Source organism: Hymenobacter sp. M1-2, assembly GCF_057808495.1.
The window spans coordinates 1-227,541 of record NZ_JBTYZO010000001.1; the positions used below are offsets into that span (position 1 = coordinate 1).

The window sequence follows — 227,541 nt, forward strand, 5'->3', positions numbered from 1 at the left end:
TCTTCGTCTTCGTTCACGCTATCGACCGATTCGGGCTATAGCCTGCAACTTGGGTGAGCTATTGATTTCCGTGAACAGGATGTTCTCCTTAAAGAAGGTCATAATGAATTCCTTATCTTCCTTATAGAAGGACGACTTCACCAGGCCGTGCTCAATAAAGTGGTAGTGCTGGCTCGTTTGCCCGGCCCGCAGTAGGCAGGAGCCCTTCGGGAATTCATGCTGCACGAATGCGCACAACAACTCCTCGCGGACCGACGGTTCGAGCCGGACGATTCGGTCGGTATAAGCCAATACAGGATGCATGGAGCAAATGTGGCAGAATAGTCGATACGTTGCGCGCGGGCAGGGCAGGGTTATAGGCCAAGCCGGCGGTAACGGGCAGCCACCGCTATTGTATTGGTAACGACACCGCCTAAACAAACGCCCTAGCTCACACAATCGTGGCTAGGGCGTTTGCGGGCCGACTGTTGAAGTCGCCGGGGTTGTGTCTTGTCTTGCAACAAGAACCATCCAAAAGGGTGAAAGGCGCCGTTTAGCGGGGCAGAAGTTGCGGAACTTCCGTCAGTTCCGCGTCCACGGTGGGCGGCTGTGGCGCTACGGGGGCGTCTGCTTGGTAGGTGGGGGCCCAGGTGGGCAAATCGGAGAAGTCCGGGGTAGCAGGTAGAAACTGATGTGGTGGGGAGATAGGCTGGGCACAGGGCTGAATGCCGTCCGGAGCCGGTTGTTCAGAATAAGACATGCAACTAGGTGATGAGGTAGAGCGGTTTCAGTACCCCCAATATCCAGCTTATTCTCCTGGCTAACAATATCAGAATATTGGTATTTTCTTCGTAAAGAAGTAGCGCCTCTTCCGTCGGCTTATAATAGGTTTTAGCAGGAGCTTCCACTTACGGCAACATGAGCAGTAATGAATCTAGCTTTCAGAGAACGATGAGGACAACGTTTCCTGAAAGCTAGGCCCTAATCATTGCGTACAGAATGATGCGTCCGGGAGCTAACCCGGCCGGTAAGTAGAGCACGGAATCGTCTTACTCAATTAGCAGCCGGCCTTTTTCTGCGCCACAACGCACTATATACAAACCAGGCGCTAGCCCCTGCACATCTATCGTGGCGGAAGTAACGCGAGCTGGAAGAGTATGGTGGCGCACTTCCCGGCCCACTGCATCAAGCAGCTGCACTGAGCGAGCTGCTGCGGCAGCTGACAGCGTGAAGGTAGCGGTGGTGTGCGTGGGGTTAGGCGCCAGGCGAATAGTTTCGGTCTTGAAAGGCTGTTGGGTAGCTAGGGTAAGATCAGTGAGGCGAGCAACAAAGGCGGACCCATCGGCAGCGCTTGCCGGGAGGATAGTTGTGCCAAATGTGGCCGAAGCGCCTATGAAGTTGCCTGCCACCGTAACATCTCCGTTGCTAGCTAATGCCGAAGCAATAGCCAATTCAGCACCAGGGCCACCCGCTCGCACGGCCTGAATCCAGGAAGTGGTACTTCTTAAACGTGCTACTATCACATCAGGGGAAGCACCGGTAGGATCGGCGTTGGTAAGCGTGTACGAACCGAAGCTAGCGGAGACACCGGAAAACAAGCCAGCAATAGTCGCCGCGCCATTGCTGCTCAAGGCCAGGGCGAGGGCTCGGTCTATACCTGTACCGCCAGCCCGCACGGCCTGGGCCCAAACACCCACAGCATTTAGTTGGGCCACGAATATATCCGAGGTGTTGCTTGTAGGAGCAGCGTTAGCGAGCGTGGTAGCACCTAGTTCAATAGCCGGACTTCTGAAGTATCCTACTACCACCGTATTGCCATTACGGTCCACTGCCAAATCATCAATTTGATCTTCTGCAACTCCGCCGGCCCGCACAGCTTGGCTCCAGGTACCATTGGCGTTCAGACGTGCCACAAACGCATCAGCAGAAGAACCACTGGTGTTGGCGTTAGTCAGAAGGGTAGTGCCGAAGCTAATGGTTGGGCTGGTGAATGAGCCTCCTATCACGGCTACGCCGGTGGCATCTATAGCCAGGGCTTCAGCCCGGTCGTCGCCAGCACCGCCAGCGCGTACGGCCTGATTCCAAGTGCCAGAGTTGTCGAGCCGGGCAAGGAATATATCCGCTTCGTCGCCGGTAGGATCGGCATTGAGGAGCGTAGTAGGACCAAAGCTGGAATTGGGACCGAAGAAAAAGCCCGCTACCCAAACGTTGCCCGCAGCATCCAGGGCTAAAGCGGCTGGAAACTCGCTCTCATCGCCTCCGCCCCGTACAACGCGGGACCACGTACCAGTGCTGGAGAGTTGGGCTACAAAAACATCCGCTTCGCCAGTACTGCTGGCATTAGTGAGAGTAGTAGTGCCAAATTGGGCGGTAGGGCTATAAAAGCCACCGAGCACCGTCGCGACGCCAGCCGCGTCGAGAACCAGCGCAATAGGGTAGTCCTCGCCTACGCCACCAGCCTGCACCGCCTGAGTCCACAGGCCCGTGCTATTCAACCGGCCCACGAATATGTCCGTGTTGCCGACGCTGGTCAGCGTAGTAGTTCCAAACGTGACAGTTCCTGAGAAAGGAGCCCGTTACAACCGTATTACCACTGCCATCGACGGCCGTTGCATAAACAACAGAGCTGCCCATATTGCTGCCAGTCGGAGTCGTGGCCCATTGCCAATTCTGCGCCTGAAGCACCGTGGGCATAGCCAAGAGCAAGAACAATAAGATTGTGCGTAAAGAAGAAGTACAGGTGGGCATAGGTCGAAGATGATTAGGTGAAAAAGAGTTAGGGTGATGCTTACACGCCCACGTAATTCTGGGGCGAAATCCCGCGCAGCTCCGCCTTTATCTCTTCGCTCACGTCCAGCGTGTCAATAAACTCGCGGATGGTGTGCTCCGTGATGGGGCCGTAGGTGCGGGTAAGAGCCTTGAGGGCGTTGTAGGGGTCGGGGTAGTTTTCGCGCCGCAGGATGGTTTGGATGGCCTCGGCCACCACGGGCCAGTTGGCGTCCAGGTCGCGGCGCAGGGCTTCTTCGTCGAGGGCCAGCTTGTCGAGGCCGCGTTGCAGGGCCGTAAGGGCGATGAGCGTGTGGCCGAGCGGCACGCCTAGGTTGCGGAGCACCGTGGAGTCGGTGAGGTCGCGCTGGAGGCGGCTGATGGGCAGCTTGGCGGCCAGGTGTTCGAGCACGGCGTTGGCCAGACCCAGGTTGCCCTCGGCGTTTTCGAAGTCGATGGGGTTCACCTTGTGCGGCATGGCCGAGGAGCCTACTTCCCCCGCCTTGATGGTCTGGCGGAAGTAGCCCAGCGAAATGTACTGCCACACGTCGCGCGCCAGGTCGATAAGGATGGTGTTGAGGCGCTTGAGGCCGTCGCAGAGGGCGGCCAGGTGGTCGTAGTGCTCGATTTGGGTGGTGGGGTAGGAGCGGCTCAGGCCCAGGCGGCCCTCCACGAACTGCTGCCCGAACTGGTGCCAGTCGGTGCCGGGGTAGGCCACGTGGTGGGCGTTGAAGTTGCCGGTGGCGCCCCCGAATTTCGCTCCGAACGGTACCTGCCCCAGCAAAGCCACTTGCGCGTCGAGCCGGGCCACGAACACCTGCACTTCCTTGCCGAGCCGCGTGGGCGAGGCCGGCTGGCCGTGCGTGCGGGCCAGCATGGGCACAGCGGCCCACTGGCCAGCGCGCTCCGCCAGCTGGTTGCGCACCTGGGCGTAAGCGGGCAGCAGCGTATGGATAAGCGCGTGCTGGAGGCTCAGCGGAATAGCGGTGTTGTTGATGTCCTGCGACGTGAGGCCGAAGTGGATGAACTCCAGGTACTCACCCAGGCCCAGTGCCGTGAATTGGTCGCGGAGGAAATATTCCACCGCTTTCACGTCGTGGTTGGTCACCCGCTCGTGGGTTTTTACGGCCTCGGCGTCGGCAGTAGAGAAGTTGGTATAGATAGCGCGGAGCTGCCCGAATATGCCAGCATCAACGCCCTGGAGTTGCGGTAGCGGCAGCTCGCAGAGCGCAATAAAATACTCCACTTCCACCAGCACGCGGTAGCGAATCAGAGCCAGCTCAGAAAAGTAGGGCGCGAGCGGGGCGGTGGCGCGGCGGTAGCGGCCATCGAGGGGCGAAACGGCGGTGAGAGGGGTGAGAGCGGCGTAATCGGCGGCAGCAGTCATGCAAAGAAGAGTTGGCTGGAATAAATCAAAGGTAGGAAGCCCAACACGGACGGAAACGGACGAGGCCTTTTTCGCTACCTTTGTGTTCCGAGCGGCGGCGGGTTCGGCACGAATCTAGCACGGCCCAGCCGCGACTTCCTTTCCTCTCGACCTGTTCGCGTGACTCCAGCAACAAAGAAAAAAATAGGTATCGGCCTGGGTATATTCGTGGCTCTGCTGGCCGTGGGCCTGGTAGTATTCTTAGTTAAGCGCCAGGCATTACTCGATTATGCGCTGCAGGAGGTGAAAGCCAAAGTGGAGCGCAAGTACCCCGTAACGCTCACCCTGGGCAAGGCCCGCTTCACGGCCCTGAACACCGTGCAGATTGAAGGCATGAGCATGGTGCCAGCCGCCACGCCCACCGATACGTTGCTGCGCGCCCGCCTCATGACGGTGTCGTTGAGCGTGCGGTCCTTGTTTGCGGGCCGGCCAGTATTCAGCAACCTCGAAATCAGCGACGCGCAGTTTACGGCCCGTAAAACGGCCGCCGGCGCCGACAACTATTCCTTCCTTTACAAGAAGAAAACCCCCAAAGCCGCCGTGGCCCGCGACACCACGCAGGGCACCAACTATGCCCTGCTGGCCAACCAGCTGCTCGAAGCCAGCTTCGACAACGTGCCCGGTGAGGCTGATTTTCAGAATTTCCTGGTCACCTACGACAGCCCGCGCCACCAGGCCCGCATCGTGATGCCGCGACTGTCCATCGAGGATGGCGACATTCAGGGCCAGCTCACGGCCGTTATCGATTCGGTGGAAAACCGCGTGGGCGTGCAGGGCCACATCGAGCCCGGCGACTACGCACTGCAAGCCGAGGTATTCGGCCTGAACCGTCGGCCCGTGACGCTGCCCTACGTGCAAAGCCGCTACGGGGCCCGCGTGCAGTTCGACACCCTGCGCTTCAGCGTGACCGAGAAGGAACTAGACGACGATAATGAGCTGACGGTGCGTGGCACGGCTTCGGCCGCCAACTTCATTGTCAACCATCCTAAGCTGTCGGACCGGGATGTGCGTTTCCCGCGCGGCGGCATCGATTTCGCGGCCCGGTTGGGGCAGGCTTTCGCGGCGCTGGAAAAAGGCTCGAAGGTGACGCTCAACCGGATGGAGTTCTACCCGGTGGTGAGCGTGCGCAAGCTACCGCTCAACCAGCGCGTAGTGGGCCGGGAAATCAACGGCGTGCGCAACCGCCAGGAACTGCTGGCCGGCTTGCAGGTGAAGGTGGATGTGGAGTCGGGTGAGACGCCGGCTAATACCTTCTTCGCGGCGCTGCCGCAGGGCATGTTCAACACGCTGGAAGGCATGCAGGGCGAGGGTACGCTCAAGTACCGCATGCACCTCGATCTGGACATGAACCGCGTCGACAGCCTGGAATTCAATTCCAGCCTCACGCCCAAGAACTTCCGCATCACCCGCATGGGGCGCGAAGACCTCAACCAACTCAACCAGGACTTCCGCTACACCGCCTACAACGACAAAGGCGACTCCGTTAAAACTTTCATCGTGGGTCCCTCGAACCCCAAGTTCGTGCCCTACGATGAGGTGTCGAGCTATCTGAAGGCAGCCATCATGACGGCCGAAGACCCGCGCTTCCTCTCGCACAAGGGTTTTATGGAAAAGGCCTTTGTGAAGTCGGCCATTCAGAATATCAAGGAAAAACGCTTTGCCCGCGGCGGCAGCACTATTTCCATGCAGCTGGTGAAGAACGTGTTCCTAACCCGGCAGAAAACCGTGACCCGCAAGATTGAGGAGGCACTTATCGTGTGGCTCATTGAAAACACCGGTATGGTGTCGAAGCCGCGCATGTTCGAGGTGTACTTGAACATCATCGAATGGGGCCCGAGAATTTACGGGGTTCGGGAGGCGTCAAGTTTCTATTTCGACAAGCAGCCCATCGACCTCAATCTGTCGGAGAGCCTTTACCTGGCCAGCATTATTCCGCGCCCCAAGTACTACCAGAATTCGTTCAACCAGTACGGGGAGATGCGCAATTCGGCGCGTTATTTCCACCGCCTTATCGCCGACCTGATGGTGCAGAAAGGCCTGATTTCGGAGGATGCCCGCAACACGCTCGATTATAGCCTGAACTTCCCCGGTCGTGCCCACGGCTCTATTTTCCGCGCTGTCCGCGACACCGTGCGCGCCACCCAACCCGCCGACTCCACCGAGTTTGAACCGCTCAACCTGATTGACCTGCTCGGTGGCGCCAAAGCTCCCGACGAAGGCGTAAACACCAACGCCCCCACACTGCCCGGCGGCGTGCCAAACCCGACTCCCAAGCCATAAAGCCGCTCTGGCGCCGTTCTGGCGGCAGTCTTGAGCTGACAAAGTCAGCGAAGACTGCCAGCCACGCAGCCAAGTCAGTCTTCAGACTGACCAAACGCACAAGCCCGCGCCGGGACAACAGCGCGGGCTTGTGCGTTTAGCGAGGCTTTGTAGTTCCACCCTTTTTGTGGTATAGTCTAGCCAGTCTGAAGACTGGACCGGCTACGTGGCTGGCAGTCTCGCCGACTTTGTCGGCTTAAGACTGCCGCCAGGGCGGCGCCAGGGCGGGCTATACGGGCTTGTCTTCTACTTTAGGCCAAAGCAGCGAGGCCGCCACCGAGAGCAATAGCAAGCCGCCGACAATGCCCAAGGAGAGGCCCATGGGGACGTGGTAGATTTCGGAGAACAGCAATTTGGCGCCAATGAAAATGAGGATGAGCGAGAGGCCGTAGTGCAGGTAGTGAAACAGGCGCATGAGGCCTTCGAGGGCGAAATACAAGGCTCGCAGCCCCAGCAGCGCGAATACGTTGCTGGTGTAGACGATGAAAGTGTCGCGGGAAACGGCCAGGATGGCGGGGATGGAATCGGCGGCAAAAACGACGTCGGTGGTTTCCACCATAATCAGCACGATCAAGAGGGGCGTGGCGAAGAGGGTGCCGTTTTCGCGTACGAAGAAGCGGCTCCCGTGCAGGCGGCTGGTGATGGGCAAATGGCGGCTTAAAAACTTGACAACCGGATTGTTGTCCGGGTTGATGTCGGGCTCGCCGGCGCTGGTAGCCATTTTTACGCCCGTATACACCAGGAAGGCCCCCAGCAAGTAGAGTAGGAAATCGAACTTGGCCAAGATGGCCGCGCCCACCAGAATGAAGACGGCCCGCAGTACTAAAGCCCCAAGAATGCCCCAGAACAGAATCTTGTGTTGGTACTGCGGCGGGACTTTGAAGTAGGAGAAAATGAGCAGAAACACGAACAGGTTGTCCACGCTCAACGACTTCTCGATCAGGTAGCCCGTCAGGAATTCCAGCCCCGCCTGCCGGCCCATCCAGTGGTACACCAGGTAGTTGAACGACAACGAGAGGACTATCCAAAAGGCGCTCCACCCTAGGGCTTCCCGCATCTTTACCACGTGCGCCTTACGGTTGAGCACGAGCAGATCGAGCAGGAGCATCGCCAGCACGAAGGCGTTGAAACCAACCCAGAAGAGGGGAGTAATTTCCATGCGGTAGCGGCAAAATGGTCCTAGTAACCCGGCAGCAACCGAAACGGCTGACGCTGAAGTTACCGCGTTTCCGGGGCCGGGGTTGCGGCGCCCGTTGAAATAGAAGCCGCGGGCATCACGGGCCCAAAGCGGCGAAACCAGCTATCCACTTTCATCTTGATGACGCCCAGAAATGCTTCCTTCACGATGCCCTTGCTCATTTTAGAAGCTCCCCGCGTGCGGTCGGTGAAAATGATAGGCACTTCTTTGATGCGGAAGCCATACTTGTAAGCCAGCCACTTCATCTCGATCTGGAAGGCGTAGCCCACGAACCGAATCCGCTCAAGCGGAATGGTGCGCAGCACGCGGGCCGTATAGCACTTAAAGCCCGCCGTGGAATCCATGATGGGCATGCCCGTGATGAAGCGCACGTACGCCGAGGCGAAATACGACATCAGCACCCGGTCCATGGGCCAGTTCACCACGTTTACGCCCTGAATGTAGCGCGAGCCAATGGCCATATCGTAGCCTTGGTGGGCGCAGGCATCGTAGAGGCGGAGCAGGTCGTCGGGGTTGTGCGAGAAGTCGGCATCCATCTCAAACACATACTGGTAGCCGCGCTCTAGGGCCCACCGGAAGCCGTGGATGTAGGCCGTACCCAAGCCCAGCTTACCATTGCGCTCCTCCAAAAAAAGCCGATCTGGAAATTCGTCAATCAACCCCCGCACAATAGCCGCCGTGCCATCCGGCGAGCCGTCATCAATGACCAGCACGTCGAATGCCTTGGGCAATGAGAAAACCTTACGGATAATCAGCTCCGCATTTTCACGCTCATTGTAGGTTGGTATCAGGACGAGCCCATCATTCATTGGTCAAAGATAGAGGGGTTTTTGATGCGCTGTCTAGGCAATATGCAGAATATGCCGGATATGAAATGGAGCGTTGATGGCCTCGTAGCGCTACTACGAGCGGTTTGTGGATCTCCTTTCTTGCTGACGCAGTAAAGGCGGGCTGTGTTGCCGATGGACGAATATTTAGTGGCGGCTTGAGGATATTTTGCTTTGCTGGTGGCACTTAGCCAAGGTGATTTATTGGCTTAGCTGCGCGGCAACTTGGCGCGCATGGCGGATGCAGTCGGGCACGCCCACGCCACTACGCCAGTTGGCCACGCTCCAAATTCCCTGGCCTTGCAGCTCATTGGCGGCGGTGTGGGCCGCTTCAATGCGGTGGTCGAACTGTGGAATGGCCCGCTCCCAATAGTACCGGTATTGGAACACAGGTTGCACCCCGTCCCGGATGTCGTAGAGGCGCCGCAGCTCCTCGTGTACGGCAGCTTGCTGCGCCTCGGCGGGCTGCCGGGCGTGGTCTTCGTACTGGGTGCCGCCCACGAACGTCGTGAACAGTACTTGCTCCTTGGGGGCGCGCTCCGGGAAAATGGAGCTGGTCCAGATGTTGCCGGCGGCGTAGGGCTGCTCTACTTTAGGATGTAAGGCCCCGAAGCCGTTGAGCGGATGCCCCACATCGGCACGGGCGTAGGCGGTGTAGATGGCGGCCATGGGCGGATAATAGACGGCCGCCAGCGCGGCGGCTGCTTCTGGGAACAACGGCTGCAACAGCGGCGCGGCGGCGTAGGTGGGCAGCGCCAAGGCTACGGCATCGTAGGCAAAACCACCGTTGAGGCCCGCCGTGGTTTGCACTTGGTAGCGGCCATTGGAAGTCCGAAACAGCGCCTTGACGCGCTGTCCCACGTGGCGGTGCTTGAGGCGCGCAGCCAGCGTATCAACCAGTTGCTGCGTGCCGCCGCGCAACGAGATAATGCGCCGCCGCCCGGCCGTACTGCCCGCCTTGGCTAGCCCGCGCAGCACCGAGCCGTGCTCCTGCTCCAGCACCGCCACCTTGGCAAAGGTCTTGTGAATGAGCAACTGCTCCGGGTCGCCGGCATAAATACCCGACATAAACGGATTCACCGCGTAATCCACGATTTCGGGCCCGAAGCGCCGCCGGAAAAAGGCCGCTACGGTTTCCTCGGGATTGAGCGTCGCGGCGGGCCGCAGCAGCTCGCGCAGGATGCTGAACTTGCCTTTCAGACTGAAAAAGCCCGAGGTAAGCAAGGCCGGCGGCGAGCCGGGCAGCTCCCGGATGCGGCCGTTGCGCAGCACGTAGCGGTGCTTGCTCACCGGGGCCGCATCCTGGATTTCGCTCACTAGATCTAGCTCCGTTAGCAGCTCCAGCAGTTCGTCGCTTAGCTGCAAGGAGTTGGGGCCGGTTTCGAGCAGGTAGCCCGCCGGGTGATGCACCGAGCGCAGATTACCGCCAGGGCCGGCTTCGGCTTCAAACAAGTCGTAGGAAATACCTGCTTTTTGCAGCTGCCAGGCCAGTGTAAGGCCCGAGATACCGCCACCGAGAATAGCTACCGACATAATGAGTGAATGAGTAAAGGGATGAATAAGTGATGTGTCCGGCGGTATTGGACCAACCAATTCACGGCGTAAAGTTCGGCTGGAATACGGAGTTCATAGAGGCGTGGTCCCAACCTAGCCAAAACGCGCAACTTTGCAGCCTCGAAAGTTTCGGAATCATTCACTCATTCACTCATTCAGCCATTCAGCCATTCACCAATTCACTCATTGAAACTTATGCCCGCAACCAATAAAGCCGTATTTCTAGACCGTGACGGGGTATTGAACAACGAAATCGGCGACTATGTGTGGGAGCTGGACAAGTTTGTGGTTTCGCCGGGCGTGCCGGAAAGCCTGGCCCGCCTTAAAGCCGCCGGCTACTACCTAGTTGTTGTCACGAACCAGGCGGGCATTGCCAAAGGGCTCTATACGGCCGCACAAGTATACGCCTGCCACGACAAGCTGCAACAAGCCTGCAACCATAGCATCGATGCTTTCTACTTCGCGCCTTCGCACCCGAGCGTGTCGGAGTCGCTGCTGCGCAAGCCTGACTCGCTGATGCTGGAAAAAGCCATAGCCCGCTTTCACCTCGACCCAGCGCAGTGCTGGATGATAGGCGACCGGCAGCGCGACATGGAAGCCGGTGCCAAAGTCGGCGTGCGCGGCATCCTGGTCGGCGATACTGAAACGGCCGCTTACCAGCCTCGCGCCGCCGACTTACCAGCCGCCGTGGAGTTGCTTTTATGCGGCTAGTGCTACTCTAATAATGAGTAATGGGATGTCGGATAAATCGTCTTCGCCGGCAAGGCAAAATTTTGCTATCTACAATATGTACTGACACTGAAACGAGTACACCGCTAAAACAAATCCGGATTTGTTTTAGCGGTGTACTCGTTTACAAACAGCGAGAAACAAAGGCAGTCCGAAATTAACAGCGGTACTAAAAAATAAATACTGCTAATTAAAGAAGATTGAGAATAGTTTATTTTTTCAAATAAGACTCGATAGATTTCATTGAAGTCAGTACGGTAAAAGTCGTGTTATCATCTAATTGAACGCTGCCTGACAATAAACCAATAACCAAGCCGTCCTTATCCACTACGGGGCAGCCGCTGAACCCTCTCAAATCGGGTTCTTTCTTTTCTTCCAGATAATATTTCCCCTCACGTGCCCCGGCCACTATAACCGGATACCTCTTCTGAGCGCAGTCTGGCTCGTTGTAAGGGCAGCCGATGATATATACTTCTTCGCCGGCTTCTGGCTCCTCAAAACGTGGCGTCAAGGCTTGATACGCTGTTTTATCGTCTTTAATAGAAAACAGCAGCGCATCACTGGAATCAGTATCGGCTACATTGAGCAGCTGGCCGATTGTGATAGTGTCCGTCGCCTTTGTCCGCGCGAATAATTGCCACTGGCTTATTTCCTCATTCAGGGCAGAAGGCTTTTTGCTGGGCTCGATTCCACCATCCGCACCAAGAAGATGCTTGGCCGTCAAGGCGTATCGTTTCCCCTTCGCCTCTATTAAAAAGGCACTGGCGCCTTCCACTCGTTGTCCGTCTTTAAATAAGGCGTCGTTTGTCAGGAGCACTTGGCCTAATGTTGCCGATGAATTTTGTTTGCTGCCAGGCTTTTTGTCTTCCTGACAGGACATCAGACACATAGTAAAGCAGATGATCGTAAATAAATTTGTTTTGTTGCGAAAAGTGTGAAGAACGGACAAGAGGAGAAAAATAAAAAGTTGGCTGAGAAAATACTCGTTCGTAAATATAGGGGCAAAATGCCAATAGCTCAAAAACAACGAAGCCGGTTCCCACACGGGAGCCGGCTTCGCTAGGCTAAAGTGACTCAGAGGGTTTACTGGCGGGGCGCAGCTTCTGAAGGCGTGCTGGCCATGGCCGTAGCGGCTACCTGCGTGGCCGGCTTGGTGCTGGAGTAAGCGGGGCATTTGGTGCGGCACGAGCTTAGACCAGCGACAGCCAAGAACGCGCAAAGCAATACTTTCTTCATGCTTAAATACAACGGGGTGGAGGTGGTGTACGGTTGTAACAACCTAAAGTTTAAACCTTTCCGCCTCATAACGAAACAATCTCCTTTAAATTATGCAGATTGTAAATTAAGTTAATACAGTCATTTTACTATAAAAAAAGCCAGCCCCCGCGTAAGGCAAGGGCTGGCTCTCAAAAGATTACGCGGCCACGGGCCGACGGCGAAGAACTACTGCCGAGTAGCAGGCAGCGTCGCCGTAGACGCCGTAATCGGAGACGACACGCGGTTGGCGGCTTTGGTGCTCGTATAAGCCGGGCACCTCTGCTTGTTACACGCGCTCAGACCTAGGATGGCCACAGAGGCCAACAAGAGTAGTTTTTTCATCATGAGAAGGAGGAGAAACTAGTTAAGAAAGAGGAGTTAAGCCTCAAAAATAAGAGTTCCGGACGGCCCTTCCTACAGTACCGCCCGGAAATTCTACTATAGCTATACTTGGTAGCCCAAAATGCGCATCATCGACTCACTGTTCTGCTTTTCGGCAAACACGTAATCGGTGAGCGTACCGTCCTCGGCACGGTCCAGAATGACGTGCTTAGGTGCCGGAATCAGGCAGTGCTTGATGCCGCCGTAACCCGAAAGACTCTCCTGGTAGGCGCCCGTGTGGAAGAAGCCCACGTAGAGCGGCTCCGTGTCTTTAGCGGGCTTGCGCTCCGGCAAAAACACCTGGTAGATGTGCTTCTCGGCGTTGTAGTAGTCCTGCGAGTCGCAGGTGAGGCCGCCGAGCTGGAGCTTCTTGTACTGCTTGTTCCAGCCGTTGAGGGCCAGCATGATGAAGCGCTGGTTCAGGGCCCAGGTGTCGGGCAGGTTCGTGATGAACGAGCCGTCAATCATGTACCACAGCTCCTTGTCGTTCTGGAGCTTCTCGTCCAGGATACTGTAAAGCGTAGCGCCCGATTCGCCCACCGTGAAGATGCCAAACTCCGTGAAGATGTCGGGCTCCGGCACACCTTCCTCGGCGCAGATGCGCTGAATGGTGCGCAGCACTTCCTCTATCATGTAGGGGTAGTCGTACTCCTTCTGAATGGAGGTCTGAATCGGTAGGCCGCCGCCTATGTCGATGGTGGTGAGCGTGGAACACACTTTGCGCAACTCGCAGTACTTGTGCACGAAGCGGCTCAGCTCCGACCAGTAGTAGCTCGTGTCCTTGATGCCGGTGTTGATGAAATAGTGCAGCATCGTGAGCTCGAAGCGCGGGTCGTCCTTGATTTTCTGCTCATAGAGCGGAAGGGCATCGGCGTAGCGGATGCCCAGGCGCGAGGTGTAGAACTGGAAGCGTGGCTCCTCGTCGGAGGCCAGGCGCATTCCCACGTTGCACTTCTCGCGCACGTTGTCGTGGTAGTACTCCACTTCGTTGGGCGAATCGAGGATGGGCATACAGTTCACGAACCCGTCGTTGATGAGGGCCGTGACTTCACGCTTGTATTCCTCGGGCTTGAAGCCGTTGCAGATGATGTAGGTATCCTTGGCCACCTTGCCCTTGTCGTGCATGGCCCGGATGATGCTCATGTCGAACCACGACGAGGTTTCGATGTGGACGCCGTTTTTGAGGGCTTCTTCCACCACGAAGCTGAAGTGGGAGGCCTTGGTGCAGTAGGCGTAGGAGTAACGGCCCTGGTACCCGATTTTCTCGATGCCGGCCCGGAACCACTCTTTGGCCCGCTGAATCTGGGAGGTTATTTTGGGGAGGTAGGTGAGGCGTAGCGGCGTGCCGTGCTTCTTCACCAGGGCCATCAGGTCGATGTCGTGGAAGCGCAGCTCGTTCTGCTCCACGCGAAACTCCTGGGTTGGGAAGTCAAACGTCTGGGAAATCAGGTCGTGATAGGTATCCATTGAAGGAAATGTGGTGAAGGGCTCTACTGAAAAAATCTGTCATCCTAGGCTAGCGAAGGATCTTCCCGGCCGCCACGTTTTGTTTCAGCTAGAAGACCTTCGCAAGGTCAGGATGACAGCCGCAAAAAAGGCAAGCTCACTCTTCAGCTTGACGATTTCTTAACACGACAGCTTTTGTCGAACTTGCGGCTGCAAAGATACCCCCTCGCGGGGGTTTTGGTTATGCTCTGTTCGTTGGTTGCGCCGGAAGGTCCGCGCGCGTCAAGCCTAGCCCGGCCCCACCCTGGTAATCGGCAAGCATCGGAACCACTCTAACCTCTTTCCTGCCAATGTAATATGCGACGCATCAAGCTTCTGGAAGTTCGCTCCGAGCTGGGAGCCGGAACGCGGGGCGCCAGTATGGGCGTGGACGCCCTCAAGGTGGCCTGCCTCAACAAAGGGTCCGACTACTTCCGCCGGTTCAACTCGGTGAGCGTGCCAGACCTGAACCAAGTGCTTTTCGACCGGAATCATTTTCCGAAAGCCAAGCACATCGATTCCATTTATACGGTGCAAAAAGGCATTGCCAACGCCGTAGAACAAACCCTGCGTTTCGGCGAGTTCCCGTTGGTACTGGCCGGCGACCACAGCAACGCCTCGGCCACCATTGCGGGCATCAAGGCGGCGTATCCGCACAAAACGCTCGGCGTGGTGTGGATTGATGCCCACGCCGATATTCACTCGCCCTACACTACGCCCTCCGGCAACATGCACGGTATGCCGCTGGCTATCAGCCTCGGCGACGACAACCTGGAGTGCCAGCGCAACCAGCCCGACCCCGAAACCGAATTTTTCTGGCGCCGCCTGAAAGACCTGGGCGAGCCCGGCCCCAAAATCACGGGTGAGCATCTGGTGTACGTAGTGGTGCGCGATACGGAGGGCGAGGAAGACGCCATTATTGAGCGCCTAGGCATCAAGAATTACAAGCTCGACGAGGTGAAGGCCAAAGGCACCCGCCACGTGGCGCGCGAGATTTACGAGCGCCTGCGCTTCTGCGACATGGTCTACATCAGCTTCGACGTGGACTCGCTGGACTCACGCTTCTCGAAAGGCACCGGCACGCCCGTAGAAGAAGGCCTGAACGTGGAAGAAGCCATCAGCCTCTGCCGCGCCCTGCTCGACAACGACCGGGTGGTGTGCTTCGAGATGGTGGAAATCAACCCCACCCTCGACAACATGAACACCATGGCCACCAACGCCTTCGACATCCTGGAAGCCGCCACCGACGCCATCCAGAACCGGCTGCGCATGGAAGAAGTGGTGAGCCGGTAGCGCGGAAATCTGTTCCGCGCATGAGCAAAGCGAGTATCCGGTAATATGCCAGCTAGGCACAGTAGCGCGAAGCTCCCGCTTCGCGCCTCGTTGCTGACGTTGAACGACCCGTGTGGGGAACAACGATTATCGTTCAACGATACGCGAAGCCGGAGCTTCGCGCTACTTTCCGCAGTGCCCAGAGCAAGTACCGGGTTGAATACCGCTCGGTGCCGAGGGCCGCGCCCGCTAAACGTCTCACGGCGCACACCGCTACCGTCTGAACGCCCATAAAACGTTTTACAGAGCACTTGTTTTGCGCAAGATGCTCTGTAAAACGTTCCGCGGACCATCTTGCGCAAAACAAGTGCTCTGTGGAACGTTCCGCAGGACACTTTGCCTAAAACAAATGCCTTGCGGAACGTTCCGCGGACCATTCTGCCTAAACCAAGTGCTCCGCGGAAGCCGCCGGGTACGCAAACTCCTTGGAACAGGCGCGCCGAAACTGGGCTTTTGCCTTCCTTGGGTTCGTCCTACCTTTGCGGCGGCTGGCGGCCCAGTGCGGCAAGCTGGCTTTTCTTGATGAGACTGATTTTTTCAACCCGCGCGCAACGACGACTGTAGCGTAAGTCCCGGCCCTTGGCGCCCGGCTTACGCTACGTCCGTTTCCGCTGGTTTCCTAAAAATCAATTCGCCGAAGCTTCCCGGCTTCCTTTTCGCATTTTCCGTGCAACAACTCGAACAGACCCTCAAAGCCGCCCTCGGCGCGGCCATTCAACACGTTTTCGGCGCCGAGGTGGCGTCTGCGCAGCTCACTTTGCAGGCCACGCGCAAAGAATTCGCGGGCCAGTTTACGCTCGTTACGTTTCCGTTTACCAAAACCCTGGGCAAGGGTCCCGAGCAGATTGGGCAGGGAATGGGGGAGTGGCTGGTGGCCAATGAGCCGCTCGTGAAGGGCTACAACGTGGTGAAAGGCTTCCTGAACCTGGAAATAGCCGATGCCGAGTGGGTGCGCGTGTTTGAGGAACTGCGCCAGCAACCGGCCGGCACGCCCATGGCCACCGGCGGCCCACAAAACGTGGTGGTGGAATATTCCTCGCCCAACACCAACAAGCCCCTGCACCTGGGCCACCTGCGCAACAACTTCCTCGGTTACTCGGTGGCCGAGATTTTCAAAGCTACCGGCGCCACCGTCAGCAAGGTGAACCTGGTCAATGACCGGGGCATTCACATCTGCAAGTCCATGCTGGCTTACCAGCAGTACGGCCACGGCGAGACGCCACAGGAAGCCGGCATGAAGGGTGACCATCTCATTGGCAAGTATTACGTGCTGTTTGAGAAGCACTACCGTGAGCAGGTGAAGCAACTCGAAACCGAGGGTGTGCTGCCCGACGTGGCCAAGCGCCAGGCCCCCATGATGCTCGAAGCGCAGGACATGCTGCGGGCCTGGGAAGCCAACGACGAGGAAGTAGTAAGCCTCTGGCGCCAAATGAACGGCTGGGTGTACGAGGGCTTCACCGAAACCTACCAGACCATCGGCGTTGATTTCGACCAATTTTACTACGAATCCGGCACCTACCTGCTAGGTAAAGAGCGGGTGGAAGAAGGCTTGCAGAAAGGCGTTTTCTTTCGCAAAGACGATGGCTCGGTGTGGGTGGATCTGAAGGAAGAAGGCCTCGACGAGAAGCTGCTGCTCCGCGCCGATGGCACCTCCGTTTACATCACGCAGGACCTGGGTACGGCCGAACTGAAGTACCAAGATTTCCACTACGACCTGTCGGTGTACATCATTGCCGACGAGCAGAACTACCACATGCAGGTGCTGAAGGCGGTGCTCCAGAAGCTGGAGAAGCCCTACGCCGACGCCATCTACCACCTCAGCTACGGCATGGTAGATCTGCCTTCGGGCAAGATGAAATCACGCGAGGGTACCGTAGTAGATGCCGACGAGCTGGTGCGCGAAGTGGTAGAAGCCGCCAAAGCCGCGACGCTCGAAAAAGGCAAAACCGAGGGTCTCACCGACGAGCAGGCCGCCGAACTCTACCACATGCTGGGCCTGGGCGCGCTGAAGTACTACCTGCTGAAAGTGGACCCCAAGAAGCGGATGCTTTTCAACCCCGAAGAATCCGTGAGCCTGGAAGGCCACACCGGTCCGTTCATTCAGTACTCCCACGCCCGGATTTCGGCCATTCGCCGCAAGGCCGCCGAGCTAGGCATCTCGGAAGACGCGCCGCTCACGGGCATCACGGAGCTGCACGACACCGAGCGGGAACTGGTGCAGGAGCTGGCCCGCTACGCCGCCGTGGTAGCCGAAGCGGCCCGCACCCAGTCGCCGGCCGTGGTGGCACAGTATGCTTATGATGTGGCCAAGGCCTACAACCGGGTGTACACGGAAGTAGAGATTTTCCGCGAAGCCGACGCCACCAAGAAAGCCTTTCGCGTGGCGCTGTCGGCCCAAACGGCTCGGGCCATCAAAGCCAGTATGCAGCTGCTCGGCATCCAGGTGCCGGAGCGGATGTAAGATTAATTTCGGATTTAAAGCGGTTGCCAGGCCTGCGAACCCCTCCCCCATCCCCTCCCCTCCGGGAGAGGGGTGCGTTCAACGACTTATTTGTCGACTGGCACCCCTCTCCCGGAGGGGAGGGGTTCAACGGCTGGTTGTACTCTTACACACCCGAGAACTGCTCTATGTACCCGAAGTATCAACTGGCGCGGCGTCTTCTTTAAGCATGACTTTGGTTGATACTTCGGCTTTTCTCACAATTTCAGCCACTTACTAATGAAGAGTGTTGCCGTGTATTGCGGTTCCAGCAGCGGAACCAACGAGGTGTATACCCAGCAAGCCCAGGAAATGGGGCGGGTGCTGGCTGAGCGCGGCCTGACGCTGGTGTACGGCGGTGGCCGCGTAGGGCTGATGGGCGCCATTGCCGACAGCGTGCTGCAACACGGCGGCCGGGCCATCGGCGTCATTCCCGATTTTCTGGTGGCCAAGGAAGTGGAGCACAAGGGCCTCACGGAGCTGCACGTGGTGAAATCCATGCACGAGCGGAAGCTGCTGATGGCCGAGCTGGCCGAAGGCTTCGTGGCCATGCCCGGTGGCTACGGCACCCTGGAAGAGCTGTTTGAGGTGCTGACCTGGGGCCAGCTCGGCCTGCACCAAAAGCCCGTGGCGCTACTCAACGTGCAAGGCTTCTACGACCACCTGCTCCGCGCCCTCGACCACATAGTAGAGGAGGGCCTACTGCGCCACGAAAACCACCAGCAGCTCCTACACCACCCCGAGCCCGCCGCGCTACTCGACCAAATGGCCGCCTGGCAGCCGATTCCCGTGGAAAAGTGGCTCACCCCTCGCACGACGTAACGGTGAAGCGAGAAGCCCGAACATTGCGTGCGTCCTTCGGTTTGTCTCAAACTCTTCCCTTCAACTCAGTTTCATGAAAACGTTTGTACTGCTTGGAGTACTGGCTGCGGCCGGCGCTCTTGCTGCTTTTTCTTCCAACCCTGTCCCGACCATGACCACCGAAACTACCGCCACGGCTGCTGGCACCGTCTACGACTTCACCGTGAAAAGCATTGATGGCAAAGACGTGAAACTGAGCCAGTACAAAGGTAAAAAGCTGCTCATCGTGAATACGGCGTCGGAGTGCGGCTACACCCCGCAGTACAAGGAACTGGAGGAACTCTACAAGAAGCACGGCGACAAAGTGGTGGTACTCGGTTTCCCGGCCAACAATTTCGGTGGGCAGGAGCCGGGCACCAACGAGCAGATTTCCACTTTCTGCGAGAAGAACTACGGCGTCACGTTTCCGCTGTTTTCCAAGGTGTCGGTGAAGGGCGACGATACCGCGCCGCTCTACAAGTTCCTGGCCGATAAGACCAAGAACGGAACCGTGAACGACGCGCCATCCTGGAATTTCTGCAAGTATCTCGTCGATGAGCAGGGCCACGTGGTGGCGTTTTACCCGTCGAAGGTGAAGCCCATGAGCGAGGAATTGGTGGCCGCCATTCTCAAATAAGCTGACCAGCACTGCTAGCGGCAGCCTGCCCCGTTTGTGTCGCGTGCGGCGCGAAGGGAGCAGGCTGTTTTTTTGGCAATGGTGGGCCGTTGGTTGGCTACCTTCGTATCTGCAACCAATTCAGCTAGCATGATACGCACCGTTATTTTCGACATGGATGGCGTCATTGTCGATACGGAACCCGTGCACCGTTATGCCTACTTTCGGCATTTCGAGGAGCTGGGAATAGAGGTGTCGGATGAGGCGTATGCCGAGTTCACGGGCCGTTCTACGCGCAACATCTACCAGCAACTCAAAGAACGACACAACCTGCCGCATCCGGTGGAGGAGCTCATGCATAGCAAGCGGGAGTTCTTCAACCGTGCCTTCGACGAAAAGCCCGACTTAGACCTACTCGATGGCGTGCGCCGTCTTATTGAAGACCTGCACCAACACGATATAGAGCTGCTTCTGGCCTCCTCCGCTTCCTATGCCACCATCGACCGGGTGATGCGGCGATTCACGCTGGGTTCCTATTTCTCCCATCTCGTAAGCGGGGAAGATTTCCCCAAGTCGAAACCCGATCCGGCTATTTTCGAGCACGCCGCTTCGCTCGCCACGTCGCCGAAAAACCAGTGCATCGTCATCGAAGATTCCACCAACGGCGTGACGGCCGCCAAAGCGGCGGGGCTGTACTGCATTGGGTACAGCAGTGTGCATTCGCCCCTGCAAGACCTAAGCCACGCCGACCTGGTAGTGGGGCATTTTGCAGAGCTGACGGCCGAGCGTATTGCGGTACTCACGCCATCTACAGTGTAGCATGCAGGCTCACAATCATCTTCTTGAATCCTCCTGGCAGGCGTTGTAAGTAATCGTTCGAAAAACAGGTTGTTTATTGTGGGTCTGTCAAGATTAAAGACGCCAACAACGAAACACTAAGCATTACCAACTAAGCACTAACAGTAATCTACAATGGCTTCTTCTGCCACTCCTTCCGCTTCTATCAGTCCGGCCAAAGCTTGGGTGTCGGCGTTTCGGCCGCGTACGTTGCCGCTGGCGTTGGCCAGTATCATGGCCGGCGGCTTTCTAGCGGCCAGCCACGGGCAGTTTCGGGGCGTGGTGGTGGGCCTGGCGGCTCTCACTACCATCCTGCTGCAAATCCTGAGCAACCTCGCCAACGACTATGGCGACTCGCAGAACGGTGCCGACAGCGTGTACCGCGAAGGGCCGCAACGGGCCGTGCAAAGTGGGGCCATCACGCCGCAGCAGATGAAGCGGGGCATGACGCTCTTCGGGCTGCTCTCCTTCGTCAGCGGCCTGGCCCTGCTGTGGGTGGCGCTGGGCACGGCCGGCGCCTGGATTTTTGGGACCTTTCTGGTGCTAGGGCTGTCGGCTATTTGGGCGGCCGTCAACTACACGGCCGGCTCCAAGCCGTACGGCTACGCTGGTTTGGGCGACTTATCGGTGTTCATCTTCTTCGGGCTAGTGGGCGTGTGCGGCACGTACTTTCTGCAAACCCGCACGCTGCCGCTCTCGGTGCTGCTGCCGGCCGCCGCGCTCGGCTGCTTCGCTACGGCGGTGCTCAACGTCAACAACATCCGCGACATCCGCTCCGATGAGCTGGCCGGCAAAATCACGATTCCGGTGCGGCTCGGGCCGGTGCGGGCCCGCCGCTACCACTGGCTGCTGCTGCTGCTCGGCTTCTCGGCGGCGGTGCTCTACGTCACTTTCACCTACCACTCGCCCTGGCAGTGGTTGTTCGTCCTCTCCGCCCCGCTTCTGCTGCGCAACGCCCGCGCCGTGTGGCAGCGCCAAGACTCCATGCAGCTCGACCCGCTCCTCAAGCAAATGGCCCTCACGACGCTCGTGTTTACGCTGCTGTTTGGGGTGGGGCAGGTGGTAGGGTAGAAGTCTAGTCTGAAAGCCATTCCCTGTCAGCCTGAGGCGCTAGCCGAAGGACCCTACGTAAAACGAGACCTTGTTACGGCCGTCGTTTTAGCACTCAGATTTCAAGCAAAACCTACTATGCTATCCGAAAAAGAAACCACCAGCCTAACCAAACTTCTCAGCCTGGTTTTGCGCCACGACCCGGCCCACTTAGGCTTGACACTCGACCCGCACGGCTGGGTGGAGGTGGAAACGCTGCTCGCGCAAGCCCAGGCGCACCACGTGCCACTGACGCGGGAAAAGCTAGCGTACATAGTGGAAACCAGCCCCAAGCAACGTTTTCGTTTCAGCGACGACCAACGCCGCATCCGCGCCAGCCAAGGCCATTCGGTGGAAGTACAGCTAGGCTACGAGCCGGTGGCGCCGCCGGAGTTCCTCTACCACGGCACCGCCATCCAGAACCAAGCCCAGATTGCGGCGCAAGGGCTGCAAAAGATGAGCCGCCAGCAAGTGCATCTGAGCGCCGACGTGGCAACCGCCCTCACGGTTGGCCGCCGGCATGGCCGCCCAGTGGTTTTTCTGGTCGAAGCGGGCCGTATGCAGCAGGAAGGATTTCTCTTTTACCGCGCCGACAATGGCGTCTGGCTGACTGATGAAGTGCCGGCTGGTTATTTGCGCGTGCTGGAAGATGCCAGCAAAGGCTAGTTACGAATGTCATTCCGACCAGCGGGAGGAATCTGGGTTACCCACATAAGAATAACTCAGATTCCTCCCTCCGATCGGAATGACAGGCAGGTGGTGGGAATGACACGCGGGCGTGAAACGGCGCTATATACCCTCAAACACCTCTTCCCAAGCCACACTTAAACCGGGCAGCGTATGCACCGGAATGAGGCCGGGCGTATAGAACTCGCCTTGTAGCTGGTAGCGGCCATTCTGCAATACGTGTACGGATATGCTTTTCTCACCTGGAAAGACTATCCAATATTCCGGCACGCCATTCTCCTCGTAGAGGTCGAATTTATCTTTGATATCTTGGGTCACGTTTCCGGGAGAGAGGATTTCAATAATCCAATCCGGCGCGCCCAGACAGCCTTTTTCGTCTAGCTTGGCTGGATCACAGATGACGCACAAATCCGGCTGTACCACGGTTTGGATGGCCGCCGCGTCGCCATTAGGCGTGGCCTTCGTGAGCCTAACATCGAAAGGAGCATGGTAAACCTCGCATGGCTTGCCGCGCAGGTACTGATGAATAGCCCCAAATAGTTGGCCAGAAACCTTCTGGTGAACCCGCCGTGGTGCCGGGCTCATGCGCCGTACCCGGCCGCGAATAAGCTCCACCCATTCGTCTAGCTGCCACGTCAGGTAATCGGCGTAGGTGTAGGTTTGAGTGGGATCGAGCTGGGAGAAGTGCGTGATGGGCGGCATAAGAGAGCAGGTTAGGAATAGCAAAAGATACGAGAAACCACGGTAGTCGATCCGAAAAAGCTGCTCACTAGGCAAGTAAAAAGCCCCGCTACAAAGGTAGTCGGGGCTCTTTAGGTTGGGGCTTCTTACTCAGCGCTTGGCGTTGCGGCCGATGCTTCGGGGGCTACCGCGCCACCTTCGGAGCGCGGCCCGCGGCCACTGCGGTTGCGGCCGCCCCGCTTGCGGCGGCGCTGGCCTTCCCGTTGCTCACCTTCCGCCCCCGGCTCCGTAGAGGCGGCTTCCCCTTCCGGGCGCGGCGGGCGCGGCGCCCGTGGCTCGCGGCGCGGCCGGCTTTCGCCTTCGGCGCGCTCCTCGCGCGGCGGGCGCTGGTAAGGCTGGGCCGGAGCCTGGCCGGCGTCGAGAGCCGCTAGCGCCGCCTGGGCTTTTACGATTCGCTCCTGCTGCTGCGCGTCAGGCTTGCCGTTGCCAGCTTCCCGGCGAGGGCCTCGGCCGTCACGGCTACTGCCTTCGGAGCGGGGGCCTCGGTCGCGCCCACCACCGCCACCGCCGTGTCGGCCGCCGCGCTCCGGCCGGCCGCCTATTTTGCCGCGCAGACCGCTGAAACGTTTCGGATCGAATTCGGGCGCCGGGCCTAAGCCTAGTTCCTCGGTGATGTTCTGCTTCTCGATTTCGCGCTCAATCAGCTTCTCAATCTTCACCACCCGGTCTTGGTCCTGGTCGGAGATGAAGGTAATGGCGGTGCCTTTGGTGGCCGCGCGGGCCGTGCGGCCAATGCGGTGCACGTAGTCTTCGGCGGCGCGCGGAATGTCGTAGTTCACCACGTGGCTCAGCGAGTCGATGTCGATGCCGCGGCTGAGCACGTCAGTGGCCACGAGAATGGGGAATTGCTTGTTCTTGAACTCGCGCATGATTTGCTCGCGCTCCTCCTGCGTGCGGTCCGACGAAATGCCTTGGGCCACGTAGCCCAGCTTGTTGATAGCCCGCACGATACCACTCACGGCGGCTTTCTGGCTCGTAAACAGCACCATGCTCTGCACTTCCTGCGTCTTGATGAGGTGCTCGAGCAGGTAGATTTTCTGGCGGTCGAAGGCCATGTAAAACTGCTGGTCGATGCCGGCTGCGGGCTTGCTCACGGCCAGCCGGATTTCCTCGGGCTGGTGCAGAATCTGCTGCGAAAACTCGCGGATTTTGTTGGGCATGGTGGCCGAAAACAGCAAGGTCTGCCGCTGCTGCGGCAGTTGCCGCACGATATTGAGAATATCGTCGGAGAAGCCCATGTCCATCATCTTGTCGGCCTCATCGAGCACCAGATATTTCAAGTGCTCAAACTTCACGTAACCCATCTGCATGTGGGCGATGAGGCGGCCGGGCGTGGCAATGATGATGTCGGCGCCGGAGGTGAGGGCGCGCTTCTGCTGCTCCCAGCCTTCGCTTTTGCCACCGCCGTAAATGGCAATGGAGCTGGCTTCCACGAAGTAGCCGAAGCCCGTTACCTGCTCATCAATCTGAGTGGCCAGCTCGCGGGTCGGGACCAGAATGAGGGTGCTGGTATTGCCGTGCTTGGCGTGGGAAATCTTATCGAGCAGCGGCAGCAGGTAGGCAGCCGTTTTGCCGGTGCCGGTCTGGGCGCAGGCAATTAGGTCTTTGCCTTCGATGATTTTGGGAATGGCCTGCTCCTGAATGGGCGTGGCCTGCTGGTAGTTCATGGCGTCCACGCCGGCCAGCAGGTCGTCGTGGAGGTTGAATTCGTGAAACGTCAAGGTTCAGCGAGTTAGAATGATGAAAGGCTGACCTTGGTTTCCTGGTCAGATGGATAGAGTTACAAGCGGCAAGCGGCAAGCCACAAGCATGGCGCCTATAGCTTACGGCTTGCCGCTTCATGCCCAGCAAAGATACGAGAAACGGCGGCGCCGCTCAGATTACGTTTGCGGCGGCAAGTTCTGTTGGCAGGCCAGCAACGCAAGCCGCCGCTTCTGGTCCCGCGCAAACGAGCCAGAAGCGGCGAACAAGGTAAATACAACGCGAGTTAGTTAGCGGCCCAGGTTCAATCCGTAAGCAAAATTGAACGTGAATTCGCCGCTTCCCTGGCTGAAACTCGTAGTGAAGCTGGTACCCAGGTCGAGGTAGTGGCCGTTGCCGATCGGTAGCGCGTAGCCCGCGGCCGGTTCGAAATGAAAGCTGGTGCGGGCATCCTTCACGGCAACGTCAACGCCCAGATTTAAGCCAGTGTGCAAGCCTTTCAACAGGTAGAAGCGTGGCCCTACGGTAAGCGGAATTTGCAGGCCTGTAACCTTTTCGGTGTAGGAGTAATACGAATAGTAGCCGTAATAGTACCGCTTGTAAAAGAATACGTCGAGGCCGGTACGGGCCAACAGGGCGGCGCGCGGGCTGAGCGGGAATTGCAGGCGGGCATCGGCGCCGGTAAGCAGCGTGGTCGAGTTGTACGCACCCACGCCGGGTCCCACTTTCGTGCCGACAAGCAGCAGTTGTTCGCCACCCTGGGCCACGGCGGCCGCAGGCCAGCCCAGCAGCGCGCCCGTCAGCAGTCCGGCTACTGCCAAAAGTTTCTTGATTGCGTGCATACGGCGGCTTATTTACGACCCGTGAAGGCCAACTCCAAGCGTTGTCCCTGCTGGTCGGTTTCGGATACACTCACCGTAAGCGTGTTGCCATCGACCGTGCCTATCGACTGCCCGTTTACCTTCAGCGTGTAGGATGAGCCGGCTTGCTCCACTGTTACCTGGTCAACATCGATGACGTCGTCTTGCTGGCCCGTCGCTCTTAGGGTCAGTTTCAGGGTCACTTGCGCGTCTTGGCCGCTGACTTGCGTAAGGGCCACGGTACCGGAAATGGTGCTGCCGTTGCGGGTAGTGGGGAGCGTGGGCAGGTTGTAAGTGCCGCTGGCGTCGGAGTAGCGGAACGATGAGAGGGTGTAGTTGCCGGCCACGGCCGCGGCGGGCTTGGGGGCGGGGTCGTTTTCCTTGTCTTTTTTGCAGGCCGTCAGGCCCAGCAGCAGCGCGAAGAAGAAAAGCAGCAGCTTATTCATGGCAATAAGGGGGTTGGAGAGTTAGTGGCACCCGATTCCCTGCGAATCGTTGAGGCAAACCTAGCCGTTGCGCCTACCCTGCACCATACCGCATTTGCATGATTTTTAGGGGCTGCCGAGTCCTCGTTGCTCGGTCAGCTCCGCCCCAGATACTTGTTTACCGCGGCCATCTTGGAGTGTACTTGCAGCTTTTCGTAGATGTTGAAGATGTGCTTGCGCACGGTAGTAGGGGCCACTATCAGTTCCTCGGCCACTTCCTTGTGGCTGTAGCCGCGGGCGAGCCGATCCAGAATTTCCCGTTCGCGGGTGGTCAGGGCGGCCACTTCGTGGGAAGCCGCCACTGGGTGAGCCTGAAACGAGCCCACGATTTTGCGGGCAATAGAACTGCTCATGGGCGAGCCGCCTTCGTGCAACTCGGCCAATGCTTCGAGCAGGCGGTAAGGCGGGGTACGTTTAAGAATGAAGCCGTTGGCTCCGGCTTTGAGGGCATCAAATACCGGCTCGTCTTCGTCGTACACCGTGCACATCATAAACTGCGTAGCCGGGCACAGCGGCTTAAGCTGCCGCACGGCCTCAATGCCATTGATGCCCGGCAAGTCGATGTCCATGAGCACGATGTCGGGTGGGGCAGCGGGTAGGGCGGCCAGCGCCGCCTCGGCCGTGGCGTAGGTAGCCGGACACACGAAGCCGGCTGCCCCGCCAATCAGAATGGCCAACGACTGACGGATTTCGTCTTTGTCTTCAACAATAGCAACCGAAATGACGTGGTTCATGCGGCAAAGTGCGCATAAAGTGCGCCTACTGCTATACTACATTTGCAGTATTTTCGGTGGAGCGGCTTTTGCCTTCGTGTCGCGGTAGGGATAAGCGAGGTGCACGCTAGTGCCACCGCCCGGTGCTGGCCCGATGGTGCAGTGCCCGCCGGAGTCGTGCAGGCGGTGGGCCATATTGCGCAGGCCGTTGCGCCCGGCACTACCCGCCGCGGGCGCCGCCAGGCCCTGGCCATCGTCGCTGACTTCCACTTGTAGCGTGCCGTGGGTGGCAGTGAGGCGCAAGAGCACGCGCGTGGCATTGGCGTGCTTTACCACGTTATGCAACGCCTCTTTCACGGCCAGGAAGATGTTGCGCCGGTCGTCGCCGCTGATGCTTACATCCTCGTCGGCTTCGGTCGCTAGCACGCGCAGCGTGAGGGTGGTGTTGTCGAGAAACTCGCGGGCGTACGCCCGGATGTAGGCAATGAGGCCATTGAGACTATCGTTGTGCGCGTTTAACGACCAGATGATCTGGTTCATGTTGCTTACCATTTCTCCCGACAGCTCGGAAATCTTGTGTACTTCGGGCGCGGCGGCCGTATCGGGGCGGGTTTTGAGCACCTCGCTCAGCAGCCCAATCACCGTGAGCGAAGCTCCCAGGTCGTCGTGCATCTCCTTGGCAATACGCACCCGCTCTTTCTGCTGTCCCTGCAACTCGGCCTGCGCCGCCTGCAAGTCCTGCGCCGCCTGTAAGGCCATGAGAGCGTTGGCGTTGGCGCGCTGCTTCTGCCGGAAGTACGAGTACCCTAGCAAGAGCAGGCCGGCCGCCGCGCCCACCACCACGGCGGCCAGCACCAGCCACAGCTGCTGGCGCTGCTGGGCACTGCGCAGACGGTTGATTTGGGCCTGCTTGCCGTTCAGCTTCAGCTGCGCATCCGCTTGCTGCGCTTGTAACTGGTAGCTGGCCAGCAATTCCTTGGTTTCCTGGTTGTCGATGGAATCGGCCACGGCCTCGTAGCGGTCGCGCCAGCGGTAGGCAGCCTCGTAGTTGCGCTGGCCTTCGTAGAGCTGAACGAACCCGCGGTAAATGGCTCGGCGCTCGTCGGGAGCATTGCCATGCTGCCGCACCATCGCCAGTGCCTGCCGCAGCAAGGGCAGCGCCTGCGCATACTCGTGCTGTTCGTTGTAGATGCCAGCCAGGGCATTCAGCTCATGCAGCTCGTCCACGGGGTTGCGCAACTGCCGGCTAAGGTGCAATGCTTGGCGGTGGTAGTAAAAGCTGGAGTCATACAAAACCCGGCGACGCTCTGCCTGGGCGGCCTGGGCTTCGTGCAAGAACATCTGTCCCACGTTGTTATAAACATAAACCAGAATATCATGATCTTGCTGAGCATTCAGGTGCTGCCGAGTCAGGCGGAAATAATGCCTGGCCTGCGGGCCGTTGCGCTGCCGCCAGTAGTTGCTGGCAATGTTGAAGTACGTGACGGCCAAATCGCGGTTGGTGGCCTGGCTTTGCTGTTGGGCTTGCAGGGCTTGGAGCAGCTCGTGCAGGGCTTGGTCGTAGAGCTGCTGCTGCTGGTAGATGACGGCCAGATTGTTGTGAATTACGCTTAGGTTGTACGTTTTGTGTAGCAGGCGCATGTAGTGCCCGGCTCGCTGATACTGCCGCACCGCTTCCGGTAAATTACCTTGTTTCCAAGCCGTTAGGCCAAGGGAAAAGTGGCTTTGGCCCAAGTGATTTTTCGACGTATCCTGCCGCGCCCGCGCCAGGCCGCGCACGGCCAGCGTCTTGGCTTCTTCGTGGCGCCCCAGATTGTTGAGTGTAAACACCAGGTTCCGAGTGCTCGTGAAATACCCATCAGGGTAATGCAGGCTGTCGGCTAGGGTGAAAGCCCGTTGGTAGTAGCGCACGGCGGCGGTCGGTTGCCGGCTTTCCACCGCCTTACCCTGGCGAAGCAAAGCTTCAATACGCGCCGTATCGGCGGCCGTGGCCGCGCCTAACTGGCCCCAGCTTGGTTGGGCAGTCCACAGCAGTGTTGTCAGTACCACCCACCGGGTCACGCAGGCGCGGTGCACAACCTCCCAGCAACTTGAAAAATTCCGCATACGCTCTGCTTATAGCTGCCCACCTACCTCGGGGGCCTTGCTTTGAAAGTAAGCTGATTTCAACAAACGCCAATGCCCGTGCCTGGGGTAGGATCTGCGTAAGGCATTCATAGCCAACCAGAAGCACTCACGACGCCAGAATTTTCAATTGGCCTCGCAGCTCGTCTTCCCGGATAGGGTAGGGCCGCCCGTTGCGGAGCGTTTGGTACACGGCCTCGAACAGCGCGGGGTAGTTGCCGCGGGGAGCCGCCAGGAGCTGCGTGGATTGTTCGCCGTTGGGCTGCACGAGCGTCAGCAGGCCTTCTGAGTTGGCGGGCTCTGCGCCGTAGGCTGATTCCGTAGGCGACATGCCCCGGACGAGCTGGGTTTCCTGCGCGTCGGTGCGCGGCTTGTGAAAGCTGCCGAGCGTGCCGTGCAGCACGTAGGCGGGCACGGGCGCGGCCGTCAGCAAACTGCCGGCTACGAAGACGTTCAGGCTGTTGGGGTAGGACAGGTGTAGATGAAAATAGTCGTCGACGCGGGAGTTGGGGCGGTGGCTGGCTAGCGTTTTGCGCACTTGCTGCGGCTGGCCGAAGAGGCTCAACGCTTGGTCGAGTACGTGCGGGCCTAGGTCGAAGCTGAGGCCGCTGCCGGGCGTGGCGGGGTCTTCCTTGAAAATCTTGGCGTTGAGAGCCGCCTTGTACCGGTCGAAGCGGAAATGAACTTCTGTGAGCTGGCCTAGCTGCCCGCTCTCTATCACGTGACGCACGAGCTGAAAGTCGGAGTCCCAGCGCCGGTTCTGGTAGGCCAGCACGTGGCGGTTCTGCTGTCGGCCAAGAGCCAGCAATTCCTCTAGTTCCGCCACGCTGGTAGCCACGGGCTTTTCGATGAGCACGTGCTTGCCGGCTCGCAGCGCCTGCCGCGCTAGCTCAAAATGGGTGTTGTTGGGCGTATTCACAATTACCAGCTCAATCTCGGCGTCCGCCAGCAATTCGTCCACACTGTCGTAGCTAACGATGTACGGATACGTTTCGGCAGCTTGCTTGCGGCTGCGTTCTGCCACGGCCCGCAGCTGAAATCCGGGGTGCGTACTCAGGAAAGGAGCATGAAAAATGCGGCCCGACATGCCGTAGGCCAGTAAGCCGGTCTGAATAGTCATGTTGGTTTTTCGTTTTTGGTTGTTGGTTTTTCGAGCCCTGGTGAGCAACTCGGGTAATTGATGAAGCTATTTCGCCAGTTTTAAGTCAACAAGCCCAAGAATAGCCACAACTCAAAACGAAAGCCTGAGAGCTAACGAGCACAACGAATAACCAACAACCAACACCCAAAATGCTAGACCGTTTCTCCACCCAGGCCGACCTCTACGCCCGCTACCGCATCAACTATCCGCCGGAGCTGTACGCTTGGCTGCTGCCGCGGGTGCCGGGCCGGCAGCAGGCCTGGGACTGTGCCACCGGCAACGGCCAGGTGGCCGCGGAACTGGCCCGGCATTTCGTCCACGTCGAAGCCACCGACATCAGCGCCGCCCAGCTGGCGCAGGCCGCCCAGCTGCCCAATATCACGTACCGGCAGGCGCCCGCCGAGCATACACCTTTCGCCCCGGCCACTTTCGACCTGATAACGGTAGCCCAAGCGTTGCATTGGTTCGACGTAGACGCCTTCAACCGTGAAGTGCGCCGCGTGCTGCGGCCCGGCGGCGTGGTGGCCGAGTGGGGCTATAGCTTTTGCCGCACCGACAGCGCGGCCCTCAACCAAGTGCTCAACCACTTCCACGACGAAACTTCGGCCCCGTACTGGGACGCCAACCGGCGCCACATCGAAGACGAGTACATCCGTATTCCATTTCCGTTTGCCGAAGTGCAGCAAGCGCGCTTTGAGGCCCGGCGGCAGTGGACGGTGGCCGACATGCTGGGGTATCTGCGCACTTGGTCGGCGACTGCCAACTACGCCCGGCAGCACAGCGGTGCCGACCTGGTGGCTTTGGTGGCCGATGAGCTGACGCAGCTTTGGGGTGAGGGCGCGCGGGAAGTGACATTTCCGGTGTTTATGCGCGCGGGACGGGTACACTAAGCGGCGCTTGCGGTTCGGAATTCCGATTACCTTCGGCGTATGTCCGACGTCACCCAACCCCTGCCTTTCGCTCACTTGCGCGTGCTAGAACTGGCCTCCGTGCTGGCCGGGCCGCAGGTGGGGCAGTTTTTCGCCGAGTTAGGGGCCGAGGTTCTCAAGATTGAAGCGCCAGCCGGGGACGTGACGCGCACCTGGCGCACGGCCACCGAAGCTCCCGATACCGACGTAACGGCCTACTTCTCATCGGCCAACTGGGGTAAGCGGAGCCGAGCGCTGGACCTGACGACGGCAGAAGGCCGTGCGGAAATCCATTGCCTTGTTACTGAAACCGACATCGTACTGGCCAGCTTCAAGCCCGGCGACGCTGAGAAACTGGGCGTTGACTACGCCACGCTGGCGGCTCTCAACCCGCGGCTGCTGTACGGCCATATCACCGGCTACGGCCCGCATACTACCCGCGCCGGCTACGATGCCGTGTTGCAAGCCGAAACGGGGTTCATGCACCTTAACGCCGCTGGCCCAGGCCAGCCCCCGCAGAAAATGCCGGTGGCGCTGATGGATTTGCTCACCGCGCATCAACTCAAAGAAGGCCTGCTCACGGCGCTCTACCAACGGGAAAGAACTGGCCAGGGGGCGCTGGTGCAAGTTTCGCTGCACGATAGCGCCCTGGCTTCGCTGGCCAACCAGGCGGCTACCTTCCTCGTCACGGGCCACGACCCGCAGCCGCTGGGCTCCGGCCATCCCAGTATCGTGCCCTACGGCACTGTGTATGAAGCCGCCGATGGGGTTCGCCTGCTACTGGCCGTGGGCGCCGACCGGCAGTTTCAACAGCTCTGCGCCGTGCTTGGACGACCGGAATGGGTCGACGACGCCCGTTTTCAAACCAACCCGGCCCGCGTGGCTCATCGCGCTGAGTTGGAGCTGCTGCTACGCTACCGGATAGCCGAGATAAGCGGCGCTGAGTTGCTAGCGGAACTGGAGCGCCGCGCGGTGCCGGCCGGGGCCTTACGGACGGCGGGGGAGGCCTTGAGCCAGGAGTCGGCGCGGGAAATGCTGTTGCCGCCGCAGCCGGAGTTTCCGCATCCGGGGCTACGTACGGTAGCTTTTCGCAGTTCGGCTTGGCCGCTGGCCGCCTCATTACTAGCTCCGCCGAAGCTGGGGAAGTAAGGTCGAGGCAGACGAGGTAGAGACTCGGCTAGCCGCGTCTGGGTGGCGGCTAGAACGTGTAGAAAGAGGGTTTGGTCGAAAAGGTCTCTGTAACAGCAAAGTTTTGGGCTTGAGCTCAACCGTCGAAACTGCTGATTCCTTATTTTGCGTAGTTACTTTCTCTTTCTTCGTCGCTTTGGCGGCGTGTTCTCACTTCATGCGCAGCTTATCCGCGCTCTTGCCCCGCACTCCAATGGACGAAAACCAGCCCATTCCCACCGCTGAGGATCAATCTACGCTGGCTCTAATCACCGATGGCCTGCCTACTGCTATAGCTCCCAGCTCCAACAACGGCGCACCCAACACCGACAATATCGCTACCAACGCGCCCGGTGAGCCTGCCGAGGCTCCGGCCGACCGCCTCGACCAAATTTTCGATGGCCTCAAGCAGAAATCCACCGCCAAGCAGGCCATCTATCGCAACACCCTGGCCACGTTCGATATGCTGCGCAAAGTGACGCAGGAACTGGTGGTGGAACTGAGCCGCAAGATTACGCCCGTCGATTCCACCGTCGTGATTGAGTACCGGCCCGTCAACGACATGGAGTTTCACATCCGCTTCTCCGGCGACTTGCTGGTGTTCGTGATGCACTCCAACATCGTCACCTTCCCCGACGACTACGGCCCCATGCCTACTAAGTATGTGGAGGAAGACTTCCGGCGCCGGTTCTTCGGCCACATCATGGCCTACAACTTCATGGCCGACAGTATCAAGTACCAGCGCATGAACGACCCCGGCTACCTCGTGGGCCGCTTGCTGGTCAACATCGACAATCACTACTTCCTCGAAGGCGTGCAGCAGCTGGAACTGCCCGACAACGATATGTCGGACAACAAGATAACGCCCGATGCGCTGAAGCTCTTCGTGGAAAGTGCCATGATTGCCGCCGTCAACAACGACCTCATCGCCCCACCGCTCGACGACATACAGAAAATTTCCGTGAAGCAAAAGCTGGAAAACCAGCAAGTGAGCCGCCCCAGCAAAGTCGGTTTCAGCTTCTCGCACGAGCAGCACCAGCCCAATATAGACGGCCTGCCTTACTAAGTGCTTAGTAGTGAGTAGCTAGTATTGAGTATTCAGTAATGGGTCAAGTCTGATTTTCGTCTTTTTTGAAAATCTAAGTACCAACTACTCAGTACTCAATACTAAACAGCACCCTCGCCGCGCCAACTGCCGTAAGCAGCAAGCCACTACTTGCTTGCTGCCATGATTGACGTTCATCATCACGTGCTGCCCGATTTCTACCGCCAAGCCTTGCACGCGCAAGGGGTGCGCGAGTCGGGCGGCTCACCAATTCCTGCCTACGACGCCGCGCAAGCCCTGCACCTACTCGACCAGCAGCAGATTCAGGCGGCGGTGCTGTCGGTATCGTCGCCGGGTATTTATTTCGGCGACCAAGGCGCGGCCAACATGCTGGCGCGGCAGCTGAATGAATACATGGCCGGCCGCGTGGCGCAGCATCCCACGCGCTACGCCGCACTAGCCACGCTGCCTCTACCCGACGTAGACGCCGCCTTGCACGAGCTGGAATACGCCTTCGACACGCTGCATTTAGCGGGCGTTTGCCTGCTCGGCAATGTGGCCGGCGAATACCTCGGCTCTGCGCGCTGGAAGCCACTCTACGAAGAACTGCACCGTCGCCGCGCCGTGGTGCTGCTGCACCCCAACGACGTGCCGGCCGCCCCCGGCCAGCGCCTCGACGTACCCGGCTTCGTGGTGGACTTCCCCTTCGACACCACCCGCGCCGTGGCCAACCTACTGTTCGAGGGCGTGCTGGAAAAGTATGATGGGATTCGTTGGGTGCTGGCGCACGCGGGCGGGGCCGTGCCTTATCTGGCTTGGCGCTTAGGCTTTGGCCGAGAACTGGCCCAACCCACGTTGAGCGAAAAGCTACACCACGCGGCCGCAGCCATCCTTCCTGGCGACCCAACTCCGGCCCAACCCGCCGATGCGCACGGTACACTGCCACTCCTGCGCCGCTTCTACTACGACACGGCTCTGGCTGCCGCGCCTTTCGCGCTCCGTAGCCTGCAAGAGCTAGCCGACCCCACCCGCATCCTCTACGGCACCGACTACCCCTACGCCCGCGAAGCCGTTGTAGCCGAAACCACCCACGGCATCCGCAGCTACGACGGTTTCAGCCCAGAACAGCAGCAGCGGGTGTTCCTGGAAAACGCACGGGCTTTATTTCCAGGGTTAGGGTTGTAAGCCAGAACCCTGTCATGCTGACGACAGGAAGCATCTGGCTGCTGCCGTTGCAACGATACTGTTTAATCGAGCAACAAGCCCCGGAGGGGCGACATATCGGTAGAAAACCCGCTGTCCTCTGTGATTAAAGCCCCATCGGGGCGACACCAATCGTTGAACGGTTGGTGTCGCCCCGATGGGGCTTTAGGCAATTTTACAAACGGTAGTTCTACCGATATGTCGCCCCGCTGGGGCTTGCTATCCGGCAACGTGGGTTAGCCAGGTGCTTTGGTCTCTGGCTGGATGCGCTACAGGCCGCCGCATGATGGGATACACAACGACATTGCCCAGATACTTCGCGCTGCTCAGCATGACAGCTTAAAAACGGGTTAGCGGCGCAAATAGCCCGTTTTCTCGCGCACCCTATTCAGCACTTCCGAGCCGTAGGCCTGGGCTTTGCGGGCACCTTCGGCGAGCTTACGGTCCACTTCCGGTAGGTTGTTGCTGTAGAAACTGAACTGCTCCCGCTCCGTGGCGAAGCGGCGCAAAATCACCTCATAGAGCGCCTGTTTGGCGTGGCCGTAGCCGTAGCCGCCGTTCAGGTAATTGGCGCGCATAGTGGCCGTTTCCTCAACGGTGGCCAGCAGGGAATAAAGCTTGAAGGTGGTGTCCGTATCCGGGTTTTTGGGCGCTTCCAGGGGCGTACTGTCGGAAACAATGCTGCGGATGGTTTTGAGCAGGCTCTTTTCGTCGGCGAAGATGTCGATGATGTTGCCGTAGCTCTTGCTCATCTTCAGGCCGTCGAGGCCAGGGATGGTCATCAGCTGCTCATCCACGCGGGCTTGCGGGAGCACGAAGGTTTCGCCGTAACGGTTGTTGAAGGTGCTGGCAATGTCGCGCGTGATTTCCAGGTGCTGAACTTGGTCTTTGCCCACCGGCACCACATCCGCGTCGTAGAGCAGAATGTCGGCCGCCATCAGCACCGGATACGTGAATAGGCCCGCATTCACGTCCGAGAGCCGGTCCGACTTATCCTTGAACGAGTGCGCGTTGGCCAGCATCGGGTACGGCGCGAAGCACGAAAGATACCACGTCAGCTCCGTCACCTGCGGCACATCCGACTGGCGGTAGAACAGATTTTTCTCCGTGTCGAAGCCGCAGGCCAGCCAGGCGGCGGCTACCGCGTAAGTATTTTGGCGGAGCGTTTCGGCGTCGCGCACCGTCGTGAGCGAGTGCAGGTCGGCAATAAAGTACAACGACTCATTGGCGCTGTTCTTCGACAGCTCAATGGCGGGTAGAATGGCCCCAAGCAGGTTGCCCAGGTGCGGGCGGCCCGTGCTTTGAATGCCGGTTAGGATGCGGGACATTGTTGGTTTTTGGTTGTTGGTTTTTGGTTTTTCGTCCGGTTCGTTGGGGTATTTTCTTTTGCTGAATGAACACCACCAAAAACCAAAAACAAACAACCAAAAACGAAATTACACCGATACATCGGCAGTGGCTTCCTGCTGTAGCTCCACGGATTCTTCCTTGCCCAAATACCGGTCGATAAGGAAATGGGCCAGGTAGAGCACCGGCGTGAGCAGAATGGCGGCGGCGAATTTATACCAGTAATTCGTATTCGCTACGCTCAGGACCTGGTCCAGCGTCCAGTTGCCGAACATATAGAAGGCCACGTAGAGCACCACAAACGAATCGACGAGCTGCGAGACGAGCGTGGAGCCGGTGGCGCGCAGCCACACGTAGCGGCCCTTGGTGGTGCGGCGCAACGCCTGAAACACCGTGGCATCGAGCACCTGCCCAATACCGAACGCCGTAATGGAGCCCGTAATGATGCCCAGGCCCTGCCGGAAAATGCTTTGGTAGGCGAAGTCGATGTTGAAAGGCCTGCCCTGCGCATCGGTCTTGTTGACATCGAGCCAGAACGCGGCCGGGGGCAGCTTGGTGGTGGCGTAAATCACGATGAAAGCAAACAGGATCAGCACCACAGTAAGGTAGCTCACCCGCAGCACGCCTTCGCGCCCGAAATACTCATTGATGATATCCGTCGTGACGAAAACCACGGGCCAGATGAGCACACCCGCCGTGAGGCTGCCGGGCAGCCCCAGCAGCGCCTCGGCGGAAAAAATCTTTACCCCGATTATTTCCGCCAGCAGCGCATTTACAATGAAGATACCGCTGAGTACGAGGTAGAGCTGCTGCTTTTTAGGAGACATGTTCGATATAGACCTGAGACTGTGAGAAGTGAGAAATGAGATGGAAGATCTTGTGGCCAGCTGGAGGACCTTCGGAAAAAGAGTAAGTCGCGTCGGTGGTATAATGTCTCAGCTCTCGCTTCTCACAGTCTCAGGTCTATAAGGAAACCGTGAGGCCTTCGGTGGCGAGTTCGGTCCACTCGAACATGGTTTTAGCTTCGGTGAGCAGTGGCTCCAAGTCGCGGTAGCGGCTGGAGAAGTGGCCGATGAGCAGGCGCTGCACCTGGGCGCGGCGGGCGAGCAAACCCGCTTGGCGGGCCGTGGAGTGGTGCGTCGTCTGGGCCCGGTCGCGCATATCGTCCAGGAAGGTGGCTTCGTGGTAGAGCACGTCCACGCCGCGCACGAGGTCGGCGAGGCTTTCGGTATAGAGCGTATCGGAGCAGAAGGCGTAGCTGCGGCGCGGCTTGGGGTCCGTCGTGACGGCGGCATTAGCCACGAGCACCGTGCCGGCTTCGTCCACGATGTCTTCACCGAGCGTGAGGGCGTTGAGCTGAGCGGGCGTGAGGCCGGCGGGCAGCAGCTCTTTCACGAGGGGGCGCCGCTTGGGCTGCTCCCGAAACAGGTAGCCGCAGCACGGAATCCGGTGCCGCATGGGCAGCGTGTGCACCGTCAGGTTCTTATCCTCGAAAATCTGCGCGTGCTGCGTGGTATCGACGGCCGTAAATTCCAGCTCGAAGCTCAACTGCGTGAAGGAGTGACGGAACTGCGTGGTCAGGACTTCATCGAGGCCGGCGGGGCCGAAGAGGTGCAGCGGCTCGGTGCGGCCGTTGAGGTGCATGGTACCGAGCAACCCGAAAAGCCCGAAGAAATGGTCGCCGTGGAGGTGGGAGATAAATACGGTGCGGATGCGCTGGTGCCGGATTTTGTGTTCCAGCAAGCGGCGCTGCGTGCCCTCCCCACAGTCGATGAGGTATTGGGCGTTGCCCACCGTCAGTACCTGGGCCGTGTGGTGGCGGTCCATAAACGGCGTCGCCGACGCGCTGCCCAGGATTTTTAGCTCAAACTCCAAAGGGTAAGGGGTGCTTGTGGGTAATCGATTCAGAACGGTAGCCAAGCCCGGCAGTACCGTGTAAAAGCAAATTGGTTGCCTGTTGTCAGCTACGGGAACCTGACAACTGACAACCAACAACTGACAATCAGAAACGCTACTCTTTGCTCGTCAAGTCGCGCTCGATGGCGTGCAGGAAGATCCGGTCGATGCCTTCTTCCACCGTGGGCAGAATGTGCAGTACCGATTCCAGCTTGCTGATGGTGATGAGCTTCATCACGTGGTCTTGCAGGCCGGTGAGCACCAGCAGGCCGCCGGTGGAGTTGCAGAGGCGGTTGGCAATGAGGATGGAACTGAGCCCCGACGAGTCGGTGTATTTCACGTTGCTGAGGTCGAGAATCAAATTATTGATGCCCTCGGCGTTCAGCTTTACGAATTCCGATTTCAGATCGGGAGCTACGGTGGTGTCCAGCTTCTTCTCGTCAATCGTAATTATCGTGTACGTTTCCTTTTTATCAATCGAGTACTTCATACCGTCGGTGGTTCGGGTTTTTAAAGGGAGTTGCGAAGGTAACAAAAAAATGTTCGATGGTTACCTCCCGCGACTATGGAAAAAATCATAGTTGCGCTTGGAAAAAAATGCAGTTTTATCGCGGCTGACGAGGTCCGAAACCAAAGGTGAGGGAACTCCAAGTGCTTTGCCAATCGGCCTCGGATACGGCAGACGGCACCATACGAACGGTGCTCACCATGTATTGCCCAGGGGCCGATAATCGAAACAGCACACGGCCGTTTTGGTTACTGTAGAGCTTGCTGATTCGTACGGCCTGGCCGGGGCTGCGCTGCCACAGCTGCACCATCTGGCCCGGCTGCGGCTCCCCGTCGGCCAGCACCCGTACCGTGAGCGAATTGCCCGCTCTGAGGGTGTAGGGATTCTGTTCTGGTACTAATTCCAGCGGCAAGCCAGTGGGGCGGCTCCAGGCGCGGGCGGTGTCGGCGGAGGCGGGGCTGCCTACTAGCACCAGCGTCTTGGCGCAGCGGCGGTAAGCTTCGCGGCCCGGCTTGTTGAGGCTGCCGCGCTTTTGGCGCTCCAGCAGAATGTAATCCAGTCCTTCCTCCTTCAGGTAGGAGTTGAACTTGTCGGCTTCGAGCGTCAGAAATGCGTTGTTGGTGGCCAGCGTGACGAGGTGAGTGCCGGCCTGCGCGAAGGAGACGGTGGGGTGGAGCGTGTCGGCGGTGGTAGCGGCGGCGAGCAGGTTTTCGGGGCCGGTAGGGGCGAAATGCTCCAGGCGCGTCACGCGGTTGCTTTTGCCGGCCCATCGCTCACCCGTGAAATTCTCGCCCACGAACACCCGCAGGTTGAGCGTGGTCCCGGGTGCCACGAAAAACTTTGGCAGCAGCCAAAACTCGTGAGCCAGCGCCGTGGAAGTGGCCGTAGCCAGGAGCAAAGCGGTGAGGTGTCTTTTTCGCAAAACGAGAGCTGTTGTTCGGTACGGTCTTCGATACTCGTTGAAAGCAGGCAGTAGGTTGCTTGGCGGTGGTAATTATTGATAAAATAATCAGCGTTGCTAAACAATAGTGGACATACCAAGTGGTATCGTCGTCATTATGGCAATAGTTGATTTTCGATCTGCCGCCACTTATTTGTTTTCGAATTAAACTGATAAGTAGTTTTGCTCATCTGGTGGGAATTTGCATGCACTAAAGTTGTAAGCGTTTTAGTGCTTTTGCCAATCTTTTCTGGGAAATAACTCACCTTATCAGATAAGTAGTTATCTAAACTAAATGTGCCGCTGCTATTTTGAATATAAAAACTGTATAAAGGTCCACCATTACCTCCCGAATCGTTTTTAGCGGCGAAATCCTCCTTGCCATCAAAGTTGAAATCTGCTATTACGAGGTCACCGTAATCGTTGTCTATGGCATCGGCAGCCTTGTTCCGTCCTGTCGAATAAGAACGCACGTAGTTACAGCGTTGGAAAACGTCAGCAAAGAAATTATTCGACGAATAGGTTATGGTTTGAACTGGTTTCTTAGTCAGTTTATTAGTAACCTGGATGGTAACTACGCACGAATCAAGTGTGCCATCGGCCCGTTGGTGCCTGCTCGATTTCGTTTGAAAAGTAAAAGAGGTTGACAGATCAGTATGCGTACAGTTTTGCCCCAGGGCACTAGTAGCCATCGAGACCAAACAAAGCAGACAGGCGAGGCTTTTCATGAAGTTACTAGCAGTGACTGAAACGGCCGCCAAACCGCTTACTCCCGTTCCAGGGCCAGCGTGTAGGCCCGGTCGTAGTAGACGCGCAGGTTTTTCCAGTCGAACAGCTCGGAGGAGCTTTCCACGTTGTTGCGCTGCATGATGCGCTCCCGACGGTTGAGCAGTACGAATTGCCAGAGCATTTCGGTCAGCTCCTCCGCCGATTCGTCGAAGCTCTTTTCCTGGCGCTGCACCACATAAATGCCCTTATCCTCGTGGTTGGGCACGTTTTGCATTACGTAGTCGCCGAAGCCGGACAGGTCCGACGTGATGGCCGGGACGCCGCGCGCCACGCACTCCAGCGGGGTGTAGCCCCAGGGCTCGTAGTAGCTCGGGAAGATGCCCAGGTGGCAGCCCCGCACAAACTGCCCGTACTCCATGCCAAACAGCGGCGAAGTAGGCGACACGAAGTCGGGATGGTACACGATTTTCACCCGGTCGTGCTGGTTGTTGACGAGGTTGGCGCGCCGCACGAAGTTGAGAATGTCGTCGTTGGCGTCGTCGACGAGGTTGTGGGTGATGACGGGCGGCAGGTTGGTGGTTTTCCAGCTTTGCAGCGTGCGGCGGTAGCGCAGCTTCCAGTAGTCGTCTACCATGCTGCTCAGGTCGGGCAGGCGGTGGTCGGTGCTGGCAGCGGCGGCGTAGAAGAGCCGCTCGCCCACTTGCCGCTCAATGGCCTCGCAGGTTTCCTGCACCTCATCCAGAATGGCCCGGCTTTGCAGCACCTGCGGGTTGATGCTGTGGAAAGGCCGCTTGGTGATGAAAAACATAACCACCTGGCCTTCCAGTCCGCTTTGCTGCAAGCGGTAATTGAGCCGGGCCAGGGCTTCCAGCGTCAGGTCGAAGCCTTTGTTGTGGTACTCGTAGCGCCCGCTCGTGAACAAGTAAAGCGTCTTGTCCAGATCGAACGAGTAGCTCTGGAAGAAGTGGGCCATCACGAACTCGTGAATCTTGCCCTTGTACTGCTGGTGCAGCACCTGAAACTCGTGCAGGGCCACGAAACGCTCGATGTTGAGGCCGTTGGGCAGCACCGCGTCCGGAATCCGGTCCAGCAGGTAAATACACTCACGCACCGTCAGCTCGCTCACCGTCGTGAACACGTGGCTGCCGTGCGCGGCGGCCCGCTCCATGCGCACAGCCGTCTCGATGTTGAAGTGGCGCGACTCGGCTTCCCAGTCGACCAGCATCAGGTGCTCGTAGAAATTGGGGTCATTCATGGCCAGGTAGCGGCCGAGCAGGGTGGCGTGGGTGGTGAAGACGATGTGCAGCGGCACCTGCTCGCGGCGCAGAGCCGGAATGGCCACGCCCGTCATCCACTCGTGGAAATGCGCCACCACGCGCTGCGGCGGCACTACTTCGGCGGTGAGAATTTGCAGGAAAATCTTCGCCAGGTGGCCGAAAGCTTCCACTTGGTGCAGCAGGTCGTCGTGGTCGGGCGTGGGGATGCCGTGGTGCTGCCAGAGGTCCGACTTGATCTGGCCGAGCTGCCCGTAGGCCTGGTAGGGGCTGATGAGCACCACCCGCGGCCGGCCCGTTATGAGCCACACACCCAGGTGCACCTCGTAGCCAAGCTGGCGCATCTGGCGCACGGCCCCGGCAAACGGGTCGGAGAGTTGGGAAAGCTCGTAGTCGTTGTAGGGCTCGAACTCGGTCTGGGCCTGCTGCGGGAAGTAGGGGCCGAGCAGGCAGTACCGGTCGTCCCAGCCTTGCACGGCGGCCGGCACTTTCGAGCGAATCACGGTGTAGATGCCGCCTACCTGGTTGCAGACTTCCCAGGCCACTTCCACGAGCAACGCGTCGGGGGCAATAGGAGCGGGAGCGGAGAACGGAACTTGCATACGGTGCAGCTATTTCGGTGGGATGGATGGCAAGATATGTTTCTCGCGGTGTTTCGCCGTGAAAAAACGCAGTGTTGCGCAGTGTGCTGATGGTAGTACACTGCGCAACACTGCGTTTACCTCTGCGAAACTCCGCGAGAAACTACTCCTGCACTGGTTCCTGCGACACAATCAGGACCGAATACGGGCCCAGTCCGAAGGAGGCGTGGAAGGGCTGGTCGTCGTAAATACCTTCCTCGGCCTGGGTGTCCACGCTCTCGTAGTTGCCGAATTCCTGGTCGTAGCCGGCCCAGTCGGAGTTGAAGCGCACTCGCCAGGTACCGCCGCGGGGTAGCCCGATGGTGTAGTTGTCGTGGGCGCGGTCGGCGAAGTTGCAGAGCACGAGCGTGGTGTCGCCGGGGCCGCTTTGGTCGCGGCGCAGGAAGGCCAGAATCTTGTCCTCGTTGTTGATGTGGTGCACCTCTGTGTGCTGACCCAGCAAGCCGCGCGTGTGCCCAGCCAGGTTGCGGCGCAGGGCGATGAGGTCGTGGTAGAGGCGCACGAGGCCGGCGTGCTGCCGGGCGCGGGCCCACTGCACGGGCTGGTCGTCGGAGAAGTAGCCATCTTCCAAAAATTCCTGGCCCTGAAACAGCATCGGGATGCCGGGCGCCGTGAACACCAGCGCCGCGCCGAGGGTGGCGCGCTTCTTCGGAAACCAGCTGTGCGCCTCGCCCGGCATGATTTCCTCCGGCACCCGGCTCTTGCCGTTGGCTACTTCGTCGTGGCTTTCGGTGTAGATGACGCGCTGGAAGGCGTCGCCGTTGAAGCGGTGGCCCACGGTTTCGGCCACGGCCACCAGGTTACGGTCTTCGTCGGCGGGCGCAATCAGGGCGTCGCGCACGATGTTGACGAAGGCCGCGTCCCATTGCGTAGAGAATCCCTGGCCGCCGTCGTCGGGGGCGCGGGTGATGTACTCGTTGCCCTGCAAGTCTTCGGCAATCATGATTTTCCAGGGCATGCGGGCCTGGATTTCCTCGTTTATCCAGCGCATGAGGCTCCAGCCGTCGGGCAGGTCGCCGGTGGGGTCGTCGGAGCCGTGCACGTTGCGGATGTGGGAGATGGAATCGCAGCGCAGCCCATCGACGCGGAAGTCTTCCAGCCACATCAGGGCGTTGTCGCGGATGTAGCGGCGCACCGGCTCGCGGCCGTAGTCGGGGCGGTTGTGGCCCCAGGGCGTGAGGGCGCGCCAGTCGTTGTAGAAGTAGATGCCGCCGCCTTCATTTTCATGCCAGCCATCGAACTGCCACAGGTCCAGGTCGCCAGGCCCGAAGTGGTTATACACCACGTCCAGAATGACGGCAATACCGTGGCGGTGGGCCTGCTTGATGAATTCCTTGAAGGCCCGCGGCCCGCCGTAGTCGGCAGTGATGGAAAACGGGTGGGCCGGGTTATAGCCCCACGATAAGGTGCCCGGAAACTCCGTGGCGGGCATTATTTCCACGGCATTGATGCCCAGCTCGCGCAGGTAGGGCAGCTTCTCGATGGCGTCGTAGAAGGTGCCGGGCCGCTCAGAGTCGGGCGCGTGAAAGGTGCCGACGTGCAACTCGTATACCACCAGCTCGTTCCAGGCCGGCATTTCGAAGTGGTCGTCTTCCCAATCGAAAGAAAGGTCGGGCACTACGGAATTGCCGGCCGAGTGCGTGACTTCGCGGGCGTAGGGGTCGTTACGGGTCAGCTCGCCGGTAGGGGTTTGGAGCCAGAATTTGTATTCGGTGCCGGAGCCGAGGTTGGGGAAGTCGGCGGCCCAGTAGGCGTCGGTTTCGGCCGTGAGCGGGTGTTGCTTGGGGTTCCAGTCGTTGAAAGGGCCCACGACGGATACTGCCGTAGCGGCGGGTGCCCACACGCGAAAGGTGGTGCCGTGTGGGTGCGGAATGGCACCCATGCCAGTTTGTAGCGTGGGTGCGGAAAGAAGCTCGGTTTCAGGCATTGCAAGGAATAACTGCGCAAAAGGTCAACAGTTGGGCCTTTGTACTGTTCTTCTATGCTTGAGGTTGTAGCCTGGGCTTTGTGGGACGGCCCAGGCGCGGCTGCACCCGATTACTTTTGGCTACTCTGCATTGTCGGGACGAGAAAAATGCGGTGCTTGCTGGTATGAATGCTGCCCCCACTGCCGGACCAACCATCCTCTACCACAAGCGCCGGGCTCGGGTGGAGCGGGTCAAGAGCCTGAGCCATCTTTTTCCTGCTTCGTGCTGGTGACCGGGGCCCTTGGCACTCTGAGCGGCAACGAGCCATTCACGCTGCTCACCGGAATAGAGCTGGTAGTGGGGGCAGCTTATTTGTTGCTGCTCCTGCAGGAGTGGCGCCACCTGCGGCACCATCCCGACCACCTCGCCAAAGTGGCCTGGCTGGAGCTGGCGGCGGCTGGTATTCTGGCGTTGGAGGGCTACCATATCTGGCACCGTCATCACGCGAAGGATCTGCAAACTGGGTTGCATCGTACGCACGTGCTGCCGTGGCTGTATTTTCTGGTAGCTGGCTGGTACGTACTCATGGCCTTTGGCATGGCGCGTATTTATCAACGCCGCCACTTGCATCTGCACGAGCAGGGATTCAGCGGCCGGCTGCATCCATTCCGCAAAAAGTTTGCCTACGCCTGGGCCGACATAGCGCGGCTGGAAGCAGTGGACGCCGCCGACGTAGTGGTACACGGCAACGACGGGCAGCAGCACCGGCTCTCGTTTGCCACCATCCAGAATGGCCCCGAGCACCGGGACCGGCTACTCGCACACGCCAACTCCGCCGGGCACAGAGAATAAGAGAATAAAGGAGGAAGAAGCTACGCGGCGGAGCCTTTACCTTTAAATTGGTGTTTCTTATCTGCTGCTAATTCCTCATTCCCAATTCTTCATTCCTGATTCATTCCGTGCCGCGCCCTAAACCTGTCATTTACGGTCTTTATGCCTGGACGCCCGATTATGGCTTCCGCTACGTTCACCCCGCCAACCGCCGCACGTTTGAGTGGCTGGAGCCGGTGGGCAAAGTCTTCGAGAAAATAGACGAAACCGAAGACTGGATTCTGCTCCGCTACGACGAGCAGCAGTTCAAAGTCAGCTCGGAGCTGTTCAAGGAAATGTACGACAAGCCCCCTTTCAGCTTCGGCGACGTGGTGGCCGAAGCCGCGCCCGAACCCGGCCGCCCCGCCCACCAGGGCCTGGTTTCAGATGTGTACTGGGATGAAGCTCATGATACGTTCCGGTTCCAGATAGTGGAGCGCAAGCGCAAGCTGAAGCGGATTTTCGAAGCCGAAGAACTTCGCGCTGCCTAAATCATGGAGGCCTCTGGCGGCAGTCTTGAGCGAAGCGCAGACTGCCAGCCACGGAGCCCAGCAAGTCTTCAGACTTGCGGTATTGGCGCGGCGGTGTGTTTGCCGGTTGTCAGTCTGAAGACTGACCTGGCTTTCGTGGCTGGCAGTCACGCTGACTTTGTCAGCTCAAGACTGCCGCCAGCCTTGTTGTTCACACTAGGCCACTTTCGCACAGCTTACTGCTACCATCTTGTCGTGTGGCAAAATATTTTGCCACACGACAAGATGCCACACGTTGTTGGATGCGCGAAGAGACACCGCGACTATCAAAAACAGCCCTGTGAAAGTAGAACCCAAACCCAGCAAGCTTACTCTGGAAGCTCATCGGGCCTTGGCACTGTGGGCAATTGCCTGCGCCGAAAACGTGCTGAAGCATTTCGAGGCCGAACGGCTCCACGACGAGCGGCCCCGCCAAGCGTTGGAAGCCGGCCGGGCCTGGGGGGGCGGAGAACTTTCCATGACGCAAGTGCGCGTATTCGCGTTTGGGGCGCACACGGCGGCTCGGGAAGCGCATGGGCCAGCCGCCCGCGCCGCCGCCCGAGCAATAGGCCAAGCTGCCGGCACGGCCCACGTTCCGAGCGATGCACCGCACGCCGCTTCGTACGCCGTAAAAGCGGCAGTAGCAGCTGGGTTGCCAGCTTGCAACAAGGAAACAGCAGTCAGAATACGGGAGTGGCAGCGGCAGCAGCTTCCAGAGTCGCTCTTGCCTCTGGCGACACCATTATTGGGCTTGATGAAGGAATAAGGGTAAACGCATACGTATGCTGGCATGTGCTGGCGGCAGTCTTGAGCGGGGCGCAGCCAAGCGAAGACTGCCAGCCTCGGAGCCAGGTCAGTCTTCAGACTGACGACCAGGCATCTGGAGTCCTGCTTGACCTCTTTTCGTCATGAAGTATCCTAACAGCAAGCCGGCGCCAACGCCCCAGAGTATCCAGGCGGCACCATACAGCGCCACCTCGAAAGTTTGTGCGTAGAGCTGCCGAAACCAAGTAAGAGCAATGCCATCCAGGAAAGTAGCGGTGGTAGTCATAAGCACAACGGCTTCCAGAGTCTCTGGCTTTTGCAGCTTGACAACCTTTTGACTGATGAAAAGGAAGCCGTAGGACAACGGGAAAGCCAACACGAACACGACAACCAGACCGGGGTTGTTTTCCGAGAAAACGGTGGGGCCGACCACTCGAATAAACAAAGCGGCGGCCAACCAGAAAACAACGCCGAGCGTCACCAGCACTAACTGTCTGGACGCATTCATTGGGGAAGTACTGGGGCGGTGTAAGGCCTTGGGGACAAGGGTGGAGGAATCTACATTTGTTGCCATCTTGCTTAGAATTAGGGGTATTCGCCGCATCATTGCTGCTGCGCTACAAAGGTGAAAAGAGCCCCAGCCCAACGTGTTGCCAGAGTGCGACAAAAGCTTGTTAAATCACGACGACATGCAGTTGACCACCCCGTTGTTGCACGGCTTACTGGCCTGCTTGCAGAAAATGGCCTTGTCGCCACGGGAGTTGCTGGCTTCCGAAGGACTAGCGGAAGCCGACCTAGCAGCCGCGCAACCGGCCATTTCCACGCGGGCCATGGCGGCACTATGGCGTAATGCTGCCCACCAAACAGGTAATCCGTACTTGCCTTTCCAAGTGGGGTGCCAGCTGTACGTGGAGCAGCTCGGTATTTTGGGCTACATTCTTCGCAACTGCGAACACCTAGGAGCGGCTTTGGGCAGGCTGGAGAAGTACAATCGGCTGACCAACGATTTCGTGGACTTTCAGCACCAACCAGCTGGCCGCGTGGTCGAAATAAGCTTCCGCTTCTCGGAAAAAGCACCGACGGGCTCTTCTCTCCGCCGGGTATTTACTCTGCTTGAGTTGGGCGTCCTGACGGGTGGCCTTTCGCAGTTGATTCATCGGCCACTGGTTCCGGCCTACGTACGGTGCGAGCTGGGCGAAGAAGACCGGCGCTACCTGCAAGAAAAGCTAGGCTGCCCGGTAGAAGAGTCCGCCGACACCAACGTGCTAGCCTTCCACCGGGAACTGCTGCAAGCGCCCATCCTGCTGCCCGACCAGTCGCTGCGGCAACAGATGGAGCATTTGGCCGATGCGGAGATGGTTAAATTCGGCCGCAGTGAATCCTGGACCGCTAAAGTGCGGCGCGTGATTCTGGCAACGCTGGATGGGGAGAAGCCGGCGGTTGAGCGAGTAGCCGCCGCCTTTTCTATCACGGGCCGAGCGTTGCAGCGGCGGCTCCAAGAAGAGAACACTTCTTTCCAGGCGCTGTCGGAGGAAGTCAGGAAGGAGTTGGCCTTGCGCTACTTGCAGCAGCCGTATTCAGTCAACGAAGTGGCCTACTTACTGGGCTATGCCCTGCCTAGCGCCTTCAGCAGGGCCTTCAAAAACTGGACGGGATACTCGCCACTGGAATTCAGACAGCGGGAAAGTTCGCGTGCGTAATTGTACTGTTGTACTGGCGGCAGTCTTGAGCGCAGCGCAGACTGCCAGCCCCGCAGCCCAGCAAGTCTTCAGACTTGCGAAACCGAACAAGGTGGTGCCTACAGGTTGTCTTATCTCCGTCAGTCTGAAGACTGACCTGGCTTTCGTGGCTGGCAGTCTGCGCCGACTGCGTCGGCTCAAGACTACCGCCAATTTCTTGCCAATTAATGACTTACAATCCTACCGCGATACCCATGAGAATAGCGGCTGCGCTCAGGGCCAGCAGCAGCAAGTAGAGCGGCAGCACGAATTTCCACCACTCATCGAACCGGATACCGCAGGCCGCCACGATGGCCATGAGGGCGCCGTTGGTGGGCGTGATTAGCTCGCAGAGGCCGGCGCCGTACTGGTAGGCCAGCACGGTAACCTGCCGGGAGAGGCCGATAAGGTCGGAGAGGGGCACCAGCAGCGGCATGGTGAGCACCGCCTGGCCGCTCACGCTGGGCACCGGCAGGTGCAGGGCCGTGTGCACGCCCATCATGCCCAGCGCCGAGAGCATCACGGGCAGCCCCGCCAGCGGTGCCGACAAGGCATTAACGATGGTATCGACGATCTGGCCCTGCTCCAGCACCACGAAGATGGCCCGCGCGAAACCAATGAGCAGCGCCGAAAAGGCAATGTCGCGGAAGCCGGCAATGAAGCCTTCGGCGGTGCCCGTGAGGCCCAAGCCGCCGACCAACCCCGCCAGCACCCCCAGCGCGAAAAACAACGCCGCCATCTGTTCGAACTCCCAGCCGAGCTTGAGCACGCCGTAGGCAAAGAAGGCGAAGGTGGCCAGCAACAGCAGCAGTACCAGTCCGTGCCGGCCGCTGCTGTTGGTTTCGGCGGCTACTTCGGCAGTTTCCGGAGCCACCCGATGGCGCAGCGCGTAGCGCACCGTGCCGCCTATCCAAAGCAAGAGGGCCAGCGCCAGCACTACCAGCCGGAAGCCCGCCCCCGATAGCAGCGGCAACTGCGCCAGCTTCTGCGCGATGCCCACCTGAAACGGATTCAGCGGACTAAACGCCGCGCCCACCGCCGCCGAGCCAATACTAACGGCCGCCGCCGTGAGGGCTGGGTAGCCAATGCGCCGCATCAGAATGAGCAGCACCGGAATGAGCGGCACGATTTCCTCCTGCATGTTTTCCAGCGCGCCCATCGTCGCAAACAGCACCGAAATGATGGGAATCACCACGGCTTCCTGCCCCCGAAACCGCTCTAGCAGCCAATCTACGCCCCGCCGCAGCGCCCCGGTCTGGTCGACCACCGTGAAGGCCCCGCCGGCCAGAAACACCAGGAAGATAACCGAAGCCGCGTCCACCAGGCCCTTGGGAATATCGACGAGGGCCTGCAAGGGAGTAACCGGCGTGGCGGGCACGTGGTGGTAGGAGCCGGCCACCACCACATCGCGCCCCGTGGCGGCATCGGGGTGCCGGTTGAATACGCCGGCGGGCAGCACGTAACTCAGCAGGCAAGCCAGCAAAATAAACCCCACCAGCAACACCAGCGGATGCGGAAAGCGAATCGTCTTCATGCCGCGAAGGTAAGGCCGCGCCCGGCTTGGCTGGCCAGCGCGCCGCGCTATTCCCGGTCGAACCGCTCCAGTACCAAGGGGAAGAGGATGATTTCACCATAGAGGGCCGCGGCCAGTGCTACGGCCGTCAGGATGCCGAACAAGGCCACGGTTTGGAGCGAAGCCAGGCCCATTACGGCGTAGCCGGCCAGCAGCACGAGACTAGTGAGCACAATGGTGGGGCCGATGCGGGTGATGGTGCCCAGGCGCGCGGCGGCCGGAGAGTGGCCGGCCTGCCGCTGCTGGCGGTAGAGGTGAATATAATGCACCGTATCATCGACGCACAGCCCCAGCACCATCGCCGCAATACTGGCCGTGGCCGTATCGAGGGAGATATGCAGCCAGCCCATGGTGCCGAGCAGCACCAGCACCGGAAACAGGTTGGGCACCACCGTCAGCAAAGCCAGCCGCAGACTACGCACGTACAGCCACACCAAGCCAAACACCACTAACACCGCCAACAGCAGGCTTTGCGTTTGGGAAGTAGTGACGTACTCGGTGATGCGCGCGTAGAGCGGCTGGTAGCCGGCCGGGCGCACCCTCGCCACCGGCCCCAGCGTGTGGCGGGCCATGCGCAGCAGCGTGTCCATCTTGGCCGTAAGCTGCCGCGCCGAGAGCATTCGCCCCAACACCGTGATGCGGCCCGTCCGGCTGCTGTCGTGCAGAAACTGGGTGGACAGCGCCGGGTAGTCGGTACGCAGCCGCTCACTGACGCGGCGCAGATTGCCCTGGCTGTGCATGGCCGCGCGGCCCCGGCCCGGAAACTGGGTTTCCAGCGCCATTTCGTATACGGTCTGAAACCCAAACACCCGCCCCACGCCCGGCAGCGTCCGCACCGAATCGGTGAAAGCCAGGGCGGCGCGCACCACGGCCGTGTCGTCGAGGGGGCGGCCGGCGCGCGGCTCTACCAGCAGCTCCAGCGGCATGTAGGGGCCCCACGTAGCTTCTATGGCCTGATGGTCGAGCACCACGGAATGCTGCTTAGGGAAGTAGCCTAGCGTATACGTGTCGGCTTGCAGCCGCCCCAGGCCCACGGCCGCCAGCAGTCCCAACCCCAATGATAGCAGCGCGAACCGGTCCTTGTGGCGCAACAGAAAGGTATACAGCCGGGCCAGGCTCTGGCCGGTAGCGCGGGTGGCGCGGGGCCGGGGCCGCGCGTGGGGCAGCACGAGCACGCCTAACGCAAACGTGAGCACGAAACAAAGCCCAATGCCCAGCGCCGCGTACAGGCCGAAGTCGCGCAGAATGGTCATGGGGCTCGTCGTAAGCGCCAGAAAGCCCGCCGCCGTGGTCAGCATCGTGGCCAGACAGGGCGAAAAAGTGTGCCGCAGCGCCGCCAGCGCACTATCCCGTGTCGACATGCCCGGCTCCGCCAGCAAATTGCGCTCGTTCACGACGTGCATGGCGTCCATGATGCCGAGCAAAATCAGCAGCATGGGCAGCAGAATAGTCATCAGGTTGAGGCGGTGACCCAGCGCGCCGTACACGCCCAGCGTGAGGTAGGTAGCCAGCCCCACGATGCCTAGCACGTACAGCAACAGCAGCGCGTTGCGATACAGCAGCACGAAGGCCGCAAACATCAGCACGTAGCCGAGCCCCAGAAACAGGCCGAAATCGTGCTCGGAAAGTTGGTTAAGGCCGGCGTATACCACACCCACGCCCCCTAGGTGCGCGTGCCCGACGGGAATGTGCCGCGCTACGGCTTGCTGTACCTGGGCGAGAATAGGGCCGCGCTGCGCGTCGAAGCTTGGATGGCGGCGGAGCACTACCAGGAACCGCGCCGTTCGGAAATCGGGACTGAACAGCTGCTCCCGCAACAGGGGCTGCGCGGCAAGCTGCGCGCGGACCTGCGCGGCCGTGGCACCCGGCGGCAGTACGGGCCGGGCTTCCCAGCCTAAGGTGCCGCGCCGGGGTACGGTAGCATTGCTCGGACCCAGCACGCTGGCCACGGCCGGCAACGTCTCCAACGCCTGGCTCAAGGACCGCAGCCGTCGGAAGTAAGTTGGCGTTAGAAGCGTCGCGTCGTCGTGCACCACTACTATCACTACTTCGTCGTTGCCGAAGCGGCGCTGAAAATCGTGGTAGGCGCGCAGAGCCGGGTCGCCTTCCAGAAACCAAGCCGCCAGACTATTGTCGATGGAAAGCGCCGCCCGCACGCCCGGCCACAGCAGTCCGCATAGCACCAGCAAGCCCGCCAGAAACCAGTGGCGTAATCGGTATAGGAGATCTATGATGTAGCCAGACATATGGGGCAATGTAGGCGGCGCGGTCCTCAAGCTCCCAAGCCGGACCCCAGCGGCAGCAAGGAACGAAGCTCCGGCGAAGCACGAACGGCGCGGCCCGTAGCTTGTGCCACGTGAGTAGTAAACTGCCCCGAAGGAACCGACTTTCAGGTTGGCTTTAAGAGAATAAGTTGTGAATAAAGGACTTTTATCTTGAAATATTTGGTGGCTAAACCATATCTATATTTATAAGTAAAGGTTTGATTACAAAAAAGTTATAAAGTATAACACTCTGCAATATTTCAGACTTCGACTTTTCGGCCACTTTATGAACAGCTAGCATCATTGTAGGCCTTCCATCAGTATTGTTGCAAAGTGGTTTTTCGGCCGCGTTCCGTGTCTGCTTGACCAACTCCACTCACCCTTTCCCCACATGGCTTCTTCTACGCTACGCGCCTTAGCTGCCTACAGTCAGGAACGGTTTCCGCTCGTCAACATGGGGCTGTTTGCCATTGTGTTCCTGACCGTGTATGCTGTAGCTCATGCCGCGGTGCCGGCCGGTGGAGCTGCTTTCGGGCCCGGTGAAGTGGTGGGCATTCTGGCTACTATTTCCTTCTTTTTTCGGCTGCGCGTATTCGATGAAATCAAGGACTACGCCACTGACTTAGAGCATTTCCCGCAGCGTGTGCTGCAATCGGGGCGCGTGACGCTGGGGCAGCTGCAGCGGCTGGCTTGGCTTGGCCTGGCGTTGGAAGCGGGTTGGTCGGCATGGCAAGGCTTTCCTGTACTAGCAGCCTGGGCCCTGGCCGTGGCCTATAGCCTGCTGATGCGTTACGAGTTTTTCGTGCCCAACTGGCTGCGGGCCCGGCTGGTGCTCTACGCTTTCACGCATTTGCTTGTCATGCCGCTGGTCATTTTCTGGCTCTGGACGGCCTACGCCGGGCCAAACTTTAGGCCAGCGCTGGTTCTCTTAGGACTGCTGAGCCTGCTCGGCGGACTGGCCTTTGAAATAGCCCGCAAAATCAAAGCCCCCGAAGCGGAGCGGGTGGGGGTAGATTCTTATTCCCGCACGCTAGGGCTGCGGGGCGCCATTGCGGCGGCGCTAGTCGTGCTGCTGGCTGGCGTGCTGGTGCAGGCCCGGCTGTTGCAGGAACTGGCCGCGCGTTCTTGGCCGCTGGTGCTGCTGGGTGGGTTGTATCTATTGGCCGTTGGCACCTACGCCGTTTGCCTGCGTCTGCCCCGTACCCGGCCCCTGAAGGTGGCCGAATTGTTAGTGTCGCTGGAGCTGCTGCTGAGTTATTTGTCCATTGTGTTGGAGCTAGGACTACGGTAAGCACATGAGCATCGTATCCAACCCATCCGCAAAAGCCACCATCGGAGGCAAAGCCGCGGGCCTCTACCGGCTCCGCGCGGCGGGGGTGCCCGTGCCAGATTTCGTCGTCATTCCCGCCGAAACCTTCGATGCTGTACTGGCCGGTTTATCCACCGACGAGCCCGGCCTTGATGCGCGCCGCCAACGGCTGTCGACGGTCAAGCTAGCTGCGGCCGATGAGGCTGCACTATTCCGCGCGCTGCATGCCTGGGGCTTTCCGGGGCAGCCGATGGTGGTGCGCTCCTCGGTGGCGGACGAGGATGGGCGGCACGCCGCCTTTGCCGGCCTCATGGATTCGTTTCTGAACCTAACCACGCCCGCCGCCGTGTTGGCGGCGGTAGCAGACTGCGCCGCCAGCGCCTATTCGGAGCGGGCTTTGGCCTACCGCCAGCAACTGGGCCTGCCGCTGGCCGCCCGCCCCGCCGTGCTAGTGCAGCGCCAGGTGCAGGCAGTGGTGAGCGGGGTACTGTTCACCACGTTTCCCGACTACCCGCCGGATATGGCCGTGCACGCTGTACGTGGCTTCGGAGAAGCTCTGGTAAGCGGCGCCGTGGCTCCCGATGAATTCTACCTCACCAAAGCCACCAGCACGCTGCGGGTTCAGCAGCTAGCGGCGCAGAAGCAGGCGTTGGAAGCCACGTCGGCGGGCGGGCTGGCGTGGGCGGATATAGCCCCTGACGACACTCAGCCGTGCCTTTCGGCGGCGCAGTTGGCCGAGCTGCACGCCGTGGGCGGCCGGCTGGAACAAGCGCTGGGCGGGCCGCAAGATGTGGAGTTCGTCTTCGATAAGGGGCAATTGTGGGTGGTGCAGGCGCGGCCCATCACGCAGGCCATTCCAGAGGTAGTAGTCTACGACAACGCTAACATTCAGGAGAGCTACTGCGGCGTCACGACGCCCCTTACGTTCAGCTTTGCGCAACGCGCCTACGCCACCGTGTACCGCCAAACCATGCGCGCTCTGGGGCTGCCCGCCCGCACCATCGCGGCCCACGAAACTACCGTGACGCAGCTGCTGGGGCTGGTGCAGGGGCGCATCTATTACAACATCAACAACTGGTACCGGGGCCTGCAACTGCTGCCATCTTTTCGACAGAACAAAGCCGACATGGAGCGCATGATGGGCCTGGAAGAGCCCGTCGATTTCGTGCAAAGCCAGCAGAAAACCTGGCTGGAGAAGCTGCGTCTGCTGCCGCGCCTGGCCCTGAACCTGGCCCGCCTGCTGGCTGCCTTCGCCCGCCTCGACCGGGACGTGGCCGCCTTTCACCGCCGCTTCACCCAGCATTACCGGCACTTTTACGCCTTGCCGCTCCAGCAGCTCAGCGCGGCGGAGCTACTGGCTGAAAAAGGCCGCCTCGATGCCGAACTGCTAGGTCGCTGGACCACGCCCATCATCAACGATTTCTACGTGATGATGACCAACGGCCGCGCCGTGCGCCGCTTGCGCCAGGCCGGGGCCGCCGAGCCCGAGGCGCTGCTGCGCCGCTACCTCGCCACCGACCAGGACCTGGCCAGCACCCAGCCCACGCGCCGCATGCTGGCCCTGGCCGCGCAGGTTTCCGCACAACCGGGGCTGCGGGAGCTTATTCTGGCTTTGCCGGCTGATATAACCGAACAGGCCCGGGCTCTAGCCCCAACGTTTGCCCAGCAAGTGGAGGAGTTTATCGAAGCCTATGGCGACCGGACGGTAGGGGAATTGAAGCTCGAAACGCAGACCATGCGCACTCGTCCGGCGCTGTTCTACACCTACCTGCGGAACTATCTCGCCGCCGACAAGCTGCCTTCGCTCTCCACGGCGGCCGTGCCGCACCAGCACCAGGCCCAGCAAGAGCTGGCTGAGCTGCTGCACGGACAAACTCGGTGGCAGCGGAAGCGGCTGGCGCGGAGCCTGCGGCAGCTGCAACAGGCCATCCGCCACCGCGAGTCGTTGCGGCTGGAGCGTACGCGGCTCTTTGGCATGTATCGGGCGCTGTATGAGACGCTGGGCGCCCGGCTAACGGCCGCCGGCCAGCTGACGGCGGCGCGGGAGGTGTTTTATCTGACCGAAACTGAAATAGCCAGCGCCCTGACTTCGACGGATGCTACCAATTGGCAAAAGCTGGTGCGCGAGCGGCAGCAGGAGTTTGCCGCCTATGCCCAGCAGACGGTGCCCGGCCGCGTAACGGTGCCCGCGCCGCCTTTCCTCGCCGAAACTCTCGACGTGCCCGACCCAACGCAGCCGCTCCGAGGCACTGGCTGCTACCCCGGCCAGGTGCGCGGCGAGGTGCTGGTAGTAACGAGCCCCGACGACAACTTAAACGTGGCCGGCAAAATAGTATGCGCCTTGCGCACCGATCCTGGCTGGGCTACGCTCTTTCCCGCTTGTCGGGGCATCATTATTGAGCGAGGCTCCTCACTTTCCCACTCCGTCATCGTACTACGAGAGCTGGGCATTCCTACTATCATCAACGTGCCCGGCCTCACCCAGCGTCTGCAAAGCGGCTCCCGCATCAACATGGACGGTGCCACGGGCCTCATCAACCTTCTTGCGTATGAAAACAATGACACCCATGACCCTGACCACCATGATTAGCCGCCACCCGTACACCGGGAAGCTGCCGGCTTGGTTTCACGCCGTGCCCGAGCAGGTGTACGCCGGCCAGCGCCATCGGCCCGAAGAGGATGCCGCCCTGCTGGAAGAGTTGTTTGCGCAGGAGTCCACCCGCAACGACCTCACCCTCTACACCGACGAATACGCCACCCTGCGGCTAGTCGGCATTTTCCCCCACGACCAGCCCGAAACGGCTTATTTTGGCTTCTGGGAAACCCTCAACGATGGGGACCTCAACGAAGCAGCCTTCGCGGAACTCCGGGAGGAAGCCCGCCGCCGGGGCTACCGCCGGCTGCATGGTCCGGTCAATTTCAACACGTTTCAGTCTTACCGGGTACGACTGGGAAAAACGCCGGTGTGGGGACAGTTCGACCGGGAGCCGGTGAATCCGTCGTACTATCCGGCGCTGCTGGCCCGGCTGGAATTCGCGCCCATTCTCACCTTCGAAAGCCGCCTCATTCGGGCCGAGGTAGTACCCGACGTGTACACCGATAAGCGGCAGTTGCTGGCGGAGCTGGAGAGCATTCCCTACGATTTTATTCCGCTGACGCCAGCGGCCTGGGAAGCGAATGAAGCGGAGATTTTCGAGCTGGTAAACGCCATTTTCAGCGCCAACCCCGGCTACCGGGCCGTGCCGGTGGAGCAGTTCCAGCGACTCTACAACCGCGAGTACGCGCAACGGCTGTGCCCGCACACGTCGGTGCTGTTTCGGGACCGGGCCACGGGGCGGCTGGCGGCGCTAAGTCTCTGCCATCCCAACTACCAGCCGCTGAACCTGCCCGCCCAGCAGCCGCCCGTGTTTGAGCGCGACTACCCGCTGCTGCCGCACCGGGTGCTACTAGCCAAGACCGTCGGCGTCCACCCCGATTTTCGGCAGCGTGGGCTCATGTCTTACCTCGGCGCTTACGGCATGATGCACTTCCGGGAGCATTACGAAGAAGTGCTGTTCTGCCTGATGCGGAGCGGCAACTACTCCCTGCGTTTCAGCGACGGCCTGCCCACCGAAACCGCCCATTACGCCTTGTGCGGCCAAGACCTGTAGCGCGGGCTTCAGTCCGCAGCTCCCACTTCCTGGCGGCAACCAAGGATTTAGAACTTAGGTGAGAGGCTACGCATACATCTTTCATCAAACAAGCTGCCTCCATTTACTTTCAATCAACTACTCAACGAAAAGCCCCTTAGCTACGCCGAACTCCGGTTCGTGCAGCTAAGGGGCTTTTTGTTGAGTAGCTGCTGGCCTCACTACACCATGTGAGCGGTGGGCTGGCTTTGGGTTGGGGCTGCGGACTGAAGTCCGCGCCACGTTTGAGCTGGCTGCAACTGCGTTAGAGTGTCGAAATAGCTGTGGACTACGCGGGGCAGATAGGGGTAGGGGCTCACGGCGTGGGCCATCATGTACATACCTAGGCGATGCAGGCCAAAATCCAGGGCAGCCAGGCCCGCTACGCGGCGGAAATGCGCGGCATCGGGGAAGAGGCCGGTGCGGGCGTGCAGGCACTGGCGGTAGTAGTCGAGGTAGAGGAGGCGTTGGTCGTAACGGTCCGCATCCAGGACGAAGGCCAGCAGCTCTATTACATCGTAGGCTGGCACGTGGTAGGTAGCCAGCTCCCAATCGTAGGCGCGAAATTGCAATTCACCGTTGGGAAGGCGGCGGAAGCAGGTGTTGCGCGGGTTCAGGTCGTTGTGGACCAGCGTGTGCGGCTGCGCGGCCAACTCGGCCCAGTACGCTGGAATGTGCATTATGGCTTCTTCCAACAGCGCCACGCGGGCCGGACTGTACAGTGCCGGAAATTGCTGAGCCGCATGGTGCAGTAGCGTTTGCCACAGCGGCGCCATCGTCTGCATATATTCTTGCGATGGATAATTGGGCCAGTGGGCGGGTACTGTGGCGCCAGCGGGTTGTAGGTGGAGGGCGTGCCAGGCTGCTAGCTGGTCGAGGGCGGCGCGTAAGTGGGCATCAGTCCACTGCTGGGGCTGGAGCACGGAGTTCAGCAGCTCCACTTCTTCCAAATACTCCATCAGAATGGCGTACTCGGCCCGCTCGTTGTGGCGGTGCAGGCCCCAGATACGGGGCATTAGGGCGTGTTGCTGCTGGTAGAGTTCCAGCTCCCGGTGGTGCGTGTCGTGGAAGCCGGTGCGGGTGGCGTAGGTGGGATAAAGCGCCGCTAGCTCGCCGCCGCAGGCTTGCGCCAGCCCGTTCAGCATAGCCGATACCTCCGCGCCAGGGGGCTTCACCTTCAGCACCATGCGCCGCGTCTGGGGCGGACTATCTGCTTCCGTAAACGTCACTTCCAGCCCCGCGTGCCCTACCGGGCATTGGCTTTGGCCGGCCGTAAGCACTGCCAGAATGCTAGCCGAAGTATCCACCGGCAATGGCCGTACCTCCAGCACCCGAATGTCTTGCTGTGGCGCGTGGCGGCGCATCATCTGCTCCAAAAAATCAGGATGGCAATAGTCGGCGAGCAGCATGGGGATGAAAAAGTAGAGTGAAGAAGTAGCGCGAAGCGGCAGCTTCGCGCATCGTTGCTGCCGTACCCTGACCAAAGCGCCGCCAGAGCCTTGCGCTACGGCTAGCTTCTGGTATCACAGATGCGCGACCATCGGGAGCATGTGCGGATGCCGATAGTATTCGTCGGCTTTCAACTCGACGTCCAGCACCCGCGCGCTATGGAAGTAGAAGCAGCCGCCCGGCCGCTCGAAAACCTGCTCCGAGCGGGTGGCGGCCAGCGGAACGGCGCTGGTGCTATTGATTGCCTGAGTTTGCAGCAGATTCCAAAATACCACCCGCAGCGGCCGGCCGTTGGCGAATAGCGCCTCACTCACCCGCTCAAATTCCAGCGTACTCACGTACTCGAAAATGTTGGACAGACTGGCTTTGGTGATGTGCCGGCCAGCCTCGCTCAGCAGGTATTCCGTAGCCTCACCCGTTGTTAGCGTAAGACGGCCCAGGCGGGCGCGCAGCTGCCAGAAATTCTGTCGCTGGTAGCAGGGCGGCAGCACGGATTCGGGCAGATTCTCGGGCCCGTAAAAGAAGAAGCGGAAGAAGAAATTGTCACGTACCAGCTCCGTAGCCAGCTGGTGGCATAGACGGGCGTAAAAAGCTTCGGCCCCATCCTGCGCCGCGTACCGAAACAGTTCGGGGGCGCGGCCGCAGCTCAGGTTGGCGTCGTTGAAATACGTCAAGAACTGCTGCTGAAACGCCGTGCCGTGCAGGTGCGCCAGGAAGTAGCGGTACTGCTCGGCTAAGGATGGCTGGTGCAGCAATTGGCGCAGATGATGTTGCAGCGTTGCGGGCAGCGTGGGTAGAAACCCGGTAACGTAGCTTTCCAGCCGGCCGGCGGTGAGCAGGCCAGCGGGGTGATTTTCAAAAAATGATGCCCAGTAGGCGCGTAAATCAGCGGGCAAGCTGGGCTCTAGGTCCTGCCACGTGGCCTGCACGGCTCCCGGCCCGTCGAGACCTAGCAGGGCGCGCAGCACCGCGGGGGCGTGGTGCTCAATGAGGTGACACTTGAAGCGCAGCAGCTGGTTCTGCACCGGGTTCAGGTCGATGGCCGTAACGTGGCGCGGCCCGAGCAGCAAGGTGTTGAGCACGTTGCAGCCCGCCGAGCTAATCACCAGCACCTCATCGGTGGGCTGCACGTCTAGCGCGGCAGCCAGCGTACCGGCCGATTCCCACACCAGAGCATAGCGAATGCGGTCCAGGGCGACGTTGTTGAATTCGGATTGCATAGGAGTGGAGTAGGAATCAGGAGAGGCGGTGGTAGAGAATCTTGGAAAGGTGGCGGGCATCGACGGGCAACTCGTGCCGGTGGTGCACGCCCAGGATGGGCAGCCGCGGGAAGGCATCTTGAAGAGCCCGCCACACGGTGCTAGGTTGTACGGCCCCTTGCACGTACACCATAAAACCTTTGGCCGTAGACTTGGCCGCCGCCCGCGCCACGCCGGGCAGCTGGTGCAACAGATGCTCTAATTGGTAGTGCTGCACGCCGTTGTGGGCGGTGTCGTTGCCGCGCCGCGCCGTCAGCACCAGGCTGCCTTGCGCGTCGAAGTAGCCGATGTCGCCGGTGGCGAGCCATTCGCCGGGCGCAGCGGCTACATGAGCACCCCGAACCAGGATTTCGCCCGCTTCGGTGGAGCCGTTTGGCAATTGCAGCGGCGTGAGTTGCCCACCCAAGCGGCATTCCAGCTCCGGCCGCAGGTGGCCTACTACGTACCCCAGACGAGCATCGAGGGGCGCGGCGGTGACTTCCCGGATGGCGATGGGCTCGGCTTCCGAAGAACCGTAAACAACAAACACGGCCGCCCGCGGAAAGCTGGCGCGCAGGGCGTGCAACAGCTTTTCGGGTACCGGTGAGCCGCCCACGCCCACGGCCCACACGGCCGGAAAACTGGCGGGCTGCCAGCGAAGATGATCAAGCAGCCGCTGAAAATAAAACACGTTGCCAGTCAGCGTTTCCACTCTGTCGGCTTGCAGCTGCGCCACGATGCGTGCCATATCGAGTTGGGCCAAGCGGCCGGCTGGTACGGCGGGCAAGATGCTAATGGCGCCCACAGCCAGATTGTGCAGAATGATGTTGGGAAACAGCGGGAAATCGCGCTGGCCGGGCCAGGGCGGGAAAGCGGCGCGTAAGGCCTCGTGCTGCGCCCGCAACACGGCATGGTCTCGCCGAATGGCTTTGGGCCGCCCCGTAGAGCCGGAACTGTGCGATACCAGGGCCGGCAGCTCCGACGTCACGGGCTGCACCACCAGCGGCTCCGTTGCGGGGGCATCGCCTTTAGTCAGGGATAATAATTGCAGCCCGGCCAGTTGCGCCAGGCAGCGCCGCAGCCACGGCTGGTCGGGGGCCAGCACGCGCCCGCCGCTGCCCCGCATCAGGCGCAGCAACTCCAGCCCCGAAATACCGGCTGGAGGGAGCATGGGCACGGCGCCGAGCGCCATAACGGCCAGCAGCGCCGCCACCAACGGCGGCCCTACCGGCAGTAACAACCACACCGAATGTCCCATCAGCAGGCCCTGGGCCCGCAGCCGCAGCTGGATCTGGCGCACGTGCTCCAGCACTGTTGCGCCCGTGTGCGCCACGGCCGACTGCCCCTCCGCGCCCGGCCACACCAAGCACACCTGTTCGGGACGGGCGCGGAGGGTTTGTTCGATGCGGGCGAAGAAATTAGAGGTCGGCATAGGAGAAGCTACTGGGTTGCGTAGGCTCCATAAAACTGAGTAAATTACGGCGTTGTCCAGCGGCCAAAAACGGGCGTTATCAGACTTTCTAAGCGTTGAAATATTACCTGAGAAACTAGTGGAATGTGGGAGCCGAAGCAGAGAAGGTCATGACATTCATCTTACTTTCCGGCCCTGCTTAGCCGCTTTTTCGACGAGTTGATTGGGTTTTCTTCCTGAATTGAGGAAGGGCCTGCTTTCAGCAGATGTTCTTTTGCTGTCGATAGAAATCAGACTTTTTCTAGCCCCATTATAAGCCTGCTGGAATCCAGAAATGGCGATGCTTCGTTGCAGCGCTTTGCATACCCTAAAGTGCGCATGAATTTAATTGTCTTCAAAAAGCTTCCCATGGGCCAGCAGGCCGACTGTCTGCGGCGCGAAGGCCATTTCCTGGCCGAGCGGCGTGAAGACAGTTTCGCGCTCCGGCTCTACGCGCTCGGCGACTTTTACGCCGAGGAATGGCGCGTGCACGATGAAGACCATATTCTCTTTATCCACCTCTTCCAGCACTCCGGTGGCCTGCACGAGTATCTGCGCAAAATCCGGCTGCCGGAGCATTTGTAGCAGTTTTGTAGCGCCAGAGTGTGTACTGCGAAGAGGTCTTTTCGTTTGACATTCAGACTCTTCGCGCCACTCGGAAGCACAAGCAGCTTGTTTCCATGCTACGAATGCAGTACTTCTTAAGGCCTTATATGCATGTTTGCTTTAGCCCCGTAGGGGCGGCAGATTGGTAGTAAAACGTTGGTGGTGAAGACCCAAGCCCCATCGGGGCGACACCCGATTGTGCATGTGTCGCCCCTCCGGGGCTTGACTTTTTTTCTGATTTGACTATGCTACCGATCCGGCGCCCCTCCGGGGCTTCCAATAAGCCGCTGTGCGTAAGGCCTGCTCTTATACCTCACACCTATGATCTTGCCACTCAGAAGTCAATTTTGGTTGGACAGCTAGGCCGGCACATCCGGCAGCTACTATATTGAGGCATGAAGCCTTCCCGTTTCCTGCCGCTGTGGTTCGCGCTGCTCAAATTCATCAGCAGCTACGTGTTGGCCAGCCGCGCCTACGAGCTGCACCGCGACGAATACCTCTACCTCAATTACGGTCAGCACTTGGCCTGGGGCTACTTGGAAGTCCCGCCGCTCACGGCCCTGCAAAGCTGGCTCACGCTGGCGCTGGGTGGCGACTGGTTCTGGGTGAAATTCTGGCCTATCCTCTGGGGTAGCCTCACGGTGTGGGTGGTGGGGCAGCTGATACGCAAGCTCGGCGGCCGAAGCTGGGCGGTGGCGCTGGCCAGCCTCGGGTACATGGTGGCGGGGTATGCGCGGCTCAATTTTCTGTTTCAGCCCAACTCCTTCGAGGTGCTGGCTTTTACGGCGGGCAGCTACGCGCTGGTACGCTATATCCAGACGAACCAGGCGCGCTACCTCTACGGCCTGGGTGCCCTGATGGGCCTGAGCTTGCTCAACAAGTACACTACATTTTTCTACGCGGCGGCGCTACTGGCTGGGCTGCTGCTCACGCCCCAACGGCGCTTGCTGGTCAGCCGCCACTTATGGGGCGCGGCCGGGCTGGCGTTGCTGCTCTGGCTCCCGAACCTGCTGTGGCAACTGGCGCACGGCATTCCGTTTCTGCACCACATGGCCTTGCTCAAAGATTCGCAGCTGGTGCACGTGGGGGTGGCGGATTTCTGGAAAGATCAGCTGCTGATGTGCTTTCCGGTGTTGTGGGTGTGGACGTCGGGGCTATTGGCGCTACTCTTCTACCGCCCGTTTCGGCCGTACCGGGCCGTGGGCTGGCTCTACTTGGCCGGCATGCTCATTCTGACTGGGCTGCACGGCAAAAGCTATTACGCGCTGGGCTACTATCCGGTGTTATTCAGTTTCGGGGCAGTATGGTTGGAACGCGGGCTGGCGCGGTTTCGGTGGGCGCGGGTGGCACGGCCCATGCTGCTGGCGCTGCCCGTGCTGGTGATGCTGCCGCTAGTGCCTTTCATATTCACGCTCTACCCGCCGGCCCACATGCGCGTCGTGGGCGAGAAGTACAAGGGCCTCGGCCTGCTGCGCTGGGAGGATGGCATTGACCACGTGCTGCCCCAGGACTACGCCGACATGTTAGGCTGGCAGGAGCTAGCCGACCAAGTGTGGCACACCTACCAAGGCTTGCCCGCGCTGGTCCGCGCCAACACGCTCATCAAGTGCGATAATTACGGCCAAGCCGGCGCCATCAACTATTTCAACCGCCACCGCTCACTGCCGCCGGCGCACAGCTTCAACGGCTCCTACCTGTTCTGGTTTCCGCCGCGGCCCGCGCAATCCTGGCGCTACTTGCTGCTGGTGGAAGACAATGAACCCGAAGGCGTGGCACCACACTGCCGAGCGTTGCGGAAAGTAGGAGAAGTGGCCAACCCGTTTGCCAGGGAACGAGGCACCGGTATATACTTAGTCACCGAACCCGACAGCTACCTAATGGACCGCATTTATCAAGAGCACCGCGAAGAGTTATCTGCTTGGGAGGGAGATAAAGCGTCGAGATAGAAAGCTGCTTTTGAGAAAGCTGTGAGCGTATTATTTCGATTGGCGAGCCCCAGGAAACTTGCGGCCTCGTGTGTCGCCCCGCGGGGGCTAGGTCATTCCTGCGCCATCTGCCTAACGATATATCGCCCCTCTGGGGCTCATTAACGGCATATTGGGCTAGGCTCTCTACCGGGTGAGTGGAGATAATGAGTGGGTAAATTGATTCTTGGCGGCGTCTGCCGGGCCTTTTTTGTGGGCTTACGGCCGCACCATGTGGATGTGCGGAATGTCGTCTTCCAGGTACCCTTCGCCTTGCTGCCGAAAGCCAAAACTCTCATAGAAGTCTTTCAGATAGAGCTGAGCGCCAATCTGGATGGGTTGCGCGCCGAACAGCGCCTCGCACTGCGCAATAGACTGCCGGATCAGCTCCCGCCCCAGCCCGTAGCGCCGAAATTGCGGACTCACTACCACCCGCCCAATGCTGGCCTCGGGATACACGATGCCGGCGTCGAAGAGGCGGGTATAGGCGGCCAACTCGCCGGTTTCGGTGTGGCCTAGCAGGTGGTGAGCGGCTTGGTCGAGGCCGTCCATGTCCTGAAAGGCACAGGCCTGTTCTACCACGAATACCTCGGAACGGAGTTGCAATAAGGCGTACAGCTCGGCGAGCGTAAGAGCGTCGAAGGGTTTGGCGGTCCAGGTGAGGTACATAACGCGAGAAACGGAAATAGTAGCGGCGGCAAAGATGGTGGGCGTTGAGCGAAGATGCGGCAGGTTGCCTGGCCCCTTTCAATCTGAACCACAGCCCTGCCGGAGCGCGGCGCGTATAGCTAGGCTGCTCTAGACCTGATGGACCTTACCGCTAATTCGCCTATGAAAACGTTCTTTTTGCTGCTTCTGCTGAGCTTTTTCGTCGCCTGTACGCCCGTTCGAGTGGAATCGACCACTCAAACTCCGGGCGTTGATTTCAGCGCCTACAAGACCTATAATTTCCTCGACGTGTCGGCGCGCAACGAGGCCATGTTTCAGGGGCCCGGCACCGGCGTTGAGGAACTGAAACGGGCCGTAGCGCGGGAACTAGAGCGCCGGGGCTACCAGCAGGCCGAGAAGCCCGACGTATGGGTGAACATCGGCGTCGTGACGCAAGACAAGGTGCAAACTCGGGAAACGACCATTCGGGACGCGCCGCGTTACATTGGGCAGCGGCGCTACCACTGGCAGAGCCAGGAAGTGGTAGTGGGCACCTACGAAGAAGGCACCGCCACCGTCGATATCGTGGATGCGGCCCGCAACGAGCAAATCTGGCAGGGCGTAGCCGCCAGCACGCTCACCAAGGACCCGGCCAAACTCGCCGCCCGCATCAGCGAGGCCATCACGGAGATGTTCGAAAAGTACCCGGTTCCGCCCCGGCAATAGCTCGAAACAGCTGCCTCCGCATGACGGCCTAAACAACGGTTTTGCGCCAGATGCTTACTTGCATCAGCATGATAACATCAGCATGATAAACTATAGCTACTTGCTGTTCACTCTGTCGATTACCGCTATTACGTCTTTGGTGGAGACCTTCTGGCCGGTTTCGGCGGCGCGGTAGATGGCTTGTAGGATTTGGATGTCGCGCAGGCCCATTTCGCCGGGCACGCAGGTGGGTTTGTTGTTGAGCACGCAGTCGGCGAAGTCGTCCATTTGGCGGGTTTGCTGGGGTACGTTCTGGATGTTCATGGCACCCTGGCTGGTGCGGCCTTGGAGTCCGCCGTAGCCGAAAGCGGGCTGTAGCTCCATCCAGCTCTTGGCGGTTTCGGCACGCAGGCGGCTGTCGAGGTTTTCGGCGTAGCTGGTGCGGCAGTCGGCCACGGCGCCATCGGCAAATTGCATCTGCCAACTCACGCCCGCCTCCACTTCCTTGAATAGCACGGGGTCAGTTTTGGGCGCGAACTTGGCCGTGACGGAAACCGGCAATTCGCCTTTGGTGTAGAGCACGCCTTGCACGCAGTAAATGCCCATATCCATGAGCGGCCCGCCGCCGGCTAGCTCCTTGTCCACGCGCCAGGGCGTGTCGTTGTTGAAGCGGAAACCGTTGTCAGCCATCAGATTTTTAATCGGCCCAAACACCTGCTGCTGGCCCAGGCGCATCATTTCCTGGTGGTGGGGCTCGAAGTGCAGGCGGTAGCCAATGCTGAATTTCTTGCCGGCCTTCGCCATAGCCGCTATCATGCGGCGGCAGTCGGCAGCGGAAACGGCCATCGGCTTCTCACAAATAACGTGCTTGCCCGCCCGCGCGGCCCGCTCCACGTAGGCGGCGTGCAAGCCCACCGGCAGCACTACGTACACGATGTCGATATCGGGGTTGTCGACTATGCGGTCGAAGGTTTTATAGTCGTAGATATTCTTGTTGGGGATGTTGTACTGCTGCTTCCACTTGGCCGCTTTAGCGGGCGTACCCGTCACGATGCCGGCGAGCTTGCAGAGCTTGGTTTGCTGCAAGGCCGGCGCCAACTGCCCGGTACTGTACTTGCCCAGGCCCACCAATGCCACGCCCAGCTGCTTGCCCGTTTGCAGGGCCTCCAGGCTGGCTGGTCCGTAGCCGGTTTCGGCCAACCAAGCCAGCGGCCCACTCAGCGCCGAAGTGCCCACGAGCGTAGCGCCTAGCCCCAATGACAACGTGCGCATAAACTCCCGGCGGGAGGCAGAGGAAAGGGAGTCGAAGGTTTTCATAGCAGGAGCGGGTTGGTTGCAACCAGAGGTACCTCAATCAGCGGCTGATGGTTACGGATGAGCGGCTGCCCGGGCCCCGACAGCTTACCATGCTGCCATGCGCCCCGTGCTACAGCTCCCGTACGAAGGCCGCCATCTTCTCGCGCGTGGCCTGGTCGGGCAATTCACCGGTACCGGCTTGCAGGTTATCGGTGAGGTGCTGCGGGTTGCTGGTGCCGGGAATGACGCACGTGACGGCAGGGTGGGAGAGGATGAACTTGAGCAGGAATTGCGGCCAACTCGTGATGCCCAGCTCCGCGGCCCATGCCGGTAGCGGTTTGGTGCGCACGCGCGCCAGCAGCCCGCCTTCCGTGAAAGGCCGGTTGATGAGCGTGGCCACGCCAAGGTCGGCGGCCGCGGGGAGCAGGCGTTGCTCGGCGTGGCGGTCGAGAATGGAATAGTTGAACTGCACGAAATCAAACCGTTCCAGCCGTAGCACGCGCTCTAGCTCGCCGTGCATGGCATCAGTATAGTGCGTGATGCCGAGGTAGCGAATACGGCCGGCGGCCTGCCAGTCGCGCAGCGTGGGCAGATGCGTTTGCCAGTCCACGAGGTTATGAATCTGGAGCAAATCCAGCGCCGGGCGGCGCAGCTTACGCAAGGATTCTTCCAGCTGCCGGACACCCGCTTCCCGCCCCTGCGTCCAGACTTTGGTGGCGTAGAAAAATGAGTCCTGCGCCACCAGATTCGCCGTTAGCTCGCCTACCACTTCTTCCGCCCGCCCATACATGGGCGAGGAGTCGATGACGGAGCCACCGGCCGCGTGCAGCATTTCGAGCGTTTGGCGCAACGGCGGATGCGCTGCCGACCCGCGGACATCGAACGTTTGCCAGGTACCCACCCCAATAGCGGGCAGCGGCTGCTGAGAAGAAGGAATGAGGCGAGTGAGCATGGTGGATGGGTAGCGTAAAATTCACTGATGCCGTAGCGCTTCAAGCAGCGCCGGCGCGTTTTGGCGTAGCTGGTCTTTTTCCTTAACAGTTAGCGTGGTTTTGAGCAGCAGATCGAATAGGGGCCGTTGCGCTGCTGGTAATGCGGCCCGTTTCGCGCTACGATCTTGCGGTTGTAGTTTCTGCACCAAGACAGTTGCGTCCCGCGCGGCTTCGTCGTCGGGGCTAAAAGACTTTGGGGCTGCTTCAGGAGCGGCGGCTGAACCGCCGCCCAGGTAGCTAAACTCTATGACGCAGCCTTTGCAGGCAGTGCCTTTGGGGTCTTCCGCGGAAGGGCCGGAGGTGATGCTCGTGCTGTCGGTGGCGAGGTAGAGCCGGGTGCCGTCGGGGGAAATAGCCAGGTCGCGGTAACGCACGGGGGCTTTGAAGTACATGAGCGTATCGCTGGCTACGGCGCCGCCGTCGGGAGTGAGTTGGAGGCGCACGAGCTGGCCGGTTTTGAGCGTCGGAATCAGCAGCGAGTTTTGCCAACCCGGAATGGCGGGAGCCGTGTACACCGCTAGGCTGCTAGGAGCTTCCGATTGCCAGCTGGGTTGATTGGGGTCGTGGTTGCGGGTGCGCGTAAGCACGTCGCTTAGAAACTGGTGACTCAGGGGGTAAAGCGTAGCCAGTGGGTCGTGGTAGCTAGGGCCCAGGGCGGCAGCGTTGGCCCGCTCGCTGACGATGGTGGGGTAGGTGGTGTGCCAGGGACCGGGCAAGTTGGCGTGCTCAGAAGCGGCGGCAGCCAGGCCATCGTAGTTGCCATCGGCGAAGCCCAGCACCAGCGGGTGGCCATAGTTGCCGCCCCGCTCCACCAGGTTCAACTCATCGTCGGAAAATGGCCCGTGCTCCGACGCGTACAGCCGGCCGCGGCCACCTACTACGGCGTAGGCCAGCCCTTGGGCATTGCGGTGGCCCAGGCTCCACACTGCGTTCTGCCGCTTCTGGCTGCCGAAGGGGTTGTCGTTGGGAATCCATTGGTTGCTAGCTTTGGCGTCCGCGTCGGGTTCGAGGTTGAAGCGGAGGATTTTGCCTTCGTAGGAGTCGGAGCGCTGGGCGTGGTTGGGCCGCCCGCCGTTCTCAAACTGACCGGCGCCTAGGTCGCCCACGGAGTAGAACAGGTAGTCGCGCCCCGCTACGGGCGCTATCAATAGGCGGCCGGCGTTGTGGTCGTTGCTGGCCGGGATGGTGTCGCAGAGCACGAGCGGGCGGACCAAGGTTTGAGCGGCAGCATCGTATTCGTAGCGCACCAGGCGGGCGGTGAAAAACTGGCCGCCGAAGTTGGGGGCGCTGCCGTTGCTGAGCTTCTGCGCGCCTTTGTAGTCGTAGATGTAGGTCAGATAGACGTAGGGCTTGCCCTGGAGCAGTTGCGGGTGCAGCGCCAGGCCCATCAAGCCGCCCTGGGGCCAGGGTTTGCCGCCGTCCTGGGCGTCGGGAATTTTGTCGTAGCGCGGGAAATTGCGGGCGTGGCTCAGGTCCAGCAAGACGGTGCGAGTCCCGGTGGCGGGGTCTAAGCGACTAACGCGGTAGCCGTGGGATTCAGTTAGCCACAGGAAATTATCGGGGCCGTAGGTCAGCTCCCACGGGTCGCTGAGCTTACTGACTATCACGCGCCGCGCAAACCGTTCCCCGCGCGGACCCACCACCGTTTGGGCCGCCACGGAGCTGATTAGCAGCGTCCATACACTCCAGAAAAGGATACATCGAGCCCACATAAACACGCGAGAATTTGCTGAAAAGCTGTTGTTGAGAAGCGGCTTTTCTTACTCCCAAGCGGCGGGCTATGTTATGTCGACCTTGCGGTGGGCGGTGGAGTGCCAGGCTTCTGAGGGCGAGGACGAATTCGTGGTTCAACTGCCTAAAATGTATCGCCGTAGATGAAATCAGTATAAACATCTACCCTGAGCGCCGTATAACGTAGGCTATGGAGCAGCGGATAAAGCGCCGCTCTACCAGTAAAAGGTCCACCAGTCAAGGTGCGTCCTAATTTTCCAATTAAGCCTTAGCTGTACGCGCGATGAGCAAGAACAAAATCAGTAAAAACAAGAAGAAGACCAACGAGAAAAAGGGCCTTAAGAACCTGAACCTGGGCGGCCTCAAGAATCTCAAGGGCCTCAACAAGCTCAATAAACCGACCCTCGTGGGGGCTGCCGTAGCCGCCGTAGCTGCCGCTGGAGTTTACTACCTGACCAAAGGCGGCGGAACTCTCGGCGCTTCCAAAAAAGGAGCTTCCACTGCCGGCAAAGCCAGCAACGGTGCTAGCGGTGTTGCGGGCAGTGCTACCACCGCCCCCGTCGACGTAGCCCTGACCAACGAAGTAGCCAGCGCCACCGAGCACAACCCCAACAACGCTGGCGACTTCACCGACGACGGCGCCACCGGCAACGCCGACTAGTAGCTTCTGCTGAAAAACACGTCCGGCCGGCTTTTCCTGTTGTAAGGAAGAAGCCGGCCGGACGTGTTTAGACTGTTCCCGCACAATGCGCGGAGGTAGGCGGGTTACTGTTAGGCCGGCAAGGTTATCGTGATTTCCGTGCCTTCTCCTTCCCGCGTATCCACCGTGAGCGTGCCGCCGTGGCCCTGCGTGACGATATCGTAGCTCAAGGACAGGCCTAGGCCGGTGCCTTCGCCGGCTGGTTTGGTGGTGAAGAAGGGCTGGAATATTTTAGCTTTCGCGCTTTCAGGAATGCCCGTGCCGTTGTCGCGCACACGAATTTCCATTCCGTTTTCCAAGCGTTTCGTGGCTATGGTTACAGTCGGTTCGTAGGCTGGTGCGCCGGCTTGCTGGCGTTGGCGGAGGGCATAAAAAGCGTTAGTCAACAGATTCAGCAGTACCCGGCCGAGCTCCTGCGGTACTACCGGTACGGTGCCTAGCGCGGGGTCGAAGTCCGTGATGAGCTTGGCGTTGAAGCTCTTGTCCTTGGCCCGCAGGCCGTGGTAGGCTAAGCGCAGATATTCATCGGCCAAGGCGTTTAGGTCCGTTGGCTCCCGTACGCCCGCGCTGCTGCGCGAGTGTTCCAACATGCCTTTCACAATGGAAGAAGCCCGCTGCCCGTGGTGGTTGATTTTCTGAAGGTTCTGCTTGAGGTCACCGAGTAGTTCCGTTTCGAGGGCCGTATCGCGGGCGGACTTGTCGTGTTCATCCGCCAGCTCTTGCACCAGTTCGGTACTCAGTTCAGCGAAGTTGTTGACGAAGTTCAGCGGGTTTTGAATCTCGTGCGCGATGCCGGCCGTGAGTTCCCCGAGCGAAGCCATCTTTTCGGCTCGGCCTGAATGAGCTGCGCCTGAGTGGTTTTGAGGTGGTTGAAGGAGTGTTGCAGCTCGGCCGTGCGCTCTTGCACCTGTTGCTCACGCCCTGGTTCCTGAGCCGAATTCGTGCAGGAGTCAGGGTGTTTGTGTGCTTGCGAACTAGCGGGTGTGGCCCGTACCGCTTTGAAGTTTGCTGTCTACGCTTGCCAAGAAACTACAGTGGACACCGCCCCCTCTGTGGGTTAGGCTTCGATGGGCAGCTGCGTGCTAATGGCAATACGATTCCAGGCATTAATGGTGACGATGGCCATGATGGCCTGCGCCAGGTAATGCTCGTCGAACAAGGCTGCGGCCTGCTGATAGGTAGCGTTGGATACGTGCTGGCCGATGAGGGTTACTTCTTCCGTCAGCGCTAGGATTGCCTGTTCTTCGGGCGTGAATAGGGTGGTTTCGCGCCAAGCAGCCACTAGGTACAAGCGCTGCTCCGTTTCGCCCATTTTGCGGGCATCGCGGGTGTGCATGTTGATGCAATAGGCGCAGCCGTTGATCTGCGAGGCCCGCAGCTTAATCAGTTCTTTATGGGTGGGGCTGAGCTGCGAAGTGCTGAGATATTTCTCCAGGGCATACATGGCTTTGTAAGCCTCGGGCTCGATTTTCTGCATGTTGAGACGCATCTTCTGGGGTTGGTTAGGGGTTGAAGGAGGCATCAAATTTCCGCCGCCAGACACGGAAAGCACTTAATCTAGTTCAAGAAACGCGGCCCGCTAGTGGTGCCCAACTTTGGCCCTGATTTTACTCAGGAACTCCGGCGTGAACCCCAGGAAGGAGGCGAGCATGTATTGCGGCACGCGCTGGACAAACCCCGGAAACCGGTCGTTGAAATGATGGTAGCGAGCCTCACCCGACAGGCTGAAGAGAAACGTAATCCGAAACGTGGCCGCGGCCGCCGCTTTTTGCAGCAGAATGCGGAAATACCGCTCCAGCTGCGGCAGCTGCCGGAACACTTCTTCCTCTACTCGCTTGTCGAACACCACCACCTCCGTCGGTTCGATGGCCTGAATGAAGAACTGGGAAGGCGTTTGCGTATCGAGGCTGGCGTAGTCGGTCAGCCACCAGTTTTCGATGCTGAACAGAATGGTTTGCTCAACGCCTTTCTCGTTGACGAGGTAGGTACGCAGGCAGCCGCGGAGCACGAAGTAATTGGCCGGACACACCTGCCCGGCCGTGAGCAGATAATCTTTCCGCGCAACGGTTTGCCGGCGCAGAAAGTTTTGCAGCGTGTCGGCTTCCGCCGCCGTCAGGGGCACGTACTGGGCAATATGAGCTAGGAGGGCCGCGTACATATTAGCGTCTGTGGACGGTGGCGGTTGAGGTCGTTCGGCTTCTCTGCACGTTATGCTTCATCTGGCGTCCGCGTCGTCGAATACTCATTGCCTGCAAAAATGGCGTTAACCGCCGTTTTCTTCCACAAGCCGGCTGAGCCGCTCCCGCCAGGATGGCGTCAGGTAGGGTATGTCGAGCATTTCCTGGAGCTTGCGTGTGTCTTTGGGGCCGGCTGTGTTGTAGTCCGTCAGGTTCTGAATGGTGACGGCGTAGGGCGAAGGCTGCACCAGCGTAATGGGGTTGCCGGCTTGCAGCACACCTTCCTGGAGCACCCGGAAATAGATGCCGCTGCGCCCCGACTGCTCAAAGCGCCGCACCATGCTCTCATCCTGCAACCGGATACCGAGCTTGAAGCAGGGCTGCCGGGGCTGAATGGCCATCAGCACGGCCGTGCCTACTTGGTAACAGTCGCCTATCCGCACCTGGTTTTCGAACAGGCCCGCCGTAGTCAGGTTCTCGCCGAAAGCGCCCGGTACTAGCTGGTCGGCGGGCAGATGCTGCTGCCAGAAAGTGTAGTGCTCCTGCGGATACGCGTATACGGCCTTGTTGGGGCCGCCGTGCACGCGTAAATCCGCCTGCCCATCACCAGCTAGGTGCTCGGCGTGCACCTGCACCGGCTCGGCCACGGGCTGCTTAAAAATGCTGGTACGCACCACCTTTCCCTTCCAAGCTACTTCCTGAGGCAACCCAATATTGACGGAGACGATGTGCATGGCAGTGGTGCGTGAGTGCTAAGCTGGCGCAAGATAAGTGTAAGCCGCCTAGTGACCGAGGACAGGCAAACTCCACACTAGTTAGCGTTGGCTTTTGAAAACATTCAGGCATCTTGCCGGATATTAACGGGCCCAAATATTTGTTGCGGTGCCAGAGAAGTCACTGTTGCTACCCTCACTTCCTGCCTGTTCACCTGTTGCATGTCGTATTGGCTTCGGTTACTGGTAATTGGGTTCTTGCTGAGCGTGGGCCTTGGGTTCAGCGCCGCGGCTCAGAGCCCCGGCCTCGACAGCCTACGCGCCCTGGTGCAACAGCCCCGGCCCGATAGTAGCCGGGTGCTGCTGCTCTGCCAAATGAGCGACCAGTACTGGGCCCTGCGCACCGATTCGGCCGCGGCTTACGCCCGGCGGGCGCTGGTGCTGGCCCGCCGCATCGGGTACCGCCACGGCGAGGGGGAGGCCCTCAACCGGCTAGGCTCGGCGCTGCGGGAAAGCAACCTGGCGCGGGCGCTGGAGCTGTTTCAGGAGTCATTGCGGCTCGGTGAGGCCACCCACGACCGGCGCCTGCAAGCCCAGAACCTGCGGAGCATCGGCATCATCTACGTGTACCTCCGCGACCGGCAGCAGGGCCTGGCCTACTATTTCCAGGCGTTGCGCCTGGGCCGCGAGTTGCGCGATGAGCGTCGCCAGGTAATCGACCTCAGCAACATTGGCTTGGCCTACGACCTCTATAACGAGGTGGATTCGGCCGCCTACTACCAGCAGCAAGCCTACGCCATGGCCCGCCGCCTGGGCACGCCCACCAACTATATTCTCTACGGGCTAGGCCAGGTGGCGCGCAAGCAAGGCCGCCCCGCCGAGGCTATTGCGCTCTACCGCCGCAGCCTCGCGGAGTCGAAGAAGCTGCGGCATCAGCGCTGCCTCAACTTCGCCTACGTGGGCCTGGCGCAGCTCTACCAACAGCAAGGCCGCCCCGATTCCAGCATTTACTATGCCCGGCTGGGAGTGGCCGCGGCCCAGCAAAACGGCTTCCTGCGCGGGGTGCTCAATGCCAGCACCTTGCTCACGCAACACTTCAAGGCCCGCGGCTCCATTGATAGCGCCTTCAAGTACCAGACCCTGTTGCTGGCCATGAAGGACACGCTGTTTGGGCAGGAAAAGGTGATGCGCGTGCAAAGCATCAACTACCGTGAGCAGCAGCACGAGCAGCAGATAGCCGCCGACCAAGCCGCCCTCGAAGCCCGCTACCGCACCTACGCGCTGCTGGCGGGGCTGGCGGGCCTGCTCGGTCTCACGGTGCAGCTCGTGTATTATAACCGCCAGCAGCGCCGCACCAACGCCGCCCTGCAAGCCTCGTTGGCCGAACTGAAAGCAACCCAGGATCAGCTGGTGCAGCGCGAGAAAATGGCTTTTCTGGGCGAACTGACGGCCGGCGTGGCCCACGAGCTGCAAAACCCGCTGGGTTTCGTGAAGCAGTTTGCCGCCGTCAGCACCGACCTCATCGACGAAATCAACGGCACCCAGCGCCTAACCCGCGACGAGCAGCTGGAGCACGACATGCTCGATGGGCTCAAGCAAAACCTGCTCAACATCAGCCAGCACGGACAGCGGGCTACGGCCATCATCAAGGGCATGCTGGAACACGCCCGCACTGGCCAGGCCCCGCGCCTCCCCACCGACCTCAATCAACTGGTGGAGGAAAACCTGCGGCTTGCCTACGAGGGCCTGCGCCAGCAACACCCCGATTTCGAGGCCGACTCGCAGCTCGATTTGGGGGCCGGTCTACCGCTCGTGCCGGTGGTAGCTCAGGATCTGGGTCGGGTGCTGCTCAATCTCTGCACCAATGCTTTTTACGCCGTGCGTCAGCGTCAGCAAACCGGCGAATCCGGCTACCGCCCGGAAGTGGCCGTAAGCACCCGCGCCCAGCCCAGCGGAACCATCGAAATCCGGGTGCGCGACAACGGTCCCGGCATTCCGGCCCAGGTGCGGGCGCGCATCTTCGAGCCGTTCTTCACCACCAAACCCGTCGGCGAAGGCACCGGCCTGGGCCTTTCCCTGAGCCACGACATCATCAGCCACGGCCACGGTGGCACGCTTACGGTGGATACGCAGGAGGGAGAAGGCACCGAATTCGTGATTACGCTGCCCAAAGGGTAGCAGGCACTTCGAGCTTAAGGGCCCTTGTCCGGCTCAGTATCCGAAATCTGGGATGAACAGCCCTAGTTGCTGTCAGGTGCGGAGCTGGGCGTCGAAGCCCCGGCGGGGCGGCATATCGGTAGTCGTGATGCATCACACACAGTTTTAAAAGCCCCATCGGGGCGACACTAATCGTGAGGTGTCGCCCCGATGGGGCTTTATATACTATTACAGATGGAGTTTCTACTGATATGCCGCCCCGCTGGAGCTTGCTCCTGGCTCTCCAACGTTGAGGAATTGCTACCCAAACTCATGACTCTTACGCTTCATCTGTCTAATCCGACGCTTCGGTAACCGCAAGTTTCTTTGGCTTCGGTAGCGGCTCACTTTTGAGCATCACTTCACCGCTACCGCCATGAAAACGCTACTCCTCACACTGCTACTTCTGACTCTCGCTTTGGGGTTGCGGGCTCAATCGACTACCATCCTCAGCGGCACCATCCACGACAGCCAGGGCCAGCCGCTGCCAGGTGTGAACGTGTTCCTGCGCGGCACCTTCGAGGGCACGGCTACCGATTCAGTGGGGGCGTTTCGGCTGGAAACCTCGCTGGCCGGGCCGCAGGTACTGGTGCTGAGCCTGCTGGGATACGAGCCGCAGAATCTGCCCCTCACGCTAAGCGGCCAGCCCGTGCAATTGCGTCTCAAGCTGAAAGCCGACCGTCACCAGTTGGGCGGCGTCACCATCACAGCCGGGGCTTTCGAGGCCAGCGACGAGAAGCGCGGCGCCGTGCTCAAGCCCCTCGACATCGTGACGACGGCCGGCGCCCTGGGCGACGTGGCGGGGGCCTTGAACGCGCTGCCCGGCACCACGCGGGTAGGGGAGGAGGGCAAGCTGTTCGTGCGGGGCGGGGCCGCTGGCGAAACCAAAACCTACCTCGATGGCCTGCCCGTGCAAACGCCCTACAACGGTTCGGTGCCCAGCGTGCCGGCGCGGGGGCGGTTTTCGCCCTTTCTCTTCAAGGGCACCGTGTTCAGCACCGGTGGCTACTCCGCCGAGTACGGGCAGGCGCTGAGCGCCGTGGTGCTGCTCAATACCACCGACCTGGCCCCGGAAACGCAAACCGGCGTGAGCGTGATGTCAGTGGGCGGCAGCCTGAGCCGGGTGCAGCGCTGGGAGCGAACCTCGGTAGCCGCCACGGCCGATTACGTGAATCTTCAACCCTACTTCGGATTGGTGCCGCAGTCGTTTGGTTGGGTGAAAGCCCCGCAGTCGATGGGTGGCTCGCTTAGTGTCCGGCACCGTACCGGCGAGGCGGGTATGTTGAAAGTGTACGGTGTGTGGCAACAGCAGCGCCTGAGTCTGCGCCAGCCCAACGAGGCGCTGAACGCCGACCGTACCGTGGCTCTGCGCAACGGCAACGGTTACCTCAACGCCAGCTTCCGCAGCCCCCTGCGCGGCGGCTGGAGCCTGCACACCGGCGCTGCCCTCACCCGCGACGACAACGCCGTGCGCCCCGATGCGGCCCAGGTGCGGGAAATCGAGCAGAGTCTGGTGGCCCGCGTGGTGCTCACCAACGACTCGGCCGGTACCAGCTGGACGCTCAAACTCGGCGCCGAAGGGTTAGGCCAGCAGTACCGCCGCACCTACCAGGAAGCCGAAGATGCGCCGGTGTGGCAGGCGGGCCAGTTTACGGAGCGCCGTACCAGCGCCTTCGCGGAGGCCGATGTGAGTCTGGCGGAGCGGCTGATGGCCCGCGTGGGCGGCCGCGTCGAGTACTCGGGGTTGCTAAACCGTGGTAACGTAGCCCCGCGCCTGGCCCTGGCCTGGCAAACCGGCGCGCACAGTTCGGTGTCGGGCGCGTACGGCCTTTTCTACCAGACGCCCGCCAACGACCTGCTGCGCGTGACTTCGGCGCTCCGCTTCGAGCAGGCCCGGCACGCCATGCTCACCTACCAGCGCACTCACGACAACCAAACGCTACGCGCCGAAGCCTACCACAAAACCTACGACCACCTCACCGTCTTCGATGGCCAGCAACCCACCGAGGCCAGCACCTACCGCAGCACCGGCACCGGCTACGCCCGCGGCCTCGATCTATTCTGGCGCGACCGAAAAACCCTCAAAAACACCGATTACTGGTTCAGCTACGGCTTTCTGGATACGCGCCGCCAGTTTCGGCAGGACCCCGTAGCGGCAGTGCCCACCTTCGCGGCGCGCCACAACCTGAGCGTGGTAGGTAAATATTGGGTGGCCAAACTGCACACGCAAGTGGGCTTCACGGCCAGCTACGGCAGTGCCCGCCGCTACCATAATCCCAACCAGGAAGGCTACAACCAGGGCCGCCTGCCCAGCTACCAGGACCTAAGCCTGAATGCCAGCTACCTCACCACCATAGGCAAGCAGTTTACCATTATCTACGTGTCGGTGAGCAACGTGCTGGGCCGCGAGAACGTGTTCGGCTACCGCTTCGCCAACACCACCGCCCCCGACGGCTCCTACGGCCGCGCCGCCGTCACGCCTTCCGCGCCGCGCATGCTGTTCGTGGGCGTGTTCGTCTCCATCAATAAGAAGCGTCCCGCGGATGTGAACACGGCACCAGAGTAGGCCTCACCCCCTAGCCCCCTCTCCTAGGGGAGAGGGAGGACTAGCTCTAGTTTTATCTAAATCTTAGTCTAAACAAAAGCTCAGCGGGCAATAGCCCGCTGAGCTTTTGTTTTTACAACCTAGAGCTAGTTCCCCTCTCTATGGGAGAGGGGCTAGGGGTGAGGCCCAAGGGAGAGGGTGAGGCCCTACGCTTCATCCGCCTTATCCGACACTTCGGTAACCGCAACTTTCCTCGCGGCTTGGGGCCGCGCACCTTTGAATCACTCATCCACCACAAACCATTTCTCAGTCATGAAAGAGTCACTCCTCACCCTCGCCCTTGTTGCCGCCTCTTTCGCCGCCGTAGCCCAGACGCCGCAACCCGCCGCTCCTACTGCTACTCCAACTGCCGCGCCCGACGCCTATACGAGCATGATGACGGCCACTATCAAGGAACTGCTGACTACCAACGACGTGGCGGCCACGCAGCAGGCCGTGAATAAGTTTGAGCGGGCGGCGGCCGTGCGGGCTACCGATTGGCTGCCGCGCTACTACCAGGCCTATGGCTACGTGCGGCTGGGTTTCCTCAGCAAAGACACCGATCAGCAGGACAAGTACCTTGACCAGGCCCAGGCCGCGTTGGACCAGGCCCGCAAGCTGCCCGGCGCCGATGCCTCCGAGGTGAGCGTGGTGCAGGCTTACTTGTACCAGGGCCGCATTATGGTGTCGCCGATGACGCGGGCCATCAAATACACGGGCCTTGTGGGCGAGAGCCTCACGCTGGCCGAGAAAGCCAACCCGCAAAACCCGCGCACCTACCTTGTGCGCGGCAACGACCTGCGGTTCCGGCCCAAGATGTTCGGCGGCGGGGCCGAAGCCGCCAAGCCCTGGTACGACAAAGCCAAAGTAGCCTTCGATGCCTTCCAGCCAACTTCCGCGCTGGCGCCCAATTGGGGCAAAGGGCAGCTGACGGGCCTGTTGAAAACCTACGAAACAGCTGCCGTCACGGCGCACCAATAGGCTCACTACAACGCTTCCGCCGGGTCTGTAACCAAGGCGGAAGCGTTGTTTTTTCCTTATGTTGATGAAAAATTTATCGGCCTTCGCCATGCCCGATTGCACTCCCGGCTACTTACCCGACAACCGTTCCTGGGCTTCCGTGTCGAAGTCGGTGCGGGTGCTGGGACTGGTGGCGCTGGCGATTAGTGTGCTGCTGAGTTTTCTGAATGGCTGGCAGCATTGGCCGCTGACCTTCGGCTACACCACCACGTACACGTTGGGTTTGTGGCTGAGCAATGGCTTCGCGGTGGATTGGCTCAACGCCCGCATGCCCTGGACCACCCAGCCCCTGCGCCGCCTGCTGCTCACGCTGCTCCTGTCGTTGGGTGGCTCGCTGGTGGTGATTGTGGGCATCCAGGCCGCCTTCCTGACGCTGTATTGGCACCAGCCGCTGCGGATGATACTGGCGCCGGATAACCAGAGTGGGCTGCTGCTGCCGCTCATCATTACGCTCATCATTTCGCTGTTTTTGCACAGCCGCTCCTTCCTGCTGCACTGGCGGGAGGCGGCTATTCGGGCCGAGCGGGTGGAAAAGGAAAACGCCGTGGCCCGCCTCGATTCGCTGCGCCGCCAGGTAGACCCGCATTTCCTCTTTAACTCCCTCAACGCCCTGACCTCGCTGGTAGAGGAAGACCCCAGCCGCGCCGTGCGCTTCATCCGCCAGCTCAGCCAGGTCTACCGTTACGTGCTCGACAGCCAGGAGCAGGAAGTGGTGTCGCTGGCCGAGGAAATGCGTTTCGTGGAGGCCTATTTGTTTTTGCAGCGCACCCGGCTGGGCGAGGGCCTGCACGTGGAAATCAAGCTGCCGCCCGCCGCCGAGCTAGAAACGTTGCTGGTGCCGCCGCTGGCCGTGCAACTGCTGCTCGAAAATGCCCTCAAGCACAACGCCACCAGCCAGCGCGACCCACTGCACATCAGCATAGCGCTGGATGAGCCCGGCCGCCAGCTCACGGTGCGCAACGCCCTGCGCTACCGCCGCGTGCCGGATGGCGAATCGACGGGCCTGGGCCTGCAAAACCTGTCTTCCCGCTACGCCTTCCTCACCAAGCAACCCGTGACGGTACAAAAAACCGAAACCGAATTCGTCGTGACGCTTCCCGTGCTGGAACTGACGTAGCAAGCCGCCTGCTGCCACCCGGCTGACTTCCGGGCCGGCCAAATGATGGTTTTCCAGCCTCTCCACCTTCTTCAACCTTCCCTAAACTTCAGCCTGCTACTACCTTCGCCTATGACCCTTTCTACTTCCCCGCCGCTCCGGGCTCTCCTTATTGAAGATGAACCGCTGGCCGCGCGCCGGCTGGCGGAGCTGCTCAAGAAGCAGCCACAGCCCGTAGAAGTGGTGGGCACGGCCGAATCGGTGGCGGAAGCCGAGGCGCTGCTGCGCACCTTACAGCCGGCGCCGGATGTGCTGTTCTTGGACATTCATCTGGCTGATGGGCTGAGCTTTGAGCTGTTCGAGCGGTTGGAAATCCGCAGCCCTGTCATCTTCACCACCGCCTACGACAAGTACGCCCTGCGCGCCTTCAAGGTGAATAGTGTCGATTACCTGCTCAAGCCCATAGACCCGGAGGAGCTAACGGCGGCCTTGGCCAAGCTCCAGCGTCAGCGCGAAGCAGCCACGCCGACCTTCGACGCGGCGCTGCTGGTGCGGGTGTTGCAGCAGGCGCAGCCCGCGCGCGAGTACAAAACCCGCTTCGTAGTGCGCGTGGGCGAGCATCTGAAAGCCATTCCGGTGGAGCAGATTGCCTACTTCGCCAGCCTCGAAAAAGTAACTCTGCTGCATACCCGCGAGGGCCGGCGTTTCGTGGTAGATTACACGCTGGAGCAGCTCGAAGGTTTGCTCGATCCCACCGAATTCTTCCGCCTCAACCGCGCCTACCTGGCTCACGCCGAGTCCATCCACGACATCATTCATTACACCAATTCCCGCCTCCAAACCATCCTCAAGCCCGCCGCCCCTGACAACGACACCGTGCTCGTGAGCCGCGAAAAAGTAGCCGCTTTCAAGGCCTGGCTGGATAGATAGCTCTTTGGTTTTCGTTTGGTGGTTTTTCGTTGTTGGCTGGAAGTCGATTGATAATTAAGTAATGGGGCCTGAACGCCTAACACCATCGACCTCAACCAACAACTAAGCAGCCCAGACGGGCACGCCGCGCAGCGCCAACCCGAATAGCACCGCCACCAACCCGGCGTACAGTGCAGCCGCTAACCCGGTGAGCAGGGCAGCCCGACGCGGCATGGTACGGCTCAGCCACCAGCCGAGCAGGGGCAGTGCTTGCAGGGCATGCATTCCTAGAAAGTGGGCCGTGCGCAAGTCGCCGGCGCGGGTGCTCCAGCCTAGGCCGGGCAGGCCGGGGCCGCCATCGGGCGCGCCTACGGTGTGCTGGTGGAGATGAATCATCATGCCGCCTAGCACACTGCCGACCAGAAACAGCAGCAGCCCCAGCCGCACGCCCCACACGTAGCCGGCCGGGCCCTGCGGGCGGTAGCGCCACACCAGGTACACGGCCGCTGCTGTGGCTAGGGTATTGAGCATAATGAACGCGCCCATTGTCCCGAACAAGAAACCATCAAAAGAGGTGGCGATATTGAAGTGCGAGGTGGTACCCCGCGCGGCCTGCACGAAAATAATCAGCTGCTCCACCATCATGCTCAGCGCCACGCCCCAGCTAATACGGCGCACCCAGCGTTGCGCCTGGGCCGGCAGGGTGGCCAGCAGCCAGCCCAGCGTCCAGACAAAGGCAACAACCGAGAGGCAGAACTTGATGGGCTTCACCCACACCGGCAGCCCGGTCACGGTACGCTCATCGAAGGGCAGCAGCGCCAACGCCAGCACCAGCAGCGCCACGTTCAGCCAGCCGGTCCAGCTCAGGATTGGATTGGTGCGGTGCAACAGGCGCAACCAGGTAACCACCGCGGCTTGTCCACTAGGAGCATCAGACAGAATAGATGGCGCGGCAGGAGCTTGGGTGTACATGGGTTTCAATGAGTGAATGGGTGGATGGGTGGATGAGTGGATGAGTGAATAAGAGCGAGGCCGCGCCAGCAGAACGACATTCACTCATCCACTCATTCCACCATTCGCTCATCGGAATAAAACCGCCGTACCAGGGCGTAGAGCAGCAGCCCGACTGGCCCAAATAAAAAGGTGAGTAGCAGGCACGGCACCAGCAACAAATGGGGCACGCCGCGCCGCCGCGCATCCAGGCTTTCCCAGATACCGATGCTCATATCGAAGCACAGGTAATGAACCCAGCCCGCCAAGAGCGCCCACGGACTGCGGAACAGCGCCGCCACTTCCGGCAACGAACCAAAACCGCCTTCCGAAGCGTGCGGCCCCAGGTAGTGGCTCCCGATAAGCAGCGCGTAGCTACCGGCCAACAGCAGCGGCAGCGCCCCGCTCAGCACCAACTGCCGCGTCAGGAACCAGCGTGGCGCCAGCAGCAATAGCGCCCAACCGAGCATTGCGAGCGGGTTAGCTAGGGAGAATAGGAAGTTGGGGGTGAGAGCCATGTGAGAAGAGAGGAGGCTAATGAAATAGCACAGGGAAGATACTAGCCCCTTGAAACACTGGTTTTGCTAAAAGGGGTGAAACGTCGTTTGGAACCAGTAAAACAGCCGCCACGCCGGGGCGAATCAACGGCCCGAAGGCGTGCTTGTCTGGCTCGGCGGCAACTCCGGCCGCGGATGGTCGTACCTTTGCCACGTGGCCAGAGGAAGTCTATATAGTAACTGCTCATTGCTGAGCGCGCTGGGCGTGGGCCTGCTACTCGCCGCGCCGGCCAGGGCATCTATCGCCACCGTTGCCCCTCTCCCCGACGATAGCGTAACCGTGCAACAGCTGCACCGGCGCCCGGTGTTTCAGCTCGACATCCGCAATTCCATCCTGAACCGCCGCTTCGTTACCATTCCGGGTATCAAGCTGGGCGTGGAGTGGCGCGGGCGGCTGCGCACGGGCCTGGGCGTATACTTGCTCAGCAGCCCCATTCCCTCGCGCCAGCCTATTCCTCTGGAAATACCTAGTGTAGAACGCTCCGAGCTGCGCCTGCGCTACGTGGCCGGTTACGGCGAATACGTGCTGATCGGCAATCCGCGCTGGGAAGTTAATGGCCAGTTGCAACTGGGCGTGGGCAAGACGTATTCGCGCTACTACTTGCCCGATGGTGAGATAATACGCTCCCGGAAAAAAGTTATCTGGCTCGTTGAGCCTTCTATGGCGGCCCAAATGCGGGTGTACCGCTGGCTGGCGCTGGGCACCGGAGTAGGATGGCGGCAGCCGGTGTTTGTGAACCGCTTCACCGAGCGAGAACTCAATGGCCCCGTCTTCTACGGCCGCGTCAAACTTGCCCTCGGCGACTTATACAAAATAGCGCGCGGCCGCCAGCCCCTGTTCACCCAGCAAGGCCTGCGCCGCAGCGAATGGTGATTCAATGAGTGAATGGATGGAGACCGTGCCGCCGCAGCGCGGCGACATAGTGGTAGACTGGAGACAGAGAAAAAGCCCCGGCGGGCGGCACCAATCGTTAGGTGTCGCCCCGCCGGGGCTTTTAGAATACGTGGCAGAGCGGTTTTACTACCGATATGCCGCCGCGCTGCGGCTCAACGTTCATGCAGTCATGGGTTCCGGTCTGCCCGCTTTTTCGGCGGGCTGACCGGTCGAAGAGCGCGCCACCTGTTAATTCTGAATTGCGACGGCTAAGTAGACGAAACAACATCAGCTAGCGGCGACCGTTCAGCCCGCCGAAAAAAGCGGGCAGACCGGAACCTTCTCCCATTGCTTCATCCACTCATTCCACCATTCACTCATTGCTTGTTCACGTTTACGCCTTGCGAGGAGCGGAGGCGGCGCAGCATGAAGTACTGTTCCTTGTTGCGGAGGCTACCGGAGCTGATATCGCCGTAGACCTGCACTACGTCCCAGCCGAGAGAGCCCATGTAGTTAAGCGCGCTGATATGGGTGGCAAACACCTGAAGTTTGCCCACTTCAAGCTTCGACAACGAGCCGCCCCCCAGTTTTTCGGAGCCGTAGCCGAAGTCGGCGAATACGTCGTCGCCTTTTAGGTGCAGCTCGCAGTATTCGTAGCGGGCCGCGTCGGGAGTGGTTTGCGCGTGCAGCGCCGGAGCCAGCAGCAAGAGAGCCAGCAAAAGGAAAAGAGCGGAAAGGTTTTTCATAGGGTGAATGGTTGAATTGTTACATGGCTTAATGGTTTAATGGTTGCATTGTTAAATGGTTGGTCGTTCAACGAGCCGTCAGAACGACCAACCATTTAACAATGCAATCATTAAACCATTCAATTGTAATTCGGGAGCAGGCGGTATTTGCGGCCGTATTCGAGCATTTGCTGGGCGAAGTCGGTGGGGTATTCCAGCTTCACGTCCACGATTTTGCCGCCGTCTTGCACTGGTACCAGCTTAGGCTGAATGAAGCCAGCGTAGGGCGCGATATTGAGCTTGGCGTAGCGCCCTAGCACTTCCTTATGCAGCGCCGGGTCCACTTTCACGCCGTACGTCTCGACGAGATTCTTACCAGCCGCGTAGTCGCCTTCGCTCGTGATGCGCTGCAACTCGCGCAGCAACTGGCCAAACAGGGCGCGCAGCTTCCCGTAGTCGTTCACGCGGAAGTAGGTTTTGCCGTCGCGGGTCAGCTTCTCAATCACTTTGTCTTTCTGGCCCTTCTCAAACACCCACTTGGCTACCATCTGACGGTTGCGCATGTGGGCTTCTTCCACCGATTCACCGAGCTTGAGGCGTACCAGCTGGGTCATGAGGCCGTTGCGGATATAGTTGTCGTATTGAGCTTTGGCAAACTCGCCGCCAGCAGGCACCACGCCCAGCTTCACCAGCTTATCGTCGGGCAGGTAGTAGAGGGCCACGAGGTCGGCGCGGGCTTCTTCCAGAGCCGAAGCGTAGCTTTTGAGCGTTTCCTTGGGTATGCCCACCCCCTTATTGAGTTGCCCCGAGGCGTGCCCGATTACCTCGTGCATATCGGTGTGAAGCTTGCCAGCCAGACCCGCGTACTGCCGGGCCCGCTGCATTTCGGCTTCATCGTAGGCAAATTCTTCCAGCATACCGCCCGCGTCAGCCAGGCCATAGGCGTCCACGATGTTGCCTAGATTCACCGACTTCGAGCCGTGCTCCTTACGAATCCAGGTGACATTGGGCAGGTTGATGCCTATGGGCGTGGCGGGCGCGGCATCACCGGCTTCCACCACCGTCGTAATCACCTTGGCCGTGATGCCTATCACGTTTTGCTTCTTATGCTCGGGCTTGATGGGCGAGTTGTCCTCGAACCACTGGGCCTCGTCGCCGATGGCCTGAATGCGCTTGGTGGCTTCCAGGTCCTTGAACGACACCACCGACTCGTAAGTGCCGCGGTAGCCCAGCGGGTCGCCGTACACCTCCACGAAGCCACTCACCACGTCCACCCTCGACTTGGTGTCGTGCACCCAGGCAATGTTGTACTCGTCCCACACTTTCAGGTCGCCGGACTTGTAGAACTTCACCAGCTTCTCAAGCGCCAGTTTTTGCTCCGGCGTTTCGGCCACGTCTACGGCCTTGCTCAGCCAGAACACCACTTTGGTTAGGGCCTTGTCGTACATGCCCTCGGTCATCCATTTGCGTTCCTGTACCTGGTTCTGCCGGTCCTTTATGAGCTTGGAGTTGAGGCCGTGGGAAATGGGTTGCGGGTCGTTGGGGTTGATTTTGCGCTTGTAGAAAGCCTCCACTTCGGCCTGCGTCAAGTTCTGGTAGAAGTTGCTGGCGGAGGTTTTCACCAGGTCCTTGCCGGCTTCCTGGTTCACGCGCTTGGGCGCCACGTTCGCGTCAAAGAAAATGGGCGTCATCGTGGTCAGAAACCGCGTCACGGACTCGCCCGGCTCCAGCGGCAACAGCTTGGAGTCGGTAGCAAAAATCAGCTCCTTGAAGTAGGCCGGCGTGCATTCCGGCAGCATTTTGCGGGTGCTGTAGTGGTGGTGAATGCCGTTGCTGAACCACACGCGCTTGGCGTAGGTGGCAAACTTAGTGGCCTGGTCGATTTGCTGCTTGTTGGTGCTGGCGGTGCGGCGCTCTTCGTTGGCGGGCCACACGGCCTGGATGGTGCGCAGCACGCGCAGGTTGTGGCGGTAGTTTTGGTCGTAGGTGATTTCGCGGCCGCTTAGGGCGGCTTCGTACAAGTAGTACAAAAGCTCTTTTTGCTGGGGCTCCAACGTTTCGAAGCCAGGCACCTGGTAGCGCAGAATGCGAAGGTCGGCAAACTGCTCACTCACCACCTTGAACGGTGGTGTATCGGCTACGGTGGAGGTGGGAGTAGGGCTGAAAGCGGCGCGTACGGGCTCGTGGGGGGCCTTGGAAGCAGCCGGCTGGTTGGGCGTGGTGGGGGGTGGCGTGCTGGCGGAGCCGCTGGTTAGCTGAGCCGCCAGCAAAAGCGCCGCAATCGAAAGATGAGGATGCTTCATAGACTAGGTACAAGGGAAGAGCTTTACAAAACAACGGATAATTTCACAATGTCGGGAAGGGTGTTTTGCGGCCGGTTTATGGAATGGGGGAGGCAAGGCAAGCGGGGGTGGGGGCCAGGGCCGGGCCTCTTCTCGCCAAAAAGATAGCCGTTCCTTGCTCTTTTGCCGCAAATGGCCGAGCTTACCGGACCAGCCCGCCGCGGCCGGGACCTAATAATTTTCTTCCTCTTTTCTTTTCCTTCCATGACCAACAAGACGTACTTCACCAACTTCTTCTACCCCCTGGCCGCCTCGCTCTCCGACGACGAGTTTCTGGCCTTTGCCGAGGCCGTGCTCACCAACCTGCGCCAGCCCGCGCAAGCCGCCTCAGCCGCCGACGCCGACGTGCTGGCGCCGCAGGTGGCCGCGTTGCGCGCCGCCCATGGCCAGCGGGGCGTGCAGGGCGAGTCGGCCACGGCCGCCACGCTCACCCAAACCGTGCGCCGCTTCTTGCAGTGGGCCAAGCTCACCAACACCACCAAAGTCTTCCCGGCCTTCCCCGACGCCCGCCAGCCCGAGCGGGTGGCCATCTTTCCGGGCGGCATGACGGCCCTCTACAGCGCCGACTACGCCAACATCCGGCAGCGGGCCAAGTACTACCTCGACAAAATCAGCCAGGACTACGGCGCCCAAACCGGCGTGACGCCCGCCGAGGCCGCCGCCCAGTACCAGCAGCTCGACCAGGCCCTGAGCACCCGCACCGCCGACGCGGCCCGGCAGCGCACCGGCTCGGCCGCCATCGACGAGGCCGAAGCCGCCGTGTGCGAAGGCCTCTACCGCGCCTACGCCGGCCTGCTCTACCGCCACTACGCCGACCCCGCCCAGGCCTACGCCCTGTTTCCGTTTCCGCAAAGCACCGGCCAGCCCACCGACGGCAACCTGCCCGCCCTGCCCAAGGCCCACCCCGCCGACAACGCGTAGCCAATACAGGTTAGAAATTGAATTTTTTCAAGCCCGGCGGCGGCCGGAGCCGTGAGAAATCAATTCGGGAAGGCTCCGCCCTCGACTGGAGGACCTGGAAATCGATTTTTCACCGCGCCGGTCTTCGCCCAAACCAGTAAACTTGTCGTTCCGGGCCCTCCGTCCTATCCCGGAAGGCCCGGAACGGCATTTTCGGGCCTTCTGGTCGGGACCGGAGCGGTAAAAAACTGCTTTCCCGAAGCACCGGCCGGCGCCAGGGGCTTTACAAAAGCACTCATTACAAAAGCATTGCTTCTGGAAGCTTCTATACGGAGGCAATAAGCCCTTGCTCACTATAGGAAGCACCTGCACGCTCTCCTTTCTGGCACGAACGAGAAGAGGCGGAAGCTCCCGGAGCTTCCGCCTCTTCTCGTTTCTGTGGAAAAAGGAGTGCAATGATGGCGTAAGCGCCACTTGTAACGGTTCTTAGGCTGCGTCCGGGATGTAGCGCGAAGCTCCCGCTTCGCGCATCGTTGCTGAGGTTGAACGACTCGCGCGTGAGGTAACAACGCTTGTCGTTCAACGATGCGCGAAGCGGGAGCTTCGCGCTACTGCCCGGACAGCAGCCTGAAACTCGCTCTAGTTGCGCTTACCGGCGTCCGTAATGCGGGTGGGCGTATCCTGGCCGCTCACGATGCTGCGGGCGCTGGTGGCAATGGCCTCAATAACGGTGGTCATATTCTTCAGGTCGAGGCTCTCCACTTCATCATCCACGGAGTGGTAGAGCTTGTCGGTCGGGATTTGGTCGGTGCTGATGCTGTGGGCGGGCACGCCGAGGCGGGCGAGCGTGGCGTTGTCGGAGCGGTAGAAGAGCTGCTGCTCGGGGTAGGGGTCGGGCTCGAACTTGAAGGTGCTGCCTTGCAGGTTGCGCTGCAAGATGGGCCCGAAGTCAGACTTGTCGAAGCCCGTGATGAAGGCCGTGCCGGGCCCAAACTTGGAGACCTTGCCAATCATCTCGATGTTGAACATGGCCACCACTTTGGCCGGATCGAGCTGCTTGGAAAAGTACTGGGAGCCCATGCCACCCACTTCCTCGGCCGTGAAAGCCACAAAGAGGAGAGTACGGGCATTGTCGTTGACTTTCTTGAAGTGCTCGGCCAGCGCCACCACGGCCGTGGTGCCGGAAGCATCGTCGTCGGCGCCGTTGGCGATGGAGTCGCCGGCTACGGCGGGCAACACGCCGAGGTGGTCGTAGTGGGCCGAGAAAACGACTTGCTCGGCGGCTTTGGTTTTGTCGCGGCCGGGCAGCACGCCCACCACGTTGCGAATTTCGCGCTGCTGAATTTTGGTGGCGCCCGTCACCTGAAAGGGCGTGGTGGCGGTGGGTGTAGCCGGGGCCAGCACGAAGACGCTCGTATAGGCTTCCGGTTTTTCAGCGCGGAAAGTGGTGTGCTGTACCTGGGCCCCGAGGCGGCGGAAAATTTCGGCGTGGGCCGGATCAATCAGCACCAGCAGGTTTTCCTTGGCGCCAAAAAGCGCCCCTATCTCCTTGCGAAAATCAGCCTGCGCGCCAATCACGACCACGCGCGGCGCACCGGCCTGGCCGCTGGCCCAGTTCACCCGCTCCTGGCCCGACAGCAGCACCACGTTTTCGGGAGCAACCGCCGCTCCGTTCAGCGTGACTTGCCGCTGTGTGTTCTCGATTTCATAAACCGGAAACACCTGCTCAAACGACGTCAGGCCCGGCAGCGGCTGTAGCCCTATCCGTTTGAATTCGGCCGCCAGAAACTGCGCTGCCTGCGGGGCGCTGGTAGTCAGGGCCCGTCCGCGCATGTCGTCGGCCGCCAGTGTCTTCTCGACCCGCTCCACCGTGGCGGCGGAAACTTTCGTCTTGGCCGCTTTGGGAGTAGCCGCCTTTTGCTGGCTCATCGCCGTGTGTACTGAACCGATGAGGGCCAAGCCCAGGAGAAGATGTTTCATGCCGTGAAGAGTTGGTGCTTAGTGCTTAGTAGTGCCTGGTGCCTGGTGGGTAGTTCTTGGGCTCTAGATAATAGTCTCAATTCAGCTGAACAAGTTGCCTTCTGAACGGACGTCGGTGGGAATGAATATCGTTTCTGGGGTGCTGAGGCAGCGTTAGTGCTCATTGGCTCCGGGGGCAGCGGCCAGGCTGCGCACGGTATTGAGCCTGTCGAGTTTGCCGGATGTGGTGGTGCTGAACTGCGGCACGTAGACTATAGCGCGGGGCACTTCATACTTGTCGAGGCGCTGGCTGAGTAGCTGCAACAGCTGTTCCTGCTGCGCCGGGGGCAGGGCGGCGCCTTCGAGAAAGGCCGTTACCTGCTCGCCCAGGCGGCTGTCGGGCCGGCCGGCCACGAAGGCGCGGCGGTGGGGCTCGCCTAGCTCGGCCAGCACCACTTCCAGCACTTGCTCCACCTTTTCGGCCTGCACCTTCACCCCGCCACTGTTAATCACAAAATCGACGCGGCCCAGCCACTCAAAGGTGTGCTCATCCAGTAGCCGTACCCGGTCGTTGGTGACGATGAGCTGATCCTGCGTGACGTCGGCGCGCACCGTGAGGCAGCCGCGCGCGTCCTGCCCAATGCTGATGCCCGGCAAGGCGCGGTAGGTGGTCGTGGCCTGGGGGCCGTTGAGGCGGCGCAGCGCAATGTGCGAGGCCGTTTCGGTCATGCCGTAGGTGAGGTAGACGGGCGTTTTCAGCGTTTGCAGCTTTTCTACTACGCTGCTTGTTACGGTAGCCCCACCCACCAGAATGCCCTTCATCTGGTTGAGGCGCGGGGCGTGCCCAGCCTCTAATACGGCCCGCAATTGCAGCGGCACGAAAGAAGTGAAATCGAACTGCGCCCCCGCGGGCACCAGCGCCAGCGGGTCGGCGTGCGGCTCCACGATGGTGAGGTGCATGCGCCGCTCGAAGCCGCGCACCAGCATCATCAGCCCACCCACAAACTCGCAATTGAGGCACACCAGCATTCGGTCGCCGGGGCCCAGGTCGAAGTAGTCGCCGGTGCGGCGGGCCGAGGCTTCGAGCTGCTGACGCTTCATTTGCACCAGCTGCGGCTTGCCGGTGGAGCCCGAGGTGCGCAGTCCAAACTCCTGGGCCCCGTTGAGCCACTGTCGGCAGAAGTCGAGCACGCGGGCCTCGTAGCCGTTGAGGTCGGTGGGAGAGTTGGCGGGGTATTGCTGAATGTCGGCGTAGTGAAATTCGCGGCCGTTGAGCAGCAGGGAGTCGGGAAGCAGGGCAGAAGCAGAATCCATAGAAACAAGAAAGCAGGAGCGGCTGAGCAGGCAGGAGCTTAGTTGACCAGCCAGCGTTGGTAGGTTTTGGCCGAAGGTACCGTGAGCCAGCCTAATGTGAGCAGCAGCACGCCGTACGCCAGCAGATCCAGCGCACTGCGCGTAAACACGTACGACACCAGCAAAGGCAGCCCTAGCAGACTCAGCAGGCTGTTGCGCAGCAGCTGGCGGCCCTGGTACACGCGCAGGTTTTGCTCGGCTAGGCGGCGCAGATTAGGTTTCAGATACCGAGCCGTGAGGTGCAGCAGCACCGCCGCCAGTGGCACCAGCGCCACCAGCAGTAGCAGCAGCGGCCACGTAGCCAGCTGCGGTTCCGTGGCAGTTCCGGCGGCGGCCCGGCTGCTGCCACCCAGCACCACGCCGCCCATCAGCACCGCCTGCACCGCGTAGTGCAGCCAATGCCGCCACCGGATGCGCCGAATAGCTTGGTGAAAATCCGCGTCGGTCATGGTAGGAGAGAAAGGCCCGGCAGCCCCCAGCATGGCAGGCTCCCAATTTGAGTACAACCACATCCGCATACGAAGCTCTCCCAGGGAAGGCGCAAAAATTAGCGGGTACCCGCCCTGCAGCAACACGGTACGGCCATTGCCTCTCAACCGCCAACTCGCTAACGCAGGCGCACGGAACAGTCACGGCTACCGGGGCTTTTGCAACACCCACTTCCAGATGAGGCCGTCTTCCTCGTCTTGAAACTCGTCGGTTTGCTGAAAGCCGCATTTCGCCAACACGCTGGTTGACGCATTCACTTCGCCCAAAGTGTGCGCCTGCACCGTCCGCACCTGCTCGAAAGCAAAAGCCCGGCGGACCAAGGCGGCGGCCAGCTCCGTAGCTAAGCCCTGGTTGCGGTAGTCAGTGGAAATTTCGTAGCCGATTTCGACCATTCCAGCTTGGTCGGGTTTGCCTTTGTAGCCGCAGCAGCCAATCGATTTATTGTCGGCTTTATGGCTGGGGAAGTAAGTTCCCTAGCCTTGCTCCTCATCACGATTAGGTCTAAGCTTGATAGTAGGAACTGCCAGCTGTTTCTGATTCTTCCAGGGTAGCGCGAGTTCAGTAGTTGTTAGCAGCTGTCTCAGTAGTGATAGAGTGATATCAAGGAATTTGCGAAGATTACGAGTAGAAAGCGAAATTTAAATAAGGTACAGATGCAGAACGATTTCACAATTACGTCACCTGCCGGTTAGGCGAAAACCATGTTATTGGCTGTAATCTTACCGTTCCAGCAGTGATTTGCAGTTCAGAATATTATCAATAAGCTTTGAAGGTTGATTCTCGTCAAATCTGTCAAACCCTAAAATAAAAGCTGGCTCTGGCATGAAGAATCTTATCAATTCTGTGATTGAATCTACATATTCAGAAGCGTCTCCCTTCGTTGCCATCTGTGCCAAAATATTTAAGCTCCAGGCTGTCTGAGGTTCAGGCTTGTAAACCAGGAAGGGTATTATAAATGGCACATATTTACTAAATAGTGGATTTTCATCGTAAGTAAGTCGTGTGTCAGGCCAAATCCTGACATTGGAGAAATCGGAAAGTGGACGTATCAAAAAAATGCCGTTGTTATTAATTATCGAATTAAAGGCTTCTTCCTTCTTGTTGTTTACAAAAAGTTGAACATATCCCGCTTGCCAAACCGTTGTGCCTTTCGGATTTACAAGTTGATAAGGATGAAATGAGCCTCCTATGATTATTCCACCCTTTACCCCTACTACTTCTTTATATAATTCTCCAAAAGACTTGGAGTCTATAGACTGTTTATACGGGTCGTCTGTTAAGCCGTACAAGTAAAAGCACTCAAAGTTTGTAAGAGAGTCGTCATTGATAGTGCCACTTATATTCTGAGCTGGAGTTGGATGCTCTTTCTTTTTAAATATATCAAATAGTCCCATGTGAAATGTTATTTGATTTTTAATGTAGCCCGCAACATCCAGATAGACGGTACGGGGCTTGTTTGCAGGTGTCTTCAAACACTCTGTTGATGCGTAAGGTAGTAGCTTCATCCTCATTATACAAGGCGTGGACGTCAGAGGCTACAATGGGTGTGCTGTGAATCCCGCTCAGCCCTGCAAATAGCCCGCGGTGAGCACGCTGCACGAAAAAGCCCCGCCGATAGGCGAGGCTTGGAAGGTTCGGGGCAAAGTCCGTTACGGGAACTTCGGATACTTCGAGAAATCAGGCTGGCGCTTCTCCAGAAAGGCATTCTTGCCCTCTTTAGCTTCTTCGGAGAGATAGTACAGCAGCGTAGCGTTGCCAGCCAGTTCCTGAATACCCGCCTGCCCATCGAGCTCCGCATTGAACGACGACTTGAGCATGCGCAGCGCCAGTGGGCTTTTCTCCAGGATCTTGTGGCACCAAGCCACGGTGGTTTCTTCGAGCTGATCGAGCGGCACCACTTTATTGACGAGGCCCATGTCGAGGGCTTCTTGCGCGTTGTACTGGTCGCAAAGGAACCAGATTTCGCGGGCCTTCTTCTGACCCACGATGCGCGCCAAATAGGACGCCCCGAAACCGCCATCGAAGGAGCCTACTTTGGGGCCCGTCTGGCCGAAGCGGGCATTGTCGGCCGCAATAGTCAGGTCACACACCACGTGCAGCACGTGCCCGCCCCCAATGGCCCAGCCGGCCACCATTGCCACCACCGGCTTTGGAATGGAGCGAATGATCTTTTGCAGGTCGAGCACGTTGAGACGCGGCACGGCATCGTCGCCGACGTAACCGCCGTGGCCGCGCACGCTTTGGTCGCCGCCCGAGCAGAAAGCCTTGCCGCCTTCGCCCGTGAGAATGATGACGCCGATGTCGGTCCGGTCGCGGCAGATGTGCATGGCCTCAATCATCTCCTGCACCGTGAGCGGCGTGAAGGCATTGTGCACCTGCGGGCGATTGATGCTGATTTTGGCGATGCCGCCAGCCTGCGTGAAGAGGATTTCGCGGAACTCCTTAATCGGAGTCCAAGTGAGTTGTTCGGCCATAGTGAGAGATTTTTCTCCGCGAACCTCTGCGATACCTCCGCGTTCCTCTGCGGAAACCGTCGTTCAACGATATTTCCCGCAGAGGAACGCAGAGGCAGGCGCAGAGAAACGCAGAGGTTGTGCTAGGAAAAAGAGGTTTTTACTAGGGTGCGGTAGTGTTCGAAGAAGTCGGCGTTGGTTTTGCTGTCGGTGGTGATTTCGAGCAAAGCCGCGCCGGTTTCGGGTGCAAAGAAAACCGGTAGCACCGATTCAAGTTCAGCGAAAGACGAAACAGCGAAATATCGCAGCCCAAAATCGCGCGCAGTATTTTCAGCCGTGAGGGGCTGGCGGGTCTCGAAAAACTCCTCTAGCTCCGGTTGCTGCCGCGGCCCATCGATGAGGCGGAAGATACCGCCGGCGTGGTTGTTGAGCAGCACCACGCGCAGGTTGGGCAGCGGGTAGTTGTGCCAGAAGGCGTTCCGGTCGTAGAAAAAAGCCACGTCGCCCGTGAACAGTACCACAGGGCGCTCTGGTTGGGCCAGAGCTGCCCCTACCGCCGTGCTCGTGCAGCCATCGATGCCGCTGGTCCCCCGGTTGGCAAACACTTCAATGGTGCGGGCCGCGGGCAGCCCAATAATGTTGGCGTAGCGCACGGCCATGCTGTTGGCGAGGTGCAGCGCCGTACGGTCGGGCAGTTGGCCCAGGGCGTGGTGGAAGGCCGTGAATTCATTGAACGGCTGTTCTGGCCGCGCGAAAAACTCCTCCAGAAACCCCGTCGCCCAATTGTCAGCCTTCTGCCAGGGCTTTAGATAAGCGGCTTTGGTGCTGGCTTCCGCATCGGAGAGGGCGCTGCCGCCACGCGGCCAGGTGAGGCGTACCGGCTGCGCCACGCGGGTGGCATCTTGCGCGGCAGTGAGGGTGGGCGTGGTCGTGTAAGGAGTCGAACCGGCATCCTCGTCTGTTAGTGCAGTGAAGAAGTCCGCCGGCTCCATCCGAATCACCCGCGTCAGGGCTTGGAAGGTATCGGCGGCGGGCCCGGCGGGCTGGATGTGCCAGTGCTGCGCCGGTTTGGCATTGCGCAGGTAGAGCTTTAGGGCTTTCGAGATGAGCGACTGGCCGAAGGTGATGAGCAGGTCCGGCCGCAGTGCTTCCTTGAGGCCTGGTTCCGGCACCGCCATAAACACGTCTTGGCGGCTCAGCGGCGCGTAGCGCAGGTCGTAGTCGGCCGCCACGGGCTGATGCAGGTTGGCAATAATGTCGCCCACAGCCGGCACTTGGTAGGCCGCCGCAAACCGCCGCAACGCCAGCAGCAGCGCCTCGTCGTGCGGCTGCTGGCCGCCTACCACCAGCACCCGGCCGGTGCTTCGAATAGTGTCGCGCAGGGCGGCCAACTCAGTAACGGGCAGTTGCGGCCGGCCGGGCTGCTCCCGAATAATCCTGACTGTCTCGTAGCGGATTTCTTCGCCGGCTTTCGGGTAGAAAGGCTCCCGCAAAGGCACGTTCACCTGCACCGGCCCGGCTGGGAACTGCTCCGCCAGCCCAATCGCTTCCGACACCAAACGGGCGCTGTGCCAGGCGGCGTCGGCGTGCGAGGTATCGGCCGGAAAATGGAAGGAACCTTTGGCATGCGCGCCGTAGAGGTCGGTTTGGCGGATGGTCTGGCCGTCGAGCTGGTCTATCCACTCCGGTGGCCGGTCGGCGGTGAAGACGACGAGCGGAATGCGCTGGAAGTAAGCCTCCGCTACGGCCGGCGCGTAGTTGAGGCCTGCGGTGCCCGAGGTGCACACCAGCGCCACGGCCCGCCGCTGCGCTTGCGCCAGGCCCAGCCCAATAAAAGCCGCGGCCCGTTCATCCGGCACCGTCCGCACCCGAATACGGGGATGACGCGCGAAGGCAATGGTCAGCGGCGCACACCGGGAGCCCGGCGAAAGCACCACGTCCGTAATGCCGTGCCGGGCGCAGATTTCAGCAATATTATGAATGGACTTCATGAGGGGAATTAGTAATTAGAAATTAATAATTGGAGGTTGTAGAAATATGGAGGAAAGCTTGTGTTGGATATGAATTGTTTGCACAGCAAATGCGAAGCCGATATCTGCCAATTGTTCATTACTAATTCTTAATTACTAATTAAAAATAGCCGCTGCGGTGTGCAGTTTGAGTTCGGTTTCCTGCCATTCCCGGGCGGGGTCGGAGTCGATGGTGAGGCCAGTGCCAGCGTAGAGTATGGCTTCTTCGGCGCGCAGCTGCATACAGCGCAGATTTACGTAGAGCCGCGCCGCACCAGCAGCAGGCAGGTTCACCGGACCCAGAAAGCCGCTGTAATAAGCCCGATCGTAGCCCTCGTGCTGCCGAATGAACTCCAAGGCGGCTTGGCGGGGCATGCCTCCCACGGCGGAAGTTGGGTGCAGCAGCCGCAGCATGTCGGTGCCCAAAGTGGGGAAAGGCACGCGGCGCAGGTCCACCGCGAAATCGGTGCGCAAGTGTAGTAAGTCGCCGGCTGCTACGGTGCGCGGGCCGGTTTCGTGGTATTCACGCAGTCGTAGCTGCTTGAAGCAGTTTACGATGTAGCGCGCCACCAGGGCCTGCTCCTCAATTTCCTTTTGCCGCCAAATGGCCTCATTGGGCTTGCGTCCCGGCGCCAACGGCTGCGTGCCAGCCAGGGCCATCGTACGAAACTGGCCATCTTCGGTCACCTGCACCAAGATTTCGGGCGTGGCGCCCAGCCAGGTACCCGCGCCGGGCGCACTCACTAGCGAGCAGAAAGCCGCCGGGTAGCGTTGCGTCAGGGCCTCGAAGGCTGCCAGCGCGTCGAAATCAGCGGGGAGAGGAAACCGGGCCGCTCGGCTGCTCACTACTTTCAGCAGCTCCCCGTTTTCAATGGCGGCCACGCTGCGTTGTACCAGAGCCGCATATTCCTGCTGCGTGGCCGCGTGCGGCGCTGGTTGGGCACTGAGATACCAGGGAAGGGTGGTTGTTGGTTGTTGGTTATAGGTTGTTAGTTGTCGGGAGGGCGCGGCCGGTTCTTGTAGTAATTCTTGGAGCTTGGGAAGCAAGGCGGCACCTTCGGCGTTGTGGTTTACGCGCACTTCATTGGGCCGGGTAGCGTCGAATACCACGTCGGCGGGCAGAAATAGCGCTGGGTTGTGGTCGGTGTCGCGGAAGGGGAAGAAAGCAAAGCCGGCCGGGGCTGTAGGTTCCAGCGCGGGCGGTAAGCCCGTCAGTGCCGCGTCTGCCGACAGGCTCAGGCACAGCTGCACCGCCGTTTCCTGGGGTAGCCGCCACAGTGCTACGGGCAGGCCGTGTTGCAGCGCGAAGGCAGCCAGTTGGTGCAGCCGTTCCGTAGCGGGGCCGGGTTCGGCCCACGTGAGCGTGTTGGTCATGCCTGGGTGGGCTGGGCCGTGGCGGGCAGGTCGATAACGGCCATGGTAATACGGCTAATGCAGACGAGGGTGCCGGTTTCTTCGTGGGTGATGCGAATTTCCCACACTTGCGTAGTGCGGCCCACGTGCAGCGCCGTGGCCCGGCCTACCACGTAGCCGGAACGCACTCCTTTGATATGATTGGCATTGATTTCCAATCCCACGCAAGCCTGCTTCCGTACGTCCACTTGTAGTTGCGCGCCTATGCTGCCCAGCGTTTCGGCCAGCGCCACCGAAGCGCCGCCGTGCAACAGCCCCATGGGTTGGTGGGTGCGGTGGTCGACGGGCATGCGGCCGGTTAGCGTCCGTTCGCCCACTTCGGTCAGCTCAATGCCCAGGTGTTCGCCGAGCGTGTTGCGGCACCAAGCGTTGAGCTGGTCCAGATCGGGGGAAAGGCGTTCCGTCTGCATAAGGAAGAAATAAAGGTCAAATCAGGGATTCCGGGGCGAAAAAGGTACTTTCGACCCCGAAACCAGCAAAGCTAGCGGGAAAGTGAGCGTCAAAAAAATCTACCTCATTCGTCACGGGCAAACCGACTTCAACGTGCGCGGCATCGTGCAGGGCAGCGGCGTCGATTCCAGCTTGAACGAGGCCGGCTGCCAACAAGCAGCCCGCTTCTTTGCGGCATATCAACACGTGAAGTTCGATAAAGTCTACACCTCCACGCTGCGCCGCACGCAGGAGTCGGTGCAGCCGTTCCTGGATCTGGGCCTGGCGCACGAAGCCCACCCTGGCCTGAACGAAATCAGCTGGGGCACGCGCGAAGGCACCCGTATCACGCCCGACGAAGACGCCGAATACCAAGGGGTACTCAATCAGTGGCATGCCGGCCAGACCTACGCCCGCCTCACTGGCGGCGAAAGTCCTGATGAAGTAGCCGCCCGCCAACGCCCGTTTATCGAGCTGCTCAAGACGCGCCCCGAAGAAGAAACCGTGCTGGTCTGTATGCACGGCCGAGCCATGCGCGTGCTGCTCTGCCAGCTCCTCAACTATCCGCTACGCTACATGGATTCCTTCGAGCATCGCAACTTATGCCTGTACCAGCTGCACTACACCGGCTCCATGTTCTCCGTGCGCAATTTCCTGGATGTTGCTCATCTAGAAGAGTAAGCAGAAAAGTAAATAAGCCGATAAGTGCGGTTGCGAAACCACGTACTACAGCCGCAACCACAGTTATGTAACTGAGGACGCAGCCTTCGGCTAGCGTAGTTCTCGTGCTTGATGTGACGCAGATCTGCCCGAAGTAAAAGAGGCTCTAGTCTCCGACGTAACGTCATTAGCTAGCCCCAGCGGGGCGGCATATCGGTAGACAGTGCTTTTCATACATTAAACCAAAGCCCCAGCGGAGCGGCACAAACCGTCCAACGATTTGGTGTCGCCCCGATGGGGCTTGTTCATTTTCTGACTCGTATAGTACTACCGATATGTCGCTCCGCTGGGGCTAGCGCAGACGGTGCGCGAAGTTTGCCGTTTGCTGGAAGGCTCTAGTTTATTGGGTAATGCCACGCAAGCTTGGCCTGAGAAGCTTTGCGTTTGTGGAGGTTGGTTGTGCGTTCAGCCTAAATAAGAGCCTTTGTTTGGATGTATAGCGTAGCGGCGTGGTATCCAGTGAAGTTGAAAACAGAGGGCAGTAAGGTTACCGCAACGTGCTTACGAACGAGGGTAAAACCATTACACAGCCGCTCCGTTGCCCAGTTACTCCCACCGGTTTGCGCCCCCGGAAATTCGGGCTAATTTTGGCGCTCTCATTCAACCGAAGAAGCAGATGGCCGAAATCATAAAAATGCCCAAGATGAGTGACACGATGACCGAGGGCGTCATTGCGTCGTGGCTCAAAAAAGTAGGCGATAAAGTGAAGTCCGGGGACATTCTGGCCGAAGTCGAGACCGACAAGGCCACCATGGAGCTGGAAAACTACGAGGACGGCACCCTGCTTCACATTGGCCCTAAACAGGGCGAATCCGTGCCAGTCGACGGGCTGCTGGCCATTGTGGGTAAAGAAGGCGAAGATATTTCTGCGCTGCTCAATGGCTCGGCCCCGGCGCCAGCTGCCCCGGCCGCTCCCAAGCCCGAAGCCGCTGCACCAGCTGCGCCCGCGGAGGCTCCTAAGCCACAACCTGCCGCGCCAGCCCCAGCTCCGGCTGCTCCCGCGCCAACTCCGGCCCCTGCTGCCGCTCCTGCGGCTGGCAATGGCAAAAAAGCCACCGTCGTGCGGATGCCTAAAATGAGCGACACGATGACCGAAGGCGTCATTGCTTCGTGGCAGAAGAAAGTGGGCGATAAGGTGAAATCAGGCGATATTCTGGCCGAAGTCGAAACCGATAAGGCCACCATGGAGCTGGAAAACTACGAGGACGGCACCCTGCTCTACATCGGCCCCAAAGACGGTGAATCTGTGGTGGTGGATGGTATTCTGGCTATTATCGGTGAGGAGGGCGCCGACGTGCAGGCCCTGCTCGGCGGGCAGTCGGGTGGTAGTGCCGCGCCAGCCGCCGCACCGCAGCCCGAAGCCGCTGCTCCGGTAGCTGCCAGCGCCGCACCCGCCGAAACGGCTACCGCTGTTGCTGCTCCAGCCCAACCAGAAGCCGCTAAGACAGAAGCTCCTGCCGGTGGCCGCATTTTCGCCTCGCCGCTGGCCAAGAGCATTGCCAAAGACAAAGGCATCGACCTGCACACCATCAAAGGCTCCGGCGAAAACGGCCGTATTGTGTCGCGCGATTTGGAGAATGTACAGCCGGGCGCTGCCGCTCCGGCCGCGCAAGCCACTTCTACCGCTCCGGCCGCCAACGTGCAATCCGAGTACATTCAGGCGGCTCTACCGGAGCAGCAACTGCAAGTCGCCACGCCCACCAAAGCCGCTGCTCCCGCCGCAACTCCGGCTACCCCGGCCGAAGGCACTTACATCGACACGCCGGTGTCGCAGATGCGCAAGGTGATTGCCCGGCGCCTGTCGGAAAGCCTCTTCACAGCGCCGCACTTCTACCTCACCATGGAAATCTTCATGGACCGAGCCATGGAAGTGCGCACCCAGCTCAACACGCTCTCGCCGGTGAAGCTCAGCTTCAACGACCTCGTCGTGAAGGCCGCCGCCGTGGCCCTGAAGCAGCACCCGGCCGTAAACTCCTCGTGGCTGGGCGACAAAATTCGCCAAAACAAAGTCATCAACATTGGCGTGGCCGTGGCCGTGGACGAAGGCCTGCTGGTGCCCGTCGTGCGCAACGCCGACGGCAAAGGTCTTTCCACCATCGCCACCGAAGTGAAGGCCCTGGCCGAGAAAGCCAAAACCAAGAAGCTGCAACCGGCCGAGTGGGAGGGAAGCACCTTCACCATCTCCAACCTGGGCATGTTCGGCATTGAGGAATTCACGGCCATCATCAACCCACCCGACGCCTGCATCCTAGCCGTAGGGGGCATCAAGCAAACCGCCGTGGTAAAAGATGGCCAACTGGCTATCGGCAACGTGATGAAAGTGACCCTCTCCTGCGACCACCGCGTGGTAGACGGCGCCACCGGCGCCGCCTTCCTGCAAACGCTGAAAAGCCTGCTGGAAGACCCCATGCGCATGCTTATCTGACAGTTGTAGATAAGCACTTACAACCAGAGAAGCCGGCCCCAATAGGTCGGCTTTTTTGCTGTTGGTGAGCCTGCAAACCATCGGCACTAAATGGTTTGCCGCCACGGAGAGAGAGGACGAGAGAAACTTCAGTTGCTGGACGGTTCAGTCGCAGAATAACACTTCAATTTGTGCAATAACACTGGTTGAGGTAGTAGGCCGAGAACAAGCATAACTACCCTTTTCTCCGCGACGCTGAAGTACCCGCACCTATCTCACTTCTCAGGTCTCACTGTCTCATGTCTCGCTACTTGTGCGTAAAAATTCTATAATTGCCGATAGGGGTGCTGCACTGCTAGCATTCCATTTCGACCATTTACTAACGTGAGCATATGAAACAGAACTTACTGACAATTACAATGTGCCTGGCTAGTGCCGCTGCTTTCGGGCAAAAGCAGGCGCTCAGTGGCCAAGTGCTGGACGCAGCCGGGAAGCCCATCATCGGGGCGACGGTAGTGGAAAAAGGTACCAACAACGGCACCGCAACTGGCCCTGACGGACGCTTCACCTTGCAGTCCCGCACGGCCACGCCCCGGCTTATCATCAGCTCTATTGGCTACACGCCGCAGGAGGTGGATGCGGCCAGCGGCTCGGTGAGTGTACAGTTGGCCGAAGCCAGTACCAGTCTGGGCGGCGTGCAGGTGGTGGGCTCCCGCAGTCAGAATCGGACCGCGACGGACACGCCTTCGCCCGTTGATATTATTGACGTGCGCGAGGTAACGGCCAAAACCGGGCAGCTCGACGTAAATCAGTTGCTTCAGTTCGTGGCACCCTCCTTCAACTCCAACCGCCAAACCGGCGCCGACGGGGCCGACCACGTGGACCCGGCCACTCTGCGCGGCCTTGGCCCCGACCAGACGCTGGTGCTAGTTAATGGCAAACGCTGGCACCAATCGGCGCTGGTGAATCTGTTTGGTTCGCGCGGCCGCGGCAATACTGGCACCGACCTCAATACGATTCCGGCCGCTTCTATTGAGCGCATCGAGATTCTGCGCGATGGCGCTTCGGCCCAATACGGTTCCGATGCCATTGCCGGCGTCATCAACATCGTGCTCAAAACCAGCGTGAAGGAGTTGACTGCCAACGTGAACTACGGCGCTTACGATGCCAGCTACCGATTCGACGACAAGAAATTCGACGGCGGCAATTTCAACGTTAACGTGAACTACGGGGTTGGAGTGGGGGAGGGCGGCTTCGTAAATGCCACGCTCGATTACAACCAGCGCGAGCACACGCAACGGGCCAACGTACCCGCTCCCGAAGGCATTCAGCGCCGCGAATATGGCGACCCGAAGGCTCGCAATATCTCGGCCTACCTCAATAGCAAACTGCCCATCAGCGAGAACGTGCACGCGTACGTGTTCGGGGGCACGAACTTCCGTAAGGGCGAAGCCTACGCCTATACCCGCTTCCCCACCATCCTGGATGACGACGACAACCCCATTCCCAATCCCCGCAGCAACTCCACGCTCTACCCCAACGGCTACGACCCCATCATCACCAGCGACCTTACCGACGGCCACGGTGTAGCGGGTCTGCGCGGAACATTCGGCGGCTGGGACATCGACCTGAGCAACGGCTTTGGCTCAAACCGCTTCGAGTACGGCGTGGAAAACACGCTCAACGCCACGCTAGGCGCCAGCTCGCCGAGAAGCTTCGATGCGGGCGGGTTTCAGTTGCAGCAGGATGTAGTGAACCTCAACTTCAGCCGCAATTACAAGACCGTACTACAGGGTTTGAACCTGGCGGTAGGCAGCGAATACCGGCGCGAGTGGTACCAGATTTTCGCGGGCGAGGAAGGCTCCTACGCCAACTACGACCCCGATTCGGGCCGACCCGCTGGCTCGCAGGGTTTCCCCGGTTTCCAGCCCCGCAACGAAGTGAAAGCCAAGCGGGACAATATTGGCGTGTATGCCGATGCGGAATTGGACCTCACCAAAGCCCTGCTGCTGGCCGGGGCAGTGCGCTTCGAAAATTACTCCGATTTCGGTAGCACTGTGACCGGCAAGCTGGCCACTCGCGTGAAGCTGAGCGAAACGTTTTCCTTGCGGGGCACGGTCAGCTCCGGCTTCCGGGCGCCTTCGCTGGCCCAGGTAAACTTCAACACCATCTTTACCAACGTGGTGGGCGGCGTACCGGTAGACATCCTGCTCGACCGCAACGATGGTCCGGTGTCGCGGGCGCTGGGCATTCCGGAGCTCAAGCAGGAACGTTCTCAATCAGCTAGCTTGGGCTTCACCGGGCGAGCCGGCTCAGTGCTGAGCTTCACCGTGGATGGCTACTTCATTCGGGTGAAAGACCGGATTGTGCTTACCGGTACTTTCGAGGCTGAAGAAGATACTGTTGTTCTTGCCCCAATTCTTACTCCTCTGAATGTGGGCCAGGCGCAGTTTTTTGCCAATGCCGTTACCACCGATACCTGGGGCTTAGATGCCGTGTTGGCCAATACGGCCACGGTAGGAGCGGGGCGCCTGAGCACCACGCTGGCCGCCAACCTCAATCGGCTGCTCGTGGTGGGAAATGCCAAAACGACCCCGCTGCTGCAAGGCAAAGAGGATATTTTCTTCGGCGTCCGGGAGCAGGCCTTCGTGAAAGCCTCGGCCCCGCCGTACAAAGTCAACCTCACCTTCGACTATAGCGTGGGCCGCTTCGGGGCGCTGCTGCGGTTCGTGCAGTTCGGCGGCGTGCGGCTCTACGACTACAATGAGGACATCAACGACTACTACGCCCGCCTCACCACGGACCTGTCCCTGTCGTACGCTCTCACCAACCAGCTGCGCCTGTCGGTGGGCAGTTCCAACCTCTTTGATGTGTATCCGAAGTTCTTCAATCCGCAAGCCACCGAAACCGGCGGCGCCTGGGACCCGGTGCAAATGGGCTCCAACGGCCGGTTTTACTTCGCTAAATTGCAGGCCCGATTCTGAGATGAGTGAATGAGTACAATGAGTGGGTGAGTGAATAATTACTGGTTCTGTGAGTAGTAGCACATCAGTAGATCGAACAACCAACGCATCCACACTCATCCACTCATTCCATCATTCACTCATTGAAACCATGAGAATACGTTCCACTACCGTGCTTGGCGTGCGGCACAACGGTGAAATTGCCCTCGGCGCCGACGGCCAGGCCACGATGGACAAGCACGTGGCCAAGAGCAACGTGCGCAAAGTGCGCAAGCTGCAAGACGGCAAAATCGTGACTGGCTTCGCGGGCTCCACCGCCGATGCGTTTATGTTGCTCGACAAGTTTGAGGAGAAGCTCAATGGTTACAGCGGGCAGCTGCGCCGCGCGGCTATTGAACTGGCCAAAGAGTGGCGCAAAGACCAATACCTGCGCAAGCTCGAAGCCATGATGGTGGTGGCCGACAAAGACGAGCTGCTCATCATTGCCGGCTCCGGCGACGTGCTCGAGCCCGACTCCGACGTGGCCGCCATTGGCTCCGGGGCCATGTACGCGCAGTCGGCGGCGCTGGCTCTCAAGAAGCATGCGCCCCACCTCACCGCCCGCCAAATGGTGGAGGAAGCCCTGCACATTGCTGCCGACATCTGCATCTACACCAACCACAACCTGATGATAGAGCAGCCTTCGTAAGGCTCGTTTCGCTCTTCAGTTTTTGTTTTTCGTGCCCATGCCGCCGCTCATTGTTCGTCCTTCGAAGCTGGTTTTTGGTTTGTTGTTGCTACTCTGCCTGCCATTTGCGCTGGGGGGTGCGCTCATGTTCACTGTTGACGATTCTGCGGAAGTGTGGGCTGTAGCGTTTTTCTTGCTGGCTTTCTTCGGCGGAATGGCGGGGTTCAGCCTCTGGCAAATGTTCCGGCGCAAGCCCCGCATGGTGCTCAACGACGAAGGTATCAACGACTACAACCTGCGCATGGGGGTGATTCCGTGGTCGGAGATTTTGCAGGCTTACGAGGCGCCGGTGCTCTGGTACAAGAACGTGGAGCTGAAGCTGCGCAATCCTGAAAAGTACCGCCAACGCCAGCCCGGCCTGCTCCGCGCCCTGGGCTCCTACAACGCGGCCCTGGGCGTTTCGCCCTTCACGCTCTACATGAGCAACACCGACACCAAGGCCAAAGTGGTGGTGGAGTACATCACGCAGCAGCTCGTGCGGCAGTGGCTCACCGCCGACCCCAACGCCCCGGCGCCGCCCTCGGCCACGCCGCTCTACCCGCACCTGCCCCGCCCCGCTAGCCCTACTACTTCTCCCGACGCCGAGGGCGAATACTAGGCCGTGTGGCCCGTAGCGCGGAAATTCGTTCCGCGACGAGCCGCCGGCAAGTGTGCCTTACGGCGACAATTATTGCCGAACTGGACTGCCGACAATGAACGATTTTTGCCTCTAAATTGATTGTAAACCGCACACCTGATAACCCCCGCACAAGCTGAAATGAACGTAACTAACTTCCTCAAGCACCACTACCGCCACTTCAACGCCGCTGCGCTCATCGACGCGGCCGAGGGCTACAACAAGCACCTCGCCGAAGGCGGCAAAATGATGATTACCCTGGCCGGCGCCATGAGCACCGCCGAAATGGGCATCCAACTGGCCGAACTCATCCGCCAGGACAAGGTGCAAATCATCAGCTGCACGGGTGCTAACCTGGAAGAAGACATCTTCAACCTCGTGGCCCACGACTTCTACGAGCGCGTGCCCAACTACCGCGACCTAACCGCCGCCGACGAGCAGGCCCTGTTGGAGCGCCACATGAACCGTGTTACGGATACCTGTATTCCCGAAGAGGAGGCCATGCGCCGCTTAGAACACTCGGTGCTCAAGTTCTGGGAGCAGGCCGACAAGGCCGGCGAGCGGTACTTCCCCCATGAGTTTTTCTACCAAATCCTGAAGTCGGGCGAGCTGGAGCAGTACTACCAGATTGACCCCAAAGACTCCTGGATGCTGGCCGCCGCCGAGAAAAACCTGCCCATCATCTGCCCCGGTTGGGAAGACTCCACGCTGGGCAACATCTTCGCGGGCCACGTTATTTCGGGCGACGTGAAGAACGTGCACACCGTGCGCACCGGCATCGAGTACATGATCTATCTGGCCGAATGGTACACTAAGAACGCCGTGGAGGAAAGTAAAGTGGGTTTCTTCCAGATTGGCGGCGGCATTGCCGGCGACTTCCCGATCTGCGTGGTACCTATGCTGCACCAGGACTTGCAGCGCACCAGCGTGCCGCTGTGGGGCTACTTCTGCCAGATTTCCGACTCTACCACGTCTTACGGCTCTTACTCCGGCGCCGTACCCAACGAGAAAATCACCTGGGGCAAGCTCGGCCAAGACACGCCCAAGTACATCATCGAGTCAGACGCCACTATTGTGGCGCCGCTGGTGTTTGCGATGGTGCTAGGGCAGTAAAAACTTAAGTTTTAGAATTGAATTGCAAACGGGCCGGCGAACTGACGGTCCGTTTGTTCAGTTCTAAAGTCATTAGAACCATGTGGAGAAAAGGTTGATACAGATACTCATAACCTGTCCTCGTTATCATGCATATTCTCTCCAACATTCAAATCCTCATTAGCCCATGAGCGACTACCAAAAGCTCCGCCGCGTGATTGTGCAGGGTTTCCGCTCGTTAGCGAATGTAGACCTAGAAATTCGTCCACTTAACGTTTTGATTGGTCCTAATGGTGCGGGGAAATCAAACTTCGTGGAGCTGTTCACCTTTGTGCGTACGGTAGTTAATCGTAACCTCCAGCTTTACACTGGAAGAGCAGGCGGAGCAAACAGGTTGCTGCATTACGGTACCAAAACTACACCTCGCCTGACGCTAGGCATTAGCTTTCCTCCTAATCATTATCAAATTCAACTTGTACCAACAGCTGCTGACCGCTTTGTTTTTGGATATGAGAATTGCTACTTCGATAAAGATTGGGGGCCAGGTACTCACGGTGAAAATATAAATAGTGGAGGGGAGGAGTCTGCTTTAGAAAAATTTGGATTTGAGCGTTTAGGAAGCGTTCCGAAATATATATATCAAACTCTACAATCGTGGCGTGTCTATCATTTTCATGATACGAGTGTCACTGCTGGAATTAAACAGTCAGTGCCGCGTTATGACAATTTAGTATTGAAAGAAGATGCGTCCAACCTGGCGGCATTTTTACTCAAAATAAGGGATGATAAAGCCCAGCTGCTGCATTATAAACGGCTGGTACGGACAATTCAATTAGTTATTCCGTTTTTCAAGGACTTCTTGTTTCGTTCGGCTGATAATCCACAACAATCTTTGTTATTGGAATGGCAAGACCGCAATTCCCCGGACACCGTCTTCAACGCCCACGATTTATCGGATGGCTCACTTCGATTTATTTGCTTGGCTACGCTGCTGTTACAACCGGAACTGCCCAGTGTTATTCTGCTCGATGAACCGGAGCTTGGTCTGCACCCCTCCGCCATTCATGTGCTGGCCGGTTTACTCCGCCGCGCATCCGACCGGGCGACCGTAATTGTTTCCACGCAATCCGTCAATCTGGTCAACGAGTTTGACCCGGGTGACATTGTTGTGGTAGACCGGAATGAGTCTGGCGGCTCGACATTCCAGCGGCAAAACAACGACCAATTAGCGGAGTGGCTGCAACACTACTCGCTTGGCGAGTTGTGGGAGAAAAACGTCATGGGAGGTACTCCATAATCATGATTCGAGTCAACATAACGGCCGAAGGACCAACTGAAAAACGCTTTGCCGAGGATATGCTTCGCCCGCATTTAGCGGCTTTCGGCAAGGCTGTTTATACGCGTTGCATCAAAACCAGCAGTACGCAACGCGGCGGCTATACCACGTATGCCAAGGCACGCAATGATATCAAGCAGTGGCTGCTGCAAGAGCCAACGGCTTGGCATAGTACCATGCTTGATTTATATGGATTACAAGGCGATTTTCCCGGCTATACTGAAGCATTAGCCATGCAGCCACATCCTAAAGCACAGCATATAGAGCAGCAGTTCGCGGCGGACGTGGCTCACCCTCGCTTCATTCCTTACATTCAGTTGCACGAGATGGAAGCTCTTCTCTTCACCGACCCCAACAAAATGTACGAGGTATTGAGCATGGACCGCCCTAGACTTCCGGCCGATTATTTTATTAATATCCGGACCAGTTACTTATCACCAGAGCACATCAATAATGGACGAGAGACAGCGCCTTCACGCCGCATTTTGTCGGTTTGCGGCTCATATGATAAAGTAGCTGAGGGCTTACTTATTTTGGAGGCTATTGGCCTTCCCGCTCTTCGAGCTTCCTGCTCACATTTTGATGAGTGGCTCACTAAACTTGAAAAATTAAGCTAATCAAACTACAAAAAAGCCCGCCGCTGAAGTCAGCGGCGGGCTTTTTCTTGGTAACGTGGCAGGCTTCCTACGCTTCGGCAAAATTAGTGGCGGTGGCCGCGGCTTGCCACTGCTGCATGTCGTGCTGCACGGCTTCAATCTTTTGCTTGGCTCCTTGGTAGGCATCTTCGCCTAGAAATAGGTGCAGGGGCTGCTGCTCGGTTTCGCTCACTTGAATCAGCAGAGCGGAAGCTTTTTGCGGGTCGCCGGGCTGATTGCCGTTGATTTGCTGCTCGTGCAGGGCCTGCGAGTCGCGCACCGATTGGTAGGCGGCCAGCGGGTGCTGGGGCTTGCCCATGGAGCCGGCCGACAGGAAATCGGTGCGGAAGTAACCGGGCTTTACAGTAGTGACCTGAATGCCGAACGGCTGCACTTCGGCCGCGTAGGACTCGGTGAGGCCATCGACGGCAAACTTAGTGGCGCAGTACACGCCCCAGCCCGGAAAGCTGCCCGTGAAGCCGCCGATGGAGGAAATGTTGAACACGCGTCCGGCGCCTTGCTGGCGCAGCTGCGGCGTGGCGTGGCGCAGCACGTTCAGCAGTCCAAACACGTTCACGTCGAAATTCTGCCTGGCCTCCTGGTCCGATAGTTCTTCCAGGGCGCCGAGCTGGCCGTAGCCCGCGTTATTGACCACCACATCGAGCCGGCCAAACGTGGCTACGGTCTGGGTGATGGCCTGCTGCACGCTTTCCTCGTTGCCGAGGTCGACCTGTAGGGGCAGGAAGCGGCCATTCTCGGCGCGCACGGCGCGCTGTAGCTCGGCCAGATTGCGGGAAGTGGCGGCCACGGCGTAGCCCTGGGCCAGCAGTTGTTGCACCAGAATCAGACCTAGCCCCTTGGAGGCGCCGGTCACGAACCAGACCTTGTTGGTTTGCATGAAAATAAATGGTTGGAGCACCCGCCGGGCGGGTACGGGGTGAAAAGAAAAGCCGGGGAGTGGCGCCGGAACTAGCGTGCTGGCTCGGCGGCGAAATCGGTGGAGTAGGTGAGGGGCTGCCAGTGCTCGAACTCTTGGCGCAGGGCATCAAGCTTGTGGTGGGCGCGCTGGTAGGCGTCGGTACCGAGCAGCAGGCGCAGGGGCGGCTGGGCTTCGGTGGCCACCTGCATAATGGCCGCGGCGGCTTTTTCCGGGTCGCCGGCCTGGCTGCCGTTCAACTGCTGGTAGTGGCGGTGCGAGTCGCGCACGGCCTGGTAGGCCTCAATGGGCTGCCGGGCCAGCACCAACGACTCGGGAGAGAGGAAGTTGGTACGGAAGGCCCCGGGTTCGATCAGTGTGACCTTAATGCCCAGCGGGGCCACGTCCTGAGCCAGCGCGTCGGAAAAGCCTTCCACGGCAAACTTGGTGGCCGCGTAAATGGCCCAGCCAGCGTTGGGCGCCAGCCCGGCAATGGACGACACGTTGATGATGTGCCCGGCCCGCTGCCGCCGCAACTGCGGCAGCGCGTGGCGAATCACGTGCAAGGCGCCGAACACGTTTACGTCGAAGGCCTGCCGGACTTCGGCGTCGGTCAGCTCCTCCAGGCTGCCGCCGATGCCGTAGCCCGCGTTATTGACCACCACATCGAGCCGGCCGAACGTAGCGACGGTCTGGGTTATGGCCTGCTGCACGCTGGCCTCGTTGCCGAGGTCTACTTGCAGGGGCAGGAAGGCAGGAGAAGCCGCCCCAACGGCCTCCGTGAGGCTGTCGAGGCGGCGGGAAGTGGCGGCTACGCGGTAGCCAGCCAGCAGGAGTTGTTTCACCAGCGAGAGGCCCAAGCCCCGCGAAGCGCCGGTAACGAACCAGATGTTTGACTTGCTCATGACTTGCTTTGTTTGTGTAGCACAAAGCTAGAGCAGCCTTAAGCCCAGGAGCTTATCGGATTCAAACCGATGCTTACGAAAATCAAACAGCCCGCACGGCGGTAGGCGTGGTGCCGGCAAGCTTGCGGAAAAAGTTGTTGAAGTGCGCCGGCTCCTCGAAGCCCAGCGCGTAGCCGATTTCCGACACGTTCCAGGTGGTGTGCTTCAGCAGGGCGTGTGCCTCCCGGACCAGGCGCTCGGCAATGAGCTGGGTGGTGGTTTTGCCGGTCACTTCTTTCAGGGCCCGGTTGAGGTGGTTGACGTGCACGGCCAGCTGCCCGGCGAAGGCATTAGCGTGGCGTAGGCGCACCCGCTGCCCGAGGCTTTCAATCGGAAACTGGCGCTCCAGCAGCTCCGTGAACAGCGACGCGATGCGCGTGGCGGCGGTGCTTTCCTGGTAGAGCGTGGTGGCGGGTTGCAGCTTGAGGGCGCCGTGCACCAACTCAAACACGTAGGTGCGCAGCAGGTCGTATTTGAAGGCGTAGGCGGAATCTATTTCCGTAAACATCTTCTCGAACAGCTGCCGGAAAGGGCCCAGCTGCTCCTCGTGCAGCGCGTACGAGGGCTGGCCGCCCGGCTCAAACATCGGCAAAGGCAGGCCCGCCGCCCGCAGCTGGCTATGCAAAAAGGTTTCCGTGAAAATGCAGAAGAACCCGGTCTGCTCATCGTCGAGGGGCTCCCACTCGTAGGGCACCAGGGGGTTGGCAAACAGCAGGGCGCTGCCCCGGACTTCCACCGTTTTGTCGGCAAAATGATAGTTGCTGCGGCCCGTGACAAGCGTAATCTTGTAGAAATCCTTGCGGCTGTAGGGCAGGTGGCCGGCCTTGGGACCCACGAAATCATCGAGCCGAAACACGTTGAAATGCCCGATATCCTGCTTTAGGTTTTCGGGCAGCCAATGAATTTTTTGCTGGTAAAACTCTTCGAGGGTGTGGGTCTTGGGCATGGCATGAGGTTACGTAATTCAAACCGCATCCTAACAACTGCGGCTGCCTTCGGATGGTTTGGGCCGGAAACAAACCGCCCGCTGCTGCATGCAGCGGCGGGCGTTAGACTATGGGCGTAAGGAGTTGGCTTAGAGCCTATCCGACTAGGCAAAGCCTTTGTCCTTCCGACACAGGAGGAATCGGAAGTTAATTACTCCAACGGCTTCCCTCAGATGCCTCCTGCGTCGGAAGGACAGACCCTATTTGGATAGCCTCCTAGTGCCGGGCCGGCGCCGCGGCCGGCTTGGGTGCCGACTTGGCTTGCGTCTGCGTCTGCGCGCGTCGCTGCTGCGCATTTTGCTTGATAGTGTTCCAGTTCAGCGCTATCATAAGTATGCCTGCCAGGAAGCTTGGCAATACAAGGCCGAGCACGAACGGGAAAAAGCCCCGGATCAACCGCCCAGCCAGGCTCAGGCCGGTGTGCGCCAGCAAAGTACTGTAAGCCCAGGTGGCATAGCTGAGCGACAAGATGCTGACCACAAAGGTAATCTGCTGGATTTGGGGAGTGCCGGAGTAGAAGTACGCTATTGGCAGCGAGAATAGCGTCAGGGCATTGCATACGGCCGTGACAAAGGCGGCAATGACCAAGCACTCGGCGTAGTTATAGCCGCCGCGGCGCAGAAACAGGCGCACGAAGCCGGCAATAACCGGCACCAGCGCCACGTAGACCCAGCTCATATACTTGCCCATGAACTCAGCCATGGATCTTTGCATCTGGTATGCCGCCTCGGGCATGGCCGGGTCGCGGGGCGGCAGCATGTCGATGTGGAGTATCGAGGAAAGAAAGGCGAACGTACCCGTCACGACCAGCAGCAGCGAGAGGGGCCGGAAATGGTCGATGCGCTGCCCGGCCAGGTAAGCGCGGATGGTGGGGCCGGGGCGGGTGACGATGGTGCGCAGCGAGTACAAGATGCCCTTGTCGACGTGCCAGACCGAGTGCGGAATGTCGTGCAGCATGTGGGCCATCGTCAGGCGGTGCGTGTGGTGGGCATCCTGGCCGCAGCGGCTACAGAAACGTTCTGGTACGAGAGCCGCGCAGTTGAGGCAGGTTGTGGCCGCGTGGGCTTCCGCCGGGGTGTGGGCCGTGTGGGCCGGCTCGGGAGCAAGCAGAGTGTGCGAAGTAGAAGTTTGCTGCATAATAGGTAGTGGCATGGAGGGCTGTAGCGGAAAGTTACGCATTCCACTGTAGGCAACAAAACGCCCGCCGCTAGATGTAGCGGCGGGCGCGTGTGTGTGCAAGCCAAGCACTTGCTAAGCCGCGTTGCGACGTAGCCGCGTAGCGGCACCAGGCTTGTAGCAAACCAGACCTAGCACGACCCCGCGCCGCGTAGCGGTGCCAGAGACGCCCGCCAATCTGGCACCGCTACGCGGCGCTACTCCCTGAACCGACCAAAAGCTACCAACCTGGCGCCGCTACGCGGCTACCCCGCAGCTTGGGTTTGCCGGGCCATTACTGCGGCGCCGGCTCATCTGTCTTCTTCGGCTTCTTGAAGAAGCGCGGATCATAGAGCGCCTTCACGGCTTCCGGCTCGTCGATGTGCAGCTTCACCTGGTCCAGCAGATTCAGCTTGAGCTGGCGGGCGGCGGCTTTGCGCAGCTTCTTTTCCTGCTGGCTGTCGCCCTGCACCTCGCCTTTGGCCTCGGTCTGCGTCTCGCGGGCTTCGGTGAGGGCCGTTTGCAGCGCGGCGGCCCGGTCGGCGAGAGGCTGGCCGAGGTCGGCTTTGTACTGGGCCGTGAGGTCGGCCACGCGCTGGAGCAGGGTGGGCAGCGTGAGCAGCGTAACATTGCTGTACTCCTTGCGGCCCTTCGGCAGAAACGCCGCGATAGCCTCCACATTGGGCTTTTTGCGCTTGAAGATGTACTCCACATCCACCAGTAGCTCGTTTTTAGCGAAGCTCTTGAACTCCGCCAGCAGCTTGTCTACGGTATCGGTTTTGCCGAGTCGTTCGCCTACGGTGCCGTCTTGCTCGCCGAGCAGGGCCTTGTAACCATCATAGTGGGGCTGGAGGCTGGCAATCATGGCCGTGTACCGGTCGTCCTGGTTCTGGCTGCTGAGCCGGGCCAGATGGCCCTGCATGAGGTCACGGAAATCTTCACGGGCGATGCTTTTGACCGCAAATGGGTTTTTGAGAAAAGGCAAGAACATGGTAGAATGAGAAAAAAGATTGAAAAGTATTCTGGAATATAGAGATAAATACCATGTACAGCTGAGCTATTTTGTCTCCGCGACCGAAGCTAGAAAGCTTGCCTCACGATTCATCGTGAAGCCACTTAGCACGTGCAGGATAGCCTCACGATGAATCGTGACGTTGGTTTTCACGCGCAGAATGGTCTCACGACTCATCGTGACACTGGTTTTCATGCGCAGAATAGCCTCACGATTCATCGTGACACTGGTTTTCACGCGCAGGATGGTGTCACGATGAATCGTGAAGCGGGTTAGCGGCCGTAGAGTGGGTCCACGATCCATCGTGACACTGGTTTTGGCGAACGTCCGCAGGGGTACAAAAGCCTTCGTACAACGACAGCCCCGGAGGGGCGACATATCGGTAGCAACGGCCAGCGCAAAAAGGGCAAAAGCCCCGTAGGGGCGACACCGGCACCGCTCGAATGCCGCCCCTACGGGGCTTCCCGCTTCATTAGGTTGAATGATTACTACCGATATGTCGCCCCTCCGGGGCTATGCGTACCAAGCCCGCCGCCATGTGAGCCAGTCCCGCCAGCGCACAAGAGCACTATGGGTAGGGGTGAGCTTGGCCGGTCCATTTTCTTTGTTGAGTATAGAAGCGCCACCTAGGTATTCCCAGCTCCTCCATAACGACCCGGCGCTGCCCGGCGTAAGCAGAAGCCCACTAGTTCTGCTCCTATGCTTCGCTCTTCCCTGCTGCTCAGCGCCGCGCTGCTGCTGGCCGCCTCCTGCGGCGACCAAAACACCAAGTCTCCCGTGCAGGCCCCCGGCACCGAGAAATCCACCAAAACCACCGTCCTCGAAGCTGGCGCCGATGTGCTGCAAGGCAAGGCCCCGCTGCGCCAGCTCGACATCTACCTCGACGGCTTCCACTTCTACAACGGCAACATGAAAGGCCAGATGGAAGCCCACCACTTTTGCCAAAAACTCAACGAAGACGTTACGCAGTGCGTGATTTACGACGGCAACGGGGCGGGCGCCAAAATCATGGGCATCGAGTACATCGTGTCGCGGCGGCTGTTTGAGAAGCTGCCCGAAGCCGAAAAGAAGCTCTGGCACAGCCACAGCCACGAGGTGAAATCGGGGACGCTGGTGGCGCCCGGCCTGCCCGACGTGGCTGAGCACGAGCTGATGGAGCAAATCGTGAGCACCTACGGCAAAACCCTGCACACCTGGCACACCGACCGCGACAAAGAGCTGCCCTACGGCGGCCCACAGCTCATGATGGGCTTCACCCAAGACGGCCAGATTGATACCGGCATGGTCAACCAGCGCGACCGGCGCCTAAGCATCTCCAGCGCCGAAAAGCGCCGCCAGCGCGCCGACATCCAGGCCCCGCCCGTGCTGCCCGGCGCCAATGCCTGGGAGAAAGGGGAGGTGCGCCAGTTTGAAATCGTGGACCACGCCTCCGCCGCTCACGCCCACTAGGCAGTAGCGCGAAGCTCCAGCTTCACGCACGAGCGGAGCGAGTATCCGGCAGAGCGCCAGTTGAGCACAGTAGCGCGAAGCTCCAGCTTCGCGCATCGTTGCTGAGGTTGAACGACTGGAACCGCGCCAACGCTTGTCGTTCAACGATGCGCGAAGCTGGAGCTTCGCGCTACGGCCCGGCCGCGTAGGAACTCGCTTTGCTCGTCGCGGAACAGATTTCCGCGCTACGGGGGGCGCCTTTACTTGGGGCCGGCGAAAGTGATGCGGAAGGAATCCAGCTGCTGGCGCAGCACCAGAATCACCGCTTTGTGGCTCTGTTGGGCATCGGCCTTGCTTTCCAGCTCCAGTAGGCGCGCGTGCATCTGCTCCAGAAAATCTTCCTGGGAGAAACGAGGGCCGCGGCGCGGATTGGATGCAGTAACCATAAAGTGGCTCAGCCGAAAACTAGAAAACCTATTTCTGTCCTTGTAAAGCAGGAATCTGAAGAAACTAACTGACGAGCTAGCCGCGAAAGAGACGCAAGATAAGGAGCCCAGGAATTAATCAATGGAAATGCAAAAAGAGCCATCCTCACGGACGAGGATGGCTCTTTTTACCAGAGGGTTTAACATCCGGCAGCTATATACGAAACAGCGGCCGTGCTGGGTTCCAGATGCCCCACGGAATCATGAGCAGCACCAGTAAGATGGCAATGCTGAACCAGATGAAAGCTTTCTTGTGCTTGAGCACCGAGTCGGAGGCTTTTTTGGAGAGCGTGCGGCCCACCTGCGCCGCTACCACGGCCAGCAACATGCCCGTTAAGTGCTCTACGCCCCAAAAACGGCCCACCGGATCTTTCATGACGGCCCCGCCAGCTGTTTCAAAAGCTTTCAGGCCGAAAGGACTCAGGCCCAGGTATAGAATAAGGCCCAGCAACAGCTGCAAGTGCATGGACCCCACGAAAGCGGCTCCCATGCCATTGTCGGCACCCACCCAGGCGCGGCGGCCTTGCCAACCGCCAAAAGCGCGAAACAAGGCAATCAGGCCAAAAACAACGACGAGCCAGCGCGACCAGGAGTGCAGCAGCAGTACGATTTGGTACATAAGCAGAAGAGGAGAAGGTTGATGAAACGAAGCAAAGGTCGTGGCTGCCGCCGATATATCTTGCTTACGCGAAAGAGCCTTTAAAAACTAGAACTAGCTCCCCTCCTTGGAAAGGAGGGGAGCTAGCTTTAATTCTATACTTTACAAGGTCAGCACGCGAGATGCTTCCTTCGTCTGCATGACGAGGTAAACAACGGCAGCACGCCAGATGCTTCGGCTACTGCCTCTGCATGACGGTAAGACCCATCAAAACAGCATCGGCGCTTTATCCCGCTTGTGCCCTTCGAAGGCAAACTGCTTTTCGGGCACGAATTTCTCGCCGGCCTGCCGCAGAATGGTGATGTTGTTGATGGTGAGCTTGAGGTTGAAAGTTTCTTTGTTGAGGTATTGCAGCACCGGGCCCAGCACTTCGGGCGTGGTATCGTGCAGGGCCAGCGAAATGTGCGGCATCCAGCAATCGGGCGCGCTGAATTTGTCGGTGCGCAAACACAGGGGCGCCGTGGCCTTCAAAATGCGCAAGTGCAGTTTGTTGAGCATTTCTGAGCGCAACACCGGAATGTAAATCACTGGGTTGGGTCCCGGAAACAGCCCTAGGCCGGTAGTGAAAGCCGTGAACGGCGCCGTGTGCTGGGCCACGTCGCGCAACACCTGATTCAGGGCCGAGAGCTTGCGCACCCCCGCTAGTTGGTAGGTGATGTGCGGATCGGGCGTGGCCTGCACGTCGTCGAGCCCGAATTCCAGCTCCAGGCTCTTGATGATGCGGTTGATTCGCTCCGCGCTATGCGGGTTCAGGACGGACGTTATAGCGAGCATCGGGCCTTACACTACGGCGTTGGCTGCGGGCTGAGCGCCGCGCACCTGACTGGTAAACTGTTCGCTCTGCCCGCGCGGCACGCTCAGGTTCTGCCAGGCGGTACCGCGCAGCTGCTTGGCCAGCTGCACTATCTGGCCCACGTGGTAGGCGTAGTGTGCCACCTGTCGCTGCACCGCCGTCAGCACCGTATGCGCCTCCCCCCGAATCGTGACCATGCGTAGCAGGTCCGCCGGCTGTAGGGTATCGAGCAAGTCGAAGAGGATGTTCCAAGCCGGGTCCCACTGCGCTTGCAGGTCAGCTATGGCCTCGGCCGCAGTGGGCTCCACGAATTCCAAGTCGCGTCGGCGGTTGGGTTTTTCACCGTCGGTGGTGAGGAAATCGGTGAAGCGGGAGCGGAGGTTGCCTACCATGTGCTGCACAATAACGGCGAGGCTGTTGCTTTCCGGGGCCGGCACGTACAGCCAGTCGGCGGGACTAAGCTGGGCCAGGGCGCGGTCGGCGAGGCTTTTGTAGCTGCGGAAGTTGTGGCGGAAAGAAGCCAGCAGGGCTTCGGCCAGCGCATTAGGCTCGGAGTGCATAGGAGAAACAGTAGAAAATCGACAGAACGGCCCCTAAGGTAGAAGTTCCGGCTTTACCCGGCTCCGCGTACCAACGTAGTAAGGGCGGTAAAGGTAGTGTGAGCGGTAAAGAAGCAAAATGAAGCAGCAAATCAGACCTAGCTAGATGCTTTACCGTAAGGGTAGAGCCATTGTTTTTCCGTGCCCAAGTCCGCTCCACCTTCCACCGTCGCTCCATCCCACAACACGCCCCGCCGCTGGCTGAAATGGCTATTGCTGCCCTTGCTGGTGCTACTGCTGGCCGCCGTGGTGGGCGTGCTGTTCTTCCTCGACCCCTGGCTGCGCCGCACCTTGGAAAAGCAGGTATCTACGGCCAGCCGCGGCCGCTATGAGCTGCGCATCCGACAACTGCACACCCGACTCCTGGCCGGCTCCATCACGCTACGCGGCGTGCAGCTGCTCACTGCTACCGCCCCCGATACTGCCGCCCTGCCCGACCTGCGCCTCGACCTAGGTGAGCTGCGGATAACGGGAATAGGCCTCGTGGCGGCGCTACGGCGGCAAGTGGTGCCCATAGAAAGCATTGTCCTCGACTCCGTGAACCTGCGACTCGGCGGCCTACCCACGGCTTCCAAAGAAAACAAGCCACTCCACGCGCGGCTCCCGCTAGGGCTGCCTGGTTTGCATGTCCAGAACCTCCGCTTACGCAACGTGCGGGCGCGCTATGGCTCCCTACTCCGAACTGAAGCCCAGTTGAGCCACGCCGCGTTGTCGATCCACGACATCCTGCTCAGTGCCGCCGGGGCCGCCGATACCACCCGCCTAGCTTATGCCAAGCAGGTAGCGTTTCAGATGGATGACGTGTTGGCGCGGGTTCCTGGCCACGTGGTGCGGCTACGGCACGGCTCGTTTTCTTCTGATTCTGGCCGGCTGGCGCTACGGTGGCTGCGAGTGGCGCCGTTGCAAGCCATTAGCAACCAGCGTACCCGCGCTGCCCGCTTCGACATGGCCCTACCCTGGCTGGAACTGCGCGGGCTGCGGGCGGCGCGGCTGGCGCGGGGCACCCTGCACGCCGACTCCCTGCTGCTGCGCACGCCGGCCTTGGCCCTAACGTTGCCCGCCGTTCCGCCGCCGCCGCCTCATAAATTGCTGGCGCCCTATCTGCCGCACGTGCGCCTAGCCGGGCTGCGCCTCACGGGTGGCCGCCTGCGCATCGCCGATCAACAATGGGAGCCTGCCGCGCAGGATATCCGCCTCACGGCTTCTTCTGTTCATCTTACCGCCCAGACCTACAATGCTCCCGGCTACCTCTACCACGCCCGCGCCTGGACGCTGCGCACGGGCCGGGCCCGCGTCCTGCTTGATCCACCCTACTACCACCTCACCACGGCGGCGGTGCGGGCCGATACGCGGCGGGGCGAGTTGGCGCTGCGCACCGTGCGGCTGGCGCCCACGATGTCGGTGGCGGAGCTGGCCCGGCTTAAAGGGCACCAGGCGGCGCACGTGACGCTCCAACTGCCGCAGTTTCGCGTACGAGGCCTCAACTTCGCGGCCCTACTGCGGCGGGGCAGTGTGCTGGCTCAGCAACTGGAAATCCGCGACGGGCAAATCGTCACCAGCAGCGACGGACGGTTCCCCATCAACCCGCAACGCTCCGTAGCTACCCCCGACGCCATTGGGCGGCTGCCGTTTCGGGTGGATGTGCGCCAGGTGCGCCTCGTAAACGGTACTATCCGCATGAGTTACCGCGCGCCGCGCGGCCCACAGCCCGGCGTAATGGGCATTCAGCAGCTCACGGCCACCCTGCGCAACGTCAGCAACGACCCGCGCCGCATGAGTGCTGCCCAGCCCATGACCGGCGAGGCCACCGGCCGGCTTCAGCAGCGATGTGCGGCCCGCCTCACGTTGCGCGCCAACCTGCTCGACCCCAACGGACGACACACCCTGCAAGGCCGCTTTTCTTCGGCCCCGCTGGCTATGCTCAACCCCATGATCTTGCCCACGCGAGGCTTACGGCTGCGGAGCGGACAAATCCAGCGCATCCGGTTTCAGATGCAGCTCGATCATACGCAGGCCCAAGGCACTATGTGGGCCGAATACCAGGACCTGAAGCTGGACTTGCTCAACCGCCAAAACCAGCGCGGCGTGCTGCACCGCCTCGAAACGTCCGTCGTGAATGGTGTCTTTCTGCGTGATAATAACCCGCGCCGACCCGGCCAGCCCCTGCAAACCGGCAAAATGACCTCGCGCCGGGAGTTGCGCTACTCGGTATTCACGCTGTGGCGGCAAGGCATTGTGAGTGGTATGCTGCACAGCGCGGGAGTGCCAGCTCCTTTAGCTAGTCGGTTCAGCGAGGGAGAATAGCTGCTTCTCGTGCGGCTGATTTCAGCGGCCACGTTCTGCACGCAATTGCAACATAGCGCATACCCTGTTGTGGCAGGCTAGATGGTATTATAAGGTGCTGAAAGCTAGCGTAAACCTAGTAGGCTGCTACGAATAGGGAGAAAAGAAAGGAACTCTTTCATAATTTTAAGCCTTGGCTACAACACTCGCCACAGGTGTGGTCGGGTCTTTTTTCTCTATTGTCTGGTTTCAACCTTTAGTCGCAAGTCGCTCGTATTACCTCGTATGTCTGAACTTTTGTTTGACGTCAACTTGCAGCAGATGCCCGATGAGTACCTTAATGGTGATTGGTGCGTGGCCGACCGGGTCCTGAACCGCAATAGCCCGGACACGCCGCTGGCGCGGGCTACCACCTTCTTGCTGCGGCCGGGTACCGTGCGCGTGGAAGCGCCCCAGATGCAGGACGCCGGCCACTGGACCATGGAGCGCGACGCGCTGCTCAACCGGCCCTACCTGGAGCTCCGGCTGCTACAGGAGCACACCCGGGCCCTCATTACCCGCCTGCGCCGCTCCTCCGACGGGCAGGTTAGCCAACTTAACCTGTACTTTCAATCGGGCATGGAAATCCAGCTTGCCCGGCCCTGCTAAGCTCTTTTGTTGCATGAGTGCCACCGCTATTCCCGCCGAAGAACAGCTGCGCCGCCAGGCGCAGGAGCAGCTCCGCTTCCTCGCCGATTTCATTCCGCAGCTGGTCTGGTTCACGGACCCCACCGGGTTTCACACCTACTTCAACCAGCGCTGGACCGACTATACCGGTTACACCCTGGCCGATAGCGTGGGGCCTGACATGTGGAACAACCTGCTGCACCCCGACGACCGGCAGCGGGCCCGCGAGGTGTGGGGCCACTCCCTAGCCACCGGCGAATTCTACGAAATAGAGTACCGCTTCAAGTCGCGCGAAGGCAGCTACCGATGGTTCCTGGGCCAAGCTCAGCCCCAATTCGACGAAGCTGGCCAGATCAAGCAGTGGTACGGCACCTGCACTGACATTCACGACCAAAAACAGACCGAGTTTGCGCTTCGCAAGCGGGAGCAGGAACTGGAGCAAGCCTACAACGACCTGGAAGTGAAAGTAACCTTCCGCACTTTAGAGCTGGAGCACGAAGTTCAGGCACTCCGCCAGCGGCTGGGCGAGTAGCTTTATTCTAGTTCGCGTTTAGCGTGGCTACGTCGGGCGAAACAACAAATACTTCTCGTAAAGCTTGCCCATAGCCGTTTGTAGGTGCGCGATACCAGGGTGCCAGTAGCCCGCACAGGCTCCACCCGAAACATGCTCGCGGCCCTGGTAGCGGAGCGTGAACATGGGCCAGTCACCGTCTTCCAAGACTTCGTCGCCGATAATGTCGGTGGGCAATTCCCAGAACGGCACTTCCTCCGTTACGAGGTGAACCACGGCGGCAAAATCGTTGAGTTCAAGCAAAACGTTGAGTTCCTGCTCACGGACCAGCCATGTGTGATAGTGCAGCGTGGGTTCGGCGCCAGCTTGCCGCACCACTTGCATAATTTCGGGGCCGGGCGTGCGGCTCACGTAGTTTTCGTACTGAAAAAAGAAATCAGTAGGCAGGGACATAGAGAGTGAATAACAACTACTAACGCGGTTTCAAAGCTAATAGGAGCAAGTTTCAGAGTGAGATGCAAAAGGGCTTAGTGAATAGCTGAATGGTATTTTCTATAAACACTACCTCGCAATAGGAAGCCTTACGTAGACTGCTGAACATCAGTCACCCTTATAGGTTTGAATTCGATTTGCTTCCTTTTCTGTTCTATGCCGCCCGTTCTCGCCAAACTCACCAAAGGCAATCTGCCCACGAAAACCTGCCTTACGTGCGGGCGTCCGTTTGAGTACCGCAAAAAGTGGCGCAACTGCTGGGACGAGGTGAAGTACTGCGGCGAAAAGTGCCAGCGCAACAAGCCTAAAGCGGCATCGGTGGCGAGCTAGTGGGACGAAGATGGGCGCAAAAAATGCAGCTAAAGCCGCTTCTGCGTTCTATCTTACCCACAAAAAAAGCCGATGAACCGAAGAATATTCCTGCGCAACGGCTCCTTGGCGAGCTTGGCGCTTTCCACTTTCGCCCTCGATGCGTGTTCGTCGCAGGCGCGGCCCGAAGAAGCAAAGGCTACCGATGCCGCCACCCCGGACGCGGAGCCGTTTGCGCTGCACGAAGCCACCATCGACAGTTTGCAGGAGAAGATGCGCAGTGGCGCCCTAACCTCGCGGGCCATTACGGAGCTGTACCTCAAGCGCATTGAAGCCGTGGACCGCAACGGGCCCAAGCTGAACGCAGTTATTGAGCTGAACCCCGACGCCCTGGCGCTGGCCGACCAACTCGACCAAGAGCGCAAAGCCGGCAAGCTGCGCGGGCCGCTGCACGGCATTCCGGTGCTGGTGAAGGACAACCTCGACACGGCCGACAAGATGCAGACCACCGCCGGCTCACTGGCGCTGGTCGGGCATCGGGCCAAGCAAGACGCCTTTATTGTGGGCAAGTTGCGTGCCGCCGGGGCCGTGGTGCTGGGCAAAACTAACCTGAGCGAATGGGCCAATTTTCGCTCCACGCGCTCAACCAGCGGTTGGAGCAGCCGCGGCGGCCAAACCAAGAACCCCTACATTCTGGACCGCAGCCCTAGCGGCTCTAGTTCCGGCTCGGGTGCGGCGGTGGCCGCCAATCTCTGCGCCGTGGCCATCGGCACCGAAACCGACGGCTCGGTGGTGTCGCCAGCCTCTTGTAATGGCATCGTCGGCATCAAGCCCACAGTAGGATTACTGAGCCGCTCGGGCATCATTCCTATCTCGGCCACCCAGGACACGGCCGGCCCCATGGCCCGCACCGTCCGCGACGCGGCGCTGCTGCTAGGCGTGCTCACCGGCGAAGACCCCGCCGATACCGTGACCAAGGAAAGCGCCGGCAAGGTTCAGCCCGACTACACCAAGTTTCTGGACGCAAATGGCCTGAAAGGTAAGCGTCTTGGTGTGGAAAAAGGCCACCTTAAAGGCAACTCCGATGCCGTTGCGCTTCTGCAAGCCGCCGTGGCGCAGTTGCGGGCTCAAGGTGCTACGGTGGTGGAAGTAGAGGTGGACAAGCAGATAAATTCGCTAGGTGATGCTGAGTATGACGTGCTGCTTTACGAGTTCAAGGACGGCGTGAACAAGTACCTGGCTACGGCCGGGGCTTCGGTGAAAACCTTAGCTGATGTCATCCGCTTCAACACTGAAAACAAGGCCAAGGCCATGCCCTTTTTTCAGCAGGAAATCCTGGAGGATTCCGAGAAGCTGGAAGGCCTCACCAGCCCCAAATACCAAGCTGCCCGGCGCAAGTCTCAGGATGGAGCCCGCACGGTGCTGAACAAAGTGCTGCGCGATAACCGCCTCGACGCCATTGTGGGCGTCACGAGTGGCCCCTCCACCGGCATCGACCTCATCAACGGCGACTCCTGGAAAGGTCCTGGCTTCTCCTCACCGGCCGCTATGGCCGGCTACCCGCACGTGACGGTACCGATGGGGCAGACGCACGGCTTGCCGGTGGGCTTGTCGTTCGTGGGCGGCGCCTACCAGGAAGGACCGCTGCTGACGTTGGCTTACGCCTATGAGCAAGCCGCCAAGAAGCGCGTCGCACCGGAGTTTCGGGGGCCGTTTGTGGGGTAGCGTCGAAGTGCGTAGTTCGTTTTAGCACTTGGTAGCAAAACAAACGCCCCGGCCCGCTGAAGCATAGTTTCAGCGGGCCGGGGCGTTTGCCGCAGAATAAGAGCGAGAGACCTACTCGTCAGTGTCTTCCGACGACTCGTGCGGGGCGCGGCTGGTGCTGGAAGCCGCGCTGCCGGAGCCGCTTTCGTCGGCCGGTTCGTCTTCGTTGAGGTTCAGCTCGTAGCCGCCGGTTCCGTAGCTGGGCCGGCCACTGGACTGGCCTACTACGCCGCCGTCTTGCCGGCCTTGGGCCGCCTGGGCGCTACGGTCGTTGTCTTCGTCGGGGGTCTGGGAGGGAGGGGAAGGAGCCATGTTGATGAGTTCGTTAGAATGATGGATGAGAGGGTATACGAGTTGGAGCGCTGTATTGTGGCACGGACTTCAGTCCGTAGCCCCGGTATCCGCGCAAAACGGTGCTGTGGATTGCAACTAATTATAGGTTTGTGCTCTAGATTGGGGCTACGGACTGAAGTCCGTGCCACACATTAAGGCACGTACTGTTCCGTGAGGCTGGTAACCACGCCCTGCTTCGTTTCCACGATGAAAGGGGAGAGGCGCAGAGCATTCGGAGTTTGAGTTAGCACTTCGGCCGGGGTGGCGGAATACTGCTCCAGGCCGTTTTCGCCGCTGCGCCAGAGCGTGAGCGTAGCTTGGTCGGCGAGGCGCAGGGTGCGCAGCTCGGGGTTGTCGTTGACGATGTAGTAATCGTCGGAGACGGAGTACACGGTGTCGCCGTTCTGCACCTCTGCCACGGCGTCGCCTTTGCGGCGGGCGGCGGCTAGGGCGGCTTCGCCGTGGAGAAACTGGATGTAGTCGACGGTGAGGTAGTACTGGCCCTGCTCCTGGTAGAAGCGTCGGAGGTAGCCGTGGCTGCGGCCGGTTTCGCCCACGGTTTCGGTGGTGGAAGCTTCGCCGCGTACGGCGGCCGGTATCACCTCCCGCCCCCGCCGCCCCGCCGATTCCCGCTCGGTGCTACAGGCGGCCAGAGCAATAACCAGGGCAATTAAGAGAAGAGTAGGGAAGCAGTGTTTCATGCCTGCATGTACGGGCCAGAATGCAGCTGGTTTGTCGCCGAAGCGGCGGCTGATGCGGAAGCTAAATGGCGTAGCGCAATGAGTCTGCCGCATATCTTTACCAACCACCAGCACTTCCTCGGCTATGTCTCTGGTAACACACTTTTCCCAACTTGATCTAACCCGCTCCTACTCCTATGCCGATTACCTAACCTGGCAGTTTGACGAACGGACTGAATTATTCAGAGGAAAGGTGCGCTTGATGAGCCCCGCGTCCAAGCGAGTACATCATGAAGTTGCACGTGACATCGGACTTCCGATCATGCAGTATCTGCGGGGCAAAAGTTACGAGATGTACCACGCTCCTTTCGATGTACGTCTGAGCAAAGCTCCGCCCAACGGTGATGCCAGCATCGAAACGGTGGTGCAGCCCGATATCTGTGTCGTCTGCGACCCGCAGAAGCTGGATGAGCGCGGCTGCCTCGGCGCCCCGGACTGGATTATCGAAATCCTGAGCCCCGGCAATGTGGCGCGTGACACCAAGGAGAAGTTCGACCTCTACGAGGAAAGCGGCGTGCGCGAATACTGGATGGTAACGCCCGAGCAAAAGAACGTGGTGGTGTACCTGCTCGGGGAGGATGGCCGCTACCAGCTACGCGGCGAGTTCTACACGCCCGGCTCCATTCCCGTAGCGACGCTGCCGGAGCTGTTGATAGAATGGACGGAGGTGTTTGAGGGAGTGTAGAGGGTATACAAGTCTATATAGTAAATGGTTAACAAAAACTTGTACTAATAGCCACACTAATTTTTACAAAGCTGCTATTTTTGAGAAAGTCATAACCTATTACTTTTTTAAACATGGCATCTTGTCATACATGCGGAAAGATTGGTGCTGATTGGAGGCGTACAGTTTACATAGGAAGTTCTACCTACTTTGGTCGTTATAGGTCTAGTAGCCGAGTCAGTTACGCGGTCAGGACAGTCTGCTCCGATTGCGCGGCTTTCATGGATAGAGCATCATACAAAAGAATGGCCTTCAAATATGCACTCGCGACCATGATCCTTACAGCCTACATTATATATCGGTAGATGAAAAATTACTACGAAATACTAGGGTTAAGCGAAGCAGCGACAAAAGAAGAAATTAAGAAGGCATATAGAAAGCTTTCTGTAAAGTTTCATCCAGATAAAAATGATGGAGAACAATTCTTTGCGGATATGTTCAAAAACATAAATGAAGCGCACGAAATATTGTCTAACGATGAGAAAAAAAGAATATACGATACTAAATTCAAAAGGTATAGAGATGAAAAAAGTGAGTCGGAAAAAGATGAACTAAAAAAATAGTGGGATAAACTGCGTAGAGAGAAGTATGATCAAGAAAAGATAAGGATTGACCAGGAAAGGAGACAGCAACAGATACAGGAAGATTTAGCTAGAATTAGAGAAGAGAAAATAAATGCTCAGTCTCAAACTAAAAATGCTTACGCCACAGCGCATCAAGAATCTCATACATCAGTTACTAAAACTAGTTTAAAATCAAATGATGTATCTGAGTGGGATAAGACAAGGCGCTGGAGGCGTTTGAAGAATTTTTTGTTATTCGTGAACATTATTTTGTTCTTGTATATACTCATAGGGCCTAGAAAAACTCACTATTTTAGACCTGAAGGCACTAATGCATTCGTAACAGCGCGAAATGGATTGTACATGAGAGAAGCACCAACATCTGATAGTAAAGCTATAGCGAGTCTACCACTCTATACATATGTGACTTTGTTGGATGACAACGGTCCAATCGAGAAAATAGCAGGCAAGAAAGATAATTGGTACAAAGTACGGTGTGACTCTATTAGGGGTTGGCTCTGGGGAGGATATGTTGAGAAGCTTAGGTAAGTAGTACTATGATATGCTCGTAGCTATTGGATAGTATTTGTGTTTACGCGAAGACCGAACACGTTCAACCCCTACCTTTGCAGCTTCATAGCAAAGTAGGATGATTTCCATCAACGACCTCGATTTTCATTTCGGCTCCCGTACGCTCTACGACAAGGCCAACCTGCATATCAAGCCCAAGGATAAGATTGGCCTCATCGGGCTCAATGGCCGGGGCAAATCCACGCTGCTGCGCATTCTGGTGGGCGAATACAAGCCCGATGGCGGCAGCATCTCCATGAGCAAGGAAGTGAGCCTGGGCTTCCTGAACCAGGATTTACTCAGCTACGATTCCCACGAGCCCATTCTGACCGTGGCCATGCAGGCGTTTTCCGAGGCGCTGGAGCTGCAAAAGAAGATAGATCAGGTGCTGCTGGAGTTCGAAACCAACTACACCGATGATCTGGTGGAAAAGCTGGCCGACTTGCAGGAACGCTTCGAGGCGCTGGGCGGCTACACCATGCAGGCCCGCGCCGAAGAAATTCTCGAAGGTCTGGGCTTCACGACCGAAGAGCTGCAAAAGCCGCTGAAGCAGTTTTCGGGTGGCTGGCGCATGCGCGTGATGCTAGCCAAGATTCTGCTCCAGCAACCCTCGCTGCTGCTGCTCGACGAACCCACCAACCACTTGGACCTGCCTAGTATCAAGTGGATAGAAAACTACCTGGCCGGCTACGAGGGCGCCGTCATCATCGTGAGCCACGACCGGGAGTTTCTGGACCGCACCACCAACACCACCGTGGAAGTGACGGGCGGCAAGCTGGTGCCCTACGCCGGCAACTACAGCTACTACCTCGAAGAGAAGGAGGAGCGCAACGCTATTCAGAAAGGCGCTTTCGAGAACCAGCAGGCCCAGATCCGGCAGGCGGAGCGGTTTATTGAGCGGTTCAAGGCCAAGGCCTCGAAAGCCAAGCAGGCCCAGAGCCGGGTGAAGATGCTCGACAAGCTGGAGCGCATCGACGACGTGGCCCAGGACGATGCCAAGGTGAACATCAAGTTCGACTTCTCCGTGGTGCCCGGCCGCCACATTCTGCGCATGGAGCACGTGGGCAAGAAGTACGGTGAGAAGATGATCTTCCGCGACACCCACGTGCACATCGAGCGGGGCGATAAAATTGCCCTCATCGGCGCCAACGGCAAGGGCAAGTCCACGCTCATGCGGCTGGTGGCGGGCTCGGAGTCGCCGACGACGGGCACGCACCAGCTGGGCCACAACGTGATTATGTCGTTCTACGCCCAGCACCAGCTCGAAAGCCTACGCATCGACAACGAGATTTTACAGGAGATGGTGGAAGCCGGCTCCAAGCGCAACGAAATGGAGCTGCGCACCGTGCTAGGCTCGTTTTTGTTCACGGGCGACGAGGTGTACAAGAAAATCAAGGTGTTGAGCGGGGGCGAGAAAAGCCGCGTGGCGCTGGCTAAAACCCTCATTTCGGAGGCCAACTTCCTGCTGCTCGACGAACCGACCAACCACCTGGACATGCAGTCGGTGAACATCTTGATTCAGGCGCTGGATCAGTACGAAGGCACCTACATCGTCATCAGCCACGACCGTTTCTTCGTGGAGAACGTGGCCAACAAGATTTGGTACATCGAAGACTACCAGCTCAAGCAGTATCCTGGCACCTACAACGAGTGGGAGCAGTGGATGGAAGACCGGGAAAAAGCCGCCAAGAAAGCGGCCCTGAACGCGCCCGTTGCGCCGAAGCAGGTGAAGGAGGAGAAAAAGCAGCTTTCTAATTCGGAGCGCGAAGCCAACCAGCAAGAGCTGCGTAAAGTCAGTAAAGAGCTAAAGGAGGTAGAAACCCGCGTTACGGCGCTGGAACAGGAGCTGGCCATCTACGAAAAGCAGCTCGCCGACCCGGCCATCTACAACAATGCTGCGCAACTGAAAGACGCCACGGTGAAGTTCGAGCAGGTGAAAAAGGAGTTGGCCCGCGTGAATGACCAGTGGGAAAAGCTGGCCGAGCGGGTAGAAGTGCTGGAGAAAGTGTAGCGCGAAGCTCCAGCTTCGCGCATCGTTGCTGACTTCCGCGCCGTAACAACGCTTGTCGTTCAACGATGCGCGAAGCTGGAGCTTCGCGCTACATTCACTAACGTTGCGGAGGTTGAACGACTGGAACCGCACTGCTGCAACGTCTGTCGTTCAACGATGCGCGAAGCTGGAGCTTCGCGCTACATTCGTTTATGCTGGGCACTGACCTTATTCACTATTGGCGGAATCTGCCGCACCGCTTGCCGCCAGGGGAGAAGCTGTTCATTACGTTTCGGTTGGCCGGTTCTTTGCCGCGTATCGTGCTGGAAAAGCTGCGGGCCGAATGGGATGCTTTTCTTGATCCGACGGAAGATGCGGAGCAGACTTATGCTCGCCAGAAACGCTATTTCGGCCGCTTTGATACGCTGCTCGATAAAGCGGAGACCGGTCCGCTCTGGCTGCGAGAGGCGGTGGTTGCAACTGTCGTGAAGGACGCGCTGCATTTCTACGACGCCAAGAACTACATCCTCGTGTGTTACTGCGTCATGCCAAACCACGTGCATTTGGTGGTGACATTGCCCGATAATGTTCCGTCGTTGGCGCAGTCGTTGCAATCCATCAAAAGCTACTCGGCGGCTAGAGCCAACAAGCTACTGAGCCGCTCCGGCCAGTTCTGGCAGCGGGAAAGCTACGACCATATCGTGCGGGACGCGGAGGAAATGAAGCGCGTTATCAGCTATGTACTAGAAAATCCGGTGAAAGCGGGTTTGGTTGCGGACTGGCAGTTGTGGCCGCACACCTATTGGCACGAGCAGTAGCGCGAAGCTCCAGCTTCGCGCATCGTTGAACGACACGCGTTGTTATGGCGCGGGTGTAATCGTTCAACCTCAGCAACGATGCGCGAAGCTGGAGCTTCGCGCTACAGTTAATATGCCACTTCTTTTGAGTCACTCAACGACTTGATGAAGGCTATGATGGCCTGCTGCTCGGGCTTGCTTAGATTGAGCTTGTCTTCGGCCAGGGTTTGGGTAGGAACGGCAAGGCCCATGCCGGCGCCGCCGCCTTTGTTGTAGAAATCCATTACCTGCTCCAGCGTTTGGTACACGCCATTGTGCATGTAAGGGGCGGTGAGGGCGGCGTTGCGGACGGTGGGCGTTTTGAAGGCGTGTTGCTGGTGGGCGATGCCGTAGAGCAAAAACTTGCCTTGGTCATTGTCCAGTGTAGGATGCAAGGTGTCAGCGGTGGCGGGTACGCCTAGCACTTCGCTTTCGGCTTTGTCGTAGAGGGGCGGGACGGTGCCGTTGAAGAGCGGCATGTAGTGGCAGGTGCCGCACTGGGCCTTGCCCATAAACAGGTTGAAACCAAGTATTTCCTGGCTGCTGAGCACGGTGGAGTCGCCGCGCAGGTACTGGTCGAAGCGGCTGTTGAGGCGCACCAGGGAGCGGACGTAGGCCGCTACGGCGCGGCGGATGTTGCGCTCCGAAACGGGCTGCTTCTCGGTGGCAAAGGCCCGCGCGAAGAGCTTGGCGTAGCTGCCTTTCTTGCGCAGCATAGCCGGCGCTTCGCTCAGCTGGCCGCCCATTTCGGCTTTGTTGGACACCACGGCGTGCACCTGGTCTTCGAGGAAATGCACGCGGCTGTCGTAAAATTGGTCGGGCTGTAGCGCGGCGTTGAGTAGGGTAGGAGTGTTACGTTCCAGCCCCACCTTAGCCAGCAGCGAGCTATTGACGCGCAGGCCGTCGGTGTAGGCGCGGCCGGGTACGTGGCAGCTGGCGCAGGAGCGCCCCCCGCGCCCCGACAGCAGCGGCTCCTGAAATAAGACTTCGCCCAGCGCCAGCACGGCCGGGGTGGGCGTGGCCGCATCGGCCGGCGCGAAGAAAGCCGGGTCAAAGGCATCGGCTACGAAGAAGCTGGCCGCCTCGGGCCGCACGGCGCGGCGCGTCTTTACAAACGCAATATTCTGCTGCACCTGCGCCTGCCGCAGCGCGGCCAGCGCCGGGTTGAAGTGACGCAGCAAGAACCTGGCCCGGTCGAAGCTAGTGAAGTCCAAACCGCGCGCGGCTACGGCGGCCTGGCCGCGGGCCAGCCGCGTGGTCAGAGCGGCGGGTACGTCGAACAAGGCCAGCACTTCCCGGCTGGCTTTCAGCGTGACGGCCGCCTCTGGCAAGGAGGCGTGGGCGGCGGGCGAGTCGAAACCCGAAATACCCTTGGCCGCCAGTCGGTACAGATTCAGCCGTACCGCGTCGAATACTTCAGCATCGGTGAAAGTCAGGAACGGCGCTTGCTGCTCCAGTTGGCGCACCTGGTAGAGCAGATTATCCGTTTCCTGGTACACCAGCTCCCGGTTGGCCCGGCTGTCGGGGGCGGCGTACACGTATTCTTCCAGCACCTGAAAGCCAGTGGGCGGAATGACTTCGCCGGGCTCACCGGGCTCGGTTTCGGGCAGCGCGGCGCCGTTGATGCGCTGGGCGGCGTGCGGGTAATAGTACTCCACCGCGAATTCCAGGTGCTTGTACTCCACCCGGCAGGCGGCGAAATGCGTGCGCAAGGCAGTGGTATCGGCCTGGTAAGCGGCCTCTTGGAAGCGGGTAAGGGTGGCGTGCAGCTGGCGCAGGTGGCTTTCGTAGTAGTCTTTCACCTGCTCAGTAGGCACCTTGCGCGACACGGCAAACGAAAACAGCAGCCCCGCCAAGCCCAGCAGCAGCGGGCGGCCCAGAGTTCGGCAACGAGAAAAAAGCAACGTCATTCGAAGTAGAGTTTAGCGCCCGGCAATGCAGCTTCGGCCTGGCGGCGGGCCTCCGGCGTGAAGGCGTTGTTGCGCACCACCACCGTCTTTAGCTTTTTCAGCTGGCCTAGCGAGCGAGGCAGGGCCTTAAGTTGGTTGTCGTTGGCAATTAGTATTTCCAAATTACGCAGCTTGCCCATACTCTTCGGCAGAGACTTCAGCTGGTTGCCGGAAACGATGAGTACCTGCAAGGCCTGGCAGTCGCCGATGCTGGCGGGCAGCTGTTCCAGTTGGTTGTTGCTCACGTTCAGCTCCTGAAGCTTGGTAAGTGCGCCGAGTTGGGCGGGCAGGCTTTGTAGCTTGTTGTCGTTGAGATACACGTAGCGCAGGCGGACCAGGCGGCTCATGGACGCCGGCAAAAACAGCAGTTGGTTGTAAGACGTGTTGAAGTATTCCAGCTGCGCCGCATCACCGAGTTGCTCCGGCAGCGAGGCGAGGTTGTTGTGGGCACTAACCAGGTAGCGCAGGCTGTCCAGATTCCCAATACTCGGCGGCAGCTCGGTCAGCACATTCTGGTCTAGTTGCAGCTGCCGCAGCCGGCGCATGTTGCCCAAAGTCGGCGGCAAATCCAGCAGGCCGTTCTTGTTCACGAACAACACCCGCAGGCTATCGAGCTGGGTAATGGCGTCGGGTAGGTGGCGCAGGTGGTTTTCGTGGGCGTACAAGCTGCGCAGCCGGGGCAACTGGCCCACGCTGGCCGGTAGCAATTCCAGGTTTTGATTGCGCAAGTTCAGCTCCCGGACGCAGCCCGGCCGGCTCAGGGCATCGGTCAGGCTAAAGGACGCCGGGGTAGTGCACGAAGCAGTTTGCGCCAAACAAGTGTTGCCCCGCAGAGCCTGCAGGGCAACACTTAAGATGGTCAGAAAGAGAAATCGGCTGGGCCTCACTGCTTAATGAACGGACGGGTAGTCGTAGTGGTAGCCGTTTTGATAACCAGGTTGTAGTGGCCGCCTTGCAGCTTGCCAACTGGTATGTTGAGGCTGTTTACACCCTGGCTCAGTACCGCCGACTGCTCCAATACGCGGGCGCCGATGCTGTTGAATACTTGCAGCGTGGCGGCTTCTTTCTTGCCGTGCGTCAGCTCTACCGTCAGGTTGGCACCGCCGCTTACTGGGTTCGGGTATACGTCGGCTTTGGCCAGCTCAGCTTTGCCTGTAGCCGTGCCAAGCGCGTTGCCTAGGTCGCCGCGGCGGGCAATTACGATGGCCGTCGACTTGTTGAAGACCACCGATTGGCCCGCGGCATCCACCGTGGCGAGGGTGTTCATCGCACTCGGATTCTGGATGGAGATGAAGATGAACTTCTCGTCAGGAGAGAAGGTCATGCCGGTCGGCTCGCAACCGTTGGGCGTTACGGCAAACAGCTCGACGGCCGGGTTGGCCTGCGTGTGGCAAGGCTTTACCAACCATACGTGGTTGCGGCTGCCGTCCTGCAACACGTACAGGTTGCCTTTCGAGTCGAAGGTCAGGTTATCGTTGCCGCCTCCCCAGGGCTCCGACACGGTGCCAGCGCCGTAATTGATGGTGTAGGCTTGGTTGGGCACGTTGGGCGAGTTGCCCACGAATACTTCGAAGCCGGAAATAGTAGTGCCAGTGGCCCCAGAATCAGTGAAACGATACGTAGTACCAGGACCTTTGGCGGTGAAGTAAACCTGGCCGTTTACCGGGTTGATTTCGATGTCTTCTACGCCATTGAAGCTAGTGGCGCCCAAGGCCCGGGCGGTGGCGGCGGTGGTGTTGCACTCTACTGGCGTGGTGTTCGGAACCTGAATCCAGGTGCCGGTAGAGGCGGTACCAACAGGACCATTGCCGTCCAGCTTCAGGACGTACAGGTTGCCTTGCGCAAGCTGACCGGCCGTATTGGCTACATATTTATAGACGAAGCTGAAATCAGCACCTTCATCGGCGCCTTCATACACCGTCCGGCGGTCGGGGGCTACGGCTACGTTTTCGTGCTTGAAACGGCCCATGCGCCAGAGCTTATCGGGAGTGCCGTTGCCATCCTGGTCTTTTACGGCGCGGGTAGCTGGGTCCAGTTCCACGTTCCAGCCGAAGTCGAAGTAGCTGTCGCCATTGGTGTCCGTTACGTCCGCGGCGGCGGTAGGCGTATTCTCCTCGCAGGTGATGATGGTGTTCCAGGGCGTGGTGCCACCCGAGCAGTTGTTGTAGGTACCCACCACCGGCCCGAAGTTCACGGGATTTTTGGCCGTTACGTTCCACAGCTTCGTGGTCGCGTTAAAGCTCAAGTCCAAGATGCTCACCCCCGACGTGGCCGCCGACGAGCCTTCGTGGTTGATGGACAGGTAGCCGTTGGTGCTGCTCGTACCAGTGCCGACGGGCACATAGCCCGTAAAGTCAAACGACTCCTTCACATTGCCGCTGCCTTGCGTGGAGTAAGGCGTGCCGCCTTGCACCAGCATTTGGAACGTGTGGGTGGAAGGAATACGCAAACCCTCTGGCTGCGCAGACGGTAGCACCGAAGTGAAGTTGCTGATGTAATCGTTTGGCAGGGTAGCACAAGGGGCCTGAGCCAGGACTTGCCCGCCACCTAGCAGAGCGGCTACTAGGAGAGTAGGTGTGTGTTTCATAGTAAGGGGTTAGGGTGTAGGATGAGGCCGCAAGTTAGATTCGCATTATTGTGCCTGTTTTACCTCTTTGTTAAGGGTCGATTACCAGGCGGTGACCTTAATGTTACTTGCCTCCGTGGTTGCCCTCGCCCCTCCACCGCTGCTACTTGGATTCAATTGTTTTCTACTGCTGACGCTTATCTCAGCTTGTTCATTACCAACGCTCAAAGTTGGGTTCACCATTAAGTAGATATTACCGTTTCTTGGACTGGAATAGCAGAAAAGCCACCCTGGCACCAACAGCTACCACATAATAACAGCTGGAAGCATACTGTTTGAATTGGCTGTATAAGGCATGTGTTGGGTATCCTCGGACAGCCCACAGACCGTACATTCGCGGTATGCGTCTCCTTTCTCCCATTCTCCTGCTGCTTCTCGCCACGGCCTGCGTTCCACTCGGTACGCCCATCACCGACCCTAACGCGGCCCGCCGACCGGCCACCACGGGCCAAGCTCCGGCCACCGAATATTACGCCGATAAAACCCTGCGCTACCAGGATTACGTCTACGATTCTAACGTGCGCAGCGTGCAGTGCTACGTGGCCTCGGGCTCGACCAACGAGATATTCACGCCGCCCGTGTTGCCCCTAAGCCAAGAGCAGCCTATTACGCTGGAGTTCGACGTGCTCGGCGACCAAAGCCAGCGGCTCACGGCCAAGCTCGTGCACTGCGACGTGGACTGGAAACCGTCCATCCTGACGGATATGCAGTTTTTGAGCGAGATAAACGAGTTTCTCATCACCAATTACCGTACCTCCGTCAACACCAAAGTGCCCTACTACCACTACCGCATGCAGGTGCCACGCGTGAAACTGAGCGGCAATTACCTGCTCATCGTGCAAAGCCCCGGCGGCACGCCGCTGCTGAGCCGCCGCCTGCTGGTGTACGACAACAGCGTGCAGATTTCGATGAAACAGGGCATTCCGGTGGCCGGGCAGGAGCGGTACACTTTGCAGCAGGTCGATTTTGGTATTCGCTACAACACGCAGCTGGTGAACCCGGCGCAGGAGGTGAAGGTGGTGCTGCGCCAGAATTTTCGCTGGGACAACGCCAAGTACAACCTGCGCCCTACCTTCGTGCGCGACGCCGACCGGCAGCTCGACTACCAGTATTTCAATTTCGAAAACGCCTTCCCGGCCCTGAGCGAGTTCCGCTTCTTCGACCTGCGCACCTTCCGCAACCTCGGCATCGGGGTGGCCCAGCTCGATGCCAATGCCTCGCCCCGGCAGGCGCTGCTGCAACTCGATGGCTCCCGCAATGGCCAAGGCTACACGCAATTCGACGACATCAACGGCCAGCGCGTGTTTGAGAGCCGCGAGTACGGCAATGGCGCCACCAACGCCGACTACCTCGAAACCACCTTTCAGCTGAAAGCCGAGCAGCCCGCCGCCAGCCCCGTGTACGTGCTCGGCGCCCTCACCGACTGGCAGTTCAAAGACGAGTTCAAACTCACCTACGACGCGGAGAAGCAACTCTACACCGGCCGCGCCCTGCTCAAGCAAGGCTACTACAACTACATCTACGCCACGCAAACACCCCAAGGGCCGAACAGTGTGGCATGGGAAGGCAGCCACCAAGAAACCGAAAACCAATACGACCTGCTAGTATATTACCGCCCGCCGGGCACCCGCGCCGATCTGCTCATCGGCTACCAAAGCCTCAATGTAAATCAGCGACGCTAATAGGTTTACGGGCACACAGGCAGGCTTTAGGTTGCTGCTTTTTGTAGTGGCACCACTCTTGTGTATGAAGTGAATGAACAGTCAGCAGCAAGATCGTCATGCCTGGCCTCTGGCTTTGCATGACGATCTTACGTTGAACAGCTACTTTGACTGACTCCACACCCTAGGTTGGTAATGAAATACAACCGCGCAACCTTTAGCCTAGTTGAGTTCGTTGCAGGCTTGAATGCCGCTCCGGCGGCTCCACTCGTTCCGTTCTTCTATGTCTCTCCCTTCTTTTCGTCGCCTGCGGGGCGCTGCTGCGCTGGCGTTGTTGCTGCCCCTGGCCAGCTCCACAGCTTTCGTATCGAACCCCAAGCTGGCCCCGGCCCAGGCTAAAAAGCCCGATCCGCAGGTGATAGCGCAATTTGGTCTGTTGGAAAACCCGACCATGCAGCGTTTCATTCAGCAGAAAGGCCAGCAGATGGCCGCCGTATCCAATCGCGCCGACTACGGCTACAACTTCACCATCGTCGATTCGCCGGTAATCAACGCCTTTGCTGCGCCCGATGGCAACGTGTATTTCACGCGCGGCATCATGGCGCACTTCAACAATGAGGCGCAGTTTGCCGGGGTGCTCGGCCACGAAATCGGCCACATCACGGCGCGCCACGGCGAAAAGCAGCAGACGCGCTCCACGCTGGCTTCTGGCGCTCTGCTGCTCGGTTCCATCTTGTCGAAGCGCGTGGCCCAGATTGCGCAGCCTCTTTCGCAGGGGGTGGGGCTGGTGTTTCTCAAATATGGCCGCGACGCCGAGCGCGAATCCGATAAGCTGGGCGTCACCTATTCCACTAAAATCGGCTACGATGCGTCGCAAATGGCCGATTTCTTCCTCACGCTTCAGCGAGAGCAAGATGCAAGCGGCGCAGGAGCCACACCCGACTTCTTCAGCACGCACCCCAACTCCGCCGACCGTTACCAGACCGTGAAACAGCTTGCCGCTCAAGCCAAGCAGAATGCCGGTGGCCGCAGCCTCAGCGTCAATCGGGATTCTTACTTGAAGATGCTGGAAGGCCTGACCTACGGCGAAGACCCGCGCCAGGGCTTCGTGGAAGGTGGCGCGTTCTACCATCCCGATCTGAAATTCCAGTTTCCGGTACCCAGCGGCTGGAAGTCGCAGAACTCGCCTCAACAGTTTCAAATGGCTGAGCCCAACGGCAAAGCCATGATTGTGCTGACTACCGCCGGCAATGGCACGTTGGAAGCGGCGGCCCAAAGTCTCGCCGAGCAACTCAAGCTTCAGTCGCCGCAGGCCAGCCGCACCACCATCAACAGCTTCCCGGCCATCACCATTCAAGGCGACCAAGTAGGCCAAGATCAGTCGGGCCAGCAGGCTATTACGGCCAACACGTTGTCCTACATCATTCAGGACGGCAAAACGCTCTACGCCCTCATCGGCTTGAGCGCGCCGCAAACCATGAGCACTTACGGCCCAGAGATTCAGCGCGTGGCCCAGGGTTTCTCGCGCCTCACGGATGCCAGTAAACTCAACCGCCAGCCCGAGCGAGTACGCATCAAAACCGCCAAAACCGCCCAGACACTATCTGCCGCCCTCACTGCCAACGGCATCCCCGCCAAACGCCACGAGGAACTAGCTATCCTCAACGGCATGAAAACCACCGACCGCCTAAGCGCCGGAATGCTGTATAAGGTGGTGGGGAAATAAAGTATATTTGAAAAAAGCGTCCGTTGGTATGAATACGCAAGCCGTTGAGATTATTGAGACTGAAGTTCCTCTAGAAAAAACTATGTCCTTAAACCACGCTCGCTTGACGGGGCGGCTTTGTCTGTTGTTGTCGCAATACGAGCATCAATACGATATTTTGCCAGAGCTTGAGTTTGAATTAGCAACGGGCCGGGTAAAGCCCGACGTGTCAATCCTACCAAAACAGAACTACAATTGGCAAGAAGATATCATCTACTATCCCAATCCGCCCATTACGGCAATTGAAGTGTTGTCACCCACGCAATCCTTCGATTCGTTGGCCACTAAAATTGTCAAAGTATTGCTGGCCGGTGGGACGCAGTCGGCTTGGCTGTTGGTGCCTTTCATCAAAACTATTCACTTGTTTCTGCCGGGCCAGCCGGTAACTACGTTTTCAGCGGGTACGTTGCGGGACCCCGCTAGTGGGGTAGAAATTGCGGTAGATGCGTTGTTCCAATGAAAAAGCATTGGAGTGGTTTTCAGAACTGTCATTCCTCGAAAGCGGCCGTCAGATAAAAGTGACGGACGTATTACGTGGCGACGGATTTTTTTACAAACAGCGCCATAACGTAAAAGTGCTTGGAACAGCAAACGCCCCGACCGAATACCGGCCGGGGCGTTTGCTTTCTGAGTAGCCGCGCAAGTTTGCGGCAGTGCCGTTCAGCAACCAGTGATCCTACCAACCGCTGCGCGGAATTTGCAAAACCACGCCGTCCACAAAATCCGTGAAATCCGTTAAAATCCGCGCTAATCCGTGATCAGACGTTAAAGCGGAAGTGCATGATGTCGCCGTCCTGCACCACGTATTCTTTGCCTTCGACGGCCATTTTGCCGGCTTCCTTGATCTTGGCTTCCGTGCGGTACTGCTCGTAATCGGCCAGCTTGATAACCTCGGCGCGAATAAAGCCCTTCTCGAAATCGGAGTGGATGACGCCAGCGGCGGCGGGGGCCTTGTCGCCACGGTGTACGGTCCAGGCGCGTACTTCTTTCACGCCGGCCGTGAAGTAGGTAATCAGGTTCAGCAACTCGTACGAAGCGCGGATCAGCTTGTTCAGGCCCGACTCCGTGAGGCCGTATTCGCTCAGAAATAGCGCCTTTTCTTCCGGGTCATCCATCTCCGCAATCTGCGACTCAATGGCTGCCGACACGATAACAACCTGCGCGTTTTCGCCCTTCACGTGTTCACGCAGAGCTTCCACGTAAGCGTTGCCGTTGGTTGCGATGCTGCCTTCGTCCACGTTCGCCACGTAGATAACGGGCTTGATGGTGAGCAGCTGCAAATCTTCCACGGCTTCCAGCTCTTCCTCGGTGGCTTGGAGAGAGCGGGCGTTGTTGCCGGCTTCGAGGTGGTCTTTGAAACGTTGCAGCGCCGCTACTTCCTTCTTGGCTTTTGCGTCGCCGGCCTTGGCGGAGCGCTCCGATTTGGCCAGCTTCTTATCGATGCTCTCCAGGTCTTTCAGTTGCAGCTCCGTGTCAATTATATCCTTGTCGAACACCGGATCTACGCCGCCCGCTACGTGCACGATGTTGGGGTCGTCGAAGCAGCGGACTACGTGGATGACGGCGTCTACCTCGCGGATGTTGGCCAGGAACTTGTTACCGAGGCCTTCGCCCTTGCTGGCGCCTTTCACCAAACCAGCAATGTCCACGAATTCAATAATGGTGGGCACCACGCGCTCCGGCTTCACAATTTCTTCCAGCACGGTGAGGCGCGGGTCGGGCACGGTAATCACGCCCACGTTTGGCTCGATGGTGCAGAACGGATAGTTGGCCGATTCGGCCTTGGCATTAGAAAGAGCGTTGAAAAGCGTGGATTTGCCGACGTTTGGCAGGCCGACGATACCGCAGCGGAGACCCATAGGGAGTGAATGACTGAATGAGTGGATGAGCGAATTGGACGGGAAGACCAAAGCGGGGGCAAAGGTACGGGGCTTTTTCGGGGAAAGCACGGGCTAAAACAACCTCTCTTGCTGCGTCGTGCGCGAGGCTTCTGAGGTTGTGTTCCTCTTGTTATTCTGTCTAGGGCTTACCCTGAGCGTGGATTGTTTTTCTGGTCGAGCGAAACCCGCAAGTCGTTCTTATTTCACAGGGTCCTTCGCAAGCTCAGCATGACAGATAAGATGATGCGGTATAAAGGCGCGTAAAACACAACGGCGCGCCGTGACCGAAGCCAGGCGCGCCGTGCGGCAAATAGGTGTGCGTAAGGTTTGTTTCGCTAGGCGTTAGGGGTTAGTAGTTGTCGTCGGCGCGGTTGGCGCTAAGACCGTTTTCGCCTTCGTACGTGGGACGCGGCCGGTCCAACTCGGCTACCTCTTCGGGAGTTAGCAACTCCTCCCGCACATATTCCACGGCGTCTTGAAGGGCATCGACAAACTTCAAAAAATCTTCCTTGTAGAGGAAAATCTTGTGTTTTTCGTACGAGAACGTGTCGTCGTCGCGGAGCTTGCGTTTGCTCTCGGTGATGGTCAGGTAGTAATCCTGGCCGCGGGTGGCTTTCACGTCGAAGAAGTACGTGCGCTTGCCTGCCTTAATACGTTGAGAGTAGATTTCTTCTTGGTCGTGACGTTCTTCCACGGTGCCTTCTGTAAAGTTTTATTATTCCAAGATGGTTGAATTTCAAGCCAAAGTACAACTACTGCGGCAGATATAAAAAATTTGCTTCTGCCTTTTTTATGCAAGCCCTTAAATATGCGTATAGAGCAGGTTTTGATTCTCTTACCTAACACTCCCGGGAACGGCTAGCAGCGGCGAGTAGTTGAGTCTGAAGCTGGATTATAACCGATTCTGGCTCGGCCACTGCCGCCTTGCTGGCTTCTTTGTTTCTTTGGCTGCGTATCGCTGTTTCTCTTTCTTTTGTTGCTATGGCTCAACCGCTCGATTTAGCTGCCGTTCGTTCGTTCGAAAACCTGGAATTTCTGGCCCGTCAGCTGGTAGAAGGGTTTATTACCGGCTTACACCAGTCGCCGTACCACGGCTTTTCGGTGGAGTTTTCGGAGCACCGGCTCTACAACCCCGGCGAAAGCACGCGCAACCTCGACTGGAAGGTGTTTGCCCGCACCGATAAGCTTTTCGTGAAGCGCTACGAGGAAGAAACCAACCTGCGCTGCCACCTGCTCCTCGACGTGAGCCCGAGTATGTATTACCCCGAGCCTAGCCACGACAAGCTACGGTTTGCGGTGCTGTGCGCAGCGGCTCTCACTACGCTTCTCCAGAAACAGCGCGACGCCGTGGGTTTGGTCACTTTCGCCAATCAGATAGAGCTGCAAACGCCGGTGCGCTCCACCAGCACCCACCGCCACACGCTGCTGCTCACGCTGCAACACTTGCTGGAGCGTCCGGCGGCCGCAGCGCGCGTTACCACGGATGTGTCGAGCGTCATTCACGCCATCGCGCAGCAGATTCCGAAACGCTCATTGGTGATTCTGTTCTCCGACATGCTAGGCCGGGCGCCCGAGGAACAAACGGCCACGCTAGCCGCTTTGCAGCACCTGCGCCACCAGCACCACGAGGTGCTGCTGTTCCACATCATGGACCGCGCCACCGAATCAGACTTTGCGTTTCAGGACCGGCCGTATCTATTTGAGGACATCGAAACGGGTGAAACGGTGAAGCTTCAGCCGGCCCAGGTACGGGAGCAATACCGCACAGCCATGCGCCAGTACGAGCAGGAACTAGCGTTGCGCTGCGGGCAGTATAAGATAGATTTCGTGCCCGTCGATATCCGGGAGCCGTTTGATAAGGTACTGTATGCGTATTTGGTGAAACGCGGCAAGGTGCGCTAATGGGTGCTTAGAAGTGAGAGGTGAGAAGTTAGTTTATGCGCTGAAAAGCAGATCCATTTACTTCTGGCCAGTTTCTTAAGACAATAGAAGGTAATGGATGGATTTGCGTTAGTTGTCAGCTTGTTTTTCGTGTGTCTGTTCTCGGCCTTGGTCACGGCCTATATCGCACACATGTATAATCGGTCGTTGTTTCGCTGGCTGCTGGTTGGGTTTGTGCTGCCATTTCTAGGCATCTTCATCGCCATAGCCTTCGCTATGCACGACGCCCGCAAAGCCGAAGCAGCCGAGAAAGCAGAAAAGGAGTAGCAGTAGCGCGAAGCTCCAGCTTCGCGTTTCGTTGCTGAGGTTGAACGACCCAGGCGCCCGAACCCAGGGTTGAAACCCTGGACTATTTAGAGGAAACACCGCAACGCTACGTAGCCCAGGGCTTCAGCCCTGGGAACTCCAGGCCGCTAGAGCCACCAACATTGCTATTGCTCCGGCGCTGGCGTGTTATCCAACGACTGCCACAGATATTTGCAGGCGAGGCTCCGGTAAGGGCGCCAGGGTTCGGCAATTTCGGTCATGCGCTTGAGCAAGGCGCGGCCGGTTTCTGACAGATTGTAGTGCTTGCGCATGGCGTTTTGCACGCCCAAGTCACCTTCCGCGAAAACGTCGGGCTGGTCCAGGGCAAACATCTGGAGCATTTGGGCGGTCCAGCGGCCCACACCTTTTATCTGGGTAAGGTGGCGCGTGAAATCGTCTTCGGAGAGTTGGCTGAGGTGGGCGTGGTCAAGCTGGTCGCGCAGGGCGAAATCGGCAATGGCGCGCAGGTAGCCAGCTTTCTGACGCGAAATACCGGCCGTGCGCAGGTCTTCATCGGTCATCGCAGTCAGCGCCAGCGGCTCGGGGTAGCCATCGGGCGGAAACAGGGCCTGCACTTTGCGCCAAATGGCCGCCGCGGCTTTAGTGGAAATCTGCTGACTCACAATGGCCCGAAGCAGCGCCAGGTACAGATCTTCGTGGGCCGAAGGCTGAATGGGCCGCCCCCGGCTGATGATACCAGCCAACACGGGGTCGGCCTGCGAAAGGTGCGCGACGGCCGCCGCGGTGGTGTCAGTGGGGGCGGTGGTAGGAGGGAAGGCGGGTTTGCGGGGGGCAGCAGGCATGGGCGAAGGTCGGCAAAAAGAGCGGACAGAAAGCTACCCGCTTACGGGGCTGCAATATCGTTGTCGTGGGTGGCAATTGGCACTTGTTCCAGCACCTCACCCGTAGCGGATAGCCGCACTCCGGTCAGATACTGGCCCAGATATGCTCCAGTATCAATAGTCAGGGCATTGCCCGTGGGCTCGAAAGTTGGTTCGCCCTCGGTGGGCGTGTGGCCGATAACCTGCAATTTGCCCACGTTGCGCAACGGTCCGCGCCGCCAGAGCACGCCATCAGGGTCTTCCTCGTCGAGTGGATTGGAGGTATTGGCAAAACCGGCGTGGCTGATGAGCAGATGCTTATTTCCCCAGAACAGCGGCCGTTGAGTCAGCCACGCTAGGTGCGGTTCCAGCAGTTCCGAATGGGCTTCGTACTGTTGCACGGTGCTGCGGCCGCCCCAGCGCAGCCAGTTGGGGTTGGGGCCCGCCGGACCGTAGTGCCGTAGCAGCTCATGCTCGTGGTTGCCGCGTAGAAACACCGTTTGGCCGGGGTGGCGGGCTTCTAATTTGATGGCCAGCGCCACGCACTCCGGGCTGTAGTTACCCCGGTCTACTAGGTCGCCGACTTGCACAAGCAATTCTGTAGCTGGCCGCCAGTGCCCCAGCAACTCCCGAAACGTGTGCAAACAGCCGTGCACATCGCCAATAGCAAACACATTCATGGTAAGTCTGATAGAGAGAATCTATAAGGCAAAACAAAGTCAACGCTATGCAGAGCCATTCTACGGTTCCTAACTAGGCTATCTGCTTCGCCCACCGGCTCCCGGGACTGAAATCCTGAGAGTCGGTGGGGCTTGAATTTCTAGTCGAAGAAAGGCTTTCTAAGCTTACGAAGCCAGATGCCGCAGAGCTGTTTCTACGCGCGTCAGCATGGCGTCGCCTATATCCAGATGGGTTACAAATCGAATGGTTTGGGGCCCAAACGCGGCGGCGCGGATGCCTTCCTGTTCCAGGTGAGCAAGAAAATTTTCGGCCAGCATTTCGGAGCGCAGCCGGAAAATGACGAGGTTGGTTTCTACGGGCAGCACCTCGGCCACGTAGGATTGGGCCTGCAACGTAGCGCTTAGCTGCCGGGCCCGGCGGTGGTCATCGCGGAGACGCTCTACGTTGTGTTCCAAGGCGTAGAGGCCCGCGGCAGCCAGGTAGCCCGCTTGCCGCATGCCGCCGCCCATCACCTTGCGGATGCGTTTGGTTTTCTGGATGAACTCCTGGCTGCCCAGCAGCACCGACCCAACCGGCGTGCCCAGCCCCTTGGAGAAACACACCGAAATAGTATCGAACAAGCGGCCGTATTCCGCCGCCGACTGGCCAGTGGCTACCAAGGCGTTGAAGACGCGCGCGCCGTCGAGGTGTAGCGGGATGCGGTGGCGGCGGGCTACTTCCGCAATGGCCTCCAACTCCGCCAACTCGTAGCAGCTGCCGCCACCGCGGTTGTGGGTGTTTTCGAGGCTGATGAGGCGCGTGGGCGGGTAGTGAATGTTGTCGGGGCGGATGGCGGCTTCTACCTGGGCGGCCGTGAGGCGGCCCCGCTCGCCCGGCAGCAGCGCCACCGATGCGCCCGAGTGAAACGCGATACCGCCTACTTCCCAAAGGTAGATGTGCGAGTTCTGCTCACAAATCACCTCCGACATCGGCTCGGTGTGGGCCTTGATGGCAATTTGGTTGGTCATGGTGCCGGAGGGACAGAACAGGCCGGCTTCCAGCCCGAAACGGGCGGCGGTTTCCTGTTCCAGCGCGCGCACGGTAGGGTCTTCTTCGTATACGTCGTCGCCGACGCGGGCCTGGAACATAGCTTCCAGCATGGCAGGAGTGGGGCGCGTCACGGTGTCGGAGCGCAGGTCGATAACGGAATCGGGCATGAGCAGGGAGGCGAAAAGCGGGAAAGGTTTCCCGGTGTCAAATTTAGTCGTTACTTTTGCCCCTCATTTACAGAAAGACCTAAACCGACCCGGAAAAAAATGAGCGTCACTCGTCTGAAGCGGAAACACCGCAAGAACATTGCCCGCGCCAACAACAAGCAGCGCGTTATCAAGCAACTCCTCCTCACGCCCGTTCTCAAGAACGTGGACATTGAAGAACTGAAGGCCCGCTTCAGCAAGCCCGAAGCCACGACGGCCGCCTAAACCCGCCCGTCTGGCATCCCAACCCCCGGTGTCGGTGGGCTCCAGTCAGAATTTCAAAGCGTCTTTCCCGTAAGGGGAAGACGCTTTTTTGTTGAGTGGAAAGAGCTGAGACAGTGGGATATGAGAAGTGAGACAGACGAATGCTTTACCAAAGTCTGACTGGCAAAACCATGAGAGTTGACTGACAGCGTGCTACTTATTTCGGCCCTAGCTCTACGGCTTGCAACTGCTGCACCTTGCCATCGGCCACCGCAAAGCGTAGCAAGGTGCGCACCTTATGGAAGCCATGGCGGCCGGCGGCCCCAGGATTGAGGTGCAGCAAGTGCAGCCGAGGGTCGGGCATGACTTTGAGAATGTGCGAATGGCCGCTGATAAACAGCCCCGGCCGCTCTTGTTGCAACAACGGCCGGGCGGCCGGGCTGTAATGACCCGGATAGCCACCAATGTGCGTCATGAGCACGTGCAAGCCCTCCAACTCGAAAGATTGCACCAATGGTTGCGTGTCGCGCACGTCGCGGCCATCAATGTTGCCGTACACGCCCCGCAGCGGAGCCAGCTCCATGAGGGTTTCCACCACGGCGCTGTTGCCGAAGTCGCCGGCGTGCCAGATTTCGTCGCAGCCCTGGAGATGGTGCAGAATTCGGTCGTCGAGGTAACTATGGGTGTCGGAGAGCAGGCCGATTTTTTTCATGGGGTAAAGGTAGAATAGGCGAGGGGCGAGGAGGCACGAAAACACTCTGCTGAGATCCTGCTGCCGAAGTACCTGAATAATACGTGAGACGCCGTTTTCGCATTGATACGCGAAAGACAGGCTTCAGCGGTGTGATTTCCGGCGCACTTCGGCGGCCAGCTTCCGGCTTCTAATCACGTTGCGCGACAACACAACCATATGCATCCCGTATCTTGCCCGTCTCATACGATGCGTTTTCGTTTGCGAAGATTTATGCTGTGTTTTGCGGCAGACCGGTCCTAGTTCCCCATTGTTGCCTCTCTGATTGCCCCGCGATGAACGTCTTCATCAACGATATTCCGCTGATTATCAAAAAATACAGCGATAAAGTGTACAAGCATAAGTACGACCTCATCCTGAACCCGGAAGACGAGTTTACCTCGAAAGACTTGGTTGGTGACGTACTCGTGCGCGACGCCACGGATGTATTCGTGGATCGGCTGTTGCGGCTGATGGAGGTGAAGAAGCTGAAGAAGCTGACCTCGCTCACGATGCTGGCCCGCAAGAAAAAGCGTCTCATTCTGCACCTCAAAGACCAGTTCCGCATCGTGAAAGCGGCGGGTGGCCTCGTAGTAAAAGATGGCCGGGTGCTGATGATCTATCGGCTTGGCAAGTGGGATTTGCCGAAGGGCAAGCTCAAAAAAGATGAAGACCCCGGCCAAGGTGCCTTGCGCGAAGTGGAAGAAGAATGCAACATCAAGGTGGACCTCGGCGACAAACTGCCCAGTACTTGGCACTCCTACGCCTATAACGGCAACAAAATCCTGAAGAAAACTAACTGGTACATCATGCGCTGCCTCGACGACTCGCTGATGAAGCCCCAGGCCGAAGAATACATCGAAGAAGTGCGCTGGATGACGCCCCAGGAAGCCCTGGCCGTCCTCAACAAGTCATACGCCAGCATCGCGCTAGTCATGCGCCACTACCTGAGCGAAGTCACCGGTGCCGCCCCCGCGTCTCAAATTAAAAATTGAGAATTAAGAATGGCCATTCAATGACCCACAAGCGGGATGTTGAATGGCCAATTTTAATTCTCAATTTTTAATTCCCAAACGGTGGCAGCTTGAAGGGAACGAAGTCGTCGACGTTGCCGCCGAAGCGGTGGATTTCGCGGATGATGGTGCTGCTGATGGCGGCTAGCGTAGGGGAGGTGATGAGGAACACCGTTTCCAGCTCCGGATTGACGTGGCGGTTGGCCTGCGCGATGGTGTTTTCGTACTCGAAATCGGTGGTGTTGCGCAGGCCGCGCAGCAGAAACCGGGCGCCTATTTCGCGGGCGTAGTCGGCAGTGAGGCCCTTGTAGGAGCGCACCGATACGCGCGGCTCGTCGCGAAACACTTCGGCTATCATTTCGGTCATCTGCTCCACGGGCAGGTAGCGACTCTTGCTGCTGTTGTTGCCGATGGCGATAATCACCTCATCAAACAGCGTGGCACCCCGCCGCACCACATCAAGGTGGCCATTAGTAAATGGGTCGAAGGAGCCGGGAAATAGGGCGATGTTCATCAATTCTGAATTAGAAATGCTGAATTACGAATTGGGTTCGGGCAGAGTGCTTTTGCTCGTGAGGAAGATGCTATTTATACACCTGCATGACCTGCTGGGCGAAGGAAAATAATTTATCACGTACGGCATTTGACTTCCCCACCGCAAATTCAGAATTCATCATTCAGAATTACTCACAGAGATGTAGGCTGTAGAGCTCGAAAAAGCGATACTCAAATAGCTCGTTGAGGCGGTAGCTATAACCAAGGTCGAAAGGGCGGTTGCCGAACTTGATGTGGCGGATGTACTTGCGCAGAATGGTAAATAGCTCAGAGTCATGCATCAAGTCACCCCACACCACGACTGGGTCCTGGTCAGGATTAAGCTGCAACTCCTGCATCACGAGGATAGTGTAGTAGATCAGGTCTTCGGGGGAGCTGAAGGCGAAGACGTTGCAGAACTCCGGCCGCTTGTCCCGCACCACCACGATGGTCACCTCCAAGTGGCCGATGCTCAAGTAAAGGCGTCGGGGAGCCGCAGGGTCGCTTTGGTGCATGAGGCCTTCGAGCAAGGTGCTGGTTTGGTGCAGGAGCGTGCCCGTCGGATAGGTGGCCCGAAACCAGTCGGCCAGCATTTTCTCCGCGGCGAAGATGCTCACTAGCTCCTGCCCAGAGTGCGTGTAGGCGTGCACCGTTTCGTGATGGGCATCTACCTGATGATGTAAACGGAGGTAAGCGGCTTCGTCGCCAAGCCGGAATAGCGGCGCGGGCAGCAACGTGAAGTGGCGGTTTTGCACGGCCAGCCGTACGCGGTTCCAACCCGTTTGGCCCAGTAAATCGTGTTCGACGGCTAGGGCCTGCAACTGCCCGCCCAGCGAAGTGGCCGCCTGCGGCGCATAATCTTCCAGCACCACAAACTTATTGCGGCGCACGTCGACAACACCGATGCGTAAGCCCGCCGGCCCAGCCGTGAGGTAAAGATTATAGGCTGCTAGATTTTCCGGCGTCAAAGTTTCATCACGCAGGCGGTGCAGCACTGTGGGAATAGAAAGGGAAGAAGGTGTGGGCACAGCAGAGACGAGAGAAGCGGGAGACACGAGCAGAAGTGGCAGAACCAGATAACCGAGGACAACAAAGGTAACAAAGCCAGCTATGCACGCCAGTCAGTCGGCCGGTTCTTGCGCGCCGTTATTTCTGAAACCGCACCTGCGGAATAAATACGTCGTCAGTGCTGATAATCTGGCGCAGCACCGGGTGCACTTGCGCGGCGGGCAGGCGCACTAATTGGGCGGGGGCTACGAAAGCCAGTTCCGTAAGCAGTTGCTGCTGCGGGCCGTGTTCGGGGTCGGTGCCGAGGCGGGGCACGGCGGTGAGATCTAGCGGCTGCACCTCAAAAAACAGCTCCAGCGCCTGCAAGTCGTTGCTTTTGTACTCGTGCAAGTGCAAAAACCGGCCTACCGTGATAGCCAAACCAGTTTCTTCCCGAAACTCCCGGCGCAAACAATCCTGAATAGTTTCGCCAAACTGCCAGCCCCCGCCGGGCGGCGACCAAAACGGAGCATCATTGGGCAGCAGGCCCCGGTGAGCCGTCAGCAGCAGCGTATCGTCGTGCACCAGCAAGCCACACACGCGCAGCCGTACCCGGCCGGCATAGGCATTGAGGAGTTCACGAGCGGAGGAAGAATCTACATCCATGCGGCGAAGCTAGGCAAAACCCAATCAGCCTTTGGGTAGCACTACTGCCGACGTACGACGCGCGGCGCGGCGCTGCCGCCAGCGGCGCAGGCGAGTGCCAATATACAGCACCAACCCGAGCACGAGACCAGCCGCCAGCACCGGTAATAGCAAGGCCAACACCGAGCCTATAATGGCCAAGGAATTTTCGGCGGTAGCCAGTACCGGATTGCCCAGGCCGCCGGTGGCGGCCGTGGAGCCCGCGCGCAGCACGGCGGTGCCCGTCTGAACCAGTCCGGCCGTGCCGCCACCCACCAAGATGCCCAGTCCCCAGCGCAACACGGGGTCGAGGTCGGGCAAGGTGGCCGTCATGAGCACGGTGCCCGCAATAAAGGAGGCGGGCGTCGTAAGAGTGTCCAGCACGTTATCGACCACTGGGAAATAGTAGCCCAGGATTTCGGCGACTGTGGCGGTACCCAGTACGCCCACCGCCGCCCAAGAACCAAGCCACGCGAAACCGGCCGACGGCTGAAGCAGTCCGGTACGGTAGGCGAGGCTGGCGGCCAGCAGCGGCACAAACACTCGAAAGCCGCTGCACGCCGCCAGCGCCAAACCCAGCGCCCCGCTCAAAAGATATTCCTGTGGCTGCATATTGGTTTTTGGTTGTTCGTTTTTGGTTGCTGGCTTTTCGTTGTTTGGGTAATCGCTAAGGCCAATAGTTTTAGTATACTGCTATACTGCGTCCACAGCTTTAATATCCAAAACAAATCACCAACAACTAAAAACGAACAACCAAAAACCAATGAATACATCCGACTCGCTCGAAGCCCGCATCCGCCGTAAGCTCACGCGCCAGCACTTCATGCATCTCATTGGCGCCGACCTCACTCGTATTGAGCCGGGCCGGGTGGAAGCCGAAGTAACGCTGCAAGAGCAGCACCAGCAGCACACCGGTTTCGCGCACGGCGGCCTCGTAGCTACTATGGCCGACCTCGTGGCCGGTTTTGCCGCTGTCACACTCGTGCCCGACGGGACGGGAGTAGTGACGGTGGAGCTAAAAACCAGCTACCTGCATCCCGGCGTGGGCCAAAAGCTGCGCGCCGTAGGGTGGGTGCTCAAAGCTGGCCGCCGCCTGCACTTTTGCGAGTCGGAAGTGTGGTGCGATGAGCTGCTGATTGCAAAAGCAACCACGACAATGGCGGTGATAGAGCCGCAAGACTAGAATGTTAAGGCTAGAGCAAGAAAACTAGCTCCCCTCCTTTTTTAAGGAGGGGCTAGGGGTGGTTCAATCGTCTGCGTCTATCTTAAGCACAATGGAAACGACTCAACACAACCGCCCCGAACTGAAGAACACTCGAAAAGCACTACGCGAAAGCCTCACACCTGCGGAGGCAGCATTATGGCGGGCGTTGCAAAACAGCCAACTAAACGGCCGCAAGTTTCGAAGGCAGCATAGCGTAGGAAATTATGTACTCGATTTCTATTGCCCCGCCGAACGGTTGGCGGTGGAGCTGGACGGGCAAGGTCATTTCACAGTCTCGGGAGAAGCTTTGGACACCAAACGCACTGCTTTTCTACAAACTATGTTGATTCGGGTGGTGCGTTTTGAGAATAGAATGGTGTTTGAACAGCTAGAGTTTGTATTGGAAGCTATTCGACAGGCATTTCGTTTTCCAAGCTCAGCCAGTTAATCGACTGTTAGATCAACAACGACCTTAACCACCCTCAACCCCTCCTTAAAAAAGGAGGGGAGCTAGCTTTTAGCTCTAGCTTTGTTCCCGCATATGATTTCCATCCGAACCCCTTCTGTCCGCGACTATTTTCCCTACGAACCCACTCAGGACCAGGCTACGCTGTTTCAAAAGCTCGATGGTTTTTTGAAAGATGAGCTGCCGGGGCGTAAGGCTTTTGTGCTGCGCGGCTACGCGGGCACCGGCAAAACCACCGTGGTGAGCGCGCTGGTGCAGTGGCTGCACAAATTCGGCCGCAAGTATGTGCTGATGGCTCCTACCGGCCGCGCCGCCAAAGTGATGAGCGCCTACGCCGGCGTGCCAGCCAGCACCATTCACAAGAAAATCTACCGCCAAACCTCCGGCACACCTAGCCAAAGCCTCTCGTTCCAGCGCCAGCCCAATCGAGTTCAGGACACACTCTTCATCGTGGATGAAGCCTCGATGATTTCCGACGAGAAAGCCTTCGGGGAAACTGGCTTGCTCGACGACCTACTCAACTACGTGTTCGAGAAGCCGACGAACCGGCTGCTGCTCATCGGCGACACGGCCCAGCTGCCGCCCGTGGGCCAGCTGCTCTCTCCCGCCCTCGACCCGGAACTGCTGCGCCACCGTTTCCGCGCCACCGTCGATGGAGTAGAGCTGCGGCAGGTAATGCGCCAGGCCGAGCAGTCTGGTATTCTGATGAACGCCACCGTGTTGCGCGAGGAACTGCGGCAGGAGCAACCCAATATTCAGTTCCACACCCGCGGCTACCCCGACCTATTCCAGATGAACGGCGACAAGCTGGAGGATGGTCTGCGCTGGGCCTACAAGAACTTCGGGCACGAGAATACCACTATCATCTGCCGCTCCAACAAGAACGCCAACCAGTACAACCAGTACATCCGGCGGGTGCTGTTCGAGGCCGAAGACGAGATTGAGTCGGGCGATTACCTGATGGTGGTGCGCAACAACTACTACTGGCTGCCCAAGGACTCGGAAATGGGCTTTTTGGCCAATGGCGACTTCGTGCAGGTGGTGAAAATCATCCGGCGTACGGAGGAGTTCGGCTTCCGCTTTGCCGATGCCCGCGTGCGGTTCGTAGACTATCCCGACGAGCCCGACCTGGAAATCAAGCTCCTGCTCGACACGCTGCACACCGAAAGCCCTGCCCTGCCCGCCGACCGGAACAAAGCCCTCTACGACGCGGTGAGCGAAGATTACAACCACCTCGATACCAAGAAGGAGCGTACTGCGGCCTTGCGCAAAGACCCGTTTCTGAACGCGCTACAAGTGAAATTTGCTTACGCTCTCACTTGCCACAAAGCGCAGGGTGGGCAGTGGCAAGCCGTGTTCGTGGACCACGGCTTTCTGAAGGAGGACATGGTGAATTCAGAATTTGCGCGCTGGCTCTACACGGCCGTCACGCGGGCTTCGGAGAAGTTGTTTCTGCTGAATTTCAATCCTAAGCTGCTGGCGGAGAAGAGCGAAGGTTGAGTGCTCTGGATGGTGAACACGAGCCGGGGCAAATGAGAAAAGTGTAATGGAGTAGGAGAAAGGCACTACTAAATATGCGTTTGGCATGATGTTAGTTGAGCGCCGTTCGAGCCCTGAAAAAGAGGCTCGTCACACTCTCTCATCTCACACTCTTTACCCTCATGAAAAAACTGTTATTCGCCTTGTTGCTGCTTGCATCGACGCCCCTGGTTACTCTGGCTCAGACGCGCGAAATCTACACCAACAACAACTTCCGAACGCTGGCCCAGGCGCACAAGATCCTGGCCGTGCTGCCCTTTGCCGTGAAGTTACAGCTGCGCCCGAACGAAGTGGCGAAGAATGGCGGCCCCGAAGGCGTGGCTCGTTTGGAGCAGCGTGAAGGTCTTGACGTACAGCAAGCGCTGCACTCATATTTCCTGAAGCAGAAGGCTTCCAACAACCTTACCGTGGATGTGCAGGACCCCGCCCGTACCAACGCGCTGCTGGCCCAAAGCGGCCTCACGCCAGAGCAGATAGCCACCCAAACGCCGGAGCAACTAGCCGCGCTACTGGGAGTAGACGGCATCATTTCGGGCACCTTTGCTAGCACGCAGCCCATGTCGAACGGGGCGGCTGTTGCGCTGAGCCTGGTTGTGGGAGTGAGTGGCCCAACCAACACCGGCAAGCTGCTCATCAATATTCACGATGGTAAATCGGGCGAACTGCTTTGGAAATACGACAAGAGCCTCTCGCGCGGCTTCGGCAGCGACACCAATACCATCGTCACCACCATCATGCGCAAAGCCTCGCGGCAGTTCCCGTACTCGAAAGAGTTCAAAGGCTAGGCTCTGTTCGCTCCAAGCTTACTGCACAAATCACGCCCAGGACAGGTCTTTGCTTGTTCTGGGTTTGTTTTAAGTACCTGATTTGGAACAAGCTGCCGGGCTTAGGTGTCTGTCTTCATGCGTCCTTCACCGGCGGAATAGAAAACTAGCCCTTAAATTGCCCCGCCCCACAAAACGTGTATTTTTGTTTTCTCCAACACCATAACTACGCCTTCTCATGAAAAAAGCACTTGTACTGGCTCTGTCGCTGGCCTGCGCTGGTTTTGCCGCTCAAGCTCAAACGGCTGCCGTAAAACCCGCCAACGCGCAGGAAAAAGTAGCTGGCCCGCAGATCCAGTTTGAAGAGATGAAGTACGACTTCGGCAGCGCCAAGCAGGGCGAAGTGGTGAAGCACGTGTTCAAGTTCAAGAACACCGGTACCGCACCGCTAGTCATTTCCAACATTGGCGTAAGCTGCGGCTGCACCACCCCAGAGTGGACCAAAGACCCAGTGCTGCCCGGAAAATCCGGTACCATCACGGCCAACTTCAACACGGCTGGCAAAATGGGTATTCAGAACAAGGTGCTGACCGTGGAATCCAACTCAGCCGGCGGCAATGCCATGGTTTCGCTGGTAGGTGAAGTGAAGGAAGCTGCTCCAGCTGCTCCCGCCACGGCAGCAGAGAAAACGGAATCGGCCGCCACGACCGACAAGGACGCCAAAGTGAAGGTGAAAGCCGACGACAACAAGATGAAAGCTAAAGCCAAGAAATCGTAAAGATTCGTGGTTTAGAAAGTGAAAAGGCGGTCCGCGCAGAGCGGGCCGCCTTTTTTGCGTGATGTCAGATGACTCTGCATACTGTTCCTTAGCCCAGAGTTTAAGCCCGGCGCAAGTACATCGTGCTAAGATCTGCTTTCACGTTTCGACGCCTCTACAGCTGCCGGCTAGCTAGCAGCAACGTAATCCAGCCTCCAATCAGCAACAGGCCACCGATGGGCGCTACGGCTCCGAGCTTGGTAATGCCAGTGAAGCACAGCGCGTACAGCGAGCCGCTGAAAAGGAGCACGCCGCCCAGCCACAGCCAAGCAGTGGTGCTGAGTAGTCGTAGCTCGGGTCGAGCTTGGAGCAAGATGCCCACGGCAAGAAGGGCCAGCGTATGATAGAACTGATAGCGCACCGCCGTTTCAAACGTGTCGAAGCGGCTGGAGGCTTCCAGCATGGGGCGCAAACCGTGCGCGCCAAAGGCGCCAATAGCCACGCCTAGTCCGCCCAACAGGGCAGCGAGTTGCAAAATCAATCGGGCAGTCATGTTTTGTTGAATGAAGAATGAAGAATGAAGAATGAAGAGTTGGGTTGAAAAAGGAAGAACTTGCTGAGGCTTACGCTCATTGACACCAAACTTGCGTCTGCCAATTCCTCATTCTTCATTCCCAATTCTTCATTGAGAAGAGTAGTTTCGGCTGCCAAAGATGGCGCTGCCTACCCGGATGAGCGTGCTACCTTCTTCGATGGCGAGGCGGTAGTCGGCGCTCATGCCCATCGAAATCTCCCGGAAATCATCGGCATCAGCGAAGTAACGGGCCTTGAGGTGCTCGAAATAGCCGCGTAGCTCGCGAAACTCCTGGCGGAGCTGAGTCTCTTCGGGGGTGTTGGTGGCAATGCCCATGACGCCAGTGAGGCGCACGTGGCGCAAGTTGCGGAAGGCTTCGGATTGCAGAATTTCTTCAGCTTCGGGCAATGAAAGACCGGTTTTGGTGTCTTCGGCGGCAATATGAAACTGCAATAGTCCCCGCACCACGCGGCCGTGTTTGGCGGCCTGCTTCTCGATTTCCAGCAGCAGCTTCAGGCTGTCGATGCTTTGGATGGTATGCACGAAAGGCGCGATGTACTTCACCTTATTGGTTTGCAGGTGCCCAATAAGGTGCCACTCGATATCAGTGGGCAGCTCAGGCTGTTTGGCAGCCATTTCCTGCACCTTGTTTTCGCCGAAGAGCCGGGCGCCGGCATCGTAAGCTTCCCGCAGCTTTTCGACCGAGTGCGTTTTCGTGACCGTGACGAGGCGGCAGCCGGTGCCTTCGAGCTGGCGTTGGAAGAAGTGGAGGTTCTCAGAAATCACTGATTGACGCTGATTAGGTTGATTGCGCTGCTGTTCCAATGACACGGAACAAGCCGGTTCTGGCAAAAGAGAATTCGTAAGCAACAGCTTATCCCTTGTTACAGTTAATTCATCCAACGGAAAAGCCAGACCCGCGAAAGCAAGCGCCACACCGCAGAAAAGGCTTCTCCGAACCATTAGCCTAAGCACCATGCACTAAGCACTAGACTCTAGGCCCTCAGTCTTCCAGCGCATTGGTTAAGAAAGTGTTTTTCAGACCCAGCCACAGCAGCCACAGACCCAGGCACCAAAACAAGTAGATGCGGTAATAGTCTTTGGTGTTGCGGAAGCGGGTTTGCTTGATTTCGGACTTCTCGTACTGGTTGATGCGCCGGAAAATCTGGCGGAGCGCGTTGTTGTCGGTGGCGCGGAAAAACTGACCGTCGCCGGCGGCGGCAATCTGGCGCATAGCGGTTTCGTCGAGGCGGGTTTCTACGTAGCGCGGGCGACCAAGCTCGTCGCGGCCGAAGGGCACGGTGCCATCCTGGCCTAGACCGATAGTGTAGATTTTCAGGCCGTAGGCGTGGGCCAGGCGGGCGGCGGTAAGCGGGTCGAGGCTGCCGGCCGTGTTTTCGCCGTCGGAGAGCAGGATGCACACGCGGCTGCGGCTGCGGGAGTTGCGCAGGCGGTTGGTAGCCACGCCCAGCGCCGTGCCAATGGCCGTGCCGTCGTTGGCAATCATGCCCAGCTTGAGCCCGTCGAGGCTTTCGCGCAGCAGCTCGTAGTCGGTGGTGAGCGGGGCCAGGGAATAGGCGTCGCCGGCAAACACAACCAGCCCAAGCCGGTCGCCCTGGCGGCCATCCACGAACTCGCGGGCCACGCGCTTGGCGGCTTCCAGGCGGTTGGGCTGCAAATCGCCCAGCTCCATCGAGCCCGATACGTCCAGCACCAGTAGAATGTCGATTCCTTCGCCCGACTGTACCACCCGCTCGTCAGTGCGTTGGGGGCGGGCCAGCGCCACTACCGCAAATGCCAGGCTGAGCGCCAGCACCAAGTCGGGCACAAAACGCAAGATGGCGCTCCAGTCGCGGCGGCCCTGGCCCTGCACGAAAGCCACGCCCAACTTGCTGCGCCGGCGGTACGCCAGCAGCCAACGGCCCACGAACAGCAACGGGATGGCGCCGATCAATAGCAGCAGCCGCGGCTTCTCCCAGGCGTAGCTAGCCAGCGTGGCGTAACGCAGGCTGTCAAGAAGGCGATGGAGAAAAGCAGTGAACATCACTCAAAAGTAACACAGCGGCCGGTGGCCTGGGCTGCGCCTAGCACCCAGAATGCCGCAAAATTCTCTCCCGAATGCTCTTTCCCAGCTTTACCAACTGATTACTTGCGGTTTCAGTCCAAACCAGTAGGTTCGCCAAGCACCATTCGCGGACTCCAACGCTACATGGCGTTTGAGCGGACCGGCGTCGGTTGGCCTTGCGTTACGAGCTCGTAGCGGCGTTCGGCGAAGCTGCGGAGCAGGTCGAAGGCGAGGTCCGTTTCGGTGTCGTCTTCCGAAAACTGATTGCCGTAGATCACCCGGTCGGCGAGGCGCAGGGCGAGGCTCACATCGGCATCATTGCCGTAATAGGCCACTATTTCCCGGGTAGTAAGGCTGTTGATGGTGTTGTTTTCGAGGTTGGTGAGGTAGTTTTTCCAGAGCGTAATGGCCCGCTCCATGTTGGTGAGCGAGCGGCTGAGCGTGAACCGCTCGACGTGGCGGGCATACTGGGCCAGGAAGTACAGATGGTTTTTGCGTAGCTTGTACAGTTGGTAGCGCTGCCGCCAGCGCCGCCCGAACACGAAAGCCGCGCCGCCCAGTAGTACCAGCAGCAAGCCCGCGCCAGCCAGCCAGTACGGATAGTTGAAAGCGGGTTCCACTGGCAGCAGCGTCGTGTTTTGCCGAAGGGCCGGCGTAGTGCCGGGCGCTTGCGGCGGCACAATCCGCAGTAGACGCAACGTGGCGGCAGTGCTGGGCACCACTAGAGTATCGCGGCCGCGCAGGATGGTGACGGGCAGTTGCAGACGCTGCACGGAGTCCATCGCGAAGGTGCGCAGGTGGTAAACGGTTTGGTCGAGGCTGATGCCGCGCCGGGTACGGGTGGGGCGGTACGTCTTGCCCACGTACTCGAAAGGCGCATAGCTGACCGTAGAATCCGGAAAAACGACGTTCAGGCCCGGTGCGTGACGGTAACTCAGCTCGTAGTCGATAACCTCGCCGATGCGGGCGGCCGGGCGCAGAAACCGACCCTGGGGGGCATCGGGTACTGCTTGAGCGAAGGACAAAACGGGCAGCAGCAACCACACCAGCAGTAGCTTCCAGCCAGTGCTACCGTTTCGGTGGGCGGAACGCTCCGCCTTGCGCAACGGGCGGAACCCCGCGCTACGGCCCAACACCTTAGCCACGGCCCGCACGAAGGTTGCGCCGCCGAAACAGCCGGATAAGTTGCGGTACGTAGTCGGCGTCGGTGGCGATGGAGAGGTATTCGGTGCGGTGGCGGCGGCAGATTTGGCCGATCTGGTCGCGGTTCTGCTCGTAGATGGCCCGGTACCGCGCGCGGAAGCTCGCCGAAGAAGTGTTGGTCCAGAGCGTCCGGCCCGACTCCTGGTCGTAGAGCGGTACGATGCCGAGGGGCGGAAACTCCCGCTCGCGCTGGTCGAGCAGCTGAATGACCACCAAATCGTGCTTGCGGGCCAGCATGGTCAGCTCACGCTCGTAGCCGGTATCGATGAAGTCGGAAATGAGCAGGATGATGCTGCGCCGCTTGAGCAGCCCCAGAGCTTGTTTGATGCCTGCCGCCACGCCCGTTTGCCTTGATTTCGGCGTCAGCTCAAACAACCTTTTGATGAGGGCGTAGGCGTGGCGCACGCCCTTGCCGGGTGCCAGGTACAGTTCTTTCTGGTCGGAAAAAGTCAGGATACCGAGTTGGGCATCTTGCCGAGCCGCGGCCAGGGCCAGAATACCACAGATTTCGCGGCCTACATCGAGCTTGCGGCGGCCTTCGGCGCCTACCTGCTGCGAGCCACTTACGTCGAACAGCAGCAAGACCTGTTGCTCCCGCTCTTCCTTGTAGGTTTTGATGAAAGTACCGTGGCCCTTGCTCGACACGGCCCAGTCAATGGCCCGCACTTCGTCGCCGTACTGGTAGAGCCGCACATCGTCGAATTCGAGGCCGGTACCCTTGAAAACCGAGTGGAAATTACCCTGTAGCTGCGCATCTACGGCTTTTAGCATCCGAATTTCGACCTGCCGCAACTTGCGCACGAGCTGTTGAAACGGAGTAGGCGTGGGCACGTTCATATAGGCTAAACTACGCCAATCGTGGCATTATTGCTGTTGGGAAGAAACTGAACCCGTACTTTTGCGCCGTGAATACCTCGTTTCTTCGTGCTTTTGCTTTGGTACTCAGCCTGCTGCTGAGTGGCCTGTTTTCCAGTTGCCAGACTGCCGATGAGCTGCCGCCGCCGCAGCCGCTCATGCCGCGGGAGCAGATGGTGAGCCTGCTGGCCGATTTGCATACACTGGAAGCCCGCGTAGAAGCTTCTCGTCTGGGCCCCGATTCGGCTCGCGCCCTGTACTTGCAGCAACAAAAAGGTCTATTCTGGCGCCGCCAAGTAGATGATTCCCTTTTCCAGCGAAGCTACCGTTACTACGCCAGCCACGGCAAAGACCTAGACGAAATCTACGCCATTGTCATCGATACGCTAGCCATGCGCCAGGTGAAAGTGGGCAAGAAGTAATTCCCTGTCATTGCGAGCAAAGCGAAGCAATCCTTCCTCTCAGAGCAAAGAACTTCACTTGTAAGACCAGCCCTTGGCATTAGGTTACTACCCTAGCGCAAGGGCTGGTCTGTTTAGATAACTGGTTTCACAGAGAGGAAGGATTGCTTCGTCGTGCCTCCTCGCAATGACATGTTGGTGCTCGCAAGAGTACATTGCTAGGCTAGATCAGTCGGCTGCCGTTGGGAACTGGGCTGGCCAGAGTAGCCAGCACGATGTCGCCTTGCGCGTCGGCGGCGCCTGTCACCAGTACTTCCGACATAAACTTCCCGATCTGCTTGGGTGGGAAATTGACCACGCACAACACTTGCCGTCCTATTAGCTCATGTGGTTGATAATGGCGCGTAATCTGGGCGCTAGAACGTTTCTGGCCGATTTCGGGGCCTAAATCAATGAGCAGCTGGTAGGCCGGGCGCCGCGCTTGCGGAAATTCCCGCGCCTCCAGAATAGTACCGACCCGCAAATCAACGCGCTCAAAATCGGCCCAAGTGATGTGAGACATAGTTAGTAGTGAGAGCTTAGAACGGAGAAGTTAGGACTTATACAATCTTTTGTTTATCAAACGGTTGGTTAGCATAACAATGCCTTATTGTCCCACTACCAACTACCTACTACTTGGAAGCAAACGAAGTCAGGAGGACGAGGCGCTGCTGAATTTGGGTTTCCCAAAACTTTTGCTTTTCGGCGTTGAGGCCGTGGTTGGTTTCCTGGTCGTAGCGCCCTTCCTCGCGCTGCCAAGTCGCAAAGGCGACTTTTGTGAGGTTTTTGAAAGCCGGATTCAGATGCTCGCAGTCCAACTTCACGGTACTAAGCTTCTGCCGCAGCATTCGGGCGTGCAGCTCCGTGATGTCGAAGTGCAACTGCTCGTGGCGGAGCAGGGCGGCGGAAGCCTTTGGCGCATCGCGAACCCACGACTCCTGCGGCAGAAATACCGCCGTAACGGTGGAGCTGAACACGAAATCCTTGCACGCCACCTGCACGTCGATGTTGGCCGCGGTGAGGGCCGCTAGGTGGTCGAAGGGCATGGGACGGTGCTTGAAATCGGCCCAGGTCAGGGGCCGGTTCGCCGACCATTTCAACACTTCAGGGGCCGGCGCAGCGGCCGGCTTGGGCGAGGTCTGGGGTGGCGCGGGGGCCTGAAACAGCAGCAGTAACGGGAGCAGGAAAGTGCAGAAGAACATTTTTAACAATACGTGAGCAAACGGGCAGAAAACCTAACAGGAAAAGCTAAACCCTAGCCTCACCAAGTAATGACAACCGACCCTAGCAGCCTCTACATCATTTCTTGGCGGCTCGTTCCCGGGGCAGGCTCGACCTTACCTCAGATCTGCTTGAGAAAAGCCCTGGATTCTGCTGCGCAACCCGAGCCGCTAGCTCCAGCGCGGCCTAATGCGCAACCAATGGGACCGATTGAGCCGTAGCGGCGGGCACTCTACTGAACTGGCGAAAGCGCCACAGCAGCAAGCCCGCCACCAGCGTAAGGCCCGTGAGCAAACCCAGCCACACCCCGATGTTACCCATCTTCAGCACGAAGCCCAGGCAGTAGCCCAGCGGCAGCGCCACCACCCAGTAGGCCAGCAGCGCCACCACCGACGGAATCTTCACGTCTTCGAGGCCCCGCAACGCGCCCAGGCCCACCACTTGCAGGCCGTCGGAAACCTGGAAGGCGGCGGCGATAAGCAGCAGGGTGGCTGCCTGGCTTACTACGGCGGCATCGTGGTTGTAGAAGTGCGGAATAAACTGCCGGCCAACTACGAGCAGCAGGCCCATGGAACTCATGAACAGAAACGTGAGCAGATAGGCCGCGAAACCTGCCTGCCGCGCCCCGTGCATATCACCCAGTCCGCGCAGATTGCCAACTCGAATAGTGGCCGCCGCCGCAATGCCGCTGGCCGCCATGTACGTTACGGAAGCCACGTTGATAGCAATTTGATGGGCGGCGAGGGACGTAGCGCCAAGCCACCCAATCATGATGGCGGAAAAGCTGAAGGCTCCCATTTCAAACATCATCTGCACGCCAATAGGGGAGCCAAAGCCCAGCAAACGGCGCAGCGTGGCACCATCGGGGCGCAGCCAATGCGTGGCAGCCTCGCGGTAGGGCCGGAGCCGGGCCGCGCGCAGCACGTAAGCTCCCATGAGCACGGCCATCAGCACACGAGCTATGAGCGTGGCCCATGCCGAACCCATCATGCCCAGGCGCGGTGCTCCAAAATGCCCAAAAATGAAGGTGTAGCACAGCGCCGCATTAACCAAGTTGGCCAGCACCGACAAATACATGGCCTGCCGCGTAAGCCCCAGACCTTCCGCAAACTGCTTGAACCCCTGAAAAACCATCAGAGGCAGTAAGGAAAAAAACAGGACCCGCACCCAGGGCGCGGCCAAAGCCACTACCTCGGCGGGTTGGTCGAGGTGGCCCAGCAGCGGCGCGATAAGTAGCCCCGTAGCGGCCAGCACTAAGCCCGCTACGGCACTGAGCCACACGCCGGCAACGAGCAAACGCCCCAGCTGCGGTACGTCACGCTTGCCGTCGGCGGCGGCTACGAGCGGCGTGATGCCCATAGAAAGGCCCATGCCAAGAACCATTACCACGGTATTGACGCTCACGCCCAGGCTCACGGCGGCGAGCGGAACCTTGCCCGTTTGGCCCACCATCACCGAATCGCAGACGTTGACCAGCACGTGCCCGAGTTGGCTGAGTACCACCGGGTAGGCGAGTAACATGATGGGCTTGAGATGGGGGCGGAGGGCAGTAAGGGGCATGGCGATAAAGCAGCAACGAGCCACAAAGATAGGTCGGTTCTGCCGGGCCATTCAGGGGAGCAACGGTGCAATGCGGCGCGGACGCCCCCGGACCCGCCGCAATATTGGCTGAGCAGCTGGTAAGCAAGTACTGCCGCTTACTCTAGCCTATCACAGGACACTATGACTGTTAGAGCGTACGCCAGCAGGCCTGATAGTGCCAGTCTACGCGGGCAGTGCGGGGAGGGCGGCAGCCAGCGCGGCGGCCTCGGCCAACAAGCCTGCCGCCTGGGCGCGCAGCCGGTGGTAGCGCGTCACGTCGGGAGCGGACAGGGGCCGGGTTCGGAAGCGGAGCCAGCCCCGGAGCCAGCGGGCATGGTCCGGGGCGCGGGCCGGGTCGGTAGGATCGGCAGCCAGCGCCAGGGCAGCGACCAGCGCGCGGGCGGCGGGCGTGGGGTTGGCGTCGTCAGGAACGGCGGGGCTGTCGGGGTCAGGGGGCAGCAGGGCGGGCAGTGCGGCGGCCCAGCGGGCGGCTACGCGGGCCCGGATGGCCAGGGTGTCGGCCTGGGCTTGCAGCCGAGTGGCACGGTACAGACACTCGCGGCGCTGAAAGTCCAGATCGGCCGCGTCGGGTGGGGGTGTGCCCGGGGGCAGCGCGTCGTTGGGGGCGGGCTCGGTGGTGGTTTCGGATGGGGGCAGTTGGAGCAGCAGCGGCAGCAGGGCCGTGTGCACGGTGAGGGTGAGCCGACGTCGGCCGCTTTCGAGGTCACGCACCAGCGGGGGGCTCATGCCCAGATACAGGGCCAGCTGGGCCTGGGTGAGGCCAAACCAAGCCCGCACGCGGGCTAATTGAGATCGAGAAGAAGAGAGGCGGCGGGGCATAACAGACGCGAAAAGGTTGCGCTATTTTTCGTGATTAAATTGAAAAACATCCGCGCTGTTTTCTAAAAGATTTGCAAAAAACAGCGCAACCTTTTTAGTTATGAGTGTAAAGGTCCTGCACCTTGGGCCGCAATCGACTACCTTGACTCAGTTCTAATGCCTTCGTTTGGCTGCACCAGTCGCAGCACCACGTCGGCGAAATAGTCCTGCTCATCGGTGAAAAACTCCGCCACGGCCAGCCCGGCATCGGCCGCCAAACCAGTGATGAGCGGGCGGGTGAATTTGTAGGAGTTTTCGGTATGGATAGGCTCCCAGGCGGCAAAATTGAAGGTTTGGTCCAGCGCCGCCACGTACACCTGCTGCGCTTTGGTAGACACCAGAAAGGAGCGCACCGCGCCCGAGAGCGGGTCGTAGTCGGTGTAGTGCTGCCAGGCAGGCAAGTCGAAATTGGCTCCTAGCTCCCTGTTGAGGCGCGTAAGCAGGTTGAGGTTGAAGGCGGCCGTTACGCCTTGCGCGTCGTCGTAGGCGGCTCGGATGAGGCGCGGGTCTTTTTGCAGGTCAAAGCCGATCAGCAGCCGGTCGTCGGAGGAAAGGGGAGCGGCCAGCTCGCGCAAAAATGCTTGGCGGTCGGCGGGCAGGAAGTTGCCGATGTTGGAGCCTAAAAACAGCACCACTTTCCGGCCGGGCCGGGCCGCCATCAGACGCAACGCTTGGGCATAATCGGTCACCACTGGCTCTACGCGCAGGGCGGGCAGCTCTTGGCGCAAACTGTCCGCCAGCCCCTCCAGCGCCGACTCCGAAATATCGACCGGCACGTACGTGAACGAGGCTTCCGCGTCGAGCAGGTGGCGCAACAGAATTTTGGTTTTGAGTCCGTCGCCGGCGCCTAACTCCAACAGAAAAAACGGCTCCCCTGCTTCAGTAGGCCGCAACGCGGCGGCCAGTGCCGCCTGGTGCTGGGTTAGAAGCCCAAACTCGGTGCGTGTAGGATAGTACTCTGGCAGCGCCATGATCCGCTGAAACAGCCGGCTGCCCTCATCGTCGTAGAAGTACATCGACGACAACGTTTTCGGCGTGCGGCTAAGGCCGTTGGTTACGTGCTGCTTCAGCGCTTCTAGCTGCTGGTTGTTGGTTTCTGGCTGGTTTTCGGACGATGCAGAAGACATGAAGGAGGAATCGGGGGTGGCCGAAGCAGCCGAAACGGAAAGGGAGGTCATAAGCAGCAAACAAGACAAACATCAGAGGCCGCAGGACAATGGGCGCCTACGGTCTGCAAACACAAAATCAGTAACTCAACTCCCGCAAACCCCTCCCGGCTCAAAAGCCGAACGGCTTCCGACCAACAACCAAAAACCAACAACCAAAAACTATCGAGCTAGTCGGATGCCCGTGAACTGCCAGCGCTTGTCGGCGTGGAAGAAGTTGCGGTAGGTGAGGCGAATGTGGCTGACGGGCGTGGCGCAGGAGCCGCCGCGCAGCACCATTTGGTTGATCATGAACTTGCCATTGTACTCGCCCAGCGCCCCGGCGGCCCGCACGTAGCCAGGGTAGGGATGATAGGCCGAATACGTCCACTCCCAGGCGTCGCCGAGCAGCTGGTGGCAGCGCGTAGGGTCGGCGTTGGGAGGCAAGGGTTGGGGGTCGAAGAGGTTGCTTTCGAGGAAGGTGCCCATGGCGGGAGTAGCCCCGAAATGACGGGCGGCTACTTCCCATTCTGGCTCGGTAGGCAGGCGTGCTCCGGCCCAGTGGGCATAGGCATCGGCCTCGTAAAAGCTGACGTGCGTAACTGGCGCCGCCATGTTCACGGGCTGTAAACCGTGGTGCGTGAAGCGGTGCCATTGCCCGTCTTTCTGCACCCAATACAGCGGCGAATCCCAGCCCTGCGTCTGCACCAGGTCCCAGCCTTCACCGAGCCAGTAGCGGAAATCCTGGTAGCCGCCCGCTTCCATAAACCGCAAATATTCGCCGTTGGTCACCAGCCGGTTTTGCAGCTCGAAATCCGCCGTCAGCACCTCGTGCGGCGCCTGCTCGTTATCAAAACAAAACCCCGAGCCCTCGTACCCAACCCGCGAAATACCACCCGGCACTTTCAACCAGGCAGCTTCGCTGCCTTCGAATGAGGAATAAGGAATGAGGAATAAGGAATTGCCGTGTGCTGATTCCTCATTCTTCATTCTTAATTCTTTATTCAAAAGATACGCTGGTGCTAAGGGGCTGGTGCTGAGAATGTACTTGATGTCGGTGACGAGCAGCTCCTGGTGCTGCTGCTCGTGTTGCAAACCCAGCTCAAACAGCTCCCAGAAGGTAGGCGGCAGCGTGTCGGCTAGGGCCAGTAGGCGCGTCATCTGCTCGTCTACGTGGGCGCGGTAGCGGTAGACATCAGCCAGGGCGGGGCGGGAGAGGGTGCCCCGGTCGGCGCGGTTTACGCGGGAGCCTAGCGAGTTGTAATAGGAATTGAAGAGGAAGGCGTATTCGGGGTGGTACACGGTGTAGCCCGGCAGGTATTCCTTCAGCAGAAACGTCTCGAAAAACCACGTGACGTGCGCCAGGTGCCATTTGGGCGGACTCACATCAATGACGGGCTGCACCACCGTGTCTTCGGGCAGCAGGGGCTGGCAGAGCGTAACGGTACGCTGACGCACCGCCTGGTAGCGGTGGGCCATAGACGATGCAGCAGGAGCAGCTACTGCGGCGGCACTAGAAGCGGAAGAAGACATGGCGGAGAGACAAAGAGGGTGATTGGGTAACTATGTTTCCCACGGTTGGGTTTTCTGATGAGTATTTGACGGGTCCTAGTGTTGGGTCGCAAGCTCCTCCGTATTTAACGCAATAAAGGCGCGATAAATGGCAAAGCTCCTCCGTAAAAAGCGGTATTTTAGGCATTTATCAACGATTTAGGTTACGTAAAGCCCATCTTTGTCAGACCAGTTACGTTCCTTAGTTCATAAGCAATCCTGCTTCTTCTTTTTCCACAACCTTACCTATCATGCAGAATCAAAATTCCTCCGGGCGTGCTAACGCCAAAGCTGCCGCTCCCGCCGAAAACAAAGTAAAGCGCGCCCGTGGTTTTGCCGCCATGGACCCTGAGCAACAGCGTCGTATCGCTAGCGAAGGTGGCAAGGCTTCGCACCAGAGCGGCCGTGGTCACCGTTTCACTTCCGAAGAAGCTCGTGCTGCTGGCCGCAAGGGTGGTCAGGCCACGCGCCGTCCGCAGGCAAACGCTTAACAAGAGCCAGCAGTAGCATCTTTGCTTATCGCACCAGAACCCGCTTCCAGCTTCGTGCTGGGGGCGGGTCCTGCGTTTGAAGCAGGTTGAGCCGAGTCCGTGGTTTTGGGTGTTATTTGCGGCCATCTTTCCGGGCTTGTTTGTTCGTCTGTTTATGCTTGAGTTGCAGTACTCGCGCCGCACGTTGCGCTTCAACTTTCCGGCTCGCACCTCGCGCGGGGCGCTTACGGAGCACCTAGCTTGGTACCTGCACCTCACCGACACGGAGCGGCCCGGCGTAGTAGGTTTGGGCGAAGCCGCGCCCCTGGCCGGCCTCAGCCCCGACCACCGGCCCGATTTTGAAACCCGGCTGGCGACTTTGTGCCGAGCATTCAATCAAGCGAAATTCACCGCCGCTACGGCTCCTGATTCGGCTCTGGCTCTCGTAGAACCCGCGTGGCCCGCGTTGCGCTTCGGCCTGGAAACCGCCCTGCTCGATTTGTACCACGGTGGCCAGCGGCAACTCTTCGATAATGCCTTCAGCCAGGGTGCTGCCGGGGTGCCCATCAATGGCTTGGTTTGGATGGGCGACGCAGCCTTTGTGCGGGCCCAAATCCGTAAGAAACTTACCGAAGGCTATGGATGCCTCAAGCTGAAAATCGGCAGCCTCGATTTCGCCACGGAGTTGCAGCTGCTGGCCGAAATCCGGGCGGAGGCCGGGCCGGAGGAACTGACGTTGCGCGTTGATGCCAACGGCGCCTTCGCACCCGCCGAAGCATTGGGCAAGCTGGAAGAGCTGGCGCGCTTTGGGCTGCACTCCATCGAGCAGCCCATTGCTGCCGGTCAGTGGACGGCTATGGCGGAATTGTGCCGGCAGTCGCCGGTGCCCGTGGCTCTCGATGAAGAGCTGATTGGCGTGACGCACCCCGCCCAGCAAGCTGAGCTGCTAGCCGAAACCCGCCCCGCCTACATCATCTTGAAGCCTACCTTGGTTGGTGGCTTGGCGGCAGCGCTGGAGTGGTGGCAGTTGGCCGAGGAACAAGGCATTAGCTGGTGGCTGACCTCGGCGCTGGAATCCAATATCGGCCTGAATGCCATTAGCCAGCTGGCCGGCGAATACGCGTTGCCCGGTTTCCCGCAGGGCCTGGGCACTGGCCAGCTCTACCACAACAACCTGGCGGCGCCGTTGCACATCCAACAAGGGCAGCTGCACTTCGACCCCCGCGGTTCCTGGGAATTGCCAACGCCCGGAAAACTGGAATAAGCCAAACGCATAAGGGTAGCGAGGAGGCGGTTTTTTGGTTATATTTCCCGTCCCGCCCTCTCACCCCTATGCCTGCCTGCTGGTTTTGTACCCTCCGTTTGCTGTTGCGCTCCTGGCTTGCCGGAGCCACTTGGCTACTGCTGTGGAGCTTGTTGTGCCCTTACGAGGCCACTGCCCAGCCCCAGCCGACCGAGGACTTGCCTTTCCGGTTCGAGAACCCTCGGCAGCGGCGAGTCCGGTTGCCCTTCGAGTTTCAGCGCAACCTGATTATCGTGCGAGCCTCCCTCAACGGCTTGGGGCCGTACAATTTCCTGCTTGATTCCGGCGTGGGTACTTCCCTCATCACCGACCCAAGCCTGGCGGCTCCGTTGCGGTTGCGCCGGGGAGAATTGTTCCGCGTGTCGGGGGTGGGGGAGGAGGCTCCGTTGGAAGCCTATATGTCTGATAGCGTGCGGGTGACGATGCCGGGTATTGTGGCGCCGTCGTTATCTTTTCTGGTGCTTTCCTCCGATGTGCTCAATTTGTCGGGCTACGTGGGCATACCCATTCACGGCATTCTGGGGTATGATGTATTTCGCAGCTTCGTGCTGGGCGTGGAACCGTCGACGGCAGAATTGGTGCTGCACGCGCCGGCCCGCTACAAGCCGCCTCACGGCCGGCGCTGGGCGCAAGTGCCGCTGGTATTGCAGCGGCGTAAAGCTTACCTCACCGTGCCTGTCACGGTCAAGGATTCTCTAACGCTGCCTCTGAAGCTGGTGCTCGATACCGGCGCGGGCCACGCGCTGTCGATTGAAACAAATTCGGATCCGCGCCTGAAAGTGCCTTCGGACCGGTTGCGGGCCCAGTTGGGCCGCGGCCTGAGCGGCATCATCAACGGCTACCTGGGCCGAGTGCACAGTATGCAGCTGGGCCGCTACCGCCTCAATACCTTGCTCACCTCGTTTCCCGACTCCAGCAACGGAGCCCTGCGGGCCGATGTGCCGCGCAATGGCAACATTGGCTTTGAACTGCTCAAACGCTTCGACCTCGTCATCGACTATCCTCACCACGCGCTCTGGCTGCGGCCAAACCGGCTCTTCCGAGACCCGTTCGAGCACGATATGTGCGGGATGGAATTGCTGGCAACCAGCCCCAACTACCGGCGCTACATCATCCTGAAAATTCATCCCGGCTCGCCCGCCGCCGCCGCCGGTATCCAGCCCGACGATGAACTGCTGGCCATCAACCTGCTGCCGGCCAGCAACATCAGTCTTACCGAAATCAGCCGTATTCTGCACTCTACCAACGGCCGGCTGCTGTATCTGCTGCTGCGCCGCGCCGATGGCGAGCTGTACACCGCGCAGGTTCGGCTGAAACGCCAGATATAGCCTTGTTTGTGGCACGGACTTTAGTCCGTTGCCTTTGCGTCTGCTAGCCGCGCCATTTAGCTTAGTAAACCGCTAGTTTCTCTACCACTAGGAGCAGCGGGCTGAAGCCCACGCTACATCGCGGCTTTTAGCAACATCCTCTTGCGTTGGAGGGTAAAATGCCTACATTAGAAGCCCGTCGGTATCCGGCGCTTCGTTCCGACTTCCCACTCTCGCTCGCCCTTTTCCGCCCGATGCCCACGGCTTCCCCGACGTCTGCCGCGCTACCTCCGCCGCCCGCCGCCATCCAGGCCAACCAGCACATCTACTCCGATTATTTCGACGAGCAGTTCGTGGAAACGCTTGACCGCAACATTCTTCAATTGCTGGACCGGGTGTGGTTTCGTTCCGAGCTGGTTGGTTTCGATAATTATCCGCAACGCAACAACCCCGACCGGCCGCTCATCTTTGCTTCCAATCACTCGGGAATGGCCTTTCCCTGGGATGCCATTGTGGCCCTTTCGCACCTCTGGCGCTACCTGCGCGACCTCCGGGACTTGCCGCGTCCGCTCTCGGCGCCCATGCTCTCGCAGTCGGTGTTGATGAATCCGTTTTTGGTGGAGAATTTCTGGAAGAGAGCGGGTTGCGTGGATGCCACGACGCTCAATTTCGAGACGATGATGTACTACAACGACCACAACCTGATGCTGTACCCGGAGGGGGTACCAGGCATTGGGAAGGGGTTCAACCGGAAGTATCAGCTCCAGCGCCTAGCCACTAGCATGCTGCGCTTGGGCCTACAGCATGGCACCGACATCGTCCCGTTCTACACCATCAATGGCGAATACCTCAACCCCTACACGTACAGCTGGGAATGGGTGAACCGACTGAGCAAAAAAGTGGGCATTCCCTTCATCCCGATGGGGCCGGTAATCCTGCTGGTGCTGTTGCAGCCGTGGTTTTTCTACATGGCGTTTCCGGCCAAGCTCACCTTCGTGCTCGGCACGCGCATCCGTCCTTCCGACCTCACCACTAAAGCCCACGACGAGCTAACCCGCCCCGAGTACGAGGATTTATCCAACCAAGTGCGGACGAAAATGCAAGCCGAAATGGATGCGGCCGAAGCCAAATACGGCCGGCAGCCCTACAAGTGGGGCGAGCTGTGGCAGCGTATCAAGGAAAACTGGCGCTACTTCCCCTTTTTCCTGCCCTGGGCCTGGCCGGCGCTATTTCGGGAGTTCGAGCGGCAGTACCTGCACCACGGCCGCCGCGACTTCGACCTGGATCTGCGCAGTCCTGGTACTTATTGGCGTATGTTGTGGCGTAACCCATTTACGCTCACGTTTTTCATTCCCATTCTAGGCTGGATTCCGATTGCCATTCGAGGGTATAAGGATCATCAAATCGGAAAAAAAACCAAGAACAATCCATCCTAGCTGGCTCTCCTCCGTAAAATCAACCAGTGGGCCTATTCAATTGCCTATTTGGTTGTGTGGTATTCTTCTATTGTTGATTGAAGTCTGCCGCTGATATCGCTCCGCTCCCTGCCCAATTCCCACATTTCCTTGCAATGCCCTCTATTCAGCATCTGCTGCTCAAGCAGCTATTAGCCGCTGCCACTGGCCCGGTGGCTCGCCACCGTCCCGAGTTATCCACCGTTCGGTTGGTGGCGGAAGCGGCGGCTCTCTTCCAATTTGTGCCCTGGAACGTGTTTCTTGAGGATGCCAATGTTGAGGGCATGGCGGCGGAATGGTTGCGGCCGGCGGGAGCACCTGCCCGGCGCGTGCTTCTCTATCTGCATGGCGGCGGCTACGTACTTGGTTCGCTGAATACGCACCGGGCACTGGTAGGCTCGCTCGCGCAGCGCTGCCAACTCAATACCCTCGCCATTCATTACCGTAAAGCCCCCGAATACCCGTTCCCCGCCGCCCTCGACGATGCCCGCCTGGCCTACGATTGGCTGCTGCGTGAAGGCTACCACCCCCACGATATTATGGTGGCCGGCGACTCGGCCGGGGGCGGATTGGCCCTGGCGCTGCTCGTCAATCTGCGCGATGCCGGACTGCCTCTGCCCGCCGCTGCCATCGGCCTTTCCCCCTGGACCGATTTAGTGCTGCCAGCGGCGGTACTGCGGCAGGCTTGCCGGGAAGAGAGCCAGATTTTGGAAGCGTTACAAATCCGCGGCTGGGGTCCGCTCTACGCCGATGCTACGCCCCTGAGTCACCCGCTGCTTTCGCCCGTACGGGCCAGCCTACACGATTTGCCGCCGCTCCTCATCCAGATTTCCGATGCCGAGGTACTGCATGATGATGTGCAGAACTTCTGCCGCAAAGCCCGCGCGGCTGGCGTGCCCGTTACGTTGCAGGTGTTCGATGGGCTGGTGCACTGGTGGCATTTGTTTTGGCGCTTCGTGCCCGAAGCCCGGCAGGCGCTAAATCAAGTGGGCGAGTTTACGCGAGGCGTGTGGGCAGCGCAGGAGGCTGCCGCCGTTGCGTTGCAAGTTGCCCGCCAACAGCTGCACACTCTCGTGCCAGCCGCTCCGTTGCACGTGCGGCGGCGAGCCGCCTAAGCGACTTCAAAAGGGCCGAAGAGAACGAGAAAATCCTTGTAGAAAATAATATAGAGTCGGTTTATGAACTCAGCTCAGCTAACCACCGTAAAAAATTTATCCTCTGCGTCAACTATATAGCTGCCTTTTCGTAGGTTTGCGTCAAGTAGTCGGCTTGCATACTACTTTTTCCGGCGGGCGGGTCCGCATTGCCGGTTTTACTTTTCACCCCCCTCTCAACCCCCAGCCTCATGGAAGATTTATTTAAAAAATTCGTCAACGCTGGCGTTGGCTTCGTTTCGCTCACTACCGACCGGGTGCAGAAAACCATTGATGCGCTGGTGAAGGAAAGCAAGCTGTCGGAGCAGGAAGGCGCTAAGATCATGGACGAGCTGCGTAAAAACGGCGAAACCAAGCGCAAGGAGCTGGAAAAGCAAGTACAAGGCCTGGCAGCGAAGATGATGAAAACCGTAGGCGTTGCGCCCAATGCGGAAGTAGAAGAGTTGAAGCGCAGCGTGAAAGGCGGCTCCAAGTCGGCCAGCGGCAGCGTCTCAACGGGCAAGCCGACGGTGAATTCTACGGCCTCGGTAACTAATGTGAGCAGCGGCGCCGGTAAGGCGGCTGCGGCCAAGAAAACGGTAACCAACCCTGCTACCAGCACGGGCGGCAAAACCAAGACGGCTAGCAGCACCGCTAAAAAGACCCCCGACACTGCGGCTGATAAAGCCAATAAGACGGCCGCCAAAAAAGCCATTTCCCCTAACGACAATACATCGAGCACGGGCAGCACGCTTTCGTAGTCCGCAGTAGCTGATATACAGAAACCCCGCTTGCCGCGCGCAGGCGGGGTTTCTTTTGTCGTAGATTGGGACAGCTTACTCTATTGCTGCCAAGCAATCGGGCCATTTGCTAGCTTGCTCTTGCTCCGGCAGCATCCTCTTTTCTCGTAGCAGCATCCGTCTTAGCCCGTGATTTTCAAAAAAACCATTTCCAACATCACCCGCATCCGGCAGGTGGCCGAAGTGCTCATTCGCTACGGCTTTGAGGATGTGGTAACGACCACGCCGTTGCGGCGGCTGGTGCCCCAAAGCCGCCGCCTCTCGTGGCAGGAAGGTGAGCATGCGGTATTCGAAACCACTCGCTGGCAGCGGATTCGCATGATTATCGAGGAGCTGGGGCCCACCTTTATCAAGCTGGCGCAGGCCATGAGCAACCGCGCCGACTTGCTTCCGCAGCCCCTCATCGACGAGTTCGAGAAGCTGCAAAGCAACGTGCCGCCCTTCGACGTGCAAGTGGCCAAGGGCATTATTGAGCGGGAACTGGGCCGGCCGCTGGAAGAAGTATTCACGGAGTTTGATGAGGTGCCGCTGGGCTCCGCTAGTATTGGGCAGGTGCACCGGGCGCGGCTGCTGAGCGGCGAGGAAGTGGTAGTGAAAGTGCAGCGCCCCGACGTGCAGGACAAAGTCCGCTCCGACTTGGCGCTGCTGCACGAGTTAGTGCGCCTCACAGCCGGTTTTCTGCGCAAACAGGGCCTAGCCAATCCGCAGGATGTAGTAGATGCTTTCGAGCGGAGCATGACCAAGGAGCTGGACTATACCTCCGAAGCTCGCTCGATGGAGCAGTTTCGCAAGCTCTACGAGAACTACGAGACCTTCTACATTCCTAAGCCTTACCGCGATATAAGCACCACGCGCATTCTGGTGATTGAGTTCGTGAGTGGCTGCAAAATCACCGACAAAGAGCAATTGCTGGCCTGGAACCTGAGCCCGGAAACGGTGGCGGAAACCGGCATGGACATCTACCTGACGCAGATATTCGAGTTTGGCTTCTTCCACGCCGACCCGCACCCCGGCAACGTACTCGTGCGCCCCGATGGCACGCTGGTGCTCATCGACTTCGGAATGGTGGGCAAGATGACTAAGCAGCAGAAGTATGCCTTCGCGGGCGTGTTCATTGGGATGGCGCGGCAAGACCCGCGCAGCATGGCGTTGAGCTTCCGCCGCCTAGCCCTCACGTCGGATATTCCGGATATGCGGGCCTTCGAGGCTTCGCTGAGTGAGCTGATTGAGGATTTCGCGACGCTCGACGTAAAGGACATGAGCATGTCGGACCTGGCCGACGCGCTGCAAACCGTTATTTACGACTACAAGCTGCAAGTACCCGGAGCCGTGTTCCTGATTCTGCGGGCCCTCGTGATTCTGGAAGGCATTGGGAAGGTGCTGCACCCGCGCTTCAACACCTTTGAGTTCGTGCGGCCGTACGGAGCGCGCATCATCACGGAGCAGTATTCCGCCGACAACATACTCAGCGAAGCCCAGTACACCGGCACCCAGCTGCTGGCCCTCATCCAGACGCTCCCGGCCGATATCCGGCAAATCATGCGCAAGGTCTCGCGCGGCGACCTGCGGGTACGGGTGGAGCTAGGCGGCTACCAACTGCTCCTGCGCAAAGCCGACCAACTGGTGAGCCGCAGCATTTTGGCCGCAGTAGCAGTGGCCAGCATTCTATTTGCGGGGCTGAGTCTGCTAGGAAAGTACCCGCCCGAGCAGATGCCTTACCACCGCGGCCTGCCCGTCGTGACGTGGTACAGCCTGGGCGTGGCGGCGTTTCTGTTGTTGATTCTGTTTATTCTCGGCACCAAGAAAGAACAGCGGCCGGAGTGACGCGGCTTATACTCAGAAGCCTATACCTACGTCAAGGTGCAGGGCAGTGTGCCCAGGGGTGAATTCTATATAGTTGCCGTAGCGTACCCGGTCGTAGCGCGCTTCCAAGGTCAGTTCAGGCAAGAAGGCGTACCGAATGGTAGTGCCAGCGCCGAAAGTCAGCCCAATGGCGTTTTCTTCCAGCGTGTCAATGGAGCGTTTAGCTTCAGTGAATGGCGGATTAGTGAGGCGGTCGGTTTGAGCCGACTTGTTATTCAAATTAACGCCATATAGCCCGCCGGCGTTTAGGAAAGGATGAATAGAGCCGTTGCCGAAGGTGTAACGTACGAGTAGAGGTATTTGTACTTGGTCGTATTGGATGTTGACCGTGCGGGTGAAGGAAAAAAGTCCTCTGGAGTAAAATACAGGGTCGTAGGAGCTACGTAAAGTGGTATAAGTGGGCTCCAGCAGAAAAGAAATCCGCGTTTTGTTGGAAGCTTGCAAAAATATTCCCGCATGGTAGCCCGTATTTTGCTTGCCAGAAGGATATGCCTCACTGGAAAGCTCGAAGTCTGGGCGGTTGATACCAACTCTCACGCCGTAGGTGATATGGACGCCAGTGGTGCTTTTTATCAGTCGGCTAGGGCGTTGGGGCTGGGCGCACTTGTTGTAGTCCATTATCAATCGGGTCAGCCCAACGTAGCGGATGGGGTAGCGCCGTTGAATATCATTGCTGCCAAATTCCAGCGTCGGGCAGCCCGACAACAGCCTATGAAAAGTGAGCTGGGCGCTTTGAGGCGGTATTTCAACGAGGTAAGTAGAATCAGGCACCTGAAGGAAATACCTCTTCTCGCCCCGCGTATTCTTGCCCGCGTACAGACTAACCAGTCCTTGCACCAAAGGCACCACAAACTGCGGCGTACCGTGCGGCCCAACAGTTTGACTGATGCCCATTACACCCGCCGCGCCCCCGTAGCTGCGTGCCTCCGTGGGGCCAAATTGTGTGTGTTTGGCACCAGCCTCTCGTAATCGTACGGCGCCACTGCCACGATTAGAAATCAAAATTTGCCCCCGGAGGGTGTCGCCGGCAGTAATTACTACGTAGTCCTGTTTCGCAGAACGTTGCGCTATAGCAGTAGTAAGGGACAGCCCAAATACAGCTGCCAAAAAGTAGAATTTCACCAGAAAATAGTGTGTAGGTACGAGAGCGAGAGCAAAGATACTCCGCAGTAGTGATGAAATAACTGGGCTCAGTGCTTTTATTCTTACAACTGCGGTATAGCATGCGCGGGGCTCGCGGGGTTTACATCGCCTAACCCTGCGTGGAATATATGCTGGTCTCCTGTGCGGAAGATCTATATAAAACAAGAGCAGCCAGCTTACACGAAGCGGCTGCTCTTGTTTATATTCCTTGGTAATTGCCGCTGAGGCTTTCTATGCTCTGCAGAATTTGCTAGTTGCCAAACAACCAAGTCATCAAACTTTCAGCGTAGAAAGCACCTCAACCCCAAAAACCTGCTTTAGCAACTCGGCTTTGGCTAAAGCTTTATTCTGCTTCTCAATAGCCGCAATAATACCGACGCGCGAGTTTTCGATGCTGAGCAGGACCCGGTACAGGCCGCGCTGCTGCACCGTCATGCTCGGGGCTATGGCATTGCTTACAACGTAGGCCGAATTGTAGGGTGACACCGTAATACGAACCACATTTGGCAGGTGCACCCATTCGCCCCGGCGGAAACCGGCAATCCAGTTGTAGTTGCGGTAGCGCCTGGTGCGAGCATCTAGCGTGATGCCTTCATAGCTCGTTACCATGATGTAGCCAAGCCCCAGAAACAGCGGGCCCGACAGCAGCTGAAGCACGGTGACTTCACCCAGAAAAAGCTCCGCTATTGTGTTGAGCAGTGCCAGTCCGCCAAGACCCAACACTGCATAGCCGGCAAACCGGGCCGTTGACGGAAACAGATACTTTACTTTTCCATCGTATTGCTGCGCGTGTGAGTCGCTCATTACTTGAGTTGCATATCCTCGATGATGGCCTGGATTTTCTGCCCGGCCTGCTGGTCGGCGCGGTCGAAGTCGGTGGGGGAAGACAGGGGCTGCTTCACGCTGAAGTAGAACTTGATTTTGGGCTCGGTGCCGGAGGGGCGGGCTGAGATTTTGCTGCCATCTTCCAGAATGAATTGCAGCACATTGCTGGGTTCGAGGCCGGTGGGCGTTTCCTGGCCGGTGCGCAGGTCGCGGACGATGCCGGTTTTAAAGTCGCGCAGCTCCACTACGGGCAGGCCGGCAATGGTGGCGGGCGGCGTGGCGCGCAACTCGCGCATCATTTCTTGGATTTCCTCGGCGCCGCGCTGGCCCTTTTTCGTGAGCGAAATGAGGTGTTCCTTGTAGAGGCCGAATTGGGCATACATCTGCGTCATCTCCTCGTAGAGCGTGCGGCCGTTGTCTTTGGCTACGGCCGCCATTTCAGCCAGCAGCGCGCAGGCCGATACAGCGTCTTTATCGCGCACGAAGTCGCCGAGCATGTAGCCGTAGCTTTCCTCGCCGCCGCCCACGTAGGTTTCCTGGCCTTCCAACTCCCGAATGAGGCCCGCAATGTATTTGAAGCCGGTGAGCGTCTGGTAGCTCTTCACGCCGTAGGTGCGGGCAATGTCGCCGAGCACGTCGCTCGTCACAATGGTGTAGACGATGAAGTCCTTGTCGGTGGTTTTGCCGGCTTGCTGCCGCGCCGATAGCACGTAGTAAGTGAGCAGTGCGGCGGTTTGGTTGCCGTTGACGAGCACCCATTCGCCCTGCGTGTTCTTCACCGCAATGCCCACGCGGTCGGCGTCGGGGTCAGTAGCTAGCACGATATCGGCGTCGAGGGCCTTGGCCTGGTCGAGGGCTATCTGCATGGCTACTTTCTCTTCCGGGTTGGGCGAGAGTACAGTGGGGAAGTTGCCGTCGGGGGTGGCCTGCTCTTGCACGATGTGCACGTTGGTGAAGCCGAACTCCGCTAGCGCCTTAGGAACCAACGTAATGCCCGTGCCGTGGATGGGCGTGTACACGATTTTCAGGTCGTGCTGGCGCTGAATGGCGGCGGGATTGATGCTCAGCTCCTTCACTTTGGCGAGGTAGGCAGCATCCATTTCGGCCCCAATCAAATGAATACGCGACTCATCGGCCTGAAATTTCACTTCGTCTACGGAGTGGATGGCTTCCACTTCGCGGATGATGTTTTTGTCGTGCGGAGCTACCACCTGGGCACCGTCGTTCCAGTACACTTTGTAGCCGTTGTACTCCTTAGGGTTGTGCGAAGCCGTGATAACGCAGCCGCTCTGGCAGCCCAGGTGACGAATGGTGAAGGACAGTTCCGGTGTGGGCCGCAGGTCTTCAAACAGATAAACCGTGATGCCGTTGGCGGAGAAAATACCAGCCGCAATGCGGGCAAACTCCCGGCTGTTGTTGCGCGAGTCGTGGGCCAGCGCCACCTTGATTTCCTGGCCGGGAAACTGCTGGAGCAGGTAGTTGCTCAGGCCCTGCGTAGCCATGCCTAGCGTGTAGCGGTTCATGCGGTTGGAGCCCGCGCCCATAATGCCGCGCAGCCCACCAGTGCCAAATTCCAGGTCGCGGTAGAAGGCATCGGACAGGAAATCTTCCTGGTTCTGGGCCTGCATCTGGCGGATTTCGGCTTGCGTTTCCGCGTCGTAGTTGCCGGTAAGCCAGGTATTTATTTTCTGTTGAATTTCGGGAAGGAGAGCCATGCCGGGAGAAATTGGACGTGGTAGGAATGCGAAGAACGGGCGTAAAGAAAACAGGTTTTCGCGTGGTACGACGCATAAAACGTCAAACCCCACCGCCAAGCTGAGTTGGGGTGGGGTTTGGGGATGAAGTAGCGCGAAGCTCCGGCTTCGCGTATCGTTGAACGACAATCGTTTGGGCGGCGCGGACGATGCGCGAAGCCAGAGCTTCGCGCTACTGCACCTCCAAACCGCGAATCGGCCAACAGCAAAATCGGCCCCTCAAGCCAACACCTGAATCACGGCTTCCGAGAAACGCTCCATTTCTTCCAGCTGCGGGCTGGCTTGCAGCAGGAAGAAATCAACTCCTACGGCTTCAAACGCGGCAATCCGGTCCTGAATCTGGGCCGGCGTGCCGGTGAGGCCAGTGCGCAGCCCGCGGTTCGACACCGAGTAGTCGTGCAGCGACACTTGCTGCTCTAGCTGCGTGCCGGCCAGCCACTGCTGGTAGTTGTCGTAGCCGGCGGCCGAGGCTTTCACGTTGGTGATGCGGTCCAGCTCCTTTTGTACGTCCTGCTCGTTGTCGCGCACTATCGTGTAGCCGGCCACGCCGAATTTCATCGGTGGCAAGCCTTTCTGCTCGCGGCGGCGGCGCATATCGGCAATGCGGGCCCCAATTTGCTCCGGCGAGTCGCCGTGCATCACGTAGCCGTCGCACTGGGTGGAAATCAGGTCCTTGGCCGCTTCCGACTCGCCCCCGGCGTACAGGAACGGGGCCTTGGCAGGCTTGGGTTGCAGCACGTTGTCGCTCACCTGGTAGTACTTGCCTTCGTAGCTGAAATGATCCTGCTTCCAGACGTTGGTCACCACGTCGAGCCACTCGCGGGTGCGGGCGTATCGGTCGTCGTGCTGCTCGAAGTGCAAGCCGTACTTGGTGGCCTCGTCGCGCCACCACGACGATACCACGTTCAGCGATAAGCGGCCGGGCGCAATTAAGTCGATGTTGGCGGCTTGCTTGGCCAGCAGGGCCGGATTATGAAACGTGGGCCGCACGGCCACCATGATTTCGAGCTGCTCCGTGACGGCCGCCAGCGCGGCGGCGGTGCTCCAGGCTTCGAGCGCTGGGGCTTCCTGGCCTTTGATGTCGTTGAGGTAGAGCTCGGCGATGAGCGTGAGGTCGTAGCCGAGGGCCTCGCTGCGCTGCGCCAGTTTCTTGACGTAGCTCCAGTCGGTGGGCATGTTCTCATCCTCTACGTTGCGCAGCCAGCCCCCGAAAATGGGCATCCAATATCCGAACTTCATGTTGGCTAACTTCTTAGCTTGTGAATCAATGCTACTACTTGTTCAGAAACTGCTACTGGGCAACCCCAATAGTCAAAAATTCCCCCTTGAGTTGAGTTTTGTCCACATGTGACAAAAACGCCAGTCCCTATCTCTTGCTTGATAAGTGAAGCTAGCCAGCCCACGAAGCCACTGTTGTCAAAGCCCGGCTGAAAATGGAAACGGAAGAGAGTGAATATCTCGGCTGCTTCTGTCGTAGCGGGCACCAACGCGCTCCACACATTGTCGTCGCGCACAATAGCTAGCGTCTCGGGCGTTACTTGAACATCATCCAGTGGCATTTCCTTGAAAGCATACGGTGCTTGGTATAGCTTGAATGCAGCGGTTCGAATTACTTCCCGTAGCCTTAAATCCGTTTGCTCTAGGGTTTCTGTGCTGATGTACATAAGTATCTACGCTAGTATGGTAGTAAATTCCAATTGCTCTTCCAGATAGTCTACCAGGCGGGCGTAGGGGTCGAAGCCAACTACGTTCACGGCGTCGGCCACGAAGTTCGAGAGGGCGTTGATGTCATAGAACAGCACGTCGCCGTTGCGGTCATCTACTAAGTATTCAATGCCGCCCACGTCGATTTTGGCGGCGGCCACCAGGCGCTCCACGGCCTCAATTACCTCGGCGGGCGGCGTGGTAGCTTCCACCTGAATGCCTTTCTTGGGCGCTTCGGTGAGGCAGAAGTCGCCCTCGTTGGTGGGCTCGTCGGGAATCTGGCAGATTTCGGCGGGGCAGAGGTTGAAGCTGGTGCCGGTGGTGTACACCTTCATGGCGTAGAGGAACTTGCCGTTCAGCGTTTCGACGCGGGTGATGTGGCCGTCACGGGGCGTCACGAACTCCTGCACCAAGGCCGTCTGGTCGATGCCGAGGTCAATTTGACCCGCATCTATGGCCGCCTGCAAGCCTTCCGGCGTGTCGAAGCGCACGATGCCCGCGCCGCTGCCGCCGATGTTCACTTTCACCACCAGCGGGAAGCTTAGCTCTTTGGCCGCGTCGGGGATGCGCGAAACGTGGTTCACGACGCGCGACTTCGGAAACTTCAGCCCCAACCCGGCCAGCAAATCGAGCTGCCGCGCTTTGTTGGTTTCAATGCTGGTAGCCACGGTGCCGTTGATAACACGCACACCCACACGCTCTAGGTGGGTGAGGAAACCCGCCGTGTGGAAAATGCCCTGACCGTGCCCGCGCAGATAGGCCGAAGAACTCATGCGGTTGACAACCAGGCTATAGCGGCTTTCCTCTTCGGATGGGTCGAAGAGGTGATAAGCAGCGTCAATCTTTTCGTAGGGCAGCCCGCGCCGGTCCAGCTCCGCAAACAGAGGCTTGAACCACTCCGGGTGTTCGTAATAGATGCCGATGGGCTTGGGGGAAGCAGACATGAAAGTGCAGTGAGAGGTAAGAAAGAAACGGTAGAACAGCGTCGCTCACTATTTAGCGGCGGCACGGAGTTATCAAGGGAAGCTGTAGAGCAGCGCCACCACCACGCCGCACAGCACGCCGGCGTAAAGGCGATTGTCGCGCCAGAGGTGGCCGGTGGTACGGCCGCGCAACGCCCACCAGAACAGGCCTAGCGTGGCTAGTCCGCTCAGCAGGCCCGCCACCGCGCTAGGCAGCACGGCCGCCCGCACCAAGCCAAGAAAGCCAGCTTGCAGCGCCACGAACAGCAGCAGATAGCGCCAGGGCAGGGCCGGGGCCAGGGTGTCGGGGCTGACTTCGCGGGCACGGTCGGGGACGAGTACGCTCACGGTGCGGTGCACGAGCAGGGCAAACACGATGGTCAGGAAAACGCGGTGCATGAAGTTGAGCTTGGGACCAAACAGGGCCGCCACGGAAGGTATCGAACCGAGTTCAGCGTTGTAAAGTGCCTCGAAGCCAAACGCAAACAACGGCGCGGCCACCAGCGCCGCCAAGGCCCCCGCCGCCGACGCCCGCCGCCACCAGATGCCCAGCAGAAACGCCACCACAATACCCTGCGTGAAGTAGGAGCCCCGACTCGAAACGCTCAGGAAAAAGTTGCCGGTGGATGTGGGATTGTAAGTCAGAATGGCAAGGAGAGCCGTAATCACGACGATGATGCCAATGGTGATGCGGCCCACCCGAATCATCTGCTGGTCGTTGGCTTCGGGGTTCATATACTTCTTGTACACGTCGATGCTGACAAGCGTGGTGGCCCCGTTCATCATCGAATCAATGGACGAAAACGTAGCAATGCACAGGCCGGCCAGGATGAAGCCGATGAGGCCATAGCCCGACGGAACGACCGTGGCAATAAGCTGCAAGAAGGCGTCGTCGGGCAGAATGTTGTGCAGGCCGCCGAAGCGCAGCCGGAACAGGTGCGCCGCCGCCACGCCGCAGGCCACCGAGAAAAACGGAATCAGCAGCTTGAGAAACGACGCCGCGATGATGCCGAGCTTGGCCTCGTTGTCGGTGGTAGCGGCCAGGGTGCGCTGCACCAGGTATTGGTTGTTGCAGTAGTAGAACAAGTGCAACACCAGCAACCCCGAAAACACGCCCGACCACGGCAAATCAGGATGATTAGTAGGCAAGTAAAGGTGCAGCTTTTGCGCAGCGGGCGGTAGGGTGGCATCCAACGCCAGCAACCCTTTCAACCCGCCAATTTCGGGCTGCGCGAAGGTGAGGCCCGCCACGATGAGGCCCGCCGCCAGCATCATGACGGATTGCAGATTGTCGGTGGCCACGATGGAGTTGAGGCCGCCGAACATGGTGTAGCTGCACGTGACGAGGGCCATGAGCATGATGCCCTGCACGTAGGTGATTTCCAGGGGAGTGCCCAGCAGCAGAAACCGCAACGTGCGCCCTCCAATGTAAAACCCGGCCACCAGCTGCACCACGATGAGCGTAATCATGAGAATAGTATACAGCAGCCGGGCCGACGAGTTGTAGCGGTATTCCAGGTACTGCGACAACGTGAAAATGCGCAGCCGCCGGTACACGGGCAGAAACGCGTAACACAGCAGCAGCGCGCCCACCGGCGCCAGCACCTCATAATGGCTCTGCGCCAGGCCCACCGAAAAGCCAATGCCCAGCATCCCGATCAGGTGGAAGGAGTTGACGTTGGTGCCGAAAATGGACCCCGCCACCTGCCACCACCGCAACGACCGGCCCGCCAGAAAGTAATTTTCGGAAGTGTCCTTCTTGCTGAACAACAGCCCCGTCAACGGCATCAGGGCCAGAAAGAACAGCAGCACGACGACGTCGAAAGTAGTTAGGGATTTGAGCATGGTGGGAGCCTCACCCCCTAGCCCCCTCTCCTTCAGAGAGGGGGGACTAGTTCTAAGCTAGATTCTAGTTCCCCTCCTTTTTCAAGGAGGGGCTAGGGGTGGTTGATGAGCGGGTGGGTTAAGTGAATTAGAAGGCTAGTGTTAGTAGTCGTGCAACGATTTTTACCACCCCGGCCTGCGGCCACCACTCCTTGCAAAAAGGAGGGATGCTAGAAATTAGCTTTAAAGCTAGTTCCCCCTCTCCCCTAGGAGAGGGGGCTAGGGGGTGAGGCCCCGAGGCCCTACTTCAGCAGGTCTTCCAGCACCACGGACACGTAGTACAGGCCGCCGACTTGCGGTAGGCCGTAGCCCTGGCTGTAGTAGCGGTTGAAGAGGTTGGAGCCGCCTAGTTTCACGGTCGATTTCAGCTCGGGCAGGCGGTAGGAAACTTGCGCGTCGAAGGTGTGGAAGGCGGGAATCCAGGTATCGCCGGCGAAACCTTGCTCCCACCAGGTGCGGTCTTGCCAGCGCCAGGTGACGGTGAAGCCCACGTGGTCAGTGAGCTTGGCGTTGCTGAAGGATACGTTGGTGCGGTTTTCGGGCGAGTTGAAGAAGTTGCGGCCTTTGGCTGTCACTTCGGGGTCGGAGAGCTTCTTGCCGGTGTTCTTGTCCTTGCCTTCCTGGTAAGTGTAGTTGGTGCTGAGGCGGAAGCCGCGCGGGAAAGCATAATCCACGCCCAGGCCCACGCCGTTCACCAAAATTTCGTCGGCTTTATTGAGGTTGATTTGGTAGCGGATGGAGGTTTGAGGCTCAGCCAGGTCCGTTACGTTGCCATTGATGGGCTGAATGAAATTCTGGTTGGCAATGAAGTCGGAGTAGCGGCTGTGGAAGTAGAAGGCATCCACGAATAGCGACTGCGCCACTACCGACTTATAGCCCACTTCCCAGGTGGCTATTTTCTCGGTCTCGATGACCTTTGGCGTGTACTGCACCAAATCGGCTGGGTTTCTGCTGGTGCGATAGGCCAGCACGGAAGCTTCGGTGTAAGCTGGGTTGTCGAAGAGGTTGGCGCGGTTGGCAATCAGCTCGGTGCCGCCTAGCTCGCTCAGGCCAGTAGGAGTGATATTGTAGGCGAACAAGTTGCCGGGCGAAGGATTGCGGAAAGCCGTTTGGTAGGAGCCGCGCAGGTTGTGCGTCTTAAAGGTCAGCACCGCCGAGCCGCGAGGCGTGAAGCCGCCGTCAAGATACTCGTTCTTGTCGTAGCGGGCGGCGAAGGTGGGGCGTAGGCTCAAGTCCTCGGCCAGTGGGAAGGTGCGGGCCAGCTGGACGTAGCCGCCATATTCCTCCACCGTATATTCTTTCCCTTCGGCATCGAGCGGAAACAGTGTGCGGTTCGATTCGAGGTTGTAGCGCCGGAAGTGGCCGCCCACCAGCAAATCCACGAACTGGAACTGGTTTTTGAAGTTGTACATGCCTTCCGCGTGCCACAGGTCGGAGTTTTCAACCTGCCGGGCCCCGCCTTCCGTGTTGAGCGTGTTGGCGACGGTGTTCCTTACTTCGTTTAAGGCAGCCGTGCCGGGTTGCAGGCGGTTCCGGTCGGCGTAGGCGCGGGCCACGGCCGTGTTGGCAGCCGTTATGCCGGGCACCTGGCCGTCGTAGGCCGCCACGTAGTCCTTGGCCCAGGTGGTGTTGGAGCTGTAGGCGTTATTGAGGGCGCGAGCTACGGTGCCCGTGCCGTAGCCTTCGGCCGTTTGCTGCGTGGTGTAGCCGCGCAGGTAGAAGTTGTCGGCGCGCAGCTCCAGCTTGGCCTGAGTCCGCTCGTAATCGGGGTAGTACACGCGCTGTCCAGCGGTCTGAATCAGGTTGCCTTTGCCGTAGTTCACCAAGCCAATGGCTTCCAGCTTATCGGTGATGCGGTAGTGCAGGGCGCCTCCCAAACGCAGGTTCTCGGCGTCGGTGTCCAGCAAATCCTGCTCCCGGTAGCCGGTGCGCGTTACGCGCGTGCCGCGTAGCGCGGAAGTCGCCGAAATAGCGTTGTCGATGGTGATGGCGTTGGCAAATTCGTCGCCGTAAACGTTCAGGCCGTCGTAGAGCGGGTTGGTGTCGCGGGTGCCGGGCTCGAAGCCGGCCGCCCGGCCCCGGTCGCGCCGGTCCTGCGCGTCGTTGGCAACCCAGTCGGTGGCATCGAAGTAAGCGGCATTCACCTTGAAGGCAAACCGGTCGTTGAACGACTTGGCGTAGCGGATGGCGTAGTCGGTGAGCAGCGTGGGGTTGTCGACGGCCGAGGAGTTCACGTTGTTGAGGCCGTTGCGAATCTGCACGCTCAGGCCCTGGTACTCAAATGGGTCCTTGGTGGTCGTGAGCACGATGCCGTTGAGGGCGTCGGGGCCGTAGAGGGCCGAAGCCGCGCCGGGTACCACTTCTATATTGTCGATATCCAGCTCCGAAGCCCCGGCCACGTTGCCGAAACCGAAGCCCAGGCCCGGCGAGCGGGTATCCATGCCATCGAGCCACTGCACCACGCGGGTGTTGTTGTTGGCCCCAAACCCGCGCAGGTTCACCGACTTAAAGTTGATGCTCTGCGTGCCCAGGTCCACGCCTTTCACATTGTTGAGGGCGTCCCAGAAGTTAGCCGCACCCGTCTCCCGAATGCTGCGCGCATCGAGCTTCTCCACCGTCACCGGCGACTTCAAAATGCTCTCCGGCACCCGGCTCGCCGACACCACCACTTCCTGCGTCAGCACGCCGCCTTCGGCCAGTGCCACGCTCACCGGCGTGCCAGCCGCAGCCTCGCGCTCCACCGACTGGTAGCCGATGAGGCTGAACACCAGCCGCACGCTTTCGGATGCTGCGTTGATGCTGAAATTGCCCTCCCGGTCGGTAGCCGTGCCGGTGCGTGTGCCTTTCACTACCACGTTTACGCCCGTGAGGCCGGCCCCCGTGCCCGCGTCCGTCACGCGGCCGGTTATGGTAGCCGTTTGGGCTTGCGCCAGCAGTTGAGTCGGCCAGGCAAAAAGTAGCGTCAGCAACGCGAAGAGATATAGTTTGTTCATGTGCAAGAAGGTTGAGCCACCGACAGCGTGCTGGCGGCTAGAAATACAGAAAGAGGGAGGGAAGGAAAGATAGCTAACTCGTCGGTGAAACGGTTAGGGCGCAGCCAGAACGCGGGATAAAGCCGCACTCAGTTTCGAGAGGGTACACCAGAGCCGAGAAGATTCAGGCCGGTTGGGCGGAGCATATATGCTACCGCCAATAGCAGAGCCCAAGCCTTAAGACCGCGCATGTATTAGCTCCCGAACGAGGAGGTGCGGAACCCACGGCAGCCGGAAATGGAGGAGTGGATCAGCAACAACAACCCACTACCTCCGTGCTACAGACGGCGGCTTGGGCATAGCTCATTTGCGGCGTAGCCACAAAGCAAAAAAGGTGAGCAGAATTGTTGGCGGAGGTGTCCACAGCAACGTGTTTTTATATGGTCAGGAGTTGGCACCGTTTCGGATGATCCGAGGGTTGCCGGCGTTTCATAGAGCCTGTCTCTCCACGCCTCTGTATAAAAACAATCCTTTGTGGGGAAAGAATTGATGGGCTAAAGGTAAAGCCGCATTCCTCAAACGCCCAAATTTTATTCAAAAATTGCCATTGAGCCCGTCCTAGTAAAGCAGGATCAAAGCATGTCGCGTACCGGGCAGGCGGCTTTCCACCGCCCTGACTAATGCTACCCGCTCACCCATATTGCGAAGCAGCTTCCTAGCGGCTCTAGGTTTGTATAACACGACCTCCCATAAGGTAAAAATTGGCAGTGCGCCATACGCCGCGTCGCGCTTGGCACAGGGCCATCCACTCCAGCAGAAGCTTATCCCAGGAGTACCTTGCGAAAAAAATATTCAAGGGCCCTCCAATTTTGGAGGGCCCTTGAATATTTTTTTCGCAAGGTACTCCTCATTTGAAGTCGTGCTTTGATAATCGCGAACTCGCTCACCAAAGACCGAATAGCGAGCCCGCCTCCTAAGCAGCGGCCGATGGCGGCACTTCTACAGAAAAGTTGTGGCGGCTTGCCAGGCTACAGTGTCTCGGCGGATGTCGCCGGGGGCGGAGCCGTTGCCGAGCAGCATACCGCCCCAGTGCATGCGCATGTAGTCGGCGGTAAGGCGGAGCATGTCGTGCAGGGGCTGGGCTTCGGGGGCATCGCCGCTGCTGCTCACGATGGCGTGTAGCGTTTTGCCGGCTAGCTGGGGCCGGAGGTTGAGGTCCGGGACGCGCATCCAGCCGCTCCAATGGTCGAAATAGAGCTTGGCGGGGGCGGGCAGCGCGTACCAGTACAGGGGTGCTACTACCACAATGTCGGTGGCCCAGAGCGTGGCTTCGAGCAGCGTGGCGGCGGCCCCTTCCGGGGCGGGATAGGTGCCGGGCGCCGGCGCGTGGCGCAGGTCCTCGAAGGGCGGCAGCGGATGGTCATCTAGCCGTAGCCAACGCTGTGCGGCGGTAGCCGGTAAAGAGCCCGCCGCGTGGCGGGCCAGGATTTCACTGTTGCCGGCTTCGCGGGGGCTGGCGAGTAGGAAAAGAAAGCGGAATTCGGAAGACATGAGGCTGGTTTAAGGCGCAGTAGAAACAACTTAGGTGCTTAGATGAGCACGTTGTCGAACTGCATTTCCTGCTTCAGCGAGTTGATGAAGCAGTCGAAGAACAGGGGCTGTTTCTTGTTTTTAAGTCGCGCCACGTACTCGCGCTTGTGCAGGCCCGTGGAGTTAATGCGCACGGCGCGCAGCTCGCCCGAGGCCAGGTAGGGCCGGACCGCCCAGGCCGCAATCACCTTCACGCCCATGCCGGCTTTGGTGAGCTCCATAGCGGCTTCGGTGAAAGGCACCGGCAGCACCTTGCGCGGCGTGACGCCTGCCGGCTCCAGTACCTGCTGGTACACCGTGACGGAGCTCAGTGGCAGCGAATAGATGATCAGGCTCTCATCCCGGAAATCTTCGGCCGTGACGTAAGGCCGCGCGGCCCAGGCGTGGCCGGCGGGCACCACGGCCACCAGCTCGTCCTGAAACAGCTCCACGTACTCCAGATTCGGGTCGTCGATGGGGTTGCTGGTGATAACGGCGTCCACCTGCCCGCTGAGCAGGGCCCGCGCAAACGACTGTTGGGTCGCTTCGATGTTGAGCACTATCTCCACGTGCGGGTATTCCTGGCGGAAGTTTCTCAGCAGCCCCGGCAGCCAGTGGTAGCTCGTGTAGCACTCGGTGCTGAGCCGGATCTGACCGATTTCGCCACCCATCAGCTCCTTGATTTCGGCCTGCACCCGGTCCAGCTCAGCCAGAATGGTGTGCGCGGCCCGCAGGAGCTTTTCGCCGACGGGCGTGAGCACGAGCTTCTTGTTGATGCGGTAGAAAATCTGGGCGCCGAGCTGCTGCTCGGCTTCCTTGAGCTGGTGGCTGAGGGCGCTAGGCGTCAGGTGCAGCGTGTCGATGGCCTTGGCGAGGCTGCCGTCTTCTACAATGGCCCGCACGAGGCGCAGGTGTCTTATTTCCATGAGGGGTAGCTGGTGCGCAAATGTAAACCGGCCAGCTCGTGAGTTGGGCCAAGTTCGACCTTGAAATTTCTTCACCATGAGGCTGAAAACGTTTCGCTTTTCTGGCGTGAGCGGGTCCTTCACCTTTGTGCCAGTTCAAGTAAACGACTTCCCATATGCTTCAGACCCATGCTCCTCCGGCCGGCACTCCTGTTTCCGGCAGTGCCTTTTCAATCAGTCTCCCATCAACCTCTGAATTCAAGATCATGAAAGCTTCCTTCCTACTAGGCGTATTGCTGCTCGCCTCCACCACGGCCTCCTTCGGCCAGCGCCTCACCGCCCACACCAAGTGCCAGCTGGCCCGCATCGAGCAAACCCTCGGCGACTACCTGCTCGGCCGGGCCCGCTCCGATTCGGTGGCTGTGGCCAAAAACCTGCTGCCCCAGGCCCAGCTGCTGAGCGTGCGACGCGGAGCCCTCGTGGCGCAGCCCGCCCAGGCCGCTCAAACGCCGCGGGCACTAGGTAAAATCGTGTTCATCGACGTGCAGGGCACGGCCGCCATCGCACGGGTAGAAAGCGGCGAGGCTGGCCAGTCTACCGTCGATTTTCTGGGTCTGCTCGAAATAGATGGCGCCTGGACCATCGTGCAGCAGGTTCGCTCGCGTGGTGAGCAAGCCGCTCTCACGGCCAACTAAAGCATTCTTCCAAACAGTGTGCTGACCTAAAGCCCTACCTAGCCCAGGGTTTAAACCCTGGGCTATGGAGTGGTACGGCACAGACTTGCAAAACTTGCAAAACTGCTTTAACTCTTCAAACCTGGGCCGCCAGCCCGTTGCCGAGCCGCTGCACGGTGAGGAGGCGGGGCAGATGCCGGGCCGGAGTCTTTTGCGCCAAGTAGGTGGGTGCGCGAAAGCCGGTCAGTTGGCGGCTCATGGTTTGCTCTTTTACTCCGGGCCTGCGCGGCGCCGGAGTCGTCGCCCCGGCGGCCGCTTCATTGCGGTGGTCGGGGCGATTGGGCGTTGGGCCGACCGCGTCGCTGCCGGGTGCGCAAGCGGGCCGCGCCGCCTATATTTGCCGTGGAGCCGCTGCTTAGGAAGCCTGTTTTGGGCGCTATTCCTCCTGCTTTACGGCGCTCCGCTTCCGCATGCCGCTTTCTGGAGTTTCGAAAAAGAGTCTGTGTTGTTGTTGCCGTTTCTAGCCCAGCCTGCTCGGAATGGTGGCCGCGCCACGTGTCTTTCGTCTCTACAAGCTTCTGCATGCCCGTTCCCGTCACAACTGCTGCTACGCCCGCGGGCCTGGTCCGCGGCATTCGCCGCTGGGACTTCGTGGCCCTTATCATCAACATCACCATTGGGGCCGGCATTCTGGGGCTGCCGTCTAAGCTATACGCGCTGGTAGGGGCTTACAGCCTAGTGGCGTACGGGGTGAGTGCGGTGGTGGTCACGCTCATTATTTTGTGCTTCGCCGAAGTCAGCAGCCGCTTTAGCGGTACGGGCGGGCCGTATTTGTACGCCCGGGAGGCGTTTGGACCGTTGGTAGGTTTTGAGGTAGGCTGGCTGCTGTGGCTTTCGCGCCTGGCTAGCTTCGCTTCCATCTGCAACTTACTCGTGAGCTACGCCGCCTACTTCTGGCCCGCCGTGGCGCAGGGTTGGCCCCGGTTTGGGCTGATGGCGGCGTTGGTAGGCGGGCTGACGGCCATCAACTGGGTGGGCGTGCGGACGGCTTCGCTGGTCAACAATCTGTTCACGGTGAGCAAGCTGCTGGTGCTAGGCTTGTTTGCGGTGGTGGGGCTGTTTTTCGTGGACTGGCAGGCGTTTTCGTTTGCCGTGCCGCCCACCTATACCAGCTTTTCCGGTGCCGCCTTGCTGCTCATCTTCACGTTCTCGGGCTTCGATGTGGCCGCCATTCCGGCCGGCGAGATTCAGCAGCCGCAGCGCACGGTGCCGTTTGCCTTGTTCACGGCCATTGCCACCGTGGCGGTGCTGTTCGTGGCGGTGCAGGTGGTGTGCATCGGGACGCTGCCTGGCCTGGCCACCTCCGAAAGGCCGCTGGCCGATGCCAGCCAGCAGTTTCTGGGGCCGGCCGGGGGAGCGTTTATTGCGGTGGCGGCGCTGCTGACGGCGCTGGGTACGCTCAATGCGCTTATGCTCACAGGGCCGCGTCTGCTGTTTGCGTTGGCGGAGCGGGGACAGATTCCGGCGGTGTTTGGGCGTTTGCATCCGCGCTACCGCACGCCTCACGTGGCCCTGCTGGTGTCGGCGGGCCTGAAGCTGGCGCTGGCCGTGTCCGGCACCTTTATTTACGCGCTCACGCTCAGCACCATCATCCGGTTGGCTTACTTTGCCCTGACTTGCGCGGCGCTGCCCGTGCTGCGTCGCCGGCACCCGGCGTCACCAGCGCCTTTCCAGGTGTGGGGCGGCGGGGCGGTGGCGGTACTGTGCGTGGGGCTGTGCCTGTGGCTGCTTTCCAACAGCGCCGCCCACGAAGCCCGCGACGTCGGTATTGCCGCCGTGGTGGGACTAGGTTTGTATTTTCTGACGCGCAAAAAAACCACCCCCGCCCCGCGTATTTCCCCGAAACCGTAAAACCTTAACTGCCAAAACGGGCGACTCCAACCCATCAGCACATCAGCACATCAGCACATCAAGAAATCAGCACATCAACCAATGTCCCTTTCCCTGCCCATTACCACCGTGCCCGTTCGTACTCCGCAGCGGGTGGCCGAAATTTCCTGGTTTGATGACCTCTGCGGCGGCGACACGCAGTACCTGAGCGTGCTCGACGGCGCCTACCGTAGCTCCTGGGCCCACTGCCGCGACATCACACTGCGCGCCGAGCAGTTGGGCTACTCTAATATTCTGCTCCCCACTTCCTACACCGTGGGTCAGGATGTAATGACGTTTGCGGCGGGTATCGCCCCGCAGATCTCGCGCATCAACCTGCTCACGGCCATTCGCACCGGCGAAATTCACCCGCCCATGCTGGCCCGCGCCCTGGCCTCGCTCGACCACATGCTCGAAGGCCGACTCACCATCAACATCATCAACTCCGACCTGCCCGGCCTGCGCGAAAACCCGGAGCTGCGCTACCAGCGCTGCGCCGAGACCATCGAAATTCTGCGCCAAGCCTGGACGCAGGAGCGCATCGTGCACAAGGGCGAGCTCTACCAGTTCGATATGCCTTCGGACCCGGCCAAGCCTTACCAGCAGAACGGCGGGCCACTGCTGTACTTCGGGGGCACTTCCGAAGGCGCCCGCGAGGTGTGCGCCAAGTACTGCGACATGTTCCTGATGTGGCCCGAGACGGAGGAAATGCTCTACGAAACCATGCAGGACATGAGCGCCCGCGCCACCCGCCACGGCCGGCAGATCGACTTTGGCCTGCGCATCCACGTGATTGTGCGCGAAACGGAGTACGAGGCTCGCGCCTACGCCAAGAAGCTGATGTCGAAGTTCGATGCGGTGAAAGGGGCCGAAATCAAGAGCCGGGCGCAGGATTCGTGGTCGATGGGGGTGCACCGCCAGAACCAGCTGCGTGAGCACGCCGACATGGAAGGCTTCGTGGAGCCACTGCTCTGGACCGACATTGGCAAGGCCCGTTCCGGCGCTGGCGGCGCCCTCGTCGGCGACCCGGACCAGATAGTGGAGAAAATCAACCGCTACATGGACATGGGTTTCCGCGCCTTCATTTTCTCCGGCTACCCGCTGCTCGACGAGGCCGACTACTTTGCCCGCTACGTGCTGCCGCGCCTGCCCAACGTATCCATGCCGCGGGAGCAAGGCCGCATTCCGGCCACCACGCCGGTTACGCCCCTGACGACGGCGCCGCTGAAGTAGGGCAGGAAAGAGGAGCGTTCCGCAGAGGCGTTAGCCGAAGCATCTCGCGTGCTGACGTGGCAGAGTTTTAATAATCTTACAGGCTAGCCCCAGCGGGGCGACATATCGGTAGCCCTGGTGGCCCGAAATATTGTTTTAAAGCCCCCTCGGGGCGACACAAACCGTTCAACGATTTAGTGTCGCCCCGAGGGGGCTTTATCTACTGTTACAGTAGTTCTTCTACCGATATGCCGCCCCTCCGGGGCTAGAGCATATGCCGCAATACCGGCTCGTTGGGTTGTAATTGTTAGGCGCCAACCACTTCAAGCAAACATGAGCTTCGTTGCCGCTTGTGCGTGGAATACCAGGTATGACGTTGCCACTAAACAACATCAGCAACGACATCAACCACCCCGGCCTTCGGCCACCCCTCCTTCAAAAAGGAGGGGAGCTAGTTTCTAGCCATAGCGCTGGCTCTAACTGTGGCCTTCTCTGAATAACAAAAAGCCCCGCTACCTCACGTGGCGGGGCTTTTTGTTATTCAGAGAAGGCCTATAAGTTGCCGCGGAGGGCTTGTTCGCGCTCTATGGCTTCGAAGAGGGCTTTGAAGTTGCCTTTGCCGAAGCTCTTGGCGCCTTTGCGCTGGATGATTTCGAAGAAGACGGTGGGGCGGTCTTCGACGGGCTTGGTGAAGATCTGGAGCAGGTAGCCTTCATCGTCACGGTCGACGAGCAGGTTGAGGGCTTTGAGGCTTTCCAGCTCTTCGTCGATGTGGCCGACGCGGTCCAGCAGGTCGTCGTAGTAGGTGGCGGGCACTTGCAGAAACTCTACACCACGGCGGCGCAGCTCGGTTACGGTGGTGCGAATGTCGTTGGTGATGAGGGCCATGTGCTGCACGCCGGGCGAGTGGTAGAAGTCGAGATACTCTTCGATCTGCGACTTTTTCTTGCCTTCGGCGGGCTCGTTGATGGGGAATTTCACGAAGCCGTTGCCGTTGCTGACCACCTTGCTCATGAGGGCCGAATACTCGGTGGAGATGTCGTCGTCGTCGAAGGTGATTAGCAGCTTGAAGCCCATCACGTCCTCGTAGAACTTCACCCACTGGTTCATTTCACCCCAACCTACGTTGCCCACGCAGTGGTCTACCACTTGCAGGCCCACCGGATTGCCCTGCGGAATGCCGCTGGATTTGGCCACGAAGCCTGGCAGGAAGGGCCCGCTATAATTGCTTCGGTCCACGAAGGTGTGGATGGTTTCGCCGTAGGTGTAGATGCCGGCCAGCGTTACGGAGCCGTGCTCATCCTTGATGGTATAGGGCTCGAAAGCAGGCTTGGCGCCGCGCTTAGTGGTTTCTTCAAATGATTTGCGGGCGTCGTCCACCCATAAGGCCATCACCTTTACGCCGTCGCCGTGCTGGGCCACGTGGCGCGTGATGTCGGAGTCGGGGAGGAGGGAGGTGGTGAGCACGAAGCGGATTTTGTTCTGCTGCAGCACGTAGCTGGCCCGGTCGCGGACGCCGGTTTCGGGGCCGGAGTAGGCCACCAGCTCAAAGCCAAACGCGGCCTGGTAGTAGTAGGCCGACTGCTTGGCGTTGCCGACGTAAAACTCGATGTAGTCGGTGCCGTTGAGGGGCAGAAAGTCCTGGGCGGGCTGAGCCTGCACGGCGGGCGAGGTCATGGTTTCCATGGGCGGAGAAATTGCGGGTGGGAGGTGGATACGTGGGTAAAAATACAGTTTCAGGGGAAATCATTCCCGCTCCACTGTTTTTCGATTATGGCTCTCAATAGTGGAAAGTGGGAGCGAGGAATGGTGTTTCGTGACAGTCGAGGACTGTTTCACCTTAGTCAAGGGGTGTTTTCGATTGGTCGAATGGTGTTTCCGATTTGCCAAGGGGTGTTTTCAATTGGTCGAATAGTGTTTCCGATTGGTCAAGAGGTGTTTTGCTTCAGTCAAGGGGTGTTTCGTAATGGTCGAATGCTGTTTTGCTGTAGCCAAAGGGTGTTTCATGATGGCGGAATGGTGTTTTGCTTCAGCCAAGGGGTGTTGCAGCGTAGTCGAAGGGTGTTTCGTGACCGTCGAGGAGGGTTTGAGGGTTACCGAGGGAGAAAACTAAACGCTCACGAAGGCTGAGGCGCTGATTTGCGGCGGCCTCCTAGCTGCGCCACCAGAATGCCCGTGAGCACCACGGCCCCACCGGCCAACTGTGGGGCCGTAACGGTGCCGCCGTAGGTGAGGGCGATGAGCACCGAGAAGACCGGCACCAGATTCATGAACAGCGCCGCTTTATCGGGGCCGATGTGCACGAGGCCGCGGTTCCAGAAGATGTAGCTGATGGCGGTGCCGAAAGCGCCCATCACGAGCAGCGGCAGCCAGAAGCCGAGCACCGGAAACGTGGCGTAGGGGGCGGCCAGCAATGCCGGCGCGGCGGGCACGGCCAGCAGCAACAGCCCCAGCAACGCTGTAACGGTGGTGGTTTCGAGGGCGGGCAGCGTGGGCAGAAAGCGCCGCACCGAGACGTGGTTGAAGGCAAAAGCCAGGTTGGCGAGCAGAAACCATAAGTCGCCGCGCGAGAAGCTGAGGCTGCTGAGCGTGGCCCAGCTGCCCTTGGAAATAACGATGAGCACGCCCGCCAGGCTAAGCGCCGCGCCTAGCCACTGCCGCCGCGTGAGGCGCGTGCCCAGCATGCGCGTAGCCAGCAGCATCGTCGTGACGGGGTTCAGGCCGATGATGAGCGTGGCATTGACGGGCGAAGTGTACTGCAAACCCTCAAAAAAGGCGTAGTTGAACAGAAACACCCCCGAGCCCGCCACCACGACTATTCCCCACCAGTGCGCCCGTATTCGCGCCCACGACCAGCCGCCAGTCGCCATTACTATACCCAGCAGCACCGCGCCACCTACCGCGTAGCGCAGTGCGGCCCCGGCCAGCGGCGGCACAAACCGCAACACCGGCACGGCCAAGTGGAAATTGAGTGCCCAGGCAGCAACGGCCAGCGTAACCAGCGCGTAGCTACGACCAGTGGATGATTGATTCATGCTTCCTTCGTAAAATTGGGGCGGCAGCGGGAACCGCGCACGAAAATGCAACGAATCCTCTCCACCTTTGTAGCCACACCCATTGCTTAGCCCCTATGAACCTGGAAGAGCTGAACCGCGCCCTCGTTACGCTGATCGAAAAGAAGAAAGCCCTGCAAGACATGTCGTACGATGATGCCCGCTACGACGATGTGGAAGAGGAACTGCACGATCTGGAAGACGATTTCAACGATGAGTACGGCGCGTTCTTAGAAGCTGCCATCGAGAAAGTTCACGCCGATATCAAGTCCGATACCGACGTGCTGCTGCCCACGGCTTACTTGCCAGTTACCACCACCAGCGGCATGCCCTTGCCCAAGGAAGGCGTATGGGTGGACTCCGAAAAATACCCCGGCAAAGAAGCCCGCCTCACCCTCGTTCCCAACCCCACGCGCCTCGTCATCACGGTAGGCAAAGCCGTGCAGCAGGAACTCTGGAAAGCGTAGATTTTAAATGAAGAATGGGCCGTTCAACGACTACTAGCGTTGAATGGCCCATTCTTCATTCTCAGTCTGGGTTATTAAACGACTCAATTCTTCCTTCCTCATTCTTCATTACCCATAAGATGCTTTATCGAATTGCTGAGGCGGGGGATTGGGAGCAGGCGCAGCAGACCGGCTTTTTCGCCAGCGCCGATTTGGCGGCGGAAGGGTTTATTCATTGTTCGGAGCGTGGGCAGGTGTTGGAAACGGCACGGCGCTATTATGCCGGCCGGCAAGACCTAGTGCTATTAGAAATAGACGAAGACGCGCTGGCGGCCGCTGGAGTGCGGGTGGAGCGGGAGTGGGTGGAAAGCCGGCAAGAGCATTTCGCGCACGTATTTGGGGCAGTGCCACGGGCCGCAGTGCGCCGCACGTGGGAGTTTGGCACAAATAATGTCGGCGAATTAAAGCTTCCTGCTGACCTCTAGAAGGCTATGACCGGCGGGTAGCTTTTGCCTTAATTCTCCCCGCCTGATGAAAGCACTTCGACTCTTATTTGTGCTGGCTGGTATGGCTACGGTCCCGGCTTGCGTCCCCTCTTACGTATCGGTGAAGCCGGAGAAAGGCACCGGAGTCTGGCAAGAGGGCTACGAACAAACAACTGCCGCTCAGGATAGCTTGCTGACCACCGTGCGGTTTGTGCGCTACGAGCTTGGTACGTTGGTATTTAACGTTAGCATCCAAAATCAGTCGGAGCGGCCGGTGCTAGTGGCGCCGGCACAGTTCATTTACGTACCGGAACGCACGGGCAAGGCAGTCCCGAAAGGCACGTACATGGACGCTGTTAAGGCCGTAGACCCGGAGCAAAAGCTGGGTGCCTTGACTACCGCAGTGGCCTACAATATGCAGGAGGCCCAAAGCTGGATAGCGCCGGCGGGCTTTCAGGAGCGAACCTACTATAACACGGCTGCTTTGCAGGCGCAAGGCCAGAGACAAGAAGTGGAAGCCCGGCTCCTGCGCAAAACCACTCTGGCTCCAGGGCAAGGCATCCAGGGCTACGTTTACTTCCCGCGCACCGATGCGGCGGATATCCTGCACTTTTCGCTAGCGCTGCGTCCGCAACCCATAATCATTAGCTACAAGCAGATGCATAGTTCCCGCCCCATCTATTAACGCATTCCTTCACAAAAGTGGAGGCTTCTGCCAGGTGAAGGACGCAAATCGCCTTTGCGTGTTCCAATATCAATTTCCCTTTCTTCCTACTTATGCTTCGTTCTCTACTTCACTCGTATCGTTCTGTTTGGGCGGCCGCGTTGGCGTTACTGCTCACGGGCTGCGCCCCATCTTACTACCTGAAACTAGCTCCCGGCCAGCTCACTGGCGATTCTGAGTTCGGCGCCACCATCGGGCTAGCGGAAGCCGATAGCTTGGAGGTGCGCGTTGGGTTGGGGCGCTACGAAAAAGCAACCGTCTCCTTCTACGTCGACATTCGCAACGGCTCCGACCGGCCCGTGCTAGTGGCACCCGAAACGTTTTGCTACCTGCCCACGGTGCCGCAACCGGCCGTCGCCTCGGCCAGTGGCGCCGTGTCCCGTACGGCCCCCGTGCTGGCCATTGACCCGGAGCAAAAGCTGCGGCTCCTAGCTGCTCGCCAGGCCGCGGAAGAAGCAAAAGCATCGAAGGTGAGCTTCTTTGAAGTGTTGACAGCTGTTTCTCACGTGGCCGAGGACGTGTCGAGCATCAAAAAGAAAGAAACCGCAGAACAGATAGCCGAGCGCGACCAGCGCCATGCCAGCGACAATGCCTACTTCGATGGGCAACGCGCCGACCACGCCGCACAGGCCGACGCGCTGTACGAGCAACACGTCACGCAGCACCAGACCCTGTTGCGCAAGCACCTGCTGGCCCCCGGTGAAAAGCTCACGGGCTTCGTCTACTTTCCTCTTAATAATGCCGCTACTCACCTGCGGGTAGTGGTGTACCTGCGGGAGCGACCCTACACGTTCGACTTCGACCAGCAAAAGCTTGGTAACAAGTGAACTAACTGCTCCTAATAACACAAAAAAAGGCCTCCTGTTTGACGTGGAGGGCCTTTTTTATATTATCAAATAACTTTAATGTTGTGCCGTATAGTGTCATTGAATAATTTTGGTGTATTATCACTTATCCTATTACTATGCGCTCATGAGGATTTGTGTACTGATATTATGCTGGCTGAGCATCAGCCTTGTTGGGTTGGCTCAAAACCAAAAGGTCACTCCGCGAGCGCAGCGGCTGCAACAGCAACTACGCCAAGCCACCCGCGACACTACGCGGATACGGCTGCTACTTGCGTTATCAGAGGACTACCAGGAGCATGATACAGAACAGGCTCTGCGCTATTGCCTCGAAGCCGTAGCGCTAGCCGAGAGGCATAGCGGGACCCTGCAACTTGCAAGAGCACTTGGCCGGTTAGGATGGGTATACGCGAACCGGGGTGAGTATAAGCTCGGCTTACAGTACATACACCGAAGCTTACGCGTAGCGCAAGCAGGCAAGCACAAGGTAGCAGAAATGAATGCCCGCCACGGCCTGGGTTCCATTTATTCAGACCAAGGCAACTATCTGTTGGCGTTGGAGTACCTTCTGCCCGTGCTGCGCTATTACGAAACGCGACCCCAATATTCCCATAGCTATGCCTTGGCATTACACGCAGTGGGCGGCTGCTATTTCTATAAAGGCAACTACCAAAGGGCCATCACTTATTATCGGCGGGCAGAGGGCCTACTTATTAAGTCCGCCGAGAAGGATGGTTTAGACCATATTTATCTGGCCCTCGGGGCTTGTTATATAGAGGAAGGCAACCTAGTCGAGGCAGAGCAGCTATCCAGGAAAGCGCGCCAGCTATTTGCGCAAGACAACAACCGGATTGCTGAGGCAGTGGCCTTGTTCAACCTAGGTGAAATCTACCGGCACCAAAACAAGTTGAAGCTGGCTCGCCAGCATTACGAAGAAGCAATAACTATGGCTACTCGTACTGCTGATATAAGCACAAGTATTAGTGCGGGTATCGGCCTGGCTCGGGTGCAGATACGGGAAGGACAATATGCTCAGGCCCGAAAAAATATCGATCAGCTTCTAATGCAAAGCCGCCGCAACCATATTTTGCCGTCGCTGCAGGAGATATACGAGGTGAAAGGCATCTTGGCAGAAGCGCAGGGAAACTATCAGGAGGCCCTCACTTTTCGCAAGCGGGAAGCCCAGCTACAGGATTCGCTGGTGGGTGCTAAAAGCGGTGAGAAAGTGGCCTTGCTCCAAACTAAATTCGACAATTACTCCCGCGAGCAGCAGGCGCTACGCCAACAACAGCGCATCCGGCAGCTTCAGCAGCAGCGTAAGATCAGCTGGTTATGGGCCGGACTGGCGTTGGCAGTAGCCTTGGGTGGCAGCGTAACGGGCACGCTCTGGCTACGGCATCACCGGCTGCGGGCCCAGCGCGCCCTGGCCAAACAAGCCACCCGCCAGGCCACGCTACGCGCCGAGCAAGTACAAACCCAGGCGCAGCTCCAACAAGTGCGCCGTCAGCTCGACCTCAAGCACCAGGAGCTGGCTAGCTTGGCGCTGAGTATCACGCAGAAAGGCGAGTTTCTGGATGAAGTGCGCAAGCAGATCGATGGCATTTCTCAGCAAACCGACGATGCGGCCCGCCGTCAGTTGCAGCAGCTGCGGCGCAATATCAGCCAGCAGGCAAACAGCGAAAACGACTGGGCGCATTTCACGGTAGCTTTCGAGCAGGTACACCAAACCTTCTTTGCTACCCTGCGCCAGCGCCACCCCGACATCACGCCGTACGAGTTGCGGCTGTCGGCGCTGCTCCGGCTCAATCTGGCCTCGCGCGATATGGCCGCCGTGCTCGGTATTTCGGAGGACAGCGTGAAGAAGGCCCGCTACCGTTTGCGCCGCAAGCTAGGCTTGGAGAGCAATACCAACCTCATCGATTTCATGATGAGCATAGAAGATGGCTCCGACAGCAATTCATTGGAAGAAAATGAGGGACCAGGCAGAGAAGAAAAGCCGGATTCGGAGGAAGGGAAGATGTAACCAGGTAATAGGAGCGGGTGATGTCCACTGCTCCCTAGAAAGTGTAGGGCACGGGAACGGTTGATAAGACCTTTGCCCGTTGCATTACTGCTATCAACTCAATAAGCGGCCTGCCCCCAGTAAGCTGCTCGTCAAAGTCGATCCTAATGTACCCGCCGGCTTCTTGAAGGCGACTGATGAGGCCATCTCCGCGCTTCAGCAGGCAAAACTTCCAGCTGAAGTCCCGGCGCATCAGCCCCAGTGCTTTCGCCACGCAGGTTTGTCTTCGGAGGGAGCATAACCCGGGCTACGACCGTAGCCAGCATCATCGTGCGCGAAACGAGCTGCCGCATCGGCTCTGCCACAGCAGCTACACAGGGGAGCAAGCAGCATTCGCGACAAGACGGTACTAATGACGAGCGGGGTGCTTGGCCAATGCGGCGGTTATCTGATTTATTCTCTCTGTTACGGAAGTGTCGCCGCGGATTTCGAGGGTGGGGCAGGGCAGCTGGCGGAGCCACATTTCGTGGGCTTGCAGGGTGCGGCCCCGCGCGGTGCTGTCGTCGTAGCCGGCGGCCCAGGCCAGAAACTCTCGAAACTGTTGCTGCCGAATAGGCTCTTGCAGGGTTGCGGCTCCGTACCGCTCATATTCCCGGGCCTCCAAGCGGGCCAGCCGCACGGCGGGCGGCACCCACAGAAACACCGCCAAATCAAACTGGCCGAGAATTGGTAATTCCCAATTGATGATGGAGCCGCCCAGTATCCAGTCGGGCTCTTGCGCAAGGGCACTTAACAGCAAGTAGTTGCGCAGGGCTGGTGGGCGCCGCTGCGTGAACGGCTGCGCTGAGGCTTCCCAGTAGAAATCGTCGGAATCCAGGTAAGCACAGTGCAGCACTGGGGCCAAAGCCTGTCCCAGCGTGGTAACTCCCGACCCGGAAGCGCCGAAAAGGTGCAGCTTCATGGCTGAGTAATGAGACGTGAGTACGGAGTAGTTAGATTTTGTAAGTCCATTGATTTTTGGCAGACAGCCTTATGTCTCAATACTCACTATCAACGTCTTAGAGCGAGTTTGCGGTTGGTGTACGGCGTGTAGCGCGAAGCTCCGGCTTCGCGTATCGTTGAACGACAAGCGTTGTTATGGTGCGGACGAGACGCGAAGCCAGCACTTGGCGCTACTGCCGCCAGCTAGTACCCCAACCCAATAACTGAATACTTCAGGACTATCGCACGGCGGCCTCTTGGAAGCCCCGGCGGGGCGACATATTGGTAGTGCAAGGTTGTAGTGACGGACCAAACCCCGGCGGGGCGACACCTGCTAAGATGGTCTGAGAGTGTCGCCCCTACGGGGCTTTGGGGCACATTAGCGCAGCAGATTACTACCGATATGACGCCCCTCCAGGGCTAAAAAACGAACCTGGGTGCGTAAATCCTCATATTACACCAAGTCGGCCAGCTCCAGCCACCGCTCGCCTTTGGTGTCGAGGTCGTGGTCGGTGCGTTTGAGTTGGGCGGCCCAGTCGGCTAGCTCCTGATGGTTGCCGGCGCCGGAGTTCAATTTCTCGATGAGTTGCTGCTTCTGCACTTCGAGCTGCTCGATTTCCTTTTCCAGCGTCTCGTATTCCTTCTTCTCGGCGAAGCTGGCCTTGCGCTTGGCCGATGCCGCAGCGGGCGCTGGCGCGGCCGTAGCCGCCGTCGGGTTCACCGACTTCAGGGCCTTGGCCATGTCGCGGGCGGTGGTGTCGGCTTCTTGCTCTTGGAGCCACTCGCGGTAGTCGGTGTAGTTGCCGGGGAACTGGCGGATTTTGCCGCCCGGCTCCAGCGCAAACACCTGCTCCACCAGCGCGTCCATGAAGTAACGGTCGTGACTCACGATGATGAGGCAGCCGCGGAAGTTGAGCAGGAAGTCTTCCAGAATATTGAGCGTCACGATGTCGAGGTCGTTCGTGGGCTCGTCGAGAATGAGGAAGTTGGGGTTTTTGATGAGCACGCGCAGCAGCTGCAAACGGCGCTTTTCGCCCCCGCTCAGCTTGCTCACCAGCGTGTACTGCTGGGCCGGCGGAAACTGAAAGTGCTGCAAAAACTGCGAGGCCGTTACGGTGCTGCCATCGGCCATTTCCACCACTTCGGCCACTTCCTTCACAATGTCGATGACGCGCTGCGTGGGGTCGAATTCCAGCTCCGCTTGCGTGTAGTAGCCAAACACGGTGGTCTGGCCCGCATCCACGATACCGGAATCGGGAGTGAGCTGCTTAGTGAGGATGTTGAGCAGCGTGGTTTTGCCCGCGCCGTTGGGACCTACCAGACCAATCCGGTCCTTTTTCTTGAAGACGTAGCTGAAATCGTCGAGCACTACTTTGTCGCCGAAGCGTTTGCTCAGGTGCTCTACTTCGATGATTTTACCACCCTGGCGGGTGGTTTTCACGCTTAGCTCCAGCTCGGGCCCTTTGATTTTGGTGCGGGCTTTTTCCTGCGTTTCGTAGAAGGCATCGATGCGGGCTTTCTGCTTGGTGCCCCGGGCCTGCGGCTGGCGGCGCATCCATTCCAACTCCTTGCGCAGCAGGTTGCGGGCCTTCTCCACCTCGACGGTTTCCATCTGCTCCCGCTCGGCCTTCTTCTCCACGAAATAGGCGTAGTTGCCCTGGTAGCGGTGCACGCGGCCGTTGTCCAGCTCCACTATTTCATTGGCTACGCGGTCCAGGAAGTACCGGTCGTGCGTCACCATGAGCAGGGTGAGAGAAGGAGAGGCCAACCGGTTTTCCAGCCACTCGATGGTAGCCAGGTCCAGGTGGTTGGTTGGTTCGTCGAGAATGAGCACGTCGGGCTCTTCGATGAGCACGCGGGCTAGGGCTACGCGTTTGCGCTGCCCGCCGGAAAGCTTGCTCACGTTGCGTTGCAGCAGCTCGCCCAGAATACCCAGTTTGCCCAGAATCTGCTGCACCTGCGACTCGTAGTCCCAGGCATTGTAGGCGTCCATAAGCTCCATCACCCGTTGCAGGTCCTGAGGCTTGTGGTTGGGGTCGTTTACCACGTGCTCGTAGTCGCGGATGGCGGCTAGCGTGTCGTTCTGGCTGGCGAAGATGGTTTCTTCCACCGTCAGGGCCTCGTCGAACACCGGCTGCTGGCCCAGGAACGCCACGCGGGTTTCTTTGCGGGTGCTTACCGTACCAGTATCAGGCGGCTCCAGGCCAGCCAGAATGCGCAGCAGCGTGGTTTTGCCCGAGCCGTTGATGCCCACCAGGCCCACGCGCTGGCCTTGCAGCAAACCAAAGTTCAATTCCCGGAAAAGCCACCGGTCGGCATAGTTCTTCGAAAGATTCTCAGCGGAAAGCAGATTCATGGGTGCAAAGGTAGATCACGGATGATCACGGATGAGCACGGATTTTAACGGATTGCACGGATTTTGTAGCTGGCGCGGACATCATCTTGCCTGATACAACACCACAAAAAAGTACTTGCTAAGGATTTGCTATTTGGCAAGTCCTTCTGGTTTTCAATCGTCCACAAAATCCGTGTAATCCGTTAAAATCCGTGCGAATCCGTGATCAGATGACCCGGATGCGGTCCACGTGGAGGTCGTCGCGCAGGATTTCGAGGCCTTTGTAGGCGAGGGGGCGGCCGGTGTTGTGGGTTAGTTCGCCGCCGTCGGCGTGCAGGTGGGCTACGTCGAGGACCAGTTGGGTGTACTTTCGCTCGCCTAGTTCGATGGCGACTGGGCGGCCCTGGGCGGAATCGAAAGCGGCCAGCGCGTGATCAATTTCTTCCAGAATGGTACTCATGGCGGTGGTAGAATAGCGCATTAGAGGCGGAAGATAGGAATTTGAAAGAATTGTAAAATTTTGTCGTTCATTTTCTTTCTAGTGCGCCCCACTACAAGTCGTGGCCGTTCCGCTGCTTCCTCGTTACTTCGCCGCTACTATGACACCTGACCTCATCACTCGCCCCATTGGCGTTTTCGACAGCGGCATCGGCGGCCTCACCGTGGCCCGCGCCGTGGCCCGCGTGCTGCCTCACGAGCGGCTCGTCTACTTCGGCGACACCGCCCACCTGCCTTACGGCGACAAAAGCACGGCCGCCATTCAAGCTTACTCGGTCAAGATCTGTGATTTACTGCTCAAGCAGCACTGCAAAGTGATTCTGATTGCTTGCAACTCGGCTTCGGCGGCGGCCTACGAGCTGGTGCGCGAATACGTGGGCTCTAAGGCGCGCGTGCTCAACGTTATCGACCCAATTGTGGCGCACGTGGGGCAAGCTTACGCCGGGCGCACGGTGGGCCTGATCGGCACGAAGCAAACGGTGAACAGCAACGTGTACCGCAAAAAAATCGACGACCTCGACGCGGAAGTGGAACTGCGCAGCCTGGCCACGCCGTTGCTGGCGCCCATGATAGAGGAAGGGTTTTTCGATAATTCCATTGCCAGCAATATCATCGAAACCTACCTCACCAACCCCATCCTGACTAACATCGATGCCTTAGTGCTAGCCTGCACGCACTATCCGCTCATCAAGAAACAGATTGCGAATTTTTACCAAGACAGCGTGCAAGTGCTAGACGCATCCGACGTGGTAGCGGCCCACGTGAAAAAGTACCTGGAGGAAAATCAACTAGCCGCCCAGCCCGGTCCCGTTGCGCCCGCCCACCACTTCTACGTCTCCGACTTCACCCGCTCGTTCGAGGAAAGCACACGCATCTTTTTCGAGCAGGAAGTGCATCTGGAGCACTACCCGCTCTGGGAGTAAAGGTGGGCCGATAGTAATGAGCCGTCCTTAAATCTGGCCTAGCCCGCGCACATACGCCTGCACCACGGGCAAAAACAGCGGCACGGCGGCATTGAGGTAGGCGCGCTCGGCGGCGGTCCAGTGGCGTGGATGGCCGAACACGCAGGGCTGCAAGATGCCCCACAACTGCCCGCCGTCGGTGATGTGAGCGTGGACCAGAGCGCGGTGGCCGAAGGTGCGGCGCTCAAATTCCTGGTTGAGCACGTCGGGGCCGGCTTCAGTTACGTCGTCTACATACACGGAAGGCTGGGTGGCCAGGGCGGCTCGAAAGAGCGGGTCTTCTTTGGGCAAGTCGCCGGTGTCATCCTGCCAGTCGTGGCGCGGGTCGGGTACGGCTTCGTCTAAGCGCCAGACGAAGGCAATGCGCCCGCGGCCCCGCGCCGGGTCGCGGACGTAGAGGAAGCAACGGTCGGCGCGCAGGTGCGGGCCTACTACATCGAGGGCGCGCTGTAAAGCCTCGGCGGGCGGTGTGGCGGCGGCTAGTACGGCGCTGAGTTCAGAGAGGGGCGTGGTGAGCATGAGTTTCGGCGGAGAGATTAGAATAATAGGGCAGCAGGGCTGCCAACGAGGACTAACGCGATGCACCTTGGTTGGTTGACGCGGTAGCTGCCACGAAAGCCACGGAATTACGAAGGTTTCTGAACTGCACAGGCGCGGCGGCAGCCACGCAACAGAGCAAGCGGGTCGGAGCAAGCAGGCCGCCAACAACTGGATGCCCTCTGGCCCGGCGCCGACGAAAAAGAATTTTTTCGGGGCGGGAGCAGCGCCATCTACTAGAATGAGTGCGGGAGACTGGTCGGAGAAACTGGCGGAACGGTCTAGGAATGTGGGAGGTTGGTAGATGGTTTTTCGGGAGCAGAAGGCGAGTGGATAGGTTTGAGCGAGTGAAGAAAAAAGCCCGGCTGGCGGGACCATGCAACCTGGCGGCTGGGCTTCAAGCTCCTTCACTTACCTTACCAATCCCCCTTCCTGTATGAACAAACCCAGATTTCTGGTGTGGCTGCTGCTAGCCATGCTGAGCCTAACCGCCTGCGACAAAGACGACGAAAACCCCGACGATGACATCATCGGCAACTGGACGAAAAGCTCCCAGTTCGAGGGGCTGGCCCGCAGCGGGGCCGTCACGTTCACCATCGGCGACAAAGCTTACGTGGGCCTGGGCACCGATGGCACCGACCGGTTTCGGGACTTTTGGGAATACAATGCTGCTATTAATACCTGGCGGCAGATTGCCGACTTTCCGGGCGTAGCGCGCTACCAGGCGGCGGCTTTTGCGGCCGACGGCAAAGGCTACGTGGGCACGGGCTACGACGGGGCCAATCGGCTCAAAGACTTCTGGGAATATGACCCCAACACCAACCGCTGGACGCGCAAGACGGACTTTGCCGGCTCGGCCCGCTACGCGGCCGTGGGCCTGGAAATAGGTGGTAAAGGCTACATCGGGACCGGCTACGATGGCAACTCCAAGAAAGACTTCTGGCAGTACGACCCCGCCGCCGACCAGTGGACGCAGAAACCCAGCTTCGGCGGCGACAAACGCCTGGGCGCCGTGGCTTTCAGCATCGACGGTACCGGCTTCATACTCATTGGCTCCGACAACGGGCTGGCCAAAACGGATATCTGGGCCTACGACCCCGCTACCGAGCAATGGACCGAGCGGCGCGAACTGGAAGACAACGATGATGAAGATTACGATTACAGCGACGTGCCGCGGGCCAATAGTGTCGGCTTTGTAGTCAATGGCCGAGGCTACGTAACGGTAGGCTCCAACAACGGCAACCTCGCCACCAGCTGGGCCTACGACCCCGCCGCGGATACCTGGGAGCAGAAAAGCGCCTTTGAGGGCGCTAGCCGCACGCTGGCCGTAGGTTTTGGCCTCGGCGACCGGGCCTACGTCGGAACGGGAGTATCGGGGACGAGCCGGCTGGACGATTTCTGGACGCTGGCGCCGGATGAGGAAGATGAGGACTAGCTGGCTCCGCAATGCTTGGCGGCCAGCCAGCCGTTGGTGGGTGGGTGGTGCCCTTCTCATCGGGCTGGCCAGCTGCGACAACGCCACCGAGCTAGGTACCGACCTGCCGCCGACGGACAACATAACGGGCACCACCTACATCGATACGCTAACGGTGCGCACCGCCACGGTGCTCGTCGATTCGGTGGCGACTTCCAACACCGACTACTTGCTGCTAGGGCGCTACGCCGATAGCCGGCTGGGCACGCTCACGGCGCGCAGCTACGCCCGGCTAGGGCTAAGTGGAGCGGCTTTCGAGCCCGCCGCCAGCATGGTGTACGACTCGCTGGTGCTGGTGCTCATTCCCGATGCCTACCGCTACGGCGACACCACCCGCACCCAGGAGCTGCAAGTGCACCGTTTACGCGAGACGCTGCGCGCCAACACCACCTACTACGCCTTCAACTCCCTCAGCTACGAGGCTAGCGCGCTAGGTACCTGCCGCTTTCGGGCCCGCCCGCGCCTCGATACGCTACGAGTGAAGCTAGACGACGCCCTAGGCGAGGAACTGCTAACGGCCAGCCGGCGCCGGCAGCTCACCACCAACGATGAACTCGCCGCTTTGCTGCCCGGCCTGGCTTTATCGCCCGACGCCACGGACGACGCGGCCGTGCTCCGCTTCAGCGCCACCAATGGCGCCACGGCGCTCCAACTCTACTACCACGACCCTGACCAACCAACTACGGCCCTGTCGTATGCCTTTACGGTAGCGGGTGGCAGCCGTCATTTCTACCAGCTGCAAGCCCTGCGTAATGGCACCCCGCTCAGCAGCCTGAGCTCCTATTTGCAAGCCTTGCCCAGTGCCCGCACGGCCGCCGAGGCCTACATTCAGGGCGGCTTGGGCTTGAAGATGAAAGTGGAAATTCCGTATCTGCGGAATCTGAACGAGCTGACCGGCACTTACGTCATCAACTCGGCTCTGATGAAGCTGGAAACCGTGCCAGCGGCGGAAAACCGGTATTTCTCGCCGCCTGCCAGTCTCGATATTCAGGTGGCGGACCGCAGCAACCGAAGCCTGGGCTTGCTCACCGATGTGAGCGGCAACCAGATTACGGCGTCTTACGTCCGCAACCTGTCATCGAGCACCAACCTCGACCAAGGCAGCTACAGTTTCTCCCTGACGGCCTACTGCACGGCCGTGCTCAGCCGGCAAATCGACAACAACGGCGTGCTCCTGGCTCCGGGAAGCTTGACCACACCCGAACAAGTGGTGCTCGGCGGCAGCGGCAACCAAACCCACGCGCCTCGCCTGTCCTTATATCTGACGCGGGTGCTCTAACAATTCCAAGCCGACTTCCTACCCGCTGCGGGCCGACAAAACCTGGTTTCGTGGGCTCGTAGCGGGATTTATGGATTGTTGTTGAGCCAGTTCAGAGCCAAGTTGAGAAGTGCCTTCGGTCGATTCCCAGATAGTGATAGAAGACCTCACGCAATCTTATACCGCGGCATCAACTCCAGAAAGGCTTGGTTTTGATTCGCTGAGGGGGAACGTGCCATTGTTTGCGCAGCAGCTGATGCAGTTCGACGCACCAAAGCTGCGGGCCGCCGAGGTAAAACAAGCAGCCCTCCATAGTTGACGTTAGGCCTTGGGCAGTCAAGCTGGCTAGCACCTCGGTGGGCGAGAGTTGGTCGGCTACGGCGAAGTGTAGCGGGTAAGTGCCATTCACATCCGGGAAACAATCGGCCTGGGTGTGGGCGTGAACGAGGCTGAAGACGGATTGCGGGAGCAGCAGCGGGCGTCGCAAGGCGTATAGGTGAGCCAGGGCCGAGACATCGCCGACCAAGCAATAGGAGAGGGCCGTGGCATCGAGTACGAACTTGCCGCCCGGCCCGTGGAAATGCACTTCGTCGCCGGGGCGGCAGTGCTGAGCCCACCGGGCCCCGGGGCCGCCGGAGAAGGTGCACACGGCCAGCTCTACTGTGCGAGCCGCGGCGTCGTAGTGCCAAATAGAGTAGGTGCGCTTGCGCAGGGCCGCCTCCGGTCCGCTCAAATCGAAGAATACGTTGAGCGTTTGGCCGGGCGTGTATTCCAAGTCCGCCAAATCGGGGCCCTGGAGCGTGATGCGGTAAGCATGGTCGGCAATATGCTGGCTGCCGATAAGGGTGGCCCGCTTAAGCACTTGCTTCGCCAGAGAATTCAGTAGACCCATGAAGGGAAGGGTTGATAGTAGCCCGGACGCCGCGCTTGCGGCTGCTGACGAATCAACGGCTTCTATGTTTTATGGCCTCATTCTCCAAGACATATCTGGCCTGGAGTAATACGGTTCTCATTCCCGGTAACAGGCGAAACTTAGCGCCATAAGCAGAAGGCAAACTCAGATTCTTCACTCCGTTCAGAATGACAGCTTGGGCTATTCGTAGCGAAGCGCGTCAATGGGGTTGAGGCGGGCCGCTTTGCGGGCTGGGTACCAGCCAAAAAACACCCCAATGGCTGAGCTGAATAAAAAAGCCAGCGCCACGGAAGAAGTGGAAACGGTTACCTCCCAGCCGAGCGCGCTGCCCGCCGCGTAGGCTATGCCGGTGCCCAACGCTACGCCCAGCAAACCACCGAGCACGCTCAGCACCACGGCTTCAATCAGAAATTGGAGCAGCACGTCACCGCTCTTGGCCCCAATAGCCAGCCGAATCCCGATTTCGCGGGTGCGCTCCGTGACGGAGACGAGCATAATATTCATGATGCCAATGCCGCCCACCAGCAGCGAAATACTCGCAATGCTGGCCAGCAAAGCCGTGAGAGCCCCGAACACACTGCTGGCCGTGTTGCTGATATCGGACTGCGTGCGCACCGAAAAGTCGTCTTCCGCGTCCGTGGCCAGCCGATGCCGCTGGCGCAGTAACTGCTTGATGGCGGGCGTGGCCTCCGGGATGCGCGCTTCAGTTTGGGCCGAAGCGTAAATCTGCTGCACGGAGGTACCAGCCAGCATTCGCTTCTGCACCGTGCTGAACGGGGCCAACACTAAATCGTCCTGGTCGCCGAAGGTGCTTTGGCCTTTCTCGGTCAGCACCCCAATCACTCGCACCGGAATGGTGCCCAGGCGCAGGCTTTGGCCCACCGGGTCGCGGCCAGCGCCGAACAGCTCCCGCGCCACGGTGGCCCCAATCACGCACACTTTATCGGCGGTTTGCTCGTCGCGGGTGCTGAAACGGGTACCGCGTTGCAACGCAAGGCTGCGAATGTCGAAGTACACGGGGTAGGCGCCGTAGACGGTGGTGCGCCAGTTGCGGCCCGCCGCTACGGCTTGCACGCTGGTGCGGGCCAGGGGCGTGGCGTGGCGCAACGCCGGTATGGCGCGAGTCAGAGCGTCGGCATCGGCCTGGGTGAGCGTGGCGGCCCCGCCGGCTTCCTGGCGCACGCCGCCCTGGCTGGGCGCTTCCGGCGTAATGGTGATGACGTTGGTGCCCAGGCTGGCTATCTGGTTCTGAATGTTGCGGCGGGTGCCTTCGCCAATAGCCAGCATGGCAATGACCGCGCCTACGCCAATGATGATGCCGAGCATGGTCAGCAGCGAGCGGAGCTTGTTCTTGCTCAGCGAGCGGTAAGCTATTTTCAGCAGATTGAGCAGGTTCATGCAAACAGGGTTGGGCCCTTAGAGCAAGGGAAGAATGATTCGTGCCTGTCGTTCGGCTTGCTCCCCGGCCCGGTCCGATACACCAGCTGGCACCGACCGGTATAGAGACAGAAGGACGAGCCGGAGCCAGGAAGCGGCGCCGAACAACAGGGCTTGGCGTACTACTTTTCCATCGGCAGCTGAGCGAGGACCTGGGCGGCGCTTTTCTTGTCGGCTACCGGCGCGTCAGTCAACATCTGGCCATCCCGAAAAACCACCTTGCGGTCGGCGTACTCCGCGATGTCGTCTTCGTGCGTCACGAGCATCACCGTAATGCCCCGCTCGGCGTTCAGACGCTGAAAAATGCCCATCACCTCCACGCTGGTGCGCGAATCGAGGTTGCCGGTGGGTTCGTCGCCCAAAATCAGCACGGGGTCGTTGATGAGGGCGCGGGCAATGGCTACGCGCTGCTGCTGGCCGCCGGAAAGCTGGTTGGGCAGGTGGTCGGCGCGGGAGGCCAGGCCCACCGCGTCGAGGGCGGCTAGCACTCGTTCCCGCCGCACCCGCGCCGAAAGTCCGCCTTTGTACAGCAGCGGCAATTCGACGTTGTCGAAGGCCGAGGTCCGGGCCATCAGGTTGTAGCTCTGAAATACGAAACCCAGTTGGCGGTTGCGCAGTACGGCCAGCTCGTCGCGACTCTGGCGCCCCACGTCCTCCCCATTGAGCAAGTACTGGCCGCTGGTGGCCACATCGAGGCAGCCCACAATGTTCATGAGCGTGCTTTTGCCCGAGCCGCTGGCGCCCATGATGGCCAGCATCTGCCCCTCGGGTACGTCCAGGTTCACGCCCCGCAGCGCCCGCACCGTTACGTCGCCCATTTGGTAGGTTTTGGTGATGCCTTGCAGGCGCACAATCGGTCTGATTTCCATGCTTGGAGTGTATGGGCGGCTGGTATCCGGCCCCACGCCAGCCGCCGATGCCGATGCATGAGCGGTTTCCATTGTTCTATCGTTAAGAGAAAAGGATTGAAATGCTCGGCTGTTGCCGAGGCACACGAGCAGGAAGCCCATAGTCAGCAGATTTCACCACGGAGAGTGCGAGGGAAAATTGTCTACAACCTGGGGCCTCTGCCGCCATTACCGCCGCCCGGAGGAGGCGGTAGGAAACTGGTGGACGCTTTTTTGGTGGCCTCCACGTTCTGACCCGTTACCACTTGCTGGCCGGCGCGCAAAGGCCCGCTCACCTGCGTGTACACGCCATCGGAAGCCCCCACTCGCACTGGCACGGGCCGTAGCGAATCGTCCTGGAGCACCCACACCGTGGCCGCGACGCCCGGCTGCGGTTCGGCGGCGGGCGGGGCGGCTGCTTGGGCAGAGCCGAAATACTCGGTGGGCGGCCGGAAAGCCAGGGCGCTGGCGGGTACGGTGGGGGCGGCCGGATGCTGCTCGGTGGCAATGGTGAGGCTGGCCGTCATGCCGGGCAGCAGCGTCCGGTTGGGGTTGGGCACGGCCACGATGACGGTGTACGTCACCACGCTCTGAACCACGGTGGGCTGTAAGCGAATCTGCTGCACGCGGCCCTCGAACGTGCGGCCGGGGTAGGCATCCACCTCAAAGCGCACCGCCTGCCCAATTTTCACTTGCCCGATATCGGCCTCATCCACATCGGCTTCCACCTGCATCTGGGTGAGGTCCTGGGCAATGGTGAACAAGGTAGGCGTGTTGAAGCTGGCGGCTACCGTTTGGCCCACGTCCACCTGGCGGTTTACCACCACGCCCGCAATTGGGGCCGTGATGGTGGCGTAGCTCAGGTTGATGCGCGCCCGTTCCCGCTGCGTCTGCGCCGACCGAACGTTGGCCAGCGCCGCTTGATAGTTGGTCTGGGCGGTTTCGTAGTCGGTGCGCGCGAATACTTTGTTGTCGAACAGCTCCTTGGCCCGCATAAACTCGCGCTGGCTCTGCCGGGCCTGCACCTGGGCTTTCTCCAAGGCCGAATTGGCATCAACCAGGGAGGAATATAGAGCCGTTTTGTCCAGCTCGGCAACCACCTGCCCCCGCCGGACTTGAGAGTTGAAGTCGACGTAAATGGCGGAAATAACCCCCGATACCTGCGTGCCTACCGCCACGGTGCGCACGGCCGTGAGCGAGCCGGTGGCCGTTACGGTCAGGTCCAGCGGCTTTTCCTGCACGGGCGCCGTATACCACACCCACGGGCTCCGGGGCGGCGCCAGCAGCTTCGGTAAAAACAGCGCCGCTCCTACAAGTACCCCCAGCACCAGCAATATCCAGGTTCGGCGTTTGAGACCTGGTCGGCGGGCGGCGGGCGGCTCGGGCTGCTCTAGGCTGGTAGGCTGCGGGGCGGGTGGCACAGAAGCAGAAGGAACAGAGGTCGCAAAGGTGTTGACCGGTGTCATTGCTACAGAGGTTTACCTTGGTTTCAGGAAGCTGTGAGCAGGCAGAGGACCTTCACAGTTAGTTCCAGAGGTGCTTTGTTGCTAAATATGGTTGCCATGTCCGCAGGCGGTGCAGTAGTACGATAGGCACAACCGCTACGGTCAAGCCCGACAGCGTGAATACCTGGGTTTGGTGTCGCATAGCCAAAAAAATAATGAACCCCGCACGGAAGCCCAGGGCTTGAAGACTGGCAGAGGTGCTGTTTGGGAAAGTCTCGGCCCATGCGACTTTCCCAGGCAGCGGTGGAAGGGTTATGGCACCACGACCAGCGTGCCGCGCATAGCCACCGGATGCACGTTGTCCACGTACGTGTACATTCCTTGCGCTAAGTTCACGGTCAGCTCATGCACTCTAACCCCTGAGTAGGACGCGGTACCCGCTACGAAATCTGCGCCTTGAAGCCGGGTTGCGTTGCCTCGATACACCGAAAAGCTGAACACGAACGGCTGACCGTTCCGGTTGTCGAACTGCACCCGTAGCGGCGTGTTGGCTTTGGCAAAAATTGAATCTATGGCAAAGCCATCTACGTTCGGACGGAGGACGGTGCCATCGGCCTCCCGAATAACGTCATGAAGCATGTAGACACTGTTGACTGGCTGCTGACGAGAGCCGGCCGAACGGGAAGGAACCCGGGGAGCCCCCACTGCGCTACATACGCCAAAGGCGTTGAAAGTTAGCCCAGACTGACTTAAAACAGATTTTACTTCGCAGCCGGCCTGGGACTGCGCGTCCCGGGCATACCCTACATCTGCCCGGTAATGGCTGAACTCGTTAATGTTTTCAGCAGTGGCCGCTAAGCCCTGGGGGGTATTCTGTCCGGCATCTAGGTTGCTTAGGTACTGGTCTTGGAGCGCCTGAACATATTTCGCGTGTGCCGCAGACACAGCCGCCGGCTCGGCTACGTCCCGAAGCTCTTCGTATTGTTTGCGGTACTTCTCCGCTTCGGCTAATATTGCTTCGCGGGCCGTTGCATAGGTAGGTCTTGTGCTGCTATCAACGGCAATGCTATTGTTCATCAGCGTGGTGTAGGCTTCCAGGGTCAGGCTTTCGGATTCGTTGTCATTGTCTGAGCAACCAGAAAATCCTGCGCCGAGGGCCACGGCAACCAAAAAGATGAGCGGGGTTTTTGAAAGTGCTTTCATGAGTTTAAGATTTGAAGTGAATGGATTTGCATGAGTTTATGGTTGTTCATCTCTTGCATGGTGTGAAGTGCCAACTATCAAGCGGGGGCGGCCCGTCAAAGAGCAAGCGGTTTGCCTTGGTAGAAATCCAGGACTTTGGTGCGGAGCACGTATTCATATTTGGCCTGGGTCCAGTCGGATTGGGCGCTGGCGAACTTGTTTTTCTCGATCAGCAAATCCTGAGCGTTGGCCGCCCCGAGCCGGTATTTCAGCTCCATGTTGCGGTAGGCTTGCTCCTGGTAGCGCACCTGGTCGTGGGCGGAGGCATACCGGCGGCGGGCGGCTTGCAGGTCGTTCTGGGCCTGCTCTACGTTCTTGCGAAGCTGGTTGCGGGTGTCCCGTTCGTCGAGGGCGGCCGAGGCCAAGGCTATTTCCGCCTGCTGAATGGTGCGCCGGACTTGCAGGTTGTTGAGAATGGGAATACTCAATGTTACGCCAATGGAAGGGCTGAAATTGTCGCGAAACTGATTGCCGAGTGCGTAGCTGCCCGTAGTGGCCGTTGTGACGGGTACATTGGAGTAGACCGGCATGTTTAGGTCGCTGTTGAGGTAGCCCACCACCTGCTGCTGGTTCACGGTTTGGTAGGTGTAGAGGCTGCGGGCGGTGGAGTAGGTGGTGCTCAGGCTGCCGTTCAGTGAAATACGCGGCAGCAGTTGGCCCTTAGCTGCGCGCACGCCCAGCGCGGCGCTTTCAGATCGTAGGCTGTTCCCGAGTACCTGGGGCTGAGTGCGCAGGGCCGTTTCAAACAGCTGGTCGGTGCTGACGGGCTCGGTTTCCGGCGGCTCTGGGAGGCTCGGCTGTTCGATGGCAAAGTCGCGCCGGGCGGGTTCTTCCAGCAGTTGCAGCAGGGTCAGCTTGTTGGTAGCTAGGGTGTTTTCTGCAGTGGTGAGGTTGAGTTGGTCACTGGCTAGCTGGGCCTGCACTTGCAGCACGTTGTTTTCGGGCACGCTGCCGGCCGCCAGCAGCTGGCGGGTGCGCAGGAGCTGGGCCTCGGTTTCGGCTTGTTGCGTGCGGGCCGTCTGTACTTGCTCCTGCGCCTGCAAAATGGCCACGTACGCCTGCGTGACTTGCAAGGCCAAGTCGCGGCGGGTAGTTTCGGCGTCGAGCTTCGTGGCCTCCAAATCTTTGCGGTATTGCTGAATGGTCCGCTGTATCTGCCCGCCGTTGAACACCGTGACCGAGCTATTCAAGCTAGTGCTAACGCTGCCCACGTTTTGATCCACAAACTGGTTGCTGCCAGGGTCGATGCTGCGGCCGCTGCTGTAGTTGTAGCTGCCGCTGCCGTTGAGGGTGGGGTAGCGGTTGGCGCGGGCCTGCGTGAGTTTGGCTTGGTTGGAAGAGGTGTTGAGGTCGGCCCGCTGGGCCGAGACGTTGCGCTCCTGGGCCAGCCGGATGCATTCTGCCAAGGTATAGGGCGCGTGCGGTAGTTGATTTGCTAGCGCCGGCCCGCGCTGTTCGGCCTGCCCTAAACTGGCGGCTGGCAGCAGCACGAAGCGCACCAGCAGCCACGCTTTTCTCGGAAAAAGGAGGTAAGTTTTCATCGGTTTTCGTCCGGTTCGGGGAGCCGCTGGCAGCGGGGCTGGCAGCAACGGAACGAAAGTATCTTGGCAGGTGCAGGCTCCGGAAAAAGTATCTACAAACGCCGCGAAAGGCTAGACGGAGGGCCTCACCCCCCGCAAATGCTTTATGCGCATTACCTAGGGGAGAGGGGGAGCCTGACGCGTTGCTCTATGTAATACTTTCGGCTGGCGCCTCAAGGGTTGCTACCTCGCTTTTGGAGGAGTATGAGGAATATTAGGCTGTGGGTGCTAGAGTTTTTAGGTGAGCTGTTCAACAAAGCAAATTTGAGCTTTATAGCAAAGTCACCCGCTGTTTTCTGCCTGACCTTTGACAGAAAATTAGAGCACTAGAAAACACTCTAATACCACAGTAAAGGGTAAAAACCCACACCTCAACATGAATAAAACAGTGCTGATTACTGGCGCGTCTTCAGGAATAGGAAGGGCCGCGGCCATCAAATTTGCTGAGCAAGGCTGGAATGTGGTAGCCACCATGCGTAGCCCCGAGAAAGAGCAGGAACTCACGCAGCTTGAGAATGTATTGGTTGCCAAATTGGACGTGCAGCAGCCCGCCACCATCGCAGCCGCTCTGGAGGCGGGCATTGGTCGTTTCGGCCAGATAGATGCCGTGGTGAATAATGCTGGTTACGGCCAAAACGGGCTGTTCGAGGCTATTTCACCGGAAGATATTCAGCAGCAATTCGACGTGAATGTGTTCGGCGTCATGCACGTGGTGCGAGCTGTATTGCCTCATTTTCGCCAGCGGAAATCGGGGCTGATTTTGAATATTAGCTCGGGGGCGGGCCGCTTCACGCTGCCGCTTCTTTCCTTGTACGCCGCCTCCAAGTTCGCGCTGGAAGGCTTTTCCGAGGCTCTGTCGCACGAGCTGGCGGGGCTCAACATTGTGGTCAAAATCATAGAGCCGGGCGGCACCTACACCAATTTCAGCAACGTGGCCCGGGAGCAATTTGCTCACAACCCAGAGCTGACCGACTACCAGCCCTTCACGGAAGCCGCGGGCAAACTATTTACCAGCCTCATGGATTATGGCCTGGTAACTGCCGCCGATGTGGCGGACGTGATTTACACGGCTGCCACGGACGGAACGCCCACGTTGCGCTACGCCATCGGTAACGAGGATTTCACTCGCCGGCTGGCCGCGCAGAAGCAACTGCCCGACCAGGACTACATCGATTCGGTGCGCCAAGGCTACCTGCGGTTTTTACCGCAAAATTGAGGTAGTATCAACCTGGCTTGGCGGCCCGCCCGCTAGGCTGCTTGCAGTAGACCTTCACCCTCTCGGCCCCCGCCATGACAGCGCCAAAACCCACCTCGAAACAGCCGTCAATTTTGTATTCCTGCTACACCAGTCGGAGCCGGGAGGGCGAGCAGTTTGTGGAAGAGCACCTGCTCAGCTACCAGATAGCCGGCACCCTCATCACCAACGACGGTACTAGCGAGATGGTCTTCCACGCGGGCGACTTGCGACTTATCAAACGGAACCACCTGATCAAGTTCATCAAGCAGCCACCCGCAAACGGCGAATACAAGTCCCTATCCGTCTCCCTCGATCAGGAAACCTTGCGACACTTCAGCTTGGAATACGGCTACCACGCCGGCAAGCACGTTGCCAGTGCGGCCGCGATTGTGAAACTGGAACTGACCGCGCTCTGCAAAAGCTACCTGGACTCGTTGCAGCCCTACGAGCACCTCGCGCAACCCGGCAACGAGGCGTTGCTGGCCTTGAAGCAGCGGGAGGGTATTATGCTGCTGCTCAAGAGTAACGCGGAACTACAAGACGTCCTGTTCGACTTTTCTGCGCCCGGCAAAATGGACCTGGAGGCCTTCATGAGCCGCAACTTCCGTTTCAATGTGCAACTGCATCGTTTCGCCTACCTCACGGGACGCAGCCTCGCCACCTTCAAGCGGGATTTTGAGAAGATATTTCGCCTCTCACCTAGTCGCTGGCTCCAGCAGCGTCGCTTGCAGGAAGCCCATTACCTGATCAAAGAAAAAGGCAAAGCTCCCTCCGAAGCTTACTTAGAAGTAGGGTTCGAAGACCTGTCGCACTTCTCGTTTGCGTTCAAAAAGATGTACGGCATAGCCCCCTCTAGGATTTGAGCCTCACCCTCCGGCCCCCGCAAACGCTTTATGCGCGTTACCTAGGGGAGAGGGGGAGCCTGACGACAAGCAGCGCAGTGCTTTCGGCTGACGCCTCAAGCACTGCTACCGAAAGGAAGAGAAATTTGGAATATAGAAAGGGTCAACGGTTTACTAGCCGCTGACCCTTTTGCTCTTTTAATCGTCTGATCCGTCTGGCTCCCCCTCTCCCCTAGGGGAGGGGGCCGGGGGGAGGCTACCCCATATTCCGGGCCTCAATGGTGCGGTGAAAAGCTTCCGTATAAGCCTCTCCGACCGGAATAATGGCCTCGCCCAAATAGATGCGGTTCTTCCGAATCGAGTCTATCCAACTTAGGGCCACGATGTAGGAGCGGTGCACGCGCACGAAATCGGGAGTGGGCAGCCGCTCCTCAAACGTTTTGAGTGAGTTGAGCGTGAGGATGGGGCGGGGGGCGCTGGTGTAGATTTTGATGTAGTCTTTCAAGCCCTCCAGGTAGCGAATGTCGCGCAAGTCGATGCGTTGGGTGTGGTAATCGGCCTTGACGAAAATGAAGTTTTCGGCGGGAAGTGGAGTGGCCGCGGGAGCAGGCGGTTGGCTGAGCCGGTCCTGGGCGCGTTGGGCCGCCAGCAGAAACCGCTCGAAGGGAATAGGCTTCACCAAGTAATCCACGGCGTTGAGTTGAAAGCCCTCCACCGCGTATTGCTCAAAGGCAGTCGTGAACACCACCAGCGCCTCGGGCCGCAGCGTGCGCACGAATTCCACACCCGTCAGATCGGGCATCTGAATGTCGAGAAACAACAAATCCACCGGCTCGCGGCGCAGCACTTCCAAGGCTTCGATGGCGCTGGAGCAACTCCCCACCAAGTGCAGAAACGGCACCCGCGCCACGAAGCTAGCCAGCAAGCGGCGGGCCAGGGGCTCATCATCAACTAACAGGCACCGGATCATCTTCAAACGTGAGTGTGAGCGTGGCGATAAATTCGTTGAGCGTGTGGTCGAGTACTAGGTCGTAATGGTTGGGGTAGAGGCGGCGCAGCCGTTGCACTACATTTTGCAGGCCCACTCCGCCCGGCTCTGCTTCCGCTGCCTCGATGGAAGGCTCAAACTGCCGGTTACGGACCACCAGTTGCAAAAATGAGTTGGTGACGAGCAAGTGAGCCTTGATGTACGAGGCGTGCTGGTAGCTGATGCCGTGCTTGAAGGCGTTTTCAATAAAGGGAATCAGCAGCATTGGCTCCAGCAAATGACCTTGCAAATCACCCTGCACCGTGAATTCGATGGGGACTTGGTCGGGATTGAGGCGTAGGCGTTGGAGTTCCACATAGTTGCGCAGGTATTCCACTTCGTGGGCCAAAGGCACGCGCGGCGCGTGGGCCTCGTAGAGCATGTAGCGCATCAGGTGCGAGAGTTTCAGGATGGCGGCCGGCGCATCGTCGCTCTTCATCTCGGCCAGCGAGTACACATTATTAAGTGTGTTGAACAAGAAGTGCGGATTCACCTGTGACTTCAAAAAAGCCAGCTCGGCCGCTAGTCGGTCGCTGTGCAGCTGCTTGCGAAGCTGCTCGCTCTGAAACCATTCCCCCGTAATGCGCATGCCGCTGCTAATCACCCAGGTCAGCCAGAATACCAGCATAAAGATCCAAAAAGGGTCTACTGGCGGCTCCGGGCCGGGGGGCGGGCCAGGAGGCAAGCTAAGAGTCAATACCACGTAGTGCCGCAACACGGCCGGGGCAACCGCTATTGCCAAACAAAGCAGCAACAACGCAAAATATCTTACAAACCGGCGCCGCGCCAGCAAGCGCGGAATCAGGACCCAATAGTTGAGGTAGAAAAACCCCGCCAGCAGCGACACCGGCCCCACCATCGGCACGACGTTGAAACCAACTGGTACCGTAATAAAAGCCAGCGGCAGAAAGGCCACGGCCAGCCACGCCGCGACGTGCAGCACCACGCGCAGTACGCGCTGGTAAACCGGACGGGGAAGGGTAGGTACACGCACTGGAAACAGCCGAGATGACGCGAAAGAGCTTATAGGCAAGGTAGCCATTGCAATGGTTGATTGGAGAAAACAAAAACGCAGAAAATTGCCGGAGCTCCCTGCGTTTCTAAACTAGAGCCCGCGAATTGCCCGCCAAGCCAGTAGTAGCGCCCGCATGGCGCCGCCTGCGCTATTGGCCCGGCTGCGGCCTGCTTTTCATGAGGGCCTCTTTGTTGGTTTGATAGGTGGCGTACTGCGTAGGCGTCAGCACCCGCTTGTAACGAGCATCGGTATCGGCATCAATCCGCTCCATGGCGCTCTGCATCTGCGACCGGTCGCCGCTCTTGCGGAAGGCTTCCATCTGCTGGCGCTGATTTTTCTGAATCAGCGCCACCTTCTTTTCCTGGTCGGCAGTCAGGTTCAGATTGGCGGTTAGTTGCTTCATGGCCTTTTGCATATCGCCCCGACTGCCTGGGCCTTGGTGCTGAGCGGGCAGGGTAGTAGCCGCAACAGAAAAGGAGGTAGTAGTGGCTGCCCAAAGAGCCAGCCAAAGCAGGTGCTTCTTCATGGAATTTCGCGTTGAAAAGGTGAAAAAAGAAAGGAGTACCAACCGCTACGGTAGACTCCACGGAGGGCGTGGGTGAATAGCTTAGGGAGCAGAAGTGCTTGACGATTCAAACCTAGATTACTGCACCGGGCTGGCCCATTATCATCTGCCAACTCCTCCAAAACCTCGACCACCAACTCAAAAACCTGCTCCTGACCAATACTCCTCCGTTGTGCGTGTCGTCGTGGCGTGTCCTGTGGCGCCGGCTCAAATACCCTTCCTCTAGGTTTACGCGTACTTTCACTTTCCACCTGATCCGGGAATTTTGGATTGCGCTCCAACCGCCTACCTGAAATTGCTGTATCCTTCGTTCTAAGGTTTCAAACCCCACCACCGCCCGCAACAAGCATCAACCATGAACAAACCCTACTTCCGTCTCGGCGACTGGCGCCGCAACGTGCTGATGATGGCGGCAGCAGCCAGCTTAGGCATTGGCCTGCCCGCTTGCTCCGGCAGCTCCGACTCCGAAAACACCAACACCGAAGGCGACTGGAGCAGCGGCAACGGAGAAACCTACTCCGAAGGCGTCATCACGGAAATGACCGAGGTGCAGCCTGGCCAGTGGAAAATCACGGCGGAGCGCCCCGCCGGCAAGGAACAAGTAGCCGCGGTGCTCAAGCACTTCGATGGTAAAGTAGACACGCTGCAAGGCCAGGCGCTCCAGCAGCAGATGCAAGACTACAGCCGCGCCAACCCCGAAAACCGCGTCGGCGGCACCAGCATGATGGACGTGCTCATGTGGGGCGGCATTGGCTACATGGCCGGCCGCTTCCTCACCCCCAACGTCGGGGCCTACGCCAATCCTGGCCTGATACAGCAAAACAACGGCTGGCGCAGCCGGGTCGCGCAGGAAAGGGGGCAGGGCCGCGGCTTCTTTGGGCGGGGTTTTGCCGGTAGCCGTGCATCGTCCTCGGTGGGTATTCGCCCCAGTACCAGCGTTACGCGCTCCACGGGGTTTGGCCGGAGTAGTGTGCGCAGCAGCGCGCCATCTGGCCGCAGCTCCGGTTTCGGGAGCCGCGGTGGCCGCGGCTTTGGCGGCTAGTTTTCAATGAAGAATTGAGAAGGAGGGATGAAGAATTGCAGGCTTGCGCTTTCAGCAGGTATGATTCAATCCTCCGTTTTTCAATTCTTCATTCTTATATTCCTCATTCAAAATAGATGATACAGCTGTTGCCGCTTTCTGGGGATGTTGGGCCTGCCGTGCGGGGTTTGGGGTGGGACTGGGCACTCGAAGATGCCTGCGTCAATTACGTGGCCCGCGAAGCCGTACAGCTGCCCGAAGCTGAAGCCGATGCCCTGCTGCAAGCCGCCGACACGCTCTACGACTTGCTCGTGCAGTCCATCCCAGACCCGATTCCCGACGACTTGCTGCGCCTGTTAGCCATTCCCGAAAACCTCTGGCCCGCCGTGCGCCACTCCTGGTCCGACGACCGGCACTGGCACCTCTACGGCCGCTTCGACCTGGCCCAGACGCCCGATGGCCCCAAATTGCTCGAATTCAACGCTGATACGGCTACTAGCCTGCCGGAAACCGCCGTGGTACAGTGGGCCAGTCTCGTGGCCGCTGGCCAAGCCGAAGACGAGCGCCAAGTCAATGGCTTGTTCGAAGGACTGCAGAACCAGCTCGCCGAGTGGCGGCAGCGCAACGACGACCTGGAGCCGACCCTACTACTAGTGCACCTGCCCGACAGCGCCGAAGACGCCGCCAACTGCGCGGTAGTGGCCGAAGCGGCGCTGGCCGCTGGTTTCGAAGCGGCGCACGTCTGTTCCGTCGATGCCATGCAGGTGGCGGTGGTGGGGGAGGAGCGAGGGGCCTGGGCCGAATTAGAACCCAGCCAGTGGCAGCGGTTCGGCTTTGTGTTCAAGCTGGTGCCTTGGGAAATCCTGGCCGAAGAAGAACCTGACCTAACCGCCGACCTCACTCAGCTTCTTCAAAGCCGAGACCTTATTATTGCCAATCCGGCTTACACGCTGCTGTTTCAAAGCAAAGCTATTTTGGCTTGGCTCTGGCAATGCTACCCTCAGCACCCGCTACTGCTCGAAGCGTCTTTGCAGGACCTGACCGGCCACTACATCCGCAAGCCACTCCTAGGCCGCGAAGGCCAAAATGTGGTGGAAGTCAACGGCACCAACTCCGCCCAAGCCATTCCCGGCGATTTTGCGCACCAGCCGCAGGTAGCGCAGCGCTACGCCCAGCTGCCCCAAGACAGCCAAGGGCGGCTCTACCAAGCCGGCGTATTCTGGGCGGGCGCAGCTTGTGCCATTGGCTTTCGGCGCGAAGTAGGCTTCATCACCAACCTCTCAGAATTTGTGCCGCACGTATTGTAAGCGGCAACCTGATTTGGGTTACTCTGAACTGTGCCAGTCCGGTAGGGTAACGTATTATTTATATATTATGCAAGATGAAGTATATGGCGTGTATAAGGATACACCTAGAGGGGAGAGGGTATTATCTATTATTATTCTATTAAGCTTAAAATGGGCAAAAGACCTTCCTGCTATCACAAGAGTGCTAAGCTGAAAAGCCACATCATGAAATTTACGTAGTTCGAGGTATACCCTCTACATATGAACGAGTTCAACGCTCTAAGTTCTGCCTCGACTGTACAATAGGATCATATTCGCATCAAAATACTTTAAAGCACTGATGTACAGAGGCCATTTCTGCACTTTATTAAGTCGGTTTATAGTTCGTAAGGTTATTTATTCAAAAAATAGACGCAAATTTGCAGGGCCAAAGTAAACATAGATCGAAAATGATATTAGGGACGCGTCACCAGCAAGCTGAGCTTTACCGATTCATCGGCAACCGAGCCTGTATAAAAATTCTGGCATGGAATATGAACGGCCCGCAGCGCAAAATTGAGACACCCCTTTTGGTTATTATTGGGAATGTTCAATTGTAACTGAAAAAGGTAATCATCCGTGGTTTCTTTTTCTACGTAACTGCAACCTGAATCTTCACCTCAGACCTAAGGTCTGTTTTCCTTCGTCTCTCCTGTCGCACCCTTTTACTCTTTTCATACAATGAACCACTCTTACCTGCGTACCACGCGCCGGACTCTGAGGTCTTATTACCAGTTGCTGCTCTTGCTGCTGCTGATAGTGCCAGGCCTGACTCAAGCGCAGAGCTTCACAGAAACCTTCGACGGTGTTGCGGCCTTCGAAACAATTCCCGCTGCGAATACCCGCGGTGCTTTTGATCAAAGCGGCACACTCACTTACGACGGTACTGCCATAGGGGCGCCAGATAATGCCAGTTCTTCTGGTTATAGCGGTGCCTCAGGGGAGCGCTCCATTATATTTGCTGATCCTGACGGCACCGGCGGAACAAGTGTTGATGTTTCTAAAACCTACACTTTCATCGTTCAGGGCATCAACACTACTAGTCTAGGTAGCCGCCAGCGCGTTTCTTTTGGTTTACGCGTGCCTAGCGGTAGCACCACTAGCGACTTAATTCTGCAATACCGCGATGCGAATGATGCAGGTAGCACCTTTCAGAGTCTGCCGTTTACTTTCCCATCTGCTACTGTTGCCACTTGGCGATTGGTGAGCATTGATGCAATGCTTCCTAGCACTACCAATTTGGTTCTGCAGTTCACTCGCCAGAGTGGTAATGGTACCCGTCAGTACCGCATCGATGACCTTATAGTACGCCAACTGACTCCCACCCTGACTGCTACTATTAACAGCCAGATCTTCCCCAACACGCCCGTGAACCAACGCTCAGTAGCGCGAAGACTCACTGTCACGGGAGTTGACTTGACAACCGACGCCGTCGTAACGGCTTCCGATGGCTACCTCGTGCGTATCTTAGGGGGTAGCACCTACAGCCAATCGGTGACCATCGCTCCCAATGCCAATGGTAATGCATCCGGGATAGTGGAAGTGATTTTCGCCCCTACCTTCGCTAGTGCCCCCGGCCCTTATCCCCAAACCGTCACTGGTGAACTGAGTGTATCCAGCACCGGTGCTACTACGCAAACTGTTGATGTAACTGGCCAGGCCACAACGCCGCAGGCCACACTCACTGCCAATCCGACTTCGCTGGCATTTGGTACGCAAATAGTTGGTACAACCTCAGCCTCGCAGCCTTTCCAACTTGTAGGCCAAGACCTGATAGGCAACGTAACAGTTACGGCCCCAACTGGCTTTGAAATTCGGGTAGGTGGTAATCCTTTCTCTCCTAACCCACTAGTGCTGAATAGCACCGGTGGTAGCCTGAACGTGCAGATAGATGTGCGTTTTGTGCCAGGTGCCACGGGCGCCATTACCGGCAACGTGGTGGCTACTGGTAGCGGCACCGCGCAGGCCACGGTAGCAGTAAGCGGTTCGGGCGCTCCCGCCCCTTCCACTCCTACCATCAATGCTGCGCCCACGGCTCTTGATTTCCAGACGGTAACCAACAGTGGCTCGGCCCAGGTACAAACGTTTACGGTGAGCGCTACCAACCTGAGCGGTCCGCTAACGCTGACGCCTTCCAACGCCAACATTCAGCTTCGGAACGCTACCGCTGGGGGCAGCTTCACCGACATGCCACTGGTTATTCAGCCCAACCCTTCTGGCAACATCACCAACCAAACTATTGAGGTTACCCTGGTGCCAACGGTAGGCGCAGGCCCGTTTAGCGGTAACATTGCTCTGACCAGCACTGGCGCTCCGCAGGTGAATGTGTCTGTTACGGCCAACAACCCAAGTGGTAGCATTTCTGATATTTCGCTGACCAATGCCATCCTACGCGAATTCAGCACGTCGCCGGGAGTGCCATCTAACTTTCAGTCTTACAACGTGTCGGCTGATAACCTGCTGCAGGATTTGACCATTACGGCACCACAATTCTTCCAGATATCACTAACGCCCGGTGGCTTTGCCGCCTTGGGTACTGCTACTGGTAACTCTATAACTCTGAGCCGTAATACAACTCCTACAACGCCTTCAGAGAACGGCGACGTACCGCTCACTACGATCTATGTGCGCTACTTCCCCCCTGCAGCGCAAACCAACCGTGGCCAGGTAGTGTCCAACAGCAGCGCGCCTGCTCGAACGCAATTTGTATCGGTAAATGGTTCGAGCGAGCCGGAAGTAAACGTTCGAGGCACGTTCACCCCAGTCGTAAACCAAGTAAAAGGTACCACGTCGGCTGGCCAGTCGCTGGTAATCGTAGGAGCTCGTCTTAGAAATCCGGTAACAGTACGAGTGCCGCAAGATCCGGAGCCTCCCACTACGGCTTCGCCTCTGAATCCTAGCCGCACGCCACAATTCCAGATTTCACGGACGGCGGACTTCTCTGATATTGGTTCGGCAGCCAACCCTACTGGCTTCCTGTTAACCATTACGCCTGACGCCAATGACAGTATACCCCGCATACCTTTGTATGTACGCTATACCCCTACCCGTGTAGGTACCACCTTGGCTGACTTACTATTCCGCACGCCGGACCTGAATTCCAATGTCGAATTCAACCGCGTGCCCAACGCCCGTTTGCAGGGTAATTCCATTGACGTAGAGCCTACGCGCCAGTCGTCGGCTACTGCTGGCCGTTCAGCTGATGGTACCAGCGTAACTATTAATTTCACACAGGAGGACGGATCGGCATTCCCGGGTAATCCAGAAGCAGCCGGGTTCGGTGAGAACCGCATCATCATCGCCAGCACCAGCAATACGCTGCCGGTGGCTAACTTCCCGCAAGACGGTAATGCCTACAACCCCAACAGCGTGTACGGCGGCTCAGGGGCATCTAGCATCAATGGTAACTTCGTGGTGTTTGCTAGCTCGGCTACTACGGCAGTTATCACTGGTCTGAACCCAAGCGTCCAGTATTATTTCTTCACTTTCGAGTATAACAACGACCAAGTAGGTGGCGCTGAAAACTATAAGACGCCGAACCTGCCGATAACGGTACTGCCGCCCGGCCCGCTGCCCGTGGAACTGGTCAGCTTCACGGCGCAACTACGTGATAGCAAAGTGCAGTTGAACTGGGTAACGGCTTCGGAGAAAAACAACCGTGGCTTCGAAGTGCAGCGCAGCCAGGATGGGCGCCAGTTCTCGGTGGTTCTCTTCAAAGAAGGCCGCGGCACCACTAGCTCCCGCACCAGCTACGATGCCGTAGATGCCCAACCGCTCCCCGGCGTGAGCTACTACCGTCTCAAGCAAATTGACAACGACGGCACTTCGGCGTACTCGCCGGTGGTAATCGTGCAGAACGATGGCCTAGCGAAGGCTAGCTTCTTCCCGAACCCAACCACTGGCAGACTCACTATCCTGTTGCCCCAGGCCCAAGCAGCCAAGGCTCAGCGCGTGCGTATCCTGGATTTGACTGGCCGTGTGGTGCGCGAAGAGGCATTGCCTAGCAATGGCGAAGTAGACCTAAGCGCCTTGCAAGCTGGCACCTACGTGGTAACAGTAGGTACTGGCAAAGAGCAAGTAACGCAGCGCGTAGTGAAAAACTAAGTCATCTGGCTTTAGAAGCCATTTGTATTGAAAAGCCCCCTGTGCGAGCAGGGGGCTTTTTTTATGCTCAATAAGCTTAACCATTCAGTAATATTAAGAAGTTTGTACTCAACTTTGATATAGTTGTATCTTTGAGGTTGAAAAACCCAACCTTATCCAGCCTCTTCACAACTTGATTGCATGGCAGTACTTTCTACTATCTCTTCAACTAATCGTTTTACCTTCTTGAGGGGGGTGTTATTTGGGTTAATACTGCTGAGCCCACTTGTGGGATGGGGGCAGGTAACACTGACAGGTACGTCCTATATTGAAAACTTCGATGGCATAGCTAGCGGCTATCCTGCCGGATGGAGTGGGCGCGTGTTAGCCTCATCCACCACTCTTGGGTCCGTAAGTACTTTCAGCGCTCCCGCAAATACCTGGGTGTCCCCTGCAGGGAACTTTAGGAATGTAGCTTCTGCAGACGGGCTAAATGGTGGGTCATCAGTAACTGTACAAAATACCTCTACTGATAGGGCGTTCGGTCTAAGGCAAGTAGGAGGCTCTGGAGGGTTTGATCCTGGCGCCGCATTTGTGCTTCAGATAGCAAATACTACAGACATTACAGGTCTTGCGGCCAGCTTTAAACTGCAATCTTTAGATGCTTCTTCTCCTAGAACTACCACATTTGCGGTTGATTACGGCATCGGAGCCTCGCCTAGCAGCTTCACTACGGTTGCTGCAACTGGAATTGTCACTACAGGCAACTCAACATTTTCAAATAATAATGTCACTGTGAACTTCGGCTCTGCTTTGGATAATAAAGCAGGTCCTATTTTTATTCGTATTGTCGCATTAACTGGGAGCACCGGCAGCGGTAATAGAGCTACCAGCGCGATTGATGATTTTCAGCTAACATATACCAACGGTGGTTCTGCAAGTCCCACCATTAGTAGCTTTACACCTACTTCTGGGCCAGTTGGTACTGTGGTTACCATTTTTGGCAGTAACCTGGCTACGATTACGGCAGTAACTTTTGCTGGAACGGCTGCTACCAACCTATCCGCAACTGCCACGAGCGTTATGGCTACTGTTGGGGCAAGTACGGCGTTGGGTGCGGCAACAATAGTCCTGAGTGATGGTACTACTGCGTATACTGCTCCGGGTACATTTGAAGTAACGGCGCCTGCACCCGAAATCAACATCAAGCAGGGAGGAACTAGCATTGCTACGGGAGGTAGCTATACGGGCTTTCCCAGCACTCAAGTAGGTAACACTGCCACTCAAACATTTACTATCGAGAATACAGGCTCCGCGACTCTTAACCTGGGGGCTTTTATAACCGCTGGGGATTTTGCTGTAGAAGGAGTGCCGCCCACGGCTATTGTAGCGGGTAGTTCCGCAACTTTCGATGTGCAATTTGCTCCCACGGTGGCGGGTGCGCGCACTGGCTCGGTGTCTATTAGTAACAATGACGCTACTGGTAACGAAAACCCTTACATTATCAACTTTAGCGCACTAGCTACGACTGCAATAGCTGCAGAACCAACTGTGCAAGCTTCGGTATCTGCCACGAATGCTACTGTCACTACAGCAGACCTGACCATAGGAGGCGGAGCAAAAAGGCTAATTGTAATTCGTCCAACGTCTGCCACGAATGTGGTGCCAATAGATCGTACCACATACACCGCTGCCACTGTCTATGGTACAGGAACTGCCACCGGGACAAACAACTACGTAATAGTAGCAGATGGTACCACTACTGCTATAACCGTAACCGGGCTTACAGGCAATACTTCTTATACAGTGCTGGCATACGCTTACAACGATAATAACACCGCAGGGCAGGAGAACTACCTCAATACTACGCCCGGTACGGCTACGTTCAACACGCTACTCCCACCAGCAAGTACTTACACTTGGTCAGCAACAGGAGGTACTGGTAGCTGGAATACGAACACTAACTGGGCTCCGTTCCGCAACACTCCTCAAAGCAACGATATACTAGTATTCAACGGTGCTATTACTCCTACGGCCGTCGCTAACTTAGATTTTTCCGCTTCCCAAACGATTGGGCAACTACGCTTTATCAATAATGTCAATGCTACGCTGACTCTTCCTGGTGATCGGACGCTTAACATCAGTGGTAATCTACCAGATGCTGACTTTGAAATCGGGAATGGTTCCGTAGCGAAGTTTCAGAACAACGCAACAACCGGAGCGCGCGACTTGGTAGTACAGTTACAAGCAGGCCAGACTGGCCGGGTTGCCGGGCGACTGGAATTTGACGGTAACTCTTCTCGAAACGGCGGACACAAACTCACAGCGCAGGGCACGAATGCAGTTGAATTTACGAGTACTGGTTACTTTTTAGCAGGTCCTTATCTGACAGGTAATCCGTTCGGTACTAATAACAGTGGAGCTAATTCTATCGTGTTTCGGAGCGGCTCTACGTACGAGCAGATGGGTGGGGCAAATCCATTCGGTTTGTCTGCCCCAGCCACTGCCGTGGTATTTGAGAGTGGTAGTCGTTATTACATCAATGGCCTAACAACCTCAACTAGCATCAACGGGCGAACATTTCCGACACTAGAGATTCGGCAGCCCTCCGGAAACAATACCCTGTCTGATATACGAGGTGGCTCAGGAGTGGCAATCCTCAATGATCTCGTTATTCAAAGTGGGACGGTTGGCCTGAACCTCGCCTCCGTGTATATCGGAGGAAACCTAACCGTAAATGGCGGCCAGCTCACTTTTGATGGGGCTGGCGAGGTTGTGTTCAATGGCACTACTCCTCAGCTTATCAATGGTACGGGGACTAATCCCATCCTGATAGGACCAGTTGTGAACAATACTCAACTTAGGATATCAAATACCAACGGGTTGACAATTAGCTATCCAGTTATTTCGGATGGTGATCTGGACTTCGAAGATGGTAGGATAACCACGTCTTACACCAATGGTAGCACATCTACGAGTACTCTGCAAATCGGCGAGCTTGCTTCTATTACCGGAAGTAGCCCTACAAAATTTGTAAATGGTCCTCTATCATGCTTAGTGACTTCGGGCGGGGGCACCGACGTCACGTTGCCGATTGGCAACGGCAATGCTTTCCGTCCTGTGCGGCTGCAAATCTCGGCACAAAGCAATGACGTGATCTATACGACCGAACAAAAGGATGCTACACCCACAAATCAGCCTTTGTTGGGCGACTTAAAGCGAGTATCCAAGATTCGTTATTACACTATCACCCCGAACGTAGCACCTAGTAATTTCTCCGGCCAAATTACCTTAAGCTTCGACACTGACGACCAGGTAACGGACCCAACTGCGGCCAGCTTCGTCGTGGCAAAGAACAGCGGCAGTGGTTGGGAGAATATTGGCCATACGGCTCACATGGGAAGCCCCAACGGAGGTAGTTTCGTGGCTGGTTCACTTACTTCCGCCCCCTTCACCTCATTCAGCAATTTTGCGCTGGCGAGCACCGAGGCAGATGCCACGCAAAACCCGTTGCCTGTAGAACTGGTCAGCTTTACGGCCGAGCGACAGGCGGCGGCGGTACACGTGGCTTGGATTACGGCTTCGGAGCAGAATAATGCCCGGTTTGAAGTGCAGCGCGCCACTACTGATAAAGAGTTTGGTACCATTACCACGGTAGCTGGGCAGGGCAATAGCAGCCGCCAGCACAAGTACTCCGTGTTGGACCGGCAGCCCTTGGCTGGCCTGGCTTATTACCGCCTGCGCCAAGTGGACGTTGACGGCAAAGTTGCTTTCTCGCCCGTGGTGGCGGTGGCAGCAGGCAGGGAACTAGCTATTTTCCCAAACCCAGCTCATACGGAGCTGCACGTAGTGGCTCCGGCGGCTAATACGCATTACCGCGTGCTAAATTTGCTAGGCAGCGTAGTGCTAGAAGGACAAGCTCCCGACGGCACCGTTACTCTCAACGTACTGGGGCTGCCCGCTGGTCTTTATCAACTAGAGATAACCTCCCCCACGGGCCACGTGGTACGCAAATTCACCAAGCAGAACTAAGTCAAGCCTCTGGGCCGAAGAGTTTCGAAAAGGAGCGCCTCCCGCAAGAGGCGCTCCTTTTTTGTGTTGCTGCGCCAAGTTCATGAAGCATCTATCTTATTTACATAGGACTTACGCACGTAAGGGCATCGTCTATTTATGGCAATGTTGCGTGGGCGTGCTGACGACTGAACCCTGCGACACACTGCGCCTGCCACTGCGAAACACTGCGAGAAACGAGGTCTGGCCGGCAAGTGCGTAAGTCCTATCAAAGAGCACCAGAGTTGCCGCCCGCGGAACAATGGCTGATACAACACGCTGATGTATAGGCTGGCAACGCGCTAACTGGCCGCCTCGCGCATTCTTTTACGCACGTTGCCCACCGCCTCCCTAACCATCAACAACGTTTAATTTACCCGCTGGCGCGCCACTTCGCTGGGTGCGTAGCCGAAGTGCTTGGAGAAGCTGGTGGAGAAGTGCGCCGGGCTGTTGAATCCCACCTGATAGGCTACTTCGCTTACGGTAGCTACCTGCGCCAGCAACAGCGCGTGGGCGCGGTGCAGGCGCGTGCTGCGCACAAATTCCGTGGCCGACTGGCCCGTCAGGGCCTTGAGCTTGCGGTGGATTTGTGTACGGCTCAATCCGACTTCCTCGCTGAGCGTTTCCACGTTGAATTCGCCGTTGTCGAGGTTGCGTTCCACGGCCTCTTGCACCCGGCTCAGGAAGGCTTGGTCGAGGGAGGGTAAGTGGGCAATGGCCGTGGCGTGGGCATCGGCGGGCATAGCGGCCTCAGAGGTAGCGGCGGCGACTACGGTAGGGTAGCGGGCTTGCAGGCGGTGGCGCAATGCCAGCAGATTGCGCACCTGCGCGACCAGCTCACGGGGGTTGAACGGTTTGGCGAGGTAGGCATCGGCGCCGGTTTCGAGGCCAGCCAGCTTGTCTTGCGCGGAAGCTTTGGCCGTGAGCAAAACGAGCGGAATGTGGCTGGTGCGCACGTCCTGCTTGAGTTGCTGGCACACGGCGTAGCCATCGAGGCCGGGCATCATTACGTCGCTGATGATGAGGTCGGGGATTTGCTCCTGGGCCAGGGCTACGCCGGCCAGGCCATCCGGGGCGGCCAGTAGGCGGTAGTTGAGCGGCGCCAGCGTGTCGAGAATGAAGCG

The 227,541-nt window shown here is 59.0% G+C and carries 202 protein-coding genes, 1 pseudogene and 1 riboswitch (1 of these 204 only partly in view); of the genes and pseudogenes, 87 read left to right on the top strand and 116 right to left on the bottom strand.

What is annotated here, in order from left to right:
- Positions 1 to 18: 18 nt before the first annotated feature.
- From ACYSMN_RS00005 to purB, 4 genes are all read right to left on the bottom strand, one after another.
- Entirely contained in the window at positions 19 to 303 is a 285-nt protein-coding gene (locus ACYSMN_RS00005; RefSeq protein WP_488921769.1) for a hypothetical protein, read from the bottom strand.
- Between the two features lie 229 nt (positions 304 to 532).
- Positions 533 to 739: a hypothetical protein gene (locus tag ACYSMN_RS00010; RefSeq protein ID WP_488921770.1), complete on the bottom strand. Its 207-nt coding sequence runs from the start codon at positions 737 to 739 to the stop codon at positions 533 to 535.
- Positions 740 to 1,028: 289 nt separating this feature from the next.
- Complete coding sequence (locus tag ACYSMN_RS00015; RefSeq protein ID WP_488921771.1) at positions 1,029 to 2,483, bottom strand: T9SS type A sorting domain-containing protein; 1,455 nt, start codon at positions 2,481 to 2,483, stop codon at positions 1,029 to 1,031.
- A gap of 284 nt (positions 2,484 to 2,767) precedes the next feature.
- A complete protein-coding gene (gene purB / locus ACYSMN_RS00020) occupies positions 2,768 to 4,132 on the bottom strand; it encodes an adenylosuccinate lyase (protein WP_488921772.1) in 1,365 nt (454 codons plus the stop codon).
- Positions 4,133 to 4,291: 159 nt separating this feature from the next.
- Here purB and ACYSMN_RS00025 point away from each other — a divergent pair, with 159 nt between their 5' ends.
- Entirely contained in the window at positions 4,292 to 6,451 is a 2,160-nt protein-coding gene (locus ACYSMN_RS00025; protein ID WP_488921773.1) for a transglycosylase domain-containing protein, read from the top strand.
- A gap of 268 nt (positions 6,452 to 6,719) precedes the next feature.
- Here ACYSMN_RS00025 and ACYSMN_RS00030 read toward each other — a convergent pair whose 3' ends face one another.
- The 3 genes from ACYSMN_RS00030 to hemG all read right to left on the bottom strand — a co-directional run bounded on the left by ACYSMN_RS00030 (position 6,720) and on the right by hemG (position 10,048).
- Positions 6,720 to 7,649, bottom strand: coding sequence for a TerC family protein (locus ACYSMN_RS00030; protein ID WP_488921774.1), 930 nt, complete (start codon positions 7,647 to 7,649; stop codon positions 6,720 to 6,722).
- 59 nt (positions 7,650 to 7,708) lie between these two features.
- Positions 7,709 to 8,497, bottom strand: coding sequence for a polyprenol monophosphomannose synthase (locus tag ACYSMN_RS00035; protein WP_488921775.1), 789 nt, complete (start codon positions 8,495 to 8,497; stop codon positions 7,709 to 7,711).
- Positions 8,498 to 8,716: 219 nt separating this feature from the next.
- The gene (gene hemG, locus ACYSMN_RS00040) at positions 8,717 to 10,048 is read right to left on the bottom strand and encodes a protoporphyrinogen oxidase (protein WP_488921776.1); all 1,332 of its coding nucleotides are present in this window, start codon (positions 10,046 to 10,048) and stop codon (positions 8,717 to 8,719) included.
- Positions 10,049 to 10,264: 216 nt separating this feature from the next.
- Here hemG and ACYSMN_RS00045 point away from each other — a divergent pair, with 216 nt between their 5' ends.
- Positions 10,265 to 10,780, top strand: coding sequence for a D-glycero-alpha-D-manno-heptose-1,7-bisphosphate 7-phosphatase (locus ACYSMN_RS00045; RefSeq protein ID WP_488921777.1), 516 nt, complete (start codon positions 10,265 to 10,267; stop codon positions 10,778 to 10,780).
- A 229-nt stretch (positions 10,781 to 11,009) separates the two neighbouring features.
- On the opposite strand, the gene ACYSMN_RS00050 is transcribed toward ACYSMN_RS00045, so the two are convergent.
- From ACYSMN_RS00050 to ACYSMN_RS00060, 3 genes are all read right to left on the bottom strand, one after another.
- Entirely contained in the window at positions 11,010 to 11,747 is a 738-nt protein-coding gene (locus ACYSMN_RS00050; RefSeq protein WP_488921778.1) for a S1 family peptidase, read from the bottom strand.
- A gap of 134 nt (positions 11,748 to 11,881) precedes the next feature.
- Complete coding sequence (locus tag ACYSMN_RS00055) at positions 11,882 to 12,007, bottom strand: hypothetical protein (RefSeq protein ID WP_488921779.1); 126 nt, start codon at positions 12,005 to 12,007, stop codon at positions 11,882 to 11,884.
- A gap of 492 nt (positions 12,008 to 12,499) precedes the next feature.
- The gene (locus ACYSMN_RS00060) at positions 12,500 to 13,903 is read right to left on the bottom strand and encodes a type III PLP-dependent enzyme domain-containing protein (protein ID WP_488921780.1); all 1,404 of its coding nucleotides are present in this window, start codon (positions 13,901 to 13,903) and stop codon (positions 12,500 to 12,502) included.
- Between the two features lie 336 nt (positions 13,904 to 14,239).
- On the opposite strand from ACYSMN_RS00060, the gene ACYSMN_RS00065 reads away from it, so the two are divergent.
- The 7 genes from ACYSMN_RS00065 (at position 14,240) to ACYSMN_RS00095 (ending at position 21,780) form a co-directional block, all read left to right on the top strand.
- Positions 14,240 to 15,214, top strand: coding sequence for an arginase (locus ACYSMN_RS00065; protein ID WP_488921781.1), 975 nt, complete (start codon positions 14,240 to 14,242; stop codon positions 15,212 to 15,214).
- Between the two features lie 706 nt (positions 15,215 to 15,920).
- Positions 15,921 to 17,714 (top strand): arginine--tRNA ligase, encoded by a 1,794-nt coding sequence (gene argS / locus ACYSMN_RS00070; protein ID WP_488921782.1) that lies wholly within the window; start codon positions 15,921 to 15,923, stop codon positions 17,712 to 17,714.
- A 258-nt stretch (positions 17,715 to 17,972) separates the two neighbouring features.
- Positions 17,973 to 18,554, top strand: a complete 582-nt coding sequence (locus ACYSMN_RS00075; protein ID WP_488921783.1) for an LOG family protein — start codon at positions 17,973 to 17,975, stop codon at positions 18,552 to 18,554.
- A gap of 73 nt (positions 18,555 to 18,627) precedes the next feature.
- Entirely contained in the window at positions 18,628 to 19,209 is a 582-nt protein-coding gene (locus ACYSMN_RS00080) for a glutathione peroxidase (protein ID WP_488921784.1), read from the top strand.
- Positions 19,210 to 19,338: 129 nt separating this feature from the next.
- A complete protein-coding gene (locus ACYSMN_RS00085; RefSeq protein WP_488921785.1) occupies positions 19,339 to 20,007 on the top strand; it encodes an HAD family hydrolase in 669 nt (222 codons plus the stop codon).
- Between the two features lie 153 nt (positions 20,008 to 20,160).
- Positions 20,161 to 21,096 (top strand): 1,4-dihydroxy-2-naphthoate polyprenyltransferase, encoded by a 936-nt coding sequence (locus ACYSMN_RS00090; protein WP_488921786.1) that lies wholly within the window; start codon positions 20,161 to 20,163, stop codon positions 21,094 to 21,096.
- Positions 21,097 to 21,213: 117 nt separating this feature from the next.
- Positions 21,214 to 21,780: an RNA 2'-phosphotransferase gene (locus ACYSMN_RS00095; protein ID WP_488921787.1), complete on the top strand. Its 567-nt coding sequence runs from the start codon at positions 21,214 to 21,216 to the stop codon at positions 21,778 to 21,780.
- Positions 21,781 to 21,903: 123 nt separating this feature from the next.
- Here ACYSMN_RS00095 and ACYSMN_RS00100 read toward each other — a convergent pair whose 3' ends face one another.
- The 7 genes from ACYSMN_RS00100 to ACYSMN_RS00130 form a co-directional block, all read right to left on the bottom strand.
- The gene (locus ACYSMN_RS00100; protein ID WP_488921788.1) at positions 21,904 to 22,503 is read right to left on the bottom strand and encodes a Uma2 family endonuclease; all 600 of its coding nucleotides are present in this window, start codon (positions 22,501 to 22,503) and stop codon (positions 21,904 to 21,906) included.
- Positions 22,504 to 22,628: 125 nt separating this feature from the next.
- Positions 22,629 to 24,209, bottom strand: coding sequence for a DEAD/DEAH box helicase (locus ACYSMN_RS00105; RefSeq protein ID WP_488922164.1), 1,581 nt, complete (start codon positions 24,207 to 24,209; stop codon positions 22,629 to 22,631).
- Between the two features lie 324 nt (positions 24,210 to 24,533).
- Positions 24,534 to 25,085: a hypothetical protein gene (locus ACYSMN_RS00110; protein ID WP_488921789.1), complete on the bottom strand. Its 552-nt coding sequence runs from the start codon at positions 25,083 to 25,085 to the stop codon at positions 24,534 to 24,536.
- A gap of 8 nt (positions 25,086 to 25,093) precedes the next feature.
- Complete coding sequence (locus ACYSMN_RS00115) at positions 25,094 to 25,549, bottom strand: hypothetical protein (RefSeq protein WP_488921790.1); 456 nt, start codon at positions 25,547 to 25,549, stop codon at positions 25,094 to 25,096.
- A 134-nt stretch (positions 25,550 to 25,683) separates the two neighbouring features.
- Positions 25,684 to 26,322 (bottom strand): response regulator, encoded by a 639-nt coding sequence (locus ACYSMN_RS00120; protein WP_488921791.1) that lies wholly within the window; start codon positions 26,320 to 26,322, stop codon positions 25,684 to 25,686.
- A gap of 36 nt (positions 26,323 to 26,358) precedes the next feature.
- Positions 26,359 to 28,407, bottom strand: coding sequence for a tetratricopeptide repeat-containing sensor histidine kinase (locus ACYSMN_RS00125; protein ID WP_488921792.1), 2,049 nt, complete (start codon positions 28,405 to 28,407; stop codon positions 26,359 to 26,361).
- Positions 28,408 to 28,534: 127 nt separating this feature from the next.
- A complete protein-coding gene (locus tag ACYSMN_RS00130; protein WP_488921793.1) occupies positions 28,535 to 29,545 on the bottom strand; it encodes a Gfo/Idh/MocA family oxidoreductase in 1,011 nt (336 codons plus the stop codon).
- Positions 29,546 to 29,715: 170 nt separating this feature from the next.
- Between ACYSMN_RS00130 and ACYSMN_RS00135 the strand changes: the two genes are divergently transcribed.
- The 4 genes from ACYSMN_RS00135 to ACYSMN_RS00150 all read left to right on the top strand — a co-directional run bounded on the left by ACYSMN_RS00135 (position 29,716) and on the right by ACYSMN_RS00150 (position 33,871).
- A complete protein-coding gene (locus ACYSMN_RS00135; RefSeq protein ID WP_488921794.1) occupies positions 29,716 to 30,456 on the top strand; it encodes a class I SAM-dependent methyltransferase in 741 nt (246 codons plus the stop codon).
- 39 nt (positions 30,457 to 30,495) lie between these two features.
- Positions 30,496 to 31,623: a CaiB/BaiF CoA transferase family protein gene (locus ACYSMN_RS00140; protein WP_488921795.1), complete on the top strand. Its 1,128-nt coding sequence runs from the start codon at positions 30,496 to 30,498 to the stop codon at positions 31,621 to 31,623.
- Positions 31,624 to 31,840: 217 nt separating this feature from the next.
- Complete coding sequence (locus tag ACYSMN_RS00145; protein ID WP_488921796.1) at positions 31,841 to 32,707, top strand: hypothetical protein; 867 nt, start codon at positions 31,841 to 31,843, stop codon at positions 32,705 to 32,707.
- A 162-nt stretch (positions 32,708 to 32,869) separates the two neighbouring features.
- A complete protein-coding gene (locus tag ACYSMN_RS00150; protein ID WP_488921797.1) occupies positions 32,870 to 33,871 on the top strand; it encodes an amidohydrolase family protein in 1,002 nt (333 codons plus the stop codon).
- Positions 33,872 to 34,239: 368 nt separating this feature from the next.
- Here ACYSMN_RS00150 and trpS read toward each other — a convergent pair whose 3' ends face one another.
- The 8 genes from trpS to ACYSMN_RS00190 form a co-directional block, all read right to left on the bottom strand.
- On the bottom strand, positions 34,240 to 35,217 hold the full coding sequence (gene trpS, locus ACYSMN_RS00155; protein WP_488921798.1) for a tryptophan--tRNA ligase: 978 nt from the start codon (positions 35,215 to 35,217) through the stop codon (positions 34,240 to 34,242).
- A 108-nt stretch (positions 35,218 to 35,325) separates the two neighbouring features.
- Positions 35,326 to 36,063: a queuosine precursor transporter gene (locus ACYSMN_RS00160; protein WP_488921799.1), complete on the bottom strand. Its 738-nt coding sequence runs from the start codon at positions 36,061 to 36,063 to the stop codon at positions 35,326 to 35,328.
- 136 nt (positions 36,064 to 36,199) lie between these two features.
- On the bottom strand, positions 36,200 to 37,156 hold the full coding sequence (locus tag ACYSMN_RS00165; protein ID WP_488921800.1) for a ribonuclease Z: 957 nt from the start codon (positions 37,154 to 37,156) through the stop codon (positions 36,200 to 36,202).
- A gap of 91 nt (positions 37,157 to 37,247) precedes the next feature.
- Positions 37,248 to 37,622 (bottom strand): STAS domain-containing protein, encoded by a 375-nt coding sequence (locus tag ACYSMN_RS00170; protein WP_044002696.1) that lies wholly within the window; start codon positions 37,620 to 37,622, stop codon positions 37,248 to 37,250.
- 115 nt (positions 37,623 to 37,737) lie between these two features.
- Entirely contained in the window at positions 37,738 to 38,562 is an 825-nt protein-coding gene (locus ACYSMN_RS00175) for a DUF4198 domain-containing protein (protein WP_488921801.1), read from the bottom strand.
- Positions 38,563 to 38,696: 134 nt separating this feature from the next.
- Positions 38,697 to 39,308, bottom strand: coding sequence for an XAC2610-related protein (locus tag ACYSMN_RS00180; protein WP_488921802.1), 612 nt, complete (start codon positions 39,306 to 39,308; stop codon positions 38,697 to 38,699).
- Between the two features lie 38 nt (positions 39,309 to 39,346).
- A complete protein-coding gene (locus ACYSMN_RS00185; RefSeq protein ID WP_488921803.1) occupies positions 39,347 to 41,185 on the bottom strand; it encodes a glycosyltransferase in 1,839 nt (612 codons plus the stop codon).
- 142 nt (positions 41,186 to 41,327) lie between these two features.
- The gene (locus tag ACYSMN_RS00190; RefSeq protein ID WP_488921804.1) at positions 41,328 to 43,151 is read right to left on the bottom strand and encodes an alpha-amylase family glycosyl hydrolase; all 1,824 of its coding nucleotides are present in this window, start codon (positions 43,149 to 43,151) and stop codon (positions 41,328 to 41,330) included.
- A 268-nt stretch (positions 43,152 to 43,419) separates the two neighbouring features.
- Here ACYSMN_RS00190 and ACYSMN_RS00195 point away from each other — a divergent pair, with 268 nt between their 5' ends.
- The 3 genes from ACYSMN_RS00195 (at position 43,420) to ACYSMN_RS00205 (ending at position 45,276) form a co-directional block, all read left to right on the top strand.
- On the top strand, positions 43,420 to 43,983 hold the full coding sequence (locus tag ACYSMN_RS00195; protein WP_488921805.1) for a hypothetical protein: 564 nt from the start codon (positions 43,420 to 43,422) through the stop codon (positions 43,981 to 43,983).
- A gap of 107 nt (positions 43,984 to 44,090) precedes the next feature.
- A complete protein-coding gene (locus ACYSMN_RS00200; protein WP_488921806.1) occupies positions 44,091 to 44,492 on the top strand; it encodes a DUF6960 family protein in 402 nt (133 codons plus the stop codon).
- 319 nt (positions 44,493 to 44,811) lie between these two features.
- Positions 44,812 to 45,276 carry a putative immunity protein gene (locus ACYSMN_RS00205; protein WP_488921807.1) on the top strand — a complete coding sequence of 155 codons (465 nt, stop codon included), beginning with the start codon at positions 44,812 to 44,814 and terminating at the stop codon, positions 45,274 to 45,276.
- Between the two features lie 87 nt (positions 45,277 to 45,363).
- On the opposite strand, the gene ACYSMN_RS00210 is transcribed toward ACYSMN_RS00205, so the two are convergent.
- Positions 45,364 to 45,849, bottom strand: a complete 486-nt coding sequence (locus tag ACYSMN_RS00210) for a DUF5367 family protein (protein ID WP_488921808.1) — start codon at positions 45,847 to 45,849, stop codon at positions 45,364 to 45,366.
- 115 nt (positions 45,850 to 45,964) lie between these two features.
- Between ACYSMN_RS00210 and ACYSMN_RS00215 the strand changes: the two genes are divergently transcribed.
- Complete coding sequence (locus tag ACYSMN_RS00215) at positions 45,965 to 46,975, top strand: AraC family transcriptional regulator (RefSeq protein ID WP_488921809.1); 1,011 nt, start codon at positions 45,965 to 45,967, stop codon at positions 46,973 to 46,975.
- 211 nt (positions 46,976 to 47,186) lie between these two features.
- On the opposite strand, the gene ACYSMN_RS00220 is transcribed toward ACYSMN_RS00215, so the two are convergent.
- Both ACYSMN_RS00220 and ACYSMN_RS00225 read right to left on the bottom strand, forming a co-directional pair.
- On the bottom strand, positions 47,187 to 48,527 hold the full coding sequence (locus tag ACYSMN_RS00220; protein WP_488921810.1) for a YfcC family protein: 1,341 nt from the start codon (positions 48,525 to 48,527) through the stop codon (positions 47,187 to 47,189).
- A gap of 47 nt (positions 48,528 to 48,574) precedes the next feature.
- The gene (locus tag ACYSMN_RS00225; protein ID WP_488921811.1) at positions 48,575 to 50,812 is read right to left on the bottom strand and encodes an efflux RND transporter permease subunit; all 2,238 of its coding nucleotides are present in this window, start codon (positions 50,810 to 50,812) and stop codon (positions 48,575 to 48,577) included.
- A 409-nt stretch (positions 50,813 to 51,221) separates the two neighbouring features.
- Between ACYSMN_RS00225 and ACYSMN_RS00230 the strand changes: the two genes are divergently transcribed.
- From ACYSMN_RS00230 to ACYSMN_RS00240, 3 genes are read left to right on the top strand one after another with little or no spacing between them, the layout of a single operon-like run.
- Positions 51,222 to 52,121 (top strand): UbiA prenyltransferase family protein, encoded by a 900-nt coding sequence (locus ACYSMN_RS00230; protein WP_488921812.1) that lies wholly within the window; start codon positions 51,222 to 51,224, stop codon positions 52,119 to 52,121.
- Positions 52,122 to 52,125: 4 nt separating this feature from the next.
- Positions 52,126 to 54,729 carry a PEP/pyruvate-binding domain-containing protein gene (locus ACYSMN_RS00235; RefSeq protein WP_488921813.1) on the top strand — a complete coding sequence of 868 codons (2,604 nt, stop codon included), beginning with the start codon at positions 52,126 to 52,128 and terminating at the stop codon, positions 54,727 to 54,729.
- Positions 54,689 to 55,789: a hypothetical protein gene (locus ACYSMN_RS00240; protein ID WP_488921814.1), complete on the top strand. Its 1,101-nt coding sequence runs from the start codon at positions 54,689 to 54,691 to the stop codon at positions 55,787 to 55,789. Before ACYSMN_RS00235 ends, ACYSMN_RS00240 begins: the two co-directional genes overlap by 41 nt.
- Positions 55,790 to 55,989: 200 nt before the next feature.
- Here ACYSMN_RS00240 and ACYSMN_RS00245 read toward each other — a convergent pair whose 3' ends face one another.
- From ACYSMN_RS00245 to ACYSMN_RS00255, 3 genes are all read right to left on the bottom strand, one after another.
- Positions 55,990 to 57,216: an aminoglycoside phosphotransferase family protein gene (locus tag ACYSMN_RS00245; RefSeq protein WP_488921815.1), complete on the bottom strand. Its 1,227-nt coding sequence runs from the start codon at positions 57,214 to 57,216 to the stop codon at positions 55,990 to 55,992.
- A 114-nt stretch (positions 57,217 to 57,330) separates the two neighbouring features.
- Positions 57,331 to 58,476, bottom strand: coding sequence for a DUF3419 family protein (locus ACYSMN_RS00250; RefSeq protein ID WP_488921816.1), 1,146 nt, complete (start codon positions 58,474 to 58,476; stop codon positions 57,331 to 57,333).
- 16 nt (positions 58,477 to 58,492) lie between these two features.
- On the bottom strand, positions 58,493 to 59,926 hold the full coding sequence (locus ACYSMN_RS00255) for an AMP-binding protein (protein WP_488921817.1): 1,434 nt from the start codon (positions 59,924 to 59,926) through the stop codon (positions 58,493 to 58,495).
- 357 nt (positions 59,927 to 60,283) lie between these two features.
- Between ACYSMN_RS00255 and ACYSMN_RS00260 the strand changes: the two genes are divergently transcribed.
- Both ACYSMN_RS00260 and ACYSMN_RS00265 read left to right on the top strand, forming a co-directional pair.
- Positions 60,284 to 60,529 carry a hypothetical protein gene (locus tag ACYSMN_RS00260; RefSeq protein WP_488921818.1) on the top strand — a complete coding sequence of 82 codons (246 nt, stop codon included), beginning with the start codon at positions 60,284 to 60,286 and terminating at the stop codon, positions 60,527 to 60,529.
- Between the two features lie 416 nt (positions 60,530 to 60,945).
- Positions 60,946 to 62,496 (top strand): ArnT family glycosyltransferase, encoded by a 1,551-nt coding sequence (locus tag ACYSMN_RS00265; protein ID WP_488921819.1) that lies wholly within the window; start codon positions 60,946 to 60,948, stop codon positions 62,494 to 62,496.
- Positions 62,497 to 62,733: 237 nt separating this feature from the next.
- Here the strand turns inward: ACYSMN_RS00265 and ACYSMN_RS00270 are convergent, their stop codons facing one another.
- On the bottom strand, positions 62,734 to 63,183 hold the full coding sequence (locus ACYSMN_RS00270) for a GNAT family N-acetyltransferase (protein ID WP_488921820.1): 450 nt from the start codon (positions 63,181 to 63,183) through the stop codon (positions 62,734 to 62,736).
- 162 nt (positions 63,184 to 63,345) lie between these two features.
- Between ACYSMN_RS00270 and ACYSMN_RS00275 the strand changes: the two genes are divergently transcribed.
- Entirely contained in the window at positions 63,346 to 63,888 is a 543-nt protein-coding gene (locus ACYSMN_RS00275) for a DUF4136 domain-containing protein (RefSeq protein WP_488921821.1), read from the top strand.
- Positions 63,889 to 63,984: 96 nt separating this feature from the next.
- Here ACYSMN_RS00275 and ACYSMN_RS00280 read toward each other — a convergent pair whose 3' ends face one another.
- The 3 genes from ACYSMN_RS00280 to ACYSMN_RS00290 form a co-directional block, all read right to left on the bottom strand.
- Entirely contained in the window at positions 63,985 to 65,184 is a 1,200-nt protein-coding gene (locus ACYSMN_RS00280) for a Gfo/Idh/MocA family protein (protein ID WP_488921822.1), read from the bottom strand.
- Positions 65,185 to 65,293: 109 nt separating this feature from the next.
- Positions 65,294 to 66,115, bottom strand: coding sequence for an aldo/keto reductase (locus ACYSMN_RS00285; protein ID WP_488921823.1), 822 nt, complete (start codon positions 66,113 to 66,115; stop codon positions 65,294 to 65,296).
- Between the two features lie 21 nt (positions 66,116 to 66,136).
- Positions 66,137 to 67,867, bottom strand: coding sequence for a PQQ-dependent sugar dehydrogenase (locus ACYSMN_RS00290; RefSeq protein WP_488921824.1), 1,731 nt, complete (start codon positions 67,865 to 67,867; stop codon positions 66,137 to 66,139).
- A 302-nt stretch (positions 67,868 to 68,169) separates the two neighbouring features.
- Between ACYSMN_RS00290 and ACYSMN_RS00295 the strand changes: the two genes are divergently transcribed.
- Positions 68,170 to 68,547, top strand: coding sequence for a hypothetical protein (locus ACYSMN_RS00295; RefSeq protein ID WP_488921825.1), 378 nt, complete (start codon positions 68,170 to 68,172; stop codon positions 68,545 to 68,547).
- A 110-nt stretch (positions 68,548 to 68,657) separates the two neighbouring features.
- Here ACYSMN_RS00295 and ACYSMN_RS00300 read toward each other — a convergent pair whose 3' ends face one another.
- From ACYSMN_RS00300 to ACYSMN_RS00315, 4 genes are all read right to left on the bottom strand, one after another.
- Positions 68,658 to 69,407, bottom strand: coding sequence for a sensor histidine kinase (locus tag ACYSMN_RS00300; RefSeq protein ID WP_488921826.1), 750 nt, complete (start codon positions 69,405 to 69,407; stop codon positions 68,658 to 68,660).
- A gap of 236 nt (positions 69,408 to 69,643) precedes the next feature.
- Positions 69,644 to 70,108 carry a carboxymuconolactone decarboxylase family protein gene (locus ACYSMN_RS00305; RefSeq protein WP_488921827.1) on the bottom strand — a complete coding sequence of 155 codons (465 nt, stop codon included), beginning with the start codon at positions 70,106 to 70,108 and terminating at the stop codon, positions 69,644 to 69,646.
- A 57-nt stretch (positions 70,109 to 70,165) separates the two neighbouring features.
- The gene (locus tag ACYSMN_RS00310; RefSeq protein ID WP_488921828.1) at positions 70,166 to 70,744 is read right to left on the bottom strand and encodes a Crp/Fnr family transcriptional regulator; all 579 of its coding nucleotides are present in this window, start codon (positions 70,742 to 70,744) and stop codon (positions 70,166 to 70,168) included.
- 105 nt (positions 70,745 to 70,849) lie between these two features.
- Positions 70,850 to 71,497: an MOSC domain-containing protein gene (locus tag ACYSMN_RS00315; RefSeq protein WP_488921829.1), complete on the bottom strand. Its 648-nt coding sequence runs from the start codon at positions 71,495 to 71,497 to the stop codon at positions 70,850 to 70,852.
- 201 nt (positions 71,498 to 71,698) lie between these two features.
- Between ACYSMN_RS00315 and ACYSMN_RS00320 the strand changes: the two genes are divergently transcribed.
- The 5 genes from ACYSMN_RS00320 to ACYSMN_RS00340 all read left to right on the top strand — a co-directional run bounded on the left by ACYSMN_RS00320 (position 71,699) and on the right by ACYSMN_RS00340 (position 79,302).
- Positions 71,699 to 73,654 carry a tetratricopeptide repeat-containing sensor histidine kinase gene (locus tag ACYSMN_RS00320; protein ID WP_488921830.1) on the top strand — a complete coding sequence of 652 codons (1,956 nt, stop codon included), beginning with the start codon at positions 71,699 to 71,701 and terminating at the stop codon, positions 73,652 to 73,654.
- 394 nt (positions 73,655 to 74,048) lie between these two features.
- Complete coding sequence (locus ACYSMN_RS00325; protein WP_488921831.1) at positions 74,049 to 76,238, top strand: TonB-dependent receptor; 2,190 nt, start codon at positions 74,049 to 74,051, stop codon at positions 76,236 to 76,238.
- Positions 76,239 to 76,529: 291 nt separating this feature from the next.
- On the top strand, positions 76,530 to 77,237 hold the full coding sequence (locus ACYSMN_RS00330; RefSeq protein ID WP_488921832.1) for a hypothetical protein: 708 nt from the start codon (positions 76,530 to 76,532) through the stop codon (positions 77,235 to 77,237).
- 64 nt (positions 77,238 to 77,301) lie between these two features.
- Complete coding sequence (locus ACYSMN_RS00335) at positions 77,302 to 78,393, top strand: sensor histidine kinase (RefSeq protein WP_488921833.1); 1,092 nt, start codon at positions 77,302 to 77,304, stop codon at positions 78,391 to 78,393.
- A 111-nt stretch (positions 78,394 to 78,504) separates the two neighbouring features.
- On the top strand, positions 78,505 to 79,302 hold the full coding sequence (locus ACYSMN_RS00340; RefSeq protein WP_488921834.1) for a LytR/AlgR family response regulator transcription factor: 798 nt from the start codon (positions 78,505 to 78,507) through the stop codon (positions 79,300 to 79,302).
- Between the two features lie 102 nt (positions 79,303 to 79,404).
- Here ACYSMN_RS00340 and ACYSMN_RS00345 read toward each other — a convergent pair whose 3' ends face one another.
- Both ACYSMN_RS00345 and ACYSMN_RS00350 read right to left on the bottom strand, forming a co-directional pair.
- Complete coding sequence (locus ACYSMN_RS00345) at positions 79,405 to 80,253, bottom strand: hypothetical protein (protein ID WP_488921835.1); 849 nt, start codon at positions 80,251 to 80,253, stop codon at positions 79,405 to 79,407.
- Positions 80,254 to 80,345: 92 nt separating this feature from the next.
- Positions 80,346 to 80,789 carry an ABA4-like family protein gene (locus tag ACYSMN_RS00350; protein ID WP_488921836.1) on the bottom strand — a complete coding sequence of 148 codons (444 nt, stop codon included), beginning with the start codon at positions 80,787 to 80,789 and terminating at the stop codon, positions 80,346 to 80,348.
- 226 nt (positions 80,790 to 81,015) lie between these two features.
- Here ACYSMN_RS00350 and ACYSMN_RS00355 point away from each other — a divergent pair, with 226 nt between their 5' ends.
- Positions 81,016 to 81,702 carry a hypothetical protein gene (locus tag ACYSMN_RS00355; protein WP_488921837.1) on the top strand — a complete coding sequence of 229 codons (687 nt, stop codon included), beginning with the start codon at positions 81,016 to 81,018 and terminating at the stop codon, positions 81,700 to 81,702.
- Between the two features lie 377 nt (positions 81,703 to 82,079).
- Here the strand turns inward: ACYSMN_RS00355 and ACYSMN_RS00360 are convergent, their stop codons facing one another.
- Positions 82,080 to 82,448, bottom strand: coding sequence for a hypothetical protein (locus ACYSMN_RS00360; protein WP_488921838.1), 369 nt, complete (start codon positions 82,446 to 82,448; stop codon positions 82,080 to 82,082).
- Positions 82,449 to 82,567: 119 nt separating this feature from the next.
- A complete protein-coding gene (locus tag ACYSMN_RS00365) occupies positions 82,568 to 84,730 on the bottom strand; it encodes a dipeptidyl-peptidase 3 family protein (RefSeq protein WP_488921839.1) in 2,163 nt (720 codons plus the stop codon).
- A gap of 243 nt (positions 84,731 to 84,973) precedes the next feature.
- Here ACYSMN_RS00365 and ACYSMN_RS00370 point away from each other — a divergent pair, with 243 nt between their 5' ends.
- Positions 84,974 to 85,690: a hypothetical protein gene (locus ACYSMN_RS00370; protein WP_488921840.1), complete on the top strand. Its 717-nt coding sequence runs from the start codon at positions 84,974 to 84,976 to the stop codon at positions 85,688 to 85,690.
- A gap of 618 nt (positions 85,691 to 86,308) precedes the next feature.
- Here the strand turns inward: ACYSMN_RS00370 and ACYSMN_RS00375 are convergent.
- From ACYSMN_RS00375 to ACYSMN_RS00415, 9 genes and pseudogenes are all read right to left on the bottom strand, one after another.
- Positions 86,309 to 87,649, bottom strand: a complete 1,341-nt coding sequence (locus tag ACYSMN_RS00375; protein WP_488921841.1) for a M20/M25/M40 family metallo-hydrolase — start codon at positions 87,647 to 87,649, stop codon at positions 86,309 to 86,311.
- Positions 87,650 to 87,802: 153 nt separating this feature from the next.
- On the bottom strand, positions 87,803 to 88,942 hold the full coding sequence (locus ACYSMN_RS00380; RefSeq protein ID WP_488921842.1) for an AMP-binding protein: 1,140 nt from the start codon (positions 88,940 to 88,942) through the stop codon (positions 87,803 to 87,805).
- A 38-nt stretch (positions 88,943 to 88,980) separates the two neighbouring features.
- Positions 88,981 to 89,430, bottom strand: a complete 450-nt coding sequence (locus ACYSMN_RS00385) for a hypothetical protein (protein ID WP_488921843.1) — start codon at positions 89,428 to 89,430, stop codon at positions 88,981 to 88,983.
- 186 nt (positions 89,431 to 89,616) lie between these two features.
- Positions 89,617 to 89,913, bottom strand: a pseudogene (locus tag ACYSMN_RS00390) (GNAT family N-acetyltransferase); the annotation flags it as partial.
- A gap of 276 nt (positions 89,914 to 90,189) precedes the next feature.
- The gene (locus tag ACYSMN_RS00395; RefSeq protein ID WP_488921844.1) at positions 90,190 to 90,942 is read right to left on the bottom strand and encodes a hypothetical protein; all 753 of its coding nucleotides are present in this window, start codon (positions 90,940 to 90,942) and stop codon (positions 90,190 to 90,192) included.
- 177 nt (positions 90,943 to 91,119) lie between these two features.
- Complete coding sequence (gene menB / locus ACYSMN_RS00400; RefSeq protein WP_488921845.1) at positions 91,120 to 91,944, bottom strand: 1,4-dihydroxy-2-naphthoyl-CoA synthase; 825 nt, start codon at positions 91,942 to 91,944, stop codon at positions 91,120 to 91,122.
- Positions 91,945 to 92,066: 122 nt separating this feature from the next.
- Positions 92,067 to 93,914, bottom strand: a complete 1,848-nt coding sequence (menD, locus tag ACYSMN_RS00405) for a 2-succinyl-5-enolpyruvyl-6-hydroxy-3-cyclohexene-1-carboxylic-acid synthase (RefSeq protein ID WP_488921846.1) — start codon at positions 93,912 to 93,914, stop codon at positions 92,067 to 92,069.
- A 135-nt stretch (positions 93,915 to 94,049) separates the two neighbouring features.
- The gene (locus ACYSMN_RS00410) at positions 94,050 to 95,306 is read right to left on the bottom strand and encodes a chorismate-binding protein (protein ID WP_488921847.1); all 1,257 of its coding nucleotides are present in this window, start codon (positions 95,304 to 95,306) and stop codon (positions 94,050 to 94,052) included.
- Positions 95,303 to 95,755 (bottom strand): hotdog fold thioesterase, encoded by a 453-nt coding sequence (locus ACYSMN_RS00415; protein ID WP_488921848.1) that lies wholly within the window; start codon positions 95,753 to 95,755, stop codon positions 95,303 to 95,305. Before ACYSMN_RS00415 ends, ACYSMN_RS00410 begins: the two co-directional genes overlap by 4 nt.
- Before the next feature lie 82 nt (positions 95,756 to 95,837).
- Between ACYSMN_RS00415 and ACYSMN_RS00420 the strand changes: the two genes are divergently transcribed.
- The 8 genes from ACYSMN_RS00420 to ACYSMN_RS00455 all read left to right on the top strand — a co-directional run bounded on the left by ACYSMN_RS00420 (position 95,838) and on the right by ACYSMN_RS00455 (position 106,249).
- Positions 95,838 to 96,455 (top strand): histidine phosphatase family protein, encoded by a 618-nt coding sequence (locus ACYSMN_RS00420; protein WP_488921849.1) that lies wholly within the window; start codon positions 95,838 to 95,840, stop codon positions 96,453 to 96,455.
- A 655-nt stretch (positions 96,456 to 97,110) separates the two neighbouring features.
- On the top strand, positions 97,111 to 98,919 hold the full coding sequence (locus ACYSMN_RS00425; RefSeq protein WP_488921850.1) for a pyruvate dehydrogenase complex dihydrolipoamide acetyltransferase: 1,809 nt from the start codon (positions 97,111 to 97,113) through the stop codon (positions 98,917 to 98,919).
- A 371-nt stretch (positions 98,920 to 99,290) separates the two neighbouring features.
- The gene (locus ACYSMN_RS00430; protein ID WP_488921851.1) at positions 99,291 to 101,882 is read left to right on the top strand and encodes a TonB-dependent receptor; all 2,592 of its coding nucleotides are present in this window, start codon (positions 99,291 to 99,293) and stop codon (positions 101,880 to 101,882) included.
- Between the two features lie 130 nt (positions 101,883 to 102,012).
- A complete protein-coding gene (gene hslV / locus ACYSMN_RS00435; RefSeq protein ID WP_488921852.1) occupies positions 102,013 to 102,549 on the top strand; it encodes an ATP-dependent protease subunit HslV in 537 nt (178 codons plus the stop codon).
- A gap of 37 nt (positions 102,550 to 102,586) precedes the next feature.
- Positions 102,587 to 103,186: an STM3941 family protein gene (locus ACYSMN_RS00440; protein WP_488921853.1), complete on the top strand. Its 600-nt coding sequence runs from the start codon at positions 102,587 to 102,589 to the stop codon at positions 103,184 to 103,186.
- A 159-nt stretch (positions 103,187 to 103,345) separates the two neighbouring features.
- Positions 103,346 to 104,317 carry a deoxyhypusine synthase family protein gene (locus ACYSMN_RS00445; RefSeq protein ID WP_488921854.1) on the top strand — a complete coding sequence of 324 codons (972 nt, stop codon included), beginning with the start codon at positions 103,346 to 103,348 and terminating at the stop codon, positions 104,315 to 104,317.
- A gap of 166 nt (positions 104,318 to 104,483) precedes the next feature.
- Positions 104,484 to 105,593 carry an AAA family ATPase gene (locus ACYSMN_RS00450; RefSeq protein WP_488921855.1) on the top strand — a complete coding sequence of 370 codons (1,110 nt, stop codon included), beginning with the start codon at positions 104,484 to 104,486 and terminating at the stop codon, positions 105,591 to 105,593.
- Between the two features lie 2 nt (positions 105,594 to 105,595).
- Positions 105,596 to 106,249, top strand: a complete 654-nt coding sequence (locus ACYSMN_RS00455; protein ID WP_488921856.1) for a DUF4276 family protein — start codon at positions 105,596 to 105,598, stop codon at positions 106,247 to 106,249.
- 67 nt (positions 106,250 to 106,316) lie between these two features.
- On the opposite strand, the gene ACYSMN_RS00460 is transcribed toward ACYSMN_RS00455, so the two are convergent.
- The 6 genes from ACYSMN_RS00460 to ACYSMN_RS00485 all read right to left on the bottom strand — a co-directional run bounded on the left by ACYSMN_RS00460 (position 106,317) and on the right by ACYSMN_RS00485 (position 111,583).
- Positions 106,317 to 107,165, bottom strand: coding sequence for an SDR family oxidoreductase (locus ACYSMN_RS00460; RefSeq protein WP_488921857.1), 849 nt, complete (start codon positions 107,163 to 107,165; stop codon positions 106,317 to 106,319).
- 71 nt (positions 107,166 to 107,236) lie between these two features.
- On the bottom strand, positions 107,237 to 108,088 hold the full coding sequence (locus ACYSMN_RS00465) for an oxidoreductase (RefSeq protein WP_488921858.1): 852 nt from the start codon (positions 108,086 to 108,088) through the stop codon (positions 107,237 to 107,239).
- 82 nt (positions 108,089 to 108,170) lie between these two features.
- Positions 108,171 to 109,073 carry a helix-turn-helix domain-containing protein gene (locus ACYSMN_RS00470; RefSeq protein ID WP_488921859.1) on the bottom strand — a complete coding sequence of 301 codons (903 nt, stop codon included), beginning with the start codon at positions 109,071 to 109,073 and terminating at the stop codon, positions 108,171 to 108,173.
- Between the two features lie 256 nt (positions 109,074 to 109,329).
- The gene (locus ACYSMN_RS00475; RefSeq protein ID WP_488921860.1) at positions 109,330 to 110,250 is read right to left on the bottom strand and encodes a DUF3667 domain-containing protein; all 921 of its coding nucleotides are present in this window, start codon (positions 110,248 to 110,250) and stop codon (positions 109,330 to 109,332) included.
- Positions 110,251 to 110,563: 313 nt separating this feature from the next.
- Positions 110,564 to 111,259, bottom strand: coding sequence for a hypothetical protein (locus tag ACYSMN_RS00480; RefSeq protein ID WP_488921861.1), 696 nt, complete (start codon positions 111,257 to 111,259; stop codon positions 110,564 to 110,566).
- A gap of 66 nt (positions 111,260 to 111,325) precedes the next feature.
- Positions 111,326 to 111,583, bottom strand: coding sequence for a hypothetical protein (locus ACYSMN_RS00485; protein WP_488921862.1), 258 nt, complete (start codon positions 111,581 to 111,583; stop codon positions 111,326 to 111,328).
- Positions 111,584 to 111,979: 396 nt separating this feature from the next.
- Between ACYSMN_RS00485 and ACYSMN_RS00490 the strand changes: the two genes are divergently transcribed.
- Positions 111,980 to 112,729, top strand: a complete 750-nt coding sequence (locus ACYSMN_RS00490; protein ID WP_488921863.1) for an OBAP family protein — start codon at positions 111,980 to 111,982, stop codon at positions 112,727 to 112,729.
- Positions 112,730 to 112,968: 239 nt separating this feature from the next.
- Here the strand turns inward: ACYSMN_RS00490 and ACYSMN_RS00495 are convergent, their stop codons facing one another.
- The 4 genes from ACYSMN_RS00495 to ACYSMN_RS00510 all read right to left on the bottom strand — a co-directional run bounded on the left by ACYSMN_RS00495 (position 112,969) and on the right by ACYSMN_RS00510 (position 115,204).
- Positions 112,969 to 113,154, bottom strand: coding sequence for a hypothetical protein (locus ACYSMN_RS00495; protein WP_488921864.1), 186 nt, complete (start codon positions 113,152 to 113,154; stop codon positions 112,969 to 112,971).
- A 193-nt stretch (positions 113,155 to 113,347) separates the two neighbouring features.
- Positions 113,348 to 113,812: a hypothetical protein gene (locus ACYSMN_RS00500; protein ID WP_488921865.1), complete on the bottom strand. Its 465-nt coding sequence runs from the start codon at positions 113,810 to 113,812 to the stop codon at positions 113,348 to 113,350.
- A 246-nt stretch (positions 113,813 to 114,058) separates the two neighbouring features.
- Positions 114,059 to 114,625: a 2'-5' RNA ligase family protein gene (locus tag ACYSMN_RS00505; RefSeq protein WP_488921866.1), complete on the bottom strand. Its 567-nt coding sequence runs from the start codon at positions 114,623 to 114,625 to the stop codon at positions 114,059 to 114,061.
- Between the two features lie 6 nt (positions 114,626 to 114,631).
- Positions 114,632 to 115,204 carry a DUF1572 family protein gene (locus tag ACYSMN_RS00510; protein ID WP_488921867.1) on the bottom strand — a complete coding sequence of 191 codons (573 nt, stop codon included), beginning with the start codon at positions 115,202 to 115,204 and terminating at the stop codon, positions 114,632 to 114,634.
- Between the two features lie 180 nt (positions 115,205 to 115,384).
- Between ACYSMN_RS00510 and ACYSMN_RS00515 the strand changes: the two genes are divergently transcribed.
- The 3 genes from ACYSMN_RS00515 to ACYSMN_RS00525 all read left to right on the top strand — a co-directional run bounded on the left by ACYSMN_RS00515 (position 115,385) and on the right by ACYSMN_RS00525 (position 118,724).
- Positions 115,385 to 117,547, top strand: a complete 2,163-nt coding sequence (locus ACYSMN_RS00515; protein ID WP_488921868.1) for a hypothetical protein — start codon at positions 115,385 to 115,387, stop codon at positions 117,545 to 117,547.
- A gap of 264 nt (positions 117,548 to 117,811) precedes the next feature.
- Positions 117,812 to 118,174 carry a hypothetical protein gene (locus ACYSMN_RS00520; RefSeq protein ID WP_488921869.1) on the top strand — a complete coding sequence of 121 codons (363 nt, stop codon included), beginning with the start codon at positions 117,812 to 117,814 and terminating at the stop codon, positions 118,172 to 118,174.
- Positions 118,175 to 118,187: 13 nt separating this feature from the next.
- Entirely contained in the window at positions 118,188 to 118,724 is a 537-nt protein-coding gene (locus ACYSMN_RS00525; protein WP_488921870.1) for a PAS domain-containing protein, read from the top strand.
- A 27-nt stretch (positions 118,725 to 118,751) separates the two neighbouring features.
- Here ACYSMN_RS00525 and ACYSMN_RS00530 read toward each other — a convergent pair whose 3' ends face one another.
- Positions 118,752 to 119,156 (bottom strand): hypothetical protein, encoded by a 405-nt coding sequence (locus ACYSMN_RS00530; RefSeq protein WP_488921871.1) that lies wholly within the window; start codon positions 119,154 to 119,156, stop codon positions 118,752 to 118,754.
- Positions 119,157 to 119,351: 195 nt separating this feature from the next.
- Between ACYSMN_RS00530 and ACYSMN_RS00535 the strand changes: the two genes are divergently transcribed.
- Both ACYSMN_RS00535 and ACYSMN_RS00540 read left to right on the top strand, forming a co-directional pair.
- The gene (locus ACYSMN_RS00535; RefSeq protein ID WP_488921872.1) at positions 119,352 to 119,525 is read left to right on the top strand and encodes a DUF2256 domain-containing protein; all 174 of its coding nucleotides are present in this window, start codon (positions 119,352 to 119,354) and stop codon (positions 119,523 to 119,525) included.
- A 72-nt stretch (positions 119,526 to 119,597) separates the two neighbouring features.
- Positions 119,598 to 121,229 carry an amidase gene (locus tag ACYSMN_RS00540; RefSeq protein WP_488921873.1) on the top strand — a complete coding sequence of 544 codons (1,632 nt, stop codon included), beginning with the start codon at positions 119,598 to 119,600 and terminating at the stop codon, positions 121,227 to 121,229.
- A gap of 111 nt (positions 121,230 to 121,340) precedes the next feature.
- On the opposite strand, the gene ACYSMN_RS00545 is transcribed toward ACYSMN_RS00540, so the two are convergent.
- A complete protein-coding gene (locus tag ACYSMN_RS00545) occupies positions 121,341 to 121,580 on the bottom strand; it encodes a hypothetical protein (RefSeq protein WP_488921874.1) in 240 nt (79 codons plus the stop codon).
- A gap of 173 nt (positions 121,581 to 121,753) precedes the next feature.
- Entirely contained in the window at positions 121,754 to 122,302 is a 549-nt protein-coding gene (locus ACYSMN_RS00550; RefSeq protein ID WP_488921875.1) for a hypothetical protein, read from the bottom strand.
- Positions 122,303 to 122,426: 124 nt separating this feature from the next.
- On the opposite strand from ACYSMN_RS00550, the gene ACYSMN_RS00555 reads away from it, so the two are divergent.
- The 5 genes from ACYSMN_RS00555 (at position 122,427) to ACYSMN_RS00575 (ending at position 127,006) form a co-directional block, all read left to right on the top strand.
- A complete protein-coding gene (locus ACYSMN_RS00555; RefSeq protein WP_488921876.1) occupies positions 122,427 to 123,026 on the top strand; it encodes a Uma2 family endonuclease in 600 nt (199 codons plus the stop codon).
- Positions 123,027 to 123,370: 344 nt separating this feature from the next.
- A complete protein-coding gene (locus ACYSMN_RS00560) occupies positions 123,371 to 123,628 on the top strand; it encodes a DnaJ domain-containing protein (protein ID WP_488921877.1) in 258 nt (85 codons plus the stop codon).
- A gap of 363 nt (positions 123,629 to 123,991) precedes the next feature.
- Positions 123,992 to 124,177: an SH3 domain-containing protein gene (locus ACYSMN_RS00565; RefSeq protein ID WP_488922165.1), complete on the top strand. Its 186-nt coding sequence runs from the start codon at positions 123,992 to 123,994 to the stop codon at positions 124,175 to 124,177.
- A gap of 100 nt (positions 124,178 to 124,277) precedes the next feature.
- The gene (locus tag ACYSMN_RS00570; protein WP_488921878.1) at positions 124,278 to 126,209 is read left to right on the top strand and encodes an ABC-F family ATP-binding cassette domain-containing protein; all 1,932 of its coding nucleotides are present in this window, start codon (positions 124,278 to 124,280) and stop codon (positions 126,207 to 126,209) included.
- Positions 126,210 to 126,400: 191 nt separating this feature from the next.
- Positions 126,401 to 127,006 (top strand): REP-associated tyrosine transposase, encoded by a 606-nt coding sequence (locus ACYSMN_RS00575; RefSeq protein ID WP_488921879.1) that lies wholly within the window; start codon positions 126,401 to 126,403, stop codon positions 127,004 to 127,006.
- A gap of 107 nt (positions 127,007 to 127,113) precedes the next feature.
- On the opposite strand, the gene ACYSMN_RS00580 is transcribed toward ACYSMN_RS00575, so the two are convergent.
- From ACYSMN_RS00580 to ACYSMN_RS00590, 3 genes are all read right to left on the bottom strand, one after another.
- Positions 127,114 to 128,934 (bottom strand): cytochrome c peroxidase, encoded by a 1,821-nt coding sequence (locus ACYSMN_RS00580; RefSeq protein ID WP_488921880.1) that lies wholly within the window; start codon positions 128,932 to 128,934, stop codon positions 127,114 to 127,116.
- On the bottom strand, positions 128,931 to 129,788 hold the full coding sequence (locus ACYSMN_RS00585; RefSeq protein ID WP_488921881.1) for a leucine-rich repeat domain-containing protein: 858 nt from the start codon (positions 129,786 to 129,788) through the stop codon (positions 128,931 to 128,933). Before ACYSMN_RS00585 ends, ACYSMN_RS00580 begins: the two co-directional genes overlap by 4 nt.
- A gap of 68 nt (positions 129,789 to 129,856) precedes the next feature.
- Complete coding sequence (locus ACYSMN_RS00590) at positions 129,857 to 131,560, bottom strand: alkaline phosphatase PhoX (RefSeq protein ID WP_488921882.1); 1,704 nt, start codon at positions 131,558 to 131,560, stop codon at positions 129,857 to 129,859.
- Between the two features lie 380 nt (positions 131,561 to 131,940).
- Between ACYSMN_RS00590 and ACYSMN_RS00595 the strand changes: the two genes are divergently transcribed.
- The 3 genes from ACYSMN_RS00595 to ACYSMN_RS00605 all read left to right on the top strand — a co-directional run bounded on the left by ACYSMN_RS00595 (position 131,941) and on the right by ACYSMN_RS00605 (position 135,485).
- Positions 131,941 to 133,281, top strand: coding sequence for a type IX secretion system plug protein (locus ACYSMN_RS00595; RefSeq protein ID WP_488921883.1), 1,341 nt, complete (start codon positions 131,941 to 131,943; stop codon positions 133,279 to 133,281).
- Positions 133,282 to 133,543: 262 nt separating this feature from the next.
- Positions 133,544 to 134,986, top strand: a complete 1,443-nt coding sequence (locus tag ACYSMN_RS00600; RefSeq protein ID WP_488921884.1) for a M48 family metalloprotease — start codon at positions 133,544 to 133,546, stop codon at positions 134,984 to 134,986.
- Positions 134,987 to 135,014: 28 nt separating this feature from the next.
- The gene (locus ACYSMN_RS00605; protein WP_488921885.1) at positions 135,015 to 135,485 is read left to right on the top strand and encodes a Uma2 family endonuclease; all 471 of its coding nucleotides are present in this window, start codon (positions 135,015 to 135,017) and stop codon (positions 135,483 to 135,485) included.
- A 298-nt stretch (positions 135,486 to 135,783) separates the two neighbouring features.
- On the opposite strand, the gene ychF is transcribed toward ACYSMN_RS00605, so the two are convergent.
- Entirely contained in the window at positions 135,784 to 136,884 is a 1,101-nt protein-coding gene (gene ychF / locus ACYSMN_RS00610) for a redox-regulated ATPase YchF (RefSeq protein ID WP_488921886.1), read from the bottom strand.
- A gap of 370 nt (positions 136,885 to 137,254) precedes the next feature.
- Positions 137,255 to 137,599, bottom strand: a complete 345-nt coding sequence (locus ACYSMN_RS00615) for a DUF3276 family protein (RefSeq protein ID WP_488921887.1) — start codon at positions 137,597 to 137,599, stop codon at positions 137,255 to 137,257.
- A gap of 287 nt (positions 137,600 to 137,886) precedes the next feature.
- Between ACYSMN_RS00615 and ACYSMN_RS00620 the strand changes: the two genes are divergently transcribed.
- Positions 137,887 to 138,807: a DUF58 domain-containing protein gene (locus ACYSMN_RS00620; RefSeq protein WP_488921888.1), complete on the top strand. Its 921-nt coding sequence runs from the start codon at positions 137,887 to 137,889 to the stop codon at positions 138,805 to 138,807.
- 171 nt (positions 138,808 to 138,978) lie between these two features.
- Positions 138,979 to 139,113, top strand: a complete 135-nt coding sequence (locus tag ACYSMN_RS00625; RefSeq protein ID WP_488921889.1) for a hypothetical protein — start codon at positions 138,979 to 138,981, stop codon at positions 139,111 to 139,113.
- Between the two features lie 164 nt (positions 139,114 to 139,277).
- Here the strand turns inward: ACYSMN_RS00625 and ACYSMN_RS00630 are convergent, their stop codons facing one another.
- The 3 genes from ACYSMN_RS00630 to ltaE all read right to left on the bottom strand — a co-directional run bounded on the left by ACYSMN_RS00630 (position 139,278) and on the right by ltaE (position 141,850).
- Positions 139,278 to 139,955 (bottom strand): DNA-3-methyladenine glycosylase family protein, encoded by a 678-nt coding sequence (locus tag ACYSMN_RS00630; protein ID WP_488921890.1) that lies wholly within the window; start codon positions 139,953 to 139,955, stop codon positions 139,278 to 139,280.
- A 41-nt stretch (positions 139,956 to 139,996) separates the two neighbouring features.
- Positions 139,997 to 140,653, bottom strand: a complete 657-nt coding sequence (locus ACYSMN_RS00635) for a metallophosphoesterase family protein (RefSeq protein ID WP_488921891.1) — start codon at positions 140,651 to 140,653, stop codon at positions 139,997 to 139,999.
- A 165-nt stretch (positions 140,654 to 140,818) separates the two neighbouring features.
- Positions 140,819 to 141,850 carry a low-specificity L-threonine aldolase gene (ltaE, locus tag ACYSMN_RS00640; RefSeq protein ID WP_488921892.1) on the bottom strand — a complete coding sequence of 344 codons (1,032 nt, stop codon included), beginning with the start codon at positions 141,848 to 141,850 and terminating at the stop codon, positions 140,819 to 140,821.
- Between the two features lie 99 nt (positions 141,851 to 141,949).
- Here ltaE and ACYSMN_RS00645 point away from each other — a divergent pair, with 99 nt between their 5' ends.
- Positions 141,950 to 142,114, top strand: a complete 165-nt coding sequence (locus tag ACYSMN_RS00645; RefSeq protein WP_488921893.1) for a hypothetical protein — start codon at positions 141,950 to 141,952, stop codon at positions 142,112 to 142,114.
- A gap of 196 nt (positions 142,115 to 142,310) precedes the next feature.
- Here the strand turns inward: ACYSMN_RS00645 and ACYSMN_RS00650 are convergent, their stop codons facing one another.
- The gene (locus tag ACYSMN_RS00650; protein WP_488921894.1) at positions 142,311 to 142,805 is read right to left on the bottom strand and encodes a metallophosphoesterase family protein; all 495 of its coding nucleotides are present in this window, start codon (positions 142,803 to 142,805) and stop codon (positions 142,311 to 142,313) included.
- A 314-nt stretch (positions 142,806 to 143,119) separates the two neighbouring features.
- Between ACYSMN_RS00650 and ACYSMN_RS00655 the strand changes: the two genes are divergently transcribed.
- The gene (locus ACYSMN_RS00655; RefSeq protein WP_488921895.1) at positions 143,120 to 143,818 is read left to right on the top strand and encodes an NUDIX hydrolase; all 699 of its coding nucleotides are present in this window, start codon (positions 143,120 to 143,122) and stop codon (positions 143,816 to 143,818) included.
- 67 nt (positions 143,819 to 143,885) lie between these two features.
- Here ACYSMN_RS00655 and coaD read toward each other — a convergent pair whose 3' ends face one another.
- From coaD to ACYSMN_RS00675, 4 genes are all read right to left on the bottom strand, one after another.
- Positions 143,886 to 144,353 (bottom strand): pantetheine-phosphate adenylyltransferase, encoded by a 468-nt coding sequence (gene coaD, locus ACYSMN_RS00660; RefSeq protein WP_488921896.1) that lies wholly within the window; start codon positions 144,351 to 144,353, stop codon positions 143,886 to 143,888.
- Between the two features lie 166 nt (positions 144,354 to 144,519).
- Positions 144,520 to 145,425: a DUF3822 family protein gene (locus tag ACYSMN_RS00665; protein ID WP_488921897.1), complete on the bottom strand. Its 906-nt coding sequence runs from the start codon at positions 145,423 to 145,425 to the stop codon at positions 144,520 to 144,522.
- 91 nt (positions 145,426 to 145,516) lie between these two features.
- Positions 145,517 to 146,023 (bottom strand): NUDIX domain-containing protein, encoded by a 507-nt coding sequence (locus tag ACYSMN_RS00670; RefSeq protein WP_488921898.1) that lies wholly within the window; start codon positions 146,021 to 146,023, stop codon positions 145,517 to 145,519.
- 24 nt (positions 146,024 to 146,047) lie between these two features.
- Positions 146,048 to 146,653, bottom strand: a complete 606-nt coding sequence (locus tag ACYSMN_RS00675) for a DUF4126 domain-containing protein (RefSeq protein WP_488921899.1) — start codon at positions 146,651 to 146,653, stop codon at positions 146,048 to 146,050.
- Between the two features lie 151 nt (positions 146,654 to 146,804).
- On the opposite strand from ACYSMN_RS00675, the gene ACYSMN_RS00680 reads away from it, so the two are divergent.
- From ACYSMN_RS00680 to ACYSMN_RS00700, 5 genes are all read left to right on the top strand, one after another.
- Positions 146,805 to 147,224: a PaaI family thioesterase gene (locus ACYSMN_RS00680; protein ID WP_488921900.1), complete on the top strand. Its 420-nt coding sequence runs from the start codon at positions 146,805 to 146,807 to the stop codon at positions 147,222 to 147,224.
- Between the two features lie 91 nt (positions 147,225 to 147,315).
- Entirely contained in the window at positions 147,316 to 147,693 is a 378-nt protein-coding gene (locus tag ACYSMN_RS00685; RefSeq protein WP_488921901.1) for an endonuclease domain-containing protein, read from the top strand.
- Between the two features lie 93 nt (positions 147,694 to 147,786).
- Complete coding sequence (locus tag ACYSMN_RS00690; RefSeq protein ID WP_488921902.1) at positions 147,787 to 149,211, top strand: ATP-dependent DNA helicase; 1,425 nt, start codon at positions 147,787 to 147,789, stop codon at positions 149,209 to 149,211.
- Between the two features lie 161 nt (positions 149,212 to 149,372).
- Entirely contained in the window at positions 149,373 to 150,035 is a 663-nt protein-coding gene (locus ACYSMN_RS00695; RefSeq protein WP_488921903.1) for a DUF4136 domain-containing protein, read from the top strand.
- Between the two features lie 217 nt (positions 150,036 to 150,252).
- On the top strand, positions 150,253 to 150,792 hold the full coding sequence (locus ACYSMN_RS00700; RefSeq protein WP_488921904.1) for a DUF1573 domain-containing protein: 540 nt from the start codon (positions 150,253 to 150,255) through the stop codon (positions 150,790 to 150,792).
- A 154-nt stretch (positions 150,793 to 150,946) separates the two neighbouring features.
- Here ACYSMN_RS00700 and ACYSMN_RS00705 read toward each other — a convergent pair whose 3' ends face one another.
- The 5 genes from ACYSMN_RS00705 to ACYSMN_RS00725 all read right to left on the bottom strand — a co-directional run bounded on the left by ACYSMN_RS00705 (position 150,947) and on the right by ACYSMN_RS00725 (position 155,444).
- Entirely contained in the window at positions 150,947 to 151,324 is a 378-nt protein-coding gene (locus tag ACYSMN_RS00705) for a DUF423 domain-containing protein (RefSeq protein ID WP_488921905.1), read from the bottom strand.
- Between the two features lie 129 nt (positions 151,325 to 151,453).
- Positions 151,454 to 152,131 (bottom strand): YggS family pyridoxal phosphate-dependent enzyme, encoded by a 678-nt coding sequence (locus ACYSMN_RS00710; protein ID WP_488921906.1) that lies wholly within the window; start codon positions 152,129 to 152,131, stop codon positions 151,454 to 151,456.
- Between the two features lie 217 nt (positions 152,132 to 152,348).
- Positions 152,349 to 153,389, bottom strand: coding sequence for a vWA domain-containing protein (locus ACYSMN_RS00715; RefSeq protein WP_488921907.1), 1,041 nt, complete (start codon positions 153,387 to 153,389; stop codon positions 152,349 to 152,351).
- A gap of 161 nt (positions 153,390 to 153,550) precedes the next feature.
- A complete protein-coding gene (locus ACYSMN_RS00720; RefSeq protein WP_488921908.1) occupies positions 153,551 to 154,555 on the bottom strand; it encodes a hypothetical protein in 1,005 nt (334 codons plus the stop codon).
- Positions 154,548 to 155,444 carry a DUF58 domain-containing protein gene (locus ACYSMN_RS00725; protein WP_488921909.1) on the bottom strand — a complete coding sequence of 299 codons (897 nt, stop codon included), beginning with the start codon at positions 155,442 to 155,444 and terminating at the stop codon, positions 154,548 to 154,550. Before ACYSMN_RS00725 ends, ACYSMN_RS00720 begins: the two co-directional genes overlap by 8 nt.
- A 74-nt stretch (positions 155,445 to 155,518) precedes the next feature.
- Between ACYSMN_RS00725 and ACYSMN_RS00730 the strand changes: the two genes are divergently transcribed.
- Complete coding sequence (locus ACYSMN_RS00730) at positions 155,519 to 155,890, top strand: DUF4296 domain-containing protein (protein ID WP_488921910.1); 372 nt, start codon at positions 155,519 to 155,521, stop codon at positions 155,888 to 155,890.
- A 202-nt stretch (positions 155,891 to 156,092) separates the two neighbouring features.
- Here ACYSMN_RS00730 and ACYSMN_RS00735 read toward each other — a convergent pair whose 3' ends face one another.
- From ACYSMN_RS00735 to egtB, 6 genes are all read right to left on the bottom strand, one after another.
- A complete protein-coding gene (locus ACYSMN_RS00735; protein ID WP_488921911.1) occupies positions 156,093 to 156,431 on the bottom strand; it encodes a tRNA-binding protein in 339 nt (112 codons plus the stop codon).
- A gap of 109 nt (positions 156,432 to 156,540) precedes the next feature.
- A complete protein-coding gene (locus tag ACYSMN_RS00740) occupies positions 156,541 to 157,110 on the bottom strand; it encodes a DUF922 domain-containing protein (protein ID WP_488921912.1) in 570 nt (189 codons plus the stop codon).
- Between the two features lie 205 nt (positions 157,111 to 157,315).
- On the bottom strand, positions 157,316 to 158,689 hold the full coding sequence (locus ACYSMN_RS00745) for an MATE family efflux transporter (protein ID WP_488921913.1): 1,374 nt from the start codon (positions 158,687 to 158,689) through the stop codon (positions 157,316 to 157,318).
- 204 nt (positions 158,690 to 158,893) lie between these two features.
- Positions 158,894 to 159,550: a helix-turn-helix domain-containing protein gene (locus ACYSMN_RS00750; RefSeq protein ID WP_488921914.1), complete on the bottom strand. Its 657-nt coding sequence runs from the start codon at positions 159,548 to 159,550 to the stop codon at positions 158,894 to 158,896.
- Positions 159,551 to 159,687: 137 nt separating this feature from the next.
- On the bottom strand, positions 159,688 to 160,767 hold the full coding sequence (gene egtD, locus ACYSMN_RS00755) for an L-histidine N(alpha)-methyltransferase (protein ID WP_488921915.1): 1,080 nt from the start codon (positions 160,765 to 160,767) through the stop codon (positions 159,688 to 159,690).
- Between the two features lie 150 nt (positions 160,768 to 160,917).
- Positions 160,918 to 162,267, bottom strand: coding sequence for an ergothioneine biosynthesis protein EgtB (gene egtB, locus ACYSMN_RS00760; RefSeq protein ID WP_488921916.1), 1,350 nt, complete (start codon positions 162,265 to 162,267; stop codon positions 160,918 to 160,920).
- A 269-nt stretch (positions 162,268 to 162,536) separates the two neighbouring features.
- On the opposite strand from egtB, the gene ACYSMN_RS00765 reads away from it, so the two are divergent.
- The 7 genes from ACYSMN_RS00765 (at position 162,537) to ACYSMN_RS00795 (ending at position 170,576) form a co-directional block, all read left to right on the top strand.
- A complete protein-coding gene (locus ACYSMN_RS00765; RefSeq protein ID WP_488921917.1) occupies positions 162,537 to 162,776 on the top strand; it encodes a KGG domain-containing protein in 240 nt (79 codons plus the stop codon).
- A 154-nt stretch (positions 162,777 to 162,930) separates the two neighbouring features.
- On the top strand, positions 162,931 to 164,019 hold the full coding sequence (locus ACYSMN_RS00770) for an o-succinylbenzoate synthase (protein WP_488921918.1): 1,089 nt from the start codon (positions 162,931 to 162,933) through the stop codon (positions 164,017 to 164,019).
- Between the two features lie 104 nt (positions 164,020 to 164,123).
- Complete coding sequence (locus ACYSMN_RS00775) at positions 164,124 to 165,386, top strand: aspartyl protease family protein (protein ID WP_488921919.1); 1,263 nt, start codon at positions 164,124 to 164,126, stop codon at positions 165,384 to 165,386.
- 158 nt (positions 165,387 to 165,544) lie between these two features.
- Entirely contained in the window at positions 165,545 to 166,801 is a 1,257-nt protein-coding gene (locus tag ACYSMN_RS00780; RefSeq protein WP_488921920.1) for a lysophospholipid acyltransferase family protein, read from the top strand.
- 134 nt (positions 166,802 to 166,935) lie between these two features.
- Positions 166,936 to 167,934, top strand: a complete 999-nt coding sequence (locus ACYSMN_RS00785) for an alpha/beta hydrolase (RefSeq protein WP_488921921.1) — start codon at positions 166,936 to 166,938, stop codon at positions 167,932 to 167,934.
- A gap of 230 nt (positions 167,935 to 168,164) precedes the next feature.
- Positions 168,165 to 168,713, top strand: coding sequence for a phasin family protein (locus tag ACYSMN_RS00790; protein WP_488921922.1), 549 nt, complete (start codon positions 168,165 to 168,167; stop codon positions 168,711 to 168,713).
- A 168-nt stretch (positions 168,714 to 168,881) separates the two neighbouring features.
- On the top strand, positions 168,882 to 170,576 hold the full coding sequence (locus tag ACYSMN_RS00795; RefSeq protein WP_488921923.1) for an ABC1 kinase family protein: 1,695 nt from the start codon (positions 168,882 to 168,884) through the stop codon (positions 170,574 to 170,576).
- A gap of 12 nt (positions 170,577 to 170,588) precedes the next feature.
- Here the strand turns inward: ACYSMN_RS00795 and ACYSMN_RS00800 are convergent, their stop codons facing one another.
- The 10 genes from ACYSMN_RS00800 to ACYSMN_RS00845 form a co-directional block, all read right to left on the bottom strand.
- On the bottom strand, positions 170,589 to 171,617 hold the full coding sequence (locus ACYSMN_RS00800) for a porin family protein (protein ID WP_488921924.1): 1,029 nt from the start codon (positions 171,615 to 171,617) through the stop codon (positions 170,589 to 170,591).
- Positions 171,618 to 172,031: 414 nt separating this feature from the next.
- Positions 172,032 to 172,562 (bottom strand): hypothetical protein, encoded by a 531-nt coding sequence (locus ACYSMN_RS00805; protein ID WP_488921925.1) that lies wholly within the window; start codon positions 172,560 to 172,562, stop codon positions 172,032 to 172,034.
- Complete coding sequence (locus tag ACYSMN_RS00810; protein WP_488921926.1) at positions 172,562 to 174,298, bottom strand: phospho-sugar mutase; 1,737 nt, start codon at positions 174,296 to 174,298, stop codon at positions 172,562 to 172,564. The genes ACYSMN_RS00805 and ACYSMN_RS00810 overlap by 1 nt, the downstream gene beginning before the upstream one ends.
- Positions 174,299 to 174,556: 258 nt before the next feature.
- Entirely contained in the window at positions 174,557 to 175,576 is a 1,020-nt protein-coding gene (locus ACYSMN_RS00815) for an LLM class flavin-dependent oxidoreductase (protein ID WP_488921927.1), read from the bottom strand.
- A gap of 5 nt (positions 175,577 to 175,581) precedes the next feature.
- Complete coding sequence (locus ACYSMN_RS00820) at positions 175,582 to 176,001, bottom strand: DUF6196 family protein (RefSeq protein ID WP_488921928.1); 420 nt, start codon at positions 175,999 to 176,001, stop codon at positions 175,582 to 175,584.
- Between the two features lie 6 nt (positions 176,002 to 176,007).
- Positions 176,008 to 176,985, bottom strand: coding sequence for an ATP-grasp domain-containing protein (locus ACYSMN_RS00825; protein WP_488921929.1), 978 nt, complete (start codon positions 176,983 to 176,985; stop codon positions 176,008 to 176,010).
- Positions 176,986 to 177,057: 72 nt separating this feature from the next.
- On the bottom strand, positions 177,058 to 178,848 hold the full coding sequence (locus tag ACYSMN_RS00830) for an SLC5 family protein (RefSeq protein ID WP_488921930.1): 1,791 nt from the start codon (positions 178,846 to 178,848) through the stop codon (positions 177,058 to 177,060).
- A gap of 281 nt (positions 178,849 to 179,129) precedes the next feature.
- Entirely contained in the window at positions 179,130 to 181,880 is a 2,751-nt protein-coding gene (locus ACYSMN_RS00835; protein WP_488921931.1) for a TonB-dependent receptor, read from the bottom strand.
- Positions 181,881 to 182,292: 412 nt separating this feature from the next.
- Positions 182,293 to 182,384, bottom strand: a riboswitch (SAM riboswitch).
- Positions 182,385 to 182,858: 474 nt separating this feature from the next.
- Positions 182,859 to 183,410: a flavodoxin family protein gene (locus ACYSMN_RS00840; protein WP_488921932.1), complete on the bottom strand. Its 552-nt coding sequence runs from the start codon at positions 183,408 to 183,410 to the stop codon at positions 182,859 to 182,861.
- 38 nt (positions 183,411 to 183,448) lie between these two features.
- Positions 183,449 to 184,354 (bottom strand): LysR family transcriptional regulator, encoded by a 906-nt coding sequence (locus ACYSMN_RS00845; protein ID WP_488921933.1) that lies wholly within the window; start codon positions 184,352 to 184,354, stop codon positions 183,449 to 183,451.
- A 245-nt stretch (positions 184,355 to 184,599) separates the two neighbouring features.
- Between ACYSMN_RS00845 and ACYSMN_RS00850 the strand changes: the two genes are divergently transcribed.
- Positions 184,600 to 185,028 carry a nuclear transport factor 2 family protein gene (locus tag ACYSMN_RS00850; protein WP_488921934.1) on the top strand — a complete coding sequence of 143 codons (429 nt, stop codon included), beginning with the start codon at positions 184,600 to 184,602 and terminating at the stop codon, positions 185,026 to 185,028.
- Between the two features lie 115 nt (positions 185,029 to 185,143).
- Here the strand turns inward: ACYSMN_RS00850 and ACYSMN_RS00855 are convergent, their stop codons facing one another.
- Complete coding sequence (locus ACYSMN_RS00855; protein WP_488921935.1) at positions 185,144 to 185,266, bottom strand: hypothetical protein; 123 nt, start codon at positions 185,264 to 185,266, stop codon at positions 185,144 to 185,146.
- A gap of 323 nt (positions 185,267 to 185,589) precedes the next feature.
- Between ACYSMN_RS00855 and ACYSMN_RS00860 the strand changes: the two genes are divergently transcribed.
- Complete coding sequence (locus tag ACYSMN_RS00860) at positions 185,590 to 186,918, top strand: APC family permease (RefSeq protein ID WP_488921936.1); 1,329 nt, start codon at positions 185,590 to 185,592, stop codon at positions 186,916 to 186,918.
- Positions 186,919 to 186,999: 81 nt separating this feature from the next.
- Positions 187,000 to 188,169: an LLM class flavin-dependent oxidoreductase gene (locus ACYSMN_RS00865; protein ID WP_488921937.1), complete on the top strand. Its 1,170-nt coding sequence runs from the start codon at positions 187,000 to 187,002 to the stop codon at positions 188,167 to 188,169.
- Between the two features lie 531 nt (positions 188,170 to 188,700).
- On the opposite strand, the gene hppD is transcribed toward ACYSMN_RS00865, so the two are convergent.
- Both hppD and ACYSMN_RS00875 read right to left on the bottom strand, forming a co-directional pair.
- Positions 188,701 to 189,834: a 4-hydroxyphenylpyruvate dioxygenase gene (gene hppD, locus ACYSMN_RS00870; RefSeq protein WP_488921938.1), complete on the bottom strand. Its 1,134-nt coding sequence runs from the start codon at positions 189,832 to 189,834 to the stop codon at positions 188,701 to 188,703.
- Positions 189,835 to 190,265: 431 nt separating this feature from the next.
- A complete protein-coding gene (locus tag ACYSMN_RS00875) occupies positions 190,266 to 191,183 on the bottom strand; it encodes a DMT family transporter (RefSeq protein ID WP_488921939.1) in 918 nt (305 codons plus the stop codon).
- A gap of 95 nt (positions 191,184 to 191,278) precedes the next feature.
- Here ACYSMN_RS00875 and ACYSMN_RS00880 point away from each other — a divergent pair, with 95 nt between their 5' ends.
- The 5 genes from ACYSMN_RS00880 (at position 191,279) to ACYSMN_RS00900 (ending at position 195,724) form a co-directional block, all read left to right on the top strand.
- Positions 191,279 to 191,668 (top strand): hypothetical protein, encoded by a 390-nt coding sequence (locus ACYSMN_RS00880; protein ID WP_488921940.1) that lies wholly within the window; start codon positions 191,279 to 191,281, stop codon positions 191,666 to 191,668.
- 119 nt (positions 191,669 to 191,787) lie between these two features.
- Positions 191,788 to 192,132, top strand: coding sequence for a DUF952 domain-containing protein (locus ACYSMN_RS00885; protein ID WP_488921941.1), 345 nt, complete (start codon positions 191,788 to 191,790; stop codon positions 192,130 to 192,132).
- 46 nt (positions 192,133 to 192,178) lie between these two features.
- Complete coding sequence (locus ACYSMN_RS00890; RefSeq protein ID WP_488921942.1) at positions 192,179 to 192,817, top strand: hypothetical protein; 639 nt, start codon at positions 192,179 to 192,181, stop codon at positions 192,815 to 192,817.
- 92 nt (positions 192,818 to 192,909) lie between these two features.
- On the top strand, positions 192,910 to 193,683 hold the full coding sequence (locus ACYSMN_RS00895) for a hypothetical protein (protein ID WP_488921943.1): 774 nt from the start codon (positions 192,910 to 192,912) through the stop codon (positions 193,681 to 193,683).
- A gap of 145 nt (positions 193,684 to 193,828) precedes the next feature.
- Positions 193,829 to 195,724 carry a tetratricopeptide repeat protein gene (locus ACYSMN_RS00900; RefSeq protein ID WP_488921944.1) on the top strand — a complete coding sequence of 632 codons (1,896 nt, stop codon included), beginning with the start codon at positions 193,829 to 193,831 and terminating at the stop codon, positions 195,722 to 195,724.
- Positions 195,725 to 196,112: 388 nt separating this feature from the next.
- Here ACYSMN_RS00900 and ACYSMN_RS00905 read toward each other — a convergent pair whose 3' ends face one another.
- The 3 genes from ACYSMN_RS00905 to ACYSMN_RS00915 all read right to left on the bottom strand — a co-directional run bounded on the left by ACYSMN_RS00905 (position 196,113) and on the right by ACYSMN_RS00915 (position 199,500).
- Entirely contained in the window at positions 196,113 to 196,664 is a 552-nt protein-coding gene (locus ACYSMN_RS00905; RefSeq protein ID WP_488921945.1) for a P-loop NTPase family protein, read from the bottom strand.
- 474 nt (positions 196,665 to 197,138) lie between these two features.
- Positions 197,139 to 199,040 (bottom strand): ABC-F family ATP-binding cassette domain-containing protein, encoded by a 1,902-nt coding sequence (locus ACYSMN_RS00910; RefSeq protein WP_488921946.1) that lies wholly within the window; start codon positions 199,038 to 199,040, stop codon positions 197,139 to 197,141.
- Between the two features lie 205 nt (positions 199,041 to 199,245).
- Positions 199,246 to 199,500, bottom strand: coding sequence for a hypothetical protein (locus ACYSMN_RS00915; protein WP_488921947.1), 255 nt, complete (start codon positions 199,498 to 199,500; stop codon positions 199,246 to 199,248).
- Positions 199,501 to 199,618: 118 nt separating this feature from the next.
- On the opposite strand from ACYSMN_RS00915, the gene murI reads away from it, so the two are divergent.
- The gene (gene murI, locus ACYSMN_RS00920; RefSeq protein WP_488921948.1) at positions 199,619 to 200,440 is read left to right on the top strand and encodes a glutamate racemase; all 822 of its coding nucleotides are present in this window, start codon (positions 199,619 to 199,621) and stop codon (positions 200,438 to 200,440) included.
- A gap of 27 nt (positions 200,441 to 200,467) precedes the next feature.
- On the opposite strand, the gene ACYSMN_RS00925 is transcribed toward murI, so the two are convergent.
- Positions 200,468 to 200,998 carry a GAF domain-containing protein gene (locus tag ACYSMN_RS00925; protein ID WP_488921949.1) on the bottom strand — a complete coding sequence of 177 codons (531 nt, stop codon included), beginning with the start codon at positions 200,996 to 200,998 and terminating at the stop codon, positions 200,468 to 200,470.
- Between the two features lie 454 nt (positions 200,999 to 201,452).
- Here ACYSMN_RS00925 and ACYSMN_RS00930 point away from each other — a divergent pair, with 454 nt between their 5' ends.
- Together ACYSMN_RS00930 and ACYSMN_RS00935 are read left to right on the top strand one after the other, a co-directional pair.
- A complete protein-coding gene (locus ACYSMN_RS00930) occupies positions 201,453 to 202,451 on the top strand; it encodes a Kelch repeat-containing protein (RefSeq protein WP_488921950.1) in 999 nt (332 codons plus the stop codon).
- Complete coding sequence (locus tag ACYSMN_RS00935; RefSeq protein ID WP_488921951.1) at positions 202,441 to 203,769, top strand: DUF4270 family protein; 1,329 nt, start codon at positions 202,441 to 202,443, stop codon at positions 203,767 to 203,769. Before ACYSMN_RS00930 ends, ACYSMN_RS00935 begins: the two co-directional genes overlap by 11 nt.
- Positions 203,770 to 203,938: 169 nt before the next feature.
- On the opposite strand, the gene ACYSMN_RS00940 is transcribed toward ACYSMN_RS00935, so the two are convergent.
- The 6 genes from ACYSMN_RS00940 to ACYSMN_RS00965 form a co-directional block, all read right to left on the bottom strand.
- Entirely contained in the window at positions 203,939 to 204,640 is a 702-nt protein-coding gene (locus ACYSMN_RS00940) for a siderophore-interacting protein (RefSeq protein ID WP_488921952.1), read from the bottom strand.
- 201 nt (positions 204,641 to 204,841) lie between these two features.
- Entirely contained in the window at positions 204,842 to 206,059 is a 1,218-nt protein-coding gene (locus ACYSMN_RS00945) for an ABC transporter permease (RefSeq protein ID WP_488921953.1), read from the bottom strand.
- A gap of 161 nt (positions 206,060 to 206,220) precedes the next feature.
- Positions 206,221 to 207,039: an ABC transporter ATP-binding protein gene (locus ACYSMN_RS00950; protein WP_488921954.1), complete on the bottom strand. Its 819-nt coding sequence runs from the start codon at positions 207,037 to 207,039 to the stop codon at positions 206,221 to 206,223.
- 110 nt (positions 207,040 to 207,149) lie between these two features.
- The gene (locus ACYSMN_RS00955) at positions 207,150 to 208,451 is read right to left on the bottom strand and encodes an efflux RND transporter periplasmic adaptor subunit (RefSeq protein ID WP_488921955.1); all 1,302 of its coding nucleotides are present in this window, start codon (positions 208,449 to 208,451) and stop codon (positions 207,150 to 207,152) included.
- A 291-nt stretch (positions 208,452 to 208,742) separates the two neighbouring features.
- On the bottom strand, positions 208,743 to 209,633 hold the full coding sequence (locus tag ACYSMN_RS00960) for a hypothetical protein (protein ID WP_488921956.1): 891 nt from the start codon (positions 209,631 to 209,633) through the stop codon (positions 208,743 to 208,745).
- Positions 209,634 to 209,728: 95 nt separating this feature from the next.
- Positions 209,729 to 211,213: a TolC family protein gene (locus ACYSMN_RS00965; protein ID WP_488921957.1), complete on the bottom strand. Its 1,485-nt coding sequence runs from the start codon at positions 211,211 to 211,213 to the stop codon at positions 209,729 to 209,731.
- A gap of 415 nt (positions 211,214 to 211,628) precedes the next feature.
- Here ACYSMN_RS00965 and ACYSMN_RS00970 point away from each other — a divergent pair, with 415 nt between their 5' ends.
- Together ACYSMN_RS00970 and ACYSMN_RS00975 are read left to right on the top strand one after the other, a co-directional pair.
- Positions 211,629 to 212,468 carry an SDR family oxidoreductase gene (locus ACYSMN_RS00970; RefSeq protein WP_488921958.1) on the top strand — a complete coding sequence of 280 codons (840 nt, stop codon included), beginning with the start codon at positions 211,629 to 211,631 and terminating at the stop codon, positions 212,466 to 212,468.
- A 113-nt stretch (positions 212,469 to 212,581) separates the two neighbouring features.
- Positions 212,582 to 213,352: a helix-turn-helix domain-containing protein gene (locus tag ACYSMN_RS00975; RefSeq protein ID WP_488921959.1), complete on the top strand. Its 771-nt coding sequence runs from the start codon at positions 212,582 to 212,584 to the stop codon at positions 213,350 to 213,352.
- A gap of 235 nt (positions 213,353 to 213,587) precedes the next feature.
- On the opposite strand, the gene ACYSMN_RS00980 is transcribed toward ACYSMN_RS00975, so the two are convergent.
- The 3 genes from ACYSMN_RS00980 to ACYSMN_RS00990 all read right to left on the bottom strand — a co-directional run bounded on the left by ACYSMN_RS00980 (position 213,588) and on the right by ACYSMN_RS00990 (position 215,899).
- Positions 213,588 to 214,301, bottom strand: a complete 714-nt coding sequence (locus tag ACYSMN_RS00980; RefSeq protein ID WP_488921960.1) for a LytR/AlgR family response regulator transcription factor — start codon at positions 214,299 to 214,301, stop codon at positions 213,588 to 213,590.
- A complete protein-coding gene (locus ACYSMN_RS00985) occupies positions 214,279 to 215,352 on the bottom strand; it encodes a sensor histidine kinase (protein ID WP_488921961.1) in 1,074 nt (357 codons plus the stop codon). Before ACYSMN_RS00985 ends, ACYSMN_RS00980 begins: the two co-directional genes overlap by 23 nt.
- Before the next feature lie 169 nt (positions 215,353 to 215,521).
- Positions 215,522 to 215,899, bottom strand: coding sequence for a hypothetical protein (locus ACYSMN_RS00990; protein ID WP_488921962.1), 378 nt, complete (start codon positions 215,897 to 215,899; stop codon positions 215,522 to 215,524).
- A 394-nt stretch (positions 215,900 to 216,293) separates the two neighbouring features.
- Here ACYSMN_RS00990 and ACYSMN_RS00995 point away from each other — a divergent pair, with 394 nt between their 5' ends.
- From ACYSMN_RS00995 to ACYSMN_RS01010, 4 genes are all read left to right on the top strand, one after another.
- Positions 216,294 to 216,980, top strand: a complete 687-nt coding sequence (locus ACYSMN_RS00995) for a Cj0371 family chemotaxis-regulating polar lipoprotein (protein WP_488921963.1) — start codon at positions 216,294 to 216,296, stop codon at positions 216,978 to 216,980.
- 116 nt (positions 216,981 to 217,096) lie between these two features.
- Positions 217,097 to 218,266, top strand: coding sequence for a glutathionylspermidine synthase family protein (locus ACYSMN_RS01000; RefSeq protein ID WP_488921964.1), 1,170 nt, complete (start codon positions 217,097 to 217,099; stop codon positions 218,264 to 218,266).
- 699 nt (positions 218,267 to 218,965) lie between these two features.
- Positions 218,966 to 222,388, top strand: coding sequence for a T9SS type A sorting domain-containing protein (locus tag ACYSMN_RS01005; RefSeq protein ID WP_488921965.1), 3,423 nt, complete (start codon positions 218,966 to 218,968; stop codon positions 222,386 to 222,388).
- A gap of 180 nt (positions 222,389 to 222,568) precedes the next feature.
- A complete protein-coding gene (locus ACYSMN_RS01010; protein ID WP_488921966.1) occupies positions 222,569 to 226,399 on the top strand; it encodes a choice-of-anchor D domain-containing protein in 3,831 nt (1,276 codons plus the stop codon).
- Between the two features lie 386 nt (positions 226,400 to 226,785).
- Here ACYSMN_RS01010 and ACYSMN_RS01015 read toward each other — a convergent pair whose 3' ends face one another.
- Positions 226,786 to 227,541, bottom strand: partial view of a hybrid sensor histidine kinase/response regulator transcription factor gene (locus ACYSMN_RS01015; protein ID WP_488921967.1) — the end only. Its footprint extends 3,177 nt past the window's final position; only the last 756 of its 3,933 coding nucleotides appear in the window; the start codon falls outside the window, past its right edge — the gene reads right to left on this strand; it ends in the stop codon at positions 226,786 to 226,788.

Bases quoted from the DNA above. Each gene is read 5' to 3' on its own strand.
- ACYSMN_RS00005 (WP_488921769.1), bottom strand. From the start codon at position 303: ATGCATCCTGTATTGGCTTATACCGACCGAATCGTCCGGCTCGAACCG.
- ACYSMN_RS00010 (WP_488921770.1), bottom strand. From the start codon at position 739: ATGTCTTATTCTGAACAACCGGCTCCGGACGGCATTCAGCCCTGTGCC.
- purB (WP_488921772.1), bottom strand. From the start codon at position 4,132: ATGACTGCTGCCGCCGATTACGCCGCTCTCACCCCTCTCACCGCCGTT.
- ACYSMN_RS00030 (WP_488921774.1), bottom strand. From the start codon at position 7,649: ATGGAAATTACTCCCCTCTTCTGGGTTGGTTTCAACGCCTTCGTGCTG.
- ACYSMN_RS00035 (WP_488921775.1), bottom strand. From the start codon at position 8,497: ATGAATGATGGGCTCGTCCTGATACCAACCTACAATGAGCGTGAAAAT.
- hemG (WP_488921776.1), bottom strand. From the start codon at position 10,048: ATGTCGGTAGCTATTCTCGGTGGCGGTATCTCGGGCCTTACACTGGCC.
- ACYSMN_RS00045 (WP_488921777.1), top strand. From the start codon at position 10,265: ATGCCCGCAACCAATAAAGCCGTATTTCTAGACCGTGACGGGGTATTG.
- ACYSMN_RS00060 (WP_488921780.1), bottom strand. From the start codon at position 13,903: ATGGATACCTATCACGACCTGATTTCCCAGACGTTTGACTTCCCAACC.
- ACYSMN_RS00065 (WP_488921781.1), top strand. From the start codon at position 14,240: ATGCGACGCATCAAGCTTCTGGAAGTTCGCTCCGAGCTGGGAGCCGGA.
- ACYSMN_RS00075 (WP_488921783.1), top strand. From the start codon at position 17,973: ATGAAGAGTGTTGCCGTGTATTGCGGTTCCAGCAGCGGAACCAACGAG.
- ACYSMN_RS00080 (WP_488921784.1), top strand. From the start codon at position 18,628: ATGAAAACGTTTGTACTGCTTGGAGTACTGGCTGCGGCCGGCGCTCTT.
- ACYSMN_RS00085 (WP_488921785.1), top strand. From the start codon at position 19,339: ATGATACGCACCGTTATTTTCGACATGGATGGCGTCATTGTCGATACG.
- ACYSMN_RS00090 (WP_488921786.1), top strand. From the start codon at position 20,161: ATGGCTTCTTCTGCCACTCCTTCCGCTTCTATCAGTCCGGCCAAAGCT.
- ACYSMN_RS00095 (WP_488921787.1), top strand. From the start codon at position 21,214: ATGCTATCCGAAAAAGAAACCACCAGCCTAACCAAACTTCTCAGCCTG.
- ACYSMN_RS00100 (WP_488921788.1), bottom strand. From the start codon at position 22,503: ATGCCGCCCATCACGCACTTCTCCCAGCTCGATCCCACTCAAACCTAC.
- ACYSMN_RS00105 (WP_488922164.1), bottom strand. From the start codon at position 24,209: ATGAACTACCAGCAGGCCACGCCCATTCAGGAGCAGGCCATTCCCAAA.
- ACYSMN_RS00110 (WP_488921789.1), bottom strand. From the start codon at position 25,085: ATGCACGCAATCAAGAAACTTTTGGCAGTAGCCGGACTGCTGACGGGC.
- ACYSMN_RS00115 (WP_488921790.1), bottom strand. From the start codon at position 25,549: ATGAATAAGCTGCTGCTTTTCTTCTTCGCGCTGCTGCTGGGCCTGACG.
- ACYSMN_RS00120 (WP_488921791.1), bottom strand. From the start codon at position 26,322: ATGAACCACGTCATTTCGGTTGCTATTGTTGAAGACAAAGACGAAATC.
- ACYSMN_RS00125 (WP_488921792.1), bottom strand. From the start codon at position 28,407: ATGCGGAATTTTTCAAGTTGCTGGGAGGTTGTGCACCGCGCCTGCGTG.
- ACYSMN_RS00130 (WP_488921793.1), bottom strand. From the start codon at position 29,545: ATGACTATTCAGACCGGCTTACTGGCCTACGGCATGTCGGGCCGCATT.
- ACYSMN_RS00135 (WP_488921794.1), top strand. From the start codon at position 29,716: ATGCTAGACCGTTTCTCCACCCAGGCCGACCTCTACGCCCGCTACCGC.
- ACYSMN_RS00140 (WP_488921795.1), top strand. From the start codon at position 30,496: ATGTCCGACGTCACCCAACCCCTGCCTTTCGCTCACTTGCGCGTGCTA.
- ACYSMN_RS00150 (WP_488921797.1), top strand. From the start codon at position 32,870: ATGATTGACGTTCATCATCACGTGCTGCCCGATTTCTACCGCCAAGCC.
- trpS (WP_488921798.1), bottom strand. From the start codon at position 35,217: ATGTCCCGCATCCTAACCGGCATTCAAAGCACGGGCCGCCCGCACCTG.
- ACYSMN_RS00160 (WP_488921799.1), bottom strand. From the start codon at position 36,063: ATGTCTCCTAAAAAGCAGCAGCTCTACCTCGTACTCAGCGGTATCTTC.
- ACYSMN_RS00170 (WP_044002696.1), bottom strand. From the start codon at position 37,622: ATGAAGTACTCGATTGATAAAAAGGAAACGTACACGATAATTACGATT.
- ACYSMN_RS00180 (WP_488921802.1), bottom strand. From the start codon at position 39,308: ATGAAAAGCCTCGCCTGTCTGCTTTGTTTGGTCTCGATGGCTACTAGT.
- ACYSMN_RS00185 (WP_488921803.1), bottom strand. From the start codon at position 41,185: ATGCAAGTTCCGTTCTCCGCTCCCGCTCCTATTGCCCCCGACGCGTTG.
- ACYSMN_RS00190 (WP_488921804.1), bottom strand. From the start codon at position 43,151: ATGCCTGAAACCGAGCTTCTTTCCGCACCCACGCTACAAACTGGCATG.
- ACYSMN_RS00210 (WP_488921808.1), bottom strand. From the start codon at position 45,849: ATGGCAACAAATGTAGATTCCTCCACCCTTGTCCCCAAGGCCTTACAC.
- ACYSMN_RS00215 (WP_488921809.1), top strand. From the start codon at position 45,965: ATGCAGTTGACCACCCCGTTGTTGCACGGCTTACTGGCCTGCTTGCAG.
- ACYSMN_RS00220 (WP_488921810.1), bottom strand. From the start codon at position 48,527: ATGAAGACGATTCGCTTTCCGCATCCGCTGGTGTTGCTGGTGGGGTTT.
- ACYSMN_RS00225 (WP_488921811.1), bottom strand. From the start codon at position 50,812: ATGTCTGGCTACATCATAGATCTCCTATACCGATTACGCCACTGGTTT.
- ACYSMN_RS00230 (WP_488921812.1), top strand. From the start codon at position 51,222: ATGGCTTCTTCTACGCTACGCGCCTTAGCTGCCTACAGTCAGGAACGG.
- ACYSMN_RS00235 (WP_488921813.1), top strand. From the start codon at position 52,126: ATGAGCATCGTATCCAACCCATCCGCAAAAGCCACCATCGGAGGCAAA.
- ACYSMN_RS00240 (WP_488921814.1), top strand. From the start codon at position 54,689: ATGAAAACAATGACACCCATGACCCTGACCACCATGATTAGCCGCCAC.
- ACYSMN_RS00245 (WP_488921815.1), bottom strand. From the start codon at position 57,216: ATGCTGCTCGCCGACTATTGCCATCCTGATTTTTTGGAGCAGATGATG.
- ACYSMN_RS00250 (WP_488921816.1), bottom strand. From the start codon at position 58,476: ATGCAATCCGAATTCAACAACGTCGCCCTGGACCGCATTCGCTATGCT.
- ACYSMN_RS00255 (WP_488921817.1), bottom strand. From the start codon at position 59,926: ATGCCGACCTCTAATTTCTTCGCCCGCATCGAACAAACCCTCCGCGCC.
- ACYSMN_RS00260 (WP_488921818.1), top strand. From the start codon at position 60,284: ATGAATTTAATTGTCTTCAAAAAGCTTCCCATGGGCCAGCAGGCCGAC.
- ACYSMN_RS00265 (WP_488921819.1), top strand. From the start codon at position 60,946: ATGAAGCCTTCCCGTTTCCTGCCGCTGTGGTTCGCGCTGCTCAAATTC.
- ACYSMN_RS00270 (WP_488921820.1), bottom strand. From the start codon at position 63,183: ATGTACCTCACCTGGACCGCCAAACCCTTCGACGCTCTTACGCTCGCC.
- ACYSMN_RS00275 (WP_488921821.1), top strand. From the start codon at position 63,346: ATGAAAACGTTCTTTTTGCTGCTTCTGCTGAGCTTTTTCGTCGCCTGT.
- ACYSMN_RS00280 (WP_488921822.1), bottom strand. From the start codon at position 65,184: ATGAAAACCTTCGACTCCCTTTCCTCTGCCTCCCGCCGGGAGTTTATG.
- ACYSMN_RS00285 (WP_488921823.1), bottom strand. From the start codon at position 66,115: ATGCTCACTCGCCTCATTCCTTCTTCTCAGCAGCCGCTGCCCGCTATT.
- ACYSMN_RS00290 (WP_488921824.1), bottom strand. From the start codon at position 67,867: ATGTGGGCTCGATGTATCCTTTTCTGGAGTGTATGGACGCTGCTAATC.
- ACYSMN_RS00295 (WP_488921825.1), top strand. From the start codon at position 68,170: ATGAGCAAGAACAAAATCAGTAAAAACAAGAAGAAGACCAACGAGAAA.
- ACYSMN_RS00300 (WP_488921826.1), bottom strand. From the start codon at position 69,407: ATGGCTTCGCTCGGGGAACTCACGGCCGGCATCGCGCACGAGATTCAA.
- ACYSMN_RS00305 (WP_488921827.1), bottom strand. From the start codon at position 70,108: ATGCCTCCTTCAACCCCTAACCAACCCCAGAAGATGCGTCTCAACATG.
- ACYSMN_RS00310 (WP_488921828.1), bottom strand. From the start codon at position 70,744: ATGTACGCGGCCCTCCTAGCTCATATTGCCCAGTACGTGCCCCTGACG.
- ACYSMN_RS00315 (WP_488921829.1), bottom strand. From the start codon at position 71,497: ATGCACATCGTCTCCGTCAATATTGGGTTGCCTCAGGAAGTAGCTTGG.
- ACYSMN_RS00320 (WP_488921830.1), top strand. From the start codon at position 71,699: ATGTCGTATTGGCTTCGGTTACTGGTAATTGGGTTCTTGCTGAGCGTG.
- ACYSMN_RS00325 (WP_488921831.1), top strand. From the start codon at position 74,049: ATGAAAACGCTACTCCTCACACTGCTACTTCTGACTCTCGCTTTGGGG.
- ACYSMN_RS00330 (WP_488921832.1), top strand. From the start codon at position 76,530: ATGAAAGAGTCACTCCTCACCCTCGCCCTTGTTGCCGCCTCTTTCGCC.
- ACYSMN_RS00335 (WP_488921833.1), top strand. From the start codon at position 77,302: ATGAAAAATTTATCGGCCTTCGCCATGCCCGATTGCACTCCCGGCTAC.
- ACYSMN_RS00340 (WP_488921834.1), top strand. From the start codon at position 78,505: ATGACCCTTTCTACTTCCCCGCCGCTCCGGGCTCTCCTTATTGAAGAT.
- ACYSMN_RS00345 (WP_488921835.1), bottom strand. From the start codon at position 80,253: ATGTACACCCAAGCTCCTGCCGCGCCATCTATTCTGTCTGATGCTCCT.
- ACYSMN_RS00350 (WP_488921836.1), bottom strand. From the start codon at position 80,789: ATGGCTCTCACCCCCAACTTCCTATTCTCCCTAGCTAACCCGCTCGCA.
- ACYSMN_RS00360 (WP_488921838.1), bottom strand. From the start codon at position 82,448: ATGAAAAACCTTTCCGCTCTTTTCCTTTTGCTGGCTCTCTTGCTGCTG.
- ACYSMN_RS00365 (WP_488921839.1), bottom strand. From the start codon at position 84,730: ATGAAGCATCCTCATCTTTCGATTGCGGCGCTTTTGCTGGCGGCTCAG.
- ACYSMN_RS00370 (WP_488921840.1), top strand. From the start codon at position 84,974: ATGACCAACAAGACGTACTTCACCAACTTCTTCTACCCCCTGGCCGCC.
- ACYSMN_RS00375 (WP_488921841.1), bottom strand. From the start codon at position 87,649: ATGAAACATCTTCTCCTGGGCTTGGCCCTCATCGGTTCAGTACACACG.
- ACYSMN_RS00380 (WP_488921842.1), bottom strand. From the start codon at position 88,942: ATGGATTCTGCTTCTGCCCTGCTTCCCGACTCCCTGCTGCTCAACGGC.
- ACYSMN_RS00385 (WP_488921843.1), bottom strand. From the start codon at position 89,430: ATGACCGACGCGGATTTTCACCAAGCTATTCGGCGCATCCGGTGGCGG.
- menB (WP_488921845.1), bottom strand. From the start codon at position 91,944: ATGGCCGAACAACTCACTTGGACTCCGATTAAGGAGTTCCGCGAAATC.
- menD (WP_488921846.1), bottom strand. From the start codon at position 93,914: ATGAAGTCCATTCATAATATTGCTGAAATCTGCGCCCGGCACGGCATT.
- ACYSMN_RS00410 (WP_488921847.1), bottom strand. From the start codon at position 95,306: ATGACCAACACGCTCACGTGGGCCGAACCCGGCCCCGCTACGGAACGG.
- ACYSMN_RS00415 (WP_488921848.1), bottom strand. From the start codon at position 95,755: ATGCAGACGGAACGCCTTTCCCCCGATCTGGACCAGCTCAACGCTTGG.
- ACYSMN_RS00425 (WP_488921850.1), top strand. From the start codon at position 97,111: ATGGCCGAAATCATAAAAATGCCCAAGATGAGTGACACGATGACCGAG.
- ACYSMN_RS00430 (WP_488921851.1), top strand. From the start codon at position 99,291: ATGAAACAGAACTTACTGACAATTACAATGTGCCTGGCTAGTGCCGCT.
- hslV (WP_488921852.1), top strand. From the start codon at position 102,013: ATGAGAATACGTTCCACTACCGTGCTTGGCGTGCGGCACAACGGTGAA.
- ACYSMN_RS00440 (WP_488921853.1), top strand. From the start codon at position 102,587: ATGCCGCCGCTCATTGTTCGTCCTTCGAAGCTGGTTTTTGGTTTGTTG.
- ACYSMN_RS00445 (WP_488921854.1), top strand. From the start codon at position 103,346: ATGAACGTAACTAACTTCCTCAAGCACCACTACCGCCACTTCAACGCC.
- ACYSMN_RS00450 (WP_488921855.1), top strand. From the start codon at position 104,484: ATGAGCGACTACCAAAAGCTCCGCCGCGTGATTGTGCAGGGTTTCCGC.
- ACYSMN_RS00455 (WP_488921856.1), top strand. From the start codon at position 105,596: ATGATTCGAGTCAACATAACGGCCGAAGGACCAACTGAAAAACGCTTT.
- ACYSMN_RS00460 (WP_488921857.1), bottom strand. From the start codon at position 107,165: ATGCAAACCAACAAGGTCTGGTTCGTGACCGGCGCCTCCAAGGGGCTA.
- ACYSMN_RS00465 (WP_488921858.1), bottom strand. From the start codon at position 108,088: ATGAGCAAGTCAAACATCTGGTTCGTTACCGGCGCTTCGCGGGGCTTG.
- ACYSMN_RS00470 (WP_488921859.1), bottom strand. From the start codon at position 109,073: ATGCCCAAGACCCACACCCTCGAAGAGTTTTACCAGCAAAAAATTCAT.
- ACYSMN_RS00475 (WP_488921860.1), bottom strand. From the start codon at position 110,250: ATGCAGCAAACTTCTACTTCGCACACTCTGCTTGCTCCCGAGCCGGCC.
- ACYSMN_RS00480 (WP_488921861.1), bottom strand. From the start codon at position 111,259: ATGTTCTTGCCTTTTCTCAAAAACCCATTTGCGGTCAAAAGCATCGCC.
- ACYSMN_RS00485 (WP_488921862.1), bottom strand. From the start codon at position 111,583: ATGGATCGTGGACCCACTCTACGGCCGCTAACCCGCTTCACGATTCAT.
- ACYSMN_RS00490 (WP_488921863.1), top strand. From the start codon at position 111,980: ATGCTTCGCTCTTCCCTGCTGCTCAGCGCCGCGCTGCTGCTGGCCGCC.
- ACYSMN_RS00495 (WP_488921864.1), bottom strand. From the start codon at position 113,154: ATGGTTACTGCATCCAATCCGCGCCGCGGCCCTCGTTTCTCCCAGGAA.
- ACYSMN_RS00500 (WP_488921865.1), bottom strand. From the start codon at position 113,812: ATGTACCAAATCGTACTGCTGCTGCACTCCTGGTCGCGCTGGCTCGTC.
- ACYSMN_RS00505 (WP_488921866.1), bottom strand. From the start codon at position 114,625: ATGCTCGCTATAACGTCCGTCCTGAACCCGCATAGCGCGGAGCGAATC.
- ACYSMN_RS00510 (WP_488921867.1), bottom strand. From the start codon at position 115,204: ATGCACTCCGAGCCTAATGCGCTGGCCGAAGCCCTGCTGGCTTCTTTC.
- ACYSMN_RS00520 (WP_488921869.1), top strand. From the start codon at position 117,812: ATGTCTGAACTTTTGTTTGACGTCAACTTGCAGCAGATGCCCGATGAG.
- ACYSMN_RS00525 (WP_488921870.1), top strand. From the start codon at position 118,188: ATGAGTGCCACCGCTATTCCCGCCGAAGAACAGCTGCGCCGCCAGGCG.
- ACYSMN_RS00530 (WP_488921871.1), bottom strand. From the start codon at position 119,156: ATGTCCCTGCCTACTGATTTCTTTTTTCAGTACGAAAACTACGTGAGC.
- ACYSMN_RS00535 (WP_488921872.1), top strand. From the start codon at position 119,352: ATGCCGCCCGTTCTCGCCAAACTCACCAAAGGCAATCTGCCCACGAAA.
- ACYSMN_RS00540 (WP_488921873.1), top strand. From the start codon at position 119,598: ATGAACCGAAGAATATTCCTGCGCAACGGCTCCTTGGCGAGCTTGGCG.
- ACYSMN_RS00545 (WP_488921874.1), bottom strand. From the start codon at position 121,580: ATGGCTCCTTCCCCTCCCTCCCAGACCCCCGACGAAGACAACGACCGT.
- ACYSMN_RS00550 (WP_488921875.1), bottom strand. From the start codon at position 122,302: ATGAAACACTGCTTCCCTACTCTTCTCTTAATTGCCCTGGTTATTGCT.
- ACYSMN_RS00555 (WP_488921876.1), top strand. From the start codon at position 122,427: ATGTCTCTGGTAACACACTTTTCCCAACTTGATCTAACCCGCTCCTAC.
- ACYSMN_RS00560 (WP_488921877.1), top strand. From the start codon at position 123,371: ATGAAAAATTACTACGAAATACTAGGGTTAAGCGAAGCAGCGACAAAA.
- ACYSMN_RS00565 (WP_488922165.1), top strand. From the start codon at position 123,992: ATGAGAGAAGCACCAACATCTGATAGTAAAGCTATAGCGAGTCTACCA.
- ACYSMN_RS00570 (WP_488921878.1), top strand. From the start codon at position 124,278: ATGATTTCCATCAACGACCTCGATTTTCATTTCGGCTCCCGTACGCTC.
- ACYSMN_RS00575 (WP_488921879.1), top strand. From the start codon at position 126,401: ATGCTGGGCACTGACCTTATTCACTATTGGCGGAATCTGCCGCACCGC.
- ACYSMN_RS00580 (WP_488921880.1), bottom strand. From the start codon at position 128,934: ATGACGTTGCTTTTTTCTCGTTGCCGAACTCTGGGCCGCCCGCTGCTG.
- ACYSMN_RS00590 (WP_488921882.1), bottom strand. From the start codon at position 131,560: ATGAAACACACACCTACTCTCCTAGTAGCCGCTCTGCTAGGTGGCGGG.
- ACYSMN_RS00595 (WP_488921883.1), top strand. From the start codon at position 131,941: ATGCGTCTCCTTTCTCCCATTCTCCTGCTGCTTCTCGCCACGGCCTGC.
- ACYSMN_RS00600 (WP_488921884.1), top strand. From the start codon at position 133,544: ATGTCTCTCCCTTCTTTTCGTCGCCTGCGGGGCGCTGCTGCGCTGGCG.
- ACYSMN_RS00605 (WP_488921885.1), top strand. From the start codon at position 135,015: ATGAATACGCAAGCCGTTGAGATTATTGAGACTGAAGTTCCTCTAGAA.
- ychF (WP_488921886.1), bottom strand. From the start codon at position 136,884: ATGGGTCTCCGCTGCGGTATCGTCGGCCTGCCAAACGTCGGCAAATCC.
- ACYSMN_RS00620 (WP_488921888.1), top strand. From the start codon at position 137,887: ATGGCTCAACCGCTCGATTTAGCTGCCGTTCGTTCGTTCGAAAACCTG.
- ACYSMN_RS00625 (WP_488921889.1), top strand. From the start codon at position 138,979: ATGTATAATCGGTCGTTGTTTCGCTGGCTGCTGGTTGGGTTTGTGCTG.
- ACYSMN_RS00630 (WP_488921890.1), bottom strand. From the start codon at position 139,955: ATGCCTGCTGCCCCCCGCAAACCCGCCTTCCCTCCTACCACCGCCCCC.
- ACYSMN_RS00635 (WP_488921891.1), bottom strand. From the start codon at position 140,653: ATGAATGTGTTTGCTATTGGCGATGTGCACGGCTGTTTGCACACGTTT.
- ltaE (WP_488921892.1), bottom strand. From the start codon at position 141,850: ATGCCCGATTCCGTTATCGACCTGCGCTCCGACACCGTGACGCGCCCC.
- ACYSMN_RS00645 (WP_488921893.1), top strand. From the start codon at position 141,950: ATGAGCGTCACTCGTCTGAAGCGGAAACACCGCAAGAACATTGCCCGC.
- ACYSMN_RS00650 (WP_488921894.1), bottom strand. From the start codon at position 142,805: ATGAAAAAAATCGGCCTGCTCTCCGACACCCATAGTTACCTCGACGAC.
- ACYSMN_RS00655 (WP_488921895.1), top strand. From the start codon at position 143,120: ATGAACGTCTTCATCAACGATATTCCGCTGATTATCAAAAAATACAGC.
- ACYSMN_RS00670 (WP_488921898.1), bottom strand. From the start codon at position 146,023: ATGGATGTAGATTCTTCCTCCGCTCGTGAACTCCTCAATGCCTATGCC.
- ACYSMN_RS00675 (WP_488921899.1), bottom strand. From the start codon at position 146,653: ATGCAGCCACAGGAATATCTTTTGAGCGGGGCGCTGGGTTTGGCGCTG.
- ACYSMN_RS00680 (WP_488921900.1), top strand. From the start codon at position 146,805: ATGAATACATCCGACTCGCTCGAAGCCCGCATCCGCCGTAAGCTCACG.
- ACYSMN_RS00685 (WP_488921901.1), top strand. From the start codon at position 147,316: ATGGAAACGACTCAACACAACCGCCCCGAACTGAAGAACACTCGAAAA.
- ACYSMN_RS00690 (WP_488921902.1), top strand. From the start codon at position 147,787: ATGATTTCCATCCGAACCCCTTCTGTCCGCGACTATTTTCCCTACGAA.
- ACYSMN_RS00695 (WP_488921903.1), top strand. From the start codon at position 149,373: ATGAAAAAACTGTTATTCGCCTTGTTGCTGCTTGCATCGACGCCCCTG.
- ACYSMN_RS00700 (WP_488921904.1), top strand. From the start codon at position 150,253: ATGAAAAAAGCACTTGTACTGGCTCTGTCGCTGGCCTGCGCTGGTTTT.
- ACYSMN_RS00705 (WP_488921905.1), bottom strand. From the start codon at position 151,324: ATGACTGCCCGATTGATTTTGCAACTCGCTGCCCTGTTGGGCGGACTA.
- ACYSMN_RS00715 (WP_488921907.1), bottom strand. From the start codon at position 153,389: ATGTTCACTGCTTTTCTCCATCGCCTTCTTGACAGCCTGCGTTACGCC.
- ACYSMN_RS00735 (WP_488921911.1), bottom strand. From the start codon at position 156,431: ATGTCTCACATCACTTGGGCCGATTTTGAGCGCGTTGATTTGCGGGTC.
- ACYSMN_RS00740 (WP_488921912.1), bottom strand. From the start codon at position 157,110: ATGTTCTTCTGCACTTTCCTGCTCCCGTTACTGCTGCTGTTTCAGGCC.
- ACYSMN_RS00745 (WP_488921913.1), bottom strand. From the start codon at position 158,689: ATGCCCCTTACTGCCCTCCGCCCCCATCTCAAGCCCATCATGTTACTC.
- ACYSMN_RS00750 (WP_488921914.1), bottom strand. From the start codon at position 159,550: ATGCCCCGCCGCCTCTCTTCTTCTCGATCTCAATTAGCCCGCGTGCGG.
- egtD (WP_488921915.1), bottom strand. From the start codon at position 160,767: ATGACCTCCCTTTCCGTTTCGGCTGCTTCGGCCACCCCCGATTCCTCC.
- egtB (WP_488921916.1), bottom strand. From the start codon at position 162,267: ATGTCTTCTTCCGCTTCTAGTGCCGCCGCAGTAGCTGCTCCTGCTGCA.
- ACYSMN_RS00765 (WP_488921917.1), top strand. From the start codon at position 162,537: ATGCAGAATCAAAATTCCTCCGGGCGTGCTAACGCCAAAGCTGCCGCT.
- ACYSMN_RS00770 (WP_488921918.1), top strand. From the start codon at position 162,931: ATGCTTGAGTTGCAGTACTCGCGCCGCACGTTGCGCTTCAACTTTCCG.
- ACYSMN_RS00780 (WP_488921920.1), top strand. From the start codon at position 165,545: ATGCCTACATTAGAAGCCCGTCGGTATCCGGCGCTTCGTTCCGACTTC.
- ACYSMN_RS00785 (WP_488921921.1), top strand. From the start codon at position 166,936: ATGCCCTCTATTCAGCATCTGCTGCTCAAGCAGCTATTAGCCGCTGCC.
- ACYSMN_RS00790 (WP_488921922.1), top strand. From the start codon at position 168,165: ATGGAAGATTTATTTAAAAAATTCGTCAACGCTGGCGTTGGCTTCGTT.
- ACYSMN_RS00805 (WP_488921925.1), bottom strand. From the start codon at position 172,562: ATGAGCGACTCACACGCGCAGCAATACGATGGAAAAGTAAAGTATCTG.
- ACYSMN_RS00810 (WP_488921926.1), bottom strand. From the start codon at position 174,298: ATGGCTCTCCTTCCCGAAATTCAACAGAAAATAAATACCTGGCTTACC.
- ACYSMN_RS00815 (WP_488921927.1), bottom strand. From the start codon at position 175,576: ATGAAGTTCGGATATTGGATGCCCATTTTCGGGGGCTGGCTGCGCAAC.
- ACYSMN_RS00820 (WP_488921928.1), bottom strand. From the start codon at position 176,001: ATGTACATCAGCACAGAAACCCTAGAGCAAACGGATTTAAGGCTACGG.
- ACYSMN_RS00825 (WP_488921929.1), bottom strand. From the start codon at position 176,985: ATGTCTGCTTCCCCCAAGCCCATCGGCATCTATTACGAACACCCGGAG.
- ACYSMN_RS00830 (WP_488921930.1), bottom strand. From the start codon at position 178,848: ATGCTCAAATCCCTAACTACTTTCGACGTCGTCGTGCTGCTGTTCTTT.
- ACYSMN_RS00835 (WP_488921931.1), bottom strand. From the start codon at position 181,880: ATGAACAAACTATATCTCTTCGCGTTGCTGACGCTACTTTTTGCCTGG.
- ACYSMN_RS00840 (WP_488921932.1), bottom strand. From the start codon at position 183,410: ATGTCTTCCGAATTCCGCTTTCTTTTCCTACTCGCCAGCCCCCGCGAA.
- ACYSMN_RS00845 (WP_488921933.1), bottom strand. From the start codon at position 184,354: ATGGAAATAAGACACCTGCGCCTCGTGCGGGCCATTGTAGAAGACGGC.
- ACYSMN_RS00850 (WP_488921934.1), top strand. From the start codon at position 184,600: ATGAAAGCTTCCTTCCTACTAGGCGTATTGCTGCTCGCCTCCACCACG.
- ACYSMN_RS00855 (WP_488921935.1), bottom strand. From the start codon at position 185,266: ATGAGCCGCCAACTGACCGGCTTTCGCGCACCCACCTACTTGGCGCAA.
- ACYSMN_RS00860 (WP_488921936.1), top strand. From the start codon at position 185,590: ATGCCCGTTCCCGTCACAACTGCTGCTACGCCCGCGGGCCTGGTCCGC.
- ACYSMN_RS00865 (WP_488921937.1), top strand. From the start codon at position 187,000: ATGTCCCTTTCCCTGCCCATTACCACCGTGCCCGTTCGTACTCCGCAG.
- hppD (WP_488921938.1), bottom strand. From the start codon at position 189,834: ATGGAAACCATGACCTCGCCCGCCGTGCAGGCTCAGCCCGCCCAGGAC.
- ACYSMN_RS00875 (WP_488921939.1), bottom strand. From the start codon at position 191,183: ATGAATCAATCATCCACTGGTCGTAGCTACGCGCTGGTTACGCTGGCC.
- ACYSMN_RS00880 (WP_488921940.1), top strand. From the start codon at position 191,279: ATGAACCTGGAAGAGCTGAACCGCGCCCTCGTTACGCTGATCGAAAAG.
- ACYSMN_RS00885 (WP_488921941.1), top strand. From the start codon at position 191,788: ATGCTTTATCGAATTGCTGAGGCGGGGGATTGGGAGCAGGCGCAGCAG.
- ACYSMN_RS00890 (WP_488921942.1), top strand. From the start codon at position 192,179: ATGAAAGCACTTCGACTCTTATTTGTGCTGGCTGGTATGGCTACGGTC.
- ACYSMN_RS00895 (WP_488921943.1), top strand. From the start codon at position 192,910: ATGCTTCGTTCTCTACTTCACTCGTATCGTTCTGTTTGGGCGGCCGCG.
- ACYSMN_RS00900 (WP_488921944.1), top strand. From the start codon at position 193,829: ATGAGGATTTGTGTACTGATATTATGCTGGCTGAGCATCAGCCTTGTT.
- ACYSMN_RS00905 (WP_488921945.1), bottom strand. From the start codon at position 196,664: ATGAAGCTGCACCTTTTCGGCGCTTCCGGGTCGGGAGTTACCACGCTG.
- ACYSMN_RS00910 (WP_488921946.1), bottom strand. From the start codon at position 199,040: ATGAATCTGCTTTCCGCTGAGAATCTTTCGAAGAACTATGCCGACCGG.
- ACYSMN_RS00915 (WP_488921947.1), bottom strand. From the start codon at position 199,500: ATGCGCTATTCTACCACCGCCATGAGTACCATTCTGGAAGAAATTGAT.
- murI (WP_488921948.1), top strand. From the start codon at position 199,619: ATGACACCTGACCTCATCACTCGCCCCATTGGCGTTTTCGACAGCGGC.
- ACYSMN_RS00925 (WP_488921949.1), bottom strand. From the start codon at position 200,998: ATGCTCACCACGCCCCTCTCTGAACTCAGCGCCGTACTAGCCGCCGCC.
- ACYSMN_RS00930 (WP_488921950.1), top strand. From the start codon at position 201,453: ATGAACAAACCCAGATTTCTGGTGTGGCTGCTGCTAGCCATGCTGAGC.
- ACYSMN_RS00935 (WP_488921951.1), top strand. From the start codon at position 202,441: ATGAGGACTAGCTGGCTCCGCAATGCTTGGCGGCCAGCCAGCCGTTGG.
- ACYSMN_RS00940 (WP_488921952.1), bottom strand. From the start codon at position 204,640: ATGGGTCTACTGAATTCTCTGGCGAAGCAAGTGCTTAAGCGGGCCACC.
- ACYSMN_RS00945 (WP_488921953.1), bottom strand. From the start codon at position 206,059: ATGAACCTGCTCAATCTGCTGAAAATAGCTTACCGCTCGCTGAGCAAG.
- ACYSMN_RS00950 (WP_488921954.1), bottom strand. From the start codon at position 207,039: ATGGAAACCGCTCATGCATCGGCATCGGCGGCTGGCGTGGGGCCGGAT.
- ACYSMN_RS00955 (WP_488921955.1), bottom strand. From the start codon at position 208,451: ATGACACCGGTCAACACCTTTGCGACCTCTGTTCCTTCTGCTTCTGTG.
- ACYSMN_RS00960 (WP_488921956.1), bottom strand. From the start codon at position 209,633: ATGAAAGCACTTTCAAAAACCCCGCTCATCTTTTTGGTTGCCGTGGCC.
- ACYSMN_RS00965 (WP_488921957.1), bottom strand. From the start codon at position 211,213: ATGAAAACTTACCTCCTTTTTCCGAGAAAAGCGTGGCTGCTGGTGCGC.
- ACYSMN_RS00970 (WP_488921958.1), top strand. From the start codon at position 211,629: ATGAATAAAACAGTGCTGATTACTGGCGCGTCTTCAGGAATAGGAAGG.
- ACYSMN_RS00980 (WP_488921960.1), bottom strand. From the start codon at position 214,301: ATGATCCGGTGCCTGTTAGTTGATGATGAGCCCCTGGCCCGCCGCTTG.
- ACYSMN_RS00990 (WP_488921962.1), bottom strand. From the start codon at position 215,899: ATGAAGAAGCACCTGCTTTGGCTGGCTCTTTGGGCAGCCACTACTACC.
- ACYSMN_RS00995 (WP_488921963.1), top strand. From the start codon at position 216,294: ATGAACAAACCCTACTTCCGTCTCGGCGACTGGCGCCGCAACGTGCTG.
- ACYSMN_RS01000 (WP_488921964.1), top strand. From the start codon at position 217,097: ATGATACAGCTGTTGCCGCTTTCTGGGGATGTTGGGCCTGCCGTGCGG.
- ACYSMN_RS01005 (WP_488921965.1), top strand. From the start codon at position 218,966: ATGAACCACTCTTACCTGCGTACCACGCGCCGGACTCTGAGGTCTTAT.
- ACYSMN_RS01010 (WP_488921966.1), top strand. From the start codon at position 222,569: ATGGCAGTACTTTCTACTATCTCTTCAACTAATCGTTTTACCTTCTTG.